We start from the raw sequence: 227,061 nt of genomic DNA on the forward strand, positions 1-227,061 counted from the left end.
AGTGGGCTTCATTCTCATTGACCTTGAGCACGGTTGCGCTCGAGGCTTCCTGGATGGCGCTCAGCGAGCTGATGCCGCTCATCACGTCATAGGGGTTCGAAGCCAAAGCGGCGGTCGAAGCGCCGGCAAGCAGTGTTGCGGTCAGGGCGGCGATCTTGATCATGTTCATAGTAATTTCCTTCGCTTGAGGGGGCATGACGCGTTCACGCGGGCCACAAAGGGCCTTCTGTCGACCCGGGAGGGGAGGTCGGTACGCTAGGCGTCATGCTGAGGTTGAAGTGGGCGACGACGCGGGGTCGTCGGGCAGTGTGGTCAGCCCATTGCGCTGACCGATTTGGCCCGGGCTCTTAGAGTGCGTAGAGGGTCAGGCTGTTCTCTTCGCCGCTGACGCCGACGATCTGCTCGAGGGTATAGCCCTGACGCTCAATGGTCTCCATCAGCCACTTGTTGTTCTGCACGCGTGCCTTTACGGCGGCTGGGTCATTGTTGAAGGCCAGCGAGTGGGCTTCATTCTCATTGACCTTGAGCACGGTTGCGCTCGAGGCTTCCTGGATGGCGCTCAGCGAGCTGATGCCGCTCATCACGTCATAGGGGTTCGAAGCCAAAGCGGCGGTCGAAGCGCCGGCGAGCAGTGTTGCGGTCAGGGCGGCGATCTTGATCATGTTCATAGCAAAATTCCTTTGTAACGCTTGGTGGAGGTCAGTTGCGATCTCGGGAGGAATTACGCACAGCACCCCCTGAAAGTTTCAGCCATGTTCAAAAAAACTGAACACTCCCGCGTGATAATGTCGATAAAGTTCCCGCTGGCCGGGGCTCTGCAGGAATGTTCGGGGGAGGAGAAAAATGTGCGGCGGCGGATTTGCTTGATTGGCTCCGGCAGCTGCACAAGTGGATAACGCAGACCAAACGTGATTGGATTACTCTTCAATGTCGTCAGGAGAAGACAATGACCGTTCTTGGACTGCGCTTCTGTCATGTCGCCGCGCCCGAACACGCATCAGCCATGGCCGCAATATTCGGCAATGGTCTGGCCATGCCGCAGTTGGATCTGACCAAGTTCGGCCTGCCGGGCAACCAGGACGGCTTTACCGGCGCCATCTTTCCTGCCGCTGATAATAGCTGGGTTGAAGTCTGGCCCGAGGGCGAGGGCATGCCATCCGGCACCATGCTGCAGGTGGTTGTCGATGATGCCGACGCCTATGCCGCCACAGCCCGCGCCAATGGCCTTGAGCCTTCTGGTCCGGTTGATGCGCATGGCGAGCGCATCTATTATCTCAGCCTGCCTGGCGGCCTGCCGATGTCGTTTCAGTCCAGGCGCGCAGATTAGCTTGCATATCGCCGCCCAGAGTCCACTCCAGGCTCTTGCCAGCCCTGCGCTTTCCGCCTATAGAGCCAACTTCTCCGGATCGCCCGGCCAAAAGGCATGCCGTGGCGATCTCTGAATGCGATGGGCCCAAATCCATCCGATCTCTTATAAGGACCCGCAAAATGCCCAAGATGAAGACGAAATCTGGCGCCAAAAAGCGTTTCAGTTTCACAGCGACCGGTCGTGTAAAGGCAGGCGTCGCCGGCAAGCGCCACCGCCTGATCAACCACAACGCAAAGTACATCCGCACGAACCGCGGCACCAAGATCCTGTCCAAGGGCGACGAGGGTCTGGTCAAGTGGTACATGCCGTACAACCGCTAACGCTGAAAGGAAGCTGACACATGTCACGCGTTAAAAGAGGCGTTACCAATCACGCCCGTCACAAAAAAGTTCTCAAGGCTGCGGAAGGCTATTATGGCCGTCGCAAGTCTACGATCCGTATCGCCAAGCAGGCCGTCGAAAAGGCCGGCCAGTATGCGTATCGCGATCGTCGCATCAAGAAGCGCAACTTCCGCGCTCTGTGGATCCAGCGTATCAACGCTGCCGTCCGTGATCACGGCCTGACCTATGGTCGATTTATCGACGGCCTCAGCAAGGCTGAGATTGCTGTCGATCGTAAGGTGCTGAGCGATCTCGCGATCACCCAGCCTGAAGCGTTCGCCGTGCTGGTCACCAAGGCCAAGGCTGCTCTTGCGTATCTCGAAAGCGTGGACACTGTTACCCACGCTCGCGTCACAGCCTAACTCTCCCCAGCTCTGCTGAGGTCGATTTTGACGCCTTGCGCCGCCCTTTGGGCTGGCGCGGGGCGTTTTGTTTTGGTCTAACGCACCCAGCAAATTTGGAAGTTCAGTAATGTCCCTCGATACCCAGATCGACACCCTGCGCACCGAACTCAGCGCTGCCATCGCCGCAGCTGCCGATGAGGCCGCGCTCGATACCGTCCGCGTCAGTGCGCTGGGCAAGAAGGGCAGCGTCTCGGCGCTGCTTGCCTCGCTCGGCTCCATGGCTCCCGAAGAGCGCAAAAGCGCCGGTCCGGCCATCAATGGCCTCAAACTCGAAATTGCCGGGCTCGTCGAGGCCAAGAGCTCAGAACTCAAATCCGCAGCGCTCGATGCCCGGCTCAAGGCCGAGACCGTCGATATCACCCTGCCGCTGCAGCCTGCGCCCACAGCGCGCGGCCGCATTCACCCGATCAGCCAGACCATTGACGAGATCACCGCGATCTTTTCGGACATGGGTTTTTCGATCGCCGAAGGCCCCGATATCGAGACCGACTATCTCAACTTCACCGCATTGAACTTCCCCGAAGGCCATCCGGCGCGCGAAATGCACGATACCTTCTTCATGAAGCCCGGTGCGGATGGCACCAGGAAGGTGCTGCGCACCCACACCTCCCCGGTGCAGATGCGCGTCATGCAAAAGACCAATGAGAAGCCCGCCGCGGCCTATCTGACCCCCCATATCGATCCGCCGATCCGCGTGGTGATGCCCGGCCGCACCTATCGCAATGACAGCGATCAGACCCACACCCCCATGTTCCATCAGGTCGAAGGTCTGGTGATCGACAAATCCAGCCATATCGGCCAGCTGCGCTGGGTGCTTGAGGAATTCCTCAAGGCCTATTTCGAGGTGCCCAACGTCACCCTGCGCTTCCGCCCCAGCTTCTTCCCCTTCACCGAGCCCTCCATGGAAGTGGACGTGCAATGCGATCGCTCCGGCGCCGAGGTCAAGATCGGCGAGGGCAATGACTGGCTCGAAATCCTCGGCTGCGGCATGGTCCACCCCAATGTGATCGCCAATGCCGGGCTCGACCCCGACGTTTATCAGGGCTTCGCCTGGGGCATCGGTATCGACCGCATCGCCATGCTCAAATACGGCATGCCCGATCTGCGCGCCTTCTTTGACGCCGATCAACGCTGGATCGACCACTACGGCTTCCGCCCGCTCGATCTGCCCACCCTGTTCGGCGGGCTGAGCAGCTGATCATGACCGACGCGCTGCCCAATCCGGTTTTTGTCGTCACCGACATCGAAAGCGATGGCCCCACACCCTTGCACAATTCGATGCTCAGCTTTGCCTCGGTTGCCATCGACGCGAACGGCAAGCGCTATGGCGAATTCGAGGCGGTGCTGCAGCCACGCGCTGACAAGGCGCAGAACCCGGTCACCATGGATTGGTGGGCCACCCAGCCAGAAGCCTGGGAAGCCTCCACGACTGGAGCCGAACCGGCCGAGATTGTCATGCCGCGCTTTGCCGACTGGGTTGAAAGCCTGCCCGGTCCCCGTGTCTTCGCCGCCGCGCCCATGATGTTTGATGGGCTCTGGATGGACCACTATCTCGACAGTTTCGCCGATACCCGCGTGCTGGGCGGCCCCTTTGCCCAGCGCCAGATCTTCAAGGGTGGCGGGGTGTGCCTCTACACCATGGCCGGCACCTTGCGCGGCGCGCCTTATGCCGATTGGGGCATGAGCAAGTTGCCAGCCGAATTCTACGGGCACATCGCCCATACCCATAAAGCCATCGACGACGCCCGCGGCTTTGCCAATGTGCTCGTCGAACTGATGAAAATTTCCCGCGCTCTGCCGCCGATTGCCGGCAGCAAGAGCGACTTCCGCTAAGGTGCTGATCTCATGAAATTCACCCTCGACTGGCTCAAGGAGCACCTCGACACCGATGCGTCCGCCGCTGAAATCGGCAAGACGCTGACACTGATCGGGCTCGAACTCGAAGGCATGGAAGATCAGGGCAAGGCCTTTTCCAGCTTCGTCACCGCCCATGTGGTTTCTGCCGAAAAGCACCCCAATGCCGACAAGCTGCGCGTGTGCAAGGTTGATGCCGGTACTGGTGAACTCATCGACGTGGTCTGCGGCGCCCCCAATGCCCGCACCGGCCTCAAGACGGTCTTTGCCGCCCCCGGCACCTATATCCCGGGCAAGGACATGACCATCGGCAAGGGCAATATCCGCGGCCAGGTGTCCAACGGCATGCTGTGCTCGGATGCCGAGCTCGAGCTCTCCGAGGATCATGACGGCATTATCGAACTGCCCGAAGATGCGCCTATCGGCGTGCCCTACGACAAATATGCCGGCATTGATGGCGTGGTGTTCGATATCTCGATCACCCCCAATCGTGGCGACGCCACCGGTGTCTATGGCATCGCCCGCGATCTGGCTGCCTATGGTCTGGGCACGCTCAAAACCACCGACATGTCGCCTGTCCCCTCAAAGGGACCAAGCCCTATCGCACCGCTGCCGCACCAGTTCAGCGCCGATGAGCCAAAGACCATTCGCCGCTTCGGCGGCCGCTACATCAAGGGCGTCAAGAACGGCCCCTCTCCGGCCTGGCTGCAGCAGCGCCTGCGCGCCGTGGGCCTGCGCCCCATCAACACCATTGTCGATATCACCAATCTGGTCTCGCTGGGCTGGGGCCGCCCCCTGCACGCCTATGACGCCGACAAGATTGTCGGCCAGCCCGTGCTGCGCAATGCCCGCAATGAGAGCTTCGACGCGCTCGACAACAAGACCTACACCCTCGACGAGACCATGACCGTCATCGCTGATGATCAGGGGCCGCTCTGCCTGGGTGGCATCATGGGGGGCATCCGCTCGGGTACCACTGATGAGACGGTCAACCTGTTCATGGAATGCGCCAGCTGGGACGCCGATCTGATCGCCCGCACCGGCCGCAAGACCGGCATTGTTTCCGACGCCCGCTATCGCCTTGAGCGCCATGTTGACCCCGCTTTGACCGACCCCGGTCTGGAACTGGCCACCCGTCTGGTGCTCGAACTCTGTGGTGGCGAGCCGATGGAGCCTGCCATTTCGGGCGAAGACGTCTACGCCAATACCGTGGTCGATTTCCCGCTCAGTGAGGTCAAGCGCCTCACCGGTCTCGACGTCGAGCCCATGATTGTCACTGCCATCCTCTCCAAGCTCGGTTTTGAGTTGACCGCCAAGGGCGACAGCTTCTCCGCCAAGGTGCCCAGCTGGCGTCCCGATGTGACCCTCAAGGCCGATCTGGTCGAGGAAGTCATGCGCATGGTTGGCGTCGACAATGTGCCCGTCGAACCCCTGCCACGCCTGACCAATGTCGCGCCGCGCATGCTCACTACCATCCAGAACCGCCGCCGCATCGCCCGTCGGGCGCTGGCCGCCCGGGGGCTGGATGAAGCGGTGACTTGGAGCTTTATTTCCCACGACGAAGCCACCCGGTTTGGCGGTGGTCAGGAAAGCCTGCAACTGGCCAATGCCATCGCCGCAGACATGACCGATATGCGACCATCCCTGTTGCCGGGGCTGCTGGCAGCTGCCCGGCGCAATGCCAATCGCGGCGCCGATGATCTGGGCATTTTCGAAGTCGGTCAGGTCTTCCTGTCCGACGCCCCCGAAGGCCAGCATACCTATGCGACCGGCATTCGCACCGGCTCGGCCAAGCTGACTGGCGCAGGCCGTCACTGGTCGGGCAAGGCCCAGCCCGTCGACGTATTCGACGCCAAGGCTGATCTCGCCGCCGCGCTTGATGCGCTTGGCGTTGATATTGACAAGGTTCAGGTGCTTTCCGAGCCCGCTGCCTGGAGCCATCCCGGTCGCGGCGGTCGCATTGCCCTGGGCCCCAAGGTCACGCTGGGCTGGTTCGGCGAACTGCACCCCGCCATGGCGGCCGAGCTCGACATTGACGGCCCCGTCGCCGCCTTCGAGATCGATCTCGATGCTATCCCCGAGCCACGCAAGAAGGCCACCAGGACCAAGCCCGCTTTGGCGCTTTCATCCCTGATGCCGCTCAATCGCGACTTTGCCTTTGTCGTCGATACGTCGGTCTCCGCCGCCATCATCCTTCGCGCTGCCCGCGGCGCCGACAAGGCACTGATCAAGGATGTGACGATCTTTGACGTTTTCGAAGGCAGCCATGTCGGCGAAGGCAAGAAATCGGTTGCCATCGAGGTGACCATCCAGCCCACTGACAAGACCCTGACCGATGAGGACATCGACAAGGTCTCGGCCGCTGTCGTCGCTGCCGTCACCAAAACCACCGGCGGCGTTTTGCGCACCTAGGCGCCACAAACACAATACCACTCCTCCCCCTCTGCAGGGGGAGGTCGGGTGGGGGTGGACGCACCAAACCCAGCACTGGACTTCCCGGCCCCACATCGCTCTTATCCGGCCATGACCGATACCAGCCGATTCCCCGATGTGATGCTGCTGGCCGCGGGCCTTGGCAGCCGCCTGCGCCCCATCACCGACACCATCCCCAAGCCGCTGGTGCCTGTCGCCGGCGTACCCCTGATCGAGCGGGTCATGGACAATGCCAGGGCCGAGGGGGCCAAGCGCTTTGTCGCCAATGCCCACTACCGCGCCGACCAGCTGCTGGCCCATTTTGGCGGCCTGCTCAAGGTTAGCCGCGAGGACGAACTGCTCAATACCGGCGGTGGCATCAAACGCGCTTTGCCCATGCTGGCATCCGATCCCATTGTGGTGATGAACACCGACGCCTTTTGGCCCGCTGGCAGCGACACCCCGCTCGCCCGCATGCAGGCCCGCTTCGCTGAAGGCCGTGCCGAGATCGTCCTGCTCTGCGTGCATCCGCGAGACGCTTCGGGCTTTGCCCGTAGTCACGATTTCTGCCTCTCGCCCAGTGGCGAAATCACCCGCGACTATGGCGCCCCGGTAATCTATGGCGGGGTCGCGATCATGGGCAAATCCCTGTTCAGCGACACCCCCGATGGTGCCTTTTCGCTCAATGACATTTTCGAGCAATGCCTTGAGCGCGAAACCCTCTATGGCGTCGCCCTTAATGCCCCCTGGTTCCATGTCGGCGATCCGGACGGCCTGGCAGCGGCCGAAGCGCGGCTCGCCCCGGCGGATGCGCCATGACCCTGTTCTCGATTGCCCCCCATGCCCGCTTCATCGCCACCCTGGCCGATAGGGTGATCGATGGCAGCCTGCTTGCCGGCGCTGATCAGACCCAGCCCTTCTGGCTTACCGATGTCACCATCGTATTGCCCACCCGCCGCGCCAAGCTGGCCCTGGCCGATGAATTCGCCCGCCGCGGCCATAGCCTGCTGCCCGATATCCGCACCTTTGGTGGCGAGGTCGAAGACGAAGAACCCTTCCTGCCGCCCTTTGATGCGCCCACGCCTCTGCCCGCTGCATCGGGCCTGGAGCGCCGTCTGGTGCTTTCGAGCCTTGTCGATCAGTGGGCCAATTCGGCTGCTGGCCAGCGCGCCTTTTCCAGTCCGCCGACGGCGGGTGAAATCCTCTCAATGGCCGAGTCGCTGGGCCTGCTGATCGATGATTTGCACACCGAAGAGCGCGGTGCCGCCGAAATCCGTGCCATCGTTCCCGAGATCGAGGCCAATCTGGGCGAATACTGGCAGCAGACCCTGACCTTTCTTGATATCGCGCTGACCTATTGGCCACTGCGGCTCGACGGCAAGAAAGCCGATACCGCCTTTCTGCGCGGCCAGCGCCTCGACCGACAGGCCTTGGCAACGCCGCTGGTCTATGGCGATCGCCCCGTCATCGCGGCAGGTTCCACCGGCTCCATTCCCGCCACGGCGCGCCTGCTCAAGGCCATCAACGATCTGCCGCGCGGCGCTGTGGTGCTGCCCGGCCTCGATTGTTCCATGAGCCCGGATGACCACGCCGCTTTGCTGGACGACGCCAACAACCCCCATGGCCATCCCCAGTTCGGTCTGGCCAAGCTCCTGCGATCCATGGGCGCCGCCATTGCCGACGTCTCCGAGCTGGCGCCAGACGATCATCCACGTACCACGCTGGTGCATCGCGCGCTGGCGCTGACCAAGGATACCGCCCGCTGGTCGACCCAGCGCCTGAGTGCGGACGAGCTCGATCACGCCAGCACCGGCCTGTCGGTCATTCGCGCCCGCACCGAAGATGAAGAGGCCCGCGCCGTTGCGCTGGCGGCGCGTCAGGCCCTGAGCGAGCGCAAGACTGTCGGTATCGTCACCCCCGACCGCAATCTGGCCCGCCGCATCGCCGCCGAACTGCGCCGCTTCGATGTTGAGGTCGATGACGCCGCCGGCGTGCCGCTGTTCCAGTCCGCCGCCGGGCGTTTGTTGCGACAAATTCTGGCGCTCGCCACCAGTAACTGCGCCGCCGTCGATCTGATGGCCCTGCTGCGCAATCGCGCCACCCGTTTCGGCCAGTCCCGCGCCGCCATCTCGGCGCTGGCCGACGCCATCGAGCTGGGCCTGCTGCGCGGCCAGCGCGCCAATCCCGGCCTCGCCGGCCTGCGCCAGCTGCTCGCCGCCAATATCGAGGGCACCACCACCCACCCCGCCCGTCGCTTGCACGAAGCAGACCGCGCGCCCATCACTGCCCTGTTCGAACAGATCGAAGCGGCATTGGCCCGGCTCTTTGCCCTGATGGCCGAAAAGACCATCCACGCTAGCGCCCTCGCCTCGGCCTTGTGCACCGCCTTTGAGGCCGTGGCCGATGGCGCCGACATTCCCGGTCGACGCGAATTGCAGGACTGGGCCAGCCAAATGGCCAGTCTGACCGGCGAGGGTCATATCTTCCGGCCGCGCCAGCTCGATGGTGTGCTCACCGCGCTAATGCTCGGCGCGCAGGTGCGCACCCATGAGGAACGCCGCAGCGACATCACCATCTGGGGTCAGCTCGAAGCCCGCCTGCAAAATCCCGATCTGCTGATTGTCGCCGCGCTCAATGAAGACAAATGGCCCGAACCCGCCGATCCCGGCCCCTGGCTCAGTCGCGGCATGCGTCTGGCAGCCGGGCTCAATCCGCCGGAGCGTCGGCAGGGTCTGGCCGCCCATGACTTTGCCCAGGCGCTGGGCAATTCCGAAATCATCATCGCCTATGCCGACCGCGTCGGCTCCAGCCCCGCCATTGCCTCGCGCCTGCTGCAGCGCCTGCAGGCGTTTGCCGGCACCAAAACGACAAAGCTCTGGGAGCAGCGTGGCGCGCAATGGCTCGACCAGGCTCGCAGCCTTGACGCCGTGCCCCAGACCCGGGCGGCGCCACGGCCTGCCCCCAATCCGCCTGCCAGCACGCGCCCACGCGCCCTTTCGGTCACCGAGATCGAAACCCTGATGCGCTCGCCTTATGACGTCTATGCCAAGCACGTGCTCAAGCTGCGCCCACTCGATCCGCTGGGTGACACCCCCGACGGCCGCGAGCGCGGCACCATCATCCACGACATCTTTGCCGAATTCGTCGAGCAGAAGCACGACGTCATGGCCCCCGACGCCATCGACACCCTGATGGCCATCGCCGCACAAAAATTCTCCGGGCTCGACGCCATTGGTGATCGCCGGGACATCTGGCTGCGCCGCTTCCACACCGCCGCCGTCCAGTTCCTCGATTTCGAACGCGCCCGCGACCCCATGGTGTTTCAGCGTCACGCCGAAATCGATGGCGAGCTCAACCTGCACCTCAGCGAGGCCTTCACCTTGCGCGGTCGCGCCGACCGCATCGATGCGCTCAATGATGGCACGCTCGAAATCATCGATTTCAAGACCGGCTCGCCCCCCACCAAGGGTGCCATGCAGGCCTTTGAAGTCCCCCAATTGCTGCTTGAAGCGCAAATGGCCAAGGCAGGCACGCTCAAGGGCGACATCACGCCCGCCAACACCTCGGCCCTCACCTATATCAAGGTGGGTCTCGGCCCCGACGCCTTCACGGCAAAACCCTTCACGCCAGCCGACGGCTTTGACCTGATGGCCGCCGCCGACGAGATCACTGCCCGCATGCAGCGCCATATCGAGTTCTTCCTAATGCGCGACACGCCCATGCCAGCGCGCCTGCTGCCGCTGCCCGGCCAGCGTTTTGCCGGCGCCTATGACCACCTCGCGCGCGTAGCCGAGTGGACCGCCGTCGATGGTGGGGAGGACGCATCATGAGCGAACGCGGCACACTTGTTGTTCCCTTCGATACTTCCGCCCATCAGGCCCGCGCCGCCGATCCGGCCTGGTCGATTTGGGTGTCGGCCAATGCGGGCTCGGGCAAGACCTTTGTGCTCACCCGCCGCGTGCTGCGGCTATTGCTTTCGGATGTGAAGCCCGAGGCGATCTTGTGCCTCACCTATACCAAGGCCGCCGCCGCCGAGATGCGCCGCCGCGTGGCCGGCGAGCTGGCGCAATGGGCATTGCTCGACGATGCCGCGCTGGATGCCGAACTGGCCCGCATTGATGGCCTGCACGTCACCACCGAACTGCGCGAACGCGCCCGCACCCTGTTTGCCAAGGCGCTCGAAACCCCCGGCGGTCTCAAGATCGTCACCATCCACGCCTTCTGCGAATCGGTGCTGCATCGCTTCCCGCTCGAAGCCGGGGTACCGTTCGATTTCGCTGTCATCGAGGATGATGAGCGCAGCGCCATGCTGCTATCGGCCCGCGAAACCGTGCTCTCGCAGGGGCTCGGCGTCGACGGTGCGGTCGAAACCCTGTTCGAAACCCTCAGCGACGACCAGATCAAGAACGCCATCGATGCCGCTCTCTCCGATGGCCGCAAGCTCAAGCTGGTGCTGGCCGATCCCGAAAAGTCCCGCGCCAATCTGCGCGCCCTGATCGGGGCTGACGCCAATCGCTCAGCCACTGAAATCAACCAGGCGATCATCGCCGAACGCCTCGTTACCCAGGACGATGTCACCAAACTATTTGCCATCTGCCCGCCCGGTGACGGCAATCGCAAGCTTGAAGACAAGCTGGCCGCCCTCGATCTGGGCAAGCCTGATCCGATGGGCTGGTGCGCCGCCTTTCTTAAGGCGGACGGCACCATGCCGGCCCGCCTCGTGGTCAAGGCCGTCAGCACCGCCGATCCCGATCTGGCCGAGCTGTTGACCGCCGAAGCCGAGCGCCTTGCCGGGCTGGTTGCCGCCAGCCGCGCCAGCCAGCTCATCGAACGCAGCGACGCCCTTCTCGATATCGTCGCCGCTGTCGGCAAGCACTATGATGCCCAGAAGCGCGCCCGTTCGCTGCTCGATTTCGATGATCTGGTCGAGCGGCTTGCCGATCTGTTCCAGAACCAGTCCGGTGACTGGGTGCGCTACAAGCTCGATTCCGGCATCGATCACATTCTGGTCGATGAAAGCCAGGACACCAATGGCGAGCAGTGGCGTGTGGTGCGCGCCATTGCCGAAGAATACTTCGCCGGGGCAGGGGCCGTTGAACGCCCCCGGTCGCTCTTTGCGGTGGGCGACCAGAAGCAGTCCATCTATTCCTTCCAGGGGGCCGAACCCGCTTTGTTCGGCGCTACCGGCCAGGAATTTGCACTCAAGGCCGAAACCGTCGAACGCCCCTTTGAACCCGTGCCCCTGCGCACCAGCTTCCGCACCCTGCCCGAAATCCTGGCCGCCGTGGATCTGGTCAGCGACCGCGACGATATTCAGGCGGCCTTGCTGGAATCCGAAAAGGTGCACCACAATACCGCCCGCACCATGCGCGGGGGCTCGGTCACGCTCTGGCCCCCTACCCAGCAGGTGGCCGATGCCCCGGCCGGTAGCGAGTGGCCCACCACCGTGCTCGAAACCGAGCGCAGTGCCCCGCGCCAGATTGCCGAGCGTATCGCTGGCGAAATCAAGACCTGGATCGACCAGCAACGCCCCCTGACCGGTCGTGGCCGCCCGGTCACCGCTGATGATGTGCTCATTCTGGTGCAGTCGCGCGGCCAGGTGTTTCAGGAAGTCATTCGCGCCCTGCGCAAACTCGACCTGCCCACCCCCGGCGCCGATCGGCTGGGCGTCACCAGCCATATTGCGGTCATGGATCTGCTGGCGCTGTGCGATGTGCTGCTCAACCCTGCCGATGATCTGCAACTGGCCGCCCTGCTGCGCTCGCCGCTGTTTGACATCGATGAGGACACGCTCTTCGCGCTGGCCCAGCCCCGGGCCAGAAACCAGACCCTGTGGCAGGCACTGGCCGAACACACGGACCCTGATTGCATTGATGCGGCCCAGCGCCTTGCCCGCTGGCGCGGCGAGCTCGATTTCGAGCGCCCCTTCGAATTCCTCACCCAGGTGCTCTACGCCCAAAATGGCCTCAAGCGCTTCCACGCCCGCTTTGGCGGCGAGGTCGATGACGTGGTCGCCGAACTGCTCGAGCTGTCGCTCAGCCATGAACAGGGGCCCCAGCCTTCTCTGCAGGGCTTTGTGGCCGACATGCGCCAGCGTTCGGGCTCCATCAAGCGCGAGCTGCCTGAAGCCGGGGCCGGCGTCCGTGTCATGACCGTGCATGGCGCCAAGGGCCTTGAAGCGCCCATCGTCATTCTGGCCGATGCCGCCACCAAGCAGCGCAAGCAGATGATCGGCAAGCCGGTCTATCTGCTGGCTGACGCGCCTGGCCCTTTGCTCATTCATGCCTCGGGGACAGCCGACCATGTCGATGCCACCCTGCCCATCAAGCAGGAGATCGACGACAATCTCGAACGCGAATACTGGCGCAAGCTTTATGTTGCCATGACCCGCGCCGAAGACGAGCTTTATGTCACCGGCGCGCTGACGCCGGGTGCTGATGCGGCCAAGCAGCTCGAGGGTAGCTGGTACGAGGCCATTGAAACCGCCCTTCGCCCCCACGCCGAAAGCCAGACCGATGCCCAGGGCGCCGAATCGGCGCTGATCTATCCGCGCGAGCGCACCGCGCCCATCGCCATTGGCGCTGTCGCCACCCCGGCCAGCGCCAGCGCCGCCCCGATGGCCTTTGATCCACTCCCCGAACCGCTCACCATTCCACTGGTCTCGCCCTCGCTGGCGGGTAAAAGTGCGCCGTCGGGCCGCGCGCTGGACAGCCTGGCTGAACAGGTCCGCGACGCCGAGGCCGCCCGCCGTGAAGGCATCGCGCTGCATGCCCTGCTGCAGCATCTGGGCAAGCTCGACCCGGCGATCTGGCCCGAAATCGCCGACAAGGCGCTGGCGGCCCTGCTGCCTGATTCGCCCGATGATCACGCGCGACTCGCCACCAAGGCGATATCCATCCTGCAGCGCCCCGAACTGGCGCATCTGTTCGGGCCATCCAGCCGCGCTGAAGTGCCGTTCTTGCTGGATGCGCAGCACAATGGGGGCCCGATTCGCCTCACCGGCAGGATTGATCGACTGGTGATTGACGACCACGGGGTAATGGTGATCGACTATAAATCCGACGCGTCGGTCCCCGGTATGCCCGGCGACGTGCCGGGAAGCTATGTGACCCAGCTCGGGCTATATGCGCTGGTTGCACACCAGCTTTTCCCCGGGCGGGTTATACGTGCAGCAATCCTATGGACAACATTGGAATCATTGATGATTTTGCCCCCAGACGCCCTCGCGGCGGGCGCTGAAGGCTTCACCTTGCGGTGATCTTGCTTGTAGCCATGCTGGACTCTCACCAGCTTTGGGCGCAGACAGACCGCCGCTTTAAAACAAAAGGCAGACACCCATGACTACTCATGTTTCCGACGCCAACTTCGGCGAGGAAGTACTCAACTCCAAAGAGCCCGTCCTGGTTGATTTCTGGGCGGAGTGGTGCGGGCCGTGCCGCGCGATCGCTCCCGTGCTCGATGAGCTCTCGACCGAACTGGCCGGCAAGGTCAAGATCGTCAAGCTCAACGTCGACGACAATCCAGGTACCGCCAGCAAGTATGGCGTTCGCTCCATCCCGACCATGATCCTCTTCAAGGGCGGCGAAGCCGCCGACATGAAGATTGGTGCAGGCACCCCCAAGGCTGGCCTCACCAAATGGCTCGAAGGCCACGCTGCCTGATTTCGGGTATCGCGACAGATTTGACACCGCTGGGGTAACCCGGCGGTGTTTTTCTTTGCCCCGCCGGTAGAGCAAGACTTTCTAATTCGGCCGCCACACACTGGCGGCTATGCCTTCCCGCTGGCACAGACTCTGTCTAGCCTGAGCCTCCAACCGCCCAATGGAGTGCGCAATGGCCCAGCCTGTCACCGACGCTGATTTCACCACCGAAGTGCTCAATGCCGACAAGCCCGTTCTGGTCGATTTCTGGGCCGAATGGTGCGCCCCATGCCTGGCCATGGGCCCCACACTCGATGAACTAGCCGTTACCCTGGCCGACACCGTCAAGATCGTGAAGCTGGATGTTGCCGCCAATCCTGCCGTGACCACCCAGTACAATGTGCGCAACATGCCCACCCTGATCGTGTTCAAGTCTGGTCAGCCTGTGGACATGAAGGTGGGCGCCGGTCAGTCGCGCGTGCAACTGATCAAGTGGCTGGAGCAGCACGCGGCGTGAGTTTCGCCGCCCGGCCACATCTGCTAGTGCTTGCCGATAACAAAAAGACTCTAGGGAGCAAGCCCCATGGCGCCCATCGATCTCGCTGCCGCCCCGTTCCACCTCGATGACGATGCCGTGGCCTGGGTGCACACCACCCGGGACAGCTTCAGCCCGCGTGACAAGCTCGCCCAGCTCTTTGTTCTGCTCGCCCGCGGCACCCCTGAACAGACCGCCGAACAGGTTCGCACCTTCAAGCCCGGCGGGATCACCCGCATCTATTCGCCCGATCTGCCCGCTGAGATCGCCCTGGCGCGCGATCTGGCCGAACTCAGTGCCGTGCCGCTGCTGATCAGCGCCGACCTTGAGGGCAGCCGCATGAGCCTGGCCATGGGCACATCCGTGCCCAACCCGCTTGGTCTGGCCGCCATTGATGATCTGGAGGCCACCACGGCGATCTCGACCCTGATGGCGCGCGAAGCCAGTGCCGTGGGCCTGAACTGGAGCTTTACCCCGGTTATCGATCTCAACATCGCCTGGCGCAGTGCCATTGTCGGCACCCGCTCCTATGGCAGCGATATAGACAAGGTCGAGCGCCACGCCCTGGCCCAGATTGCCGCCTTCCAGGCCAATGGCGTTGCCGCCACGGTCAAGCACTGGCCCGGCGAGGGCTATGATGATCGCGACCAGCATCTGGTCACGACCGTCAATCCGCTCTCGATGAGTGAATGGGAAGACACCTTTGGCCGCCTCTATCGCAAGGCCATCGATGCCGGCGTGATGAGCATCATGTCCGCCCATATCGCGCTGCCCGCCTATGCACTCTCGCTTGATCCCGATGCGGGCCCCGAAGCTTATCGGCCTGCCTCGCTCAGCCGCATTCTCAATGAAGACCTGCTCCGCCGCGAACTCGGCTTCAACGGCCTGATCGTTTCCGATGCCACTGCCATGGCGGGGCTGGGCGATTGGGGGCCGCGCGATCAGACCCTGCCCGAAGTGGTGATCGCCGGTTGCGACGTCATCCTGTTTTCCGATGATCCCAATGCCGATCTGATGCGGCTGGTCAAAGCGGTAGCCGATGGCCGCCTGAGCCAGGAGCGCGTCGATGAGGCCGTCACCCGCGTATTGGCACTCAAGGCCGCTCAGGGCCTGCACAAGGGCAATACAGCCCCCGATCTCGACGCCGCCAGCAATGTCGTGGCGACCGAGGCGCACCGCGCCACCGCCGAAGCGATTACCGCCCGGGTCCCCACCTTGGTCAAGGACGTCAACAATCTCCTGCCGCTCTCGCCGGGCAAGCACCGCCGTGTGCTGATCTATACGGGCGGCGTGGTGCTGCCCTTCGTGCCCGAGCCGTTGCCACTCAGCGTGCCCATCCGGCTCGAGGAAGAGGGTTTTGAGGTCACCGTGTTCACCCCCGGCATGGAGGTGAACCCCAGGGATTTCGATCTGGTGCTCTATCTGTTCGCCGAGGAGACCCTGCTGGGCCGCAGCCGCATCTTTCTTGACTGGGTCAAGCTGACCGGCAACGTCTTTGGCGGCATGGCTCGGGTCTGGCACGACGTGCCCACGCTGATGATCTCGTTTGGCTATCCGTATTATCTCTACGATGCCCCGCGCGTGCCCGCCTATATCAATGCCTATGGCTCCAGCGAGGCGCTGCAGGCCGCGGTGGTCGAAGCCATTATGGGCCGCGCCGAATTCACCAGCACCAGTCCCGTCGACCCCTTTGTCGGCAGTGATCAGGGCAAATACTAGCCACACGCCCTCCCTTCTCCCCGCGCCAGGGGAGGACTGGAAGGGACAGGAGTCACCTGCCGGCTAGACTGACAGCCACAGCTTAGTCCGGTGGCGTGCCGTTCTTGGCCAGGACATCGCCGGCCAGATACAGCGAACCACAGATCAGCACCCGTGCATTGGGGATGGCTGCCGCCGCCTGCAGCGCCGACAGGATCGACCGCTTCGGCGTCGCGGCAAACCCGGCGGCCTTAATCGTTTCGGCCATATCGGTCGCCTTGTGCGCATTGGGCTCATTGGGCACGGTCAGGGTGAATACCTGCTCGGCCTTGCCAGCGAAGGGGCCAAGGAAGGCCGCAGGGCTGCGTGTATTCATCATCCCCATGATCAGCACCAGCGGCGCCGGGCGGTTGCGGTTCATCTCGTCAATCGCCTGCGCCAGCGCGGTGGCGCCGTGCACATTGTGCCCGCCATCAAGCCATAGCTCGCTGCCCGGTCCCAGCAGGTCGCGCAAGCGGCCCCGCAGCGGCATCATCCGCGCCGGCCACACCACCTGACGCAGGCCCTTGGCCAGAGCGGCTTCATCGACCGGCAGACCGAACTGGCGCGTCGCGGCAATTGCCAGCGCCGCATTGTCATACTGGTGTGCCCCGATCAGTGCGGGTGGTGGCAGGTCGAGCAGGCCGTCTTCATCCTGATAGACCAGTCGGCCATCCTGTGCCGCGCCGTGGAAATCCTCGCCCTGAAACAGGGGCGTAATACCCAGGCGCCGGGCCGCCCGGTCGATTACCGCACGGCCTTCCTCCTGCTGCATCCCGATCACGGCCTTGCTGCCGCGCTTGAGAATGCCGGCCTTGCTGACCGCGATTTCGGCAATCGTATTGCCCAGAAAACCCTGATGATCCAGATCCACCGGGGTGATGATCACCCCCAGCGGATGGGCCACGATATTGGTGGTGTCATAGGTGCCGCCCATCCCGGTTTCGAGCAGCAGGTAATCCGCCTCGGTCTCGGCATAGAGCATCATGGCCACAACCGTGGTCACCTCGAAAAAGGTGATCGGCCTGCCCGCATTGACGGCTTCGACATGCTCGAGCATCTGGTTGAGCCGACGTGTGCTTACCAGCTTGCCGGCCAGCCTGATGCGCTCATTGAAATGCACCAGATGGGGTGAGTTATAGACATGCACGCGCTGCCCGGCGGCTTCAAGAAAGGCCCGCAAATAGGCAATGGTCGAGCCCTTGGCATTGGTACCCGCCACATGGATCACCGGTGGCAGCTTGTCCTGCGGTCGGCCCAGCGCGTCCAGCAGGGGCAGCATGCGGTCCAGGCTGAGATCGATCAGCTTGGGGTGCAATTGGCCAAGGCGTTTGAGGATGGCGTCGGTACGGGACATGCGGACTCACCGGAAACGTTAGAGCCCCGGTTTACGCTGTTGGCGCGGTCCGGCTCAAGCCGTTCTGCGCCGGCATGCTGATTGTTTGTCATCCCGGCGTACCGGGATGACCTGATCGTCTGGTTGGGGAGGCGACTAGAACTCGTTCCAGTCCTGCGCCACAGCGGCATTGCCGTGGCTGATATAGGCCTTGGCAGCCTGCTTGACCTTGTCCTGCAGCCCCTTGATGCCGCCGCGGGGTTCTTCGACCAGCGGCGCCTTGGCAGCAACCGGGCCATCCTCGAGCACGAAGATATCCACGATCCGGTCCAGCTCGGACGCCTGCCCTTCGGTCTGTTCGATTGCCGCATTGGTTTCTTCAACCAGTGCCGCATTGTGCTGGGTCATCTCGTCCATCAGCCGCACCGCGACATTGACCTCTTCGATCGAAGACGCCTGTTCCTTGCTGTCGCGGGCAATGCCTTCCATCACCAGACTGTTCTCGCGAATGCCTTCAAGGATGGCTTCGAGCTTGCCGGCGGCATCGGCCACCAGCTTGGAGCCACCAGCCACCTCCTCGGCACTCTGCTCGATCAGCACCTTCACATCAGCCGAAGCCGATGCTGCCGACTGCGCCAGGCGGCGCACTTCCACGGCCACCACGGCAAAGCCCTTGCCCGCATCACCGGCCCGCGCCGCTTCCACCGAGGCGTTCAGCGCCAGCAGATTGGTCTGGAAGGCGATGTCATCGATCATGCCGATAATGTTGGAGATCTTGGCCGACGAGCTGGTGATCTTTTCCATCGCGCCGGTGGCCTGGTTCATCACCTCGCCACCTTCGGCGGCAGTCTGCGACACCGTCTTGGACTTGACGCTGGCCTCTTCGGCCTTCTTGGCGCTTTCGAGCACGGTTGAAGCCAGCTGTTCCATGGTCGCCGAGGTTTCCTCGATGGTGGCCGCCTGCTTGGTGGTGCGCTCGCTCAGATCATTGGCACCGGCCAGAATTTCTCCGGTCGCCGAGCGGACTCCGCGCGATGTGTGGCGCAATTGGCCAACAATGTCGGTCAGCTTGTCGGCCACTGCATTGGTGTTGTCGCGCAGCTTGGCAAAGGCACCCTTGTAGTCACCCTTGACCCGCTGGGTCAGATTGGTGTCGGCCAGCGAGGCCAGCACGTCACCGGTCTCATCAATGCCGCGATCCACCGTTTCGACCAGAGAGTTGACGCTGCTGGCCAGATTGTTCAGCTCGGCATCGGGGAAATCGGCATGCACGCGCTTGCTGAAATCGCCATTGATGGCTGCATCGACAACCTCGCCAAACGCCAGCTGCAGGTCCTGCATCATGCGTTCACGGTCGGCCTTGTCATTGACCAGCCGGGCCGCTTCACTGTCGCTCATCGCCGCTATCTTGACCCCGTTCTCACGGAACACCTCGACCGCCCGCGCCATCTCGCCCAGTTCGTTGCGCGCCTTGGTATAGGGCACCACGGCATTGGCCGGGTCCTCGGTCACCGCACTCATGGTCTTGACCAACTGGGGGATCGGGCGCATCAGCCAGCGCGAAGCCAGGAACATCACCACACCCACAGCGGCAAACACCAGCGCCGAAACGGTGAACAGCATGCGCAGCGTCTCATCCTGCGCTGCCGCGATCTTGGCCTTCTCCACGCCGGCATAAAGAATGCCGACAACCTGTCCGGCAGTATCCTTCATGGGTAGGTAAACCGTGTAATAGGGCGTGCCCAAAATCACCGCTTCACCCAGATAGGTCTGGCCATTCATGATCACCGGATAGACCGCGCCGGTCTTGCCCAGCGGCGTGCCCACCGCGCGTGAACCATCGGGCTTAATGATATTGGTGGTCTTGCGCCAGAAGTCTTCGGTCTCAGGATCCCAGGCGAACACCGTCGCGGTTTCACCCGTCACCTGGGTAATCTGCTCAATCAGCGCATTATCGGTGAATTCCGGCATGGCCGGTACGGTGACGCCAGCCACCTGATTATCTGCCGTCCAGTTCACCTCGGTGCCCTCAACAGCCTGGCCGAACACGGTAGCGGCGATGCGCAGATTGGCCAGCTGATTGTCGCGTGCCAACTGTGCCGTTCCTGCGGCAAGGTTGAGATAGACCACCATGGCGACGGCCGCCACGGCGACGGCCACGCCGCCAATGGCCATGACCATGATGGAGGTTGAAAGCTTCATTCCGCCGCGGAAGGATATTTTTTTCATACGTGTATTTCCTGCTGTCTCGCCACGTCCCGTATGGCGGCCTTGGATCTGTTCTTGAGTGGTGCTGCGTCGCTGTCCCCCATGGGCAGCGCTGATTGTGTTTTGATCCATCCGCTATCGCTGCTCGACACAGCGAGGGTCGGCGCAGTGCCGGCCGCTCGCGCTCAACGCGCCAGTCAGATCAAAATGGATGCCGTCTCGTCCGGTAGAACGGTGTTCTCCAGGGTCGGGTTGAGGTGATATTTCGGCTGCGCCCCCACAGCCGAAATCCTATTCAAAGGCGTTCCCACCATTCAAAGTTGACCGATATCCTTAAGGTATCGTGAAATTTGCGCCCTGCTGAGCCGGCGCAATGCAGCCATGAAGAAAGGGCGCCCGAGGCGCCCTTGAAGAATTGCTTGATACCAGTGGTTTGGCGGATTTACTCGGCATGCGCCGCATTTGGGGGTGTGTCGAGATCGCCATCATCGCCTTCGGCAGCGACGGCCGCGTCGCGCATTGTGCTGCGGGCAACTGCAGGTGCCTTGTTGCTCGCCAGCGCGTCGGGCGCGTCGCTCTTGGTCAGGATCGCGGCCAGCGATCCAATCGTCGAGCGCAGATCGTGGCGGTGCACCACCATGTCGACCATGCCATGCTCATAGAGATATTCCGAGCGCTGGAAGCCCTTGGGCAGCTTCTCGCGAATGGTCTGCTCGATTACGCGCGCGCCGGCAAAGCCGATGCGGGCGCCGGGTTCGGCAATATGCACATCGCCCAGCATGGCGTAGGACGCGGTCACCCCGCCCGTGGTGGGGTCGGTGAACACCACAAAGAAGGGCAGGCCCGCTTCACGCAGGCGCAGCACGGCAACCGTGGTGCGCGGCATCTGCATCAGGCTGAGCACGCCTTCCTGCATGCGCGCGCCACCCGAGGCGACGAACAGCACGAACGGTGTCTTGCGATTGGCCGCCGTTTCCAGCCCGGTGATGATGCCCTGACCCGCCGCCATGCCGAGCGAACCGCCCATGAAGTCGAAATCCTGCACGGCCACGGTGACGTCACGCTCATAGAGCTTGCCCGTTGCCACCAGTACGGCGTCTTCGTAGCCAGTCTTGGCCCGGCTTTCCTTGAGGCGGTCGGTATAGCGTTTCTGGTCGCGGAATCTCAGCGGGTCGACCGGCACGCTGGGCACGCTGACCAGCTTGTACTGGCCTTCGTCGAAGAAATTCTTGAGCCGGTCTGCCGGCTTGATCTTCATGTGGTAGCCCGAATTGGGCACGACCCACTGGTTCGCCTCGAGATCGCGATAAAACACCATCTCGCCGGACTCGGGATCCTTGACCCACAGATTCTCGGCAATCTGCGACTTGTCGCCCAGGATGGAGCGGATTTTGGGGCGGACGAAATTATCGATCCAGTTCATGGCGGGCCTCGCGCGGTGACTAGTGCGTCACCTAAGCTTGTAATTATGGCAATTCTTATCAGGGGCGGGGGGCAAGGGCAAAGGCGCAGATACCCCTGTGGATAGCTCTATCTCCGGGCGCGTTTCACGCCACCGGCCAGATCGGCCACCAGATCGCGCACCGCGCTGACCGTTGTATCGCTCGCCTTGCCGTCCACCAGCGATTGCGCCACCGCATCCACCAGCACCGAACCCACCACAATGCCATCAGCATGCTTGCCGATATCGGCGGCGTCTTCGGCGGTCTTGATGCCAAAACCCACTGCCACGGGCAGATCGGTGTGGCTCTTGATACGGTCCACCGCATCGCCCACCGCGCCGCGCGACTTGATCGCCGCCCCGGTCACCCCGGTCATCGACACATAATAGACAAAGCCCGACGAATTCTTCAGCACAGCGGGTAGCCGCTTGTCATCGGTGGTTGGCGTGGTCAGGCGAATGAAATTGAGCCCTGCCGCCATCGCTGGCAGGCACAGTTCGTCATCTTCCTCGGGCGGCAGATCGACAATGATCAGCCCGTCCACGCCCGCTTCTTTGGCCGCGGCCACAAATTTGTCGACGCCAAAGATATAGATCGGGTTGTAATAGCCCATCAGCACGATCGGCGTGGTCTCATCCTTGCGGCGGAAATCCTCGACCATGCCCAGCACGCCGCGCAGGGTCTGCCCCGCTGCCAGCGCCCGCTGCCCGCCCAGCTGAATGGCCACGCCATCCGCCATCGGGTCCGAGAACGGCATACCCAGCTCGATAATGTCGGCGCCTGCCCGCGGCAGGGCTTCAAGAATGGCCTGGCCGGTCGCCAGATCAGGATCGCCCGCCATCACGAAGGTCACCAGCGCCGGGCGCCCTTCGGTCTTGAGCGCAGCAAAACGCGTATCGATACGTGTGGTCATTTAGAGCAGCCCCAGATATTTGCCGACGCTCTCCACGTCCTTGTCGCCGCGGCCAGACAGGCACAGCACGATTGACTGATCCTTGCCCATGGTGGGCGCGACCTTCATCAGTTGGGCCAGCCCATGCGCGCTTTCGAGCGCCGGGATGATGCCTTCAAGCTTGGTGCACAACTGGAACGCGGCCAGCGCCTCATCATCGGTGATGGGCGCATAGGTGACGCGCTTAGTGTCATGCAGGAACGAATGCTCGGGGCCAACACCGGGATAATCCAGCCCGGCCGAAATCGAGTGGCCCTCGAGAATCTGCCCGTCAGCGTCCTGCAGCAGATAGGTGCGATTGCCATGCAGCACGCCGGGCGTTCCGCCGGTCATCGAGGCGGCGTGGCCGTTTTCGGTGTCGATGCCATGCCCGCCCGCTTCGGCGCCATACAGCTTGACCTCGGGGTCATCCAAAAACGCATGGAAGGTGCCGATGGCATTGCTGCCGCCGCCCACACAGGCCACCACCGCATCAGGCAGACCGCCTTCGCTGCTGGCGAACTGTTCCTTGATTTCGGTGCCGATCACGCTCTGGAAATCGCGCACCATTTCCGGATAGGGGTGCGGACCCGCTGCCGTGCCGATCAGGTAATAGGTGCTCTCGACATTGGTCACCCAGTCGCGCAGCGCTTCGTTCATCGCGTCTTTGAGCGTACCGGCGCCGGCCGTCACGGCGCGCACTTCAGCGCCCAGCATTTTCATGCGCAGCACATTGGGCATCTGCCGTTCAACGTCGGTGGCGCCCATGAAGATGGTACAGGGCAGGTCGAACTTGGCGCACACCGTCGCGGTTGCCACGCCATGCTGGCCCGCGCCGGTTTCGGCGATCACCCGCGTCTTGCCCATGCGCTTGGCCAGCAGGATCTGCCCCAGGCAATTATTGATCTTGTGGCTGCCGGTATGGTTGAGTTCTTCGCGCTTGAACCAAACCTTGGCGCCGCCCAGATGCTGGGTCAGCCGTTCGGCGAAATAGAGCGGGCTCGGCCGGCCCGCATAATGGGTCGACAGACCACCCAGTTCGGCCTTGAACGCGGGGTCCTTCTGGGCCGCCCGGTAATGGGCTTCAAGATCCAGGATCAGCGGCATCAGCGTTTCGGCAACAAACCGGCCGCCAAAAATGCCGAACCGGCCATTCTCGTCAGGACCGTTGCGCAAGGAATTCAGGCCGTCGGTGTCCACTGCAGCATTTCCTTCGATTGTCAGCCCGGTCCGGCCGGGTGACCGAAGGGCTTGGCTTATACGGCGGCGCGGGCGTTTCGGATGAATGCCTCGATCAGCGCCTTGTCTTTGACCCCTGGCGCGCTCTCCACTCCCGAAGACACATCCACCCCGAACGGGCGTACGGTCTTGATGGCTTCCGCGACTGTCTCTGGTGTCAGGCCACCGGAAAGCATGAAGGGGATGGATGGGTCAAGCGCCTTGAGCAGCGCCCAGTCAAAGGTGTCGCCCAGCCCGCCGGGGCGGTCGGCGCCCTTGGGTGGCTTGGCATCAAGCAGGATGCGGTCGGCAATGTCGACAAAATCGGCAACATGGCCGACATCCTCGGCCGAGCCGATCGGCAGCGCCTTCATGATCTCGACGCCCGCTTCGGCGCGGATGGCTTCCACGCGATGCGCCGATTCCGGCCCGTGCAACTGGATCCAGTCAGGCCCCAGCGCGGCAAATTCCGCCACCGAGCTATTGTCGGGATTGACCAGCAACACGCAGGTTTCGACCCGGCCGCGCGCCTGCGAGATCAGATCGGCAATGGCGTCGACGCTGGCATGGCGCGGCGAGCGCGTGAAGTGAACAAAGCCCACCATGTCGGCTCCGGCTTCAATCGCCGTTTCCAGAATTTCAGTGGTCTTGATGCCGCAAATCTTGATGATGAGGGGGTCGGCCATAGGGGTGCTCAGCGCAGCTCCAGAAGATCGTCGACGTCGTTACTGTTGGTCGAGGGGCTGCGCTGGGTCTTGCGCAGTTTTTCCAGCTCGCCAGTAAGGCTTTGTGCCTCGCGCCGCCAGTGCTTTTCACCGCGACGATGATGGCCTTGCGCAAACCAGGTGGCAATGCCGCCGGCCAGCACGCCGATCAGCAGTACCACATAGAGCACCACGAACATCGGCACGCCATAGCCAGGCGCCGCATTGGCGTCACCGGGTGCGAAGGGATTGAAATTGATGGTCACGAAGTGGCGGTTCGCCAGGGCAAAGACGACAAGCCCCAGGCACAAGGGAACCAGCACCAACCAACCGACGATTTTGTTGACCATTACGTTTAGCGCCTATGGGGCCCAGGCCCCGTTTACGAACGGTTGAGCCGCTCGCGAATTTCTTTGCCGGCCTTGAACTGCGGCACGTATTTCTCGCCCACATCAACCTGCTCACCCGTGCGCGGGTTCCGGCCGATACGTGCGGGACGGTTTTTCACCGAAAAGGCACCGAAGCCGCGCAACTCGACGCGATCACCGCGCGCCATCGCGTCGCCGATCTCATCCAGGATCGCATTGACGATGTTCTCGATATCGCGCTGAAACAGATGCGGATTTTCAGCGGCGAGCTTCTCGACGAGTTCCGACTTGATCATCCGATGCTCCAATTGGCAGGCAGCCGCCTCTTTGCGTCAGGAGGCGCTTCCAACCTGCCAAAGCGAAACCAGCCCGTCAAGCGTGATGGGGCCTTGCGGCAATCCGAGCATGGCGCGCGCCTGTCCGCCCAGCAGCGTTCCGAGCAGGTCAAAGCCCTGTTCTGGCTGGGGCCACACGGTGTGGATGTCGGTATCGGCTGCGACATCGTGCTCGCGTTCCAGCCAGGCCCTGGCTTCCAGCTCACCGCCGATTTCGTCGATCAACCCGTCGGTCAGCGCCACCCGGCCGGTCAGGATGCGGCCATCGGCCAGCGCCAGAGTCTGCGGGCGGCTCAGGCCACGTCGTTCCGCTACGATATCGACAAACCATTGAAAGCTGTCATCGACCAGGGCGGCAATCGAGGCCCGCGGCGCCCCTGCCAGCGGCTCATTGATGTCGGGCTCGGCCTTGAGCGGCCCCGAGGCAACCTTGTCGAGATCCACGCCAATGGTGTCCAGCAGCTTGCCCGCATTGACGTGCTGATACAGCACACCGATCGAGCCCACGATCGATAGCCGTCGCGCAAAGATCCGGTCGGTACCAATGGCGGTCATATAGGCCGCCGATGCGCCCAGCTCCTTGATCACTGCCACGGTCGGTTTTTCGGCGCGCAAATGCCCCAGCGCCTCATAGAGTTCTTCGCCACCCGCCGTGGTGCCGCCCGGCGAGTTGATCGCAATGATCACCGCCTTGACCGCATCATCCTTGGCCAGGGCGTTGATGGCAGCCAGGCGGCCCGGATCCGTGGCAATCGTGCCATCCACCACCAGCCGCGCCACGTAATCGCCCTTGGCCCCATTGGGCAGGGCAAAACGCCCCACGCCCACAATGACGATGATGGCCAGCGCGATGAACGCCAGCGCCCGCCAGATCCCGCGCGATTTGCGAAACGTCTCGGCGGCAATCTGCTCATGCGGATCGGAAACGGGCGGCGATTGGAAATTCTCGGTCATCGGGGCCTCACGATAGCGTCACCGTGCGGTACGGCGCATGGCCGGATTTGGCAAGTCACAAGGGCTGCCCCAGATCGGCTCAGAAGCTTTTGACCATGAAGCGCGCCGTGGCCTCATAGCTGGCCAGCTTGGCGATCAGTTCGGGTGCCAGCACGCTGGGGCTGAGCGCGCGAAAGCCATGCTTGTGCCAGAACGGCAGCGAGCCATTGACCGCCACCAGGCTCATATGGGCAAAGCCACGACCGCGCGCATGGCGCTGGATTTCGCCCACGATCATTGCTGCTGCGCCCGTGCCGCGTGCCTTGTTGAGCAGCGCCAGATCATGAATGTAATAGGTGTCGGCGTCGTCCGGCACGGCGCCCAGCAGCGCGTTGAGCGCGGGCAGTTCCTTGAAACGCCAGGGATGGCTGAGCACATAGCCCGATGGCACGCCGTCCAGCTCGAGCAGTCGCGTGCCCTCGCCATACAGTTTCTGGCGCTCCGCAAACACCGCGCCATCCTCGGGAAAATCGGGATGCACGATCTCGGCGATGGCCTCAACCGCCGGTAGATCAGGGGGGGTCAAAGGCCGCCAGTGGATCGTGTTGCTCATGATCGCCTTTAGAAAGCAAAAGGCCCGCGCTGTGAAGCGCGGGCCTATCGTTTTGCAGGTTAGAAAACCTACTCTTTTTCGCGATCCTTGAGGGCAGCGCCCAAGATGTCGCCCAGCGATGCGCCCGAAGCGGACGAACCGTAATTGGCAACAGCTTCTTTTTCTTCGGCGATTTCGAGCGCCTTGATCGAGAGCTGGATGCGCTGGGTCTTGCGATCGTACTGGGTGATGCGCGCATCAACCTTTTCGCCCTTGCTGAAACGCTCAGGACGCTGATCGTTGCGATCGCGGCTGAGGTCGGCACGGCGGATGAACGCAGTCATTTCGCTGTCGGCGAGACGGACTTCGATGCCGCCATCGTTGACCTCGGTCACGGTACCGGTGACGATCGAACCCTTGCGGATGCCGCCTTCGGTGCCAGCAGTGTCGGCGACTTCGCCGGTCGACAGCTGCTTGATGCCCAGCGAGATGCGTTCCTTTTCGACGTCAACATCGAGGACCTTGGCCGAAACCATGTCACCGCGGTTGTAGTCTTCCAGAGCGATTTCGCCCGACTTCTGCCAATCGAGATCGGACAGGTGGACCATGCCGTCGACATCGCCGTCGAGGCCAATGAACAGGCCGAATTCGGTCTTGTTCTTGACTTCGCCTTCGATGACAGCACCCACGGGGAACTTCTCGGCGAAGCTTTCCCAAGGATTGGCCAGGGTCTGCTTGAGACCCAGCGAGATGCGGCGCTTGTCCGGATCGACCTCGAGCACGACAACTTCGACTTCCTGAGAGGTCGAAACGATCTTGCCGGGGTGCACGTTCTTCTTGGTCCAGCTCATTTCGGACACGTGGATCAGGCCTTCAATGCCTGGCTCCAGCTCAACAAAGGCACCGTAGTCGGTGATGTTGGTGACGCGACCGGTGAACTTGGCCTCGATTGGGTACTTGGCTTCGATGCCTTCCCATGGATCAGCCTGAAGCTGCTTCATGCCCAGCGAGATACGATGGCTCTCGTGGTTGATGCGAACGATCTGGACCTTGATGGTCTCGCCGATCGTGAGCACTTCCGATGGGTGGTTCACACGACGCCATGCGATGTCGGTGACATGGAGCAGGCCGTCAATGCCGCCCAGATCAACAAACGCACCGTAATCGGTGATGTTCTTGACCACGCCGTCGACAACCTGGCCCTCTTCGAGCTGCTGCACGATTTCCGAACGCTGTTCGGCGCGCGACTCTTCGAGGATGGCACGACGCGACACGACGATATTGCCGCGACGCTTGTCCATCTTCAGGATCTGGAATGGCTGTGGCACGTTCATCAGGGGAGCGATATCGCGGATGGGGCGAATATCGACCTGCGAACGGGGCAGGAACGCAACGGCGCCTTCGAGGTCGACGGTGAAACCGCCCTTGACCTGGTTGAAGATGGTGCCTTCAACGCGCTCATTGTTGGTGTACATGACTTCGAGCTTGACCCAGCTCTCTTCACGACGGGCCTTTTCACGGCTCAGAACGGCTTCGCCAGCGGCGTTTTCGACGCGGTCAACATAGACCTCGACGATCGAGCCAACAACGATCAGGCCATCACGGCCAGCAGCACCAAATTCCTTGAGCGGAATACGACCTTCGGTCTTCAGACCGACGTCGATGATCGCCAGGTCTTTTTCGATCGCAACGACGGTGCCTTTGACAACGGCGCCTTCAAGCGGCTCGTTATCAACGAACGAGTCCATCAACAGCGATTCAAAATCTTCTTTCGTCACAGTTTGCTGTGCCAAATATCTTCTCCGTTTGCACCGGTGGTTGGGGGTTGAGCATCGCCAGAAACGGGACCCGCCCGCTGATCTTGTCAGCAGCCGGCACACGGGCTCCGTTCGAAAACGGCGATGGATTGGGTATAAGTCCGCTTGGCATCGCTGAGGCTGATTGCCGGGGCCGAACGCACAAGGTTGGATTTGAGCCTTACAGCCCTGCCTTGCGCGCCATGGTCCCATCGACAATCGCGATGGCTGCGCGGAGTGACGCCTCTATATCGAGAAGCGTCGTATCGAGCAAGTGCGCGTCCTCGGCTTTGTAAAATCCGCCGTTCGGATTGGCCATGTCGCGCGCGTCGCGTTCTTCAATCTGGTGATAGAGCGCATAGCGATCAACCGCCTCGCCGCGCTTTTCAAGCTGGCGCGCCCGGCGCTCCATGCGCACCTTGCTGTCGGTGCGGATAAACAGCTTCACATCGGCATGCGGGGCGATCACCGTGCCAATATCGCGACCATCAAGCACCGCGCCACCCGGCTGCGCCGCAAAGTCGCGCTGATAATCAAACAGCGCCTGACGCACCCCGGCAATCACCGCCACCTTGCTGGCCAGCACGCCAACCCCCGCCGAAACCAACGCTTCGGGGTCGATATCATCCTGCTTCAGGTTCTGCGCCGCGGCGATGGCGCGCGCTTCGAAGTCCGGCGCATCCTCAAGCCCGCTGACCGCGCGGCCGACAGCGCGATACAGCAATCCGGTGTCCAGGCACGGCAATCGATAATGTTGTGCCAGTCCCGCGGCCAGCGTGCCCTTGCCCGATGCGGCCGGTCCATCCACGGCAATGATCATGCTTTAGCGTCCCTTGCTTGGCGGAAAGTGCCCGCCCACTTGTGTCATGGTAGCCACGAAATCGGGGAAGCTGGCGGTGATCGCTTCGGCATCTTCAATGCTTACCCGGTGTCGGCTTGCCAGCCCCAGCACCGCAAAGCTCATGGCGATCGCGGCATCGCCGCCACTGCGCACACGGCCACCGCCACCCACCTTGCCTTCGCCGGCAATGATCAGGCTGTCCGCATTGCGGGTCACGCCCACCTTGTTGGCGCTCAAACCGGCTGCAATGGCCGCCAGTCGGTCATCATCGGGACCGCTGAGATCCTGCAGGCCTTCGATCACCGTCTCGCCCTGCGCATAGGCCGCGGCAATCGCCAGGGGCGCAATATCATCGAGCATGGCGCCGGCATGGCGCGGGTCCACCCGCACCCCCTTGAGCCAGCTCGAGCGCACGCGCAGATCGGCGATATGCTCGCCCGCAATCTCGCGCTGATTGATGAACTGGATATCGCCGCCCATCTCGAGCAGCGTATCGATCAGCCCGGTGCGCAGCGGATTGATCAGCACGTTTTCGATAACCAGGTCGGAGCCTTTGACGATCAGCGCCGCCACCACGCCAAAGGCCGCCGCAGACGGGTCGCCCGGCACGCTGAGTACCTGAGGTTTGAGCTCCGGCAGACCGACAAACCGAATCGTCACCCCGTCACCATGGCCTTCATCGGGGGTTGTGGTGATGTCGGCGCCAAAGGCGGCCATAAGTTTTTCGGTGTGGTCCTGTGTGGCCACGCTCTCATAAATTTCGTGCGCGCCCGCCATCTGCAGCCCTGCCAGCAGCAGCGCGGTCTTGGCGGTTGGGGCGGGGGTCTCAAACCGTTGCCGCACCGGCAGTGGCAGGCAGGCGCCGCGCAGGCTCATCCGCCCGTCCGAGCGCCGCTCGACGCTGGCGCCGATCGCGCTCAGGCTGTCGTTGAGTGTAGCCATTGCATCGCCGCGTAGCGTGGGAACCTTGCCGAACTGGGTGGTAAAGCCATAGGGGGCCATCAAGCCCATCAGCAGGGCGGCGCTATGGGCCGATTGCCCCGCCGCAAGGGCGTCTTCGGGCTCCAGCAGGCCTGCAACCCCCAGCCCGTGGACGCGCCAGTCATCGCCATTCTGCTCGATGGTGACGCCCATCTGCCGCAACGCCGCCACACAGGCCAGCACCGCACTTGAGGCCCGCAATCCACTGATCGAGCTGACCCCGACCGTCAACGCGGCCAGTAGCAGGGCGCGCTGTGAAATGGCGATATCGCCGGGCGTCGCAAACCGTCCGCTGAGCGGGTCGGCACCTTGTACGGTGAGCGTGGCGGGCGTGGTGTTTGCATCGGTCATGGGCGCTCCGGACTTAACACGGTCATATGTGGTATTGCCATCACCCCATAGGCCTTGGAAGCTGCTCTCCACATTTTCGGTTTGACAGGGGCCTGCTTTGCCCATAACCGGACTGACCAAACCCGGGGCAAATAAACGCCCACAAACCCCATCCACGAGGAACATCGATGGCCAGTTCCGACCGCGGCACCAAGCGGACCGACCCTGAAACGGGCAAGAAATTCTACGATCTCAATCTCGATCCGATCGTTTCGCCCTATACGGGCAAGAGCTACCCGCGCTCCTTCTTCGAGCAGGCACCCGTGACCGCCAAGGCGGCACCGGTCAAGGCCAAGCCCGTTGTGGCTGAAGAAGAAGAGGATGAGGTCGAGGACGTCGCTGCACCCGTCATCGTCTCGCTCGAAGAGGCTGATGCCGAGGAATCCGGCGACGAGGATATTCCAGATACCGATGACGTCGAAGTCGACGAAGAACTCGGCGAAGACGATGCCGACACCTTCCTCGAAGACGATGAAGATGATGACGACGATATCGGCTTTGACGTCAACGACGACGAAGAGACCTGATTTTACGTGATTTTTCGACCGGCTGAGCCGTTCAGCCGGTCGAATAAAAAAGTGTCATTTAGGCACTTGCAAGGGCCGGGATCATCCAATAGGTTCCGCCTCGCTTCGGACGGGAAATATCCTTCGAAGACCCATGGAATGGGGCCTTAGCTCAGCTGGGAGAGCGCTTGCATGGCATGCAAGAGGTCAGCGGTTCGATCCCGCTAGGCTCCACCATTTCCTTCTCCACATCATCCAGCCTGCTGCCGCTGCCCGCGTGGGGCAAAAGCCATGCGCGTTTACGCGTATTGCGTGCGCTTTGATGAACAGTGCAGTCAGCTATGGGCAAATTGTCCTGGCCTACCCCGATGCCTATTTGAGCGCTTCAAATCGCACTATGAGTATCGGAATTCCCGCCATGACTGCCCATTCCCCGCGCAGCACTGAACACCGCATCGATCCCGACATGCTGGCGCGCTGGTCGCCCCGCGCCTTCTCTGATGAGGCGATTCCCCAGAATGATCTGCTGACCATTCTTGAGGCTGCCCGCTGGGCCCCGTCCGCCTTTAATGGCCAGCCCTGGCACTTCGTCTATGCCCGCCGCGATTCCGAGCACTTCAAGCGCCTGCTCGATCTGCTGGCCCCGTTCAATCAGGGCTGGGCACAGCACGCTGCCGCGCTGGTCTTTATTGCCTCGCGCACCGTTGGCACCGCCCCCGGCGCCACCGAAGCCACCCCCAATCGCTGGCACGCCTTCGACGCCGGCGCTGCCTGGAGCCTTCTGGCGCTGCAGGCCACCAAGCTGGGCTGGCATGCCCATGGCATGGGCGGCGTTGATTTCGAGCGCGCCTCGGCAGAGCTGGACCTGCCCCAGGATTGGCGCATCGAGATTGGCGTGGCGCTGGGTCGCCAGGGCGATGTCGCCAGCCTGCCTGAAGCGCTGCAGGCCCGCGAGGCGCCAAGCCCACGCAAGCCGCTCGCCTCGGTCATTTCCGAAGGCCGCTTCTCGGCCTGATAGCCTTCCGATCACAATCAAGGGGCAGGGCCGGCTGGCTCTGCCCCCTTTGTCATGGCCACGCGATGCATTGACCATACCGCCGCGCGCCGCCCATGCTCGCCATCCACCAGAATCGGATGCGCGTCTTGGCCAAAGCCCCCATCGTTCTCGATCCCGTGCGCGCGCGCCATCTCTGGATTGCCGCCCAACGCCTTGATAACCCGGCGCCCTTTGGTGCCGGGCCCGAGGCCACGCGCGCAGCGATTGCCCATCTGGGCTATGTGCAGATCGACACCATCAATGTCATCGAACGCTGCCATCATCACATTCTGGCAGCGCGCATCCCCGATTATCAGCGCAGCGATCTCGGCCACGTCCAGTCAATCGACAAGTCGGTGTTTGAATACTGGACCCATGCGCTCAGCTACGTGCCCAGCGCCGATCTGCCGTATTTTCTGCCCGCCATGAAAGCCCAGCGCACCGGTCTCAGCCGTTGGTTCGGTTCGATCACCCCTGCGGAATCAAAAGCCATGCTGGCGCGCCTGCGCCGCGATGGTCCGCTCTCCATGCGCGATTTCGCTGATGACGAACGGGTCGACAAAACCCATCTCTGGGCCAGCCGCAAACCCTCAAAGCGCGTACTCGAAGCGCTGTTCTATCAGGGCCACGTCACCGTCTCGGCGCGTCAGGGCATGCTCAAGACCTATGACCTGATGGCCCGCCATTTTGACTGGTCAGCTGCGCCCAGACCCGCCACGTCGCGCCAGATTACCGCCTATCTGCTCGATCGCGCCCTGCGCAGCCAGGCCATTGTCAGCCTTGACTCCATCTGCCATCTCAATGCGCCGGCCAAGGCCGCGATACGCGAATTGATCGACAGCCGCGTTCGCCGCAAACGGCTGGTACCATTGACCATTGGCGACAATGACAAGCTCATCCACTGGGCCGAACCGGCGACGCTTGAAATGCCCGCTGGCGAACCGCCGGATCTGGTCCATATCCTGTCGCCTTTTGATCCCCTGATCATCCAGCGCAAGCGGCTCAAGCTGTTCTTTGACTATGACCACCTGTTCGAGGCCTATCTGCCTGCCGCCAGACGCAAGCTGGGCTATTTCGCCCTGCCTGTGCTGATGGGCGACACCATCGTGGCCGCGCTTGATCTCAAGACCGACCGCGCAGCCGGCAAGTTGCTGGTGCAGAACTGGGTCAATCTGGTCGATACCGGCGCTCAGGGACGCGCCGCCATCGAGGCGGCCCTGTCCCGTTTCGAGCGCTTCCAGCTCGGTGCCTGAGCCTGTTCAGGCAATCAGCTCGAAACCCAGGGCATTGTTGATCGCATCGCGTACCGCGGTCAGTGCACTATTGATGATTCTGGCGGCCAGGCCTTCAATCTTCATGATCGTCGCTGCCAAAGAAGCGATCAGTTGCTTGCGCACCGCCTCGATGTCGGCCTTTACGTCCTGCTCGGTGAACTCTCCCAGTGCAAAGCCCTTGGCAATCAGTGCCAGTTGCTCTGCCATCGATCTGCAGGCGCTTATAGTGGACGCCCGGACATCAGCCCAGAAGTCGCCGGCAGCCTGACGTGCGCTGGCAATCATGTCCGCAAAAATTTCTTCAGAGCTTGGCATATCAGTAGTCCTTTGACCTGATCCCTCCCAGTGCGATGAGCACCGAGTTGTTGATCGCAGTTGTTCCAAGTTTCGCCGCCGTTTCGCCAATCTGTCCTTGGCTCTTGTGCCTGGCCTCGACCCGCACGAAGGCCGCCTGCACGGCGTCCAGCATCACCACAACGCAATTTCCCCGCACTTCATCTTCAGTGATCGGTGCGCCGATGATTGCGGCAGCTTCGGCGTCCGACACGATCGGGGGTAGCGGCGCAGTCCTGCTTATCGGGCATTGCCTGCTGCTCAGCAGACTGGCCCGCAGCATCATATTGGCCAGTCTCGCCGTCGCTTTAGGGTAGAACGCCTTGGCAGTGTCGGAAGTGTAGGCACCTGCCGACAGGCCGGCATTGATGCGCATAGTGGTGATGAAGCTGACGGTTTCGGTCTGAAACGTGTTCAGATCATCATCGATCGACTTGTCGTAGCGCTCCCCGATCTGGAAAACGGAACACGCCGACAGCGCCAGCGCGACGACAAGGATAAGGGCAGCCCGGATCATGATACCTACCAGTTTTGAAGGCGTTCAAACGGTGCAGGTGGTTTGATCAGTAGAGGCAAAAACGCCGCTGGCTGCTATTCGCGGACATACTGATCGTAGGATTGCATAGGGGGCGTGGGCGATGCGCCGTACCATAACCGACCCATCCGCCTTTCCATCGTTTGCCCTGCGCGCTACAAGCTTCGCCGCAACGGGGAACGAGAATGGCGACTTACACAGATATGGCCCGCCGGGTGTACAACCACACCTGGAAGCTCGATCCGATCGTGCGCAGCCTGCTTGATACCGATTTTTACAAGCTGCTCATGCTGCAGATGATCTGGGGTCTCTACCCCCAGGTCAACGCGACCTTCTCGTTGATCAACCGCACCAGATCAGTGCGCCTGGCCGATGAAATCGACATCGATGAATTGCGCGCCCAGCTCGATCACGTGCGTGAGCTGCGCTTCACCAAAAAGGAAATGATCTGGCTGGCCGGTAACAGCTTTTACGGCTCCAAGCAGATCTTCACCCCGGCCTTTCTCAAATGGCTCGAGGATTTTCGCCTGCCCGAATACAGCCTGGAGCGCCGCGATGGCCAGTTCGTGCTCGAATTTCCCGGCCTGTGGGTCGAGACCTCGATGTGGGAAATCCCCGCTCTAGCCATCATCAACGAGCTGCGCAGCCGCGCCGCGCTCAAGCATTATGGCCCCTTCACGCTCGACGTGCTCTACGCCCGGGCTAAGGCAAAGATGTGGGAAAAGGTCGAGCGCCTGCAAAAGCTCCCTGACCTGCGCATCTCCGATTTCGGCACCCGCCGGCGCCATTCTTTCCTCTGGCAGCGTTGGTGCGTCGATGCGCTCAAGGAAGGCATTGGCGACAATTTCACCGGTACCTCCAACGTCAAGCTGGCCATGGATACCGATCTCGAAGCGCTTGGCACCAATGCCCATGAGCTGCCCATGGTGCTGGCCGCGCTTGCGCCCGACGACAAGGCGCTGATGGCCTCGCCCTATCAGGTACTGCAGGATTGGGAGAGCTATTATGGCGGCAATCTCAAGATCGTGCTTCCTGATGCCTTCGGCACCGATTCCTTTCTCAGGGACGCGCCGGACTGGGTCGCCGACTGGACCGGCTTCCGCCCCGACAGCGCCCCCGCCATTGCCGGTGGCGAGCGCATTATCGAGTGGTGGAAGAGCCGCGGCCGCGACCCGCGCGACAAATTGCTGATCTTTTCCGATGGGCTCGACGTCGACATGATCGAGGAGGCCTATCTGCATTTCGACGGCAAGGTGCGCATGGCCTTTGGCTGGGGCACCAACCTCACCAATGACTTCGCGGGCTGCGAACCCGATGGTCCCAATCCCGGTCTGGAACCGATTTCCATCGTCGCCAAGGTCAGCCAGGCCAATGGCCGCCCTGCGGTAAAACTCTCCGACAATCCCGCCAAGGCCACCGGGACGCCTGAGGAAATCGAGCGCTACCTGCGCCTATTTGGTGGCGCCGGTCGGGTTGAACACGCGGTCAAGGTGTGATCTAGGCGCGTCTTCTCCAATAAAGCACCGCCGCTGCAGAACTTTATGCGGCTCCATGCGTTGTGAGCTCGGGATTATCCACGCACAGCAGTGCCGGGGAGGTCCCTCGGGGCCTGTATGACTTTAGAACTCATTGATATCGCCGTTAAGGACAAGCAGTCCCACCCACGGCTCGCCGGTCGTGTAACCGGCCATGTGCGCGCCGTCCTCAAGGAGGAACTGGACGGTCGCGAGCATATTCATGAGCTTTCGATATCGGTATGGGCCGACGTCGCCGAGCAGACCGCTCCAGACGATGTCGATATGGCGCTCATGCTCAAGGCTGCGCAGATCGTCAAACGCATGAAGGCCAGTGTCGGGCCCCCAGCCTAGTAGGTCTGGGCGAACGCCTGCAGAAACTCGCGCTGTGTCGGGGTCAGCCCGCCCGTGCGGCTGACGGGCTTGGGTGGCGCCGGGGGAGTCTCGGGCTCGCTCGACTGATAGCGGTATTGCGGTGCGCGCGAATAATAATATGCGGCCTGCGCCATGGCGGCATTGGCGAGCAGTCGGCGCTCATCGCGCACGAACCAGACGATCGTCGCCATCACAACGGCCCACATTGCCAGAATTTGCCAAGCCATATCTGCCTCCATCAACTTCGGGGCAGTCATAGCTAATCAATCCTTAACGCCCAAGCGGAACCCGCCGTTAGCATTACCATGTAAAATTGTATCGAATGGCCGGTGCGCCGGGCGCTGCGGCCCGATGGCCGCTAGCCCTTTGTCTTTCCTGAACTATCGACCGGCACCGCATAGAGCTCGAGCCGGTGGTCCACCAGCCGGTAGCCCAGCCGCTTGGCAATCACTTCCTGGATCGCCTCGATTTCCTCATTGCGAAACTCGATCACCGTGCCGCTGCGGATATCGATAAGATGGTCGTGGTGCTCGTCCGGGATCAGCTCGAACCGTGCCCGCCCATCCTTGAAATCATGCTTGGTGACCAGCCCGGCCTCTTCGAACAGGTTCACCGTGCGGTAAACAGTCGAGAGCGAAATCCTGTCGTCGATCGCCGAGGCCCGGCGATACAGCTCTTCCACATCAGGGTGATCATCGGCGGATTCGATCACCCGGGCAATCACGCGACGCTGGTCCGTCATGCGCATGCCTTTGGCAACGCAGGCTTCTTCCAGCGTTGGGTCGGTCTGGGTTTTGCTCACGCCATGGCTCCCAACCGGGTTTGTCATGTCTCCGGGTTACCCAAGATCGGTGGCCATGACAAGCGCGGTGGCCGCTGATCCGTCGGGCTTGGGGTAATAGCCCTTGCGGCTCGAGATCCTGGCAAATCCCAGCCGCTCATAGAGCTTGATCGCGGCCGTGTTCTCTTCGCTGACTTCAAGGAACATCCGCTTGGCCGGGCTCATCAGCAGGTCGGCGAACGCCGCCTTCATCAGGGCCAGCCCCAGCCCCTTGCCGCGCCATTTGGGGTCCACCGCTATGGTCAGCAATTCGGCTTCGTCTGCGGCAATCCGCACCAGCGCAAACCCGGCAATCCGCCGCTTGGCGTCACACACCACATAAACCGGGGTATCGCGCTCGCTCAGGAAGCTGGCAAACTCGGCACTGGGCCAGCCGCGATAAAAGCCCTTGGCGTGGATGCGCGCCAATTCATCGGCATCCTTGGTCTGTCCTGGTTCGATATGCAGCCCGGCAGGGGCCATCCACAGCTTGATCACACATTCAGCCTTTCCACACGCCCCGCTGTCTGCGGCTTGGCATCGGCATCGCGCACATAGCTGGCCTCGGGCATATGGGTCGCCGGGTCAGCCTGCGCTCCATATTGCGCCAGCAAGCCGATATCGACAAACGGCGAACTGATCAGCGTGGTATCGGGCGGAATGGCCGCCTGCGCCAGCACCATGGCCACCAGATCGGGCGGCGTCAGCGCCACGCCCGCCCCGGCAAAAATCTGAAAATACGCCTCACCGCGCCGCGCATCGAGCAGCACTGTCGATGGCCCTGCCACGCTTAGCGACAGCGCCAACAGGCTCGGCACCCCAATCACCGGAATAGTGCGGGCCAGCCCGATCCCCCGCGCCGCGCTCAGCCCGATCCGCAGCCCGGTAAACGAGCCCGGTCCGGTCGTGGTCACTACCCGGCTCAGATCGGCATAGCCCACCCCGTTGCGGCCCAGCAATTGGGCAACGCGGCCAAAGATCGCCTCGGCCTGTCCGGTCGCCATTTCATCGACCGACACATCCACCGATCCATCGGCCAGCAACAGCGCCAGCTGCAGCCGCGGTGCTGCCGTATCAATGGCCAGCACGATACCATGCGTCGGGCTCATCGTTTCGCCGCCTTGGCCGCCGCTGCTGCATTGCGGGCCCGCGACGCTTCAGCTTCGGCCCGCTTGCGCGCCCGTGCATCGGCCGCGGCCACCGCCGCGCCGTCACCCAGATGAGCCCCGCCGCGCTTTTCGGCCAGTTCCATCTGCTTTTGCCGCTCCTGCGCCGCCGCGTGCTTGGCCTCGTCATGCTCGCAATAGGGGCAGCTGACCCCTTCATGATAGGCCGGGTCGGCCCGGTCGGCCGCGGTCAGCGGATGCCGGCAGGCCCGGCATAGCGTCGCATCGCCCTCGACCAGCCCATGGCCCACCGCCACCCGCTCGTCGAACACGAAGCACTCGCCGGCAAACCGGCTCTCGGCCTCGGGTACCACTTCGAGATATTTCAAAATCCCGCCCTTGAGGTGAAACACCTCTTCAAAGCCGCGGCTCAGCAGATAGCTCGATGCCTTTTCGCAGCGGATGCCCCCGGTGCAGAACATCGCCACCTTCTTGTCCCGGGCCGGGTCCAGATGGGTTTCGACATAGTCCTTGAACTCGGTAAAGGTCTGGGTCTTGGGGTCCAGCGCCCGGCTGAACGTGCCCAGCCCCACCTCATAATCATTGCGCGTATCGACCAGCACCACATCATTGCGCTCGATCAGCCCGTTCCAGTCTGCGGGCTCGACATAGGTACCCACCGTCTTGGCCGGATTGGCCTCGGGCGCCCGCAGTGTCACGATTTCGGGCTTCAGCCGCACTTTCATGCGCAAGAACGGCATCTCGCTGGCGGCCGAATATTTCACTTCGGCGCCCGCCAGCCGGTCCCCGAACGCGCCGGTTTCAAACAGCCATTCGGCCAGCGCATCGATTGCCGCCGGCGTGCCCGCCACCGTGCCATTGATTCCCTCGGGCGCCAGGATCAGCGTTCCCTTGATCTCGCCACCGGCACACAATTGCGCCAGCGCCGGCTGGATGGCTTCGACGTCGGGCAGATCGGCAAATTTATAGATCGCCATCACCTTGTATGGCAGATCGTCTTGGGGCAGATTAGAGGTCATATGACTTTTCGGCGGGTTGCTTTGCCCGCTCATACCATTGCCCGCGCGCGCGGCCAAATCAGAACATGACACGGAGCTTACCATGACCTATCGGGCCGATACGGCACGCTATGACACCATGCAATACCGCCACTCGGGCCGCTCGGGCCTGCAGCTGCCGGTGATCAGCCTGGGCCTGTGGCAGAATTTCGGTGGCACCCGCGACTACCCCTCTGCCATGGAAATCCTCGGTCACGCCTTTGATGCGGGCGTCACCCATTTCGATCTCGCCAATAATTACGGCCCCCCTCCCGGCTCCTCCGAAGAGCTGTTCGGTCAGGTCATGGCCCGCGATTTCCGTCCCTATCGCGATGAGATGATTGTCTCCACCAAGGCCGGCTACGGCATGTGGCCTGGCCCCTATGGCGAATTCGGCAGTCGCAAATACCTGCTGGCCAGCCTGGATCAGTCGCTCAAGCGCATGGGTCTCGATTACGTCGATATCTTCTATTCGCACCGCTACGATCCCAACACCCCGCTCGAAGAGACCATGGGCGCGCTGGCCCATGCCGTCCGTTCCGGCAAGGCACTCTATGTCGGCATTTCGAGCTATCCCGAAGCCGAGACCCGCGAAGCCTATCGCATCCTCAAGGAAATGGGCGTGGCCACCACCATCCACCAGCCTTCCTATTCCATGATCAATCGCTGGATCGAAAACGATCGCACCATCGACGCCTGTGGTGATCTGGGCATTGGCATCATCGCCTTCTCGCCGCTGGCGCAGGGCGTGCTCTCGGGCAAGTACAATAAGGGCGACAAGTCCGGCACCCGTGGCGAAAACCCCAATGGCAGCCTGCGCGCCAGCCATATCGAACCGCGCGTTCTGGCCGCTGTCGACAAGCTCGGCGAGATCGCCAAATCCCGTGGCCAGACCATGGTGCAGCTGGCGCTCTCCTGGGTGCTGCGCCGCCCCGAAATGACCTCGGCCCTGATCGGTGTGCGCAATCTCGATCAGCTCAAGGACAATCTGGGCGTGCTCAACAATCTGAGCCTGTCGGCTGACGAAATCGCCGCCATCGACGACGCCACCAAGGACGGCCAGATGGAACTCCATCCCCGTCCCTCCGGCTGGCTGCGCTAAACCCCATGGCTGTCAGCAGGACCCGCCTGATCGAGTTGATCGGTCTGGATGAACCGGCGGTGGAGCTTGTCTCCGCCGCCACCACCACCCATGCCGATTACGCCGTTGAAACCCTGGTGCTGCGCCTCGGCGACACCAAGGTGCGCGGCCTGCTGACCCGGCCGCTCAATCCCGCTGGCCGCCTGCCGGCCATTCTCTATGGCCACTCCCATGGCGGTGGCTACGCCATCGGTGCCGCCGAACTGCTCGACGGCCGCGACTATCTGGTCGATCCCCTCGGCCCGGTCTTTGCCCGCGCCGGCTATGTCACCCTGGCCATCGACATGCCCGTCTTTGGCGAGCGCTCTGATGTCAGCGAATCCGCTGCCGCCAAGGCACTGCTCTGGATGGGTAAATCCCTGTTCGGCCAAATGCTGAGCGACCACGCCGCCGCGCTGACCTATCTCGCGGGCCGCACTGACGTTGACCCTGACCGCATCGGCGCCTTCGGCATCTCCATGGGCTCAACCCTGAGCTATTGGCTCGCCGCCATGGACACCCGCCTCAAGGCAGTGGCCCATCTGTGCTGCTTTGCCGATCAGCGCACCATGATCGAACTGGGCGCCCATGATGGCCACGGCATCTATATGATGGTCCCCGGCCTGCTGGCGCAAACCGACGCCGGCCCCATCGCCGCGCTGATCGCCCCGCGCCCACAACTGGTCTGCATCGGGCAGGCCGATCACCTCACGCCGCCGCTGGCTGTCGCCCGCGCCTGGGCCGACCTCGAACCCGCCTATGCCGCCGCCCCCGACAATCTGCAGCTGATCAGCGAACCCGGCATCGGCCACCGCGAAACCCAAACCTCCCGCGCCGCCATGCTGGCCTTCTTCGCAAATCACCTCTAGCGCCAGGCGATGCCCCCAAACACGGTGTTACCCCGGGCTTGACCCGGGGGCATCCTGAGATGCCTGTGCCGCTTCAGGTTAGATCGTATGGGGCTCCACCCGCATTCGCCAGCGCCGCCGCGCCGCTTGGATCCCGCCCCATCCACCGCGCTGTTCCTCCCCCTTCAGGGGGAGGCTAGGTCGGGCGACCTGCCTCTGCCGAGAGGGCCTTGCCAGAAATATCCGCATGCCTTGTCGAATTGGCGCAGACTTGATCGTCGTGGGGGTGCGAGACCTTGTTTCATCCCGCCAAATGGAGAATTTTGCATGCGTTACTTTTTGAGCATCATCCCGCCCACCGACCTCAAGCCCGAAGACGTTCCGCAGTCACTGATGGACGCCATGGGCCCATGGATGGAGCAGAACCTCGCCAGCGGCGCCCTGGTCTCCACTGGCGGCCTTACGCCCGCAGATCAGGGCAGACGTCTAAAGGGTCATACGGGCGAGATCGCCGTCACCGACGGCCCGTTCGCCGAAGCCAAGGAGGTCATTGGCGGCTATGCAGTTTTCGAAGCCGCCGACATGGCCGGAGCCACGACACTGGCCAAAACGTTCCTGCAGTTGCATCTCGATCACGGCCTGACCGACATTGTGCTGGAGCTGCGCGAAATTGCCGGCGGCGCCAACTACTAAGCGCGACCCACCGTTTCGTCGCCGGCCCGGCATCTCTAGCGCGCAGGCGGGCTTGGACCATCTCCCCAACCACAGCGCGTCACCCTCGGGCCTGACCCGAGGGCTCTGTACTTGCTGAAACCGAGTTGAGTTCAACCTCCTCGGGTCAAGCCGAATTGTGACGACTGGAAGACTGCGGCACAAAACCCGCCAAACCCACAACGCCCCCTCCCCCTTGATGGGGGAAAGCCGGGAGGGGGGTGTTACAGCTCCAGTGGAGCGATTTCAGGCGAGAAGGCCATGAAAGCTGCACGCGAATGGCAAGCCGGGAGGGGGTGATCAGCCATCACCGGCTCTGCATGCCGCTAACCTCCCGTCCTATCGACGCTGTCGTCCCGGCGCAGGCCGGATCCATCCTGAGATTGAGCCACAGCCGCCAGGTGGGGCGTTCGGGCAAGTTAGCACCAGCAGCAATCGACCCCATTCCGGTCGTTCGGCGATGGTCGCCATGAGACGAAAAGCGGTTGTTAGTCGGATGTGCGGTCGATGGTCTGGGCGTGATCCTCTTCAGGCCCTGTCCAGCGATGGTCGGCGGTCTCGGCCGCCACATAGATGAACGCATTCCATTGCCGGACGTAAATCCAGTTCACGAATGACGTTTGCGGAACGTCAGGTAAGTGAATTGCGGGCGTCCTCTCCAAAGCGGAGACCTCACCTGTGTCGATGATCAACCACGCGTCATCGCCCGGATACTCAGGATCGGCCGACTCAACGATCCAAAAATGCATCCCGATGATATTGATAATGGCTGGACGGTAGACCTCCATCTGCTCAGCACGGCCCACCCATAGCTTCAAGACCAGTTGCACTGATCGGGCCGCATAATCGATCGTGCATCTGTGGAGTTCAGCATCATGCAGACCATTGGGCAGCGATATGGCAAGTTCGTCCAAAGTCATCAGAATTGCCCTGCCGGAAGAAGTGTTGGGTGGCTGCTTCGACTATGATTATGCCGGAGAGCTGCCAGACCGAAAACCACCCCAAAGGCGTCGGTCACAGTCCCCTCTTACTCCGGAAACTCCCGCTCCGTCCTGACATAGCTCACACTTGTTGGCCGCCGCCGCCGCTCGGTAGCCTTGCAGCGCTTGATGATGGCGCGCACCCGCTTGATCACGCCAATGCCCATGCCCTCGATCTCAAGCAGTTTGGGGCCTTCCATCTTGTCGATTTCGCCCAGTGTTTTCAGCCCGCAGCTTTGCAGCTTCTTGCCGGTGCCGTCATCGTCGCGCAGATCGATCACCGCAATCTCCTGCCATTTGATCACGCCGCGCAGCCAGGCCCGGTAACTATCGGCCATGGGCAGCCCCCTGATTGAGATAGCCATTCACGCTGGCCGGCACTTCGGTCGCCAGCCAGCTGCGCAGGGCGCGCAGCTTGCGGCTTTCGCGTCGTCCCTTGGCCACCACCAGCCAATAGCCTTGCGGGCCTTCCACCGTCTGGTTGAACGGGCGCACCAGCCGCCCGTCGCTCACCGCATCGGCGCTCATCATATCCGCGGCCATCAGCACACCCTGTTCGGAAATCGCCGCATCAAACGCCAGCGAGGCGTCCGAATAGGTCGGTCCGGTCAATTTGATTTTGGGGTCCAGCCCCACGGCATTGCGCCAGGCGTCCCAGCTCAGCTGCGTCGTCTGGTCCTGAATGACCGGCACGCGCGCCAGATCACCCAGCCCGCTCAGCCGTTCGGCCACCGGCGGCGCACACACCGGCTGATAGGCGGTACCGCCCACCAGTTCGGCGCTCACCCCCGGCCAGCGCCCATGCCCGAAGCGAATGCCGCAATCGACATCAGGTCGGCTCAGATCCACCATATTGCTCGTCACATTCAGTCGCAGTTCGATATCGGGATGGGTCTGGCTGAATTTGGTGATCCGCCAGATCAGCCAGCGCGAGGCAAACACGCTCCCCACTGTCAGGTTGAGCACGCTTTCGTCGCTTCCTTTCAGGCTCGCCAACCCGTCGGCCAGCTCGATAAAGCCTGCGGTCAGTTGCGGCAGCGCCGCCTTGAGCAGCGGCAGGGGTTTCAGCCCGCTCGGCGTGCGCTCGAACAATTCCATGCCCAGACGTTCTTCGGCCCGGCGCAAATGCTGGCTCACCGCCCCAATGGTCACCCCAAGTTCCTCGGCCGCTGGCGCCAGTGCCCCGCGGCGGGCCACAATTTCGATAGCCCGCAAGGCGTTAAGCGGGATGGGGAAGGGGTTTTGCATATAGTTTTTCTATACCAGCCTTGCGACCTTGTCCATTGTAACGCGCCGTCATAGGGCCCATATGCTGCATCATTAGCAACGCAAGACCCAAAGGAGGTCACAAAATGTCTACACTATCCAAGTTTGTGCGCCGCCTCGTCGCGCGCACCAGCCCCACACCCCGGTCCAACCGGGATATGGACAATCTGTCGCTGCGCGATTGGGCGGATCTGCCCGTTCATCACCCACGTTCGGACCATACGTCGTTCTGAAGCCACATTCGGGACGTTCAAGGGGGACAATAACTCCTCCGAGGTGCCCCGATGTATAAAACTCTCGCCGTGCTAACCGTCCTTGCCCTTGGCCTCCAACCCGCCATTGCGCAGGACGCCGCCCCGGCAGTGCCTGAAGCTGCCGCGCCGACCACATCTGATGCCGCCCCTGCCGCTCAGACGATCGTGGTCGATCCGGCTGCAACTTTCCCCAACGCTTCCAAACAAACCAATCTGCTCACCGGCTTTTACGCAACCCTGGCCGTGATCGAGATCTGCGCGCTGCCCATCCCCGATGATATCAAATCGGGCATGGCTGGCGATCGCACCCGGCTTGAAGCCAGCGTGGGGCTCGATGCCGTCAAGGCGGGCGAAGCCTATGCCAAGGTCCTGGCCGAAGTGCAGTCCACCGATCCCGATTGCGCCGAAGGCAGCGCTGATCGCGCCAGCGTTGACGCGGTTACCGCTATCTATGCCCAGGCCTCGGCCGCCGCCGCGCCCGCCCAATAGGCAGCATCCCAGCGGCGCGGCGGGCATGCCAACTCTTGCCGCCGCGCAGCGCTCTGCCTATCGTCCACTTTGAGGGAAGGGGCATCGATGGCGCAGTCTGATCTACATACCCAGGCAAGGCTTCTGCACGGCGGCTGTCGCTGCGGCGCCGTGCGCTACCAGGCGCGCGACAGTTTTCTTTACGCCCTCAATTGCCACTGTTCGCGCTGCCGCGCCGCCAGCGGTAGCGCCTTTCGCGCCATAGCGGCCTTGCTGCCCCGGGATTTCCGCCTCACCCAGGGTGCCGACGCCGTCTTTATCGATGGTGATCCCGACAGCACCCATGATGTGCACTGCGTCGCCTGCGGCAGCCTGCTCTATTCGTGGATTGCCGAGCCGGACAATAACCGCATCCACCTCCCCATGGGCACGCTGCACGACACGCCCACCATGCGCCCGCAAATGCATATCTGCGTCGGCTCCAAGGCGCCCTGGTACGATATTCTCGATGACCTGCCGCAATTTGACGGCCTGCCCGGCGCCTGAGCCTATTCGCAGATCAGCGCCGTGCAGTTCTGGCCGTGGCATCCAAGATCAAGATGCAGATGGTCATCATGATCCGCATTCGCCTCTGGCCCCAGCACGGTGGTGAACTCCCCGCACGCCGCATCATGGGCCAGCCGCAGCATCCGCCCTTGCGGCGCATTGCCGGGTAGCCAATCGGTTTTGACGGCAATGGTCCGCCCATCCGCCAGCGTGAAGCCACTGATATCAAGCGCATTGGCAAAGCCATGCTCGGACACAAATCCGGTCTCGCCATTATTGCGCAGCCGGCACATATAGCCCGGCCCGGTGTTGATCTGCGCCAGTGCGCTGTCCAGCATCGCGCTGGCATAGCCATCCACCTGCGCCACCCAGCCGGGCAGGGCGCTGGCCATGGCGCAACTGGTCGTCACCGGGCTCGATAACGGCACCATCCGCCCCCGGCTGAGCACCGCCGTCACCACCAGCGGCGATTGGATGCCGCAGGCGCCCTCTTCGATCGGATCGCCCATCGTTGCGTCGACAAAACCCTGCAACACCGCCGGGCACGCCCCCTGATAGACCCGCGCCGGTTCCGCCGCCGGTGCTGCCACCTCTTCGCTCATGGGCTCTGCATCATCTGCCGGCGGCGTTTCAGCCTCAGCGTCCGTCGCCCCATCAAAATCAGGCCGGGGCAGGGGCACGGGCGGCAACACCGGCGCCACCTTCGGCCTCTCGACCACCGGCCGCTCCGGCGGTTTGGGCCCTGCCGGTGGTGGCGAGCGCGTATCCTGCGCCGGCGCTGTCAGCTCATTGGCCAGCTCCTGCAACCCATCCAGCCAGTCCTGCCCCAGGGCAGGCGTGCCCACGCTCAGCAACAGCACAACAAACAGGCTTTTGATCACATCCATCCCGCCCAACGCCCCAAACCACCCCATCGTTGCTCAAAACGGGCGGTTAACCCCCACTAAACCATCTTTGCGCGCCCTTTGGCATCTGCTATCAGCGCTGCCATGACAACGCCGCTTTCCCACATTCGCAATTTCTCCATCGTCGCCCATATCGACCATGGCAAATCCACCCTGGCCGATCGGCTGATTCAGCTCACGGGGGGATTGGACCTGCGCGAGATGAAGGCGCAGGTGCTCGACTCGATGGATATCGAGCGTGAACGCGGCATCACCATCAAGGCGCAGACCGTGCGCCTGAAATACACCGCGCTCAATGGCGAGGATTATATCCTCAACCTGATCGACACCCCCGGCCATGTCGACTTCGCCTATGAGGTTTCCCGCTCCATGGCCGCCGTTGAGGGTTCCCTGCTGGTGGTTGACGCCTCCCAGGGCGTCGAGGCGCAGACCCTGGCCAATGTCTATCACGCGCTTGATGCCAATCATGAGATCGTGCCCGTCCTCAACAAGGTCGATCTGCCCGCCGCCGATATTCCGCGCGTCAAGCAGCAGATCGAGGACGTCATCGGCATTGATGCCTCCGAAGCGCTGGAAATTTCGGCCAAGACCGGCATCGGCATCGATACCGTGCTCGAAGCCATTGTGCATCGTCTGCCCGCCCCCAAGGGCGAGGCCGATGCCCCGCTCAAGGCGCTGCTGGTCGATAGCTGGTACGATACCTATCTGGGCGTCGTCGTGCTGATCCGCGTTATCGATGGCACGGTCAAGAAGGGCCAGAAGATCCGCATGATGGCCTCCAAGGCCACCTATGAGCTTGATCGCGTCGGCGTGTTCACCCCCAAGCTGGTCGAAGTGCCCTCGCTGGGCCCCGGCGAGCTGGGCTTTTTTACCGCCTCGATCAAGGAAGTGGCCGATACCAATGTCGGCGACACCATCACCGACGACAAGAAGCCCACCGCCAAGGCGCTGCCCGATTTCCGTCCGGCCCAGCCCGTGGTGTTCTGCGGCCTGTTTCCGGTCGATGCCTCCGATTTTGACGAGCTGCGCGCCGCCATGGGCAAGCTGCGGCTCAACGACGCCAGCTTCTCCTATGAAATGGAAACCTCAGCCGCGCTGGGCTTTGGCTTCCGCTGCGGCTTTTTGGGCCTGCTGCATCTCGAAATCATCCAGGAGCGCCTCAGCCGCGAGTTCAATCTCGATCTGATCGCCACCGCCCCGTCGGTGGTCTACGAGATCGCCATGACAGATGGCTCAACCATCCATCTGCACAATCCGGCCGATCTGCCCGATGTGATGAAGATCGAGGAGATCCGCGAGCCCTGGATCAAGGCGACGATTCTGACCCCGGACGAATATCTCGGCTCCATCCTCAAGCTGTGCCAGGATCGCCGCGGCATTCAGCGCAATCTCAGCTATGTCGGCAGCCGCGCGCTGGTCGAATATGATCTTCCGCTCAACGAAGTCGTGTTCGATTTCTATGATCGGTTGAAGTCGATTTCCAAGGGCTATGCCAGCTTCGATTACACCCTGGCCGATCATCGCGCCGGCGATCTGGTCAAGCTATCCGTGCTGGTCAATGCCGAGCCGGTCGATGCGCTCAGCATGCTGGTGCACCGTTCGGTGGCCGAAACCCGCGGTCGCATCATGTGCGAAAAGCTCAAGGAACTGATCCCGCCGCATCTGTTCGTCATTCCGATCCAGGCGGCCATTGGCGGCAAGATCATCGCCCGCGAAACCGTCCGCGCCATGCGCAAGGACGTGACGGCGAAATGCTATGGCGGCGACGCCACGCGCAAGCGCAAGCTGCTCGAAAAGCAGAAAAAGGGCAAAGCCAAGATGCGCCAATACGGCAATGTCGAAATCCCGCAGGAAGCCTTCATCAAGGCCCTCAAGATGGGCGACGAATAGGCTTCGGCAATCGGCTCAGAGCGGTGCACCGCGCTGCCACACACACCGCTCGTCACCCTCGGCCTTGAGCCGAGGGCACTGTACTGGCCGAAACTGCCATTAGGTAAAGACCCCTCGGGTTAAACCCGAGGGTGGCGATACGGATTTACTACGTCCAAAATACCCCCTTCCAACCTCCCCCTTCAGGGGGAGGCGCAGTCCGGCAATTCTGGCACTACCGTGTCCCACCCACATGGCCATCCCTCCCCCTTCAGGGGGAGGCTAGGTGGGGCCTCCGGCGGGGCTGCCCCCTAATCTCGCCCAACCCCCGATGTCATCCCGGCTTAGAGCCGGGATCCATCCTGAGATGTTTCACACATAGGATCGCGGAAAGGCCACAACCTCGCCCCTCCGGGGAGAGGTCGGCGCACAGCGCCGGGTGAGGGGCGCCTACGCCTTAAAACAGTGCTCGCGGTGCCAGCTCAAAAACGCCGGATGCGGCCGATCCAGCTTCATCAGACGTAGACCTACCGCGCGCGACAACGCATCCTGCAGCATCCCATCGGGCCAAATGGGAATGGACTGTCCGCGTGTTTTTGCCTAGCGCAACAGGCCACCCAGCGTCTTGCCCACTGCGCCAGAGGTTGCCGATACGGTATCCTTGACCGTTTCGGTCACGGTTTCGCTGACGCCCTTGGCGGTCTCGCGGGTGTTCGACACAGTCTGCTTGACCGCGCTTGAGACGGCCTGACCCACATTGGCGCCACTGGCCTTGGCCGCGTCTGCCGCGCCCTGGGCAGCGGAACTGGTGGCGGCGCCGACACTGCCGGCACTGCTAGCGGCGCTATTGGCCGCCGAGGATGCGGCAGCTGAGCCGCTCTTGGCGGCAGCCGAAACGGCTTCACCAAAGGCGCGGCCGCTCTGTTTGCTCTGGGCGGCAGCGGCCTGGGCCTTGGGGGTTGTTGTGCCCGGCTCGACTTCAACACCCTTGAAGGTGAACACATTGCTGGCGCCGGGGCCCTCAACGATCAGCGGCACCGAACTGGTCACACTGGCGCTCTGGCCGGGGAGGATATCGGTGACCAGATCGCGCTTGGAATCCTGCACCTGCACCACGCCGCGCGACACGGTCACGCTGGCGCTTTGGGCATCGGCGCGCACAGTAAAGCGCGTGCCCTTGACCACCGCGGCCAGATATTTCGTCTGCACCGAGAAGTGCTGCACATTGCGCCGCTCGGCCTCGATCGACACCGTGCCGAAATCCTGCAGCACCGTGGTCATCAGTTCGGCCCCCGCATCCTTGATGCGGATCTGGGTATTGCCCTCAAGCTCGATGGTTTCGCGGCCACGGGCCAGTCCGGCCCGGCCGTCGCTGCCGGTTTTGAGATAGCGGTTATCGGCAATCACATCGCCGCGCGACACCGCCACCCAGCTCATCCCGATCTTCTGGGTCACCTCGCCGCGCACACGCTGTACGGTCCAGTCTGCCGCCCAGACGGGCGTACTCAACAGCAAGGCGAGCAGTACAACAACAAAACGCATGGCGGTTCCCCCGGAGTTAGTGCCGCAAACATGGGTGTCCGGCCTTGCCAACTCCTTACAACGCATCAATTCTGGCGGATTGACTGCGCCAAGGGTGAACACGGGCTGAATCAATTTGATACAATCCAGGCCTGGCGGGCACTCAATTACCCATCGCGCTCATCGCCCGGCGTCTGTCGCCCCCATGCCCCGGCTTTCCTTGCCTCTCCACCCCCGCAGTGCTAAAGCACATCCCACGTTTTCAGCCTTTCAAGGCTTGCCCAAGCTACCGGTGTTCCCGGGGCGCTGGTGATCCCCAGAACCTTGTCAACGTTTCTGCCCCCGCATGCATGTTGCTACGGGGAAATGCCCGTTCTCTGAAGCACGGGCGAATTCGGATCTCACGCTCATGGCCACCAACGGCACAGTCAAATTCTTCAACGCCACCAAGGGTTTTGGTTTCATCCAGCCTGACGAAGGCGGCGAAGACACCTTCGTTCACATCTCGGCAGTTGAACGCGCTGGCCTGTCCAGCCTCAATGAAGGCCAGAAGGTCTCGTTCGAGATCGAAAAGGGCCGCGACGGTCGCGCTAGCGCAACCAATATCGCCGTTCTCTAAACCAGTCTTGCGGGTCGCCGTTCTGATACGGCGGCCCGTAATCTCTTTGCGGAACTGATTTCATGCACAAATACTCCGTCGGCCAGACCCTTGAATTGCTTCCCCTGCACGGCAGCAGCGCCCGTAAGGCCGCCGCCTGCGAGATCGTTGCCCTGCTCCCCTATGAGGGGCATATGGTGCAGTACAAGGTGCAGTCCCAGCTTGAAGCCTTTCAGCGCATTGTCAGCGAAGCCGACCTGCGCGTCCCTGCCGACGCGGTTTCCGAGCAGTAGGCCCCAACCCTCTGGGCGCCTGCTGAAAAATGTTACCACCACGCCGCTGGTGATCAGCTATCATCGGTGTCATGAGCAACACTTCCGCCACGACGCTGTCTGATTTCACCCTGCCCAGGCTTGATGGCTCGCCCCAGCCCCTGTCGGCCTATGCCGGCAAGCTGGTACTGGTGGTCAATACCGCCTCGCGCTGCGGCCTCACCCCCCAGTTTGAGGGGCTCGAGGCGCTCTATCGCACCTATGGCGCGCGCGGTCTGGTCATTCTGGGCTTTCCATCCAATCAGTTCGGCGGTCAGGAACCGGGCAGCGCTACCGAGATAGCTGCCTTCTGCGCCATCAATTACGCGGTGACCTTTCCCATGTTCGCCAAGATTGATGTCAACGGCCCGAATGAAAGCCCGTTCTATACCTGGCTAAAGGCAGATCATCCCGGCGATATCGAATGGAACTTCGCCAAGTTCCTGATTGGGCGCGATGGCCTTGTGGCTCAGCGGGCCGTGCCCGATACCACGCCAGATGTTCTGATCCACGCCATTGAGCGCCGCCTCTAGCGCTGCGCCGTTTTACTCAGGATGGTCATGTCAGCCTCCCCAGCACCGGTCGCTCCCGGTACGCCCGTCAGCCCGCATCTGTCCATTACCTACTGCACCCAGTGCAGCTGGTTGCTGCGCTCGGCCTGGATGGCCCAGGAAGTGCTGTCCACCTTCAGCCTCGAAATGGGCGCGGTTACCCTGGTCCCCGGCACGGGCGGCGTCTTCGAGATCAGGCTTGATGGTGAGCTGCTCTGGGAGCGCAAGCGCGATGGTGGCTTCCCCGACGTCAAGACGCTCAAGCAGATGGTGCGCGACCGCATCGACCCCGATCGTGATCTCGGCCATATCGACGGCACCAAACTAAGCACTTCCAATTCTTCGGAGTCTGGCTAGTCTTGGCGAACAAAGCGGCCACTGCCGGTCGTTGCTAGAGTGGAGGCCCAGCGTCATGGCGCACAAATTCAAGATCACCGCAGCTGCCAACGAACAGTTCAAGTTCGCCTTTGTCTACAATGCCGAGTCCATTGTGTGGTCCGAGAACTACAAGGCCAAGGCCAGCGCCAAGTCCGCTATTGAATCGCTCAAGAAAAACGCCCCCGACGCCGCCACGGTCGATCTGACCAAGGACGAAACCGGTTCGGGCTATCGCTTCGAGATCGCTGGCTCCAAGGATGGCCAGTTTTTTGTCCGTTTCGTCGCCTCCAATGGCGAAACCATGGTCCGTTCGGAAACCTACAAGGCCAGGGCCAGTGCCGTGAACGCCATTGAGTCAGTCAAGAAGAACGGCCCGGGCGCCGAAGTTCTCGACGAGGCATAAAGCCCATTTCCAATCCGTGATGGGCTGGTTTAGTCTCCCGGCAAAGCCAATTTCGGGAGACTGCCGCCTCATGCCATCCTTCACCAAGCTTCTTGCCGCCGCCGCGGCGACCCTCACATTGGGCCTGAGCGCTGCCGCAGCCCAGGACCTGCCCGATCTGGACGGTCGCGAGATCGTCGCCGTCACCGAAAACGCCTATGTGCCGCTCAATTTCGCTGATCCGGCAACGGGCGAAGGTATTGGCTTTGAATATGACCTGTTCAACGAGATTGCCAGCCGCCTCAATGCCAAGGTGACCTGGGAACTCGCCAGCTGGGACGTGATGATCCAGGCCGTGCGCGATGGCCAGTTCGAAGTGGGCATGGATGGCATCACCATCAATGACGAGCGCAAGGAACAGATCGATTTCTCCGACAGCTATCTGACCAGCCAGCAGCTCATGCTGGTGCGTGCTGACGAAACCCGCTTTGAGGGCGCCGAGAGCTTTGCCGCAAATGCCGATTTCCTGGTTGGCGCCCAGGCAGGCACCACCAATTTCTATGTCGCGGTGTATAATGTCCTTGATGGCGACGAAGCCAATCCGCGCATCAAGCTGTTCGAGACTTTCGGGGCATCCGTGCAGGCGCTGCAGGCGGGCGATGTTGACACCGTGCTGATGGATCAGACCTCGGCCAATGGTTATATCGGCGCCAATCCCGGGGCCTTCAAAGTCGTCGGCACCCCGCTGGGCACCGAGGATTTCGGCTTTATCCTGACACCGGGTTCCGATCTGGTTGAGCCCATCAATGCCGCTCTGGCCCAGATCAAGGCTGATGGCACCATCGACGCCCTGAAGCAGAAATGGTTCTTCGAATATAATTCTGCGCAATAGCTCTCTCGCCTCGCCCTCGGGAGAGGGCGGCGCCCTGGGCAGAGCAAGGGGGCCTGCGCTCGCCTCGCCTGACCGATTCAGCCCCCCAAACGGTACCTCCCCCTTGATGGGGGAGGTTGGCAACGGGTGATGGCCAGACGCAATTTCTACCCGAACCAACGGCGTTCATGACCTATATCCCGCGCAAGCCGTCGATCTTTGCCCGCACGCCATGGTGGCTCATGGCCATCCTGTTGCTCTTCGTGCTGGGTTATTGGGGCATCGCCAACGATGCCGGCTATGCCCAGATCTTCAACGCCATCTCGGGTGGTCTGGTGACCACACTCTGGGTCACCGGCGTTGCCTTTACCGCGGCCACACTGCTTGGTCTGCTGGTGGCGCTGGGCCGCACCTCTGACAATCGCATCCTGCGCGAACTGGCCAGCTTCTATGTCGAGATCATTCGCGGCATTCCCGTGCTGGTCTTCCTGTTTTATGTCGCCTTTGTCGGCGCCCCCGGCATGGTCGCCGCGCTCAACTGGCTGCTGCAGCCCTTCGATGCCGCCATCACCATCCGCCAGTTCGACTTCGCCTGGCGCGCCATTGTGGCGCTGAGTGTCTGCTATTCCGCCTTCATCGCCGAGATATTTCGCGCCGGCATCGAATCCGTTGATCGCGGCCAGCTTGAGGCGGCCCGTTCGCTCGGTCTGAGCCGCTGGAAGTGCTTTCGCCTGATCACCGCGCCCCAGGCCCTGCGCACTATTCTGCCGCCGCTGGCCAATGACTTCGTCTCCATGATCAAGGACAGCGCGCTGGTCTCGGCCCTGGGCGTGCAGGACATCACCCAGCTGGGCAAGGTTTACTCATCGGGAACCTTCAAGTTCTTCGAGACCTATAACGTGGTGGCACTGCTCTATCTCACGCTGACCATTTCGCTGTCGCTACTCGTCCGCCTTCTCGAGCGCCATCTGCGCCAAAAGCGGAACTGACCCTTGCGCGGACCGTTTCCGCGGACCATCTGTGCACCACCTACTGGGGAGCCTGCTCATGAACCGTCTTGCCGCCATCGCCCTGACCGCCACGCTTGCCGTTACACTTGCCGCCTGTGGCGATAGCCGCGAGGTTGGCAGCGTCGGGGTCGACTGGACCGGCAATGACATTGCCATCGACGCGCTGGCCGATCCCGAGGTCGAGGGCGTTGTCTGCCATCTGGCCTATTTCAACCGCTCTTTCATCGATCGCGTCAGCCAGGGTAACTGGTTCGAGGATCCCTCCTATTCCGCGCTCGATTGCTCGGTTACCGGCCCCATCACCATCGGCGATATTGCCACCAAGAGCGGAGGCGAGGAGATCTTCAAGGAAGGCCGTTCGCTGGTCTGGAAGTCGCTGCGCGTAACCCGCGTCTATGATGCGGCCAACAATTCGCTGATCTATCTCGCCCATGCCCGCGAAATCCAGCAGGGCAGTGGCAAGATGAGCCTGTCGGTCATTCCACTCGCCACCGAGCAGGTCGTCTGGACCAATGGCGCACCCGCCCGTCCGGCCGCCCAGTAGCGTGCTGATCGCCCTTATGCTGCCTTGAGCCAAGCCCTTGGAACGGCTTGGCGTTTAAGCGCGCTACAACATAAAAACATTCCGCTTCGTGCCGCTTCTAAGCGGCGCGGCGAAATCCTATCTTTTAGTCACGCAAACCTGGGTCGGCAACGGCCCCGCAAGGAAGAGCAACATGTCCATTTTGATTGGCGACACCGCCCCCGATTTCACCGCTGATTCCAGCGAAGGCCCGATCCATTTCCACGATTACATTGAAGGCTCCTGGGCTGTGCTGTTCAGCCATCCCAAGAATTTCACCCCGGTTTGCACCACGGAACTGGGCTTCACCGCCAAGCTCAAGCCTGAATTCGACAAGCGTGGCGTCAAGGTTCTCGGCCTTTCGGTCGACAAGCTCGAAGATCATGCCGGCTGGGCCAAGGACATCGAGGAAACCCAGGGCACCGCGCTCAATTTCCCGCTTCTGGCTGACACCGATGGATCAGTGGCGCGCAAGTACGACATGATCCACCCCAATGCCGACAACTCGCTGACCGTGCGCTCGGTCTTCGTCATCGGGCCCGACAAGAAGGTCAAGCTCAAGATCGAGTATCCGGCATCGACGGGCCGCAACTTCAATGAAGTCCTGCGCGTCATCGACAGCCTGCAGTTGACCGCCAAGCATCAGGTCGCCACCCCGGTGAACTGGGAGAACGGCGACGACGTCATCATCGTCCCTGCCGTCAGCAATGATGCGGCCAAGGCGAAATTCCCCGAGGGCTGGAAGGAACTCAAGCCCTATCTGCGCATTGTTCCCCAGCCCCGCGATTGATCGCGACGGCGCACAGTTTTCTCCCTGACGATACTGGGCGGTGGCATTGGCTACCGCCCTTTTTTTGTGCGCAAACCGGCCTTGCCATGGTTTTGCAGCCCCGCTGTAAGCTCGTCTTAATCGCTGCCGCGCACAATCGGGCTTGGGAGAAGACATGGCATGCGCAGACTGATCACTTGGCTCACATTTGCCGACGCAGATATGACCATTGCCCGGGCACAATTGCAGGAGCTGCAGAACCATCTGCCCCTGCTCTATAGCCTGCTGATCTCAAGTGCCGCGCTGCTGGCCTGGACCTATTTCGATTTCGCGCCGCTCTGGATGACTCTGGGCACGCTGGCCTTCGTCGCCGCAGTCTGCCTGTCGCGCATTCCCTTCTGGATACGCCTGCGCGCGCTCGAAATATCGGAGAACGATGTGCTGCGCCATCTGCGCCGCACCATCTGGCTTTCGGGCGTAATGGCCGTGTTGTTCATCGGCTGGGCCATGCTGCTCGACGGCTATGGCACCGCCCATGAGCACGCCTATTCCGCAATTTTTATTGCCACTACCGTCATCTGCAGCATGTTCTGCCTGATGCATCTGCCCCAGGCGGCTACCATGGTCGTGCTCGTGGTGACCCCGGTTTATGTCGGCTACTACGCCTATGTCGGGGTCGATCAGGTGTTCTTTGCCATCTCGCTCAATGTGGTGCTGGTGGTGCTGGTGATGATGAAGGTGCTGTTCCGCGCCTTTGATACCTTTACCACCATGATCCGCGCGCGCACCGAGATCACCGCGCGCCATGATGAGGTGGAAAAGCTTAATGCGGAAAACGAGCGTCTTGCCAATACCGATGCGCTGACCGGGCTGACCAATCGCCGCCATTTCTTTGCTGAACTACGCCGCTGGATTGCCGATGATGGTGCCCGGTTCACCCTGGTCCTGCTCGACTTCGATCAGTTCAAACCCATCAACGACAATTACGGCCACCCCGCCGGCGATCGCCTGCTGGCCGGCATTGGTGATCGCCTCAACAAGTTGTGCAGCGCCGATGTGGTGGTCTCGCGCCTGGGCGGCGACGAGTTCGGCATGCTGATCCGGCTTGATGGCCTTTCCACCGACCAGTGCGTGCAACGCGCCCACGCCGCTGTCACCACGCCGGTGCAGGTCTGTGCCGACCGGCTGTCGGTCGGGTGCTCGATTGGTTGTGCCCGTTTCCCCACCGGCGCGCGCACGGCAGAGGAACTGTTCAACCAGGCCGATCAGGCCCTTTATGTGAACAAGCGCGCCAGCAAGCCCGAGCCGGGCGTCCACGCCGCTGTCTAGCGACGCCTTCAGGCCTGTCGAGACGGGCCACCGGCTTGATCCGCATCAACGCGGTCGCGCCGCAATGCGCTAGCCTGTCGGGGCATTCTGGAGACGCCCATGGCTACGCTTGTGCTGTTCTATTCGGCGACCGGCAATACCCGTAAGGCTGCCACGGCATTGGCGGGCGCGTTGGGGGCCGAGCTGTGCGAGATTACCTGTAGCGCCTATGCAAAAGGCTTCTGGGGCCCGTTCCGCAAGGCTTATGATGTGCTGGCAGGGCGCAATCCGCCTGTCGAGATTCCGGAAATGGCCGATCAGGTCTGGGAAATGATCGTGCTCGGTTCCCCGGTCTGGGGGGCGCGGCCTGCGCCACCCATACGCAGCTATCTGCAGCGCGATGGACGTCACTATGCCCGCCTGGCAATGTTCGTGACGGCATCGGGTACCAGTCCGAAATACCCGCCGGGCCGGGCGATTGAGGAGATGATGATTTTGTCTCGGCTGCCACCGCAGCACACCTGCATCTTCACCGAGGCGCAGATCAATGGGCCGGACTTTACCGCCGCAATCACGGCCTGCGCCGACAAGATGCAGCCCGGCCTATAGCCGGTCCGCTGGTGCATGGTGGCGGGCGGCATCAGCCGCCCCACCTCATCAGTGCATGCTGGCGTAGGGGAAGAGCGCCTGCAGGTTCAAAATCGCGATCAGCCGGTCTTCCTGGCGCACCAGGCGCGAAACCTTGGCGCTGTCGGGATCACCGCCGCTGTTTGGGGCGGCGCGGAATTCATCGTCCTTGGCAAAGATAATGTCGGAAACCGAATCCACCAGAATGCCGACATTGGTTTCGCCCAGCGATACCACAAGCACCACATGCCCGGGTTCTGGCTGCAGGCGCTGTCCGCCCAGCATGGCCGAAAGGTCGTGCACTTCAACCACGGTGCCGCGAATGTCGAGCACGCCACAGGCCGAATAGGATCCATCAGGCAGTTCGGTGGTCGGCGACCAGCTGCGAATTTCGCGCACCGCCATAATGTCCACGCCATAGCCCTTGTCGCCAGCCGAAAAGGTCACGAACTGGTTGGCGGGACCGGCGAGAACGCTGTCCTGTCCGCCCTCGGCGACCTCAAATTCCATTGCTGTGCTCATCAAAAACTCCGCTTCCGCTGCTCGTTAGCGCCATCTCACATCGTCGACAAAGCGCGCGTCACGCTTCATCCGGCCAACCCATTGTTGATGGAAATGATTTCGAAACCATTGAATAAATTCCGCATCTACCATTAATCGTCGCGACATTTGTCTGCGCTGAAGCGACTAAGTAATTGGTATCTTTTCCGTTTTTCTAGCGCGCCACAAAATTCAAAAAAACAGTATTTGGACGGGCGCGCCTGTCGCCGCAGCATTTCCCGGTGAATCGCGGCAAACGCTAGGGCGTTACCGCCGCCGACTGGGGTGAAGCGCCCATCAGCCGGGTCATGCGCACCGCGGCCACAAAGCCCAACGCTGCCATGCTGGCGGCCAGCACGAACACCGGAATGATCGCCTGCTCGATTGCCGTAACGCTCACCGCCTGGGCATAGCCAGCCAGATTGGCTGCTACCCCCGCCAGCGCCGCGCCAATGGCATTACCCGCCGACTGGGTGGTCGGTACCATGGCGGACACACGGTCGCGTTCGCCGCTGCGCGCGGCTTCCATCAATGTGAGGCTGAGATAGCCATTGGCCATCCCAAACCCGGCCCCGACGGACAGTTGTCCGGCGACAACCAGCGCCACCTGATCGTTGAGCAGGCCCGCCAGCACCGCCAGCAAACCCACGCCCAGCAGCATCGGCCCGCTGATGATCAGCGCGCGCCGCGTTTCGATCCGGCGCACATTAGCCACCGCAATGGCCGACAGGCTCCATGCCACCGACAGCACGGCCGCTGTCGCGCCGGCCAGCGTTGGCCCGTAGCCCCACAATTGCTGCAGCAACAGTACCAGGTAAACCGCCGACATGGCGCCAGCCACGGGCATCAGCAATACCACCCACAGCCCGCTCCCCACTACTGAGCCCGGCCAGAACGCATCGGGCGGCATCAATCGGGTGCGGGCACGCCGGTCCAGCACGACCATGCCTGAGAGCAGGGCCATCGCACCCACCAGTAGCCCAGCCGCCTGCAAGGGCAGACTCAGGCTGGCCAGGGCCACCAGCATGATACCGCTGCCCACCATCAACAGGCGAACGCCGGGGAAGTCCGCGTTGTCCTGTGGTGCTCCTTTGCTGTTGGGCACCACGCGCCAAACCATGGCGGCAAAAATGATCGCCAGCGGCACGCTTACCAAAAACGCCGCCCGCCATGAAATGAACTCGGTCAGAATGCCCGCGCCCAACGGCCCGCCAAAAGCGGCAACTGCCCAGACCACGGCCTGCATGCCAAACACCTTGGGCACCAGCCGGGAGGGGAACAGTTCGGGGATCAGCGCAAAGCAGATCGCGGCGACTACGCCTTCGCCCAGCCCCTGCAGAATGCGTCCGATCAGCACGGTCTCCATATTGGAGGCCCCGGCGCAGACCAGCGATCCCGCCATGAAAACTGCTGCCGCGCTCAGCAGCGCAACTCGGGCGCCCAGCAATTGCTTGAGCAGGGCGGCTCCGGCGCCCCCCATAATGGCAAACACCAGAAACAGTGTCAGCGCCCAACTGATCAGCGCCACCCCATTCAGCTCCTGAACGGCAGTCGGCAGCGCAGTCGAGGTCAGGAAGACATTAAACGCCAGCAGCGCCACGCCCAGACACAGGATCAGCGTCACGGTCGCGTAGCGTGGTCCGAACACTTCGGCCCAGCGTCCCGTGCTCTCGCTCTGGTCAGTCATGGCGTACCCTCATTCATTTTCCAAGCCATGCCTTGATATACCGCTTAATTAAAAAAGCAATAGCTTGTTTAATTGCTGGGGTCGTCAAACCTCATCTTAACGCGTCTCGGTCCACATTGGCCGCACCCCGATCCAGGACCCTGCCGTGACCAATTCTGCCCCTCATCGTGCCACACCCGACTGGCGCCTGGTTCTGCTGGTGCTGGCGGCTGCCATCGCCATTCTGGTCATTCGCGCCGTGATTGGCCGCGCTGGCATGCCGTTTTTCGCCGATACCGATGATGCCATGCGCATGGTCATGGTCCGCGACTTTCTGCACGGCCAGCCTTGGTACGATCTGACGGCACATCGTCTCAATACCCCCTTCGGCGCCGAACTGCACTGGTCGCGCCTGGTCGATATGCCCATTGCCATTCTGGTCATGATCTTCACCCCACTTCTGGGGCCTGATACCGCCATGATCGCCGCCGGTTATGTCTGGCCCATGGCTTTGCTGGGCGTGCTGCTCTGGTTCAGTGCGCTGCTGGCCAATCGCCTGGTGGGGCCAGAAGGCGTGCTGCCCGCCTTGGTCCTGCCCGTGCTCAATCCGGCCATCACCGCCGAGTTCACGCCGGGGCGGGTTGATCACCACAACGTCGTCATCATTCTGACTCTGGCCACCGCCTGGGCTGCGGTCGAATCTGTGCGGCGGCCCCGCTTTGCCATTGTCTGTGGCCTGCTTGCCGCCACGGCGCTGGCCATTGCCACCGAATCCCTGCCGGTCATCGCCGCCGCCATTCTGGCCGCAGGCCTGCTATGGGTCTTTGCTGTCACCAAAGCCGCCACCATGCGCAATTTCGGTCTGGCCTTTGCGGCAGGTTGCGCCGTTCACCTGGCAATCTTCCGCCTGCCCAATCGCTGGTTTGAGGCGGCCTGCGATGTGCTTTCGCCGGTCTACCTCAGCGTGGCGCTGGCGGTAGCGGCCACCTTCGCGCTGGCCAGCCTGATGCCCGTACAGGGGCGCTGGCAGCGTTTCGGCGTACTGGCGGTGCTGGGTGGTCTGGGTATGGGGCTGGTCGCTCTGGCCTTCCCCCAATGCCTGCATGGGCCCTATGGCGAGCTTGACCCGTGGCTACAGGCCAACTGGATCGCCGGCATCGTCGAGGCCAAGCCATGGGCCGCCAGCGTCTTTGAATTGCCCGCCTATGCCATTGCTGTGGGCATTCCCGCGCTGCTCGGTACCCTGGTCGTGCTCTATCGCCTCTGGCGGGTGCAGCAGGGGCGCGCCGAATGGGCCGTCTTGCTGGCCTTTGTGCTGTGCACCGCGCTGATCATGCTGGCCCAGATACGCGGCGCCCGACTGACTGTCATGCCGGCCATGCCGGCCGCGGCCTGGCTCATCGTGGCGGCGCGCCATCGCTATCTCGCCCAGCCAAGGCAGGTTACAATCCTGGGGCTCGCCGGCAGTTGGCTCGCCTTTTCCGGCGTGGTGCTGGCGCTGGTCGTCACGCTGATGGTCAATCTGGCGCCCGGTCGCGCGCAGGACGTGGCGCAGGCCCGCGCCAGCAAGGAGCCCTGTCTGGTGCCCGCGGCCTTTGCCGATCTCGCCGCCTTGCCGCCCGAGCGCATCATGTCGCCCATCGATCTGGGCGCCCACATCATGCTCTACACCCCGCACGAGGTCGTCGCCGCCCCCTACCATCGCAACCAGCTGGGCGTGCGCGATGCCTTCCGCTTTTTCAACGATCCCATTGACGACGCGCGCGCCATCATTGAGCAGCGCGGCATTGGCCTGGTTGTGATCTGTCCGGCCATGTCGGAGGTTCGCGGTCTGGCCGACCGCGCCGATGACAGCTTCGCCGCGCTCTACGCTGCCGGCAACCTGCCGGCATGGCTGGTCGATGTCAGCCCGACCGGTGCTGTGCTCAGGACTTTTGTGGTCCTGCCGCAATAAGCGCTTCCAGACCCAGTTCGGCCTGACGCTTGCGCGTCAGCTTTGCGGCGACCAGCCGATGCGCCTCGCGCACATAGGCTTGCAGTTCATCGCTGCTCAGTGGCGCCCCTGGCAAAACCTGCACCCATTTGGCACGTGCCAGATAAGGGGCAGGGCGAACCTGTTCGAGTTCGGGCAGCAGGTCATAGCTCATCGGGGAGCACTTGAAGCTCAACCTCAGATCGCCATCGGTGGCCCAGCCCGATAGCAGCGCAAATATCTTGTCCCCGACCTTGGCGACGCTGGCATTGCCCCATTGATGCACCAGCGTTACGCCGGGCAGGCTCAGCACAAATGCTTCAAAGCCCGTCCGGTCCATCAATGCGCTATCGGTGACAGTCATGGTGCACAGTCTGTTAGCCAATAGGGCCCTCTGGCAAGCGCTTGGTCAGCCAGATTTGTTCCCGCTTGCCTAGGCAGCAGAAACGCCCAGCCCGATCGGGCAACTCACCCCGGTCCCCTGCAACCCGCAATAACCAGCCGGGTTCTTGGCCAGATATTGCTGGTGATAGGTTTCGGCATAGTAGAATTCGGGCGCAGGCCTGATCTCGGTGGTGATCGCGCCCAAGCCTTTGGCGCTCAGGGCTTTTTGGTAGGCAGCGCGGCTCTGGTCCACTATTTCGGCCTGGGCATCGGTGGTCGTATAGATCGCCGAACGATACTGCGTGCCCACATCATTGCCCTGCCGCATCCCCTGGGTCGGGTCGTGCTCTTCCCAGAATGTCTTGAGCAGGCTGTCCAGGCTCACCTTGGCAGGGTCGAAAACCACCTTAACCGCCTCGGTATGCCCGGTTTTCCCTGAGCAGGTCTCATCATAGCTTGGGTTGGGCGTGGAGCCGCCCTGATAGCCCACCGCCGTCACGATGACCCCCGGGATCTCCCAGAACAACCGCTCGGCGCCCCAGAAACAGCCCAAAGCCACATAGATGGTTTCGGCACCTTCGGGATAGGGGCCCTTGAGCGCTTCGCCATTGACGAAATGCGTAGCGGCAACAGGCATTTGGGTGTCGCGGCCGGGTAGAGCCTCGGCAGCGGACGGGATACTGGTCGGCTTGGATTTGAAGAACATGTCTTTTCCTTTCACGGCACTATTCGGCCCATTGCCGGAAACAGTTACGTCACTCAGATCTGGTCCTGCCGCAGGAAGCGCTCGCGACGCGGCTTGCGGCCCAGCAGCGCCAGGATTATTCCCGGAACGCCAATCACCGCAAAGGCGGGGTAGCCCAGCAGCGTCGCCAGCGTCGCATCGAGCAGGTCTTCAAAGAACCGACTATCAAAAAAAGCCTGCACGCCCACCAGACTGTCGGGATGCAATTGCGTCCACAGATCAGCCAGACTGGTCAGCATCAGAGCATTTGCTCCCAGTGACTTGGTGCCGTCGATAACCAGCAGGACAAGCGCCAGGGCGATCAGCCAGGTGCCCGCAAATCTCAATATAAGCCGCATTCACTTTCCCTGTGCCGGCGGGACAAGTTAAGGCTGGCCTGCCTGTTTCCACCCCGCGCACGGCCTCTTTGTGCCATGTCCGCAGGACATCTCACAAGATGGGAAGCCCCTGCGACAAAAACAATTGTCATCGCTGCGTCGTGATCCCTTGCGCCCAGCCCGTTGATAAGTATATTGCGCCTCGCTCGCGTCGGCCAACCAGCCGGCTCCTCCGGTGTTTCCAGACCGGGGTTAAAGGCGATGCGGAGAGGTGGCCGAGTGGTCGAAGGCGCACGCCTGGAAAGTGTGTAGGCGGGGAACCGTCTCAAGGGTTCGAATCCCTTTCTCTCCGCCATTTCCCTGTTTATTCAGAAGTTTAGGTCGCCGTCTGCTGCGCCGCAGCACGTCGTGCCCCCGCCTGTTGTGGCGGGAGGCACGTGAGCTCGACGCAGTGTGTCGGGGTTAGATTTCTTCCAGACCCGTTGCGCGCTGTAGGCCGGTGGCGCTCAGGCGGGCGGTGGTGATGCCGCGTGGGGATATCGCTGTTGTCTGGCCGGCGACAGCCAGCGTGTCGGCCTGACCATTCAGTTCGACCGCCCGGATAATCAAATCGTCGCTGTCTTCGGCCAGCTTCAAGGTGCCCACGGCGCTTGATTGGCTGTCGACCGCCAGCCATTGCCCGGCATGCGCCCGTGTACCCGTGCGCGCAACGTGCGGCGTAGTGATCACGGGCTTGTTCAGGAGGTCAGCCATGGTTGCCGCCTGCTGACGGCTAATCGTGGGCGCGCCGAATAGTTCAATGGTGAAGGCCTGCTCGCCCTGATCCATAAAGCGGTAATGGGCGTCGGGTTCGAGTTCGACCGGGTCGTGGTGGGCAAAGACCGGCGCCCGCACCGCTGTGATGTAGAGCGTGCCATCCTGCGCCGCGTAGGAGTATTTGGCGTCGTTGACGATGGCGATGTCGTGCCCGTTGGCGCTGGCGCGTACCCAGCGTTGGCCGGCAATTTCGCGCCCGTCATCAGCATTGTCTTCCCAGCCGGCGGCCACTTCATATTCAAAGCGTGTCGCCGCCAGTGGATAGGCCAGGCGAAGCAGATGGCGCTTGTGGCGCCAATCGAGATGCACGCGCAATTGCACGGGCAGGGCGCCATCCTCAGGGAGCACGATGATCGTGCTCAGCGTGCTGTTCTCGCAGGTGCTGACCACCTTGACCACCGTGCGGACCGGCCCCGCCTCTATGGTGGAAACCGACTGCAATTGCATCGCCGCGCCAGCAAAACCAAAGCGGTCCGTGCCGTGGCTCCAGGTGTCGGTCGCGTCCTCGACGATAATCGCCTGATGTCCAGCCCCGGAAAGCAGCGCGACGCCATTGGCCTTGTTCACCAGCCGCGAAATAGCGCCACTTTCCGGGTCAATTGTCAGCCCGTAGCCATTGGTGTCGAAGCTCAGTGTCTGGCTGCGTACGCCGAAGCTGACGCCCGGCGCTGAGATACCCTTGTCGGCATCAACGCGGAAACGGAGCACCCGATAGCCATAGGCCGGCAGGTCGATCGGGAAGGTGATGCGTTGCAGCGCCGTCGTCTTGCCATGAGGGTCACTATACTGGAACGGGATCGACGCGCCCGTCTCGTCCAGCAGCACACGGCGCGAAACATTGTCCTTGTCCACCCACGGCTCGGCTTCGACCAGACCGCGAGCCGGGCTGCCGTTGAAGTTCATCACCAAAAAAGTCGAGTCGGTCGGATCCACAGGGCGAGCAATGATGTTGCCCAGCCGGCGGACAGCGCCGTTGAGCAGGTCCTCGGCGCCGGCAATCACCCAGTTCAGCTCGCGCTCGGAATCCACGCACGCGCTTTCAAGGCTCGTGCCGCCCAGCGTGTCGTGAAACTGATTGAACAGCAGGCGCCGCCACAGCATTTCGAAATCCTGCCGGGGGTAGGCTATGTTGCATTCGCGGCTCGCCAGCGTCGCAGCTGCCTCGGCCTGCTCGAGCAGGCTTTCAGCCTTGCGATTGAGCGTCTTGAGCGAGGATGCCACCGCGTAGCAGCCAATGGCATGAAACTGCAGCGCGCTCGCGACTACCGGCAGGCCGGCCTTGGGGACTTCGTCAAAGAAAGTCTCCGGGTCGGAGAACTTGAGGTTCTCGCCGGCGACCAGACGGCGTTCGATCTCTTCAATGTTCTCGATTGTTGGCGCGCCGCCATGATTGCCCACGCCATAAAAGCACATGAAGGCATGGCCGCTCTCGGCGATTTTTTGCTGATGCAGATCGATCTTTTGGGGCAGCGGCATTTCGCGCTTGGAGGTGTTGTAGGCCCCCTGAATGCGAAAGGCGGTGACTTCGGAGCCGTCCGGCGAAGCCCAGGTGAACAGCTCGGCAGGCAGGTCCATTTCATGGGGGCCCGGGCGCATGAAGCTGTAGCTGGTCGAGCCGGTATGTTGGAGCAGCATGGGGAAGGTGCTGGGGTGTCCGAAGCTGTCGACATTGTAGCCAGTGGGAACGGTGACACCGAATTTCTCGGCAAAATACCGCTTGCCGTACAGAGCCTGTCGGATCACCGATTCACCCGATGGGACGTTGCAGTCCGGCTGGATCCACCAGCCATTGACCACCACCCAGCGCTTCTCGGCGACAAAGTGCTGAATGCGCGCGAACAGCGCAGGGTCAAGTTCCTCGATCCAGGCGTAGATATGCGCTTCGCCCTTGGTGAAGACAAAGCCGTCACCCTCTTCCAGCCTGTCGATGGCCGCCCAGCAGGTGCCGATAGCTTCGGCGCACCCTTCCTGCCATCGCCACAACCAGACCGGATCCAGATGGGCATTGCCGATCAGGTGTAGAAGAGGCTGATTGCCATCGGCGGAAGAGGTCATGCTGCGATACCTTGCGGTAGGGAAATGGAAATAGTGAAGCGCCCGCTATCGAGGGCAAATCGTGTGGTCTGCTGATCGAAAAGGTGCTCGGAAGCACTGATGGCCAGCGGCACACCATCGATGGCGATGTTGTCGGGCCCATCGGCAAGCTCGATTTCGGCCCGGCAATTGGGCGGCACGGCAATGCTCCAGATGATCGTATCGCCATCATAACGCCAGGCGCTCTCCACCACGCCCGTAGCGGCACGATAGGCGGCTTTGACCCAGCCGATCCCGCGCTCAAATAGCGGGCGCATGCGGATGGTACGGAAACCGGGCGCCGATGCTTCCCAGTCGATACCGGCCATGCGGGCATAGAGCCATTCGCCCACTGCGCCATAGGCGTAGTGATTGAATGAATTCATATTGGCGCTCTGGAAACCGCGCTCTGGCGTCCAGCCATCCCAGCGTTCCCAGATCGTGGTGGCACCCTGCCGGATCGAGAAGCCCCAACTGGGGTAGCTCTCGTTCAAAAGCAGTCGATAGGCGTAATCAGCCCGCCCGATATCGGTCAGAACCGGGCACAGATGTTTGACCCCCAGGAACCCGGTTTGCAGATGTCCATTGGCTGCGTCGAGCTTGTCGATCAGGCGTGCCGCAGCGCTTGCGCGTTGCGTTGCCGGCAGCAGATCGAAATCAAGCGCCAGCAGGTAGGCTGTTTGCGTGTCGCCGCTGATGCGCCCATCCTCGGCCACGAAGGCAGTACGAAAGGCGCGCCGCACATCCTGCGCCAGACCCGAATAGTCAGCGTGATCGCTATCTTTGCCCAGCACCGTTGCGATCTTGGCCATCAGATTGGCAACCAGAACCCAATAGGCGGTGGCCACCATGGTTCGGTCTGAAGCCGGGCCGACGCTAAGCCAGTCGCCGTAATTATTGTAGACATTCTGGGTGCGGATGAAGTCGGGATTGGCCCCGCCAATATGGGTCATCCAGCGTTGCAGCGCCGGATAGACCGCGCTCAGCAATCCGGCGTCGCCATAGCGCAGATAATGCTGCCACGCCATGATGATCGGCCCGTCGCCCCAGCCGGGCGCACCCGGTTGTGCCGATTGCTTATAGGGGTTGAGTGGGCGCGATGGCGCAATGTCGGTAAAGGCACCATCGGGCAATTGCGCGTCGGTGATGTCGTCGAACCACTTGGCTAAAAACCCCGCCACGTCCATGTTGTAGCCGGCCGTACGCCAGAATACCTGCGCATCGGCGCTCCAGCCCAGCCGCTCATCACGCTGGGGACAGTCGGTTGGCACCGAAAGGAAATTGCCGCGTTGGCTCCATTCGATATTGGAGATTAGCTGATTGACTAGCGCGTTGCCCGTTTCCAGCTGGCCGCTTTGAGGCGTGTCGGATTGAATGGCGATACCCGTCACAGTGACGTCGTCCAACACCACGCCCTCGGGCAGTGTCAATTCGAGGTAGCGGAAGCCGTGAAAGGTGAAGCGCGGCTTGAAACGCTCACTGCCCGTACCTGCTGCCGTAAAGTGATCAACGCACACGGCATGGCGCAGATTGGCCGTGTAGAGTTCGCCGTCGCCATCAAGGATTTCCGCATGGCGCAGCGTGAAGCGATCGTTGCGTCGGGCCTGAACCGTGAGTTCGACATAGCCGGCAAAATTCTGCCCGAAATCAAAGATTGCAGCGCCAGACTTGGCGCGGTGCAAATAGCGCCCGTCCAGACGCGCCACTTCCCTGACGGGCTGGCTCTTGGCGGCGCTCAGTACGGGCTCGCGGGGCTCGGGGGAAAAGGCTTCGACCGGCTGCCAGCGCGTGTCGTCAAATCCGGCAATGGCCCAGCCGGGCATGTCCAGTCGGGCGTCATAATGTTCGCCCATTAGGAAATCGGAATAGCAGACGGGCCCGCGGCTGGTCCGCCAGAATGGATCGGTAACGACGCGCTCTACGCTCCCATCGGCATAGGTCAGGTGCAATTGACACAGGAGCGCTGGCCGGCCGCCATAGTGATTGCCGGCGCGGCGCTGATTGTGCCCGACCCGGCCTGAATACCAGCCCTCACCGATTATGGCGCCAATGGCATTCTGGCCCGCTCCGATTAGATCGGTAACGTCATGGGCCTGGTAAATGACGCGTTGATGGTAATCGGTCCAGCCCGGTGCCATCACCTCGTCGCCCACGCGCGTACCATTGAGATAGAGCTCATAGAGTCCGAGTGCCGTGACATAGGCCGTGGCCCGCACCACCGGTCCCCGGGCGTCAAACTCGCGCCGCAAATAGTCCGCGGGCCGTGCTTGCCAGGGATTGTCATAGAGATCGTCTGCAGGTGCCTCGCGGCCGGCTGGCAGCACGAAATAGCGCGCGATCCATTCTGCGTCCCAGTCGCTGCGGGCCATCAGTCCGGTCATCAAACTAAGGGGCGCACTCCAGGCTGAAGGTTCGCTGGTTTCATCCCAGACGCGCACCGACCAGTAGAGTGTCAGATCAGACTGCAGCGGGTTGCCGGCATAGCTAATGAACAGCGTTTCGCTCGAAGCGGTCTGACCACTCTGCCAATAATTGCCGATCCCCCTGGCAACGTCTGCCTTTTCATCGCCAACGCAGATTTCATAAGCGCTCTGTCGTGCACCATTGCCTTCAGCGCTCAGTCCCCAGCCAAAACGGGGGTAAGGCGTGTTCAGTCCTTTGGGCGCGGCGAGCAGTTCGCAGCGCAGATCGATTGGCTTGAGATTGGTCATAACGGCCTAAAGGGCGATTGCCCGCTCACGGGCGTTGCGAATATGGGCTTCCATGGCGTCGGCGGCCTTCTGACGGTCTCGCTCCAGCATGGCATCGATCACAGCCAGATGGTCACCAAAGGCTGCGGGCAGGGTCGTCTCGCTCAAGCGGATGCGATCAAGCTTGATCAGCCGGATTCGGATGGAATTGACGTGATAGGCTTGGATCAGCAGTTCGTTTTCCGTCGCCGAGATCAGCAGGTCATGGAAGTGGGTGTCCACATCCTGCCCCTCATCAAGCAGGGCCGCGCTCGGCCCAGCCTTGAGACGTTCAACAATGCCCGCATGAAGGTCGCGCTGCTCGCGTAGCGGAGCTTCCGGCATGTTCTTGACCGCCGCCAGCACCGCTTCGCGTTCGAACGCCAGACGCACCTGAAACGCGTCCCTGATCATCGGCAGATCGATTACCGTGATCTGGATGCCGCGCTGGGGCATGACGTGCAGCAGCCCTTCGGCTTCCAGCCGCGGCAGCAATTCGCGCAGGGCACCGATCGACAGATCCAGAAGGACTACCAGGTCCTTCTGTGACAGAACCTGCCCGGGGCGCAGCTTGCCCTGCAACAGCGCCTGCTGAAACGTGTCGTATGCCGCCTTCTTGACTGAAGGTAGCGAACGACGGGCGTCTGTTTCTCGAGCGCGGGCATACGCCATGGGCAACTCCTCCTTTGCCGCGTTGCTCTGCGGACTGCCTAGGCAGCTTTGGTCGGCACAAACCCTGTTTCGGCGAATTCCGAGAGGACGGTCGCGGTCTGTGCCGCGTTCAACCCGACCAGCGGTGGTACGGCGCGGGCCCAGGATGGGTCGTCATAGACTGCGGCAAGCGTTGCCTTGAGCGCAAGCATGCTGCCATTGCCATCCACCGTTACAATCCGCTGCCCGGCGCGCTTGCGCAGATCTTCGGTCTCGGCGGCGCCGGGTGCTTCAAAGATCTTGCGCAAATCGGCCGAGAATACATTGGGCATGCCGCCGATCATGCCGGCGCCACCGGCCTGCACCAGCGAGGGCATTACCCGGTCATCGCCGGTAAAGATCGACAGGTCCGGATAGCGCTGCGCCAGCATCTTGCCGTTCTCGGCCACACCTGTGGAGTCCTTGAGCCCGACAATGGCGCTGCCAAACTTGGCCACCAGCATGTCGATCAGCTCAGGAGTATAGGTAAAGCGGCTGAATCGCGGGATATTGTAGAGCAGGATGTCGATGTCAGGGCGACCCGCCCGGCGCATTGCCTCATCGATAAAGGCCACAATGCCATCGTCGCTCGCAAAGTCATAGTAGAACGGCGGCAGCACCAGCACGCCGCGGCAACCCAGCTCGGCTGCCGCTGCAATCATCGCCCCGGCCTCGTCCGCCGTTGGCGTCATCACCGATGGAATATGCCTGGACATCTCGGCGCCCGCAGCCTTGAGCGCGCGCATCGCCGGAATCTTCTGGGCGCTCGAAAGCGACGCACCCTCGCCGGTGGTACCGAAGGTCGACACGAAGCTGCACCCGCTATTGAGCAGGCGCTCGCAATGCTGAGCCAGGCGGCCACCATCAATGTCAAAGGTCTCTGTAACCGGGGTGGTTACGGCCGAAATAATCCCGCTCAGATCTGAATTCGACACGTATTCCTCCAATAAATCAGTAACTTACAAAACTGATACAATCAGTTATGCGATCAGGTGTCATATCAGTGTTTACATCAGTCGCCGGTTGTTGCAAAGTCTGTTTGTCAAATTGAGCTGTCAGGGCCAATCGCAGTGCAACGCTGCAATTGGAAACCGAGGGGCAGCCGAACAAGCTCTGAGAGGGAGGAATATGAAAACTCTTAAGCGCAGTGCACTTATCGCACTTTCAGCGGTGTCCTTTGCTGCCATGGCGATTGGCGCCGTTCAGGCTCAGGATCCCATTGAGCTGAAATTCACCACGGTCTCCGTGCCAACCGATCTGCATACCCAGGCGATGAAGGTTTTCGCCGATACGCTCAATGAGTCTGAGCCGGGTCTGTTCGACATTCAGCTCTATGATTCAGGTTCCCTGTTTTCCCAGAGCGGTGATCTGGACGCCCTGCAGCGCGGCAATGCCGAAATGGCCTATGTGTCGTTCCAGCTGATCGCCGATGCCATCCCCCAGTTCGGTCTGTTTACGGCAGGCTATCTGTTTCAGAACGCAGACCACTATCGTTCGGTGATGAATTCCGATCTCGGTGGCGAGTTCAAGCAGACCGTGTCCGACGAAATGGGCATCCAGCTGCTCGACGTCTGCTATCTCGGCACCCGCGAGCTGAACCTGCGTCGCTATCGCGACGTTCAGACGCCAGCCGACCTTGAAGGCGTCAAGCTGCGCATGCCTGGTTCGGATGCCTGGCTGTTCCTGGGTGAGGCACTTGGTGCCAACCCGACCCCGCTGCCATTCTCCGAAGTCTATCTCGGCCTGCAGACCGGTACCGTCGACGCCCAGGACAACCCGCTGCCAACCGTGGACGCGGCAAAGTTCTACGAAGTCACCGAGCAGATCGTGCTGACAGATCACCTGGTTGACGGTCTGCCAATCGCTGTCAACAACCAGACCTGGGAGCAGCTCAATGATGCTCAAAAGGGTCACATGGTTGATGCCGCCATGGCCGCCTGCGACTGGAACAACGAAAAGCGTTATGCCGAAGAAGATCGCCTCGTCGCGTTCTTTGAATCCGAAGGCCTCAAGGTGACCACGCCTGACGTTGACGCATTCCGCAGCCACGTGCAGGAATTCTATCTCAGCTCCGAGCGCGCCAAGCTTTGGCCTGAAGGCTGGGTTGATCGCATCAACGCACTGGCAAACTAAGGGCACCAATGTCCACCAAGACTGATCATAGGGTCCGCACTGGACTGTTATGGCTCAAGCGGGGCGCCGACACCGTCGGCGTCCTGCTGTTTCTCACCGCATTCACGGGCTTCATCGTCCAGATATTCTTCCGCTATGTGCTTAACCAGCCGTTGGCGTGGACGGAAGAGGCGACGATGATTGCCTTTATCTGGACCGTATTCTGGGCAGCTGCCTTCATGGTGCCGGTGCGCGAACACGTCACCTTCGACGTCGTCTATGACATCGCGCCAGAGCATGTCCGGCGCTTCTTCTCCATCTGCACCATGGCGCTGGTGGTCGTCGCCTTTCTTATTCTCGTGCCGTACACGCTGGACTATCTGCAGTTTCTGATGCGCAAGAAGTCAGACGTTCTGCGCATCCCCAAGACGTGGATCTACGGCTGCTACCTGCTGTTCATTGTCGCCTTTGCCACCCAGGGCGCCTTCCGTATCTACAATCTGCTGCGACCAAATTGGCGCGACCAAATCTGACTGGGAGTTCTTCATGCTAGTTGGTCTCGCTCTGCCGATCATGCTGGTTCTGCTCATTGCCGCCACCGTGGCCGGCATGCCCATGGGCATCGCCATGATCGTCTCATCCATCTTCTATCTGCTCATGGCAGGTCGTGATGTGGGGCTGGCAGCTGAGCAGGTACTCAACGGCGTCTTTGGCAATTTTGTCGCTCTGGCCGTGCCCCTGTTCATCTTTGCCGCCAACGTCATGAACGCCGGTCAGATATCCGATCGCCTGCTCAAATTTGCGCTGGCCATGGTCGGGCGCCTCCCCGGCGGTCTGGCCCAGGTCAATATCCTGACCAGTCTGATCTTTTCGGGCATGAGCGGCAGCGCCGTGTCCGATGTGGCCGGTGTCGGCAAGGTGCTGACCAATATGATGATCAAGGACAACCGCTATCCGCGTGGTTTCGCCGGTGCGATCACCGCCACCTCCTCGGTGGTGGGCCCGATCTTTCCGCCTTCGATCCCCATGGTATTCTATGCGCTGATATCGTCGACCTCGGTGGGTGCACTGTTCCTTGGCGGCGTCGTGCCCGCACTGATGATTGTCGTGGTACTGGCGATTGTCGTCGGCGTTCTGGCCAAGCTGCGTGGTTTTCCGGTCGAAGAAGCCATCCCCTTCCGCGCCTTCCCAGCCATCATCCTGAGTGCCATCCCGCCCCTGATGATGCCCGTTATCCTGCTCGGTGGTATTTACACCGGCGCCTTCACACCAACCGAAGCCGCTGCCGTATCAGCGTTCTATGCATTGCTGCTGGCGGTGTTTGCCTATCGCAGTCTGGGGCTGAAAGAGTTCTGGGACGTCGTGGTGTCCACTGTCAGAACCACTGCTGTCGTCACGCTGGTTCTGTGTGGCGCCTTCATCTTCAACTACGTCGTTACCGTTGAACGCATTCCGATGGGCGTCTTCGCCTTCTTCGATCAGTTCGAGCTGAATGCGGCGATGTTCTTCCTGATGATCAACATCCTCTATCTGGTGTTGGGGTGCTTTCTGGATGTGTCGACCATCATGCTGGTCATCACCCCGCTGTTCATTCCGACAGCGGCGGCGCTCGGGATCGACTTGCACCATTTTGGTATTGTCGTGGTGTTCAACATGATGATCGGGCTGATCACCCCGCCCTACGGGATATTGCTGTTCATCATCAAGGCGCTCAACGGTATTCCACTGGGTGAGATGATCCGCGAGATCTGGCTGTTCGTTGGGGTGCTGATCGCTCTGTTGATGGTGATCACCTATTTCCCCGATCTCTCCCTCTGGCTGCCGCGTTTTGCCGGGCTGCTGGGCTAACCGCCCAGCCGTCGCGCCAACGTCGCTCTGACCGCGTCGCTCGGCGCCAATTCCAGCGCCTGCGCGCGGTAATGCGTGGCCTGATCGACATGCCTGCAGCCAGCGTGCAGGTCCGCCAGCACGGCGGCCCACATATAACTGCCGACCAGCCAGGCCGGCGGCTCAAACCCTTCAAGCACCCCGAGACCTTCGGCCGGTCCGCGCCACTCGCCGACCGCCACGGCCCGGTTCAGCCGGTGCAGTGCCGAAGGCGCCATCTGTTCGAGCAAGCCATAGCACTCTGCCACCCGCTCCCAACGCGTTTCGGCAAATGAAGGCGCCAGGCAATGCTCTGCCGCAACGCCAGCCTCGGCATGGTAGCGGGAGAAGTGCGAGCCCTGAGCGGCCTTGGCGAGCCATTCCAGACCAATGCCGATCTGGTGCTGATCCCAAAGCGCGCGATCCTGCTCCTCAAGCAGCAGCAAGCCGCCTGCTGCATCCTCACGCGCGATCATGCGCGCAGCATGCAGGTGCATCAGCGCCAGCAAAGCAAAGGTTTCAGGCTGCTGACCCGCCGGGTGCGCGACGAGCAGGCTCGCGAGCCGAATAGCCTCGGCGCACAACTCTTTGCGGATAGCGCGTTCAGCGTGCGACGACAGATAGCCCTCGGTAAATATCAGATAGATGATCGCGTGCACGGCTGGTAATCGCGTTTCGTAGTCGTTTGCCGCTACGCTGGCAGTGCTGAACCCGGCTTGCTTTAGTCGCCCACGGGCGCGTGTCAGCCGCTTGTATGCAGTGGCTTCAGTGATGAAGAGACGCGCTGCGATTTCGCCAATGTCGAACCCGCACAGCACCTTCAGCGCCAGCACCAATTGCGCCTCGGTTGCGATGGCGTCGTCGCAGCAGGCAAACAGCATCCTCAGCAGGTCGTCCTGCACCTCGTTGGCCATCAAGACATCCGGTCTCTCGGCCTCCGGAACGTCGAATTCATGTGGGAAAGCGGCCAGCAGGCGCCCTCTGCCGGCTTTCTGGCGAAACTCGCTGAGCAATTGATTGCGCGCGACGCTGAACAGCCAGGCCGATGGATTGTCGGGCAATCCACCGGCCATCCAGCTGCTGAGCGCCTTGCTCAGCGCCAATTGGACCGCATCCTCGATCGTCTCGATATGCTGGGCGCCAAAACGGCGGACGAGGACGGCCACCACACGCCCATATTCATGCCGGAAGAAATGCTCAACCAGCCCGGACGTTTGACTCAAGGCGTCTTGATTTCCCGAATCTCGACGCTGGCACCGGGCGCTACAACGCCGGGCATTTCACGCACCATCGCCTCAGCCGCTTCCAAGCTGTCCGCTGAGAGCACCATGTAGCCGCCGATGACTTCCTTGGCCTCAATGAACGGGCCGTCGCTATGGCCTTGTGGGGTCACCACCCTGCCGCCGCCCAGTGGCGCGCCCATATCCACGATGCTGTCGCTGAACTTGTCTTTCCAGGCGTTGAACTTGGCGTACATCTCTTCCATCTGGGCTGGCGATGGTTTGGGGCCCTGCGCGGCCTGACCGGGCTCGCTGCGACGGATGAAGAGAAAGTTCTGTTGAGCCATTATTTTGTCCTTCCGTTGACGGCGTCGACTTGGTGCCGACACAGCAATGACGCCTCGGCGCGCCATTTTTGGACCCATGGTGCAGATTTCTTTTTGCGCCAGAATTTGGGTGTGCATCCAGCCTCGCACATGATGGCCGGCAGGCACAGCTTCGCGCACTCAAATAGACTGCCACTTCGCTGGGGCGACGATGTCAGCTCACCGGTTGCGCTCGCTTCGCCACTGCGGCTGCGGTTCGCCCAGTGTTTGTAGGTGCGACGCATCGGCGCCCTCGATGCGCCGCAACAGGAGGCGGGTAAGCTCCCCACCCGCAGCAAAGACATCTTCACGAATGCTGTCCAGCGCTGGAAACAGTGTCGGCAGGATGCCCGAGGTCTGTTTGTAGATCAGCTCAATGTCCTTGCCGAGTTGCAATCCGGCTTCCTGCAAGCCACTTGCCAACGCGATGGTGCGCATTTCGCTGTCGCACAGGATACCGTCTGGACGGCCGGCTTCCTGCGCCAGCTCAAACGCCATGCGGCGCATTTCTGCGGGCGGCATCCCCTGCGTCCCCTTCATCACCCGCGCGCCAATCCCGGCACTGGCGGTGGCGCGCTCAAAGGCCCCCATCAGGTTGTGGTGGTTGGTGGTGCTGTCATCGCCGACCACCAGCATGACGTGATGGCAGCCCTTGCTCGCCAAACGCTCAACAGCAGTGGCGACAAAAGCCTCTGCATGAAAGTCATGAAACGGATGCGGCGTATCAAAACCGGTGCGTCCATGCGTGACGAAAGGGAAACCGGCATCGATCATCAATTGCACACGCGGGTCACGAGGCCTGGTGTGGGTGATGATCACGCCATCCGCGGTGCGGTTCTCCAGCACATAGCTGACAGTGTCGACAGCGTCGCCACGTTCAAACTCGGGAATGACAGTGAGATGGTAGCGCGTACCCTTGATGGCCTGACCAATGCCCTGAATCATTTGACGCGCGAAGTCGATGGAATCCTCGGCACCATCCAGCACCAGCGCAATCACATTGGTCTTGCCGGTTCGCAGGCGCACCCCGGCGCGATCAGGAACATAGCCCAATTGCTCTGCAGCAGCGGCGACCTTGGCACGCGTCTCGGGTTTAAGCGTGGTGCCACCGCGCAGCGAGAGCGAAACTGTCGAGAGGCTCAGCCCGGTCAGTTCCGCAATGGTGCGCAAGGTGACGCGACCGCCTGCTAATGGTTTCTGCGAACTCACCTGTGCCTGCGCCCCGCTACTCCAGATTTCCCTGTTTTGCATGCCCGGAGCCCCTTGCCAACAGCGCCCGCCCAGCGGCAAGCCTCAATGGCATTTGCAACGTTGCAAATACTGTGCATACCTGTGCGAAAATCGACCCTTGTGCAACACGTGAAGCCGACATCCGGAGCCGAAATGCCCTATTCAAATCCTCTCGCGTCAAAACTCGCCCTGCGCGATGATGATATCAAGCGCGAAGGTAAGCTGGAGCGGCTATGTGCTGACCTCGCCAGCAAGATACTGACCCCGATAGCTGATGCCCGGTTCCAGTGGCATGTGCAGCGGGATGATGTCAGCGCCGACGCCGCACTGGCTGATGACTGGCGCAATTGGGAGCAGTTTGGCAGCCATTCAGTATGGGCCAAAAAGCAGGGACACACTTGGTTTGCTGCCGAGGTGGAAGTGCCCGAAGCCGCGATCGGCGAGACACTCGTGCTCAAATTTACCAGCCAGTGGCAGGACCGTCCCGGTACGACAGATCCGCAATGTCTGGCCTATATTGATGGCAGGATTTCACAGGCACTTGATGGCAACCACACCGAACTGGTGATTGCACGCAATGCCCAGCGCGGGCAGACGCACACGCTGCTGGTCAACGCCTTCACCTTTTTCGATCGGCCACTGGTCGGTTTCAAGGTAGATTTCTTCGTGCGCAATGCGCGCGCCGAAAAGCTCTATTTCGACCTGCAGACCCCCTTTGAGGTCGCCATCCGCCTGCACCAGCAGGACGCACGCCGGCATGCCATTCTGGACATTGTCGAACGCGCCCTGTTCGCTCTGGATCGCCGTGACGGTCACACCGATGCCTTCGTCGCCTCGCTGGATGAGGCTGAAAGGATCGCGGCCGAAGTCTACGATCTCGTTGATACCGAGAACCAGCCGCAAATTACTGCAGTCGGTTCCACCCATCTTGACGTCGGCTGGCTCTGGCGCGTCGCGCACACGCGCGACAAGACGGCGCGTTCCTTCGCCACGGTTCTCAACCTGATGGAGGAGTATCCCGAGTTCACCTTCATGTATAACCAGTCGGTGCTGTTCGATTTCCTCAGACAGGATTATCCCGAGCTTTGGACGCGGCTGTTGGAGCGCGTCAAGGCGGGTCAGTTCGAGATAGAAGGGGCAATGTGGGTGGAGCCTGACGTCAACATCATCTCCGGGGAGTCTTTGGTTCGCCAGATCATGCGCGGGCGTCGCTTTCACCGCGAGAATTTCGGCGTAGATCCCCAGACTGTCTGGCTGCCGGACACATTTGGCTATTCGGCCAACCTGCCGCAGATCATGGACAAGTCGGGCCTGAAGTACTTTGTTACCTCCAAGCTGAGCTGGAACGACACCGATCGTTTCCCCTATGACAGTTTTCATTGGCGCGGCATTGACGGCACCGTCACCAAGGCCCAGCTGATCACGGCCCAGCGCTATGAGAGCGAAGAGATTTTCACCACCTATAACGGCGATCTGTCGGTGTCTGAAACCATGGGGGCCTGGAAGCGCTACGAGCCCAAGGCAGCCCACGACCAGGTGGTGATGAGCTATGGTTATGGCGATGGTGGCGGTGGGCCGACCCGTGCCATGATCGAGCGCGGTATTCGCCTTGAACGCGGCATTCCCGGCGCGCCCAAGGTCAAGCTTGAAGGTATTGTGCCATTCCTCGACCGGCTCGGCGCCGCAATGGATGCGCCCGCTGCAAAATTCCCCACCTGGAATGGCGAACTCTACCTGCAATATCACCGCGGCACGCTGACCTCGGTGGCCAAGAACAAGGCCAACAATCGCAATGCCGAGCGGATGCTGCGCGAGCTTGAGTTCCTCGGGGCCATGGCGCTGACGCAGGCTGGTGCGGACTATCCGGCTCAGGCGCTGGCCGAATTTTGGGAGCTTGTGCTGATCAACCAGTTCCACGACATCCTGCCGGGTACCTCCATCGCCGAAGTCTATGTCGATAGTGATGCGGAATATGGCCGCATCTTTTCCAACCTGGCCGCGCAGAACGGTCCTTGGCACGCCGCTGCACAGGCATTCGCCAAGCCGGGTGCAGATCAGTTGCGGCTGCTCAATTTCACCAGCCAGACCCGTGCTGAATTTGTCCAAATCGGCGGCGGGGCCGAACTGGAAGGTCAGGCGCTGGCGACTGCGGAAGGTGTGCGTCTGCTACAAAAGATTGTCCGTGCTGACGGCAGCGCCGCTTTTGGTACTAATCTGGGCAATATCGGCCCGCTCGGCTGGACCGGTGGCCAGATCGTTACCGGCACGGCGACTGAACACTCGCCGCTTTCGGTGTCGACCACCCATCTCGAAAACGACCAGCTTCGGATCACCTTCGATGCTTTGGGCGAAATTACCTCCATATTCGACAAGTCGCGGCAACGCGAGACCCTGGCCGCAGGCGAACGCGCCAACCGGCTTATCGCCTATGAAGACAAGCCGATGAACTACGACGCCTGGGACATCGACGCATATTTTGAAGAGCAATGCTGGCCCTTGGCCGATGCTGACGCAGACATATCTGTCGTTGAGACCGGCCCGCATCGCGCTGCTATCCGCATTGCGCGCCGCTATCAAAAATCGGACATCGTGCAGGTCATCTCACTGGCGTCGGGTGCGCGGCAGGTCGAGTTTGACACCTTCATCAACTGGCAGGAACGCCAGACCGTGATCAAGGCGCAGTTCCCCTTTGACCTGAATACCTCCGAAATTCGCTCCGAGATCCAGTTCGGCCACGTCAAACGGCCTACCCATCGCAATACCAGCTGGGACAAGGCGCGCTACGAGGCATCGATGCATCGTTGGGTCGACCTCAGTGAAACCGATTTCGGCGTCGCGCTGATCAATGACTGCAAATATGGCTATGACTGCCTCGAGCAGTCGATCCGGCTGACGCTGGTGCGGGGCTCGGTCTACCCCGACCCCCACGCAGATTTGGGCGAGCATCGCTTGCGCTACGCCATGATGGTTCATGACGGGGTCAGTGATCTCGAACAGGTTCACCGCGCCGCCGAACGCTTCAACAACCCGATTGCTGTCATCGGCTCGCGTAGCTGCGCCGCAGAACCGGCAGGTGAATTCGCCAGCTTCAGCTTTGCCAGTGTCGACTGCGCCAATGTCACTCTGGAAACTCTCAAGAAGGCCGAGCACTCCAACGATCTGGTTCTGCGTCTGTTTGAACACGCCAATATCCGCGCTGACGCCACCATCAGCTTTGGTCTGCCGGTCAAGTCTGTTCGCATAGTCAACCTGATGGAGGAGGGGGCAAGCGAGCCGCTGCCGCTGACCGCCAATAGCGTCACGCTCAAGTTGCGCCCATTTGAGATTGCGACCCTGTTGATTGAGCCGCAGGAGACCTAAATCACCTCAACTCACCAGGGGCTGACGCCAATGCTGCATGACCTCAATTGGCAAATCTCCCAATAGACACAATGCCTTGTTTCTTGGTCCTTGGTGATAGAGCTTGGCGTGGCGGGCGTTGCTTGCCATGATGGCTCATAAGGGTTTTTCGAATCATCACGCGGCTGGGGTCTCCCTCCCAACGGGACAGCCTGCTCATGCGCCCACCCTTGGGCCGCGGCGATCATCTCGCCAAGCAGGCAGTTTTTGATACAGCGGCGTGCCGGCAAGGTTTAGCAATGTCGTCCACCACTGAGCCGCCCCGCGACATTTTCGATGCCGGGACGCGGGGACTGCAACATCACGGCCTGCGACGTGCAAATGAGCGCGCTGTGCTGACCGTGGTTGGTTTCAATCCCGGTGTGTCCAACGCCGATATTGCTCGATTGTCGGGTCTGGCGCCTCAGACGGTTTCGGCCATCCTTGCAGACATTGATCGTGCTGGCATGATTACCCGGGGCGAAGTACTGCGTGGCCGCCGCGGCCAGCCCGCCACACCCATTTATCTCAGGGCAGACGGAGCCTTCTCAATTGGCGTTGAAATTGGCTGGCGCCACGTCAGCGTAGTCCGGCTCAATATGCACGCCGAAGTCGTTGGTCAGCAGCGCCGCGCCTATGACTACCCCGATGCCCGCACCCTCATCGATGACATTGGGGAGATGACATACGCGCTGGTGGCCGAGATGGAGCCTGAGGACCGCGTGCGGCTTGTCGATATGGGCGTTTCGATGCCCTCCAACCTGCCTGGCAATCTGCAGCTTGTTCAGGCCCCTGAAGAGCAGCGTTCGCTCTGGCAGGAGATCGACATTGCGGCCGAACTGGCGCAGCGCACCGGGCTCGAAATCAGCCTGTTCAATGACGGCAATGCGGCGTGTTGGGCTGAATTGATTGCCTTCCCAAGGCCCCGGCCGGCGACCTTTGTGTATTTTCTGATTTCCCACCATATCGCCGCTGGCATTGTCTCTGAGGGCTCGCTGTGGGAGGGGCCAACAGGCAACTCGGCCAATCTGGGTTCAATGCTGGTAATGGACAGTGCCGGTCGCCTGCAGGCCGCGCACTTCGTGGCCTCGATCACCTCCCTGATCAACCGGCTGGCCGAAGCGGGCATCACAGCAACACCAGACACACTCGAGGACTGGGACTGGTCCAGCTTTGGGTCGGTGCTTGATCAGTGGATTGAGGACTGCGCCGTCGTGCTGGCGCGCGTGGTGTTCAACACCACAGCAGTCATTGAAAGCGGTCTGGTCGTGATCGACAGCATAATCCCCGACGCTATCACCGGGCGCTTGATCGACCGTCTGAGCTTCGCGTTGAGCCAATTGCCAGTGGCATCCTATCAACAGCCTGAAGTGGTCGCCGGCCATCTTGGCGTGCTTGCACCCGCTATTGGGGCCGCCGAATTGCCACTTTACCGACGATATTTCTCACGCGCGCTCGTGGACATCGCTAGCTGATTGCTGTTTCCGCCCGTTAGCTTTTTCGTCAAGAGCGGTGCGCAGTTGTGCGCTGGGCGTGAACACCACGGTCTTACGCGGCGAAATGCGATGCTCTGTACCGGTGCGTGGATTGCGCCCCAGCCGTTCAGCCCGTTCGCGGACCTGCAATGATCCGAATGCGGTCAGCTTGACGTTTTCGCCGGCCATCAAAGCTGTGCTCATCAGGGCGAACATCTGCTCGCCAACGGCCGTAACATCGGCCTTGTTCAGTTCAGTTTTCCGTGCCGCCGCTTCGGCGAGCATGGCGCGGGTGATGGTTTTAGTCACAATTGCTGCTCCCCATATTCTTAAGTTCATAGGGAGAATTTAAAGCGCTGTCCAGAGTTTGAGTGCTGCGTTCAAACATGAATGATGTGCTCATGTTTAGTTGACTTATTTTAGAATGGTTATAAGTTACGGTCGGGTTTGATCATTCGGCCCATGTTCGATTTCTCGACTGCCAGCGTATGCAGCAATGCGCGGCGTCACCAGAAAGGTCCCGCTGTGCGCCTGACTCGCCAATCAAATTATGCCATTCGCACCTTGGTCTATTGCGCGGTCAACGAGCCGGGGCTGAGCCGAGTTGCCGACATCGCGCGCGCTTATAATATTTCTGAACTCTTCCTGTTCAAGCTAATCAAGCCACTGGTCGAAAATGGCCTGCTGGCTACGGTTCGCGGGCGTCACGGCGGCATCAAGCTGGGCAAGAAGGCCGAAGACATTACGCTGCTCGACACCATTCGGCTAACCGAAGAGAACTTCGCCCTGGCCGAGTGCTTTGAAGATGGCGCTGATTGTCCGCTGATCGGTGAGTGCGACCTCAATGGCGCGTTGCGCGAGGCGCTCGGCGCATTCTTTGAAGTGCTGGCGGGCTACACCATCGCTGATCTCGCCAGCAAGAAGCGCTCGATTCGCGATCGCCTTGGCCTGACTGCAGCCGAAGCCGTGGCTGAGCCGCTTCACTAGTAAGTATCTTTAATATGAGTTTGACACTCATGTTATAATATGGTTTTGTCGCCGCATGCAGGGCTGCGGTTGGCAAGAGGGGTCTGGCCAATCACAACTGCGCTGAGATGACGGTGCTTGCTGCTACCGTCTCCCCGGGCTGGTCAGGGTCCTCAACGCCCTGACCAGCCTTTTCATTGCAGGGCTGGCAGAGCAATCGACAGCCTTTCCTTTATTCGCGGCCTATGCTCTATCCGCCTCATGGCTGCAGCACCCCTTCTCTCGCTTCAAAACATTCAATTGACCTTCGGCGGCACGCGCCTGCTCGAAGGCGCCGAACTCATTGTATCGCCCGGACAGCGCATTGCGCTGGTCGGTCGCAATGGTTCAGGCAAGTCCACTCTGCTCAAGATTGCATCGGGTGAAGTCACCCATGATGCCGGGGTCCGCTTTGTCGAACCCAAGGCCACGCTGCGCTATCTGCCGCAGGAACCCGATTTGTCAGAGTTTGCAACAACGCTGGAATATGTCGAAGCGGGCCTTGGGCCGGGCGATGACGAGTACCGCGCGCAATATCTGCTCAGCTCGCTTGGCCTGACCGGCGCAGAAGATCCCAGAAAACTCTCTGGTGGTGAGGGGCGCCGCGCAGCCCTGGCCCGCGTTCTGGCACCAAAGCCTGACATTCTCCTGCTCGATGAGCCCACCAACCATCTCGATCTTCCCGTCATTGAATGGCTGCAGTCCGAACTGGATTCACTGCGCTCGGCCATGGTTCTGATCAGCCATGACCGTCGTTTCCTCAGCGATCTGACCCGTTCCACCGTCTGGCTTGATCGCGGTGTGACACGACGACTCGACAAGGGGTTCGGCAGTTTCGAGGCTTGGCGCGATCAGGTGCTTGAAGAAGAAGAACGCGACCGCCACAAGCTCGACCGCCAGATCGTGCGCGAGGAACATTGGGTGCGCTATGGGGTAACCGCGCGCCGCAAGCGCAATGTTGGACGCATGGAGCGTCTGGCAGGCCTGCGCCAGGACCGGCGCGAACAGCGCAGCGTTACCGGATCGGTCAATATGCAGGTTTCCGAAGGCCGCACCTCCGGCGCGCTGGTGGTGGAAGCGGAAAACATTTCCAAGGTCTATGGCGATCGTACCATTGTCGGCGATTTTTCGACCCGCGTTCTGCGGGGCGACAGGATCGGTATTGTTGGTCCCAATGGTGCCGGCAAGACCACGTTGATCAAAATGCTCACCGGCACGCTCAAACCTGATAGCGGCACCATCAAGCTCGGCTCCGCGCTCGAACTGGCCATGCTTGATCAGGGGCGGGCCAAGCTCGATCCCGATACGCGTCTGCGTGATGCCCTGACAGGTGGTGGCTCTGACACGCTGCAGATCAATGGTCAGCCCAAGCACGTGGTGGGCTACATGAAGGACTTCCTGTTTACCCCCGAACAGGCCAACACACCCATCGGCAAGCTGTCGGGTGGCGAACGCGCCCGCGTGGCATTGGCCCGCGCTCTTTCGCTACCATCTAACTTCCTGGTGCTCGACGAGCCGACCAACGATCTCGATCTCGAAACCCTCGACCTGCTTGAGGAAATGGTCTCCGAATATGCGGGCACCGTTGTCGTCGTCAGCCATGACCGCGATTTCCTTGATCGTGTCGCCACCTCGGTGATCATCGCCGAAGGCAATGGCGACTGGACAGAATATGCCGGTGGCTATTCTGACATGGTCATTCAGCGTGGTGAGGGCGTGCAGGCCCGCGCTGCCGCCAAGGCGCACCGCCCCGGCAAGACGTCCATGGCGCCCATTGCTGCGCCAACCGCTGATGCGCCCAAACGCAAGATGTCATTCAAGCAAAAGCACGCTCTCGAAACCCTGCCAGGACAGATTGAAAAGCTCGAGATCGAGATTGCCGCGATCAATGCCGCGCTTGTAGCGCCCGATTTCTACACCAGGGATCCGGACGGTTTCGCCAAGAAGTCCAAGGATCTCATTGCCGCTGAAGCCAAGCGCGCCAAGGCGGAAGAGCAGTGGATGGAGTTGGAGTTGTTACGCGAGGAAATCGAGGGCTAGCCCTCGTCCTTCCAGCCAAACACGGGCTCTGTCAGGGACTGCAGGCCTTCTGTTTCGCCGCTTATGCGGCGCAGCAGCAGGCTGCCCAATGCGCGCCCGGCACTGGCAAAATCCTCAGCCACTGTCTCGGCTCCCGGCTGGAACTGGGCAAACATTGGCGTGGATTGCTTGGTGATCACGTGAACGTCCTGGCCTGCTTTCAGACCAGCTTCGTTGAGGCCACTAATCACGGCCAGGGCCGAGACCTCTGACGAACAGACCCAGCCATCAGGGCTGTCAGGACGCTTGGAACGCTTGATCACATAGCTGCGGATGGCATCGGCGGCGCTGCCCAGGTTGACGTCGGCCGCGAACTCATGCGCGATGCCCGCCTCTGAAGCCGCGCGGGCCACACCGGTCTTGATGTGGTCGGTATAGGTCAGCGTGCTTTCAGGCAGCACGGTGGTCACGCGGCGGCAGCCCTTGGCAGCCAGCCGCTGCACAGCGCCATAGGCATAGGCCTCATTGTTGAAATCGACCCAGGGATGGGATTCCGGCCAGTTGCTGCGGCCGTGGCTGATGAAGGGGAAGTCATTGTCGATCAGAAACCGCGTCCGCTCGTCAAACGCTTCGGACTTTGAGAACACCACCCCGTCCGCCATGCGGTTGCGCACGATGTGCTTGATGGGCTCGATAGGCGCCACATTGCGGAACAGTGGTGTGATGACCAGATGGTACGCGGTGCCGCGCATGGCTTCGGTCAGCCCCCCCACAATTGACGAGCCAAACCCGTAAATCTGTTCGTCCGGCTCCAGAACCAGCGCAATTACATTGGTGCGACCGGTCTTCAGACGAAGCGCCGCGCGATCCGGCAAATAGCCAACTTCGGCAGCGACTTTCTGCACTCGGTCGCGCGTTTCCTGTGACAACTCGGGCGCGTTGTTGAGTGCCCGCGAAATCGTGGTAACGGCAAAGCCGGTCATTTGCGCAATGGTCTTGAGCGTTGGCTTGCCGGATGGCTTGACGCCACGCTTACCCTTTGCGCTGGGCAGCTCGTCTTCGGACACTTTCGATACCTCTCGGTCCCGCCATGGACTGGCGTGACATGTTATAGGGGCGCGACATCACCAGATTGTCGGCCAAAGCACAAGCTTTTGAGCGCCTTGCTAAAGTCGCACGGCAACCCCAGTCAATCCGGACTTTTGGCCTCATATTTCTGTCGTGCGACGAAAGTAGAGCAGGTTTTTTCCGATTTTTTGCACTTTATGGTGCCTGCCGCGCTGGCTTTAAGCAGCAAACGGCCCTATGTTCGAGCCGTTGCATCGGTAAACGCCGATGTTGTGTCGTCGCCAACCCGCAGGAAAGGAATGAAGATGACCCCATCAAATACCTTGACGATTGCCGGTTCGCGCCTCGTACGCATCAACCTGCAAAGCGTAAAACGCTGGCCAGAGGCCTGTCGCTCGAAACGAATGTGATCCGTCACGCGTTCGTCTCACAACTTCGATAGACCCTAAGCGTCGCCGGCCCGGATGGGGCAATTTTGCCCTTCCGCCTTGTCGCATCGACGCGCAAGTAGAGATTCTACCATGCAGGAAAACAGTTTAGATCGGGCCAAGGCCCACAAGCCCGTGGTGATTGAGGTCGGTGGAGAGCCGCTCGGTGTCGTCGTGCCACATGCCAATGGTTACCGGTTTCTGGCCGTAAAACTGCCCGCCTTCGCGATTGATGGCCAGCAGTTCGAAACGGTCGAGAAGGCACATTTCGCCGTTGCCCAGGCCGTCCGCAATGGCGGCGCCGACGCTGCCTAGTGCGGCAAAGCCTGGAATAGCCCCTCTTGGAGGCCAAAATGATGACGCCGGTGATCTAGGTCACCGGCGTTTTTTAGTCGTCATTGGTCGAGTTGAGCTCGGCGGGGCGTTTGCCTTCGGCAATCGGCGCTCCCGGATCCAGTGCGTCATCGACGGCGCTGGCCAGCGCTTCAACGTCAATACGCGATGAGCCGTTATCGGCCTGTCGTTGCAATTCAGCGGCAAGCGCGGTCGCTATCGCCCGGTGCCGCAACGCGTTCTGATTACCCATTGCCATCGATTGAAATCCCCTGGTCATCCATGCGCACTTCGATACCCGGGCGGGCCTGCTGCTGCTGATAACTGTAGATACCAAAACCGACCACGGCGATCAGCAAGATCGCGATTACGGCATATAGACCATTGCGGCTCATTGAGCCCTCCTGACGCTTGTTCGAAATGGAACAACGCACAGCAGGCTCTCTGGTTCACTTCGCTGTCATTCCTGCGCCGCTATTGTTCGCAGCGCCATCACAAAAGCGGTTACGCCGATGGCGATCCCGCCTGAATTGTCGATGATGATCGGATTAATGCCAGTGGGCACCGGCGCGCTTTCGCGCGCCAGTCGTGCCGTGATCTGATCCCCGCTTTCGCGCCCTCTATTGGTCAGCCTTTCGGCGCGCCGGGAAATTTCTGCGGTAATCAGCACCACGGCGCAGCCCGGATAGCGGCGTCTGGCCTCGCTCACGACGTGGCGCGAGACATTGGCAACCACCACCTTGCCCAGCGCCAGATCTGTCTCGACGCTGATCGGCAGGCCATAGCGCAGATTGTGGGCGTCCCAGCTCAGGCAGAACCGGCCCATGGCTTCGGCTCTGGCAAAGGCTTGGGGCTCCATGGTGTCGTGCTCTTCCACCTCAACCTCGGCGGGACGTGTCACCACGCGTCGAACAAAGGTGAAGCGCCTGTCATTCTCCAGCGCCTGCTTGGCCCCACCGATCAGCGTATCCTTGCCCACCCCGGAGGGGCCAACCACAAGAACCAGTGAGCCAAGCGATCGTGCCATGAACTAGCTAACCCTGCTGCCCTGACGCCAGACGCCGCGCACCACGGGCAGTCCGCCGACCATGGCGACCCTGACCAGATCGGCGCGCTTGCCCACGGCAAGTTCGCCGCGGTCTGTCAGGCCCGCAGCCTTGGCGGGGTTGCTGGTGACCATAGCCAACGCCTGAGGCAGGGTCAGGCCCGCCACCCGCTGTGGCAGCACAAAGGCGGCCTGCAGCATGGCAAATGGCACGTAATCCGAGCTTAGAATATCCAACAGGCCAGCGCGCACCAGATCAGTTGCCGAGACATTGCCAGAATGCGATTTGCCGCGCACCACATTCGGTGCACCCATCAGGATCGCCAGGCCAGCATCATGGGCTGCCGCGGCTGCTTCCAGCGTCGTGGGGAACTCGGCAATCGCAACGCCATCGGCAATGCCCTCTTGGACATGGGCCAGACTAGCGTCGTCATGGCTGGCAAGCGCAAGCCCCAATTCATGTGCGCGGCGCACGATATGGGCGCGGTGCGCCCCCGAGTAGCGGGCGTGATCGTCCAGCCGGTCTGTTATGAAGCTCTCAAGTTCGGCCGGGGTTCGCCCGGCCTGGTAGAACTGTTTATAGGCATCGAGCGACTGAAATTGTCTCTGCCCCGGCGTGTGGTCCATCATCGAGGCCAGGCGGGTCTCCGGGTGCGTCGCATAGGCTTCAAAATGCTCCAGCACGTCATGGCTGGGGAGTTCGCAACGCAGGTGCACAAAATGTTCGGCGCGCAGCCATCCATCCTTTCGAGCGGAGGCAATGGCGCCCGTCAGCGCTGCGATATGGGGCGCCATATCCTTGACGTCAGCGTCCGAGCCAATGCGAACAGCATCAAAGACCGTGGTGATACCCGAGCCGGCGATCTGCACATCATGGGCGTGCAGCGAAGCCAGTGGATCCCAAAACACGCCGGGGCGGGGGCGATAATGATTTTCCAGATGGTCGGTATGCAGTTCGACCAGACCGGCAATCAGATAGTCGCCTTCCAGATCCAGCCCGGTGTTGGCAGGGCCATCAGAGATCCCAGCAATCATGCCATCGTCAAAGCTCAGACTGCCCTCGACTATGCTGTCCGGCAGGACAATGCGCGCATTGCGGAAGGCATTCTGGTTCATGCGGTCAGGCCCAGCTTGAAATCTGCCAAACGTACAAACGGCTTGCCTGCATCAGGCTCGCGGTAGAGCGATAGCCGGTCCAGCACCAGCGGCTCATCAAGCACCGGATTGAACCATGTCGAGGCCGCTTTGCTGACTTCGGCCTGATCGGCTTCGGGCAGCCGATCACTCAGCGTCATGTGGAAGCGGAACTCGTCGAACACATAGGGATAACCATACGCATCCAGCAGTTCGATCTGCCGTTCACTCAGATTGCGATTGGCACGGGCCGCCCGGTCCTTGTTGGTCATGGGTGCGCGAAACACGTCGAAGCGCTCCACCACATGCGCCGCGAAATCCTGCAAGGCGTCGTTCTGCTCAACCATCAGCGCCAGAAACCCGTCCAGCGATGCCAGCATTGGCTTGCCGAGATCAATAGGTTGATGCTCGCCGGCAAAACTGGTGATGGCGGCGCGCAGATCGGCTTCGCTTGCACCATCCACCAGCGCCATTGGGGCTTTTAATGTAGCGTGAAAGCCATAGCGATTGGCGGACTGGGTCATGTTGAGCAGGCGGTCTCGATCGATACCCGCGACTGGCCCATCAAACAGATCGCCATCATTGGAATCGCGGCCCAGCCAGGTGGCTGCCCGCTCCCACAGATTACTGGTGGCGGACGGGGCGTAATATATCGCGAATCGTTCTGTCATCGGAACTCCTTGACCTGCCGCTAGTCATAGTATGTGTCGGTCGTTTGACAGTGGCCACGTTCTTGATGCTGGCTACCTGTGCCCGCGCCGAATCGCAAGCCGAGAGAATCCATGGACACTATGCTGCTTGAGCAGATGTTTCGCACTGCCGTTGCCCAGGCGCAGCCGGCATTGGCTGTCGCCCAGAACCTGCCCGAGCGCCCCAAGGGCCGCACGGTCGTGATTGGCGCCGGCAAGGCCTCGGCCCAAATGGCGCACGCATTCGAGCAGGCATGGGATGGTCCGATCACCGGATTGGTCGTGACGCGCTATGGTTATGCCCAGGCCTGTGAGCGCATCGAGATTGTCGAAGCGGCGCATCCGGTACCCGATGAAGCGGGCTTCCTCGCCGCACGGCGCATTATGGAAACGGTTTCGGGGCTAGGGCCCGATGACCTCGTTGTTGCGCTGATTTCCGGCGGTGGCTCATCTCTGCTGCCGGCTCCCGCTCCTGGTCTGACGCTGGACGATGAACAGGCGATCAATCGATCATTGCTGGCCTCCGGCGCGCCCATTTCGGTGATGAACCTGATCCGCAACCAGTTCTCGGCCATCAAGGGTGGGCGCCTGGCGGCACGCTGCGCGCCAGCACGCGTCGCCACACTGGTGGTCTCCGACGTGCCGGGGGATGATCCGTCGGTGGTCGCGTCCGGCCCAACCATTCCGCTGGCGGGCACGCGTTCGCTGGCACGCAAATATGTATCCCTTTACGGCATCGATTTGCCGCCGCACGCTCAAGCCCTGCTGGCCGGTGACGATAATCTGGCCCCGCTTGCCACGGATCCGGCATTGGCCCGCAATAGCGTGCGCACCATTGCCTCGGCGGCCCTCTCGCTTGAAGCCGCTGCCGCCCAGGCCCGTGAGCAGGGCATTGAAGCGGCCATTCTATCTGATTCAATTGAAGGCGAGGCGCGCGACGTGGCGCAGGTCCATGCCGCCATTGCCAAAGAGGTTGCCACGCGCAACCGACCCTTTTCCAAGCCGGTGGTGCTGCTGTCGGGCGGCGAGACCACCGTCTCGCTGCGCGGCAAAGGTCGCGGCGGTCGCAATGCGGAGTTTCTGCTGGCCCTTGCCATAGCCATTGATGGCAGCGAAAGGGTCACGGCGCTGGCCGCTGATACCGACGGTATTGATGGCTCCGAGGACAATGCCGGCGCCTTTGTCGACGGCACCACGGCAACGCGATTGCGTCACGCCGGTATCGACCCTCTTGCAGCTCTGGCCAATAATGACGCCTATTCGGCCTTCAAGGCGATAGGCGACCTTTTGGTCACCGGGCCCACAGGCACAAATGTCAACGACTTCCGCGCCATCCTGGTGCGATAGCAGTACCGAATTTCTAAATCGGAGAGAGGCGGCGATGGCTAAGGCAGTAGGCATAGGTGGAGTATTTTTTCGCGCGCAGGACACCGAGGCGCTAACCCAGTGGTATCAGGAACACTTGGGTATTCCCGGTTTCTGGACGCAGGCGGCGGGCCCTACCGTGTTCGCGCCATTCAAAGCCGATACCGATTATTTCCCAGCCGACCGGCAATGGATGATCAACCTGCGTGTCGATGATCTGGACGCGTTGATGGCGAGCCTGAAAGCCGCGGATATTGCGGTCGAAACCCGGCCCGAGGAATGGGATGCTCCCGAGACGGGCCGATTTGCCCGCATTCAAGACCCGGAAGGCAATCCCATCGAACTCTGGCAGCCGCCAAAATAATCATACAATTCCTCTTGGCAGAACCGGGGCTGCTCTGTTCTATAGCCGCGACTTTTCCGGAGGAGCCAGATCATGGCCAAACGCAAGATCGCCGTTATCGGTGTCGGCAAGATCGCCCAGGACCAGCACCTGCCGGTGATCGACAATTCCGAGGACTTCGAACTGGCCGCGACCGTTTCGACTCGTGGTCTAGCCCATAACGGCCTGCCCGTGTTCAAGACGCCTGCCGAGCTTTATGCCGCCATGCCCGAAATTGCGATCGTCTCGATCTGCACGCCGCCCGGCATTCGCCATCAATATGTCCGCGAGGCGCTCGACGCTGGCAAGGATGTGATGATGGAAAAGCCGCCGACCACGACAGTCTCTGAACTCGATGATCTGGTCGCCCATGCCAAGCGGCTCGACCGGGTTCTGTATCAGACTTGGCACAGCCAATATAATCCGGCAGTGGATCGCGCCAAGGCGATTCTGGCCGAGCAGGGTGTAACGGCCGCCCGCATCGATTGGCGCGAAAGCGTGCGCAAATGGCATCCAGGTCAGGATTGGGTCTGGGAGCCCGGTGGCTTTGGTGTCTGCGATCCCGGCATCAATGCCTTTTCGATTTTTACAAAGGTCATGCCCTATCCGGTCTTTGTGCAGTCCAGCACGCTCACCTTTCCGGCCAATCGGCAGACGCCTATCGATGTGGACATTACCTTCAAATCCGGCCAGGCGCACAAACCAGAACTTTCAGCCGGCTTCAACTGGCTCGAAGAGAGTGGCGAGATCTGGACCATCCGCTTCGAAACTGGCACCGGCGACATCGTCAAGCTTGAGGGTGGCGGACGCACGCTCAAGATCAACGATACGGTCGTGCTTGAACATGGCGATGGTGAATACGCAGCCATGTATGACCGCTTCGCTGACTTGCTCGACGCTCACAACAGCGATGTCGACGCCACGCCATTCCGTCTGATGTCGGACGTGTTCCTGATGGGCGCGCGCGTCAACGGTCCCGATTTCCATTGGTAGCCCGAACAACGAGACCCTCCATGACAGAAAGGTCTCGTTCCGGCCGCGTTAGTGGCCTGCGTTAGTCAGGGTCTTGAGGTCGGCATCGCTGAGTTTGAGCCGGACGCCCTTGGCCAGGCTCTTTACCTGCTCGACCGAAGTGGCCGAGGCAATTGGGGCTGTGACGCCCTTTTGCGCCACCAGCCATGCCAGCGAAACCTCGGCTGGTGTGGCGTTATTGGCCGCTGCCACTGTGTCCAGCGCCGCTAGAATGGCCTCGCCTTTGGCGTCGAGATATTGCTCCATCCCGCCGCCACGCTGCGATTTGCTGAAGTCGGATTTGCTGCGATATTTTCCTGTCAGGAAGCCCGAGGCGAGGCTGAAATAGACGATGGTACCCAGTTCTTCTTCGAGCACCACTTCGCGCAGGGCATCAAACTCTTCACGGTCATAGAGATTATAGCGCGGCTGCAGCACTTCGTAGCGCGGCAGGGTCTTGATGACCGATGTCTCTTCGGCGGCGCGCACCATTTCAGCCGTGTAGTTGGAGGCGCCTAGCACCCGCACACGACCAGACCGCACTAGCGGATCATAGGCGCCCAGCGTTTCCTCATGGCTGGTTTCTGCATCGGGCCAGTGGCTGAAATAGAGGTCGATATAGTCGGTCTGCAGCCGTTTGAGCGACGCCTCGATGCCATCGTGGATCGCCTGTGCGCTCAGTCCACCTGCCGAACGCCCCGAATTGACCTTGGTGAAGATCTGCACTGCGTCGCGATTGCCGCGGGCCTTCATCCACTTTCCGATGATCGTTTCGCTCATGCCCGGAGGATTGCCTGGCACCCAATTGGGATAACCCTCGGCGGTATCAATGGCGGTAAAGCCTGCCTCGACATAGGCGTCCAGTATTTCAAAGCCCTTCTCTTCATCAACGGTCCAGCCAAAGACGTTGCCGCCCAGAACTAGAGGTTCGATAACGAGTTCGCTGCGTCCAAGAGGTCGGCGGTCCATGATGATTCTCCGTTATGGTTCGACGGGGGTAACGTCTGGCGCGGGTATTTGTTCGGCTGCTGGCGCGCGCGGCGCGCACCAGGCCAGGGCGCGGTTGATGGCGTATAGCGAACCCGACAGGCTGATATATCGGAACGGCTCATTCGTATCGTCACTGTGGCGCAGATAGACAAAGCTGCCTTGCTCAAGGCGTTCCAGCAGCCAGCCGGCATCCGAACCAAACCGTGCCCCATAAGGGGCTGCGGTGGCTTCGGCGACGGGACTGCGGTTTTCGCGGTCTAGCGTCATCTCCCAGCGCCCGCTGTCCTCAACCCGACTGGTGTGAACGTAAACACCGGTGCTGAAATCGTCCTCGCAGCGCACGACCAGACATGAAAATGCCGCTGGCGACGCATCGCGATCGCACCCCATGGTGGCGCGGTCGCCTTCCCCGGGCAGCGCAGAATAGTGCCAGCCCGCTTCCTGAGCCCGTAGGGACGCCGCCATCAGCAGGCCCATAGCGACAATGCCCGATATCAGAGCTTGGGTTCGATAAGGTCCCATCTGTTCCCATAGAGGTCTTCAAACACCGCCACCGAACCATACGCTTCATATCGGGGGGCTTCGAGAAACTTGACGCCGCGGGCGACCATGGCCGCATGGTCCGTGGCAAAGTCATCGGTTTCGAGAAAGCCCATCACGCGACCACCGGTCTGGTTGCCGACAGCGTTCGATTGCTCGGCGCCGTCCGCCTTGGCCAATAGCAGTCGCGTGCCGCGTCCACCCTCGGGCGCAACGAGCACCCAGCGCTTGCCGTCGCCCATATCGGTATCGGTAATCAGGACAAAGCTGAGTTGCTCACGGTAAAAAGTGATCGCTGCATCATAATCTGCAACGACGAGGGTCATGGTGGCGATGGATTGTGTCATATCGCTATGGATCACCAGCGCCTGTGGAGGGTCAAGGCCGTTGATCGCTTGCCGAACGGATCATCCAAGAACCGTCCAGTGTCATGGAATCGTGTTCTACCCGTCATCAAATTGACCAAATGGTCAAACTCCCCCATTGCACTCCCTTAGATTCTAGGCTTTGTTGACGCCCAAGCCCCGGTCGGGAAGCCGGGTGCATAAACTAATCGGGAGACAACAATCATGAAATTGATGAAAACGCTGCTCGCAGCAACCGCCGTTTTGGCGCTCGCTGCCGGCGCAGCGCAGGCCAAGCAGTTGGTCTACTGCTCCGAAGCATCGCCTGCCCATTTCGATCCAGGTCCAACCACTGGTGGCAACGATTTTGACGCGTCTTCGCGCACCATCTACAACCGCCTGGTCGAGTTCGCTCCCGGCAGCACGGACGTCATTCCCGGTCTCGCTGAGAGCTGGGACGTTTCGGAAGACGGCACGGAAATCACCTTCCACCTGCGTGCTGGCGCCAAGTTCCACACCACTGAATATTTCACGCCAACGCGTGATCTGAACGCCGATGACGTGATCTTCTCGTTTGAGCGTCAGTGGAAGGAAGACAACGCCTGGTTCGCTTACCTCGACGGCATGAGCTGGGACTACTTCCAGGGCATGGACATGCCCAGCTTCATCAAGGAAATCCGCAAGGATGACGACCTCACGGTCACCTTTGTGCTGAACGAACCAAATGCACCAATGGTCGCCAACCTGGCCATGGACTTTGCTTCGATCATGTCGAAGGAATACGCTGACAAGCTCGAAGCTGACGGCAACATGGCAGCGCTGTCTACCCAGCCAATCGGCACTGGTCCGTTCCAGTTCGTTGATTACCAGCTCGACACCGTCATCCGCTATGCCGCTTTCCCTGACTACTGGGATGGCAAGCAGCCAATCGATGATCTGATCTTCGCGATCACCACCGATCCATCGGTCCGTGCCCAGCGTCTGCTGGCCGGCGAATGCGATATCATGCCGTACCCGGCACCAGCCGATATCGCCATGTTGCAGGGTGATGACAACCTGACCGTCATGGAGCAGGAAGGCCTTAACATCGGCTACATGTCCTACAATGTGACCGAAGCACCATTCGACGACGTCAATGTCCGCAAGGCGTTGACCATGGCGATCGACAAGGCTGCGATCATCGAAGCCGTGTATCAGGGTGCTGGCCAGGACGCCAAGAACCTGATCCCACCCACCATGTGGTCCTATGACGACTCGATCCCGGCTGACGTTTATGATCCGGAAAAGGCCAAGCAGATGCTGGCTGATGCCGGCGTCACCGAGCTGACCACCGATCTGTGGGCCATGCCCGTGTCGCGCCCATACAACCCCAATGCCCAGCGTATTGCTGAGCTGATTCAGGCTGACTGGGCTGCTGTCGGCGTCACCGCCAACATCGTCTCCTACGAGTGGACCGAGTACCGCACACGCGGCAAGCTGGAAGACCGCAAGGGTCCATTCCAGATCGGTTGGACTGGTGACAATGGTGATCCAGACAACTTCTTCGCCACCCTGTTCTCGTGCTCGGCCATCGGCGTGTCGAACTACTCGTCCTGGTGCAATGAAGAGTTCGAGGCTGTCATTCAGGAAGCCAAGACCACTTCTGATCCGGCCAAGCGCACCGAGCTCTACAAGAAGGCTCAGGAAATCTTCAAGGCTGATGAGCCTGCAATGACCCTGGCCCACAGCCGTGTGTTCATGCCCATGAGCAACAAGGTGCAGAACTACAAGATGAGCCCGCTGGGTACCCATAGCTTCGTCGGCGTCGATATCGCCGAATAAGCCAAGGCCTCACGGTCACAATCAGGAGCCTCGATCCGGTCACCGGAACGGGGCTCCCCTTTGAATTAAGTGCAGGGCAGGAGGCGCCGATCAACGGCCCCCGACAAAGCCCCCGCCACATCAGGAAACGCAGGCGAAACAGCATCCGCTGATCGCTGCACCAGGGCAAAACCCGTTCATGTTCACTTACATTCTGCGCAGACTTGCGCTGATCCTGCCGACTATTATTGGCATCTCAATCTGCGCCTTCGCCTTTGTGCGTGTGCTGCCCGGCGACCCCATTCTGGCCATGGCTGGTCAGCACGGCGTGACGCCTGAGCGCTACGAAATTCTCAAAGAACAGTTCGGCTACAACCTGCCCATCTGGCAGCAATACTTCAATTATGTCTGGGGCGTGCTGCAGGGCGATTTCGGCATCTCGCTGTCCACCAAGCGACCCGTAATCACCGAATTCCTGACCCTGTTCCCCGCCACGATCGAGCTGGCTTCGGTCGCAATGATTCTGGCGGTCAGCATTGGCATCCCGGCCGGCATTTTCGCTGCCGTCAATCGCGGCTCCTGGTTTGATCAGCTCACCATGGGTGTCGCCCTGACGGGCTACTCCATGCCCATTTTCTGGTGGGGCCTGCTGCTCATCATCTTCTTTTCGGGTTATCTCGGCTGGACCCCGGTTTCAGGCCGTCTCGACCTGATGTTCTTCCTGCGCCCGATCACCGGCTTCATGCTGATCGACACCCTGCTGTACGGAAACTGGCCAGCCTTTGTTTCGGCGCTGCGCCATCTCATCCTGCCCGCGGTGGTGTTGGGCACCATCCCGCTGGCAGTGATCGCCCGCCAGACCCGTTCGGCCATGCTTGAAGTGCTCGGCGAGGACTATGTCCGCACCGCTCGCGCCAAGGGCCTGTCACCCCGTCGGGTGGTCAATGTGCACGCCCTGCGTAATGCACTGATCCCGGTGGTCACCACCATAGGTCTGCAGGTTGGTCTGCTGCTGGGCGGCGCCATCCTCACAGAAACCATCTTCTCCTGGCCGGGCATCGGCAAGTGGATGATCGATTCCATCGCCAAGCGCGACTATGTGGTGGTGCAGTCCGGACTGCTGCTCATCGCCCTGATCGTCATGGCGGTGAACCTTCTGGTCGACCTGCTCTATGCGGTCATCAATCCGCGCATCAGGGTGAAATAACATGACCGAGGCAACTTCCACTCCCACCCCGACCAAGGTCAGCAATGCCGCTGCGTTCCGCGAGTTCTGGCACTATTTCGCCGTCAATCGCGGTGCCGTCATTGGCTTGGTCGTCTTTGTACTGCTCGTCCTGGTGGCCATCTTCGCTCCCTTGCTGGCGCCCTATTCGCCCGATCAACAATATCGCGATGCTATCCTGACCCCACCGGTCTGGGATGCCATGGGCGATCCCCGCTTCCTGCTCGGTACCGACCCTGTGGGGCGCGACATGCTGAGCCGCCTAATCTATGGCGCGCGCTATTCCCTGTTCATCGGTCTGTTCGTTGTCACCGGCGCGCTGTTTGTCGGTGTCATCCTGGGCGTGCTGGCCGGCTATTTCGGTGGCTGGGTGGATGCTGCCATCATGCGCGTCATGGACGTGATCCTGGCCTTCCCCTCATTGCTGCTGGCACTGGTGCTTGTGGCTATTCTCGGGCCGGGCCTGTTCAATGCCATGGTCGCCATCGCTCTGGTGCTGCAACCGCACTTTGCCCGACTGGTCCGCGCGGCAGTCATGGCTGAAAAGAACCGAGAATATGTGACGGCAGCCAAGCTTTCTGGCGCCAGCCACATTCGCCTGATGCTGATCACTATCCTGCCCAATTGCCTGGCGCCGTTGATCGTGCAGGCCACGCTGAGCTTCTCCAACGCCATTCTGGAAGCGGCCGCCCTGGGCTTTCTGGGCATGGGGGCGCAGCCACCAACGCCTGAGTGGGGCACGATGCTGGCATCGGCCCGCGAGTTCATCCTGCGCGCACCCTGGGTGGTGACGTTCCCCGGTCTGGCCATTCTGGTGACCGTTCTGGCAATCAATCTGATCGGCGACGGCCTTCGGGACGCGCTTGATCCCAAGCTCAAGAGGAGCTGATCCATGGCCCTGCTTGAAATCAAGAATCTCTCGGTCTCCTTCGATACCTCCGCTGGCCTGTTCAAGGCCGTCGATGGCATCGATGTGTCTGTCGATGCGCGCGAAGTGCTGGCCATCGTTGGCGAGTCGGGTTCGGGTAAGTCCGTGGCCATGCTGGCGGTGATGGGTCTTTTGCCCTCAACAGCCACAGTAACTGCTGACAAAATGGAATTTGAAGGCCTCGACCTGCTCTCCATGAATGCCGCGGACAAGCGCAAGATCATTGGCAAGGACATTGCGATGATCTTCCAGGAGCCTGTGGCCAGTCTGAACCCCTGCTTCACCGTCGGCTTCCAGATCGAAGAAGTTCTCGGCATGCACATGGGGCTCAATGGCAAGGCTGCGCGTGATCGCGCTGTTGAATTGCTGCAGCTTGTGGGCATCTCCGATGGGGCTGAACGCTTGGGCGCTTTTCCCCACCAGATGAGCGGTGGCCAGTGCCAGCGCGTCATGATCGCCATGGCCATCGCCTGCAATCCAAAGCTGCTGATCGCCGATGAACCCACAACGGCGCTGGACGTGACCATTCAGAAACAGATCCTTGATCTTCTGGTCAGCCTGCAGGTTGAGCACGGCATGGGGCTGATCATGATCACCCACGATATGGGCGTGGTTGCAGAAACGGCCGACCGTGTCATCGTGCAATACAAGGGCCACAAGATGGAGGAAGCCGACGTGCTTTCGCTGTTCGAAAACCCGCAATCGAACTACACGCGGGCGCTGCTCTCGGCGCTGCCGGAAAACGCCGTCGGCGATCGTTTGCCGACGGTATCCGATTTCGTCTTTGAACCCGCTCCGGGAGTGAACTGATGGCTGCCCCCGTTCTCGAAGTCCGCAATCTCAAGCGCGACTATGTTAGCTCCGGTGGCTTCCTGCGGCCCGCCAAGGTCGTTCATGCCGTCAAGGGCGTGAACTTCACGCTCGAAAAGGGCAAGACGCTGGCCGTGGTCGGTGAAAGCGGTTGTGGCAAGTCCACATTGGCCCGCATGATCACATTGATCGATCCTCCGACCTCGGGCGAAATCCTGATCGATGGTGAAGCCGTTGATGCCCGCCACGTCACCCACCAGATGCGCCAGAAGGTGCAGATCGTTTTTCAGAACCCCTATGGGTCGCTCAATCCGCGTCAGAAAATCGGCGACGTGCTGGCCGAGCCGCTCATGCTCAACACCAAAATGTCGGCTGCTGATCGTCGGGACAAGGCGATGGCCATGCTGGTCAAGGTTGGTCTGGGGCCAGAGCACTTCAATCGCTATCCGCACATGTTCTCGGGCGGGCAGCGCCAGCGCGTTGCCATCGCCCGGGCGTTGATGCTCAATCCGAGCTTTCTGGTGCTGGATGAGCCCGTCTCTGCACTCGACCTGTCGGTTCAGGCCCAGATTCTCAACCTGCTCAAGGATCTCCAGGACGAGTTTGGTTTGACCTATGTTTTCATCAGCCATGATCTCAGCGTCGTTCGTTATATCGCTGACGAGGTGATGGTGATGTATTTCGGTGATGTGGTGGAACACGGCAGCCGCGACGCGGTCTTCCAGAACCCGCAGCACGAATACACCCAGACCCTGTTTGCTGCGACGCCGCGTTCCGATGTCGACAGCATTCGTCGCCGTCTCGCCGCCAAGGCCGCCATCCCGGCGTGATAGTCTAACCCCGCGTCATGGAGCCCTAACCCGGTTTCATGCGTTGGGTTGTGATGACCCAGACCAGCCAGCACGATCGCGCCCGACAGCCCAATCGCGGGCGGGACGCCCTGACGCCCGCGTCCATGCCTTGGCGAGGGTGGAAGGATATCGTCTATCGGCTGGTTGTCGGCTTCAACGAGAACCGCATTCTGCTGACGGCGGCAGGTGTCACCTATTTCCTGCTGCTGGCTCTGGCGCCGTCTCTGAGCCTGTTTGTCACCCTTTATGGACTGCTCAACGACGCCACGGGCGTAGTCGAGCAACTCAACCTGCTCACTGGCGTGGTGCCGGACGGCGCACTCGATATCATCCGTGACCAATTGGTGCGTCTGACCAGCCAGGATGATCGCTCTCTTGGTATTACGTTGCTGGTGTCACTCAGCGTCGCGCTCTGGGGCGCCGGGGCGGGTATCAAGGCGTTGTTCGAAGCCATGAACGTGGTCTATGGCGAGCAGGAGAAGCGCAATTTCTTTGCCGTCAATCTGCTGGCGCTGATCTTCATTCTGGGGGGCTTGGTGCTGACCAGCGTTATGGTCAGCGTCGTGCTGGTCCTGCCCGTGGTGCTTAGCCTGCTCTCGCTTTCCCGCTTCGACGGCCTTGTGCAGATGGGCGCCTATTTTGTGCTGCTGGTCTTCCTGCTGTTGGCCTTGTCCGCCATCTACCGCTGGGGACCGAGCCGACAGGAGGCGCGCTGGCGCTGGGTGACGCCAGGTAGTGCCTTCGCCGCGCTGGGCATCATGGCGGCCTCGCTGCTGTTCTCTTGGTACGCCGCCAATTTCTCCAATTACAGCGCCACCTACGGCTCGCTCGGCGCTGTTATGGGTATGCTCACTTGGATCTGGCTTTCGGTCACGATCGTCATTCTGGGCGGCTCGCTCAATTCCGAGATCGAGCACCAGACAACCACGGATTCAACCACCGGCGCCGTCAGGCCGATCGGCGAGCGCGGTGCATTTGTTGCCGATACAGTAGGTGAACGCTGGCCGGCGCGGGGCGGCAATGCCGGCGGGGATGTTCCCGACGACGAGCGTCCGCCCCGCAATTGATCTGCCTTTAGACGGTGACGCGCTTGCCTTCCTTTGAAGAGCGCATAAGCGCATCAATCAGCCGGTGCACATGCATTGCGGTGTGGCCCGTTGAGACTGGGTTACGATCATGGTCTACCGCGTCGGCAAAGTCAGCGATCTGTGCGGCATGCCAGTCGAAGGGGAACGCCATCGGATCGGCCCCGCCACCACCCTGACTGGCCTCGCCTTCGGTGATGGTTTCACCGTTTCGGGTCTGCACCGTCAGATTACCCGCTGTCAGCGTCGCCGAGGCGTCGGCAAAGTTCAGCGTCAGGCTTTCCGGACCGCCCGGGAAATTGGCCGTGGTCGCCATCATCGCCCCCACCGCGCCATTGTCGAACTCCAGCCCCGCTGACACGAAGTCCTCGGTTTCCATCTGGTGCAGCCGCGTTGTCGCAGCCATGGCTGTAACGGCTTTGACTTCACCACACAGCCTCAGCATCAGGTCGAGCGAGTGGATCGCCTGGGTGATCAACACCCCACCGCCATCCTGCGCCAGCGTCCCGCGGCCGGGTTGGTCATAATAACCCTCCTGCGGTCGCCACCAAGGCACCACAAGGTGTACGGCCTCAAGTCGGCCGTAGCGATTTTCGGCAATGGCCTCTGCCAGTATGCGTGACGCCCGGCGGAACCGGTGCTGGAAGATCACGCCCAGTTTGACATCGGCAGCGTCGCACATTGCCACGATCCGCTCAGCAGCTGCCACGCTCCGTTCGACAGGTTTTTCTAGCAGCACGTGCTTGCCCGCTGCGGCCGCTGCGGCAACGATCTCTTCACGCGCATTGGGTGTGGTCAGCACCAGAACGGCATCGAGTCGTGGATCGGCCAGCAACGCCTCATAGCTCTCGGCGGCAGGGAAGCCATAGGTCGAGCAGAAACTGTCCAGCTCCGCCCGATTGCGGCGGTACACACCGAGCACATTGATGGTATCGGAAAGTGATTGCAGCGCCAGCGCATGTGGCTTTGCGCCCATGCCTGCGCCGATCACACCAATCGCGAAACGTCCCTGTTCATCACTCATCCGGCTCTCCTCCACTACGCCTGTTTGGGGCGATCAATGGACCATGGGAGCCGTTTTGAGAAGGGTCTAGGACGCCTGACGCCAGGATTGTTTGGTCAGGAACGCTTCGAGATCCTTCGCGCTGAGCGCAGGAGCAAAGGCATAGCCCTGCAGGATATCGCAGCCCAGATCACGCAGGATCGCGGCATGCTCCATGGTTTCAACGCCTTCGGCGACAACCTCGATGCCCATGGATTTACCGATGTCGATGATCGAGGTCAGCAATTGGCGCTGCGGCAGGTCCTTGAGAATCGGCATGACCAGTTGGCGGTCAATCTTGAGCCGGGTCGGGCGCAGCTTCTGCAGGGACACGATTGAGGCATAGCCGGTGCCGAAGTCGTCGATCTCGACATCAATGCCCAGATCCTTGATCTGGTCGATGTTCCAACTGACTACAGCGTCATTGTCATCGAGGTAGATCGACTCCACCAGTTCAAACGAAATCCGACCGGGCGTGATGTCGAGTTTGCGCAGACTGGTGATCAGTTCTTCATCATGCAGCCGGCGCAACGAGACGTTGACCGAGGCACGCGGCACGATCAGCCCCTTGGCTTCCCAGGCATCAAGTGCGGCCAGCGATTGTTCCAGGATCAACCGATCAATCGTCGCCATGACATTGAGCTCTTCAGCCACCGGAATGAAACTGTCGGGGGCTTTGATGCCTTCGGTCGGATGCTGCCACCGGGCCAGCGCTTCCACGCCGACGACGTCGAGCGTGCGGGCATCAAATTGCGGTTGGTAGAAGGCGATGAACTCGTTGCGCTCCAGCCCGGTCAGGATTTCGTCGGCAACGCGCTTGGTGTTGACCACTTCGGCCTGAAGAGCATCCGAGAAGAACTCGAAGCAATTGCGTCCGCGCGCCTTGGCCCGATACAGCGCAATATCCGCGTTGATCAGCAATTGCTTGCCTTTGAGGTCGCTTCCAGACGCCTTGGCAATGCCGATACTGACGCCGAAGCGGCACTCGTGACCCTCATAGGTGACGGGCTGACGCATCTGGCGCACAATGCGATCCGCCAGCGCCGCCAACTCGTCATGGCTGTCATCAACCGTAGTCAGCACCACGAACTCATCGCCGCCGATACGGGCCACGAAATCATTGTCACGACACTTGGCGCGCAGTACGGCGCTGGCATGAATCAACATGGCGTCGCCTGCCGCATGCCCCAGCGTGTCGTTGATCTGCTTGAAGCGATCCAGATCGATGTGCAGCAGCGCCACCGATTGATCTTTGGCGAACCCCTTATTGGTCAGCCCATTCAGCATCTCGTCGAGATAGCGGCGATTGGGCAGGCCGGTCAGGCTATCGTGCAGCGCGTTGTGCTCGATACGCACGCGTGCCGATTCCAGCTCCGCATTGCGCGCCTGGGTCATTGCCGTCGCGCGCTTGAGCTCGAGGTTCAACTCGACATCGGCTGTCACGTCCCAATTCACACCCAGCACCTTCTTGGGTGCGCCAGGCGCGCAGTATAGCTTGGCAACTGAGCGCACATGGCGCACGCTGCCATCGGCAAGCATCACGCGATAGTCGGATTCATAGCGGCCATCTTCATCGATCATGCGGCGGAATTCGTCTTCCGCACGTTGCTGATCATCCGGATGCACCACCGCTTTCCAGTCTTCGTGGGTACGCGGACCGCCATCTGACAATCGGCCATAAAGCTCGTTTGTGCGGTCGTCCCAGGTTTCCTGCCCGCTGGCCATATCCAGTTCCCACACGCCCACCTTGGAGACGTCCAGCGCCAGTTCCAGTCGGCGCGACATGCGGCTCAGCTCGGCTTCGCGCCCCTTGAGCGCGAAGAAATGCAGTTTACGCTCGCCCACCAGATGGCCGGTGACGACAATGGGCACCAGGATCAGAAGGCCCGCGCCAATAATGGCCAATCGCAGCAGCCAGTTGTCGCCGGTCGCGGCATCCCAGCCGCCTTTGGGCACTGCAGATATCGTCCAGAAGCCATAGGGCAGGGCGATTTCAGCTGTCACCGGGGTCGCTGTTCGCAAATCTGGTCCAAAGAACGGCGGCAGCCTCTGCTCGGCAGCATCTTCGCCAGTCAGCGAAATTTGGATATCGAGGCCGGCATCGGTCAGCCCGCTGTCGGCATAGAGTTCATCGACATCAACCACCGCGGCGACCAGACCCCAGAACCGGCGGCCATTGACGCTGTCGACATAGACGGGAAAGCGGCTGACGAATCCGCGCCCACCCTGCACCAGGTCAACCGGACCGGCCAGAACGAGGCGGCCTGTGGCCCGGGCAAGAAAAGCCGCGCCCCGTTGCGCTGGTACCTCGCGATAGTTCAAACCGATGGCCCGCTCATTGCCGGCAAGCGGATAGGTCATAGTGATGATCATGTCCGGAGCGATGGCTACAGAACGCAATTGGCTCTGCTCGGCAAACAGGTGCTGCGCCAACTTCTCGAAGCGCTCCGGCGTCATCGCGTCAGGCTCGGTGGAGATCGTCGAAACCAGCCCGCGTACCAACTGGATATTGGCGTTGATATTGCCTTCGAGCTTGGCGCGGATCAACGCCAGTTCGGTCAAAACTGCCGCGCGCGCTCGCTCTCGATTAATGGTTGTGCTCTGCGCGTCGAGATAAACACCGCCGATTATCAAGACCACAAGAGCCAGCAAGGCGGGCAGCAGGGTCGGCCGCAACCAGCTATGTCGATACTCGCCCACAATTTTCCCGGTCTTGGTCACGGCAACGCTAGTCCCAATGGCCATTCTGGCCTGTACTGAGTGTGGGGCCTGGACCTTGATTTTCGCTAATTATCGCGGGGAAGGTGGGGTCATGGTTAGCGCGCGGTTAACGTGGTTCGCGGCTGGTTTCGATCAGTTCTACCCCGGCATCGGTGCACAGTTGCCGAAAGCGCTCTGAGGGACAGTGATCAGTCACGAAGCTGCCGATCTGGTCGATGCGTGCGATCCGCACCGGCGCTGTTCGATTGAACTTGCCCTGATCCGACACCAGGATCACGTGCCGGGCATTGGCAATGATGGCCTGCGCGACCTTGACCTCGCGATAATCGAAATCGAGCAGGGCGCCTTCTTCGTCCAGTGCCGAGGCGCCAATGACCGCATAGTCCACCTTGAACTGCGAGAAGAAGCCCGCGGCGGCTTCACCCACGACGCCGCCATCGGAAGGCCGCACAACACCCCCCGCGATAACCACCTCAAAGCGCGGATAGACCCGCATTCGATTGGCCACATTGATATTGTTGGTGACCACCATCAGCCCGGAGTGATCAAGCAGGGCCTGGCTCACAGCTTCGGTGGTGGTGCCGATATTGATGAACAGCGAGGCATCATTGGGTATGAGTGCGGCCACAGCCTTGCCGATGGCATCCTTGGCCTCGGCTGAGATGCGCCGGCGTGCCTCATATTCCAGATTCTCAACCCCTGACGGCAGGGTTGCCCCGCCATGAATGCGGCTGAGCTGGCGCTGATCACAGAGCTGGTTGAGATCCTTGCGGATGGTCTGCACTGACACAGCGAAATGCGCCGCCAATGCATCTACTGTCACCCGGTTATGCAGCCGGGCGAGTTCGAGAATCTCACGATGGCGTTCACTGGTTTCACTGGCCATCAGGCAGGCTCGAATTCGTTGGGACGCGCTGTCACCTCGACAAGTCCGGATGCAAAGCGCCGCGCATTGCGCACATAGGCATCAGCTGACTTGCGCAGCCCGGCAATGGCAGCTTCGTCCAGATCGCGAATGACTTTGCCCGGCGCACCGACAACGAGTGAGCCATCGGGGATTGCCTTGCCTTCGGTAATCAGCGCGCCGGCCCCGATCAGGCAGTTCTTGCCGATCTTTGCGCCGTTGAGCACCGTGGCGCCCATGCCGATCAGCGTATTGTCGCCAATGGTGCAGCCATGCAGCATGGCCTTGTGGCCAATCGTGCAGCCTTCTCCGATGGTCAGTGGAAAGCCCATATCGGTGTGCAGCACAGTGTTTTCCTGCACATTGGTGCGCGCGCCGATGATGATGGCTTCATTGTCGCCACGCGCGACCACGCCGAACCAGATGCCTGCCTCAGCCCCCACAACGACGCGCCCGACCAGAACGGCCGTCGGCGCGATCCAGCCCACATCCGGGTCGATCTCGGGGGCGATGCCGTCCAGCGCGTAAAGCGTCATCTCGTGTCTCCTCAGCCAACGCCATATGCTTGGCGCATCTGGGCAATCTCTTCCAGTGTCTTTTCAAATAACGTCCAGTCGTCATCCTGCGCAATCGGCGTCCAGATGGCTTCAACCTCGTCGATCAACATGGTGCGCGGGCGGGATCGAGCAAAGTAGGCGTGGTCCAGGTTCACGTCGGCGCTCGGCGCATAGGCCTCCAGGGCATCAGCAATGGGCACAAAGGACGCGCTGGTATAGTGCTCCGCCGCTGGGCTGGCTGCAGCGCGTTCGGCACTCAGGCTGCCGCCGCGCCAGTCAAACAGGAACTGTTCATAGGGTGCCTGTGAGGCACCGAGAAACTCAAACAGGGTGGTGATGAAGGCCCCATCGCTTTCAATGTCGGTTGGCTTCAGTCCCAGGCGGCGCAGCATGCTCCGGGGTAGGGCTGCGCGAAATGCCGGCCACACCGTATTGAGGGCTGGCTCCAGCGCTTCAATACTCGAGAGCGGCACAAGGCTTTCAGCCAACCGGGTCAGGTTCCACGCCAGCGCATCGGGTTGCCGGCCAAAGCTGTAGAGCCCGGTCTCATCAAAATAGGCGGCGGTAAAGCTCGGGTCATAGCGCTCGATAAAGCGCCAGGGGCCGTAGTCAAAGCTCTCGCCGGTAATGTTGATATTGTCGGTATTGAGCACGCCGTGCACAAAGCCTGCCGCAATCCACTGTGCGCCCAGTTGCGCGACATTGCCCGCAACAGCGCTCAGGAACGCCGCCGCACGATCCTCGGTCTCGGCGAACTCGGGATAGTAGGTGTCGATGCAATAATCGAGCAGTTGGCGCAGACCGTCCGTATCGTGCAGATAAGCCAGACGCTGAAAGCTGCCAATGCGGATATGACTGTGACTAAGTCGGACTAGCGCCGCCGATCGCGTCGGCGAAGGCTCGTCGCCCCGTTGCAGTTCTTCACCAGTTTCTACCAGCGAAAAACTCTTTGAGGTATAGACACCCATGGCCTCGAGCATCTCTGTGGCCAGGACCTCGCGCATCCCGCCCTTCAGGGTTAGCCGCCCATCGCCACCCCGTGACCATGGTGTACGCCCGGTTCCCTTGGTGCCGAAATCGAGCAACCGCCCGTCTTGCAGATCAAAGCCCTGGGCGAACAGGAAACCGCGCCCATCACCCAGATCGGGATTGTAGCTGCGGAACTGGTGTCCGTGATAGCGCAGCGCCAGCGGCTCGGGCAGTGAACCGGGCAGGGGGGTGAAACGACCAAAATGGCTTAGCCAGTCCACCTCACTCAGCCCATCAAGCCCCATGCGCGTGGCCCAGCGCTGATCGCGATGCCGCAATATTGTTTGGGGAAAATCGGCTGCAGCAACGCGATCATAGAACGCATCGCCCAGGGTTTCGTGGTGACGGGCAGGTTTGAAATCAGTCATGGTTGCACAACGCTATCACAGCCATTTGCGTTCGCCAGCGCGCAACCCTGCCTTTCGTCCATTTGCCTAGCACCCAAAGGCAAATCGCCCTATATCGGCTCATGATGACACTCCAGAATGATCTTTTGCGCCTCACCCCGTTCCAGGCGGTAATCTTTGATATGGACGGCACGCTGCTCGACACCGAGAGCGTTTTCCGCACGATCGTGTTTGAAGTCTGTGACGAACTCGGTTTTGAAATGACCGATGACGTGCATCAATCCATGATCGGCGGCAGCCACGAACGCACCAACCAATTGCTGGTTGAGGCCTACGGCGTCGCCTTTCCCTACACCCAGTTCGATCATCGCTGCCGCATCATTATGAACGAACGCAGTCAGGCTGGCGTACCCGTCAAGCCGGGGGCGCGCGAGCTGGTCGGCGAACTGCGCGAGCGGGGCATTCCCACCGGCGTTGCCACATCCTCGCGCAATCCTCATGCCCAGCACCACCTTGGTGCCGCAGGACTGCTGGAGTTGTTCGACACCATCGTCACCCGCGATGACGTCACCAACCCCAAGCCGCATCCAGAGCCATACCTCACCGCTGCTACCCGGTTGCGTGTTGAGCCGCAGCATTGTCTTGCCCTTGAGGATAGTCATGCCGGAGTGCGCGCCGCGCACGCAGCAGGCATGCAGACCGTCATGGTGCCCGATCTGGTCCACCCCAGTGAAGAGATCCGCGCCTTGGGCATCGCCGTCATGGACAGTCTCAACCACGTCCGTCGCGCCGCTTTCGAGCCTTCCTGAGCGCTCGATCTTAGCTGCTTTTGATGCGTCTGGCAGGCCGGATGCAGCGACCTGCGCGTTAGCATTGATTAACGAGCCGGAGCGGCTTGGCCGCCTTTCCGACATCTGTAAACTTTTAGCTTTCTCGCGCATGCCCCCTTCACCACGCGTCAAAGCCTTGCATTTCAAGGGTTTTCATCTCATGGCTGGTCGATTAACCGTAACTTAAGAAGCTAACGGCTATGGTTAACCAGCTGTAAATTTCGACTTCCCAGGGCGGCCAAGCTTGGCTAGTGTGCGCCCGGAAGTGACCAAGGGCCTGCTTGCGGGTCCGGACGAAGGTGCACCGGATACGACCGGATGCACTCAGGGGTAAGGACGGGGCATGACGAAATCCTGGCAGCAAAAGGCTGTACGTGCAGTATCGCACGTGCTGACATTGGGCGCAGTTGCGCTCGTGCTGTTTGTGACTCTCGCCCCCGCACACGCCCAGACGCTCCAGCTCGCTCTGGTAACACCGCTCCCCGTTCCCGAAGATCTTGCTGCTGTGCGCGCACAGCCGGCAATCGGCCCTACTTTGGTGCCCCTCGCACCAGGCGAGCAGGCGCTTACGCCAGCATTGCTTGCCAATTACGTGCAGCGCCAGAAGGAACTGCGCGCCGTCGACGTGCTGGGTATTGGCCCTCAGGGTGCGCTGAACACCGATGTGCTGATGGGCTACATCGCTCGCGGCCCAATGGGTGGCAATAGCGCCGTGTCAGCCATTGCCAGCTTCACCTCTGCGCCGGTCACGCCGCAGCCAGCCCTGAACACCACATCGCTGGCCGCCTATATCGACGCGGGCTATCAGCCTACCGGTCGCCGTATCGAGCAGGCCAATGCCGAGCGCGATTGTCTGGCGCAGGCTATCTACCATGAGGCCCGTGGCGAGAGTGCCGCCGGCCAGCTCGCGGTGGCCAACGTCATCGTCAACCGGGCCCGCTCTTCCAAATTCCCGTCCACCCTGTGTGGCGTGATCTACCAGAACGCCGACAAGGGCCGCTATCGCTGCCAGTTCACCTTCGCCTGTGATGGTCGCACCGATGCGCCGGGTGAACGTCGCGCCTGGGCCCGTTCTGCCGCCCTTGCACAGACGGTCTATGCCGAATTTGCCAAGGGCGAAACGCTTGGCGCCGTGCCTCGCTCGACCCTGTACTACCACACCACAAATGTCCGTCCGAACTGGGCCAATACCTACAATGCCGTCGCCCAGATTGGCTCGCACATCTTCTATTCGCCCAACTAGGGCAATCCTTCTCATTGTTGTCTGACTGACGCGCGCGACTCTACGCTGCCTGGCTTGCGCTGCGCGGCTGCAAAACTGGTCCCTGAGACGGTGTTTCGCCTCTGAGTATCTAATAGTGAGACGAAGACCGTCTCGGGGCACCGGTTTTTGCCCAGACCGTATGGCCAAACTGATCGCTCGCAGACTGGCGACCCAGTTCAGACCCATACTACTGGCAATGCCGCACGCCCAAGCTCTCCGCCACTGTCGCCTGCAGGCCGCCCGTGCGGGAGAGATGGGGGAGTATGAGCGCTGTTTTGGGGTTGGAATAAAGGGGATAGATTCACACATCGGGGCCAGCCCTCCCCCTTGATGGGGGGGGGTGATGCGCAATGCGCAATGCGGGGCGGCTATTCCGCCGCCTGGGCCATTTGCGGGCCGGGTGCCGCATTCGCGGCGTCGCCGAACTTCTCGAAATTCGCGCGGAACAGCCCGGCCAGATGCATGGCCTGCCGGTCATAGGCCGCTGCGTCGGCCCATGTCAGACGCGGCGTCAGCAGCTTGCTGTTTACGCCCGCTACGGCCACGGGGACCTCAAAGCCGAACAGCTCATCGGTGCGCATGCCGACATCATCAAGGTCACCGTTCAATGCGGCGCTAAGCAGGCGTCGTGTCGAGGCGATGTCGATACGCTTGCCCACCCCATAGCCGCCACCGGTCCAGCCGGTGTTGATCAGCCAGGCTGAGGCCCCACTGGCGCGTAGCTTTTCTGCCAGCATGTCGCCATAGACGGTGGGGTGCAGCGGCATGAAGGGGGCGCCAAAGCAGGCAGAAAAGGTTGCCTGTGGTTCGGTGACGCCGCGCTCGGTACCAGCCACCTTGGCAGTGTACCCCGAAAGGAAATGATAGACAGCCTGATCTGGCGTCAGGCGCGCGATCGGCGGCAAGACGCCAAACGCGTCTGCTGTCAGAAACACCACGGTTTTGGGCGTGCCCCCAACGCTGCCCTTGGCAATGGCCGGTAGCACATTGATGGGATAGGCGGCGCGGGTGTTTTCGGTCAGCGAAATATCGTCAAAATTGGGCACATGGGCGTCGTCGAGCACCACATTTTCGAGCACAGTGCCGAAGCGTTTGGTCGCGGCGAAGATTTCCGGTTCGGCGTCGGCGCTCAACTTGACGGTCTTGGCGTAGCAGCCCCCCTCAAGATTGAAGACGCCGTCTGCGCTCCAGCCATGCTCGTCATCGCCGATCAGCGGGCGGTCGGGATCATTGGACAGCGTTGTCTTGCCCGTCCCCGAAAGCCCGAAGAACAGCGCCGCTTCGCCCTCAGCGCCCAGATTGGCTGAGCAATGCATCGGCAGAACGCCCTGTTGTGGGGCGTGGAAGTTGAACAGCGAGAACACGCTCTTTTTGATCTCGCCGGCATAGAGCGTGCCGGCGATGACCACGATGTTGCGGCTCATGTCGAGTGCGATGACGGTGTCTGTGCGACTGCCATGACGCTTGGGGTCGGCCTGAAAATGAGGCACATGCACAATCGTCACGTCTGTGGGGGCAGCGCCTGCCGGTACCATCTCGCCGGGACGGATCAGCAGATTGCGGATGAACAGCGCATGCCAGGCGTTTGGCGTCAGTACGGTAACACCATATTGGTGCTCTGGATCAGCGCCCGCCAGCAGATCCTGCCGGAACAGTCCCAAGCCGCCCAGGGCGGAAATCGCGTCGTTGAGCAACACATCGAAATGTTCGGGGGTCATGGCGCCCGCATTGTCCCACCAGACGCTGTCCTGCGTCAGCGCATCTCGCACGATGAACTTGTCCTTGGGCGAGCGACCGGTGAACGCGCCAGTACGAACTGAAACCGCACCATCAGCGGTCAGCGCGCACTCTTCGCCCTGCAGCGCCCGTGCAACCAGCACGGGGGCGATGTCGTTAGTGGATACCGAACCGGCACGCGCAGCGATTGTGGTTCTCAGGCTCTCATGGTCGAACATCATAAACTCCGTCGCTCGCAGGCTGGTGCAGCCGTCCGCTATGGAGGTCAAAATAAAGGCTCAACTTGTCGTACAACCATCCCGAAATCGGTCGTAAGACGGAAGTTGCATCGCGCCTTCTGACAGCCCGTGCTGGCCTCCTTGGCTTGTAGTGCCCTTGGCCGCGCCTTATTTAACGCGTAATTGTCGCCTGCAAGCATGACTACGGCCAATCGTGCCGTGTGTTTGAAAGCATCCAAACCAGAAAGGCAGCTCATGCCCAAGATCGCTCTCGTCGATGACGACCGCAATATTCTGACTTCAGTGTCCCTGACACTGGAGGCCGAAGGCTATCAGGTCGCCACCTATACCGATGGCGCTTCGGGCCTGGAGGGTCTGACCACTGACAAGCCCGACCTGGCCATTCTCGATATCAAGATGCCCCGCATGGACGGCATGGAACTGCTCCGCCGCCTGCGCCAGAAATCCGACATTCCAGTTATCTTCCTGACGTCCAAGGATGAGGAGATCGATGAACTGTTCGGGCTCAAGATGGGCGCCGATGATTTCATCACCAAACCATTCAGCCAGCGTCTGCTGGTCGAACGCGTCAAGGCCATCCTGCGCCGCTCAGCGCCGCGCGACCCTTCTGCGCCCGTTGGTCCAGGCGGCGAAGCCAATCCAAGCAAGGCGCTGATCGAGCGTGGCGCGCTGGTGATGGACGAAGAGCGCCACACCTGCACTTGGAAAGGTCAGCGTGTGACCCTGACCGTGACCGAGTTTCTGATCCTGCAGTCGCTAGCCCTGCGCCCCGGAGTGGTCAAGTCGCGCAATGCGCTGATGGATGCGGCCTATGATGATCAGGTATATGTCGATGATCGCACGATCGACAGCCACATCAAGCGCTTGCGCAAGAAGTTCAAGGCGACCGATGACGACTTCGAAATGATCGAGACGCTCTATGGCGTCGGCTATCGCTTCAAGGAGCAATAAGCGCCTGTGGCCATTCTCGAGCCTGAACACCAGCACCAGTCCGACGCCGCGCCCGAATGGCGCGCGCCGGGCGCGGACGAGAATGTACCCCCCCGCCAGGATAAGCCGCGTGTGGGGCGGCGCTGGCGTCCGCTATTGGCCCCTTTTTACAAGGTGGCGGGGGCCATCAGCCGCTTTCTCGATCTGACAATTTTCGCCAGTCTGACGCGCCGCATCATCGTGCTCAATATGGCGGGGCTGCTGGTGCTGGTGGTTGGTATTCTCTACCTCAACCAGTGGCGGGCCGGGCTGATTGATGCCCGTGTTCAGTCGTTGCGCGTGCAGGGCGAAATCATCGCCGCGGCGGTCGCGGCCTCCGCCACGGTTGATAGCGATGTGATCTCGGTCAATCCCGATCGTTTGCTGCAATTGCAGGGTGATGGCGCGGTGTCCTCGCTCTCCTATTTTGATCCGACGCTCGAATTTCCCATCAATCCCGAACGCGTTGCGCCGCTGCTGCGCAATCTGATTACCCCCACCCGCACCCGTGCCCGCATCTATGATCAGGGCGGGCTGATGATCCTTGATAGCGACAATATCTATGCGCGCGGCGAGGTGATGCGGCAGATCATCGAGACCAAGCAGGCCGATGAATTTTTCCTGTGGGACTGGTGGAATGCGGTGCTCAACTGGGTGCCGGGCGACAATTTCCCGAAATATCAGGAATACGGCGTCGATGAGGGCAGCCGATATCCCGAGGTCGCTTCAGCCCTGCAGGGGGCGGCAGCCGATTTCGTGCGCGTTGACGGTCAGAACCAGCTGGTGGTTTCGGTTGCGGTGCCGGTGCAGCGCCTGCGCGCGGTCGTTGGCGCCATTCTGCTGTCCACGGCGCCGGGCGATATCGATTCCATCGTCGCCCAGGAGCGCTGGGGCATTCTGCGTATCGCCATGATCGCCGCGGCGGTTCAGATCGTGCTGTCCTTTGCGCTAGCCGGCACCATTGCCGGGCCAATGCGGCGCCTGTCTGCGGCCGCAGAACGCGTGCAGACCGCTGGCAATGCCCGTGCTGAAATCCCCGACTTTACCGACCGCCCTGACGAGATCGGCCATCTCAGCGACGCTTTCCGTCGCATGACTGACGGACTCTACAATCGCATCGAAGCGATTGAACGCTTTGCCGCCGATGTGGCGCACGAACTCAAGAACCCACTGACCTCGCTGCGCAGCGCCGTCGAAACCCTGCCACTGGCCAAGCGGCCCGAAGATCGGGAGCGCCTCAACGCCATTATCCAGCATGACGTCAAACGCCTCGACCGGCTTATCACCGACATTTCCAGCGCCAGCCGGCTCGATGCCGAACTGGCGCGCGAAAGCTCGGAACGGGTTGATGTCGAAAAACTGGCCGAGGCCATTGTCTCGATCCAGAAAGACATGGCCTTGGGGCGCGGTGTAACCGTCGAGATGGACAAGCGCAGCGGCAAGGGCGCGGCTATCGTCAACGGCCATGAAAGCCGCCTGGCACAGGTCTTTGCCAACCTCATCGACAACGCCGTTTCCTTCTCGCCCGAAGGTGGCGTTGTGCATGTCGCCCTCAGCACCGACGCTGAGGATGTCACCATCACGGTGACCGATCAGGGGCGCGGCATTACCGGCGATTTCAACAAGATCTTCCAGCGTTTCTATACTGACCGCCCCGACACCGAGAGCTTTGGCGACCATTCCGGGCTGGGTCTCTCGATCAGCAAGCAGATCGTCGATGCGCACAAGGGCACTATCAAGGCCCATAATCGTTCCGATCATTCCGGTGCTGTCTTCTCGGTTGTGTTGCCGCGCGCACGCAAATAGATTGGCGCGATGAGCAAGCCAAAGAACGCGCCGCAAAATGTGCATGGCACCGGACTGTTGCTGGGTTCCACCGGGGTGCTGCTGCGCGGTCCATCCGGCGCCGGCAAGTCGGTGCTGGCCTTGACGCTGCTTGACCGCTGGGCATTGCGCGGCCTTCCCGCCTTTCTGGTCTCCGATGACCGTGTTGATCTGATCCAGGCCGATGGTCAGGTCGATATGCAGGCACCTGAGAACCTGGCCGGCCTGATCGAACTGCGCGGTCGCGGCATTGTCAGTCGGCCCCATCAGGCCCTGGTCTCGCTCGATCTGGTGATCGACATGGTGCCCGATATGGTGCGCATGCTTGAAGAGGACGAATTCGTTACCGACATCGCCGGCACGACAGTGCCGCGCGCGCCGGTGCCCTTTGGCAGCGTAATCAGCCTTGGTCATCAGATGTTGCTGGTGATCGAAGCGATTTCTGCGCTCGACGGGCCGTGACAAAATACCACTTGAATCGTGTCCGCTACCGGACAAGACTGGCGCTCGCTCGGCCGATTGGTGCGAGCTCAGACATGTGCGCGCTGCCCTGGGGTGACCGCGTCGGCATGAGACAAATTACATTGGATAGCTGTCGGCGCCACGTCGCAGGCGTATCTCGACATGCTGGGGACTTTGCATGATTGGTCTGGTTCTGGTGACGCACGGTGCGCTCGCCAATGAATTCAAGGCGGCGCTAGAACATGTCGTCGGTCCGCAAGAGCATTGCGAGACCATCGCCATTGGTCCCGAAGACAATATGGAAGACCGCCGCAACGACATTCTTGCCGCTGTGGACAGCGCCGATGATGGCCAGGGCGTGATCATTCTGACCGACATGTTCGGCGGCACCCCATCCAACCTCGCTATTTCCGTCATGCAGAACCGCGAAGTTGAAGTCATCGCCGGGGTCAATCTGCCCATGTTGGTCAAGCTGGGCCGCGTACGCAACGACATGAGCATCAAGGATGCTGTGAACATGGCGCAGGAAGCCGGGCGCAAATACATCACGGTCGCCAACTCCATTCTGGGAGCCGACTGATCATGGTTGCTGCGGTGCTGGATCGGGGCATGTCGGGGAGAACCATCTGATGGATGCCAGCCGTGCCGTGGCCCAGCAGCTTACCATCGTCAATCGCAAGGGCCTTCATGCACGCGCCTCGGCTCGTTTCGTACGCACTGCCGAGTGTTTCGATGCCACCATCGCTGTCATCAAGGACGGCAATTCGGTTGCTGGCAACTCCATCATGGGGCTGATGATGCTCGGCGCCGGTCCCGGCAGCACTATTCTGGTGCAGGCCAGCGGCAAGCAGGCGCGCGAAGCACTCGAAGCGATTGTTGAACTGGTCAATAATGGCTTCGACGAAGACAGCGACGGCGCCCCGGAATAGTGCAACGACACTGCCGCGCCGCACGTTGACCATGAGCGGACACCGTCCGCTGCACCAGCAGGAGGGGTGGTCAGGTCATGCGGCGCATCATTGCCGGTATCGGCGGTATGGGTCTGGCGCTCACGCTGAGCCAGTTTCCTGAATATGCCCAGCAATATACGCAGCGTCTTGGCGGTGCCGTCGATGAACTCCGCGTCATCACGCAGGACTTCGATCGCGCTGCTGAGCTCGGTGGGCTAGATCGTACCCAGGCCCTGCAACGCTATGGCGCTTCGGCTGATGGGTTTCTGGCCGAGCGCGGCACCGCCATGGCCGCAACATTCGCCCGCTATGAACAGCTCAGCGCCACGTTGCAGCGCATTGAAAACGCCGACCCGATAACCCGTTTTCAGACGCTTCCAGCTTATCTCGACAGCGATATCGGTCGCCGCACGCTGGAAAATTATCAACCCGCCGTGCCCGTTACCATTGAAGGCGTGCTCTATGCGGGCGGCGGCTTCATGCTGGGTTATATGGTGCTTTCAGGGCTTTGGCGCTTCGTCACCATGCCCTTCCGGCGCCGGCGGCCCGTCTATCGCGTCCAGCGCTGAAAGGGGATATAAACTTATCTTTATATCTCCGGTTGATCCTGTGAGCCGCCTTGCGTATAGCTTTGCCAACGCTACACCTCCCGGAGTCCACCCATGACAAAATTCACCGATTACGCGGTTAGAGACATTTCGCTGGCCGATTACGGCCGCAAGGAACTCGACATCGCTGAAGTCGAAATGCCCGGCCTGATGGCTATCCGCGAGGAATATGCTGCGGCCCAGCCTCTCAAGGGCGCGCGCATTGCCGGCTCGCTGCACATGACCATCCAGACCGCCGTTCTCATCGAGACGCTGGTCGCGCTGGGCGCCGAAGTGCGCTGGGTCAGCTGCAACATCTTCTCGACCCAGGATCATGCTGCTGCAGCCATCGCCGCCGCCGGCATTCCCGTGTTCGCTCACAAGGGTGAAACGCTCGAAGAATATTGGGCTTTCACCGATCGCATGATGGACTGGTCCGATGGCCAGACCCCCAACATGATCCTCGATGATGGTGGCGACGCCACCATGTACATCCTCAATGGTGCCAAGGCCGAGATCGACCCCTCCTTCCTTGAAAAGCCCACCAATGAAGAAGAAGAAATCTTCTTTGCCACCATCAAGCGTCGTCTGGCCTCGAGCCCTGGCTTCTTCTCGCGCATCCGCGACGCCATCCGCGGCGTCTCCGAAGAGACCACCACGGGCGTGATGCGTCTGTATCAGCTGCACGCCAAGGGCGAGCTGCCGTTCCCTGCCATCAACGTCAATGACTCGGTAACCAAGTCCAAGTTCGACAATAAGTACGGCACCCGTGAATCCCTGGTCGATGCCATCCGTCGCGGCACCGATGTCATGCTGGCCGGCAAGGTCGCCATTGTTTGCGGCTTTGGCGATGTGGGTAAGGGCTCGGCAGAATCGCTGCGTGGCGCTGGCGCCCGCGTGCTGGTCACCGAAGTCGACCCGATCTGCGCCCTGCAGGCTGCCATGGAAGGCTTTGAGGTCGTGACCCTGGCCGATGCCGCTCATCGCGCCGACGTCGTTGTCACGGCCACTGGCAACCGCGACGTGCTCATGGTCGATGACATGCGCAAGCTCAAGGACATGGCCATCGTCTGCAATATCGGCCACTTCGACAACGAGATCGACGTGCTCGGCCTGCGCAACTTCAAGTGGACCAATGTGAAGCCACAGGTCGACCTGATTGAAAAGCCCGATGGCAAGCGCCTGCTGCTGCTCTCGGAAGGCCGTCTGGTCAATTTGGGCAATGCCACCGGTCATCCGAGCTTTGTGATGAGCGCTTCCTTCGCCAACCAGACCCTGGCCCAGATCGAACTGTGGACCAATGGCGAGAACCTCGAGAAGAAAGTGCACGTCCTGCCCAAGCATCTTGATGAGAAGGTTGCCGAGTTGCACCTGGCAAAGCTGGGCGCGACGCTGACCAAGCTGACCAAGACCCAGGCCGACTATATCGGCGTGAGCACCGAAGGCCCCTTCAAGTCGGGCGAATACCGCTACTAAGCGTTCCGCTCGAGCGATCCAACATGATGCCCGCAGCGTTGCGCTGCGGGCATTTTTTGTGCTTTTGGATGTTCCTGTTTCGTTTCAGGTCAAGCCCCGATATCGACAGTTTGCCTGCCATGCTTGGCCATTAAGACTCTTTTAGGCGATTCGACGGACCGCTATGGTCAGGGTGATTCGGCTGCTGGGGGACACGCAGCCGGTTCGGAGCTGGCAAAGATCTTTTTGGGTCGCGTATGCCGTTCTGTTTGAGTGACTGCGTACCGGCTCTTTGCGGCGCCGGCCTGGCAACCAACATCTTTGACCTAGAGGGCAGCGCATGGCGCCGGATCACTTCCGGAAGCATTGGGGATTCGCGGTAATCGCGGCAGCCCCTCTTACTCTGTTGACGGCGGTCCCCGCTCTCGCACAGGGAACCCAGGTGGCAAGCTTCGCCGGTGCAGCTCCAATCGCGATCGCCGCTGGCGCAGGGGCTTTTGCCCTGCTGTCCATGGCCGTCATCCGCACCATGCTGGCCGACGGCAAGGCCGCCCGTCAAAAGGCCGCCGAACAGATCGCCGGGCTGCGCGCCCTGGTCGACGAATATGAAGCCCTGCTCTCCGGCACCCGCGAAGTCACGGTCCTGTGGACAGATGATGGCGCGCCCAAACTGCTCGGACAGGCCGCCGCGGTGCTGCCCGTCGGGCGTCAGCCCGAAAGCGTACTCAATTTCCAGAGCTGGCTGCATGATGCCGATGCCGATCGGCTGGCGCGCCTGCTCGAAGACCTGCGCGTGCACGGACACGCCTTTGCCGTCAGTCTGAACGCGCTGGACGGGCGGCTGGTACGTGCCAATGGCTGGGTGCTCGGTGGCGGTACCGCCATGCGGCTACGCCCCGCCTTCATGCAGCCCGACACTGATCCCAATCTGACCGCCGCGGCTGTCGCCACCAGCGCCGATCTGACCAGCGTGCGCGCCATTCTCGCAACGCTCACCAAGCCGGCTTTTGCCCGCGATGGCCATGATCGCCTGATCTATGCCAACCGGCCTTATCTCGAACTGGCCCGCGCACTGGGCAAGACCGGCAGCGAAACCGCGCCACCTGAACTGCTCGATCCCGATCAGTTGCGCCAGCACCTGCAGGCCTGCGAGGCGGACGAAGAACCCGCTAAGCTCTCGGTCGCCTGGCGCGGCCAGGGCGCCTTCGAGCTGGTCGAATTCCCCGTTTCGGGCGGGCGCGCCGGCATGCTGCGTCCCATCGAGGATCAAGACGTTAATACCGGCGATGACGCCGTCGCGCACATCACCGGTATCATCGATACGCTGGCCACCCCGATTGCCATCTTCAATGCCAAGCGCGAGCTGATCCAGTTCAATCAGGCCTATGCCGGGCTGTGGGGCCTGTCCGAAAAGTTCCTGACGCTGGGCCTCGATGAGCGCGCCATTCTCGACAAGCTGCGCACCGAAGGCATGCTGCCCGCGCAGGTGAACTACCACAAATGGCGCGACGAGCATCTCAAGGCCTATAGCCGCACCGAACCGTTTGAAGACGAGCCCTGGCACCTGCCCGATGGCCGCACCATCAAGGTGATCTCGGCCCCCGCGGGCGCCACCGGTGGCGTGATCTACGTCTTTGACGACATCACCGAGCGCCTCAAGCTGGAATCGACCAACAAGGCCTTCTCCAATGTGCAGCGCGAGACCATCAACTCGCTCTCGGAGGCCGTGGCCGTGTTCGGCACCAATGGCCGGCTGACACTGTCCAATCCGCGCTTGTCCGCGCTGTGGAAACTGCCCACCAATGAGCTGGGCCAGAACCCCCATATCGACCAGATCGCCGAGGCCAGTGGCCGGGCCATTCCCGAAGATGGTGCCAGTATATGGCGTGATCTCAAGCGGGGGATTATCGATCTCAATCCGACCCGCTCGGACCAGACCGGGCGCATCAATCGCTCCGATGGCCGCCTGCTCGACTATGCCATCACGCGGCTGCCCGACGGGCAAACCATGATGACCTTTCTCGATGTCACCGAAAGCGCCAGCTACTCAAAAGTGCTCAAGGAGCGCAATGACGCCCTAGTCGCCGCCGACGTGCTCAAGGATGCCTTTGTCGAAAACGTCTCCTACGAACTGCGCTCACCCCTGACCAACATTATCGGCTTTGCCGAAATGCTGGCCAGCGATGCCGGCCCGCTCAATGAACGTCAGAAATCCTATATCGATTACATCCGCGCCTCTTCGGTGACGCTGGGTGTGCTGATCGACAATATTCTGGACCTCGCCTCGGTCGATGCCGGCATTGCCGAACTACGGCCCGAACAGCTCGACGTGCACAAGCTGGTCGAGAAGGCCCGCGCCGGTCTGTCGGCCAGCTTCCCCGAAATCTCGGGCGAAAAGCCGATCAATCTGGTGGTCGACATCGACCCCGCACTGCCCCCCTTCATTGCCGATGGCACCCGCATCGTGCAGGTGCTTTATAACCTGCTCTCCAACGCGGCACGCTTCTCCCCGCCCGGCGGCGAGATCAAGCTGACCATCGCCCATCGTGGCGAGCGCATGCTGTTTGTCATCGAGGATGAAGGCCCCGGCCTGACCGACGAGATGAAATCGGCCATCCTGACCCGGCTCGACAACCCCGGCGGCGGACGCCAGCGTGGGGCAGGGTTGGGGCTGGCCATCGTCAAGACCTTCGTCAACCTGCATGGCGGCACCATCAGCGCCGAGCGCCGCGAACCGCGCGGCTCCAAGATCATCGTCAACCTGCCGCGGGACAGCGCCATGGCCGCTGTTGCTGAATAATGCCCGGGCTGTTCCTGCCCGATGACGACGCCACCGCTGCGCTGGGCGCAGCCCTGGCCGAGGAACTCCAGCCCGGCGATGTCGTATTGCTTGAGGGCGATCTCGGCGCCGGCAAGACCGCGCTGGCGCGCGCCATTATCCGCGCGCTGGCAGGCGATCCGGCGCTTGATGTACCTTCACCCACCTTTGCGCTGGTGCAGCCCTATGACACGCCCAAGGCGCCCGTATTGCATGCCGATCTCTATCGGCTGGGCGATCCGCGCGAGGTCGACGAACTGGGGCTGAGCGACAATCCGGCCGCCATCGTGCTGGTGGAATGGGCCGAGCGCAGCCCTGAAATCACCGACGCTGCCACGCTGGTGGTCAGCCTTGCCATCCCGCCCGGCGGCGATGGTCGCAGCGCCACGCTGACCCACCGCTAGAGCGGCGAGGCCGCGCGCACATCGCCCATATCGGGCGCATCGACATGCCGATACAGCCCCTGAATGACGCCATAGGCGCCAAAAGCCGCCAGCCCCAGCGCGCCAAGGCCATAGAGCCAGGCGCCGAAGGGCAGGCGGCGCACATAATCGAGCGCGTCGGCCGTGCCGCCTGCCTGTTCAGCCGAAACGGTGAAGGCGGCGTAGAGCACAAAGCCGCCAATAATGGCAAACACCGCGCCGCGCGCCATCAGCCCGAAGGCGCAGATGCGATCCAGCCACGGCCCATGCCCGGAGGGCAGGCTCAGATGCTTGCGATAACCGCCCGTGGCGCCATACCAGAACTGCGCACCGGCAAAGCCGATCACCCCGGCGCCCACGGCGCCCAGCAGATAGGGCCCGAAGGGCTGCTGCAGCAACCAGGCCGAGGCGGTCTCCTCGCCATTGCCGCCACCCTCGCCGCCCCCCATGGCCAAGGCCATGCGGGCTGCGGTGAACATCAGGAACAGATTGGCCACTGCGCTGATCAACTGCCCCGCACGTGTCGCCCAGTCATTGAGGTCATGATCGCGATCATCGGCATTGAGCAGGCTCTGCGCCAGCTTCCACAGCACATAGCCCAGCAGCCCCACCGCCACCAGCGCCAGCAGTACCCGTCCGAAGGGCAGACCCAACAGGCTTGAGAGCGCATCCGAGGAGCCCTCGGCATCCTCGCCACCCCAGATGGCCGAGCTCAGCGCCAGCCCGCCCAGCAGCAGGTAAACGACGCCGCGCGCGATGTAGCCGGCGCGGGCAAGGGTCTCGAATGAATTATCCATGGTGACGCTCCTGTGTGCACAGCAACGAGACAGGACGCGCCTGCGTTCCCGCCAGCCGGTGCAAAGCCCGCGACAAAGCCCCGGCCCGCCGCGCTGGCGTCCGGTTTTCCCGAGGCGACGCTGCGTGGGCGAGGGCTTCCTCGCGCGGGTCGTCCGCAGCACAAAAGGTGAGGTCACGCCTCGCCCACACGCCGGGTGTGGCGCACCGCGCACGCATGGGGCGGGCTTATCATCAAGGATCGCCCATCGCCGCAAAGGCCCCTGTTTGCTGACGCTCCCCACCGCGCCTGGCGAGAGGGGAAGTCGGGCCCGTCAAGATCACGCAGCGCAACAGCACCGCATGGCGGTCATTTCAGCCCGCTGCCCACCCTTGGAACAGCAGACCCCATCCGGCACGGTCCGGCAGACGGCGACCCGTTCTGCCACCCGGCCCCCACTGGCATCACTCGTCATGATCGCGTCCTGCCAGCGGGATGGCGCCATTATGGGCGCGCGGGCGAGGGCGGGGATAAATCGGGGCAAATCCGTTCAAGCCGATGAACGCCGCGCCGCCATTTCTGACGGCCTTTTGGGGGCTGTATGAACGGATGTGGACGTTGATGAACGGATTTGCGCTGGCTGATTGGCTGTCTTGAGGCACCGCGACAGGGCTATCGGCTGACAGACTGTGCACATCGAGCGGCACTGGCGCGCGCAACAGGGCGCATGTCGCGGTGATCGCCCTGGTCCGGCGCGCGCGGAAAGATTTCAGCCCCGACGCACCACGCCACTCAGGACGACGCTTTCGGCCAGCGTGTTGGAGATGGTGCCATATTTGCGCACATTGGTGTGCAGCAATTCAAGCCGATGATCGCTCTCATCGGTGTCCACTACCAGCTCATAGGTGATGGCGGTCAGCTTGGGCGGGGCATCCTGGCGCTCGGCGCTCAGCGATACCGTTACGCTGGAAAACCCGAATTTCAGCGTCGGCGCCGAGCGTTCCACGCCCTTGATCATGCAGGCGGCCAGAGAGGCCAGCAGCAGCTCCACCGGATTGAGCGCATCGTCCCGCCCCGCCAGCGAAGTATCGAGCACCACCAACCCCTCACGCACCCCGGCATGACTGCCGTGCTCGTCATCGCGGCGGGCGGTGATGGTGTAGGTGCGCATGGTGTGGGTCTCCCGGATTGTTGGGGGAGTGTAACGGGGATTGCGGGGGCGGGCTTTGATTGAGCGCAAGTTTGGGGGCGTTGCGTTCACCGCAGTCGTCTCCCTCCCCCTTGTGGGGAGGGATCAAGGGTGGGGGTAGGCCGCACACGCAGAAATGCGGCAGCAAACCCCACCTCGCTCGATAACGGCGTTAGCCTTGGCCAACGCCTATCTCATTTCCCTCCCCACAAGGGGGAGGGAGACTCAGGCTGCGCGCCCGAAGCAGCGCTAGCCTCAGGGTCTTGTCAGAGGCCCCCACGTCCACCGCGCGTCACCCTCGGGCTTGACCCCAGGGCGTTGCACTTTCAAGCTTTGCCCATGGGCGGCTACACCTACATTCTCGCAGACATGCGCCGGGGGCGGACCTATATCGGCGTCACCAATGACTTGGTGCGCCGGGTCTATGAGCACCGCGAGGGGCTGGTGGAGGGCTATACCAAAAAGCGCAACATCAAGCGGCTGGTCTATTTCGAGAGCCACGACGACATTACCGACGCCATCGCCCGCGAAAAAACGCTCAAGCGCTGGTATCGGCACTGGAAGGACGCCCTGATCGAAGAGCACAATCCCGACTGGCGCGATCTTTGGGACGAGATCATCAAGTGAAGCCCTTCGGGTCAAGCCCGAGGGTGACGCGCGGTGGGGTGGCTGGTTTTGCGCAGGCGCAGAACTTGCCCGGGTGTGGCCGCCACTGCCGGGTGTGGAAGTGCGGCAGCGACGCGGACGCCAGCAATGCGCGCAAGCGTCTCCCCACCCCCGATCGTCACCCTCGGGCTCGACCCGAGGGCGTTGCACTTTCAAGCTTTGCCCTGGCGCCGGACGGACCGCGAGAATGCCGCTGCCAGGACGCGCTGATCGAACAGGGCAATCCCGACTGGCGCGATCTTTGGGACGAGATCATCAAGTGAAGACCCCTCGGGTCAAGCCCGAGGGTGACGGCCGGCTGCTAATGCGCCTCGTCCCAGTTCCCTGCCGCATTCGCATCAACCTGGATCGGCACGGTCAGCCGTACGGCGGGCTCCGCCGCGCCTTCCATCACGCGCTTGATCACCGGGATCGCGGCACTCTCGGTGCCCAGCGGCACTTCGAAGATCAACTCGTCATGCACCTGCAGCAGCATGTCGGCGTCGATCCTGGCCTTGTTCAGCTCGGGCTCCATGCGGATCATGGCGCGGCGGATGATGTCGGCGGCTGAGCCCTGGATCGGGGCGTTGATCGAGGCGCGTTCGACAAAGGCGCGTTCGCTTGGATTGTGCGACTTGGCATTGGGGAAGTTGATGCGGCGGCCAAAGATGGTGCTGACGTGGCCATCTTCCTTTACCTTGCGGCGCTGCTCTTCCATATAATCCTTGATGCCCGGGAAGCGCTCGAAATAGGTCTTGATGTAGTCCCCGGCCTCGCCGCGCCCAATGCCCAGCTGATTGGCCAGGCCAAAGGCCGAAATGCCGTAAATAATGCCGAAATTGATCGCCTTGGCGCGCCGGCGAATGTCGCTGGGCATGCCCTCGACGGGCACGCCGAACATCTCGCTGGCGGTCATGGCGTGAATATCGAGACCCTCTTCAAACGCATCCTTGAGCGCCTGGATATCGGCGATATGGGCCAGCACGCGCAATTCGATCTGGCTGTAATCGGCGCTGACCAGGATTTTGCCCGGCGCCGCGACGAAGGCGGACCGGATCTTGCGGCCATCCTCGGTGCGCACCGGAATGTTCTGCAGGTTCGGATCGTTTGAGCTCAGCCGTCCGGTCAGCACGGAATGCTGGGAATAGGTGGTGTGGACGCGCCCGGTGCGCTCATTGATGTAGGCGGGCAGGGCGTCGGTATAGGTGCTGCGCAGCTTGTTGAGCTGGCGCCAGTCGACAATGGTGCGCGCCAGCGGCACGCCCTTGAGCGCCAGATCCTCGAGCACATCGGCCCCGGTCGACCAGGCGCCGGTCTTGGTCTTGGTGCCGCCCTCAAGCCCCATCTTGTCGAACAGGATTTCGCCCAGCTGCTTGGGCGAGCCCAGATTGAACGTCTGCTCGGCCAGCTCATAGGCCTGCGCCTCAAAGGCGGCGGCGCGCTGGGCGAACTCGCCTGACAGGCGCGAGAGAATGGCGCGGTCGATATTGACGCCACGCCCCTCCATGCGCGCCAGCACCGGGGCGAGCGGGCGGTCGATGGTTTCGTACAGCGTGGTCATGTTTTCAGCGACCAGGCGTGGCTTGAGCACCTGCCACAGCCGCATGGTCATATCGGCATCTTCGGCGGCATAGCGCGCGCCGTCTTCGATTTTGACCTGGGCGAAGGTGATCTGCTTTTTGCCCGAGCCGATCAGGTCCTTGATCGACTGGCCGGCAAAGCCCAGCCAGTGTTCGCCCAATTCGCCCATGGTGTTGAACTGCGGGCCATCGAGCGCATAGCTGAGCAGCAGCGTGTCATCGACCGATTTCACCGCCACATCATAGCGCGCCAGAATGCCGATATCGTATTTGGCATTGTGGAAGATCTTGAGGATCGAGGGGTCGGCAAACAGCGGCTTGACCATGTCCAGCGCGAGCCGGATATCCATCTGCCCCTCGACCAGCCCGCCGCCGCCAAAAATATCGGCCTCGCCATCGGTATGGCCCAGCGGCAGATAGGCGCTCGTGCCCGGGGCGATGGAAAACGACAGCCCCACCAGATCGGCGGTCTGGTTGTCGAGCCCGGTGGTCTCGGTATCGGTGGCGACATGGCCCGTCATTTCAATGGCGTCGATCCAGCGCTGCAGCGCGGCGGCATCGCGGATGATCTCATAGTCTTCGGGCTTGAACGGGATGGCGCGCACGCGCGCATGCTCGGCCGCCGCATGGGCGACGGTGGCTGCATTGCTGCGCCCGGTCGCCTCATGCCGTGCTGCCCGGCTTTCCGCCCGAGCCGCATTGTCAAACCCCACCGCGCCCGGCACCGCGGTCGCGGCATATTCGGGATCGGCCTCGAAATCATCGGGATTGGCCTCAAGCTTGCCCGACAGCCGCTTGGTGATGGTGGCAAATTCCATCGCCTTGAGGAACGGGAACAGATTGGATGGCTCCATCGGTTGGCGGATCAGCGCGTCGATATCGAGTTCGACCGGCACGTCCTGGCTCAGCGTCACCAGACGCTTGGAGACCAGCGCCAGATCGGCATTGGCCTTGAGCTTTTCGCGGCGCGCGTTCTGCTTGATCTCGTCGGCATGCTCGAGCAGGTTTTCCACCGTGCCATAGGTATTGATCAGCTCGGCAGCGGTTTTCACGCCAATGCCGGGCACGCCGGGCACATTGTCCACGCTATCGCCGCACAGCGCCTGCACCTCGATCACCTTGTCCGGGGTGACGCCGAATTTCTTGAACACCTCATCCATGCCGATCCAGCGCAGCGGCGGCTGGCCGGGGCGGGCAATGGTGTCCAGCATGCGGATCGAGCCATCGGGTTCGATCAGTTGCATCATGTCCTTGTCGGACGAAACGATGGTGGCCTTGCCGCCCGCCTCGCGCGCCAGACGCGCATAGGTTGCGATGATGTCGTCGGCCTCCCAGCCCTCCATCTCGATCGAGGGGATCGAAAACGCGCGGGTGGCCGCCCGGGTCAGCGGAAACTGTGGCACCAGTTCAACCGGGGCGGGGGGACGCTGCGCCTTGTATTCGGTATAGATATCGTCGCGAAACGTCTTGCCCGAATGATCAAAGATCACCGCCATATGGGTGGGCGCGTCCTCGCCCTTGAGATCCTCGGTGAGCTTGTAGAGCATGCTGCAGAACCCCTGCACACAGCCCACGGGGAGCCCGTCCGACTTGCGGTTGAGCTGGGGCAGGGCATGGAAGGCGCGAAAAATATAAGCCGAGCCGTCGACGAGCAGCAGATGCATATCAAGCGATTCCGAAGGTGAGATCGCGCTGACTTTAGGCCAGATCGCCGCCCGCCAAAAGGGTCGCGCGGCGGGAACCGGGGCACAACCTTGCGCGTTAGCGACAATTGCCGTTGTCGGCGACAAATGGCATGTTGCGACAACGCATTTGAGCCGTTTTTGCGCGCTATGGGCAGCGCGCGCGACGCGTGGAGGGCAATGTGGCCGATATTTCCGGCACATCAGAGGGTTCGAATATGCACAATCAGGCCAGCAAGGCTGCCGTCATCCTGGTGGTGGACGATGATGCGCTGATCAATATGAACGCGGTCGACATGGTCGAGCAGCTTGGTCACACAGCGCTCGAAGCCTATTCGGGCGCCGAGGCCCTGACCATTCTGGGCAGCCAGCAGACCGTGGATCTGTTGATCACCGACTATGCCATGCCCGGCATGAACGGGGTGGAACTGGCCAATCAGGCGCGCCAGCTGCGCCCTGACCTGCCCATCGTGCTCGCCACCGGCTATTCAGAACTGCCCGAAGGCATCGAGATCGACCTGCCGAGGCTGCCCAAGCCGTACCAGCAATCCGATCTGGCCAATCACCTGATGGTGCTGCTCAATGAGCGTGCGCCGGCCAATGCCGGATCAGCGCAGGCCTGATTTCTGCAACAGGCCAAGCCTCTTGGCATCGTAATAATAGCCACGCGCATAGAACTGCACCGCGCGGTCGTAATTGCCCTGCGCGGTAACATAGGCGCCGGCCAGATAGCGCACGGCGAAGCGCAGATTGGTCTCGGCATCGAGCAGGCCCGCCGGTGCCCCGCGATAGCCCTGGCCACTCGCGGTGGCGTGACTGATCTGCATCAGCCCGTAATAGGGCCCGTTGCGCGCCCCCGCATTGTAATTGCTCTCGCGCACGATCACCCGGCGCACCAGATCCTCGGGCACCGCATACTGGGCCGCGTAATGGCCGATCAGCCCGTCCAGCGAGCCCTCGGTATAACCCAGTGCGGATGTGGCCATCGGCACGTCAGCCGCCTTGGGCACATGCCCCGCGGGCGTGCTGGGGGCAGCAAAGACTTCAAGCGCCGCGGTGGCCGGAGCGCGCACGCTGCCGCTGGCCGGCTTGAACCCGCTCATCGAGCAGCCCGCCACCAGCAGGCCCAGCGCGATACTCGCGCCCATCAGGCCAGCGCTGCGACGCCATGTGGTTGAATTTGTCATGTGGCCACCCTTAGCCCATTTCACCTTTTGCGGCGATAGGGCCCAATCAGGGCAGCTTGAAGGCAGTTAACGGCAAAGCCGTGGCAGCCGCGGGCGCTCAGAACAGATAAACGCCCTCGCCACCGCGCAGCCGGTCCATCACTGCCTGGCAATCGGCGCTGAGCTGGGCGTAATTGTCCTCAAGGCATGCCTGCATCGGATCGCCATAGCCGACCCCGGCGCACCACGCCTTGCCGTCATCGCCGCATTTGCCAATCAGCTCACCCACCGACACGGCCTGTGCCATGCCGGTCAGCGCCAGAACCGCGCCCGCACTGAGTAGAATTTGCTGCATGATCAGTCTCCATTGCCGGGCTTGCTATGTCTTTACGCATCCGCCCCCGGCCCGGATCAGTAAACGTGTCGGGGTGCGATGTGATCGCGCCGGAAGGCGCGCCGGCGGAACCCTTCAGCGTCTGCCGCGGTTGTCCTGACCCAACAGTAAGGGCCGTGCCATGTCCGTAATCGACACCGTCGTCACCGAACCAACCAGTCCCGAGCAGCAGCTGCAGCACTTCATCAATAACCGGCAATTCCCCTGCGTCGGAGCCAAATCGGCGCTCAAGCAGGGGCGGTTGACCACCTATGTGGCGCGTTCGATCGACAGTGCCTGGAACGATGTCGAAATTCAGGATCGGCTGATGCAGTTCGCGTGGGACTATCATGATCAGCCCACCCTGTTTACCAGCTTCGCTGTGATTTTCGAGGGTCCTGACGGGCTGGGCGAAGACGCGTTTGAGCGCCATATGTGGGCGCGCATCCAGTCATTGACCGCCAAGGATAGCTGGCGCGGCCAGCCCCATGACGCTCGCGTCAGTGCCGATCCCGATGATCCCCATTTCTCGCTCAGCTTTGGGGGCGAGGCGTTCTTTGTGGTCGGCCTCCACCCGCGTGCCAGCCGCCCCGCCCGCCGCTTTGCCCATCCGGTGATGGTGTTCAATCTGCATGACCAGTTTGAAACACTGCGCGCCCTGGGACGCTACGAAAAGCTGCGCAGCGCCATTATCGATCGCGACGTGGCCCTGGCGGGTACACCCAACCCGATGCTGGCCCGCCATGGCAGCGTTTCCGAGGCGCGCCAATATAGCGGCCGTGCGGTCGCCGATAATTGGTCCTGCCCCTATCACCGCGCCGGCGCGACCGATCCGTTGGCCCGGCCGGCAACCGATCGCGAGGGCGCCAAGTAATGTTCACCGAGACCGCAACACGCCCTGACACCACCCAGATCATCCCGCCCCGCTCGGGCGCCGCCTTTACGCTCAATGCGGGCCAGACCCTGACGGTGATCGACCCCGAGGGTGGCCAGGTCGCTGATCTGCTGGCGATCGCCAGGGCCGATACGCGCGAAATGCTCTCTTCGGGGCGCACACTCGATTATGCCGAGACCATCTATCTCAGCACCGCCCACAAGCTCTACTCCAACCGCTCCAATGTCCTGCTCGAGATCATCGAGGATACAGTGGGGCGGCACGATTTCCTGCTCACCCCGTGCAGCGAAGCCACCTTCCGTCTCTGCTACGACAACGAGCCGCCCCATCGCGGCTGCCATGGCAATCTGCATGCAGCGCTGGCTCCATGGGGCATTGCCGAGGACGCCATTCCGGTCGCCTTCAACTGCTTCATGAATGTGCCGGTGGATGGCGCCACCGGGCGCTTCAAAGTGCTGCCCCCGCTCAGCAAGGCAGGCGACTTCATCCGCTTCCGCGCCGCCACCGACCTGATCATCGCCCTGACCGCCTGCTCGGCCCCCGCCAGCAATGGCGGCAGCTTCAAGCCCATCCACTATCGGGTGGAGGGCTGACTGAGCACCGAGCTCTGCCCAATTCCCGGTCAACGCATTGGGTCTGATGGCTCCGAATCTGGCAGGTGAGGCACGCTCTTGGGTTGTAGTTGTGCGGGTGCCCCGTGGGTAGAGAGCCGGTGGCTGAGGGGCAGAGCTGGGGCTGGTGGATGAGAACTAGTTGTGAGCGCCAAGGGGAATCCGTTCCTGACCCGGAAACTGGTCTACTTGTTCAGTCAACAGCTAGCTCGTTGCCAAGGAGCGCAGCGCTTGAGCGACCGGATGCTCCCGCAAGCCTGCAAAACAAAACCGACCAACCCCGTTGCGCGGATCGCCAGCTTTGGATAGTTTGCGCGCGTTCAGCCGGGGCACTGCCCCGCCTCACGGATGCACCCGTAGCTCAGCTGGATAGAGCGCTGCCCTCCGAAGGCAGAGGCCACACGTTCGAATCGTGTCGGGTGCGCCAATTATTTCAACGGTTTAGCAGTTTTCCTCAGGGCTGAGGGCATCGAAAACTCACCAAATCCTCACAGCTTGGGCAAACAGGTGGTGTGATGCGCGACATTGTCTACGGTCCCAATGGACCTGAAGGCTCCGAAACTATCGAGTTCACGCGCCTTGGCGTTAGGTTTGCAATTCTGGGGGCAAACGGCAAGCTCACCGCCGGCAGTGAATATTCGCCCGAGATGCTAGGCGGAACGATACCGGTGCCTGGCGATCGATTCACCACGCTCTGGCAGCGCGATGATCCAGACGATGCTGACCTGTTCGAGGTGATTTCTCGACACTACGTTGGCGAGTTCGACGGAGACAACTGCTGGTGGATCATAGTCAAACCGATCGTGGCGGACCCGCCTGACAGAGCGCTTTACAAGCTGGCCCGCTCAGCGTCGACCCGCAATCGCAAGGGGCGCCTGGCGCGGGAGAAAGCTGCCGCCCGGGTTGCCGGTGTAAGGCTCGGCAAATAGGTCAGGTTCGCACTGGTTCGCACGCTGCAAACCTAGCTGCGAACTGCGAACCATTTCGGGTTCATCCCCCATTGGGGGTTGGGCAATGTAATCAGAGACTTACTGCAGGTTCTTGCCAAGGTTCGCACTAGGTTTGCACCTGCGAACTTCCAGCAGGAAAAAAACCTGCGCGTGAGGGAATGGCGGGTCCAGAGAGCGGGCACTTTTTGAAGTTTTGCCACCCGCGCCAGTGCGGTACATCTTGCTCATGATAGTCTCCTGGTGATGTGAGGGTGGAAGGCGCCTCCGCAGGCGCTCGGAGCGGTGGTGGCGACGACTGCAAAAATGAGGAGAGGCAGGACTTTCATAGCTACTTTTGACCTCCTGATTTTCCGACGCTAGGCCCGGCTGCGCCGTTAAGGCTCTAGCCACCCATACATGCGCATGGACCTTGTCATAGCGGCCACGTTAAGCGTCCCATTCACCCGCAAGTTGGCCCAAGGACTAAAACTAAACGGGAGAATGCCCCCATGCAGCTCCATGCTGGCGGCGGCCGCAGTGGGCTTATACCATGACAAGTTGATGCTATCGTGGTTGGCGTCCATACCCCACGTGTCATAGACCCACCCAACCTCCGAGGTGGATAGGGTCTCGGTCATGTGAACCAAAACGCCGGTTGATAGCGGCGAAATATAGCCGCCGCATGGGATATCCAGGCCCGTTCCGGCAACGCCATTGACCACGCCGTTCGTATTGCGGGTGTTTGTAGAACCCCGACTGTGAACGATGGTGCCAGTGTCTGCGATATTCCGCAGCTCTGCGGTGTCGTTATAAAGCGCCCCAATGTACCGATAATGTTGATAGCCCGGGGGGGCGGGGAGGATGTAGTCGCTGTTTGCCAGCCCCCCCACATTCGCAAGCGTGGCTGAACTGGTCGTGTTATCGGTGATAGTCGTTACGCGCCCCGAAAAGCCGTTTGGACGACCATTAAGCGTTTCATGAATGATTAGGCAATCCACACCAGCCAACCCATCGACCGGCATTGTATAGACCTTGGATGCTGTAGAACCGTTGGTGTTTTCACCACCGGGGCAAAACCTTACGACATTTGCCCCGCCAACGCCCACGTCTCGAACTCGGAAGAATGGCATAACCTTGAATACTGCATTGGCATCGCCGTCATTCGCGCAGGCAAACACAGCGTACCACTGCTCTTTTACATGCAAGGTCTCGACGCCCAGATCATCTTGTGTGGTTGTGCCGTTGCCATAGCTGACTATGTGCCTATGACCTCCAGGCGCATAGAGCGCATCAAATGCGGGGGAGGAAAACACGGGTGCGCGCCGCTCTAGGTATCGACCTTTGTACCGAAACCCCCCCATGGCGAATGAAGACTGGCCAAGGATCTGAACAGTGTAAGTGCCAAAGTACCCGATGGGCGTGCGAGGCCCATTGGGGTCAACGAGCCGGAAGTCGGCCTTCGCATCATCCGCAATCTTCTCCAGCGTTGCGGCACTTGCAGCCAGCGCACGGCTTGAGACCCCGCCGGTCGCGTGCTTCGGTTCGGTGACAGCGCCATCTGCAATCTTCACAGTGGTTACTGCCCCATCCGCCACGGAGGCCGCTGCCAGAACCTCCAGCCACGCTCCGGTAACACTGCCGACAGGATCGTCACCACTCGCGGACGCATCTTTGAGCTGATACCACTTGCCATCCGAGCCGGTGACGACCTGCCCTGCGGTGTAAGTGGTGACTCCGGCATAATCGCCCTGATGGTCGAATGTTGCTCCGGTTGCTGACGAGAAAAGCTGGCGCCACTCGCCTCCCGAGCGGAACAGCATTGTCCCTACGCCTTCAATAATATCGCCCGCTGCCGGGTCGGAGCCAGAGGCGCTCTTGAGCGGGTAGACGGTTCCACTGATCGCGATGGTGACGGGCCCGGCGGCATTGGTGCCGGGGGGGGCGGGCAAGAATACCACGTCAACGTCAGATGGGTTCACGCCAACCTCGACAGATGCAGTGATCGCGTTCGCTGTCCCGCCGATGCCGGTCAGAGTGCCCATCGTGTCGGGGAATCCGCGTCCGCGCACCCAGGCGGTAGCATCACGGTCATAATACCCGTTAAGCGTTGGGTCCGGGTCGGCAAGGACAACGCCGCCGTCCGTCTCCGCGACCGGCGTAATCCCGGCCAGCTCGGCCTTCGTGCGCGCCACAACCCAGCCGCCACGCGATGTGCCAAACAGCGAGTTCAAAAGCTGAACGATCTCGTCCTTGATGGGCTCGTGTTTGCCGCTATCGGGAACGCCGGCTGTGACGTACTTGCGGAACACAGATTCGGGAGTGGGAAGCGTCATTGATCAGTTTCCTTTGAGGTGTTCCGAATGCGCAGCACGGACAGCTGTCAAAAGCAGCCGCCGGAGTGGGTGGCTAAGGCGGACTTGCTGCAGTTCGCCATCGGCGTTCTTGAATCTGGGAAGTGCTATACGAAGTTCGCCGGAGGCGAGTCTGATGAGGATACAGCCGCCGACCTTGACGCCCCGCGCGTCGAAAGCGAAAAACGCTAGTCGCTCATTGCCATCGGGATAGGCGAGTGGCGCCGGTTTGAACTGAGTTATTTCCATCTCTGGCGAAACGTGGTCGTTCACTGCAATTCTGCCTTTCGTCGACTTGGCGACACATCACCCCCTTCGGGGGTGGCCTCAACTTTTGTTTCTGAATTTGCTCTCGGTGCGAACGCAACTTGGTCACCGGTGTCCATATGAGGGGCGCCACACTTGGGAGGCGCCCCGGGTGGTGGATTACGCTGCGCTGAACTTCAGCAGCTTGATCGCCTCGAAATCGGCGACGTCGCCGCCCACGCGCTTCCAGGTGTAGAACAGCGTGTAGGGCTTCTGGGTCAGGGCATCCCGCAAGATCCGGACGCCGGCGCGATCAACGATGGTGTAACCAGCTTTGAAGTTGCCGAAGGCGATCGGTGTGCTGTCGGTCGCGATGTCAGGCATGTCCTCGGCCAGCACCACTGGATGGCCCAACAGGGTGTCGGGCTTGCCTGCCTCGAGGGCACGCTGCCAGATGAAGTTGCCCTGACCATCCTTGAGCTTGCGAGCCACCGCCAAAGTCTTGCGGTTCATTTTCCAAACTGCGCCGGCCAGGTGACCGACCTTTAGGCTGCTCTGCAGGTCGATCAGCTTGTCAGCGCCGTTAGTGGTCGCACCGAAGCTGCCATCGGTGCCGGTGACGACATGTTCGATGGTGCCCCAAGGGCGGGTGGCATCGTCCTGGGCGGTCGTGGGGTAAGTCAGGAAGCCGCGGGGCTTCAGGACGCCATTGCCGTTGTAGAAACAGGTTTCCTCAGAGCGGCTGAACTTGTCGCTCACCTTGGTCACCAGCCAGTTGCCAATGTCGATTGCGCTGTCATCCAGAAGCTTCTGCGTGACCTTGGGCATCGCGTAGATTTCGTGCACTGGAATGGACAGCTTGCCCAGGTTCGGTGCATCGGTGCCGGTGCGAGCCTCGGTCTCGCCAACCCAGCCGGCATCCGGCTCGTCGCGATCGACCAGTTCCTCAAAGGTGTCGGTTGAGATCGTGACCACCCGCGCGTACTGGCGCATGGGCGAGGACTCGAAAAGCGTCTGTGTGATGGCCGTGCTAAAGTGCGGAAGCACGGTGTAACCGCCTTCCGGATCGCTGCCGACCTGCATGGCATTGGCGCTCATCACCTCGTTGAAGGCGGCAACGCCACCCTTGAGGTAGGAGCGCAGCGCTGCGCTCACGGTCTGCTGTTCGGCATTGCTGACGGTGTCCGAATTTCCTCCGAGCTGGTTGCCAGCAAAGCGGTTTGCGAGGTCAGCCATCTGGGTGCGGACTTCAGCCAACCCCTCGTTATTCTTCTGCTTGAATTCACCGAAGGCATTTGTGAGTTCCGCCAAGACGGCTGCTGGGCTGGCATTGGCTTTTACGGTGCGGATTCCGCGCACCACGGGTGTGTGCATGTTCATAGTCAGGCCCTTTCGATAAGGCGTGCGCGATCGCTCGCGTTGAATGTGTGTGATTGGTAAGCGCCAGCGCTAGGCAATGGCGGTTCCAGCAGCGTTGTGCGTACTGGCTCGGCGCGGGAATCCGGTCGACACCCGGTCCCTGTTTCTCGATAGGCCTGAGCCTTCATCGAGCCCGGCCTTGCATCTCGCGGAGGGGCCGGATTGCCGATCAAGTTGCATCGCGCGGGCTTGATAAGCGGGTTGCTGTCCTTGGTGTCCCGGCCCCCTCCAGTTGCATCTCGCAGGCTGGAGGAGGGCACTAGGAAACCACCATGACCACCGTAGACTGCCATGATTTGGGCCTGCAGGCAATTATTCAGTTCATGATATGTTCTAGATCTCCACCGCCGCCGCTCTCGATGGCATCTGCCACCTTCCGCAGCCAGTCCGCTGCACCTGCCGCTCCGTGTTCCTGAATTGCGCAGTTCAACCCTGTGCCGATGAATGCCGAGGCCAGCGCATGATTTCCCATTTCGGTCCTGAGCTTGCCGGTCATCGTCGCCAGGCGCTCGCCCAGCTGTTTGCTCATGATGCGCTGGTGAAGGTCGTAAGGCTCGTCGTTCGCTGCTGCCATGGTCATGGTCCTTTGTTGGGTGAGAGGGGCTCTTGCAGATTGGGCGTTTCAGAACATCAATCTGCAAGAACGTGTGTTTTAGACCAGCACCGGTCTGGGCTGTTGGTTCGGCGGACCTTGCAGACGCGCCCCCGGCCATGCGTTCGCTGGCCACCGGATCTGTGCTAGGCATTGCCAAACTTTGGGGGCGCGCATGTCTGATTTGGTGAAGGTGGCTTTGATCGCAGCGGTTGGCATCATCGCATGCACAGCGATCGCTATGTACTTTTCGCCTTACCAATCTTGCGTTCGGACGTTCAAGGAGACTGTTCCAAACGCAGTCCCCACTGCAGTAGCGGGATTCTGCGTCGGTAGATAAATTCGCAATTCCGGTCATGCTGCACCTGCCAGCGCCCGAGCAGCGTCCATCTCGGCAGGTGTCGCCGTTGTGCATGACCTGGTGCCCCAATAGATCGGCTTCCCACGCACCTTGGCCAGGAACGGGGCTATCGGGTCATCTTCGCGGATCACGGGAAGTTCGCCGCCGGTGCTTGCCGTGGGGACGTTCCGGTGATGCGCAACCAACTGATAGCGCTGGATGTGGGATCGTGCCCGCTGGGCACCATCAGTGCCAACACACGGCGCGTTCGGCGTTGCACCGCACCGATGGCATTCGACGCCCAGCGCTGCCTCCCGGTTGATCCCAAGGCTGGTGTAGGTCTGGATCTCCCGAGACATTCCACTCAGATCAATCGAAGCATTCGGGCCCTCAGGGCCTATAGGGGTTTCTTTGTGGTTCTGGGTAGCATTGCGGTCGCTATGCGTTTGCATTGCGAACGCATCACCACCGCCATTGTTTTTATTGTCTTTTTCGCCCCATCGCGCCTTTGCGCTTCGGCTGGCTGCCCGTGATTTTTGAGATGTGTTTCTGATCTCCATATCGACCCAGTCCGCCCAGAGCATCCCGTCTGTTTCCGCCAGTTTTCCCTGGTGCAGTAGAGCGGCCAAAGCCGTCCGGAATCCTGCTGTAGGTATCCCGCATTGACGAGCAAGGCGGGCGTCGTCACGCGAAAGCGGCTCGCCTCGATCGAACATCAGGCATACCAGCGTGAGCATCACGCCCCTTTCCGCTGGGGAGAGGTCGCCGATGCGCGAAAGCCAGTCAGTCGGGAAGAACCGAAACCACCGCGGAGAGCTGGTCATTGATGCTCCTGCAAATGGACTGCACAGCGCCACCGCACGTCGAGAGGCGCGGTTAGGTCATCGTGGTGCGCCTCTACGCCTTCCACCGCCCCACACACCTCGCAGGGCTGTTTCTCAAGCCTTCCATCGCGCAAGGCGACAGCAACAGCCAGATTGGCCCTGCGATGGGCTGCAAGCGGGTCAGGGCGCCGGTCATGAATTGGCGGCAGCAATGTCTTCCACCGCCGGCGACGAGCTTGGCTATGTCTCATTGCGCAGGCTCCCAAGATACCGATCTACTGCCGCCAGATGATGTTCACGGCGTCGGCCGTGCCACCTGCTCAGAACGATGTGAGCGCGGGCCATTGCGATATGGGCGAGGGCGATACTCAGACGCATCAACCGCATGACCGGGCCTCCCGCGCACTGGTGTTTGGAACCGGGCCGGATAGCCGCGCGGCCGCCCATTGGTCGAGGTCCGTGACAGGATAGAGCGGAATCCGACCGTGGTACTGCATGACCGGGCCACCGCCGACGCTGGCCAGCTTCGCCAAGGTTGCCTTGGCAACGGTCATGCCGTGGTGTTCGAGTAGATAGCCGGGAACCTCGGCGCGGCGCAGTCGGGGCTTGGCGCTAAACTGCATGGCCAGCCTCCCCGTCGACTTCATTGCGCCACCAATCGGGGAGTGGGCCCGTGCCGTCAATTGCGCTAGGCTGGCCTTCGCTGGCCAGGATCACCTGTTCATGGAACCACCGCCGCTTGTAATCTGGCAGCTGGGCCAACAGGGCGGTCATGCGGGCAAGCTCGGACACCTCAGATTTGAGGGCTGGGGTCTGCATGATTTCGTGCTGACCCATCATGCCACCGCCTTCGGTGCCGTGGTGCGGCCAATGGTGTCGAAATTGCTACCTACCGCCGTGTTGATGCCTTCAAGCGTCGATTGCGAAATGCGGATAAGCGCGTCGAGGCGGTCCATATGAGGGACGCGGTTGTCTGGCGGGCCGAAGTGGCACTCGTTGATGGTGTCGACTACCGTCTCCAGCAAATGCGCCAAGCTGCCCAGCTCGCATTGCAAGCTGTTCAAGTCATAGGCGTAGCCTTGCCCGCTTTGGGCTGTGTGGCTTGCAGAAACCGGCGTGCCGGTGCTATTCTCTTTCGAGTTCATTGGCTTCAATCCTTGCAGGGGTTTGGTCGTGACCATGGCTCGGCAGTGCTTCAACACTGGCCGGGCCTTTTGCTTCCTGAGCCTTAAGGGCCCAGTCGAGGTAGTGGATAATCTCAGAGTTCATTGAACGACGGTTTGACGCAGCTTGCTGGCGAATTCGTTCGCTCATTCCAGGGGGTAACCTGAGGGGATACTGGTGGGTTTGTTTGGGCTTCAAAGCCATCGAATGTGCTCCATATCGAGTAGATATAGAGATTGATTGCATATCAACTCGATATAGTCAACAATGCGCTGACAACTTTATTCCGAGTTGATATAGGACGTGCTTGGGACAAGGAGCAAAAAATGGCAGATCGATCTAGCTACCCAAGTGAGCAGGCCGATAAGTACCTTTTGCGACTGCCAGAGGGGATGAGGGATCAACTCAAATCTGCGGCCGCGCAAAACAACCGGTCGATGAATGCTGAGATTGTCGCGCGATTGCAGGATAGCTTTGAAAAGAAAACACCAGAGAGTGATGCGCTGGTATTTCACACTAAGGTAGTCAACAGCGCTCTGGAGCAGTTTGACTCTGCAGCCAGCGATATCATTGCCATCGACGATTGGGCTATGGAAAATGGCATTCGGAACCGAGCGGATGCCCTGCGGAGACTCGCAAATATGGCCTTGCTGTTAGACGAGGCCATAAGCCCCATGGCGCTACGCTGCCAGGCATTGCTACGTACCTATGAAGAAATGGGCGTGGCGTTGTCCAAGGTAGAGCTGGTGTCAGAAGATCCATCCGGTGAGAAGGACGTTCAGAAGGCCATAGATGACCTCTTCTACTGCATTGCTTCAGTAGGGACTTCGCTGACCTCTTTGTTAAGGCCGGTTTTTGCGTACCGTGAGGTGGCCGATTTCACCGAAGCGAAGAGACTGGCTGTAGATGAAAGCGGCGAACTGGACGAGATGATTAAAGAGTTCGCCGATCTCACGGCTCGACATAGTCGCGACCGAATTAGCTAAATTGTCAGTCCGCAAGCGCACCTGGTCCACCGCCGGCGTCGCATGATGTAAGCACTGCTCGCTGGCCAGCCGGATAGACTGCATCTCAAAACGGAGAACTAGGATGGACGATTTTGTTGCAGAATATATGCGTGGCGGCCTCACAGCAGCGAACGAACTATTGCTCGAACGCTTCCCGAACGCATCTGATCGGGTCGCGAAACTTGAAGCTATGGAATCTGGCGGGAAATGGCACGTGAAGTGGCACGACGCGTCAGATGGCGCCGATGACCACGACGACGGCTTTCTAGACGACTACGCAGGCTGATCTGTCTCCGCTCGATCCTACCTGGTCCACATCCCCAGCTTTGATTGCCCGTCCGATGTAAACATTGCTCGCGCAATCGCGGCGGGCTAGGTGGGATGGCGGCAAGTCCCGCGCCCGCCGCAAGGTGGTACAAATTCACGTGACATTTAGTGAATTTTGACGCCTATTCCCCATATGTTCACCTGAAGCCATACTGATTTGGGTGTGGCGCATCTTTTGACGCATTGCTTGGGAGGGCAAAAATGACCGTTAATTCGCTGTCTGCCGCCCGCACGCTGTGTGAGCTGCGCGACTGGAAGCTCTCAAACCTTGAGTTGCAAAAGCTCCTTTATCTTGCCGAGATGTACAATCTCGGCATGTATGGCGAACCACTGATCGACGGCGAGTTCGAGGCTTGGGACTACGGCCCCGTGTCTCCAGATGTCTACGCTCGTGCTCGCGGATTCGGTAGCGGACCAATACCCAATGTCTTCCACTGGGTTTCTGAGGTGCCTGCCAGCTCAAGCGAATACGCTATGCTCAAGGAGATCGCCGCCCAGGCGAAGCGGTTCACCGCTGGTCAGTTAGTAAACATCACACATTGGTCTTCGGGTGCTTGGGCTAAGTTCTACAAGCCAGGCATTCACGGCATTCGAATCCCGAAGTCCGCTATACGGCAGGAATACCTTGACCGAACCGAAAAACAACAAGCCGGCTGAAGTCGGACCGGCGCCGGTTCCTCACATAAACCTGGGGTCGCCGCTGGACAGCGCCCCAGGCGCCGAGGCCGCTGGTGATCAAGTAGCAGCGCTACAGGCCAGCAAAGAAGCGTTGGAGAACAAGCTGCTCGAAGAGCGTTTCGTTTGGGTCTTGGTCATCACGATCCTGTTCAATGTGTTGTTTCTCGTAAACGCACAAAACTGGACCGCTCCGATTGTCATAGGGGTTCTTCAACTGGTCGGGCTCTTCGTTCTTGCCCAAAAATGTCGCGTAGATCCGATCATGCCGCTACTGGATAAATTCATGGGAGCGTTCAATGGACGGGGTAACTAGGCGCGCTTCGGCATAGCCACCACCACCGCCTCACGCCCTGTCATCATGCGCTCGATCTCGCTCGCCACTTTCGTCGCCGCCGCGATCAGCACCGCATCGAGCCGGTGCGTATATCGGCTGGTCACGGAATGCCCCTGGTGTCCAACCATCGTGCCGATGGTGCCGTCGCTATAATTCAGATCCCCGGCAACCGACGCAAACGAATGGCGCAATACGTGCGCGGTCACTCCGGTCAAACCTGCCGCCTTCGTAATCCGGTCAATAGCGGTGTCCAGAGAGCCATAAGGCCGTTTGGCGTCTCTCACGCCCGTCAGCACGTATTCAGAGCCTTCCGTCCGCTGTAGACGTGCCAGAACACGTTGCGCGGGGGCGCCAAGCGGCCTGACTGACTTTCCGGTCTTGCTGTCGCCCAGAATAAGCACTTGCCCCTCCAAGTCGATCTCTGACCACTTCAGGCGCACAATCTCGCCAAGCCTGCAGCCGGTGAACGCCAGAAGGTGGATTCCTGCCACCGCCTGCCAGGCTTCTGTTTCCGCCTGCTGCAGTGCTTTACCCAGCGCTCGAAACTCGTCGGGCGATAAGTGGCGGTCTCGCTTTTTGTCCGCCGCTCGCTCTACGCCCAGCGCCGGGTTGCTGGTCAAGGCGCCCTGGCGAATGCCCCATGACAGAATGCCACCCAATAGCCCCACCGTTCGAGCTGCCGTTCCAGCGCCGCCAGTGACGCGCGCAACACCCCGGAGATTCCCCGATGCTTCTTTGGTCGCGGTCTTGCCGGCGGTGACGTCATCGACAAATTGCTGCACCTGCCGCTGGGTCAGATCCGCCACCAGCACTTTGCCCAGCAGCGGTTTGATGTGGCGCTCCACCCGCCCGCGATCGGTCGCCAGTGTGCTGGCCTTCTTCGGGGTCTTGCTCCGACGCTTGAGCACTTTCCCCGCGTCGGCCGCTTCGAGGTATTGGTCGCATAGGTCCGCCACGGTCAGGCCATCCCGTCGCGCTTTGGCCTCCCGCTTGTCCTGCAGCGGATCGGCGCCAAGCTGGGCTTTGGCGGATTCGGTTCTGGCCTGGGCGCGCGCCTGGTCAACAGTCAGGATCGGAAAGCGACCAATGACCATGCGCCGGCGTCGGCCTGCCGCCACATAGTCGACCACGAACGCGATGCGACCACCCGGATTGACCACCACCCCGAAGCCGGGCAATTCGCTGTCCCAGACCGTGTAGGGCTTCGCCTGGGGCTGCAACTCCTCCACCGCTTTTCGGGTCAGCTTGGCAGTCGGCATTATCACCCCCTCACAAAAAACTCACGAAATCCTCACAGCCGATAGGAATACCGTGGGCAATCGTAGCGCAAGCCGGAAAACAACAAAGCCCCGGAAACCAGGGCTTTTACATCATGGGAAAACTTGGGGCAGGGCCGGAAATGGGTATGACCGATCCCTCCGAAGGCAGAGGCCACACGTTCGAATCGTGTCGGGTGCGCCAATTATCTGTAACATTGCCGTTGTAAGTACCAGCAGCCATGATCCATGTGGCCAGCGCCAGCCAAAATCCGAAACATGCTGGGATGTTTGCCTGCCGGCGATGTCATCGGCCGCCTATGCCTGAACGCCTTCAGGCAATGTTTTAGCGTTGCTGGAGGACGGCTCAACGAGCACGCCGACGATCACGCAGATGGCGGCGAAGTAGACCGTGACCGTCAGTATGCCAAACATGGCATTGGTCAGGCCCATCGAGAAGTGGCCGGCAACCAGCGTGCTGACTACCACAAGTATGCCGTTGCGCTTCGCAGAAGGTGGTGCGCGCAGGACTTCGACAAGCGGCGCGAGCATTAGAAGGCCATAGGCAATCAGACCCAGAATGCCCGCGCTGGCCGCGAAATCGACCAGGTCATTGTGCAGATGGGGCGCCCCGACAAATAGCGGCGCCTCCACGCTGGCGGCAGCTGCCTCAACAAAGCTGAAAGGTCCATGCCCAAAGATTGGCGAAGCCACAAAGGCATTCAGGCCGCCTTGATACATGCTCAGACGGATGGCGGTGGACCCATCGGTAGGCAGGCCTGTCTGCATCACATCGGCAATGTCGAGCATGACCCGTTGAACACCGGTAGTCTGCCCAAGGCCGGCGGCAAAGCCTGCCAGTAGTCCAATGGCGGCAACCACGCCGGCTGCAATCAAGACGCGCATCTTGATCAGCCGCAGTGCGCCTGCAATCACCACGGCGGTAATGGCCATCAGGACAAGAGCGACAACGGCGCCACGTGTACCTGAAAGAGTTGCCGCCAGGGCGGCCAGTACGGGTCCACTCAGGAACGTAAAGCGCCAAACAGACTGCACATAGATCAGGCCGATCAGACTCAAATAGCCCGCGAGCAAGGCAACGTCGGCGAAGTGGATCGGGTTGGCCACCGAGGCGCCGGCACGGATTGCACCCATCATCAGATAGTCGTTCAAAGCAATCGCTAGCGCCCCCGCGGTTCCGATAAGACTGAATATCGCAATAAGCTCAGGATCAACCGGCTGGCTATCGCGGGTCAGCATGATCAGCGGCCAGATCGCCAGAACCGGCGCGAACGGCAATAGCCCCTCAAGCCCCCGGATGGTTCCTGCGCCAGCTATAAATGCAACACCCAGAAGTGCCAGCCCAAGCAGCGGCATCCAGACAAGGGGACGTCCAATTGTCGTCAGGTCTGCCACGCGCAATGAGAAAAGGGCCAGGCCGCCGGCAATCAGGAACAGGATATTGCCGGCTTCGGGGGAAACGGGGGCCATCACCAGCGCCGCAATGATTGCCAAGAGGAGAAGAAAGTGTCGCATGGGCCGGCCAAATGTTCGGGATTGGCCAGTGTCATGCCATGGGGGCGTTGAACCGACAAGCGACTGTGTTGGTGGGAAATTCCATGTCAGCCCGTGCACAGTTGAAGCTGGCGCTCCGCAGGGGGGGCAAGATGGCCGATAAATCGTGTGCCAAGGTCTATGCTGCGCCTGCGCCAGTCTTGACCTCAGTCACACCCCCTTGAACTCCCTGCGACTATATTGTTATGTATCATAACAATATGGAGGAGCGGTGATGCGGGATGGGGTGGTGTATCGGCCGGTGCGCATGGGGCAGATGCGAGCGGGGATGACCCGGGGCGCCGATGGCGTGATCTATGTGCGCTCCAGCGAGACGCTGGGCGCTTATCCGCGCGCCATGACTGACGTGCTCGCTCAATGGGCGGGGCAGGCGCCCGAGGCGCTGTTTCTGGCAGATCGGGGCGCGGACGGTGAATGGCGCCGGCTCAGCTATGGTCAGGCCTGGGCAAAGGTGCAGGCGCTGGCGGCCGCGCTGCTTGATGCCGAACTGAGCGCTGAGCGCCCCTTGCTGATTCTGTCGGGCAATGAGATCGAACATGCCTTGCTGGGCTACGCGGCCATGCTGGTGGGCGTACCCCATGCGCCGGTCTCGCCCGCCTATTCGCTGGTGTCCAGGGATCACGCCAAGCTCAAGCACATTGTTGGCCTTCTCAATCCCGGCATGGTCTATGCCAGCGACGGCGCGCGATTTGCGCCGGCGATCGCAGCAGCGATCGGTCCTGACGTGCCCGTTGTAGTGCGCACCACCCCCATCGCTGGTCGCCCATCGCACCTCTGGAGCGAACTGGCTGAAACAGCGATCACCCCCGCGGTCGCCCAGGCGCATGACGCCGTGACACCCGATACGGTGGCCAAGCTGCTGTTCACCTCGGGCTCGACTGGCATGCCCAAGGCGGTGATCACCACCCAGCGCATGCTGACCTGCAATCAGGAAATGATCCGCACCGCCCTGGCGTTTCTGGGCGATGCGCCGCCCGTCATGGTGGACTGGATGCCCTGGAACCATGTCGCCGGCGGCAGCCATAATCTGGGCATTGCGCTCTACAATGGCGGCAGCCTTTATATCGATGATGGTGTGGCCACACCCGAGGGCATCAAGCGCACCGTCCGCAACCTCGAAGAGATCGCGCCCACGCTCTATTTCAATGTGCCCAAGGGCTATGAGCTGCTGGTCGAGCATCTGGCCGACAATGCGCGGCTGCGCGAAACCTTCTTCAGCCGGATGCAGGTCATGCAATATGCCGGCGCTAGCCTGGCCCAGCATGTCTGGGACGGGCTCGATGCTGCGGCGCTGGCCGCCACCGGCGAACGTATCCGCATCATTTCCGGCTATGGCTCGACCGAAACCGCCCCCTTTGCCTTCACCACCACTTGGACGGTTGATCGCGCCGGGCTGGTCGGGTTGCCCGCTGCGGGTCTGGAGGTCAAGCTGGTGCCATCAGCCGAAAAGCTCGAACTGCGCCTGCGCGGCCCCAATGTGACACCGGGCTATTGGAAGCAGGCCGACAAGACTGCCGAGGCCTTCGATGAAGAGGGCTATTACAAGATCGGCGACGCCATGAAGTTTGCCGACCCCGACAATCTGTCGGCCGGGTTTGTCTTTGACGGTCGGGTGACCGAGGACTTCAAGCTCGCCACCGGCACCTGGGTCAACATGGGCGGCGTGCGTGGCGGTGCCATCGCCATCGGAGCGCCGCTGCTGCGCGATCTGGTGCTGACCGGGCTGGATCGCAATTACATCGCCGCACTGGTGTTTCCTGATCTCCAGGCCTGTCGACGCTTGGCGGGTCTGGACGCTGCAGCAAGCGGCGCCGATATCGTAGCACACCCCACCGTCCGTGCCGCGTTTCAGGAGCGCTTTGACGCCCTGGCAGCCAAGGCGACCGGCAGTGCCAGCCATATTGCCCGCGCTATCATTCTGGCGGATCCCCCAGCACTTGATGCGGGCGAGGTCACTGACAAGGGCTCGATCAACCAGCGTGCCGTGCTGGCGGCGCGGCCGCAATTATTTGCCGATCTCTACCGCGATCCGGCACCCCACCATGTCCTGACATTCGCGCGAAAGGCCAATTAATGAGCACAGCTTCACATGGCCTGCAGGCCCACTATGCTGACGCCTGGCTGATCGATGGCATGCGCACGCCGTTTGTCGATTACCGTGGTGCGCTATCGGCGATTTCGCCCATCGATCTGGGCATCAAGGCCGCTCGAGCCGTCATCGACAAGGCCGGCATTGATCCCGCCGATATTGGCACCACCATTGCCGGTTCCATGGCACAGGCATCCTTTGATGCCTTCATGACGCCGCGCCATATCGGTATCTATGCCGGGGTGCCGGTGGATCGTCCCGCCCATCTGGTGCAGCGCATTTGTGGCACCGGCATTGAGGTGCTGATGCAGGCGTCGGATGTGGTCTCCCTGGGGCGGACCGAACTGGCGCTGGGCGTCGGCGCTGAATCGATGAGCCGCAATCCCATCGCTGCCTATACCCATCGCAATGGCTTTGGAATGGGGCAGGTCGAGTTCAACGACTTTCTTTGGGAGGCCCTGATGGACCCCGCCGTGCTGTGCAATATGGGCGACACGGCCGAGAATCTCGCCAGGCAGTATGACATCTCCCGCGAAGCCGTGGATCGATTTGCCAGCCAGAGCTTTGAGCGTGCCATCGCCGCTCAGCAATCGGGCTTCCTCGCTGGCGAAATCACCCCGGTCAGCACCGAACAGTTTGCCATGGAAGGCTTTGAGAACCGGGGCATCAAACTGGCTCGGGGCGTCGACAGCGTCACCCAGGACAGCCACATCCGGCCCTCGCCCTATGAGGTGCTTGCCAAGCTTCGCCCCGCCTTTGGCGGCGTGCAGACCGGTGGCAATTCCTCGGCCATCGTTGACGGCGCGGCCGCGGCGCTGGTTGGCTCGGCCCAGTATATTGCTGCCAGGGGGCTCAAGCCGCTGGCACGGATTATCGCTGGCGCTGCGGTGGGGGTGCCGCCCCATATCATGGGCATCGGTCCCGCACCCGCCATTCGCGCGGTGCTCGATGCTGCGGGGCTGAGCCTGGACCAGATTGATCGCGTCGAGATCAACGAAGCCTTTGGCGCGCAGATCCTGGCATGCGTCGCCGAACTTGGCCTTGATCAAGCCAAGCTCAACGTCAATGGCGGAGCCATCGCCATCGGCCACCCTCTCGGCGCTACTGGGGTACGTATCACCCTGACACTGGCCCGCGAACTGCAGCGTTCCGGCTTGCGCTATGGCATTGCCTCGGCCTGTATCGGCGGTGGTCAGGGCATTGCCCTGCTGCTCGAGAACCCCGAGGCAATCCCATGATCATCGCTGGCACGACGGCACTGGTGACAGGCGGCGGCTCGGGCCTGGGGGCCGCGACGGCGCGCGCGCTGGCCGCCCGTGGGGCCCGGGTAACAATTCTTGATCTGAACGCGGATGCCGGCGCCGCTGTCGCCAAGGAAATCGATGGTCTTTTCGCTGCCTGCGATGTGGCAGATGAAGGCAGCGCCACAGCGGCGCTCGCTGCCAGTCGTCTCGCCTTTGGCTGCCCGCAAATTCTGGTCAATTGCGCCGGCATTGGGGGCGCTGGCCGGGTGGTGGGCCGCGACGGCCCGTTGCCGCTGGCCGCCTTCGAAAAGATCATCCGCGTCAATCTGATCGGCACCTTCAACATGGTGCGGCTGGCAGCTGCCGAAATGTCGCTGGCCGAACCAATGGCCAATGGTGGGCGGGGCGTTATTGTCTCGACCGCTTCGGTGGCCGCTTTTGAAGGCCAGATTGGGCAGGCTGCCTATGCCGCGTCCAAGGGCGGCATCGCGGCGCTGACCCTGCCGGTGGCGCGCGAACTGGCGCGCTTCGGGGTGCGTGTGCTCACCATCGCCCCGGGTCTGTTCAAGACGCCGCTTCTGTCCGAGCTCCCGCAAGATGCACAGGACGCCCTGGGGGCAGCCATCCCCTATCCGGCTCGACTGGGCGCGCCCGAAGAGTTTGCCCAGATGGTGCTGGCCATGATCGAAAACGACTATCTCAATGGCGAGATCGTGCGGCTCGATGGCGCGCTCCGCATGCAGCCCAAATAGGAAGCCCACCATGCTGATAAATACCCGTCAGGTTGAGATCGAATTTGGCGATTGCGATCCCGCCGGCATCGTCTTTTATCCCAACTATTTCCGCATGTTCGATGCTTCCACCGCCTATCTTTTTGAGGCAGCACTGGGAATCAAGAAAATCGCCTGGGTCAAGAAGTACGGCATTGTCGGTATTGCGATGGTCGATACCGGCGCCAAGTTCTCCAAGCCGTCGCGCTTTGGCGATGTGGTGACAATTGAAACCAGCATAACCGAATTGCGGCGCTCCAGCTTTGTCGTGGGCCACAAGCTGTTCAATGGGGGTGAACTGGCGATCGAAGCCCATGAGGTCCGGGTCTGGACCGGCCATGACCCCGACAATGCCGGGCGCATCAAATCGCTGCCCATTCCCCAGGACGTCGTCGACGCGCTGTCGCGCTAAAGCGACCGGATCAGCGCTGATCGGTCAACCGGGACAGCAATTCCATTAGTTGGTCGCGCTCGGCAGTGCCGCCCAGGCGCGCGATGCAGTCGGCCTCAAACTCGGCCTGAGCCGCGTCCAGCTTTTCCATCAGCGATATACCAATGCTGGTCAGGAACAGGGCGTGCGAACGCCGGTCATTGGCAGGCTGGCGCCGCTCCACCAGTCCGCGTGCCTCCAGCGTATTGATCAGGGCCACAAAATTGGCCCGCTTGATGCCCAGCGCTTCGGCAATGGCGATCTGCTTGCTGCCCGGATTGCTGGCGATCAGTGCCATCACCGAATATTCGGACGGGCGCATGTCAAAGCTGGCAAAGCGCGCCATGAATTCCTGAAAGATCTGGATCTGCGCCCGCCGCAGCTGATAGCCGATAATCTCGGACACCGCGCGATCGTCAAAGCGTTGCCGTGTCGGCTTGGTCCGCAGCGCGGGACTGGCCTGTTCCATCATCCATCCTCGTTTTCGGTGCGTCGGGGCGCCTGACACCTTATTCGCAGTGCGGCCGCGTCCGGCAAGAGGGCGTCACGGACAAACTGCCCCAATCGGGCCATTCGTTCCGCCTGTTCACCGGAAATCTGCGCTGCCTCCAGCCGCACCCAGCACGCGCCAAAATAGAGTAGGCCGGTAAGCGCCATCAGCGGTGCGGCGACCATGCCGGGCTCGGGAATGGCGCGCACGGCAGCGGCGGCTGCCATCCAGTCCGCGCGCAGTTGGGCCAAGCCGGTATGTGCCTGCGTGGATGAGGACAGCGACAGCGCCTGATCGATCTCCTCCAGAAACGCAGTTTCGCTGGCGCCCCCCAGCAGACGTCGCACCAGTGTCATCGCCAGAACACCATTGGTGCCCTCATAGAGCCGGGTCACCCGCGCATCACGCCAGATTTGCTCCATCCCGTATTCGGGCAGATAGCCATAGCCACCCAGAACCTGAATACCCAGATCAGCAACCCGCGAAGCCGTATCGGTACAAAAGGCCTTGCACACCGGGGTCAGAAAGGCCGCCAGATCGGCGTCCTCGAGCAGCGCGGCGGCGCGATAGCCCATGGCGCGGGCGCCCAGGGTCAGGGCGTCCATTTCAGCGAGCATGCGCGCCACATCACCATGTCGGGCAATCACCCGGCCGCCCTGTCGACGCTGGTCCGCATAGGCGCTTGCCAGAGCATGCGCCTGCGCAGCATGGGCCACCCCCTGCATGGCCACATCAAGCCGGGCATGGTTCATCATCACGAACATCGCCTTGAGCCCGTCTCCCGGCTGACCGAGCAATTGGGCATCGGCACCCGCAAAGCGCAACTGGCAGGTCGGGGAGGCGTGCAGCCCGAGCTTTTCTTCAATCCGCACCACTTCGATACTGTTGCGGGACCCATCGCTGCGCTGCGCATGGCAGGCAAACAGCGACAGCCCCTTCACGCCTTCGGCTGGCGCGCCGGTACGCGCCAGCACCAGATGCACAATGGCGTCGCTGAGGTCCTGATCGCCGCCGGAAATGAAGATTTTTTCGCCGCTCAGCGTCCACTCTCCAGCCTCATTCCGGGTGCCGCTGGTGCGGATCGCCCCCAGATCGGAGCCGGCATCGGCTTCGGTCAGGCACATCGTTGCCAGCGTCGTGCCCGCGGTGAGTTCGGGGATAAGAGCGTCCTGTTGGGCCTGGGTGCCAAAGCGTTCGATGACCCCGATGGCACCGGGCACCAGGCCCACCAGCATCTGAAAGGCGTGATTGGCCCCGGCCAGCAATTCGGCTCCCGCACAGCATATCGGGGATGGCGCGCCAATGCCGCCGATCGAGACCGGAAGCGGCAGCAGATGCCAGCCCAGATCGACATAGCTTTTATAAGTCTGGGGCAGGGGGGAGGGTACGCGCACGCGCCCATCAACAATGCGGCAACCGGCGCGATCTGCTGGTCCATTGCCCGGCGCGACCTCGGTATCGATGAATTCCTTATACGCCAGCAGCACGCTTTCGGTGGCTGCGGCATCCCAGTGCGCGGCGGCACTCAGCCCACCCGTGGCGGCCAGCGTCAGAACAATATCAGAAATTCGGTCCATCGCGCGCTGGCATCCCAGATTGTTATATAGTAGAACATTTCATAGATAGCTGGCAGCGTCAAAGTCTGTCGAATGGTCGAAAGCAGCGGGGATTGGCATGGGTCAGGATGGTTCGGTTTTGCAACTGCGGGTCGAGGGGGCGGTTGCCCACCTGACATTCAACCGCCCTGCCAAGCGCAATGCCATCAATGACGCAACGATCGAGGCGCTGCGCGCATTCTTTGGGGCGGTCCCCAAGGGCGTGCGCGCGGTGGTGCTCTCAGGCGAAGGCGGGCACTTTTCCGCCGGGCTCGATCTGAGCGAGCAGGTCCGGCGCGAACCCCAGGAAGTCATGCGTCATTCGCGCAATTGGCACGCCGTGATGGGGTTGATCCAGTTCAGCGGCGTGCCGGTCGTCGCCGCCATGAGTGGCGCGGTGATGGGGGGCGGACTTGAAATCGCATCTGCCTGCCATGTTCGCGTCGCTGAGCCGGGCGCCATGTTTCGCATGCCAGAAGGCCAGCGTGGCATTTTCGTGGGCGGCGGCGCCACTGTAAGGCTGGCCGCTATCATCGGCGCCGACCGGCTGACCGAAATGATGCTGACTGGCCGTACCTATTCTGCCGAAGAGGGCGAACGGATTGGTCTGGCGCACTACCTGGCGCCCGCCAACGGGGCGCTGACCAAGGCCGACGAACTGGCGCGCCAGATCGCCACCAATTCGGCGACTGTCAATTATCTGATCGTCCAGACCATTTCGCGCATCGCCAATATGTCCGCGGAAGACGGGCTGTATGCCGAAAGTCTGGCGGCAGCGCTCAGCCAGACCGGGGCGGATGCCGAAGAAGGACTGCAGGCCTTTCTCGAGAAGCGCAAACCGAACTTTATCTGAAACGTCCAAGACTCGAACATAATCGGGAGGTTATTAATTCAGGTCAGAAATTCCCTTTTGTTTTAAGGGGCGGACAGCGATCATCGACGAAGGGAGGAGCCTTTGGAAATGAGTTTGAATCCAGTGGAGCGGTTTGTCTCCGGTCTGGCGCGCTATGTAGCGATCGCCGGTGGCCTGGCGCTTGTCGCCACCGTCATATTGATTGTGCTCAGTGTTATCGGCCGCGCGCTGATTCCGCTCGGGCTGGGCGCTATTACGGGTGACTATGAACTGGTCGAAGCCGGCGTCGGATTCGCTGTCTTTGCATTCCTGCCCTGGGCTCATCTGACCCGTGGCCACGCCGTCGTTTCCATCTTCACCGACATGGCCGGGCCGCGCTTTAATGCCTGGCTGATGGTGGTGTGTGACGCGCTGATGCTGGCAGTGGCGGTCTTTATCACCTGGCGTCAGGCATTGGGGGCGATGGACAAGTTCGCCTATGGCGAAACCACACTGCTGCTGCGCATGCCGCTATGGTGGTCCTATACCGCCGGTCTGATCGGCGCTGTCACCTTCGTCCTTGTCGCCGCCTATCTGCTGGCGGTCAGCCTTTCCGATGCGGCCACCGGGCGTCAGCCACAGGCCGGTCAAGGAGCGGTGCATTGAGCAATATCGAACTCGGGCTGCTTTCCTTCCCGGTCATCCTCATTCTTATCTTTTTGCGTATCCCCATCGGACTGGCCATGCTGGCGGTGGGCATTGGGGGCTCCTACCTGATCACCGGGTCCTTCAACCCGGTCATGGCCCAGTTCAAGCACCTGACCCAGGGTACATTTGCCAGCTATTCCCTGTCGGTGGTGCCGCTGTTCCTGCTGATGGGCCAGTTCGCCACGCTGGGCGGCATGTCGGCGGCGCTGTTCAAGGCTGCTGCTACCTGGATGGGGCACCGCAAGGGCGGGCTGGCAATGGCAGCCATCGGCGCCTGTGCCGGCTTTGGCGCCATCTGTGGCTCGTCGCTGGCCACCGCTGCCACCATGGGGCAGGTGGCGCTGCCCGAGCTGCGCAAATACGGCTATGCGGGTGGTCTGGCCACCGGCACGCTGGCCGCCGGCGGCACGCTGGGCATTCTCATTCCGCCCTCGATCATTCTGGTGATCTACGCCATCCTGACCGAGCAGAACATTTCCAAGCTGTTCATGGCCGCGCTCATTCCTGGCCTTCTGGCCGCCATCGGCTACATGATCACCATCGCCATCTATGTGCGCATCAATCCCGAATCTGCCGGGCAGGTCGAGCGCGCGCCCTATAGCGAACGCTGGAAGGCGCTGGCTGGCGTCTGGCCCGTTCTGGTCGTCTTCATCGTAGTCATCGGCGGCATCTATGGTGGTGTGTTCACCCCCACCGAAGCAGCCGCCATTGGCGCCGCGGGCACGGCCATCATCTCGCTGTTCAACCGCAGCCTGACGGGCAAGAACTTCATCGAGGCTATCCTGTCGACCGCGTCGTCAACCGCCATGATCTTCCTGATCGTGCTGGGTGCGGGGGCACTCAACGGCTTCCTGGCGATGTCGCAGCTGCCGCAGGTCTCTGCCGAGTGGGTTGTGGCACAGGGCTTCAATCCCTGGGTCGTGCTGATAGCGATCCTCTTTCTCTACCTGCTGCTGGGCTGTGTCATGGACTCGCTGTCAATGATCCTGCTCACCGTGCCGATCATCTTTCCCATGGTCACTGCGCTCGATTTCGGTCTGCCACCTGATGAGTTCGCCATCTGGTTCGGCATTCTGGTGCTCATCGTGGTGGAGGTGGGTTTGATAACCCCGCCTGTGGGTATGAACCTGTTCGTGATCAATTCCATGGCCAAGACCACCTCGCTTGGCCAGACCTACAAGGGCGTTCTGCCCTTTGTCGCCAGCGATCTTATCCGAACCGCTATCCTGGCCGCATTCCCGGCCCTGACGCTGTATCTGGTCAGATTGCTCTATTAAGACCGCGCGCCGCGTCCTGAGGAGGGGGCGATGGGCGGTCCAACAACAACGACTGCAACGCGCACACATATGCGCAAAATAGGGAGTGAGACGAATGAGAAAGCTCAACACAATTCTGGCAGGTGCCCTGGCAGCGACCCTGCTGTGTGGCAGCGCCCTGGCGCGGGAAGTCACGCTGCGCATCCACCAGATGTTGCCAGCCCAGGCTACTATTCCGGCCGACGCCATTACGCCATGGGCCGCAGCGGTCGAAGAGCAGTCCGGTGGCCGGATCAAGTTTGAACTGTACCCCGCCATGCAGCTGGGCGGTGCGCCGCCATCGCTGTTCGATCAGGCCAAGGATGGCGTGGTCGACATTATCTGGACTGTGCTCGGCTATACCCCGGGTCGTTTCCCCAAGTCCGAAGTCTTCGAAATGCCCTTCCTGGTGACTACAGGTGAGGCGACGTCGGTGGCATTCCAGAAATATGTGGAAGCCAACGCCATGGATGAATTTGCCGGCGTGCACGTCATTGCCGTCCACACTCACGGCCCTGGTCTGTTCCACACCAAGGACCCGGTGAATAAGCTGGAAGACCTCGCCGGCATGAAGATCCGCGGTGGCTCGCGCGTCATCTCCGACATGTTGTCTCGTCTAGGTGCCGAGCCGATCGGCATGCCAGTGCCGGCCGTGACCGAAGCGCTTTCCAAGGGCGTTATCGATGGCACCACCATTCCATGGGAGGTCACGCCATCGCTCAAGGTTGCTGAACTGGTCAAGAACCACACCGGCTTCACCGGCGAATATGGCCTGTACACCCAGACCTTTGGTTTCGTGATGAACCAGGACAGCTACAACAACCTGCCTGATGACCTCAAGGCAATCATCGACGCCAATTCCGGCGTTGAGACAGCCCGCATGTTCGGCAAGGTCATGGATGCTGGCGATGCTGGTGGTCTGGCTATCGCTGAAGGCCTGGGCAACAACATCATCACCCTCGACGCTGTCGAAACTGCCCGCTGGAAGGCTGCGGCCCAGCCCACTATCGATCAGTGGTTTGCTGATATGGATGGCCAGGGCATTGATGGCCGGGCGCTCTATGAAGAAGCCCAGTCACTGGTTGCGGCCGAATCCAGCCTGTAATCCGGCGCGTCATCACCAAATACGAAGGGCGCCACATGGCGCCCTTTATTTTATCTCCAGCTTAGGCCCGGTAGCCGACGTCGATGACGGCCTGGCCGTCTGCCAGGCGCGAGACGCAGGCGCACATCCGTTTGCCGTCTGCCTTTTCGGCCTCGCTGAAAAATACATCGCGGTGATCAATGGGCGCATCATGTGAGATGACCTCGACGGCACAAAGACCGCATTCGCCGCGCTGGCAATCATAGATCATTTCGACCCCGGCACCCAGCAAGGCCTCCAGCAGCGTCTGATCCGCTCGAACGTCGACGGTACGGTCCAGTCCCTGGACCGCGACCTGAAATGGCGCTTCGGCATAGAGACCGCTGTCACCGAAAACTTCATAGCGCAACCGGCCCATCGGTCGTCCAGCCGCCTGCCAAGCTGCCTTGACCGAATTGAGCATGGCAATGGGGCCGCAAACATAAAGCTCCCCGTCGGCGGGCAGGTTAGCGATCTCGGCGGCCACATCGATCCTTTGCCCCGCATCGCCAGCGTGAACCACAACCTGATCAGGCAGCTGGCTTTCCAACCCGTCAGCGAAGGCCATGACGCCACGTGTCCGGCCGCCATACACCAGCCGGAACGGAATCCCCCGCTGCTGCAGCGCCAGCGCCATGCCATAAATTGGGGTAATGCCAATACCACCCGCCATCAGCAGATAGTAGGGTGCTCGCCACGCCAACTCGAACCGGTTCTCGGGAATGGTCAATGCAATTGTCTTGCCTGGTTCGAGCGTCCACATGAAACGCGAGCCGCCCCGGCTATTGTCGTGGCGCTTGACTGCGATCCGGATGTGACCAGGCGCCGCTGGCAGGCAGCTATAGGTGCGGATCGCTTCTCCGCTCCCGAGGCTAACCCTGAAATTGCTGTGCGAGCCGGGATCAAAGCGCGGCACGTTTCCCTCGACAGCAAACTCAAGCAGCTTAACTTCATCGGCGATCTCCTCGGCATGGCTGACCACTGCTTGCCGCCAGTCAAGTTTGTTGCGCATAGCGCTTCTCCTATTCGCCCACCAGGGCCAACGCCGGCACACTGCGCAGCAAACTGCGGTCCTGGGCCATCACATATTCCAGATTCTGTCGGGCCAGCCGCGCATGCTCGCGCGCCAGTGCTTCGGCCCGACCACCCTCGCGCATTTCAATGGCATTGATGATGGCGCGGTGCTGCGCCTGCCCGATCACCAGCGATTGCCGAAAGGCGGGTACATCGGCCTGCTTATCCAGAAAGGCGCTCGGTGACGCAAATGGCAGTCCTGTCACCCGGGCGATTTCGCGTCGGATGGTTTCGCTACCGGACAGACCCGCCAGAGCCGCATGGAAGGTAGCATTGAGCTCCACATAACGCTCAAAGTCCATTGCCTCAGGACCGTCGCAGATGGTGTCGTCCAGCGCCTGCACCAGCTTCTTGATCTCGGCCAGCCGGGCGGGGTGTGGGCCGCGTTCTGCCGCCAGTCGCGCTGCCGTGCCTTCAAGCACACCGCGCAACTCGATGGCGTCGATCACTTCGTCCCGCGCGAAGCTGCGCACTGCAAAGCCGCCCGACGGGATGAGTTCAAGCAGCCCTTCCTGCTCAAGTCGCGCCAGTGCCGCCCGAATAGGCGTGCGTGATATGCCGAGCCTGTCGGCGATAGCCACCTCCGAAAGCCGCTCCCCCGGACGGGCATGCCCCCCCAATATCAGATCACGCACGCCCATCAGGGCCTTCAATGATCGCGATTGCTGGCGATGCGCCGGTCTCGCTGCCATTGCCCTATTCCGCCGCTATCGCTTGCTGCTGTTCTTCAGCAATCATCGCGTCGATCAGCTTGCGCGCCCACATTGAACCGGCGTCGATATTGAGATTGTAGATGACGTGATCCGGATTGTTGTCGATGGCGATCTGCTGGGCTTCCAGGATGATCTCGTCTTCGCCAAATATCTTGGCCACCCCTTCGCGCAATTCATGGGTCCGGCGCTGCTCAGATGTCTTGTAATTGCGCGCAAAGGCCCAGAAATAATGACAGGTCTTTTCGTCCGCAGGGGTGATGGTGTTGAGTACGAAGCCGCTGACACCCTGACTGCGGTCGCCCTCTGGCGCACCTGTTCCCGCCAGTGCCACGCCGACATCAATAGCGATCGTCGCCGGCGCCTCGAAATTGATGATCTGCCAGCGGTCGACATTTCCGGACTTGCCCAATTGGCCACGCCAGAATGGCGGCGCGTCAATGTCCTTCATCCAGCGGGTGATGGTCGCTGTCCGGTCAGAATGCGTCGCGGTAAACGGGGCTTCAGCCACGGCTCGGTTGCCGATAGAGGAGCCGTGTACATAAGTTTCGTGCGTCAGATCCATCAGGTTGTCGATCACAAGGCGGTAATCGCATTTGACCTTGATCAACTTGCCATCAGAAGCCCATTCAGGATCGTCATTCCAATGCAGATCGGGCACCTTGGCAGGGTCTGCCAGCGCCGGATCGCCCATCCACAACCAGATAAAGCGATGCCTCTCGACCAGCGGGTAGGACACCACGCAGGCCGACGGATTGATAGTGTCTTGAGAAGGCATGTATACACAGCGGCCGGAATCATCGAATTCAAGGCCGTGATAGCCGCAGATGACATTGTCACCATGCAGTTCACCCATAGAGAGCGGCAGCAGGCGATGCCAACAGGCGTCGGCCAGCGCAACGGCTGATCCGTCCTGTTTCCGATACATAACCACTGGTTTTCCGCATATTGTCCGCGGAACGAGTTCGCGCTTCAGCTCGGTGTCCCATGCTGCGGCGTACCATGCGTTCATTGGAAACGTCTGAGCGGTCATCACTGGGCTCCTCTCCCTGCGATTCATTGTGCAGGCAGGAAACATAAGTTGTATACAATTTACAAGTCCCCACGCGCGACTGGCTCCGCCCGGTGGGGCGGAGCCAGTACGTCAGAGCATGTTTTTGAATTGGGCGCCGGCACTTACCGGCTGCGAACGACGTTGACCCAGAGCGACCAACGCCAAGGTTCGTCGGGCACGGCCGAAAATCAGAGTGGCTTTTTGAGCCATTTGGCGAGGACGCCGACAATGCCTTCGCGGAACAGCAGCACGCTGGCCACAAAGATCGCGCCCTGAATGACCGTCACCCAGGCTCCGAAACCGGCGAAATAGTTCTGCATGGTGACAATGGCGGCAGCGCCGACGAACGGGCCGAAAACCGTGCCCATGCCGCCCAACAGTGTCATCAGCACCACTTCACCCGACATCGACCAGTAGACGTCGGTCAGCGAGGACAGCTGGAACACAATGGCCTTGGTGGCCCCGGCTAGGCCGGCCAGTCCAGCCGACATGACGAACACTGCCAGCTTGTAGCGATCGACCTTGTAGCCCAGCGATATCGAGCGGGGTTCATTGTCGCGAATGGCCTTGAGCACCTGCCCGAAGGGCGAATGGATGATGCGGTAGATCGCCAGCAGGCCGCCCATCACAATGACCAGCACCACAAAGTACAGCGTGAAGTCCGAGCTGAGATCAAAAATGCCGAACAGCATGCCGCGCGGAACCGCCTGGATGCCGTCTTCACCGCCGGTAAACGGCGCCTGCACGGCGATGAAGTAGACCATTTGCGCAAAGGCCAGCGTCACCATAGCGAAGTAGATGCCCTGGCGCTTGATCGCCAGCGCGCCAATGCCCAGTCCCAACAGGGAAGCGGCAGCCACGCCCAGCAGAATGGCAAATTCGGGGTTGAGGCCCCATACCTTGGCGGCATGGGCCGCGACATAGCTGGCGGAACCAAAAAACGCCGCATGGCCAAACGACAGCAGCCCGCCAAAGCCCAGCAGCAGGTTCAGTGCGCTGGCAAACAGCGCAAAGCACAGCACCTTCATCACAAAGACCGGGTAGAGCACGAACGGCGCGATCAGCAGCAGCACCAGCAGGCCAACAAAGATTGCGATGTGGTGGCGCGGCGTGCCCACAGGCGGCGCCGGGGTCGTCACGAGCGCGGTTTCAGATTGCGTGGTCATCAGACCGTCCTTCCAAACAGGCCGGCTGGCTTGACCAGCAGTACCAGCGCCATGATCACGAAAATCGCCACAGACGAGCCCTCGGGGTAAAATACCCGGGTCAGCCCCTCAACCACGCCCAGCCCGAAGCCGGTCAGAATGGCGCCGAGGATCGAACCCATGCCGCCAATCACCACCACGGCAAACACCACGATGATCAGATCGGCGCCCATATTGGGATTGACCGAATAGATCGGTGCAGCAAGCACCCCGGCCAGCGCCGCCAGGGCAACGCCAAAGCCGTAGGTCAGGGTAATCATGCGCGGCACATTGATGCCGAATGCACCAACCAGAACCGGGTTTTCGGTGGCTGCGCGCAGATAGGCACCAAGCCGGGTCTTCTCGATGGCAAACCAGGTACCAAAGCAGACAATGGCCGAGGCCACCACCACCCAGGCGCGATAATTGGGCAGGAACATGAAGCCCAGATTGGTGCCGCCCGACAGCTCGCTTGGAATGGAATAGGGCAGCCCCGACACACCATACTGATTGCGGAACAGACCCTGGATGATCAGCGCCAGACCGAAGGTCAGCAGCAGCCCGTAGAGATGATCGAGATGGTAGAGTCGGGCGATCATAACCCGCTCGATGACCACGCCCGTCGCCCCCACAATGATCGGCACCAGCAGCAGGGCCCACCAGTAATTGATGCCAGCATAGGTCATCAGCATCCAGGCGACGAAGGCGCCCATCATGTACTGCGCGCCATGGCTGAAATTGATGATGTTGAGCAGCCCGAAGATGACGGCGAGCCCAAGGCTCAGCAGCGCATAGAACGACCCGTTGATCAGGCCCAGCAGCAGCTGGCCGAACAGCGCCTGTGGCGGTATCCCCAAAAGCTCAAACATGGATGTTTTCCGGTTTCTCTTGGTCTTGAAAACGGGTGCCCCGACACGGCCGGGGCACCCAGCTCAATCTACTTCACCAGATCGCAACCGCCATCGGCCAGCGGACGGAAGGCGTCCTTGGCAGGAATGGCTGCGAGCAGGTTGTAATAGTCCCATGGACCGGTGGACTCATCTGGCGACTTCACCTGGAACAGGTACATGTCGTGGATGTGACGACCATCGGGACGGACCATGCCCTGACCGAACAGTGGATCCTGGCTTGGCTCTGCCTTCATCTCGTCCATCAGCGCGGCGGTGTCCTTGCCACCGGTCGCTTCAACGGCCTTGAGGTAATGCAGCACGCTGGCATAGACGCCGGCATGCACCATGGTAGGCATGTTGCCGCCATTCTGGGCCGCAAAGCGCTCCGACCAGGCCCGGGTATCGTCATTGAGATCCCAATAGAAGGCCTCGGTCAGCACCAGACCCTGAGCGGTCTCAAGGCCAAGGGCATGCACGTCAGTGATGAAGATCAGCAGTCCGGCCAGTGCCTGACCGGCCTGGGTGATGCCGAACTCGGCAGCCTGCTTGATGGTGTTGACGGTGTCGCCACCAGCATTGGCCAGACCGATCACCTGGGCGCCGGAGGCCTGAGCCTGCAGCAGATAGGATGAGAAGTCAGTGCCGGGGAACGGATGACGCACTGCGCCAAGCACTTCGCCGCCCGCCGCTTCGACCACGGCCGAGGTGTCTTTTTCCAGCGCCTGGCCAAAGGCGTAGTCAGCGGTGATGAAGAACCACTTCTTGTAGCCTTCCTGCACCATGGCCGTGCCTGTGCCATGGGCAAGGGCCCAGGTGTCATAGGTCCAGTGAACGGTATTGGGTGAACACTGCGCGCCGGTCAGATCAGCCGAGCCAGCGCCCGAATCCATGAAGATCTTGTTCTTGTCGCGGGTCACTTCGGCCACGGCAAATGCTGCCGAAGACGTCGGGACGTCGGCGATCATGTCGACGCCATCCTGATCATACCACTGCCGGGCAATGGTGGAGGCAACGTCTGGCTTGTTCTGGTGATCGGCCGAGACGATCTCGACATTGATGCCCTTGGCAGCGGCGTCGAAGTCTTCGACGGCCATGCGCGCTGCAATCACCGAGCCTTCGCCCGACAGATCGGCGTAAACGCCGGAGCGGTCATTGAGCACGCCGATCTTGATGTCGGTTGCCATGGCGGTGCCCGCCATCAGCAGACTGGCCGCGGAGGCCAGGATTAGGGTCTGTAGTTTCATGTGTCGGTTCTCCTCCCGAGTGAAGCCTTGCGGCTGGTGCTAGACGCCCAGATAGGCGTGCAGCTTGTCGATGTTGTCGGCGAGGTCGGCATTGGGAATGGTGTCGATCACCCGCCCCTGTTCGACCACGTAGTGCCGATCCGCGACCGAGGCCGCGAAGCGGAAATTCTGTTCCACCAGCACGATGGTGAAGCCCTGGTTCTTCAACTGCACCAGGGTGCGTCCGATCTGCTGCACGATCACCGGGGCAAGGCCCTCGGTGGGTTCGTCCAGCAGCAGGAATTTGGCGCCGGTGCGCAGGATGCGGCCAATGGCCAGCATCTGCTGTTCGCCGCCGGAAAGCTTGGTGCCCTGGCTGCCCAGCCGTTCCCGCAGATTGGGGAACATCTCGAGCACCGCCTCGCGGCTCAGCCCGCCCGGTTTGACCTCGGGCGGCAGCATCAGGTTTTCGTCCACCGACAGGCTGGCAAAGATGCCGCGCTCTTCTGGGCAAAAGGCAATGCCGGCCTTGGCGATGGCGCGCGGCTGCAGGCCGATCAACTCGGTGCCCTCGAACTGCACCGAACCCTGGCGCTTGCCCAGAATGCCCATAATGGCGCGCAGCGTCGTGGTCTTGCCCGCACCATTGCGGCCGAGCAGGGTCACCACTTCACCGGGCTTCACATCGAAATTGATGCCGTGCAGCACATGGCTTTCATCGTACCAGCCATTGAGATCGCGCACGGCGAGCAAGGGGGCCGCGCTGGCGGTGGTGGTCTCACTCATGGCCAGCTCCGATATAGGCTTCAACGACGCGTTCATCCTGCGAAACATCTTCATAGGTGCCTTCAGCCAGTACCTGACCGCGCGCCAGAACGGTGATCTGATCGGACAGGTCCGCCACCACCGACAGGTTGTGCTCCACCATCAAAATGGTGCGATTGGCCGAAATCTTGCGGATCAGCGCCGAGATGCGCCCCACATCTTCCTGCGCCATGCCGGCCATGGGTTCGTCCAGCAGCAGCATTTCGGGCTCCAGCGCCAGCGTGGTGGCGATTTCGAGCGCCCGCTTGCGGCCATAGCTCAACTCGCCGGCAGGCTCGTGCAAATGGCTCGATAGCCCGACCTCTTCGACGCGGGCGCTCGCCTCCTCGTCATAGGCCGACAATACCTTTTCGGGGCGCCAGAAATCGAAGCTGTCGCCACGGCGGCGCTGCAGCGCAATGCGCACATTTTCCAGCACGCTGAGCTGCGGGAATACCGCCGAAATCTGGAACGAACGCACCAGACCCCGTCGCGAGATATCGGCGGCCGACAGCCGCGTGATGTCCCGATCGTTCAGGGTGATCTTGCCAGCACTGGGCTGCAGGAACTTGGTCAGCAGGTTAAAGCATGTCGTCTTGCCCGCGCCATTGGGCCCGATCAGGGCGTGGATGGTCCCGCGCTTGATATCGAGATCGACACTGTCCACGGCCGTGAAGCCGGAAAAACGTTTGGTCAGGCCGCGCGCCGACAGGATGATGTCCGCCTTGGGCGATGCGACAGGCGACTGGTTCATGGCTGCACTCATTTGGCGGTCCACCCTCCGTCGATGGAAATGGTTGACCCGGTGATCGAACGGGCCAGATCACCACATAGGTAACCGGCCATCTCCGCAATCTCTTCGGGCTGCACGAACTGGCGCGTCGGCTGCGGCGCCAGGATGATTTCGCGCATGACCTGCTCTTCGCTCATGCCATGCACGCGAGCCTGGTCAGCCACCTGAGCCGCCACCAGTGGGGTCCAGACATAGCCCGGGCAGATCGCATTGACCGTAATGCCCTTCTCTGCCGTCTCCAGCGCCACTGTCTTGGTCAGCCCGACCACAGCGTGCTTGGTGGCGACATAGGCTGACTTGAAGGGCGAGGCGCGCAGGCCATGGGCCGAGGCAATATTGATGATGCGCCCCCAGCCGCGCTCAGCCATGCCGGGCAGCGCGGCGCGAATGGTGTGAAAGGCCGAATCCAGGCTGACCGCGACAATGCGCTGCCAGTCGCTGGGAGGAAACTCCTCGATCGGCGCGACCTTCTGGATGCCGGCATTGTTGACCAGCACGTCGAGCTGACCAAAGCTGGCCACCACGGCGCTCACCAAATCATAGCCGCCGCCAATTTCGGCCAGGTCGGACTGGAAGTAACGTACATTGGCGCCGCTGGCGGCCAGCGCTTCAAGCGCGGCCCCGGCATCCTGTTCGGCCTCAAAGCTGTTGATCGCCACGTCATAGCCCATCGCCGCAAATTTGCTGGCGATCGACAAGCCAATGCCGCTCGTTGAGCCGGTGACCAATGCCACGCGCTTTGTGTTCATACCCCACCCTGATCCGGACCTTTGGCGGCCCGCTTTGTTTTGACGGTACTCTTTCAAGTTCCGTGCCAACTCAGAAACGCCGGTTTCAGAAGGGTGTCGATGGCAGTGTCCGGCGGTGGTGTCCGGAAAAACATACAGGTGTCCGGAAATCCGGACACCTCAGATGTCGATATTGTAGCGCTTCAGCTTCTCGTAAAACTGCGACCGCGATACGCCCAGCCGCAGGGCCGCCGCTGACTTCTGACCGCCCGTGGTCGCCAGAGCATCGATAATGGCCTGCCGTTCGGTGTCGGCGATGGTGTGGGCCAGCGCCTGACCGCTTGTACTTGTGCTCATCGAGCGGGCTGCGCCCGGTGGCATGGCGCGGCTGATCACCGCGCCATCAAGCACCTCGCTGGGCGCCAGCGCCGCCGCCCGTTCCAGCACATTGCGCAGTTCGCGCACATTGCCCGGCCAGTCATGGTTTTGCAGCAGGGCAACAGCCTCGGGTGTAATCACCCAGCCCCGCTCATCGGCCGCGCGCATGGTCTGCTCGAGCAGCACTTCGCAGATCAGGGCGATGTCCTCCCGCCGATCCCGCAAGGGCGGGACATGCACGGTCAGCACCGCGATGCGGTAATAGAGATCGGCGCGGAAGCTCTTGTCGGCCACCTTGGCTTCGAGATCCTGTGATGTCGCGGCGATGATACGCACATCGATCTTCTTGACCGTGTTGGACCCCAGCGCCTCGACCTCGCCTTCCTGCAATACGCGCAGGAACTTGGCCTGGATGGCGGGCGGCATATCGCCGATTTCGTCTAGAAACAGCGTGCCATCATGGGCCAGTTCGAACTTGCCCTTGCGCGGTTTCTTGTCCGCCCCGGTATAGGCCCCTGGTGCCACGCCAAAGAACTCCGCTTCGAGCAGTGCCTCGGGCACGGCAGCGATATTGACCGCCACAAACGGTCCATCGGCGCGGTCAGATTGCTGATGGATAGCGTGCGCCAGCAATTCCTTGCCGGTGCCGGTCTCCCCCAGAATGAGCGCAGCACCGTCGCGCAGCGCAAACCGGCGCACCATGGCCTTGAGCTCTCTGACTGCTTCGCTCTGCCCGACAAAGCTCGACAGCGAATACTTGGTCTGCCGCTCCCGCGTCAGCGCCGCCTGGGCGCGGGTCAGCTGTTTGTGCAGGGTCTCGAACTTGTCCAGAATGGGCGCCAGATAATCGACATTGTCGTAAAAGACGAAGCCGATGGCCCCTTCCACCGCGCCTGAGGCATCCTTGAGCGGGATGCGGCAGACCACAAACTGCCGCTCGTTGAAATTCATGATGTCGAGCAGGATCGGTCGTCCTGTCTCCACCACGCGCCGCAGCAGGGAATGGGGAATGACATCTTCGACCGGCAGGCCGATCGGGTCAAAGGATGGGTTCAGCTTGAGCAGTTCGCGATAGCGCGCATCCATCCAGGTGATGTGGGTGTCGGCATCAACGATAATGGCGCCTTCAAAGAAGTCGCGCAGCAGGCTGAAGGCGCCCACAGCCTCTTCAATACTGGCCAGGCCATTGGAAGCTGGCCAGCGTTCAGTTGTCGGTGGGCGGGCCATGGTGCGGTCTCTGTTGCGCGATCAGTTGCGCCGGAGTCTATGCCCCGGCGCAAGGGATCGCAACGCGCTCACGGGCGCTCGACACACAGCGCCACACCCATGCCGCCGCCAATGCACAGGGTCGCCAGACCCTTGTGTGCGTCGCGCCGTACCATCTCGTGCAGCAGGGTCACCAGCACGCGCGCGCCCGAGGCGCCGATCGGGTGGCCAATCGCAATGGCGCCGCCATTGACGTTGACCTTTTCAGGCGCCCAGGCCATCGCCTGATTGACCGCGCAGGCCTGCGCCGCAAAAGCCTCATTGGCTTCGATCAGATCCAGATCGCCGCTGCTCCATCCCGCCTTAACCAGCGCCTTGGTCGAGGCCGGAATGGGGCCTGTACCCATTAGTGCGGGGTCAACACCCGCCGTGGCCCAGCTGGCAATGCGCGCCAGTGGCCTCAGACCGCGTTTGGCAGCTTCCTCGGCGCTCATCAGTACCAGCACCGCCGCGCCGTCATTGATGCCCGATGCATTGCCGGCGGTGACGCTGCCCGCCTTGTCAAAGGCTGGTCGAAGCTTGGCCAGTGCCTCGGCGCTGGCGTCAGCGCGGATATATTCATCCTGATCGACAACAATCTCGCCCTTGCGGGTCTTGATGGTGACCGGTGCGATTTCATCAACAAAACGCCCGGCCTGCTGCGCTGCGGCAGCCTTCTGCTGGGAGGCCAGCGCGAAGGCGTCTTGGGTGTCCCGGCTGATATCGAATTTGCGCGCCACATTCTCGGCCGTGATGCCCATGTGATAGCCGCCAAACGCGTCCACCAGACCATCGCTCATCATGGTGTCCACAAGGGTGATCGGGCCCATTTTTGCGGGTGCCCGCAATTGCTGGCAATGCGGCGACAGCGACATCGATTCCTGCCCACCGGCGACGATGATCTCTGCGTCGCCCATGGCGATCTGCTGCATGCCCAGCGCCACGGCGCGCAGGCCCGAGCCGCACACCTGATTGAGGCCCCATGCGGTGGCTGACTGGCCAATGCCTGCCGCAATAGCGGCCTGGCGAGCCGGGTTCTGACCTGCGCCGCCTGTCAGCACCTGACCCAGAATGACTTCATCGACATCGTCGGGAGAGACACCAGATCGCTCCAAAGCCGCCTTGATGGCCACAGCACCCAACTCGTGGGCGGGCACGCTGGCGAGGCTACCCATGAAGGCGCCTACAGCGGTGCGGGCGGCGCCTACGATTACAATATCACGCATCTTGCTACTCCTGGTCCAGTTGAACGCTGAACGCCGCTTCAGTCTTGGCCGTCACGTCGTCAAGCGAGACGCCATCGGCCAGTTCAATCAATACCATGGATGGCTCCCCGGTCCGGGCGATGGTGAACACGCCCAGATCGGTGATCACCAGATCGGCAACGCGCTGACCGGTCAGCGGCAGGGTGCAGGCCTTGAGCAGCTTGGGCGTGCCCTTGGCCTCGTGTTCCATCACCACCACCACGCGCTTGACGCCGGCCACCAGATCCATGGCGCCGCCCATGCCCTTGACCATCTTGCCCGGGATCATCCAGTTCGCCAGATCGCCATTTTCGGCCACCTGCATGGCGCCCAGAATGGACAGGTCGATATGCCCGCCCCGGATCATTCCGAAGCTGTCGGCACTGGAGAAAAAGCTGGTCATTGGCAACTCGGTGATCGTCTGCTTGCCCGCATTGATCAGGTCGGCATCTTCATCGCCCTCGAACGGGAAGGGGCCCATGCCCAGCATGCCATTTTCGCTCTGCAGGCGCACATCCATGCCGTCCGGAATGAAATTGGCCACCAGTGTGGGAATGCCAATGCCCAGATTGACGTAGAAGCCGTCCTTGAGTTCGCGCGCGGCGCGGGCCGCCATCTGTTCGCGTGTCCAGGCCATCAGTTTGCCTCCGCAGTGGCGCGCGACCGCACGGTGCGCTGCTCGATATGTTTGACCGGATTGGGAACATGGATCAGCCGAGACACGAAAATGCCCGGCGTGTGGATCTGATCAGGCTCGATCGCGCCGGTCTCGACCAGATGTTCAACCTCGGCCACGGTGATCTTGCCGGCGGTCGCCATCATCGGGTTGAAGTTCCGCGCCGTCTTCCGGTAAACCAGATTGCCTTCCGCATCGCCTTTCCAGGCGTGCACCACGGCGACATCGGCCACCAGACCGCGCTCCATGACATAGTCCTCGCCGTCGAATTCGCGCACTTCCTTGCCCTCGGCAATCAGCGTGCCCACGCCGGTCTTGGTGAAGAAGGCGGGAATGCCCGCGCCACCGGCCCGGATGCGTTCGGCCAGTGTGCCCTGTGGGGTAAACTCGATCTCCAGCTCACCCGCCAGATATTGCTGGGCGAACAACTTGTTCTCACCCACATAGGATGAGATCATTTTCTTGACCTGCCGGGTCTCCAGCAGCGTGCCCAGCCCGATGCCGTCCACGCCCGCATTGTTGGAAATAACCGTCAGATCCTTGGCGCCCGACTGTTTGATCGCCGCGATCAGTGATTCAGGGATGCCGCACAGGCCAAAGCCGCCGGCCATCACCACCATTCCGTCTTTCAGCAATCCGGCAAGCGCGTCAGTGGCGTCCGCATAGACTTTCTGCACAGCCCGTCCTCCTCACAGTGTTCTGGATAGGGCGCAACACTGCTCCCCGCAGCGCCGCCCTTTTCTCAAGGCTAGGTCTTGCTGAGGCCGCCCGGTTAGTCGTATTTATACTCTATGGATGCACCTGCTTCATCGGCCGCCGACCGGGCCATGCCACGCTTCGCACTGGGCGATATTCCGGTGCCGATGGTATTTGCCAGCCATCGCATCATTCGCGATTGCAATGCCGAGTTTGCCGGCCTGTTCGGCTTTGGGCGCCACGAACTGGTCGACCAGAGTTTCTCACGGCTCTATCCCAAGATCGCCGATTTTGTTCGTACCGGGCAGATGTGGCGCAGCCATTTGCCTGGTGGTCAGGTCTATTATGACGAGCGCATCATGGTGGGGGCAGGCGGGCGGCGTTTCTGGTGCCGCGTCAATGGCCGCTCGCGCCACGACACTGACCCCTTCGCTGAAGCGCTCTATTGCTTTGAGCCGATGAGCCGGCCGGTGACCGAGGCTGCCATGACCGGACGGCAGCGCCAGATATTGACGCTGGTGGCCCAGGGCAAGACCAATGCGCTGATCGCCGAGGAAATAGGGCTTAGTCGCCGAACCGTGGAGGCCCACAGACTGCGCCTGATGCGCGCTGTTGGCGTGCGCAATAGCGCTGAACTGGTGGCCTGGTTCTCCGCGCAGTAATCGGCCCCGTCACAGTTTTCTGCCCCCAAACGGTTTAAATTATGCCGCTTTTGCCTACATAATGGGGTCACCGTCGTGCGTAATCGGGCGTGCGGCTGATCCAGACTGGGCCTTTTTCTCGGCCCCCTTGAATAGGAGAACAGCCATGACCGAAGCAAAAACCGGGGATACAGTTCGTATCAACTATGCCGGTCGTCTCACCGACGGCACTGCCTTTGATTCATCCGAAGGGCGCGAGCCACTACAGTTCACCCTTGGCGAAGGCCAGGTGATCCGTGGCCTTGAAGCACACATCACCGGCATGGAGCAGGGCGCCAAATCCACCGTGACCATTCCGTGCGACGAGGCCTATGGCCCGCACCGCGCTGAAGCCGTCCAGACGCTGGAACGCGCCAAGGTGCCCGCCGGCATCGATATTGAAGTGGGCACGCAGCTCCAAGCCAAGACGGCCGACGGCTCCATGCTGCCCATTCGTGTCGTGGAAGTCGACGATTCAATCGTCAAGGTCGACGCCAACCACCCGCTTGCCGGGCAGGATCTGGTGTTTGACGTTGAGCTGGTCGAGATCGTCCAGGCCGCCTAAGGCGCGCCCACGACCACAGCAAAACAGGCGGACACTCGATCGAGCGTCCGCCTGTTTTTATGTGATACTAGCGCAACGCGCTGGTCGGGTGCCTAGGCGGCAACTTCCTGACGCGGCAGCGGATAGTCTTCAGCTTCATAAAGAGCCTTGATGGCCTGGCCATCAAAACGGCCGCCACGGACCTCGAGGATCGTGCCGCCAAGCCCGGCTTCGGGCAGCTCTTCCATGCAGAAGCGAATGGCTTCGGCAGCCTTTGGAAAGCGGCGATACTGGGTCTGCTGCGACTTGGCCACCCGGCGGCTGGGGAACAGCTCGGCGGCGGCATTGTAATTGAACGTCATGTCGGCTCCTTGATGGCAGAAGCCCGCGAACGGGCCCGGGAAAGCTTTTGCAGCTTCTTGCGCGGCAGCGGATAATCGGGGCTCCTGTGAAGCCAGATCATCTCGTGATTGCTATAGCGCTTGCCGTTCACCTCCAGGCTTGCGCCCTTGAGACTGACCGGGGCCGCTTCTTCTAGTGCGAAGCAAAGGGCCTGGGCTGCGGTACGAAACTTGCGGGAGCCTTGGGCTGCCGCTACGTGCCAGTCGCTGCCAAGAAAAAGCGCGGCAGGCGCCTGGAAATCAAACTGTGTCATTATCTCTCATTTGGTCCAGCAATGCGCCAGAACCAGTCTTAATTGTGGGGCCGCGATACGCTGGCCATGCTCTAATAGCGCGATGCAGGCGCACGAAATGCGGCCAACAGCATCGCGACCGCCCAGCACCATGCTGGTCGGTACAACACGCTCGCAAAAATCAGGAAAGCCAATAGACCGGTAATCCGGCTGTCGGACAGCTATGATGCGCTGAAACGTATGACCTCAATATAGGCGCAACTGGACCCTTATGCAAGTTGGCGCACATTTCAGCCTTAACGCGCGGTCATGATGCTGCGCCCAGCAGGACGATTGATCGCGCCAAAGGGCGGATTGGAAAATCGAACCCAACAGGGCAGACTGCCCCCAACAACGATCACGATGAAGGATCACCCCATGGGATTTCGCGCACTTCTCACCGACCGCGACGACGCGGGCAAGGTCAGCTCCGCTGTCACTGAAATCGACGAGGCGCGTTTGCCCGAGGGCAATGTGACCATCGATATCGACTGGGCCGGCCTCAACTACAAGGATGGCCTGTGCCTGACCGGGGGCGGTGGTCTGGTGCGCAACTATCCCCATGTCGCTGGCGTCGATTTTGCCGGCACGGTCCGCGACAGCGCCGATGATCGCTACGCGGTCGGCCAGAAGGTGGTGCTCACCGGCTGGCGGGTCGGTGAGGTGCAATGGGGCGGCTTTGCCGAGCGCGCCCGCGTCAATGCCGACTGGCTGGTGCCCCTGCCCGGCGGGTTGAGCACGCGCGACGCCATGGTGGTAGGCACGGCAGGGCTGACTGCCATGCTCTCGATCAACCGTCTGGAAGCGGCAGGGCTGACCCCCGCATCGGGCGAGGTGCTGGTTACGGGCGCCGCCGGTGGTGTCGGCTCCATTGCCACCGCCCTGCTCGCCAAGCTGGGCTACACCGTGGCGACCCTGTCTGGGCGTCCCCAGCATGCCGAGGCGCTCACTGCGCTGGGCGCTGCCAGCATTGTCGATCGCAACGAGTTTCTCGCGCAGCCCGACAAGCCGTTGGAATCTTCCCGCTGGGCCGCGGCCATTGATTGCGTCGGGGGCAAGGTGCTCAGCAAGCTGCTCAAACAGGTCAAATATGATGGCGTGGTTGCCGCCTTGGGCAATGCTGCCGGTATTGGCCTGGAAACCAATGTACTGCCGTTCATTCTGCGCGGCGTTACCCTGATCGGCATCGATAGCGTCATGCAGCCTTTCGACACCCGTATTGCCGCTTGGCAGCGCATTGCCGAGACGTTCGACATAGCTGCTTATGGCGATCTGGTGCGCGAAATCGGCCTCGAAGAACTGCCCGCCGCGGCCGATCAGATATTGGCCGGCGAGATCAAGGGGCGGGTGCTGGTGCGTCCACGCTAGCGATAGCCCGCCGCCTGCAATTCGAACAATTCGGCATAGTGACCACGCAGCGCCAGCAGTTCTGCGTGGCTGCCTGATTCAAGTATGGCGCCATTTTCCATCACCAGAATGCGGTCCGCCATCCGTACGGTCGAAAAGCGGTGCGAGATGATCACCGCCGTCTTGCCTGCCGCCAGACTTTTGAAGCGGGCAAACACTTCGGCTTCCGCCTTGGCGTCCAGCGCGGCCGTTGGTTCATCCAGAATGATCAGGCCTGCATCGCGCATATAGGCGCGGGCAATGGCGACCTTCTGCCATTCGCCCCCGCTGAGATCGCGTCCCTTCTTGAACAGGCGCCCCAGTTGCTGGTCATACCCCTGCGGCAACTTGGCGATCACCGCATCGGCCAGGCTGCGTTCGGCAGCGCTGGCAATGCGCGCCATATCGCCCTGCGCCTCAACCCGGCCAACCCCGATATTGTCGCGGGCCGACAGGCTGTAGCGAATGAAATCCTGAAAGATCACCCCGATATGGGCGTGGATGTCGGCGACGGCGAAATCCTTGAGGTCGATGCCGTCCACGGTGATACGCCCTTCATCGGGGTCGTACAGCCGGGTCAGCAGCTTGACGATGGTGGTCTTGCCTGCCCCGTTCTCGCCCACCAGCGCCAGCGTTTCGCCGGCCTTGAGCGTGAAACTGAGATGGCGCAGGGCCCAGGTCTCGGTATCGGGATAGCGGAAACCTACATTCTCGAACACGATGCCCTGCTCGATCGGGTCTGGAAACGGCTCGGGCTCAGCTGGCGAGACGATGCCCGGTTCGATCTCAAAGAATGAGAACAGGTCATCAAGATACATCGACTGGCCGGCAATCTGGGTAAAGCCCAACAGCAGTTTCTGGAACAACCCGTTCAGGCGCAGGAATGAGCCCGACAGGAACGCCAGGTCACCAATGGAGAAGTCGCCGATGATCGTGCGCCAGACAATGAAACCATAGGCACCGTAATAGGTCAGCGAGGATATCGCCGAGAACAGCGCGCCCCAGAAAGAGCGCTGCATGGCGATGCGGCGATTATCGGCAAAGATGCGCTGCGCCAGCGTCTTGAAACGCTCGATCAGGAAGCCGCCCAGACCGAACAGCTTGATCTCCTTGGCGGTCTCGGCGCTGGCCCCGACATGGCGGATATATTCCAGTTCGCGCCGCTCGGGCGTGCGCCAGCGGCTCACCATATAGGCCAGCGTGTTGAACCGTGCCTCGCCCCACACCGCCGGCACAAAGCTGATCGGCAGCAGCAGGATCAACCACGGCGCATAGATGAACAGACCCGCTGCCAGCGTGGCCACGGTGATGATATCCTGCGCCTGCCCAAACATCTGACTGAGCAGCGCATTGCGCCCTGCCGCCTGACGCCGCGCGCGCTCCAGCTTGTCCTGGTATTCAGCAGATTCGAAATGCACCAGATCGAGCCGAGCTGCGTGGGCCATCAACTCGACGCTGACGGTATTGGAGTGCAACTCCGACAGAATGGAATCCACCAGCCCGGTGGCGCGGTTCAGCAGGTCCGATGCCAGCACCAGCGCCAGTTCGATCACAAGCAGCGCAATGACGGGTGTCAACGCGCCACTGCTCCACCACTCGGCAAAGCCCGGCCCCGGCGCGGCTATGCCCGTCAGGCGCACCACTTCATCGATGATCAGCTTTCCCACATACAGCATGGCAATCGGCTGCAGTGAGGCCACCAGGCGTAAGCCGATGCTGGCCGCCATCAGTGGTTTGCTGGTGCGCCAGATCTGCGCCAGCAGACGCCCGAGATGGCGCAGATTATCTATGCGCTCGCGGAAACTGGGGGTCTGTTCGGGGATGGGCGGTGGTCGGCGCCCGGGAAGGTCGGTCATGTCGACATGTTATCCCGGCGCGGCGCACTCTGAAACTGATTTGCGTGGCAAGCCACCATGCCAAAAGCGCAGGCCTTCGCGCTACGCGCGCGAAGGCCTGCACATGCAGCTAGAAACGCTGCCGTTCAGCAGGCTTATTGCCCATGATCGCTTCGATCTTTTCGATCACATCGGGCGTGAGTTTGGCCTTGGCATCCAGCGCCGACAGATTGTCTGCCAGCTGGGACTTTTTGGACGCGCCCAGGATAACCGTCGAGACGTGCGGATTGCGCAGGCACCACAGCAGCGCCATGTGATGGATCGGCATGCCCGCTTGCTTGGCGAGATCGGCCAGCTGGCGGATCTTTTCGAGCTTGGCCTTGCCCTCGTCGCTGGTCCAGGCGTCCTTGAGCCATTCATAGCCGGGCAGGTTCAGGCGGCTGTCATCGGGGATGCCGTCATTGTATTTGCCGGTCAAAGCGCCCGATGCCAGGGGCGACCAGATCGTCGTACCCAGACCCATCAGGTCATAAAGCGGCAGATAATCATTCTCGACCTTTTCGCGCGTGAACAGATTGTACTGCGGCTGCTCCATCACGGGCGGGGTGATCTTGAGGTCCTTGGCCACGGCCCAGGCTTCGGTCAACTGCTGGGCGTTCCACTCCGAGGTACCCCAGTACAAGATCTTGCCCTGCGTCACCAGATTGTGCATCGCCCAGACGGTTTCCTCGATCGGGGTGTCGATGTCGGGACGGTGGCAGAAATACAGGTCCAGATAGTCCACCTGCAGCCGCTTGAGTGCGGCGTGGCACGCCCCGGTGACATGCTTGCGGCTCAGCCCCTTCTGCGTTGGCTTGCTGCCGCCCCAGAACACCTTGGAGGATACTGCAAAGCTATCGCGGCTCCAGCCCAGATCCTTGAGCGCAGCGCCCATCAGGGTTTCGGACTCGCCCGCCTCATAGCCTTCGGCGTTGTCGAAAAAATTGATGCCTTCGTCATAGGCCAGGCTCATCAGGGCCATGGCTTCGGAGTGATCCACCTGCTTGGAGAAGGTGACCCAGCTTCCAAGCGAGACTTCACTGACCTTGAGGCCAGATTTGCCCAAGCGACGATATTCCATGAGATTTTCCTGCTGTTTTGCGGCACTGGACCGCCCCTCGTTCCATCGGCAATTGCCGATGGACTGATTTGTCATATAATTTGACGCGCACGCTGTAAACCCGCCGCTGGACCACTTGGTTGCACCGGCTTATTCTCAGTTATCCCAACCAGGGCCCGCAGGGTTTGCCACATGCTCAGCGACATCGATTCTTCCGCCATTCTGGCCGTTGCCGACATTGGCCGCGCGCGTGACTATTACACCACCATTCTGGGCCTTGAGCTGATCAAGGATGACGGCAATGTGCTCCAGTTGCGCACGGGCACCACGTCACTGATCGTCTATGTCTCAGAACATGCAGGCACCAATCAGGCCAATGCGGTGGTCTGGGGTGTGGGGGACCAGTTTGACGCCATTGTCGCCGACCTTCAGGCCAAGGGCGTGACCTTCGAGCATTACGACACCATCGAGCGGCGTGGCGATGTGCATGTGGCGGGTGACTTCAAGGCCGTCTGGTTCAAGGACCCCGACGGCAATCTGCTTCACCTCAACAATATCTGATCAGGGGCGCTCGCGCAGGAAGCGGGCTAGATCATCGGTAATGTGATGGATATGCGGACCGTTGCTGCGACCCAGCTCCCAGGCCTCGACCTGATCATGGGCAAAATCCTGGCCTGCCACCACATGCACGGTAGCCATGCCCACATCATGGGGCACCACAAGGTTCTTCTCGAGATCATCAAACATCACCGCGCGGGTGGGATTGATGTCGTGCAGGGCAAAGAAGCCCTCATAGGCCTGGCGATGCGGCTTGGGCACATAGGTCATGGCGCGGATGTCGTGCACATGCTCGAACAGGTCGCCGCCGCCCAGCTTGGCCAGTACGGCGCGGGCATGGCCGGTATCGCCATTGGTCAGAATGAACTTACGACCGGGCAGGGCACGGATCGCCGCCACCAGATCGGGTTGCGGATCGACCGGTGAATAGTCGATGGCGTGCACGGTATCCAAAAAGTGGTCCGGGTCGACCTTGTGCTGGCTCATCAAGCCGTTCAGCGTCGTGCCGAAATCGCGATAATAACCCTTCTGCAGGGTTCGCGCGGCATCGAACTCAAGCTGGGTCAGCCCCATCACATATTCGGTGATCTTGATGTCGATCTGCGCGAACAGATTGCAGCTGCGCGGATACAGGGTGTTGTCCAGGTCAAACACCCAGTCGGTGACATGGCTCAGGCTGCGGATCGGTGGCGTCAAATCATTCATGTCGCCACTATGCCCGAAATTCCTGAATGTTTCATCTCACGGCCTGGAGAGCGGCACGGTTGCGCCGCTCTCCTTCGGGCTCTATTCGAGCGGCATATTGGCTTCGACAACCAGGCCAAGCGCCTTGATCAGGCCGGCTGGATTGGCGGCGGCGGCCATTAGCACCAGCGCCGAAGTTGGCGATGGTGGCGCAATGCGCACTTCAAGGCTCTCGGGATTGTCCAGGAATGACTCAACAGGCGGCACCACGATATCCTTGAGGGCCGGAATGCCGGTCTCGCCGATCATCATGGGCAGCATTGATTTCAGACCTGCCACAAAGGTGTCGCGGTCGGCGCCCGACTGGGCTGCAAAGAAATCGATCAGGCTGCTGGCCAGCGACGCATCGTCATAGCGCACCGAAGCGCCCACGATCGAGACGCCCTGCATGATGGCCATGCCCTGCATCATCTGCGCCTGGGCCTTCTCGTCGGTCATTTCGCCACCGGCTTCCATATTGGCCTGCATGGCAACGATCTGCTCGATCACCGCTGGCGTCAGGCCCGTTACTTCAGCCTGAATATCCAGCGCACCGACGTCGGCGAAGTCGAACAGGAATTCATCGATCGTCAGATGACCGTCGGCCATCGACCAGGAAGATTCCTGGCTGATATCGCCCGAAATCTGGCTCAGGCCCAGCGCGTCGATGATCGCACCGGCGCCGGGGTCTTCCTCGCTCACGCTCGACAGATCAGCCTCAATGCCGCTGATCAGCACGCTCGACTGCATATCGACCAGATCAGCGCTGCCCTGAGCGGGATTGTAGCTGTAATTGTTCACAAAGCTCTCAAAGGCGATCACTTCCTCACCAGCGCGGCGCACCGACAGCGCGCCGGTGCTCATCGCGCCCATCAGCTGCATATTGGCAATGGCCGGTACAGGATCTTCACCGGGAACATACAGGTCTTCGATCCGGATATCCTTGAGGCTGAACTCTCCCTTGGGATCAGCGGCAAACTCGGTTTCGATGTCGGGAATGGTGGCGCTGTCGGCATAGTAGCTGCCATCGTCACCCTCGGTGACGCCCGAGAAGGTGATCTCGGTGTCAAAGTGCATCGGATCCTGACCGCCATGCATTTCTGGCGAGATGGTCACGCCATCCACAATGATGGTGTCGCCGTCCATGGTGGCGGAGCCAAACTCAAAATCCAGCCCCGCCGATTTGTACACCGCCGTCAGGCGATCAACAAAGGCCTGGGCTTCAAGCGCGCTGGCCTGACCCAGCGAGGCGATGGTGGCCACGCCACTCATCAGCATCACAATGGTTGTTCTGGTGGTCCACATATGGCGTCTCCGGCTGGTTATTGCTTTGATTTTTTAGCGGCTAGGCGTCGTCAAAAATTCTTGTGGTCTGAACTTTTGCAAATGGCGTTGCAGCAGTCCAATTGCAATGCAAAGCAGCCACAAATAGGGCCTGTCATACTATTGCGTGTTTATTGCGCTGTCGCGACACTCAAACTGTTCTCATAAAAACTGCCGATAGGCTGGATTGTCGGTTTCCGCCCAATAGGGAAATCCAACTGCATCGATGTGAGCAATGAAATCGGCGTGGGTTTCCGCCGGTACCTGAACCCCGACCAGCACGCGGCCATAATCGGCACCATGGTTGCGGTAGTGAAACAGCGAGATATTCCAGGCGTCGTTGAGCCCTTCAAGGAATTTCAGCAAGGCGCCGGGCCGCTCGGGAAACTGGAAGCGATAGACCACTTCGTCGCTGAGGTCCTTGACCCGGCCGCCCACCATGTGGCGCACATGCAGCTTGGCCACTTCATTGTCGGTCAGGTCGATCACGCCCAGATCATTCTTGCGCAGCATCGCGATTATCTCGTGTTTCTCGGCATCGCCACCGGTCAGCTTGATGCCAACGAAGATCTTGGCGCTCTCGCCATGGGCAAAGCGGTAGTTGAATTCGGTGATCGCGCGCGGTCCCAACAGACGCATGAACGCCCGATAGCTGCCGGGGCGCTCCGGGATCTCCACCGCCAGCAGCGCCTCGGCGCGCTCGCCAATCTCGGCCCGTTCAGCAACGTATCGCAGCCTGTCGAAATTGACATTGGCGCCCGAATTGATGGCAATCAGCGCGCCCTCGGGCGCTTCGCCCTGTTCGACCTGACGGCGCAGACCCGCCAGCGCCAGAGCGCCGGCCGGTTCGGCAATGGCGCGGTGATCGTCAAAGATATCCTTGATCGCCGCACAGATTTCATCGGCACTGACGGTGACAATGTCATCGAGCAGTTCGCGGCACAGCCGGAAGGTCTCATCGCCCACCTGCCGCACGGCCACGCCATCGGCAAACAGCCCGACCTGGTCCAGCGCAACTGGATGGCCTGCCGCAATCGCCGCCTTCATGCTGGCAGCCTCTTCGGGCTCGACCCCGATCACCCGGATTTCGGGGCGCAGAAACTTGACGAAGGCGGCAATGCCCGCTGCCAGCCCGCCACCACCAACCGGTACATAGATCGCCCCGATAGGGCCCGGATGCTGGCGCAGCAATTCCATGCCCACCGTGCCTTGCCCGGCAATCACGTCGGGGTCGTCAAAGGGATGCACCACCACATAGCCGTGCTTTTCGGCCAGATTGGCTGCATGGGCGCGGGCTGCATCAAAGCCGTCGCCAAACAGCACTACCTCGCCGCCACGCTTGCGCACTGCATTGATCTTGATCACCGGCGTGGTGGTAGGCATCACCACAACCGCCTTGATACCCAGCCGACTGGCTGACAGCGCAACGCCCTGCGCGTGATTGCCTGCCGAGGCACAGATGACCCCACGCGCCCTCTCATCGGCGCTGAGCTGGGCAATCCGGTTATGCGCGCCACGGATCTTGAACGAAAAGACCGGCTGCATGTCCTCGCGCTTGAGCTGCACATCAACGCCCAGTCGCGCCGAGAGCATGACCATTTTTTCCAGCGGTGTTTCCTCGGCCACTTCATAGACCGATGAGGTGAGGATGCGGCGGACATAATCCTGCATGGCGGGCACTCCAATGATGTCCGCGAGCAACGCTTTGGCGGCAGATTTGTCAACAGTGGCGCGCCAATCCGTGCGCGCTTGATGACCTGTATGGGCTTGGGGGCGAAGACAGGGGAGGGGAGACAGTTGGAGACAGTTGCCGGTTCGGAAGTTTGGGAATCCGCACGCATGCAAGCGGGCCCATGCGCAACTGACATTATTCTCAATCAAATGATTGATTGATAAATGTCACGGGTGTATAGCAGCCGCGTTCAGAGGACCGCATGACCCAAGATAGCCCACCCACCAGACGCGAAAGCGGTGATGAGCGCCGACTGGCCATTGCGGCAGCTGCACGCGACATCATCGTGGAAAAAGGCCTTGAGGGTCTGCGCACACGCGACATTGCCGAACGCGTCGGCATCAACATTGCCACGCTGCACTATCACGTGCCTTCCAAGGCCGAGTTGGTCGCGCTGGTGGCCGAGAGCATTCGGCACGATTTCAGGGTTCAGGCCCAGCGCAATTCGCGCCAAGGCAAGACAGCGCTGGAACTGCTGCGACTCGAATTCGCAGATTTCCGTGAAACCACTCTCGATATGCCAGAACTGGTCATCGTGCTGACCGTGCTGACTGAAAAGGCCCGGATTGAGCCCGCCATTCGCGACATCATGCAGCCCATGTACGACCACTGGCGCGATGAGTTTGCCGAGATCTTTGCCCGCGGCATAGCCGAAGGCATGTTTCGCGCCAATCTTGACCCCACCAGTGCTGCCCTGATCACCACCGGCGCCCTGTCCGATCACTGGCGCAAAGGCTTTTCCACCCGGTTCCCGCTCGACCTTTTGATAGCCGAAGTGGAGCGGGCCTTCATTGCCGACCCCAAATTATTAGAGGATCATTCCTGATGTCTGCTCACTCAGCCGCAGCAGGGGGCCAGATGGCCACCGACGCGCCCGATCCACGCCGCTGGCCGGCGCTGTTCGTGCTGCTTATTGCCAATTTCATGAACCTGATCGACGTCACCATCGTCAATGTGGCGCTGCCCTCCATGCGCGAAGGGCTGGGTGCCACGGACAACCAGATTGAATGGGTTGTCGCGGGCTATATTCTGGCCTTTGCCCTGGGCCTGCTGCCATTCGGAAGGCTCGGCGACATTGTCGGGCGCACCACGCTGTTCCTGTGGGGCGTTGCCGGTTTCACGGCCGCCTCGGCGCTGTGTGGTCTGGCTCCCAATATCGAACTCCTCATCGCGGCCCGTGTCATTCAGGGTCTGGCTGGCGCCATGATGACCCCGCAGGTGCTGGCCATCGCCACGGTCACCTTCCCGCCCCACGAACGCGGTCAGGCCTTCTCCCTGTTTGGCCTGTCCGCGGGTCTGGCCGCCGTTTGTGGCCCCATTCTGGGCGGCGTTCTGGTCTCGGCCAATCTGTTCGGGCTGGACTGGCAGCCAATCTTTCTGGTCAACATTCCCATCGGCATCGCCGCCGTGGTTGCAGGCTGGTTCCTCATCCCGCGGCTTCCCGGCCATGCGGTCCTGCGTAACGACTATGTCGGCATCCTGCTGTTTGGTCTGGGCATTTTGTGCGTGATCTTCCCCATCATCGAGGGGCGCGCCTATGGCTGGCCGCTTTGGGCGTTTGCCATGATCGCGACGGGGTTGGTGCTGCTGGTGCTGTTTGTCCTGTGGACCCGCGCCCGCGCTGCCGCTGGTCTGTCGCAATTGCTCAACTTCGATCTGATTACCAATCAGCAGTTCATGTTCGGCGCCTTTGTCACCACCATTTTTGCCTCGGGCATTCCCGGCATGTTCATGGTAATTTCCCTGCTCCTGCAAGGTGGCTTTGGCTTCACTCCACTCGAATCGGGTCTGACCAACACGCCCTTCTCGGTCGGTGTTCTGGTTGCCTCGGCCATTGCCGGCCGCTTTGGCGCGCGGTTTTTGCGCGCCCGTCTGGCTTCAGCTGGCGCACTGATCGCGGTGGGCATTAGTCTGCTGCATTTCTATATCGCGGGTGTAACCGACAGCATTGATCACTGGGCCTTTCTGCCGCCGCTATTGATTGCCGGTATCGGGCTGGGCCTGGGCTTCTCCTCGCTGTTCCAGCTCGTGCTGGCCAATGTGCCACCGCGCGACGCCGGGGCCGGTTCGGGGTCGCTACAGGCCTTCCAGCAGGTCGGTGGCGCGCTGGGCGTGGCCATTATCGGCGAGCTGTTCTTTGGCAATCTGGGCACAGCATTCGCCGCTGGCTCCAGCCAGCACGCTGCCTTTGCCGGTGCCGCCAGCACAGCCCTGCTCTATGTCATGGGCAGTTTCAGTGTGGTGCTGCTGCTATCCCCGCTGTTCAAGCGGGTTGTGCCAGCACAGCGACCCGGCGCGGCCCCAGCTGTGGTCGAGGTCTGATCCCAAAATAAAAGGCCGCCAGAAATGGCGGCCTTTCTCGTGTAGTTTCGGAGCGCGCCCTAGCGAACGATCAGCGTGCCGGCACCAAACTCGGTGAACAGCTCGACCAGCACCACATGGGGCTGCTTGCCATTGAGAATGACGACGCCTTCCACACCATCTTCGAGCGCGGCAAAGCAGGTTTCCACCTTGGGGATCATGCCGCCCGAAATGGTGCCATTGGCGATCAGTTCCTTGGCTTCACGCACGCTCAGCTCGGGGATCAGCGTGCCGTCCTTGTCGAGCACGCCGGGCACGTCGGTCAGGAACAGCAGGCGCTTGGCACCCAGCGATCCGGCGATCGCGCCAGCAAAGGTATCGGCATTGATATTGTAGGTATTGCCATCGCGACCCGGCGCCACCGGCGCAATCACCGGGATCAGCTCTGAACGGGCCAGCAGATCGAGCAGGGTGCGGTCCACCTCGACCGGCTCACCGACATAGCCCAGATCAAGCACGCGCTCGATATTGGAGTTCGGATCCTTGACGGTCTTTTCGGCCTTGCGGGCAAACACCATGTTGCCGTCCTTGCCGCACAGGCCGATTGCCCATTCGCCCTCGGCGTTGATCAGCGCCACGATTTCCTTGTTGATCGACCCGGCCAGGACCATCTCGACCACTTCCATGGTCCGCTTGTCGGTAACGCGCAGCCCACCTTCGAACTTGGATTCAATGCCAAGGTTCTTCAGCATCAGCGCGATCTGCGGCCCACCGCCATGCACCACGATCGGATTGACCTTGGACTGCTTGAGCAGGGCGATGTCGCGGGCAAAGGCTTGACCCAGCTTGGCGTCACCCATGGCGTGCCCGCCATACTTGACCACAACGGTCTTTCCTTCATAGCGCTGCATATAGGGCAGCGCCTGGGCCAGAATGCCAGCATCGTGGCTGAACCGGTCGGTCTCGGCGGCTTTATCGGACATTTGGCAGACCCAATCGGTTGGTCGAACGGCAATAAAAAGTCCGCACCGGGAATAGAGCATTCGGCTGCAAAGGAAAAGACGCTTGTACCGGTTTTGCGACTGATCCTTTTCCGCGATAGGCGCGTATAACCTCTTGCCAGACCGCGCCTGGGGCAAGGCGGGGGATGGGCCACTGCCCGGAGGTCCGCTATACCATGACGATGACACAGACGCCGTCCCAGGACATCGCTGATCTGATTTCGCGCTGCGCCCTGCGCGACCGCGCTGCCTTCCGCACTCTTTATGAGCGGACCAGCGCGAAACTTTTTGGCGTCACCCTGCGTATCTTGAAGGACCGATCAGAAGCCGAGGAGGCCATTCAGGAAGTCTATGTGAAGATCTGGCAACGCGCCGATCGTTACGTGGCAGGCAATACCAGCCCCATTAGCTGGCTCGTTGCCGTGGCACGCAATCACGCACTGGATATTCTGCGGGCCCGTCGCCCGGTTTCTGACGATATCGATGTGGCGCTGGAAATTCCCGATGCTGGTCCCTCTCCCGAGCGGGCCACGCAGGACAACCAGGAAAGAGCCCAGATCGAACAATGTCTGGGCACGCTCGAACCTGATCGTGCCGATGCGGTGCGCGGTGCCTATCTTGATGGCTATAGCTATGAGGAACTGGCGAGCCGTCATACCGTGCCTTTGAACACGATGCGGACCTGGCTGCGCCGGAGTCTGATCAAACTGAAAGATTGCCTGAGCGCATGAGCACAGATGACCACATCAAGGATGGCGAGGACCGCAACGCCCTGGTGGCCGAGTATGTGCTCGGCCTTCTCTCCAGCGGCGAACACGAGCGCGTCGGTCGCCTGATCGAAAACGACCAGAGCCTGCGTGCCGAACGCGACTTCTGGGTGTCGCGCTTTGCCGCGCTCAACGAGGAATACGAAGAAACCCCCGTTCCCGGCCACATCTACGCCGCTATCGAAGCACGCGCCTTTGGCGACGTGGTCAAGGCACGTCCGACGGCCAGCTTCTGGGAGAGCCTGATGGTGTGGCGTTCAATTGCTGCCGGCGCCCTTGCGGTTGCCGTGGCTGCCGTGGGCTTCAATCTGATGCAGCCTGCCAGCGACGTTTCAAGTCTGACCACGCAACTGGTCGCCGCGCTCGAGGAAGAAGGCAGCGCCGTCAAGTTTGTCGCTCTCTATGATGGCAGCGGCAATGTTCGGCTCACTGCGCTTTCGGGCGACGCTGTCCCGAACAAGGATTTCGAGCTCTGGGCCATTCAGGGTGGCAACAACCCCATCTCCATGGGCGTCATTCCCGTCGATCAGCGGAGTGCCGTGGAGATCTCTCCTGACGTGATGGCCGGTTGGGGCGAAGGGTCTGTACTGGCTATTACCCTCGAGGAGGCCGGTGGCTCGCCAGATGGCAATCCGCATGGTCCCATAGTGGCCAAGGGTGCCGTTACGAGAATATAGTTTTCTTGGATCACTAGAAAATAAGAATATTTGTGATCGAAAAAAGTACTGCCGTTGATCCTAAATTGGTCGACGGCAGTTTTGTTTGTACCGGTAAACATAGTGGTTTCAGGTGCGTCGAAGAAAATTTCAAACTATTTTCCGATTTCGCGAAACAATCTGAAACTTATCCGGAAAACCGTCCGTTCCTCCACATGTCCCAAGCGAACTGGGAACGAAACACAGGAAGGAACGACCCAATGAACTTCTCTCTCCGCGCACTTACCGTCGCTACCATGCTCTCCGCTGCCTCGATCGGTGGTGCAATGGCCCAGGACAACCCAATGGTTGGCGGCGCCGCCATGTATGCCGACAAGAACATCGTCGAAAACGCCGTGAACTCGGCTGACCACACCACGCTGGTTGCAGCCGTACAGGCCGCTGGCCTGGTTGAGACCCTCTCCGGCGAAGGCCCATTCACTGTGCTGGCCCCCGTCAATGCCGCTTTTGACGCCCTGCCAGCCGGTACCGTCGAAACCCTGCTCAAGCCAGAAAACAAGGACACCCTTGCAACCATTCTGGCGTGCCATGTGATCCCCGCCAAGGCCCTGTCCACCGACATCGTTGGCATGGTTGAAGCCGATGGCGGCGAACACGTTGTGGACACCGTTGGTGGCTGCAAGTTGACGCTGAAGGCTGAAAATGGCGGCGTGACCGTCACCGACGAAAACGGCACCGTGGCCAACGTCACCGTTGCCGACGTCATCCAGTCCAACGGCGTCATCCACGTCATCGACGCTGTGCTGACCCCAGCCTCGGCTATGTAACCAATCATGGGGCCACTGCGAATGGCCCCATGAGAGAGGCTGCCGGCGTGCAGTCTCTCACCAAATCTTGACGTGCCACTGTCTTGCCCAAGAACGTATAGTGCACGTCAATACGCCCCGCGCCGCTGCCCGCACTCCCTCCTGCGGTCCCGGGCGCGGGGCAATCTCGTAAAGGAGAACTGTCATGGCTATGAACCGACGTAATCTTCTGGGTGGCACCGCCATCGCCGCCTTCGGCGCCTTTTTCGGCCTGCGCTCCATGGGCTCTACCCAGGCCGCAGAAGGCGAGTTCCCCTACCAGCTCAGCGATGAGGAATGGCGCGCCAAGCTATCGCCTAGCGCCTATGACGTGCTCCGCCACGAAGGCACCGAGCGCCCCTTTACCTCGCCCCTTAATGACGAGAAACGCACTGGCACCTTCGTGTGCGCCGGCTGTGCACAGCCGCTCTTTGCCTCCGAAACCAAGTATGACAGCCGCACCGGCTGGCCCAGCTTTTATACCTTCATTGAAGGCGCCATTGGCACCTCGGTGGACCAGAGCCTGTTCATGACCCGCACCGAAGTGCATTGCTCCAATTGCGGTGGTCATCAAGGTCACGTGTTTGAGGACGGACCGCAGCCAACCGGTTTGCGCTACTGCATCAATGGCGTTTCGCTCGACTTCGTGCCCGCCTAGTGGAACGATTTGGCTCCTGAGCGGTTGGAAATTCCAGCAAAAGGAGACCAACCATGAGCAAGAGCATTACCGAACAGGTCGAGCACGATTTGGCCCAGGTCGAAAAGATGAGCGCTGGCGGTCACCTCGGGGGCACCGAGTTTGGTCAGGCCCCGGGCGAAGCCAAGGTCAAACATCCCGACCAGGGCAAGACCCGTCCCCGTTCGGACAAGTAGTCCCGCCTATTTCTAATCCTCCCCACTTCGGCCGATGCAGGCATTGCCTTGCGTCGGCCGAAGGCGTTTAAGGGTGGTCTCCTTCAGTGATGCCACCACCCATGAAACTGACCATTATCCAGACCGGTGAAGTGCCCGCGCCGCTGCGCTCCCGCTTCGTTCCGTATCGCCAGATGTTCGAGGCCATGTTCGATCGAACAGGGCAGGGCTTCGAGTACCAGACCATCAACATCGCCGATGGCGAACCGTTTCCCCATCTTGATCGCCTTGAAGGCGTTGTCATCACCGGCTCGGCCGCCGGTGTTTATGACAAGCTGGCCTGGCTCGATCCGTTGCGCGATTTCATCCGCAAGGGCTATCAGCAACGCACGCCCATGCTCGGGGTCTGCTTTGGTCATCAGATCATGGCGGATGCGCTTGGTGGCGAAGTGCGCAAATCGCACAAGGGCTGGGGCCTGGGGCGCCACACCTATGCCGTGACCGAGCGGCCCCGCTATATGCAGGCCGCCCCGGCCAGTCTGGCCATCGCCTGTTCGCATCAGGATCAGGTCATCACCCCGCCAGCCAATGCCGAAGTCATTCTGGCGTCAGCGTTCACGCCCAATGCCGGGCTGGCATATGGCAATGGCGCAGCGCTCAGCCTGCAGCCGCATCCCGAATTTGACGATGCCTATGCGGTCGCGCTGGCCGAACTGCGCCGTGGCAATGTGCCTGACGAGCTGGTCGACACCGCAGTCTCGTCCATCGCTACTCCATCGGACAGCGCTCAGACTGCCGACTACATCGCCCGGTTCTTCAAGAAAAGCTGATCAGCTTTCCAGCAGCATGGCGATTTCGGTGCGCAGTTCCTTCAGGCCCACATCCTTGACCGACGAGGTCAGGATCACATGCGGATGTGCTGCGGGTCGCTTGGCGATGGCCGCCTGGGTCTTGGCGATGACCTTTTCAAGCTCTTCCTTGGTCGGCTTGTCCGACTTGGTCAGCACCACCTGATAGCTCACCGCGGTGCTGTCGAGTTCGTTCATCACCACCAGATCGTTTTCCTTGGGGCCATGGCGGCCATCGACCAACACATAGACGCGGCGCAGCGTAGCGCGGCCGGTGAGATAGCGATGCACCAGTCGGGTCCATTTGCGCACCTTGTCCTCGGGCGCGCGGGCATAGCCATATCCGGGCATATCGACAATGCGCAGGTTCTCGCTCTGGCTCTCAAAGATATTGAGCTCCTGCGTGCGGCCCGGGGTGTTGGACGTGCGCGCTAGGCCCGACACACCGCACAGCGCGTTGATCAGGCTCGACTTGCCCACATTGGAGCGGCCGGCGAACGAGATTTCCACCCGGTCCATTTCGGGCAGATCGGCAATGCTGACGCAGCCTTTGACGAACAGGAACGGCCGCGCAAACAGCAGCCGGCCGCGTTCAATCATTTCAGGCGCGTAATCAATAGTGCTCATGGTGCTGCTGCCTTCAAAACAATTTGCCCGCCGGAGGGTCCCGGCGGGCATTTAGCATGGCTGATCGGTTGTGGCGATCAGGGTTTGGTCGGTTCATTCGCCTTGGGCTTGCGCTTGAAGGCGTCCAGAATATTGCCAAGCAGATTCACCTCGGCGCCATGGCGCTTCATGATGAAGTACTGCTGGGTCACGCTCAGCGTGTTGTTCCAGGCCCAGTAGATCACCAGACCAGCGGGGAAGGTGCCCAGCATGAAGGTGAAGATCACCGGCATCCAGTTGAAGATCATCGCCTGGGTTGGGTCGGGTGGCGGCGGGTTCAGCTTCATCTGCACCCACATGGTCAGGCCCATGATCACGGGCCATACGCCCAGATGCAGGAAGCCGCCTACCACTGGCAGAATCGTCGGGTCCCAGGGGATCAGGCCGAACAGCGTGAAGATATTGGTTGGATCGGGTGCTGCCAGATCGCGGATCCAGCCGAAGAACGGCGCATGGCGCATGTCCAGGCTGATAAAGATCACCGTGTAGAGTGCGAAGAACACAGGGATCTGGATCAAAACCGGCCAGCAGCCACTGAGCGGGTTGATCTTTTCTTTCTTGTACAGCTCCATCATGGCCTGCTGCTGGGCCGGACGGTCATCCTTCAGGCGTTCCTGAATGGATTTCATTTCCGGCTGCACGCGGCGCATGGCGGCCATCGATGCATAAGAGCGGCTGGCCAGTGGGAAGAACACGGCCTTGACGATCACCGTCACCGCCATCACGGCCAGGCCGAAATTGCCGATAATGCCATTGAGGAACGTCAGCAGATAGTACATCGGCTTGGTCAGGAAGCTGAACCAGCCCCAGTCGATCAGCAGGTCGATGCGGTCAAAACCGTATTCCTGCTGGTAGCGATTGATGACCGCTTCTTCCTTGGCGCCGGCAAACAGATAGCTCTCATTGGTGGCCGTTGCGCCTGCAGCAACCACAACCGGCGTCGTTTCCACGAAGCTGGTCTGGTAGTCGTCATAGGCGCCGGTATTCTTCCACGAGAACAGGGCATTGATATCGGTATTGGGCTTGGGCAGCGCAGCGGTTGCCCAGTACTTGTCCGAAAAGCCAAGCCAGCCCGAGGTGTTGTCGAAGCGAACCTGCTGGTCCTTCTGCATGTCGCTATATTTCTTGGACACCATGTTGTTGGAGCCCAGAACGCCATGCGGGCCTTCGTGCTGGATGAAGAAATTGGCCACCTGGGGCGTGCCATGACGGGCAACGCGCGCATAGGGGAACAGCGCGATATCGCCCGAGCTGTTGTTCTCCACCGACTGGGTGACGGTGAACAGGTAGTATTCGTCGACCGCAAAGGTGCGACGGAAAGTCAGGCCATCGCCATTGTCCCAGCGCAGCGTGATCGGGCTTGATGCATTGAGCGTGGTGGCGTTGCCTTCAACGCTCCACACGCTCTTGCTGTCGGGCACGGTGACTGCAGCACCTGCAGCGGGAACCCAGCCCTGTTCAGCAAAATAGGCATTGGGGGCGCCCGCCGGGGTCAGCAGGGTGATGATCGGCGACTCCGGATCAACCGTCTCGCGATACTGCTTGAGTTCGAGATCGTCGAGCCGCGCACCGGTCAGGTTGATCGAGCCGTGCAGATCGGGCGTGTCGATGACAACGCGATCCGTTGCGGCAATCGCTGCGGCGCGATCGGTATAAAATGCAGTGCCGTCAGCGGCCACGGTGCCGGGTGTGCCTGCAGCAACGGCAGTTGCATTGGGCGTGGCAAGGGCTGCTTCGCTCTGGGCCTGTTCAGCCGCGATCTGTGCCTGCTGCTGTGCCCGCTCCAATTGCGGGCCGGCAATAAAGAACTGCCAGCCAAACAGCACGATCATGCTGAGCACGATAGCCAGGATGACATTGCGATTATCGGTCATTGTTTTTGTTTCCGTGGGCCGCGGCCGGAAGAGTTGCGCTGATCAGTCGATCTGGGAGCGTGCACACGCACGATCAAGGCACCCAGATCGGCAACCAGCTTGGCAAAGGGTTCGCTCAGCGCTTCGCGCCGTCCGACCAGCACATAGTCGTGGGCGGGCACAAAGTCACGCGCGCATGCTGTCACAGCCGCGCGTAAGCGACGTTTTATACGGTTTCTTTCGGGGGAATTGCCCGTCTTCTTGGTGACGGTAAACCCGATTCCCGGTTCCGGCGTGGGCGCGGCGACAGCCTGCAGCCCAAACGCAGAGCGCCCGGCGCGATTGCCCCGGGCAGCCCTTTGAAACTGGGAGCGCTTGGTGAGCCGACGCAGGGCGTCAGGCTTGGGCGCTACGGCCGTCATCCGGCCAAGCGGCCTTAGGCCGTGAGCTTCTTGCGACCGTCGCGACGGCGCTTATTGATGATCGCACGACCGTCCTTGGTGGCCATACGGGCACGGAAACCGTGGCGGCGGGCACGCACGAGCTGAGACGGCTGATAAGTACGTTTCATGACATCAAACCGCGCGGGGCGCGGTTCCTCTAGATTGCTGCTCTTGAGCAAGAATATCGGACACACATGGAGCGCGGGGCGCCCACGGTGCGGGTTGGTGGCGTCTATAGGGAAAACTGGACCCCAAGTCAACGCGCCTAGCGACACTTCCCAGCCAGTCTTGCCCCGTTGTTTTCACATCCGGATCGCCCCATAAGACCTTTATAGAGCACTTCATGCCGTTGGCGGACATGGTCGATATACTCAAACCTGATCTCTGCATCATCGGTGCAGGCGCGCTTGGCATATCTCTGGCGATCGATGCGCGGGCGCGCAACCTCAGCGTCGTGCTGGTGCAAAGACCAGGCGATGAGCCCGGCAATGCGGCGCGGGACGAGGCTGTCAGGGCAGCCTTTATGGCCAGTGCCGCGCGCGCTCACGCCATGCGTACCGCATCCGCGCTGGGACTCAAGGACACCGATCCCAAACCCAGCTTTCGCGCCATCGGCGAGCGCGCCAGCGCCATAGCTGACGCTGTTGCGCCCCAGACCGCGCCCGACCGTCTGGCCGCGCTGGGCGTTATCCTGCGCGATGAGCCCGCGGCGTTTTCTGATCGGCAGACCTTGCGGGTGGGCACCACGCTGGTTCGTGCTGGCCAGTTTGTGCTGGCCACCGGCAGCCACCCAACTACGCCGGATCTGCCCGGACACGACAAGGTCCAGAGTTTCAACCCCGACACCATTCTGGCCAATATGCGCAAGCTGAGCCATCTGGTGGTCATCGGTGGCGATGCCACGGCGCTCGAACTGGCCCAGGCCTATCGCCGTCTCGGCTCGGATGTGACCGTCGTGCCCCATGGCCCCTTGCTGGAAGGCTTTGATCCCGAGCCTGTCGCGATTTTGCTGCGCAGCCTGCGTCAGGAGGGTGTGGCTATCCTCGATGGCGCCAGCGTCACCGCTATTCTGCCCCGCAGTCAGGGCACCGGCATTGCCATTGCCCATGCCGATGGCAGCCTCGACACGCTCGATGTTTCCCACATTCTGTTGGCCTTCGGGCGCGTACCGGATCTCGGTCCCGAATTGCTGGAGCAGGCCCGTCTCAAACGCGATCCTGCGCGTCCCGATTTCCTGCAGCTTTCCCCTCAAGGCCAGACATCCAATGGCCGGGTCACCGCCATCGGTGGCGCGGCTGGCATATATGATGCTCAGAGCGCCCTGCGACAGGCCGCTATCGTCCTGCAGCGGGCCACCGGCGCAGCCGCTGGCCGCATCAATCCGCTGCTGGTGCCGCACAGCGTCAATACGAGCCCCGCCATTGCCCAGATCGGCCTGGTCGAGACAGCCAATGGCCTGCGACCCGGTCAAATGGTGTTGCGCGCAAATGCCAGCGAAACCACGGCAGCCCGCGCTAGTGCTGATCTGCCGGGCAATACCAAGCTGATCACCACAAGCGATGGCACTATCCTGGGCGCTGCCATGATTGGCGCGCATAGCAGCGAAACTATCGCCATGCTCGCACTGGCGCTCGAGCGCGGCATGGGCGCGGCAGACCTGGCTGGCCTGCTGCTGCCACCAGCCAGCCCCGCCGCTCAACTGGTTGATCTGGGGCGCCAGTTCATCGCTCAGCATCGCCCCTCCGACTGGGCCCGACGCCGGGCAGCCCTGCGGCGTTTGCTCCCCTGAAATGCGCAGCCACGGGGCTTACGCACTGCTCAGCTTCGCCTATAGTATTGCCGATGACAGCCAGAAGCAGCGCTTTGCCCAGCCGGTTTGCCGGCCTCTCGATCAAACTCATCGCCACTATCAGCGCGGTGATACTTCTGGTCGAGGTCGTGGTCTATCTGCCCTCGCTCGCCACCTACCGTGCCAACTGGCTCGATGACCGCCTGCGCGTGGGTGTTGTCGGGGCCCGGGTGCTCGATGCCGTGCCCGATGTCATGGCCCTGCCGCGCAACCTGACCGACAGGCTGCTGACCTCGGCAGGTGCCTATGCCATTGTCTATCGCCGCGAGGGCCAGAGCCAGCTGATCGAGCTGGCCAATCCGGTAACCCCCGAAACCGTTGTTACCGCCGATATGCGCCAGCGCGATCTGCCCACCCTGATCATGGGTGCGCTCGACACCATGCTGGCCGGCCCCGGTCGCACGCTGCGCATTGTCGGTCCCGGCGACCTCGACCAGACCATGGTCGAGCTGTTGATGCCCGAGCGTCCCCTGCGTCAGGAGATGTTCGACTATTCCCGCCAAGTGGTCATTCTCTCGCTGGTACTGGCCATCCTGACAGCCATGGCGCTCTATCTGCTGGCCAGCTACCTGTTCATCCACCCGGTCCGGCGGCTGACCGAAAACATGCTTGCCTTCCGCCAGGCGCCCGAAAATGGCAGCCTGATCATCACCCCATCGGCACGACGCGACGAGATCGGCATTGCCGAGCGCGAGCTCGCCGCCATGGAGCAGGACATTTTCACCCTGCTGCGCCAGCGGCGACATCTGGCCGATCTGGGGCTGGCGGTCGCCAAGATCAACCACGATCTGCGCAATACGCTGACCTCGGCCCAATTGCTCTCCGATCAGGTGGCCACGCTCGACGATCCAAAGGTGCAGCGTCTGGCGCCGCGTCTGGTCACCACGCTGGACCGCGCCATCGGTTTTGCCCAGTCCGTGCTCGATTATGGCCGTGAGACATCGGTCCCGCCCGTGCTTGCGCCCACCCCGATCAGACCCCTGGTGGACGAGGCGGCCTTTGACGCCCGGCTCTCGGGGCACCCTGCCATTACCTTTTCCAATGCCATCCCCGACACCCTGGTGCTCAGTGTCGATAGCGGCCAGTTGGGCCGGGTGCTGCTCAACCTGCTCAAGAACGCTCGTGAAGCGCTCGAGGCGGCCGGTGCCAAGGTGAGCGACCCCACGGTCACTCTGTCGCAGGTCACCGGTGATCAGGGCATCACCTTGTCGGTGGCCGATAACGGCCCCGGCTTGCCGCCGCGGGCGCGCGACAATCTGTTTGTGGCCTTTGAGGGCTCCGCGCGCGCCGGTGGCACGGGGCTCGGGCTGGCCATTGCCCGCGAAATCGCCGAGGCCCATGGCGGCCATCTCAGCTTTGTTGACCAGCCCGTTGGGACCCGCTTTGATCTGTTCCTGCCGCGCAGTTTGCTGGTGAAAAACTAGCGCGCAGAGAAAAACTGTCATCTGCGCTTGCCAAGCTCCAAACGCCCCTGTATGGGTTGCGCCGCTTCAGGCAGACAGGCGTTCTCGCCGTTTCCTGAAACCGCCGTGACAAACGGCCGTGCGCGCCCTTAGCTCAGCTGGATAGAGCACCAGACTACGAATCTGGGGGTCAGGAGTTCGAATCTCTTAGGGCGCGCCACTTCTGTACAAAACTGTGAACACCATTTGCAGAAAAAGTTCCTTCGATAATCGAGCGGTGCAGGTTGTGTGTGCTGCCGATGATCAAGATCCTTTTGTCGCCCACAATAACCCGTCCCACCACAGTGCGAAGGTAGTTGCGCCGCAAAGCGGGATCGCCGTAGCTGAGCTTGTCCTTTAGGGTTCGGGAGAAGGCTGCGACCTTCTCAGAGTGTATTTGGCCCAGTGGCGCGGCCTTTGCGAGGATACGTTTGATCGTTGAATCCAGCTTGGTTTTTTGAGTGCGCAGGTTTTGGATCCGAGCTGAAAGCCCCTCGTCAATACCAAGGCCTCCCGTTTCAGCGAGCTGATATAGGTTGTTGATTGCCGCCTCGACCTTTGAGCGCTCTGACCTTAGGTCGTTGAGACGAGTGTCGACATTGCCTGCGAACTCCGTGCGTCGAGCAATTAATTTTTGGAGCAGCCGGTCAATGCGATCAGGCGGCAATATTCGGTTTAGCACAGCTTCGAGGATTATACTGTCGAGGTAGGGCATCGCTACGCGGTTTCCCTTGCAGACGCTCGTGCCTTTCTGAGCACGATTGGCGCATGCATAGTAGGTGTAAACTTTGCCGCTCTTGGAGGTCCCCGTGGACATGGTCATTCCGCCACCACAGTGCTCGCAAGTGGCTAGTCCAGTGAGTAAAACGGGGCCCGTGACCACACGGGGAGGCGTAACCCTCGGATTATGGTCCGAAAGCTTCTGCTGGGCCGCCTCAAACTGAGTTTGCTTAATGATTGGTGGCACTGCGAACTCAATGATTTCATCCTTTGGATGCTTGCCACCGCGGGCAGAATTGCGGATAGAGTATCGCCCCCGCCCGGTGTAAATTGGATTTGTCAGAAGCTTGTGGGTCGGACCCACGCTGAACTTACTGCCCTTTCTGGTCTGATATCCGTGACGGTTGAGCCAGGCTGCAACCGCAGTCACGCCTAGCGGTGGTGTTCCTGTTGTGACATCGCCGTTAAGGTAGAGGTCAAAGATTAGACGGACGGTGTCCGCTTCCACTTCATCGATTGCCAGCACTTTCTTGATCTTGGCGCCTCGCTGCTCGGCAGCAACAGCTTTGTAGCCGAGCGGTGGAGGTGAGCCGTTCCAGAAACCTTGCTGCGCATTCTCGCGCATCGCCCGAGTGACGTTTTTTGCGTTCTCAACGGAGACGTGCTGGTCGAACAATGCCAGCATCTGTCGAACTAGCTGTTGCGTTGGATCCGAGCCGGAAGGCTGGGTGGCGGAAACCAGATCGACGCCAACTTCAAGCATGCGCTTTGCGGCAGTCTCCATCCCGATCAAGTCGCGGTATAATCGGCTATAGGAGTGCACAATGATGGCGTCGAAGGGGCGTTCTGAACTGCATGCAAGGTCGAGCATGCGCGTGAGCTCTGTCCGGGTCGGGTTCGTCCCTGATGCGCCTGCATCGACAAACACGCTAACAATTTCCCAGTTGCGCGATTTACAAAACGCTTCGATTTGATGCTGCTGGCTGGGAAGTGAAACTTCCCCATCCGCCTGTCGAACGGTGCTGACGCGAAGATAAGCCGCGACTCGCATCGGCTTGGAAGAGGTCAATTCAGCCTGGAGGGCCGTTCCGAGGTTCGATAGATCCATCGCCGCTTGCTCACTCAACTCGTTGTACCGTCAGTACCCTCACTCACCTTGATGAAAACGCAAACCGCTGGTTTTCTGCCTCCACAGGTACGAGCATTTCTATACTTAACGCCTCCAGCGTGACGGGTTTGCCGCTTCAGATACGGGGATGGCCTTGCGATTGGGGTGAACGTCGTCATTCAACTGACGGCTTTGCGAAAGTCTCAGCGTCACATTTTTCCATACCTTTTAGATCACCCGAAGTCCGTCCACCTCTTCCTTTCTCAAATGCCGCTGTGCTGGTTCACGACCCGCTAATGCTGGGTCGTGAGGGGACATGTGGCACCGCTGCGCTGCGCGCGCATTGGAGAATGGAGCCTTGAGGTGGCCTTGACCCCGCAGCAGGCCACTTACGCCTGCGGCGTTGCTCCAGCTCCGATGGAGCTGGTGGGGGTGATTGTTTGTGGCCTGCTGCGGCGTCAACCTCGGGCTCGAGCGTCTGAATGAGATTCCAGATTGTCCCATTGAGCCTGACCCCATCTTCTTTGCTCCCTTTCTTGCTGTCCCAAGAAAAAGGACGCCCTTTGGCGGCCACTTGGCGTCTGGTAACCCCGAGACCGCTTGGTCGAGCGGAGTTACCTGTCGCCGGCAAGACCGGGCCTCGATGGGGCCGGTCTTGCCTCTCTTGTGACTAGCGGCGCGCTGAGATGCGCAGGTTTGGCGCAAACTTTGGCGGCTTGGCCAAAAGGCGGAAGCCAAGCCAGGGGAAGATCACGCTGAGCATGCCGGCATTGTAGCGCAGGTAGGGTTTGACCTTGTCGGGGCTGGTCAGCAGCGTGTTGAGGCGGGCCGCATTCCCCGGGGTGAGGGCCTGCTGCACGCATGGGAAGGTCTGGTGGACCTGCACCACCAGGGGCGACCAGTGCAACGCGCTCTGCGCGCCCAGTAGCGTGGTCAGTCGCCGTTGCAGCTTGGGCGCGATCATCGCTCGGTTTTCGGGGCGGGCCTTGCTGTAGTGCTCCGAGGCGCTGAGGAACGCCATCACGGCGTCCAGTTGCAGGGACTTGGCGCTGGCGGGCTCCATGCCGCTGATACTATTGGAGATGCGGCGCCACTCTGCCGAGACCAGCCGCAGGTCCAGGTTCTTGGTGGCGACGTCGCGCAGCATGCGCAGCTCAGGTCCGAACGCGTCCTCGGCCTTGTTGGACAAGGCTTGCTGATAGCGCTGGACCCCTTCGGCCTTGCGGCGCTGCGGATCCATCAGGATGACGTCGATGCCGACGAGATTCTTGTCCCAGGTGTTGTGGATAGCTAGCTGGCTAGCCAGGCGCGGCAATAGCTGCAGTTCCTGCAGCTGGAACTGGTACTGCCCCTTTGAAGCGGCGATGGAAGCGTCATCGATCGCAAAGATCCGCCCTCCTGTGGTCAGGTGCAGGTCGCAAAAGGCCTGGCGGCTCAAGCGCGAGAGGTCCGCGGCGTCGGTGAGCCAGACATGGTGGCACGCATTGGCGCGATAGAAATCGTTGCGATCCTGGATCGTGCTGATCGGCAGGGTCGCCAGTTGCAGATCGAAGGTGATCCGCTTGCCATCGAGGACCGCGCTGACATCTGGCACCCGATAGGTGCCATCTTCAGCAGTGATGCGCTTTTCGATCTGCACATCGCTGAAGCGCGGATCTGAGCGCAGGCAAGCTGCCAGTGCGAGCTTGAGAGCGTGGTGGTTAATCCCTTCCTGCTGGCCAGCAAACTGCACCGCGCCCACATCGTGGACGCCGCCCTTGGTGCGCAGCGAGCACGCTGGAGCGCTCTCGATGAAGGCGTGTTTGAAATAGGCGCCGCGACCATCAGCGGGCACTGTGGCAGATGCCGGGTGCTTTGGCAGCGAGAGGGGCTCCCCGCACTCAATGCAGACAAAGCGCGGCGCCGCCGTTTCCTTGGAAGATGTCACCTCATCGCGAAGGATTGCCAGCCCAGAAACGGTCAGGGGATCAAGCACACTCTGGGTGGTGCGCAGCTGCTTGCCAGCGGGCAGGCTGGTGTCGATTACCTGTGTGATGCTGCGGCTGCTGCTGTAGCCAGCATTGTGGATGTGAGTGTTGTTGGTGGTGGCGTTGATATTGGTGTTGGTCATGATTCAGTTCCTTGTTGTTGGATTGGGTGGGCTGTTCAGAAAAAGAGAGTTCAGTTGAGGATGGGGCGCGCCGAGGCGGCCTCAGCCGCGTCGAGGGCCTTGTTGAGCTTGCGTAGACTGGTGATCCGGCCTGAGCGCACCGCCTTGGCCAGGGGCGCGACCAGTTCTGGCTCCAGGCCGCGGCGCTCGATTTCACCGGCAGCGATCTTGGCGATGTCGCCGGCGGTGAGCTTGGGCAGCCGGATCACCTGGCAGCGATCGAGGAACGGCTTGGAGAGCCGGTTCAAATCGTTGACCAGAATGATCCAGTTGATGAACCGCATGTCCAAAGTGGCCTGGGTGTAGTGGTCCAGATGCGCTTTGGCGGTGGTGGCTTCGAGCAGTCCCACCAGGCTTTCGCTGGGTTTGGGATGGGCGTTGCGGCCATGGTTTTGCAGCTTGTCGAGCTCGTCGAGCGCCACAAAGGGATTGGCGATCCGTGAAGCAGACATGGCCTGCATGATCTCGCTGGGCCGCGAATGCGACCAACTGGAATCCTGCCCCAAAATTGGGGTCAGCGTGTTCATGGTGGCGCAGTCCAGATAGATCAGTGGCAAGCCGCTGGCATTGCCCAACTCATGCACAAAGCGGGTCTTGCCTGCCCCGGGCTCAGACTCGATCACGATCGGGCGGAAATGCAGCCATCGCGCGCCCTGCCTGATCTTGAGCTGCGCATTGACGCGCATGGCCTCAATGGCTGGGGCAAAGTTGGGCGACTTGGCAAAGAGGGCTGCCGCCATCTCATCGACGGCATGCGGCGTGGATGGCCCAGCCAGCAGCTTTGTCTCGGACAGGCCCACCAGCAGGTTCTGGACAGCATGGCTGTCGTCCCGGCTCGTGCGCGGCGCTGCTCGTGATCCTTGGTCTTTCTCGGACACAAGCTTGATGGTCGTGGTGTCCCACCCCTCCAGCGCGATGCAGCGCGGTTTTTGGAACTGGGTGCGATCGATCATTTCCAGGAACGCCAGGCTTTGCTCGGGCCAGGGTCCAAAACGGTCCTCGTCCTCCAGGCGATCGAATGGATTTTTTGCGGTATTCAACATTTTCTCGGAATCCAGGGCGAGCGGGGCTGTGGCACGTTCAGTGCGCAAGCCGGCTCGATGAGCGGAATCGATCACGCAGGGGCCCAGGCTCGAGCCATCAGCTCGAGATCAAGGTCCAGGCGTTGATCGAGGCGGGTGGGGGAGCGCTAAAGCGCGCGGCCTACCAGGCAGGCGTCGCGAAACGCAGCGACGCCGGGCCACCCAAAGGATCCAGAAATGTCAGGGAAGGTGTTGCGGCGAATCCGATCGCGCGCGTAGATGAAATCAGCCATGTGGCTTCTCCTGTTACTGCAGGTGCGGCTACCTGGTCAGGCCGTCAGTCCGGTTGCACCCGGGCTGTCGGCCGCCTTGCTAGGCAGCCACGGATTCCGGGATGGAATCCTGAGACGACAGTGCCTTAACCCAACCAGCTCGTCATCACGGTTCGTTAATAATGGTTAACAGGATGCTGAATCCGACCGGAATGAAGCTTCGGAGAATTTCGAAAATGGCGGGTGATCAAGCAGAGCGGTGATACCAGGGGCACTCACTCAAAGCAAAGCAGACGTTTCAGGTGTGCTGCTTCGTCGAGTTGCAAAAAATGAGAGTGTAGCAGACGTCAGCTATGCGCCCCGTTTTGGACATTCGAGCCCTAGATCCTAAGCCCTAGAAGCAGCCGTTCAGCATTTCAACGAAAGGATTTTGCTTTTCCGCTCGGGCCGTAGGACAAATCTATCAAGATGGCAGAGAGGTACTAAATGCTAACCCGCCGCCATCCGAACCCTCCGCGTTGCGAGGAGAAGTATAATCGATAGATTTAGAGATATTTCGCCAGCTGAGAAGTCAATTCAGCTCATCGGGCTTGAAATCATCGTCGGATTGCAGCCCGTATTTCTCAATGGCCTCGGAATTCGTAGCTTTCCACTGGGCTTGGCCTTTTTCGCAATTAACCTGATCATTTGTGTGGACGGTTTTAGGACTGGTCGCCTCCGCGGCTTCTGGGCCACCTGGGCAATCGTTTCGGTTGCGGGCCTAGTTGCCCTAGGCATGGCCACCCCGTTAGATGCCCTACTAATTCTCTGGTAATGGTGCCAACCGTGCCTTGGCAATTTCTGCCCTGAAATCCCGAAGGTTAAACGCCGGCTTTGCCGGTCCAGTGCCCAAAACCGGACAGTCCCCTTCCCACCCCGTTGTTGCCATTTCCGCCACGTGAGCGGACAGACCGCATTTAGGAAATCCCACCGGCCACTTGGATGGCGGGAATGGGGCGCATTGCTGACCGACCGCTGCCGGGTCGAGGCTGTGTGAAAACTCGGCCCGGGAAATTGCCGGCGGAAAACCATTCCTCGCGGCATTCGAAGACACGGTTTTCGCGCGTCGAAATGCCAACTGAATCTGCCCGACGGCCCTTTCGACCCCCTAGAAACCCGCGCCACGCGATGTTCCGTAGAATTTCGTTCTATCGACTTTTGGCTGCGCCGTGTTTTCACACAGTCTCGGCTCCGTTCCGGCCGTTCACCGCTAATCGGGGTATTCCCGATAGTTGCCATTCGCAACAAGGCCATTCCGCTTTCCGCCCAGCCATCCATTGGGGTTTAAGGGCTCTACCAAGCGACAGAGCAGTCACGAACCTGCCGCTCCTACGCTTTGTCGAAGCTCTGATCAAACGGCAGAGTGTCTGCGCGGCCCGGAGGTCGCGCATGTTTGGCTACTTGAATGCAAAACCGAGCTGCTCAAGATATCCGCGCAGTTTGTCCCGGTTTTTGAGCGCTGAAGCGTTGGCAACGCGTTCGCTTGATTTTATGGACCAATCAACCAAAGGCATGCCCTGTTCCTGCTGAAAGGTGCGCATGACGGCGTTATAGCTGGCGACGTTTTCGGCGGTTTGAGATCCATCAAATGTTTCGGTGTGATGCACGGCGCGTTGAGCCAAGCGCGGCTTCACCGAGGCAGGACGCTCTGGATCTTCGCGGCCAACCGTCAGGCCGAAGATTGCGAACATGCCGGGTGGCAACCCAAGCTCCGCTGATACTTCGAGCGGATTGCTGCGCATGGAGCCAATGTAGCACGTTCCATAGCCGAGCGACTCCAGGGTCACCACAGCGTTCTGGGCAGCAAGGGTTACATCCACCGATCCGGTCAAAAATAGCTCGAGATATTCAAGGCCGTCGGCGCTGTGTGCCTCGATCTCGGTTATGCGGCGCAGCCGTGCAAGATCAACAACCCAGACCATGAGCAGCGGAGCGGCGTAAATGTGCTTCTGGTTGTTGCACAGGTCGGCCAGACGCGCCTTTCGCGCCGGGTCGGTCACCGTGATGACGCTCCAAAGCTGAAGATTGGACGATGAGGGAGCAGATTGTGCCGCTGCTATGGCACACGAAACAGCCTCAGCTTCGACGGCATCGGGCAGGTAGGATCGCACCGTACGGTGGTTGAGCATTGTCTCGATTGCCGGATGACCTGAGCGGGGCGCAACGCCGCCATTCTCTCTATAGCGCTGTGTCATCAGAGCCGTGATGCGCTCCTGATCGACCATGTTCCTGGCTGCGTCGTCCTTGGCTGCGTCAAAGTTGGCTTCAGGCACATTGCCCTCCTCAGATTGGTCCGTCTGGTTGCATTCTCGAAAATCGTCAGTGTGTCGGCGGCGCTTTGGTCAGTATATATTTCTGCACGATTTCGCTGGCTTTTCGTGGCAATCGTACTGATCGTCGCCTCATGACGGCGTCACAAACTCTGGTATTACAAGCTATTACCGAATCTCGCATCGCCCTTTTAGCGCCAAATCGCAAATTTTGAAATGTCGTTGCATTTTGTTCGTATCCCTCTATAATGCCCTCTAGAGGAAATAGTCAAAGTCAAAATTTGGCACCCAGACATCCATCGATGATTTTTGTGCATGAGCAGTATTGCTATGTGATTGGAGAATATTGTCTTGACGAAACAGTTCGTAGTCATAAGTGCGCATGTTGGTGATTTTGTTTGGCGTTGTGGCGGGGCAATCGCTCTCCACACGCAGAACGGGTATCGCGGCACCATTGTCTGTCTTAGCTATGGAGAAATGGGGGAATCCGCCCGGCTGTTTGCCGACCCCGAGATGACCGCCGCGAAAGCCCGTGCCATCCGCCGCCAGGAAGCGCAGGCTGCAGCAGAAGCGCTTGGCGCCGATATCGTGTTTCTGGACGGCACTGATTATATGCTGCGCGTGACCGAGCAGATGCTGATGACCACCGCAGAGATCCTGCGTCAGACTCAGCCAGAATTTATCCTGACACACCCTGCAGCCGATCCTTCCAATCTGGATCACGTCACAGCGCACAACTTTGCGCTGGAGGCCCGGATGGTCGCACAGGCGCATGGGCGGCCGGGTGGCCCGGTTATCGGCGCGCCGCAGGTCTATTCCTTTGAGCCCCACCAGTCCGAGTTGTGCGGCTTCAAGCCTGACACTCTGCTGGAGATCACGAGCGTTTGGGAAACCAAGCGCAAAGCGATGGAATGTCTGGCAGGCCAGAAGTCGCTTTGGGACTATTATGAAAATGTGGGCCTTCAGCGTGGAGCGGTCGCGCGTCGCCGCCAGAAACAGGTCGCAGGCAGTCGCGTCTACGCAGAAGCGTTCCAGAAGATATTTCCCTCTGCCGTCGAGTTCCTTGGTTAGCGCATAAGGCATTTGCGCTCTTTGGCAGGAAGGGAATTTGGCGGTGACGGTATCAACCCTACTCGGTGACTATCCAATCACGCACGCATTCAAAGCGGCGGCGGCCACGTCGGACGTCGCGTTCGATTTTTTGCCCGGCAAACCCGTGACCTATTTCCGCAGGTTCTTCCAGAAACTCGATATCGACATCGCCGAAGTGCCGATCATGACGTTTCTGATTGCCCGTGAGCGCGGGGTGCCTGTTGCACTGCTGCCTGCTATCGTCTTGGGCGGCAGCCAGCACGAATATCTGTTTCGCAACGCCACCAGCGATTTGGGATCGCCTGCTGATCTTGCGGGAAGGCGCATTGGCGTCCGCTCCTACAGCGTCACGACCGTCGCCTGGCTACGCGACATTTTGCAACGCGAACACGGCGTTGACCCCAGCACGATTACCTGGGTGACCTTCGAGCCGCCGCATCTGCCAATTCTGAAGGATCTGCCAAATGTGGTCGCGGCTCCGGCCGGCATCTCATGCGACGAGATGCTTGCCGTAGGCCAGTTGGATGCTGCCGTTCTGCGCGCTGTCCCGACTGGGCGCAACTTCGTGCATGTCATTGAGGACCCGGTTGCGGCCGGTGATGCTTGGTGCAAGCGCGAGGCCGGTCTTCAAATCAATCATATGGTTGCCGTTCCACGGGCCTTTGCGAGCGCCAACCCTGAAGCCGTATCGGCATTCATGGCAGGGCTTCGCGCCAGCGCAAGACGCGCGGGAAAAGAGAACCTCATCGGTCTGGATTCGATCCGGCACAGTCTCGAACTGTCCATCCAATGCGCGGTTCGACAGGGGCTGATCCACAGCGAACCCCAGATCGATCAGTTGTTCGCACAAAGTTCATTCGGGCCCTGAGAGCCTGATTTGGAAGACATCAATGTCACAACAAGGGAGAGAGAGAGAATGAAAACGCTCATCAAAATACTGGCTCTGACCACAGCCACGCTTGTCGCTGGAACTTCGGTTCATGCGCAGGAATGGCGCCCGAACCAGCCCGTGCGCATGGTTGTGGCGTTCGCTGCTGGTGGACCAGTCGATCTGGTCGCACGCGAGTTCGCTCCACGGCTTGAAGAATATCTTGGTCAGCCGGTGCTGGTCGAAAATATGGGGGGTGCTGGCGGCCTGATCGCAGCCAAGAATGTAGGCGCCGCCGACGCTGATGGTCAAACCATCTTCTTTGCTGCGGCTGGCAACGTGGTCATTCGTCCTTTGGTCGACAAAGACAGTCAGGTCATAGAAGATCTGCGCTCGGTCGCCTTGGTTTCCAAAAGCCCACACGCGATGGTGGTCAACGCAGACCTGCCAGTTCAGAACGTTGACGAACTGATCGCCCTGGCCAAGGAACGGCCCGGCGAACTCAACTTCGGATCTGCCGGAACAGGGGCAGCCGCGCATCTTGGCTTTGAAATGTTCAAGATGGCAACCGGTGTTGAGATCGAGCATATTCCTTATAGCGGCGTCGCTCCCTCGCTTGTCGATCTGGCCGCGGGTGCAATCGACATGTCGTTAAGCTCGATACCCTCACTGGCCTCGATGCTTGATGCAGGTCTCATCCGCATCATCGGGTTGACTGACGAAGGCCCGGGCAATGAAGACATTCCATTGATCTCCGACACAGTGCCCGATTTCGGCTACTCCACCTGGTACGGCGCCATGGTCCCCGTCGACACCAGTGATGAGGTTGTTCAGGTGCTCAATGACGCGTTCGCGTTCGCATCGGCCGATGAAGACCTCCGCAAGCGGATGGCTCTGCAGGGCCTCAAGATCGGCCACAGTTCAGCGGCCGAAATGGACACGTTCTTCCAGGCAGAGCTCGTCCGTTGGGGTGCTGTCATCGACGCGGCAGACATCACTGCCGAGTAGCGCTCCCGGAAAGGGGCCATCGTAAACGGCCTATTGATCTGAACTTGACTGTCACCTTCCAAGGGGGTGGCAGTCTTTTTTGTCGCCAAGCAAAATGTCAGGCCACACTGGCTATGATGAGGGGACCAATACCTTGCCGCGCCGCACGACGCTGATGCAGGCGCCAATGGCAGCAAACACGGCGGCCAGAACCAGAGGCAATGTCGGTCCCCCACCGACAACCCTGGACATTGCCAGTGTCGCCAATGCTGTTCCCAGTGCCTGGCCGACAAGGCGTGCTGTTGCCAGGGCGCCTGCAGCTGCGCCTGAACGCGCTTTGGGCGCCGAACCCAAAATTGTGCGATTGTTTGGCGACTGAAACAGCGCAAATCCGAAGCCGCAGATCGCCAGAGGCCAAGCCATCCCCCAAAGAGTGCTCGTTGAGGGATAAACCACCAGAATGAGCAAACCCATCGCAAGCATGCCAAGGCCAAGAAATCCCAATATGCCCGCGGGCAGCCGATCCGCGAGAGTGCCGGCGATGGGTGCGGTGCAGGCCAGTGCCAACGGCCACGCTCCAAAGATCAGGCCCGCCTCCAGTACTGAAAAGCCCAGACTGCTCTGCAGATAAAAGGGGAGGGACACGTAAGTGGCCATTTGGGCGCTAAACGCGCATAACGAGGCCAGCACCGACAAGGAGAACACAGGAATTCGGATCAGATCCAGCGGCAAAAGTGGGGCCGGCTTGTCCCAAAGGCGGATAACCAGCGCGATGCCCGCCGCAATGCCGATCAGGAAAAGGGCACCGGTCAGCGCAACATTCCAAAAATGACCTATGGTACTGAAACCCAATAACAGGCTACCAAACATGGTCGCGCTGAGGGCGGCGCTGACGAAGTCGAACGGCTTGGCCTGGACGTTGGTTTCGGGCAGCGTGAACAGGCCCACCGTCGCCGAAATAAGACCTGTTATCAGGCTGACGCCAAACACCCAGCGCCATGACCCGAATGCAAGCAATACCCCGGCAATGCTGGGGCCTATGCTGGATGCAATGGCGACGGCCATGGCAGTCAAACCAATGGCCCGTCCCAGCCTGCTGCTGGGCATGATGTATCGCACCAGAGCCAGATTGATGCTGAGAATACAGGCAGCCCCAAAGCCCTGGATGGTGCGGGCGAGAATGAGTAGCTCAAAATTGGGCGATAGCGCAGCCAGCCCGGCCATGATCGCGAAGACGAGAAGCCCAATCAAGTAGATGCGACGGTGCCCGACAATGTCGCCCATAGCCGCAATTGGAAGCAGGCTCGTCACCACCGCGAGTTGGTAGACGTTCACGGCCCAAACTGATGTCGACGCCGTTATGCCGAACTCGCTGGACAGTGTGGGCAAGGCGACATTGACCGATACGCCATCCATCGCGGCACTGCTGGCGGCAAGCAGAATTGTGGCAAAAGCCAGTGCCCTGCGCGGCATGGGCATGCCGTCAGCTGCGCCTTGGATCGTTCCGGTCATCGAAAAGTCTCGTTGTTAAATGCACTCGCGGCGGATCTGCACGAGACAGAGCTGTCGGCAGGGATCAACTTTGGTGGCGAATGCACGGGGACCTGTGAGCGTCGACTTCGCCGACCGCAGACTTGCCAGATTTACTCCACACGGACTGGTAGATCGGGGTCTTGGTCGAGAATGTCGGGGCCAAAAAAAGTGGGATCACCGCCCAGATCGAGCGTTAATCGCGCGCTCGCGAACCGTAGCGCCTGGAGATAGGATTCAACTGCTTCCGCACCAAAACGGTTCGGAGGCCCCGTAACGGCCAGGGCGCCGAATAATTTGCGCTCGCCCGAAAAAATCGGCACAGACACGCTGGCAACCTGGGGGTCTCGCTCACCGAAGGTATGATGAAAACCATTTGAACGGACTTGGTCGTACAACTCGCCTTCCTCGCCTGAGTAGGCGAGGATAACGTGTCCCGGAGCGCCTTGATTCAGGGGGAGAAGGCTCCCGACGCGGACGTGATGGCGAATGGATTGTTCAGAATCATGACGGAACAGGCAGACGCGGCTATCGCCTTCACGGACATACAGCGCAGCACTCTCGCCCGTCGCTTGAGCAAGCCGTTCCAAAATGGGCTCGACAGCACGCCCCAGACTGAAGGTCGACTGATAGTACGTCCCGAGCCGCACCAGCGCTGGTCCCAGGCGCCAGGCACCATCATCAGTCCGCACGAGAAAATGATCGAGTGCCAGGGTTCGGGCAAGCCGTAGGACCGTTGCTTTGTCGAGTTCGGTTCTACGCGTTAGCTCTGCCAGACTGAGCACTCTGTCTTTCTCTTCAAAGCATAGCAAAATGGACAGTGCGCGTTCCACTGCCGCGACCCCTTCAGTTCGTTTTGCCATAGTCATGCTCCATAGGTTGGTGGTTATAATAAAACGTCATTTCACTCTATGCAATCTCTGAAGAGTATGATTTTCTTTGAACCAGACCAAAGACGCCGATCAAGTGCGTTAGAAAATCAGATTGAGGCCGGAGGCGACTGTGGCTCGCAAGAGCGTATTGGTAACAGGACTTGCGATTGATGAGGCGGCAGAATCGCGGCTGATTAGTGAGGGCGTAGACATCATCTACGCCGGTTCCGCGCTCGCAAGCGCTGAATTGGCCGCATTGGCGGCACAGCACCAGGTCCATGGCATAATCGTCAGACAAGGGGTGATCGATGAGCGCGTCATTGCGGCATCTGAACGCCTTGCCGTGCTGTCTCGTCATGGTACCGGCGTGGATCTGATTGACCTTTCGGCAGCGACCCGTCGCGGCATTCCAGTGCTGCGCGCTGCTGGTGCAAATGCAAAGTCTGTTGCCGAACACACAATTGGCTTCATCTTTGGCCTCGTAAAGAACTTCAAGCCATTGGATCAAGCAGTTCGCGATGGGCAATGGCCCAAGCCAGGCTACGTCGGTCGCGACATCGCTGGTCTCGACCTCGGTATAGTTGGCTTTGGTGCGGTCGGGCAATTGGTGGCGCAATCAGCAACAGCTTTGGGCATGAGTGTTCGGGTGTATGACCCACGGGCTCAAGTCCCCGAAAATATCATCCACGCGCCAAGCCTTGAAGCCTTGCTGGCCCAAAGCGACGTTGTCAGCCTGCATTGCCCACTGACTCAAGAGAGCTGGCATATGCTTGACGCATCAGCGCTCGCGTTGATGCGCAAGGACGCGTTTTTGGTCAACACAGCGCGCGGCGGGCTCGTCGATGAGCGCGCGCTAGTGGAGGCGTTACGCTCTGGTCAGCTTGCTGGGGCCGCGCTCGATAGTTTTGAAGTTGAGCCACCGGCCCCTGACAACGCTCTGTGGGACCTGCCAAATATCATTCTGACACCTCATATTGCCGGCGCAGGCCAGAGTGGCATGAAAGCGGTAGGGCTGAGCTGCGTCGGCAATCTTCTTGATGCACTTAAAGGCCGACCGCTGCGTCGGGCGTGCCTTGCCAACCCAGATGTCGCGCACTTGGTGCCGGCATCCTCAGGGATCAAATTCGAATAGTGATGGAGAGTTCCCCGTGATTGGATTTAGAATCTTGCCAAGGTTGCGCAAGGTGGACCAGCGTTGGATTGATGCATTTTCCGGTCTTCCGGTGGCCACTGTCAGTGATGCCATGAGCCGCATGTTTGCTGGCGGCTGCGGACTGCGGCCGCTCCACAAGTCAGGGCAACTCTGCGGTGCTGCGCTAACCGTGCGAACGCGACCTGGCGACAATCTGGTACTGCACAAGGCGCTCGACATGGCCGAACCAGGCGACGTGATCGTCGTTGATGGTGGCGGCGATGTGACCAACGCGCTGATCGGCGAGCTCATGATTGCGCACGCCAAGAAGCGCGGGGTTGTCGGGATCGTAATTCACGGTGCAGTGCGCGACAGCCAGGCGATCGCCGAGGATACGTTTCCAGTCTTTGCTCAAGGCATAACCCATCGTGGCCCCTACAAAGATGGTCCTGGCGAAATCAACGTTCCGGTCAGCATTGGCGGCATGGTGGTCTCGCCAGGAGATCTCGTTGTTGGCGACGCGGATGGCGTCGTATCGGTTTCCGTTGATGATGTCGAAGCAATCCATCTCGCGACCAGCGCGAAGTATCAGGCTGAGCTAGCACAAATGGAACGCATTCAAGCTGGTCAGAACGACCGATCATGGGTGGACGTTGCTCTGCGCGAGCGCGGTTGCAGCATTGAAAGCGACACCGGTCGTTGACACACACAAGAGACGATTTGGGAGGTCTTCGTGGCTAGATTGGACAGCAGGGATGCATTGGCTGGCGCCCTAATTACCGGCACCGGCGCGTTCTTCGCGATCTACGCGGTGAGCAATTATCAGCTGGGCACCATCCAGCGTATGGGAACTGGAATGTTCCCGCTAGGTGTCGGCCTCGTTCTGGCCATCCTGGGTTTGCTGGTGATGATTCCGGCATTCTTTCGGTCAGGGCATTTGCCGGCCGTTGATGTTCGTGCGCCCTTGGCTGTGTTGCTCAGCATTGCCGTTTTTGCGCTGCTCGTGTCGCCGTTTGGACTGGTGCCAGCCATCTTTGGCGTGACCATCGTTTCATCCTTTGGGGAAAAGAAGGTCAATCTCAAGAGTCTGATACCGCTCTGCATATGCCTCAGCGGTCTCGCCTACGTCGTCTTCAGACTTGCACTCAATCTTCCGATGAACATGTTTGCGTGGCCCTTCTAATGGATATCTTCGCCAATCTCGCCATCGGGCTGCAGACTGCATTTACCCTCACCAACCTGCTCTACTGCTTTGTTGGTGTCTTTTTGGGGACCCTGATTGGCGTCATCCCCGGGATTGGGGCGCTCGCTGCCATCTCGATGCTGTTTCCAATCAGTTTTCACCTCGAGCCAACCACCGCACTCATATTGCTTGCTGGCATCTGGTACGGCACCTCATTTGGGGGCAGCACGGCCGCCATATTGCTCAATATTCCCGGCACACCATCTAGCGCGGTGACGTGTCTGGATGGATATCCAATGGCGCGCCAGGGGCGCAGTGGTGTTGCCCTCGTCATGACGGCAATAGCCTCGTTCATTGGCGGCACGGTCGGCATCGCACTGCTGATGATTTTCTCGCCGACGATTGCCAACTATGCATTGCAGTTTGGCTCTACGGAGTATTTTTCTCTGATGCTGCTGGGGCTCGTTGCGGCATCGACCATCTCAGATGGCTCGGCCGCCAAGGGGCTGGCGATGGTGGTGTTGGGCATTGCTTTCGGGACGGTGGGTACCGATGTCTACAGTGGGGTGCCCCGTTTTACGTTCGAGGCCTTGTCCCTGATGGACGGCATTAGCCTGGTGGCATTGGCCATGGGTCTGTTCGGCGTTGCCGAAGTCATGCAAACCGTCGGCAACGTTGATACGTCCAGTGTGAACAGCAAGAGCATCACTTTCCGCTCGATGGTCCCGACCAAAGATGACATCAAGCGCTCGATCATGCCGATATTCCGTGGAACAGGCGTCGGCTCGTTCTTTGGCACGCTGCCGGGCACGGGGCCATCAATCGCATCCTTTCTATCCTATGCGCTCGAAAAGCGAGTTTCTCGCGATCCCTCACGTTTCGGCAAAGGTGCGATTGAAGGTATCGCGGCGCCTGAAGCGGCTAACAATGCTGCCGATATGACGGCCTTCATTCCCACCCTTGCACTGGGTGTTCCAGGCAGTGCGACCATGGCCATCATGATCGGCGCACTGATGATTCACGGCATAACGCCTGGCCCGTCATTGATGATCGATCACCCGGATATCTTCTGGGGTTTGATCATGAGTTTTTGGATCGGAAACCTGCTTCTAATTCTGCTAAATATCCCGATGGTCGGCCTGTGGGTTAGGCTGCTCCTGGTGCCTTACAGGTTGTTGTTTCCAGCCGTGCTGATGTTCATCTGCATCGGCACCTATTCCATCAACAACAGTGCGGCGGATGTTCATATGGTGCTGTTCTTCGGGGCACTTGGCTTTGCCATGCGGTATTTTTCATTGCCTGCGGCACCATTGCTGCTTGGCTTCGTGCTCGGACCACTCATGGAAGAGCACTTCCGGCGCGCCATGCTGCTGTCACGCGGCGACTTCCTGACATTCATCGAGCGTCCTATCAGTGGTGTTGTAATGGGCATCACCGCATTGATGCTGCTTTGGGCAATATGGGCGAGTGTCTCCGCGCGCAGCAGAGTAACCGCCGATGAGCGTATCAAATAAATGAACGGGGCCGCGAGCCACATCAGAATGGAGATTTCCATGTCGACAGAAGCACGAGATAACTTCGTCATTGCGCCGCAGAAAACGCCCAGCCTGCCAATAGTCGGTTCCTCACAGCGATTTCCGATAAACCGCATCTTCTGCATCGGACGCAATTATGCAGCCCATGCCGTGGAAATGGGACACGATCCATCCAAAGAACCACCTTTCTTCTTTTTCAAGCATGCAGGTGCGGTCAGTCCGTCGGGGGAGTTCCCCTACCCGTCAGAAACCACCGACGTCCACTATGAGGCCGAACTGGTTGTAGCGCTGCACAAGGGCGGCGCGAACATTGCGCCGGAGGCCGCCTTGGACCACATTTGGGGATATGGCGTGGGCATAGACATGACGCGCCGCGACTTGCAGGCTGTCGCCAAAGAGCAGGGTAGGCCGTGGGAAGTCGCCAAAAGCTTCGATAACTCCGCTCCCTGCAGCGCCCTCATCCCCGTGACGGCAATTGGCCATCCCCAGCGCGGTCGGATCTCGTTGGCGGTGAACGGAGAGATTAAGCAGGATGGCAATTTGGATCAGATGATCTGGAAAACTCCTGACATCATTGCCATTCTGTCTCAGTACTTCGAGCTTTTTCCTGGAGACATGATCATGACCGGGACGCCTTCTGGTGTTGGGCCCGTTCAACGCGGTGACACGATGATCGCAGAAATTGAAGGTTTGGGTGCGCTCACGGTAGCGGTGAAGTAGCTTTCTTCAACGAACAATCCCACCAATGTCTGCTTGTTCTGCAAATTGCTCTAAAAGCAGACCCGCGGTAAGCCACCCCATTTGAGCCGTCTGACACGCCCTTCGGGGACGGCAGCTTTTGAGAAATCGCCAACGGACAATGGATGGCGGGAATGGGGCGCGTTGCTGACCGGCCGCTGCCAACCCCATTTTGGTCGTTCGCCCGCTGTTCGAAACAACGCTGAACCGGTCGGTGTGCCCAGAGCAGTGAACGGTCCCTCTCAGAGATTGTCGCGCTGAAGGTTAACAGAAGACCATGGGATGCTTCCATTAGGGGCATGGCCAGGTTCCCATGATGCACTGTCGCTTCCTAATGAGTTTGGCGGGAACAATCCCGATGGTGTTCGACATCACACGGGGCATGCTTCGCGGTCGGGTCGACGGCAAGAAGGTGCAAGCAGCCAGTCCGTCCTCGCCGCGCCGTCGTCCAAAGTCCTCGCAGTAAATAATCTCCGCGATCATCTCGCCGACAGCAAACGTCTGGAGCGGCGCTTTTCTGATTTGATTCCGACCAAAATGTCTTCTGAGCCGATAACTGGGAAGCCTCCTTTTGCAAGCGAGGCCAACAGTGACGGCAACAATCCAACTCAAGGCGCCTCCGGTCGCCTATTTCCGCCAAGCGCGGGTCTATTACGATACCGGCTTCCAGGATGCCGAGTGGTACGCACCAAGCGGCTCATTCGGGATAGAAGACGGCGCACCAGTCGACTTCGCACTGCTCGAGCGGCTCTATGCCGCCATGGCTCCGGACGGCACCTCGCTACTCTCCAATAAGGGCGGGCGCGTCCTCGATCGGCAATCGGCTTATGATCTGACTTTCTCCGTTCCAAAGTCTTTTTCCCTGATCTATGCGATGGCCAATGACGGGGAGCGCAAGGAGCTACTCAACATTCTGTTGGCGGCGGCGCGCAAGAGCCTTTCGGCCGTTGAGAAAGTCGCTGGATGGGCTAGGCGGGGCAAGGGTGGCACGGCGCTCGAACCCATTAGTTTTACGGCTGCTTTGTTTATTCACGACGAAGCGCGCCCCTCCGTCCATAACGATGGCAGTATATTCGGCGATCCGGACCTGCATATCCACTGCATCATTCTCAATATTGCTAAGCGCGCGGACGGAAGCATCGGCGCAATCCAAAGTGTTCTACTGCGCAACGCCAAAATGCTGGCGGGGGCCGTGTTCCATGCAGCATTAGCAGCCGGTCTTCTCGGCATGCGGCTCAGCGTCGACAGGGTTGGCCGGAACGGCATCTTCGAAGTCGCTAGTATTCCTGACAGGGTCATCCGCTTCTTCTCAGGGCGTCGGCAAGAAATTGAACGCCGCCTAGAGGCTGTGGGCGTAACAAGCGCCCAGAGTCCTGCCCTGGCGGCAAAGGAAACTGCAAAATCCCGACATAAGAAGATTACCACTACGCTAGCTGAGCGTTTGGCAATGTGGGCGGCTGCCGGTGTTCGAAACGGTTTTGATTTCAAGGGGCTACTTGCCGCGGCCCGCCAGGCCTTTGAGCCCATTTGTCACGAGGAAGGTGAGGCGATTTATCGGTTCCGCCTCGATACCCTTCCTGTGGAGCTGACTGAAAACGAGGCGGTGCTCAATCATATGGAGGTGATCCGCGCCCTCAATGCCGCCCTGGTTGGCACAGGATTGCCGCCAGAGCGCGCTATCAAGGCATTTTCCGATCTCATGAAAAGTGGCCAGCTCATGAGCCTCGGTACCGACGCCATGGGTTTTCCGCTACTCACGACCCCGGAGATGATTGAAACCGAAATTGCGGTCGTCTCGCTGAGCGAGCATTTGAAAGATGGCGAGACCTTTGCGCTCGATCCAAGCATTGTTGCCGACCTGTGCGCGCAACACGCACTTAGTGCCGAACAGACCCGCGCCGCGCTCCAGGTCACTCGCGGCGGTCGTGTGGCGATCGTCGAGGGGGCACCTGGCGCGGGAAAATCTACCGCCCAACGCCCGATCGTTGCAAGCTACGAGGCCGCAGGCTTTCGGGTTATCGGCGCCGCCACGGCCTGGAAGATCGCGAGCGCCCTCGGCAAAGACCTCTGCATCGAGTCCCGGGCGACAGCGGACTGGTTGGCTCTACTGGAGCACGGCAAGGTGACCTTCGACGACAAGACTGTGCTCATCATCGATGAAGCGGGTCTCATCGGCGCAAGGGACATGCTGAGGTTGCTGGAAGTGGCAAACGCATCGGGCGCAAAGCTGATTCTGGTCGGCGACCGCAACCAGATCCAGCCCATTGCCGCTGGTCCCGGACTTGGACTGGTGGCGCGATCGGTCGAGGTCAGTCGTATCGAGACCATTGTTCGCCAGCGCGAAGCCTGGCTCAGGCAGGTCGTGCTCGATCTTGGGAAAGGCGATGCGCTTAAGGCGTTGACCGAACTGCTTCGGCGCAAGCACGTGCATTTTGGCACAGATCTTCCAAGTGCCGTTGACGCTCTAGTGGAAAAACGGCGCGAGCTGACCGACGCCGGGGAAGCGCCGCTACTCATCGCCCGCACCAATGACCAATTGCGCTTGATTTCCCAAGCAGTGCGGAAAGACCGCCGCGTCAGGGGCGAGCTTTCGGAGGCTGAGGTAACATTCATCGGTCGCTTGCCGAATGGCGAAATCGCACCCATTTCTCTGTCGCCGGGCGATGGTATTCGCTTTCTGGCGAAGAACAAGCAGCTCGGTACCATCAATGGCAGTGTCGGCACAGTGCTCGACGTCGTTCCTGGCGCCACACTGCTTGAAACACGGATCACGGCGCAGGTGGATGGCCTTCGCGTCAGCTTCGCGGTCACGGATGTGTCTGATGAGCATGGGAATGCCCAGATCGGCTGGGACTACGGCTGGAGCGCATTCGGCTCGCAGGGAGTGACCGTTGAGCATGCGCTCGTGCTTGCCGACGCAAACTTTGACCGCCATCTCTCCTATGTGGCGGCGAGCAGGGCCCGAGCCCGGACGCACCTCTTCGTTGATGGGGCCAGTGTTGATGCCATCGAGACCGACTTGTCGGCCCTTGGACCTTTGTCCAACGAAGCGGAGCGTCTAGTCAAGCTCAGTCGCCGCATGGCCCGCAAGAATACCAAGCGGTCGACCCTAGATCTCCTGTCGAGATCGGATTGGGATCGTTGGCGCAACGCTCCTGCAGCAGACGCCAACCAAAGCCCTGACGCTCATGTCAATCGCTTCGTCGAGTCGGAGTTCGATCATGTCTAGGCGGCAGGACGGAATGACGCGCGCTGCCTCGCGTTCGACCTCTCATGGCAGAGCCATTGCCGAAGTTGAGCTCATCAATGACCTTCTGGAGGACCCGACGGTGTCCGATGAGGAGCTTGCGGCGCTCGAATTGCTTGTTGGCTGGGACTGGCTCAACCAGCTTATCCAAAGCTGTGAAGGCAGCGAGCCAGACGTTTAGTTTTTATCCTCCTGCGCAACGCCAGATGGAACACACTGTCACGAGTTGGTTAGAAAAACAGGCGTGAGCGGGGATCTGGATAGCGATCCTATCGTTGACCAATCCATTACCCAGTTGTGCTGCACTGCTGGGGCCCATCGATCCAGATTTTCAACACTCCACCTGAATTTGTGATTTGATTCCGACCTGTCAGCGGTATGCCCATGCTCCACTGTCGCTGTTCAAAGCAGAAAGGAACATCGACATGCTGCACACCAACAACACAATCAGCCTCGAAGATACCGTCAACGTCTATGGCAATGGCAAAGGGGGCGTGGGCAAGACCTCCGATTGTCAGACGGGTATCGAATACGCCATCCAGCGTGGACTGGTGCCTGCCATTGCCCAGGTAGATGAACAGGGCCGCCTGGAAGCGCTCAACGCCTCCCATGTCCTCACCATTACCATCGACCCGAAGGCCGCGCGAGAAAACCCCAATCTTGAACTTCAGCGGTTTGGCCCGCTGTCCGACCTGATGGTCGACACGCCCAAGGGTAGGCCCATCTTCATCGACCTCGGCGCAAACGAGGACCAGCGCTTCGCCTACTGGTCTCGTCAGGCTGAGGTATCTGAAGATATTGCGGAAAGTGGGCGGCAGGTTGTGCTTCACATCGTCTACACCAGCGAGCAGGAGGCGATCGAAAAGGCGGGGACCACGGCCCGCGATCTCATGCGCTCGCTGCCTGTGGCCAAACTGTGCCTTGTAGAAAATCAACGCTTCGGGCGCATCAGTGACCTAGTGGCAGGAAGTGCTGCGCACGATGCGTATCAGCAGCATATCCAAACGCTTTTGCCCAACGCTCACCTCATCCGGATGCCCCGCATCAGGGGCAATTCCTATGCGCGTTTTGAGCAGGCGCGCATTCCTTTCTCTCGTGTCGCGCAGATGCGCACTGCGGAGGTCATGGATATCACCGGCCTCGGGCGCGCCGATGCCCGGATCGTGCGGGGCGATGTCAGCGAATGGCTTGAACAGATGTTCCTGCAACTCGACCAGCTTTTCGGTGCTTAGGATGATGGCGAGTACTCAGCGACAAGCCTTGGTTCGCGCGCGCCGCAAGGGCGATGAGGAGCGGCGACGAAAAGCTCAGATACTGGCGCGTGAAATTCTTCGGCGTGGAAAGCTCACCCCGGAGATCACTCACCAGTTGAGAGGATCAACGCCGGACATGAAGCACTTAATTGAGCTGTTGGCGCACCCTTTAGCCGCATTTCTCATCGCCCTACCGCCCAAACTGCGTCCTGCAACTCTCGCCGTCCTGGTCAGCCTGGTCGCTGTTCCAGTCGCGATCACTGGACTTATCATCGCTGATATTGTCGGTGCCATTGGGTGGCCAAATTGAAGCGCCGTTGGCAGATACTGGCGGTTGCCCTGGCTGTTTGGTGGGCCGGGTACCTGGCGTTTGACCTGGTACCGCCAATCTTGGTTGATGGGGGCCGCATATACCTCATCAACACCGGTTTCATAAGCGAAGCCGTCCCCCGATGCTTGGCAACGGAGGACTGGCTAGGCTGCTTTGGCCTTCTGTTGGTCCGTCTCAATTCAACAGAGGTCTATTGCCGCGCAATGATAGTGCTGCTCACCGTGGCTGCCGTTTGGCATCTGCATGTCCGACTAGAACGGCGGTCCATCGAAATGGAGGTGCTTTAATTACCGCCGCCTCAGGTCTGTGACCCTCAGACATCAAACCCTGCCTCAAGCTTGCTGATCAGATATTGCGCCGCTGCTTGCCCCCTCTGCTTTGCCTCAGCAGTTTCAGCATCGGAAAGCCAACGCGCATTTACGTCAATATCGATCTTGTGGTGGGGCAGGGGCGTTGCCGTTAAGAAACGCAAGAGCTGATGCGTGGCCTCTGACACGGCGATGTGGTCCGCGAAGCAATGCGGGCTTGTGGGCATTCCAAGATGAAGAGAACGCGCACTCTGTTTTTCCAGCGCAAGTTGACAGACGCATTGCGCAACGCTGTCGTCCAACCACATCTGGCTATCGCCTCCGAAGCGCTCGTGTTGCGTCGGGTCGAACCACATTCCACCGCCTTCGATTGCCCCGAAGAGCCGAAGATTGTCGGGCTCGTTCAATTTGCCCATTGGCCCCAATCCTGCGCGCGCGGCTAGTGCGATAAGCAGCTCCGTGATGGGTGAGGCTTCGGTTGCGGCTACGACACCTTTCGATCCAAGGAACTCGGCAGCCGACGCGCAGATATCGTCAGAAAGTGCTATGTGGCGAAATCCATAGTTGTCGACCCGCGCCGAGAGTAGGCTGCTCTGCCACCAGTTTGATGCCCTCACCTGAGTCATGGCTGCCCGCAAGAAAGCGAAGGCTTGCAGGTACCGTGCGGGACCACTTGAAACCGTTGGATCAGGATATTCCGTCGCATCAAACGCGTTCAACAACAGAGCTGCTTGCCAGTATGAAATTCGTGCCCTTTGTCCACGGGCGATTTCTCCAACGGCTGCGGCACATTCGTAAAAATTATGCAGTCCGCTTGTCCAACGCGCGATGTGGCCAAGATCGGGGACCCCGAAATAAGCTACCGGCAGCAGGTCACTGAGCGACGGCCTCGAACCGTTGGCGCCGATGAAATCCATAATGTCGGATCGCTCATACGCCTCGTCGTCGTCTGTTTTGCTAAGCCTGATCAGCGCACTTTGCTGGGTCTGCGCAATCCCCTCGACCAAAAGGCCGGCCCTGAGAACGGTCAGCCAATATGTTATGGCTGCCTCCGTCGTATCATCGGCAAAGCTGAAGTCGCGATAGACCTCCATAACCTGTCTTATTGGCTTGATGCCCGGCGGAAGGAATTTGCTGTAGATCGATACGTGGTTACCTGCACTAAATGTCGTCAGAAGCTTGTCGTAAAGTGCGTTTGGAGCCTCGCGTCCCGCCAGTCCGGAAGGCCACCAGTCCTCAATTACTTTGTTGCCGCTACGGTGGAAGGCTTGGTCTGCGCCCGAAAGCGGTTCGCCCGCCAGAAGGTGCCCGAGATGGTGGAGCGCTTGGGCGATCATGAACTGGCGGGCATCAGCCACGCGGTTGAGGCGATCGGTCAGACGTGGTCTTCCTCGTCCCCGACCAGCTACACGTTGCCTGTCGATGAGATGGTGGAACAGCACTGGGTGGCCTTTCTCAAGACCACGTTTTTCATGAACGGTAAGATATCTTTCGACCTCACGACGAGCCATTTCAACCGGTTTAATGGGCGAGCCTATGGCCGCCAGTCCGAGGCAATCCTCGAGTGCCTTCTCATCACAATCGCCTTCCGGCATCACGATCGACAGACGCAATCCGAGCAAAACTTCAATGGTGGGACTTGGCGCGTTCTCCCATGAAGCCACCAAATCGGAATAACGTGTCGGTCTGTAAGCGGCGTCACTGGTTGGTCTTGAACGAACCATTTTTAGTCTTCCTCGATGTATCTTCGGTGTAAAGTGCGGCCCATCTGCTCGCGCAACTTTGACGGTCGCGAAGTGGTATTAGGATTTTCTTCGGTTGACGGGGCGACTGCCTGCACAGGGGGCAAGGGTGAGCGACGGCCTGTGCCCTGATGTTCTGGTTTGGAAACAGTTGGAGACGTGGGCGCGATATTGCTGTCTCTTTGCCGACGTGCCCGGGAGTACGCACTTCGCAGGTGATCGGAAGATAAGGGCCGATCGTTGTCCCGCCGCCAGTCTACGAGCGCGCACGAGATAGAAGGCCATGTGATCCCCGATGACCGAAGGGTTGATAGGTCGCCCAGATTTTTGGCGACAAGGCGATCTAAAGGGATTTTACCGAACGGCATGATGGCCGACTTGTTCAGCTTGCGCAGCAGCGCTACCAGCCGCCTCTGGTCCATATTACGTCGAGCCCCCTGACACCCCGTCAGCGCTTCACCACTACCCCTCGAATTGCCTCGATTTGCTTCACAGAATTACTCAAATTGTTTCTTTCACACCTGTGCACCGATGGTGCAGATGTAAAGCCGACGAGAAGGGCGTCGACAGTCTTTCGCAACCCCTTGAGAACGACGATGCCCGTAGCGAAGGCAGAAGATCGATCCGTCTCCAAGGCAAAGGCTGGAAAGGCGCTAAGCGGCTGATAATCGTTGTTCCTTTCTCAAACCGCCGACCAAAGACTTCCGAAGTCGGCGCGGGCAGGCGCATCGATGGGCAGGCCGGCGACGGTCATTCCGCGGGATAAGAGCTCTGGATAGACGAGCCATGGCGCCATGGAGCCGCGCCAGCGGCCTTGCTCTCGGGCGAGGCGAACGGCCGGAGGCTCTAGGTAGCGGACTCATAAAAGCGCATCCAGAGGCGTGAACAGGCGATGAGGACGGCTGCGAGGAAGTTGCGCGCTGACTTTTCGTATCGGGTTGCGATTTTTCGGAAGTGTTTGAGATTGTTGAAGAACCGCTCGACGAGTTTTCGCTGTCTTTAGATGGCCGGGTCGATACTGCGCTGCTGTTTGCGATCCCGCTGGGTGGAGATATGGCCTCGTCCGCCTCTTTGCTGGATCATCTCAAGGATAATACGGGCATCATAGCCGCGATCCGCGACAGCGTGTGTTTGGAGGAGCAAAAAACCGTAGAGCGCACTTAGGCCGCATTGCGCATCGCGCCGGCCGGACACAGACACTGAAATCGGCAACAGGCGCTGGCCATCATGGTCGAGAAAAGAGATTGTCTCCTCGTCCAATGTACCGACGATCTCATTCGCTTGAGAGACAAGTTGGTGGTTAGTCTCTGTTTCTACACCTAGGGGCATCTTCCGCCCTTGACGCAAAATCTTACGCCAATCAAGGTCGGCCTCGGTCTTAAAAGGGATAGCACGCGTGTCCATCGAAAGCTCGCCACAGCCGCCGTTCAATCAGGCCCTGCATCTCGTCCGCGGCCTATGCGCGCTTGGGGTCGCTGCATATCATTACCTGAGCTGGGAGCACGACATTACGGTCGAAAGTGCTGGGGCGTTTCTCGTCTACGTCTTCTTCATTCTATCGGCTCTGACGATGATGATAGTTTACGCTAGAGACTTCTCCAAAGGCATCCACTTCGACCGCATAGCTGACTTCTATCGCCGGCGGGCCGCGCGCATCTTGCCCTTGCTGCTATTCGTCGCGATTATTGCGCCTTCGTATAGCATTCTGCTTTCTGGTGGCGAGTTGACCGCAGAGATTCTGGCGCATGCGTACCTGACGAGCTCAACGCTGATGGGCCTGCAAATGCCGGGATTGATGTCAGGTGTGGTTGCGGCATGGTCTCTTGGCATAGAGGCAGTCTTTTATCTGGTCTTTCCAATCTTAGCGCTGCTGGCCTGCCACGTGCGCCTCCGCACAATATTGATCGCCACTGCGCTGCTAATAACTGCCCAACAGTCAGCGATCCTGCTTATTCGGAATGAGACGAACCCGGAATTCTGGTTCCGTTATGCAAACCCGCTAGTATTCTCGCCATTTTTTGCGATCGGGGTTGTAATATATTTTCGACCATTGCAAGTGCGGGCCGCAAACTTTTGGTTTTCAATAGCGGCGTTGTTTTTGGTGGCCGGGTTCTCTTTGATTTCTCCGATGGATGTGTACCGAGATCCGGTCGCATATCTTTTTTTAACAGCTCTAGCGGGTGCTGCCGTCCTGACGGCCTACTCCGCGAGGGTGCCGGCATGGGCAACAAAGGCAAGCGCATTCTTGGGCGATATTAGTTATGCGCTCTACCTAACGCATTGGTTCGCCTACAAAGGCAGTAGCTGGTTTGCATCGAAGGTGGGGGTGGAGGTCGCGCAGCCTTTTCTATTTGTCCTATTCGCAGTGGGTATGGCCCATCTTCTGTTCCGTTTCCTAGAGATCCCCGCCCGTGACTGGTTGCGGGGCAATCGTCGGCCATTTACTGAGTCGGCTGCTGCTGAGTAGTGGTCATGCCAAGCTCCACTTAGGTGTTTGATCCGTCTGACTTTCATGCAACTCAGACGATATGGTGCATTCCCTTGCGACCTCGCTGCAATCCCATTGTTATCCTCAGAAGATAGTCGAACCCGGATTTGATGACAGCCAGAAGATTTCGCTGGCCGGTCGTTCGCGGTGATATACGAGGGCGTCACAGTTTTTTGCTGTGAAATCCTCCGTCAGCCGGCGTTTACACACGGCGTCGAAGCACACTTGGCTCAGAGCACAGTGAACCGCGCCGGGTTTGCCGGAGGCTCTAACTCCTGAGTAGGATGGAGCATGACAAGCAAGACGACGAACAAGTTTTCGAGTGAGGTTCGCGCCCGTGCGGTGCGGATGGTGCAGGAGCATGGCGGAGAGTATCCATCACGCTGGATAGAAGTTGGGGGCAACGTCATGCCCGATCTCGGCGTGATGAGACCCTCAAGCCTGAGGTCATGCGGGTCTTTGCCGAGAACTTCGGCGTCTACGGCGTGCGCAAGGTCTGGCGGCAGATGAAGCGGGAGGGGTTTGGTGTTGCCAGATGCAGCGTCGCGCGCCTGATGCGCGATCTGGGGCTGCAGGGCGTTATCCGGGGGCAAGCCGGTGCGCACCACGGTCAGCGACAAGGCGGGGCCTTGCCCGCTTGATCATGTCAATCGCCAGTTCAAAGCCCCGGCGCCTAACAGGCTCTGGGTCTCCGATTTTACCTATGTCGCGACCTGGGCCGGGTTCGCCTATGTGGCCTTCGTGATCGACGTCTACGCTCGCTATATCGTGGGTTGGCGGGTCAGCCGCACCGCTCATGCCAGCTTCGTGCTGGATGCCCTCGAGCAGGCGATCCACGACCGTCGCCCCGTCCATCGCGGCGGTCTGCTGCATCACTCGGACCGCGGGTCGCAATACGTCAGTATCCGCTACACCGCGCCTGGCCGAGGCCGGCATCGAGCCGTCCGTCGGCAGCGTCGGAGACAGCTACGACAACGCCCTGGCCGAGAGCATCAACGGTCTCTACAAGGCCGAAGTCATCCACAGACGCGGGCCTTGGCGGACCATCGAAGCAGTCGAGTTCGCCACCCTCGAATGGGTCGACTGGTTCAATCAACGTCGACTGCTTGAGCCCATCGGCAACATACCGCCAGCGGAAGCCGAAGCCAATTTCTACGCCGCACTGGAACAACCGGCCATGGCCGCATAGCTTAAACCAAACAGCCTCCAGAATTCACGGCGCGGTTTACAGCGCCACCCATTGCAGTGTAGGAAAAGCAGGAGCAGCCAAAAGGGACCGCCTCGACAAATTGTGTGTCAGGTGGACTCAGATAATTCTGCACCAGAGCGCGGCCTCAGGACCGGAGAAGGTAATCTCATACCGGTCGACGTTGTGCTCACCCAGCGTTAATTGCGGAACCGCATCCGCCGTTGAAGATAACGGAGGCGGTTCGTGTGAATGCCATAGTCGAGCCTGAAAGGGGCTCTAAGCAGCCCTCATGATAAGCGCCCACAAGTTCATAGGGCTGGCGGTTTTCGCTCTCATGAGTGTCGGCCTAACAGGCTGTCGATATGAGACTGTGGAGATCAAAGTCCAGCCTCCCAAGTTGTCGGGAGCCATGCTGGCCGCAGCTCAAAGCGCTGCCGACCCCAGCAGCTCGGTGCTGGAGGAGATCGTCAAACGGAGAGTTAGCCTTTTTCCTCCGGTCACGCCGCCGGACCTTCACTTGATCATTGCTGACGGTGTGCTCGAGAGCTATTCCACTAAAGCCAACTACCATGTCGAAACCCCGCGCTGCAAAGGTGAGGCTTTGGACTTCGAGATCGCAGCGGCAGTGAACTTCGGCCTACGTGGCTACACCTTCGATTCCGATAAATGTGTTCGTCACGAAGTAGGTGATTATGACACGGCCTACTATTCTGTCGCCGTTGACCATCTGCAAAACCTGTTGGCCTTCGCTATACCTGGTCATGCCCGAATCGAGATTTACGATCTCGACTCCCTCGAAATCCTAGGGAGCATTGCCGGCTATAGCGCGACTACTTTAGACTTTCACAAGGGCCGTCTCTTCTTCGGCGGCTATCCAGAAGGCGGAGCGTGGGACCAAGCTTCAATATTCTCCGCTGATCCTGGTCGGTTCGAGGTTGTTGACGAGTTCTTTCAACGGGAGTTGGCTGACGTTCGCGGCATCGCCTTCTTTAATGGCTTGGTTGCAGTTTCTGACAGCTATCGCAATCGTGTGATCCTCGCTGAGGATGAGATCTTCGAACCCCAGATCATCTATGAGGGCTTAAACTATCCCAACGGTGTGTCGTTTGATCATGAAGGCAATCTGCTGATTGCTGACGAACATAATGGTCTAATCCACCGTGTGAGCTTGGACGGTGATATTGTGTGGAGTTCTCCACCTTTTCAGTTGATCTCGCCTGGAAGCGTCGTTGAAGTTGCGGAGGGCTGCTACAGCGGCCACTATTTGGTCGCAGACGCGGACGGCAACCGCATAATTCTCGTCGATCCCGTGAGTTGGGAGATCAAATTCGAAGTGACCGGGACGCGGTCAGTCCTCAAGGCTGTACCAATCTACTAGCAATTCTGCCGGCATAGCGGCTATCCGCTTGTTTTAGAGGCATGCGATTGCTATGAGCGGCAACGATCCGCTCGGGGCCGACATGCTTTTTTACGATCTACCGTTCTACGTGCTTTTTGCGCTTGTCCTGCCGCTCAACTTTGCGCTGCGCGGAAAAGCGCGGATCACGATGCTTCTAGCGGCCAGCTACATCTTCTACGGTTGGTGGGACTGGCGCTTTCTCTCGCTGCTCATAATATCGACCGCCGTGGATTACATCGTTGGCATCATGATGGAACGCGCAGACGAGCAGCGAAGACGAAAAGCGCTCCTTGCGATCAGCATGCTCGCCAATTTGGGCATGCTTGGTTTCTTCAAGTATTTCAACTTTTTCACCGACACCTTCGTCGCGGCCTTCAGCATACCTGACAGCCAGCGCTTCTTCGTGGACGTCGTCCTGCCGCCGGGAATATCGTTCTATACCTTCCAAACGATGTCCTACACGATTGACATTTATCGACGCAGGGTAAACGCTGAGCGCAGTATCCTGACCTTTGCTACGTTCGTTTCCTTCTTCCCACAGTTGGTTGCCGGCCCCATTGAGCGCCCAGGAAAGCTCATACCCCAATTGCATCGTGAGCCGAAATTTCATTGGGCCAACGTCTACTATGGCTCGCGCCTTTTCATTCTCGGCCTATTCAAAAAACTGGTCATTGCGGACAACCTGGCAAAGATTTCCGACGCTGCCTTCGCTGACCCAAGTGGACAAACCTCGGTAGGACTGGCGATCGCCGCCTATTGTTTCGCTATACAGATTTATTGCGACTTCTCAGGCTATACCGACATGGCGCGAGGTGTCGCCAAGATGATAGGCGTCAATCTAAGCCTGAACTTTAATCTTCCCTATTGGTCCCGAACCTTAAATGAGTTCTGGCGACGCTGGCACATGACCCTGTCGTACTGGCTTAGAGACTACGTCTACATTCCGCTTGGTGGATCGCGCCAAGGCCTATGGATGCACTGCCGCAATCTGCTCATAACTTTTACCTTGAGCGGCTTGTGGCACGGCGCCTCATGGACGTTTGTCCTTTGGGGCGTCCTTCACGGCAGCTACATAATCGGCGAGCTCTTGGTTGGGCGACTAACGAGATGGCGCCCGCCCCCTGCTATCCAGATTTTCCTGACTTTCCACGTCGTGGTGGCACTTTGGATTCTGTTCCGGGCGCAGACGATGGCTGCAGCCAGCGCTTTCTACACAACGCTCCTTTCGCCTTCTTCATGGTATTGGACTTCAGCGGACCAAAGCAATGCTCTTTTGCTCTTGCTTTATGCATCGCCGTTGGTGCTGTTCCAGCTTTGGCAGTTTAGAGCGGACAGCTTGGTTCCTGACCTACGATGGAACAATCGGATCGTGCACGGCCTGGCGATGGGCACGTCCGCATTCTTCGCAATAGCCTGGGGAGCGACCGGTGGTGGCCAGTTCATTTACTTCCAGTTCTAAGCGTCGAGGCTCGAAATGGGCGTTCCTCACCGCATTTCTTGCGTTCGCGGGCTTGAATGCGGCACTGCTGGCCGCCGCCCCATACTTTGACAGCAATTATCTCCTTATGGAGGACATCAACTCCGGTGAGTGGCTGCCTGGTGCAGAAATCTTGATCTTGGGCGATAGTCGCAGCCATCAAGGCGTTGTGCCACCGATCCTGAGCGCCGAGCTTAAACAATACGGGTTGCAAGCCGCAGCGATAAATCTGGCCCGCCCCGGCCAACAATTGCCGTTCATGCATTACTTTTCAAACCGTGTTCTGGAACAGGCTGAAGTCAAGCCTCAGGCGGTACTGCTGAACATCTCGTTCTATCTGCTCGGCGGCCAGCAATGGATGAAGGATATCTATACTGCCTACTACCGGCCCACCTTCGCCGAGGCAGCCTTAGCTTGTAGCACGCAGCTACTCAACTGTATGGAAGCCGCCGAGTGGTTCATGGGCACTCGATTGCCAGCAGTCACCTTTCGTTCTCGCATAAACACCCTGATCAATAAGAGCGTGACTGACCTTCCAGGGGTCGGGGACGAAATTTTGGGCATTCAGGAACAGCGGGAAGCGATGCGCTTCTCCGTGGCGCAAGGCTACATGACTAGAGGCAATGACCATATTTCGCGTGACGACGTCCCAATGCCCCACGGATATTCAACAGGGATTGAGAACGGCTACTCCGTCTATCTGAACTACTTTGACCGGATGGTTCAGTCTTTGACCAGCAGAGGCATCAAGGTCTTTGTCTATCAGTTTCCTTGGCCGGAGCAGCGGAAGGACGATCCAAGTTTTCAAGAGGTTCTGGCCTACTATGATAAATTGCTGGAAGCTCATGGCGGGAGCGATGTGCACTTCCTGCCCACCTATCGCTTTTGGCCGACAGAATATTTTGTCGATCCGTTACACCTGAACGAGTTCGGCGCCCAGCGGCTTTCTCGGGAGCTCGCTACCGAATTGGCTCACCACCCAGATTTCCAGGAGTTGTTCAGTCCGAAGGTCGCTTCCAACTGAAAGCAACGCCGCCAAGGCTCAGAACTCTCGGCCATTTATTTTGAGCTGACCATCGTAATGCGCGCCAAAAATCGCTGGCGAAACAGGGCGGCAGTATCTTCTCCATCATCGAGGCAGCTACATCCCGACTGGAAGAAGAATGCAGATTGATCAAAATGCAGATTGATCAAAGTGGGTGCCCGCGGCCCACATTGAAATTCTCGGCAGGAGCGCCTATGGACGCTGTCGATTCAAGTAACCTCCGAAGTTGCGTCGGACGTCATGATCAGGCTATTCTCCAAAATGATAGCTGTCGGCAGCGCTTCACTGAGCAGAAGCAGCAAGCCGCAACATCACGGGCTTGACGTTCCCAGATGCGAACAACAGGAACGGGATAACACCCAGCATAAGCACGGAATATCCGAACAAGCCTCCAACCATTGCCAACACAAGGGACAGATGGACGAGGTTTAGCTCAGGCGAAGATGTTCGCAACATTTGAACCGGCCGCCAGCCGTAGTAGCGAGCGACAAACGCTGCCACAACAACTCCCAACCACCAGTATGGAAGGGCTGCTCCCAGCACCCCCCCAGTGGCGGGAATGTCATCTTGCTCGACCAGGTCTCCCAGCCCAATTGATTTGGCAATGTCCCCGCCCGCTCCATGTCCTAGCATCCGAACAACGGCAGATTCATCGCCACCATAGTACACTAGGTTCTTCCCAAGCCCTATCAGAGCATAGCTAACGAACAACGCTAGCACTATGACAATCGAGATGGCAGCAAGCGGAGTATCTTTAAGCAGTCGGTTGTCCATCATGTAGGCAATCGAAACAACCCCTGCCGAAAGCGCCATTGCAGCCAGCAATGTGCCAGAACTCACCCCTGCCAAAAGACACCCAATTAGAACGCAGGTGGCGTGGCTAGATTTCCATTTCCGACACTTGAACCAGTTCGCCCCCGCAAAAATTATGAACAGGTAGCCACAAAAGGCCAGGAGCAGTCGGCCGTTCATTAGCGTGGCCAAAGCGAATATGCAGAAAACTACCGCATCGCGCCGCCACACGTGCCCCTGCGAGCCCCAGACATCGATATCGATTCGGTTGACGAGCGTACTCATGACGTACAGCACAAGGACACAAACATAGCTAAACGCTAGGTCTGGCGTCACTCCCAGGAACTCGGCCGCCGCGAAGACAGGATAGTAGAGCACGTAGCGAAGCCCATGTGGGTGTCCGCTGAGTAACGCCCCGAGAGGGTTGTGCCCAACAATCTGCCACATGTGCCACGCTTGGGAGTTCAGGGTGAACGTTTTCCACCCGGCCAATACCGTGAGCGATAGCGCTAGGGTGGCGAAGAAGGCCACAAGGCTGAATCGTTCGGTCTTCATGGTGCCACTCAAGCTTGGTTGTGCGGCCCTCATACCGCCTGTCCGAGCGCGATGCAATCAAGTCTGTGAGGTGGCGGTGCCGCTGATCATGCGCTGTGACGATCTAGTGGCACCGCATCGTGACACTTGCTCGAACCGGATTGATCTGTGTTAAGACGCATGTGCCTGGGGTTCATTTCGTATATGTAGAGGCTGACAGATGCGGCTACCTGTCAACGCCTGGCTGCCAGCCGGGTGGTGCGAAAAGGTTAGCACTTCAAATAACTGGATGACTCTAGCCCGAAGTGGTCCGACTTAATAGGGTATGACCCACTATGCACGGGGTCGGAATGTCATATGCAATCGCTTGTTGAGGACGTCGTAGTGGCCCATGAGGGACACACGCCCCTATTCCGGACTGCGTTCCCAGCTTTCCCTATTGACCAAAGTCGCTTACCGTGAGAGGCGACCACATCGATTGTCCAATCCGGTGATCCGACCCTCATGATACGCGAACTCGCGGCCCGCATCCTCAGCATATCCCGCCGATGGAAACGCGTCGTCCTCGTCACCTCTGACGTCCTGTTACTTGTTCTGGCGGCGTGGGCCAGCCTAGCGATCCGGCTCGACACCTTTCGTCTGCCCGGAACAATGGACAATTGGTTCGCGATCCTGTCCGCTCCTGTGGTGGCGATCCCTATCTTTGTAGGCATGGGTCTGTATCGCCCAGTCGTGCGTTATCTCCCCGAAAGGGCCATGTGGACGACCTTTCAGGCGACCGCACTGGCGGTGATGGCTTGGGTTCTCGTAGCATTTATGGCGCAGCTGATGTGGCGCGGTTCGCTTCCACGATCTGTTCCGATCATCTTCTTTGCGCTTACTTGTGTCCTGCTGATAGGCAGCCGGTTTCTTGCCAAGTGGTTGATATCACATCTTGGTCGAGACGTACTTGTGCACCGTCCTTCAGTCGTCATTTACGGCGCAGGCTCCGCGGGAACGCTGTTGGCCCTGTCATTGAAAAGCACGCACGATGTTGTCGCTTTCGTTGACGACGATCCGACCTTGCATCGACGTGAAGTCGCTAACGTTCGGGTGCATCCCCCCAGCGCCCTGCCGGCACTACTGGCAAACTACGCTGTTCAGCAGATCATATTGTCAATGCCATCCATTTCGGCGGGCCGTCGCAAGGCCGTCGTTTCGGACGTGTCTCGTCACGGAGTGAAGGTCCAGTCACTGCCCGGCATTTCCGACTTCGTGACGGGAAAATACCTTGTCAGCCAGGTGCGAGAGATTGAAATTGATGACCTTCTAGGCCGTTCTACGGTGCCGCCCGACCTTGACCTCATTCGCCAGATGGTCGCCGGAAAAACCATCATGGTAACTGGTGCCGGCGGCTCGATTGGTTCAGAGCTTTGCAGGAAGATTTCGCAGTGGCGGCCGCAACGCTTGGTCTTGTTCGAGGCCAATGAGTTTGCGCTTTACAAGATTGACCGTGAGCTGGCCGGGAATGGCGATGCGGCTGTCGTGCCGGTGCTTGGCTCTGTCACTGATGAAGCGCTGGTTCGTCGTACGATGGGACATTACGCTGTGGACGCGGTCTTCCATGCGGCCGCACACAAGCATGTTCCGCTGGTCGAGGCCAATGCACTTGAGGGTATCGAGAACAACGTTTTCGGCACCAAGACAGTGGTAGACGCGGCGTTTGCTGTAGGGGTGAAAAACTTCGTACTCATTTCGACCGACAAGGCCGTTCGCCCGACCAACGTGATGGGCGCCACCAAGCGCTGGGCCGAGCTCATTGTGCGCGAGAAGGCCGTTGAAGCCGCGGCGGCGAATACCGGGCAGAAGTTCTGCGCAGTGCGATTTGGCAATGTCTTGGGGTCGAACGGTTCCGTTGTGCCCTTGTTTAAGGATCAGATCGCTCACGGGGGGCCCATCACGCTGACCGATCCAGCCATGACGCGGTATTTCATGTCTATCAAGGAGGCCGCTGAACTGATCGTTCAGGCCGGTGCGCTCTCGAAAGGGGGCGACGTGTTCCTGCTCGACATGGGTGAACCTATGCTGATTTCAGAGCTGGCAGAGAACATGGTCAGATTGGCTGGATTGTCCGTCAGGAGCGTCGACAATCCACATGGTGACATCGAGATCGTGGCAGTTGGCAAGCGGCCCGGGGAGAAGCTCTATGAGGAGCTGTTCTACGATGATGCGGCGGCGGAGCGAACCAGACACCCCAAGATCCTCCGGGCTGCCGCGGCTTCGGACGATCTGCAAATGCAGCAAAAGCTTGACGTGTTGCGCTCGGCTCTGCACGAAGCGGACGAGTCACTGGCACGCAGTCTTCTGTTTGGCTTAGTCGTAGAGGCGGATGTCAGCGTCGCCGGATGCCCAGACAAGGCGTCTGCATGATAGTGTGCCAGAGCAGCCCTGCGATGGAGGGGGCCCTCCTCGTTGAGGAAGTGGAAGACGTCGATATGCGATTAATTTTCATCACCAATGTACCCGAACTGGCCGCATACGTGTCCGACCGAGGGGTTGAGCGGGTGATGGTCGATCTCGAATTGCTCGGCAAGGTCGAAAGGCAGGGGCACCTGTCTACCGTAATCAGCCGCCACACATTTGATGATGTGGCACGGATTCGTAGGGCTATTCCCGACAAGAATCTGATGGTGCGCCTCAACCCGCTGAACCCAGGTAGCCGTGACGAAGTTGATCGTGCGATCGGTCTCGGGGGAGATGTTCTGATGCTTCCTATGTTCCGAACGGCACAGGAGGTTGAGCAGTTCTGCGCCCTTGTTGACGGCAGGGTACGGATCTGCCTGCTTCTTGAAACCGCCGAGGCAGCCGCCAATGTCGCCAGTATCGTGCGCGTCCAGGGTGTGCAAGAGGTCCACATCGGCCTCAACGACCTACATTTGGATCTAGGACGCACGTTCATGTTTGAACCTCTCGCGGATGGCATGGTCGACCGCCTTGCAGGTTCTATCATCGACGCTGGCCTTGCCTTGGGCATTGGTGGTCTGGCGCGGGTCGGCGAAGGGCTCCTGCCAGCCGAAATGCTCGTCGCCGAACACGTGCGCCTCGGATCAACGGGGGCAATTCTGTCGCGCACGTTCCACCGCAACAGACTTACGGTTCATGACCTCGAAACCGAGATGGATTTCGCGGACGAAGTGGCCAAGCTGCAAGACGCGTATCGCGCATTCGGTCAGTCCTCGCCAGACGAGCTGCTGGCCATCCATCACGAAGTGGCCCTGCGCATAGCAGGTATCGTGCGCGACAAAGCGGTGGGTGGCCGGGCGTCGTGAAGAGCCTCGTCTCTGCAAGCGTGGTGCTAAGCCTGACGCTGCTCTTGGGGCGGTTGTCTGGTTTCGTACGCGAGATTCAATTGGGTGCCACATTTGGCCTGTCTCGCGACGGCGACTTGGCGATTGTCATGCTGACCACCCCGGACTTGCTCGTCAATCTCTTGTTGGCCGGCGGACTTAGCGCAGCGCTTGTTCCCGAATTCGCCCGTCTCGATGCATACGGAAGGGCGCGTGTCTTAGGGGTAACAAGCGTTCTGGTGCTTGCCCTCTTCGGGACGATCGGGATCGTGCTCGCGTTCTTTCCCACGTTGCTGCTTTTGGCGTTTGCTCCTGGCTATGCCGGCACACCGTCGAGTGCCTACGCGCTGCCTTATGCCATAGCGGCTATGGCCATTCCGTTGGCGGGGCTCACTGGCGTCACTTCGGCACTTCTCAATTCGCAGCACCGTTTTTTTGTTGCCGGCACCGGGACGCTGGTCTTCAACTTGACAATCATCCTGGTGCTGTTCTTGTGGCCTTCCGACAAACAGTCCCTGCTTGTTCTGGCCGGTGGATTGGCCCTTGCCGCCTTGCTGCGCTACTTTAGCCAGGCGGTCGCGGCCCTACCGCATATGAACTGGGCTGGTGTCCCTGATCGTAGCACCGATTACCGCCGACTGGTATTTCGCTTCATCCAGGCTCTTGGCGCTGCCACAATTGTTCTGTTTGTCCCAGTCATTCTAAGGGCCCTCATCTCGCTGAATGGCGAAGGCAATATTGCTGCCTTCAACTTCGCTACCAAGCTGGTGGAGCTCCCCCTCGGCATAGCCATCACGACGATCAGCACCGTGGCTTTCCCGGCGTTGAGCAGGGCCTTCGGCGCCAACAACGGAGCCGAGCAATTGCGCATTTATGAGAGCGGCATACAGCGGGCGCTGCTTCTGGCACTCTGTATTACAATTCCGGGTATCTGGTTCTCCTACCCGCTGGTTGAACTGATTTTTGGCCGGGGACGCATCGGTCCCTCCGAACTGTCCCTAATCAGCGACTTGGCTCGCATGGGCTTCCTGACCTTGCCATTGATCGCGGTCAGTTCAATGGGCACGACTCTCCTTAATGCAAGGGGGCAAACTGGCTTGCTGCTCAAGGTGACCCTCGCCAGTGTGTGTGTCGTTCCGCTGGCCGCGTTGCCAGGCATATGGAACGCGGACGCGCGCTTTGTCATGGCGGCACTGCCGGTTTTCCACCTCGTGCAAGCGATTGCCCTGGTGCTGGCAACGCAGCAGCCGGTCTTTGCCGGCTGGTATGGGGCCTGGAGAGGCCTCTTCCGCCCGGCGCTCGCCGCTGCCACTGCGACCACTGTTTGTGCCATGCTTGCCAGCGTTGCCGGAACGGATTCTGCCATTGTCGGCGCGAGCCTAGCCTTGGCCGCGATGCTCGCGGCCGTGGTTGCCTCCCACGGCAATCCACTGCGAACGAGGACCCCATAGGGCTGTCATGCTGAAACGAGGCTTCGATATACTGAGCGCTGCGTCTTT

General features: G+C 60.7%; 221 protein-coding genes, 4 tRNA genes and 4 pseudogenes (1 of these 229 only partly in view). 122 read left to right on the top strand and 107 right to left on the bottom strand.

The features are described 5' to 3' along the window. Positions 1-347 precede the first annotated feature (347 nt). The gene (locus KD146_RS12785; protein WP_212659222.1) at positions 348-668 is read right to left on the bottom strand and encodes a hypothetical protein; all 321 of its coding nucleotides are present in this window, start codon (positions 666-668) and stop codon (positions 348-350) included. 278 nt (positions 669-946) lie between these two features. Between KD146_RS12785 and KD146_RS12790 the strand changes: the two genes are divergently transcribed. The 12 genes from KD146_RS12790 (at position 947) to KD146_RS12845 (ending at position 16,313) form a co-directional block, all read left to right on the top strand. Beyond that, positions 947-1,327 carry a hypothetical protein gene (locus KD146_RS12790; protein WP_212659223.1) on the top strand — a complete coding sequence of 127 codons (381 nt, stop codon included), beginning with the start codon at positions 947-949 and terminating at the stop codon, positions 1,325-1,327. Positions 1,328-1,488: 161 nt separating this feature from the next. Next, on the top strand, positions 1,489-1,689 hold the full coding sequence (rpmI, locus tag KD146_RS12795; RefSeq protein WP_035099236.1) for a 50S ribosomal protein L35: 201 nt from the start codon (positions 1,489-1,491) through the stop codon (positions 1,687-1,689). A gap of 20 nt (positions 1,690-1,709) precedes the next feature. Then, positions 1,710-2,111 (top strand): 50S ribosomal protein L20, encoded by a 402-nt coding sequence (gene rplT / locus KD146_RS12800; protein WP_212659224.1) that lies wholly within the window; start codon positions 1,710-1,712, stop codon positions 2,109-2,111. 109 nt (positions 2,112-2,220) lie between these two features. Then, a complete protein-coding gene (gene pheS / locus KD146_RS12805; RefSeq protein ID WP_212659225.1) occupies positions 2,221-3,351 on the top strand; it encodes a phenylalanine--tRNA ligase subunit alpha in 1,131 nt (376 codons plus the stop codon). Positions 3,352-3,353: 2 nt separating this feature from the next. Beyond that, complete coding sequence (locus tag KD146_RS12810; protein ID WP_212659226.1) at positions 3,354-3,986, top strand: 3'-5' exoribonuclease; 633 nt, start codon at positions 3,354-3,356, stop codon at positions 3,984-3,986. A 12-nt stretch (positions 3,987-3,998) separates the two neighbouring features. Next, positions 3,999-6,419, top strand: coding sequence for a phenylalanine--tRNA ligase subunit beta (gene pheT / locus KD146_RS12815; protein WP_212659227.1), 2,421 nt, complete (start codon positions 3,999-4,001; stop codon positions 6,417-6,419). Between the two features lie 54 nt (positions 6,420-6,473). After that, positions 6,474-7,238 (top strand): nucleotidyltransferase family protein, encoded by a 765-nt coding sequence (locus tag KD146_RS12820; RefSeq protein ID WP_212659228.1) that lies wholly within the window; start codon positions 6,474-6,476, stop codon positions 7,236-7,238. Continuing rightward, positions 7,235-10,249, top strand: coding sequence for a double-strand break repair protein AddB (gene addB / locus KD146_RS12825; protein WP_212659229.1), 3,015 nt, complete (start codon positions 7,235-7,237; stop codon positions 10,247-10,249). Before KD146_RS12820 ends, addB begins: the two co-directional genes overlap by 4 nt. Beyond that, positions 10,246-13,677, top strand: a complete 3,432-nt coding sequence (gene addA, locus KD146_RS12830) for a double-strand break repair helicase AddA (protein WP_212659230.1) — start codon at positions 10,246-10,248, stop codon at positions 13,675-13,677. The genes addB and addA overlap by 4 nt, the downstream gene beginning before the upstream one ends. A gap of 79 nt (positions 13,678-13,756) precedes the next feature. Beyond that, entirely contained in the window at positions 13,757-14,080 is a 324-nt protein-coding gene (trxA, locus tag KD146_RS12835) for a thioredoxin (protein WP_212659231.1), read from the top strand. A 172-nt stretch (positions 14,081-14,252) separates the two neighbouring features. Next, complete coding sequence (gene trxA, locus KD146_RS12840; RefSeq protein ID WP_212659232.1) at positions 14,253-14,576, top strand: thioredoxin; 324 nt, start codon at positions 14,253-14,255, stop codon at positions 14,574-14,576. Positions 14,577-14,642: 66 nt separating this feature from the next. Further along, positions 14,643-16,313 carry a glycoside hydrolase family 3 protein gene (locus tag KD146_RS12845; protein ID WP_212659233.1) on the top strand — a complete coding sequence of 557 codons (1,671 nt, stop codon included), beginning with the start codon at positions 14,643-14,645 and terminating at the stop codon, positions 16,311-16,313. Positions 16,314-16,395: 82 nt separating this feature from the next. Here KD146_RS12845 and KD146_RS12850 read toward each other — a convergent pair whose 3' ends face one another. From KD146_RS12850 to KD146_RS12910, 13 genes are all read right to left on the bottom strand, one after another. Continuing rightward, positions 16,396-17,688: a bifunctional folylpolyglutamate synthase/dihydrofolate synthase gene (locus tag KD146_RS12850; RefSeq protein WP_212659234.1), complete on the bottom strand. Its 1,293-nt coding sequence runs from the start codon at positions 17,686-17,688 to the stop codon at positions 16,396-16,398. Between the two features lie 135 nt (positions 17,689-17,823). Continuing rightward, positions 17,824-19,896: a methyl-accepting chemotaxis protein gene (locus tag KD146_RS12855; protein WP_249327857.1), complete on the bottom strand. Its 2,073-nt coding sequence runs from the start codon at positions 19,894-19,896 to the stop codon at positions 17,824-17,826. A gap of 421 nt (positions 19,897-20,317) precedes the next feature. After that, a complete protein-coding gene (gene accD, locus KD146_RS12860) occupies positions 20,318-21,298 on the bottom strand; it encodes an acetyl-CoA carboxylase, carboxyltransferase subunit beta (protein ID WP_212659235.1) in 981 nt (326 codons plus the stop codon). A 107-nt stretch (positions 21,299-21,405) separates the two neighbouring features. Further along, a complete protein-coding gene (gene trpA, locus KD146_RS12865; RefSeq protein WP_212659236.1) occupies positions 21,406-22,230 on the bottom strand; it encodes a tryptophan synthase subunit alpha in 825 nt (274 codons plus the stop codon). Beyond that, positions 22,231-23,448, bottom strand: coding sequence for a tryptophan synthase subunit beta (gene trpB / locus KD146_RS12870; protein ID WP_212659237.1), 1,218 nt, complete (start codon positions 23,446-23,448; stop codon positions 22,231-22,233). A 56-nt stretch (positions 23,449-23,504) separates the two neighbouring features. After that, positions 23,505-24,152: a phosphoribosylanthranilate isomerase gene (locus KD146_RS12875; protein ID WP_212659238.1), complete on the bottom strand. Its 648-nt coding sequence runs from the start codon at positions 24,150-24,152 to the stop codon at positions 23,505-23,507. Positions 24,153-24,160: 8 nt separating this feature from the next. Continuing rightward, the gene (locus KD146_RS12880; RefSeq protein WP_212659239.1) at positions 24,161-24,520 is read right to left on the bottom strand and encodes a LapA family protein; all 360 of its coding nucleotides are present in this window, start codon (positions 24,518-24,520) and stop codon (positions 24,161-24,163) included. A gap of 32 nt (positions 24,521-24,552) precedes the next feature. After that, on the bottom strand, positions 24,553-24,834 hold the full coding sequence (locus KD146_RS12885; RefSeq protein WP_146291309.1) for an integration host factor subunit beta: 282 nt from the start codon (positions 24,832-24,834) through the stop codon (positions 24,553-24,555). A 36-nt stretch (positions 24,835-24,870) separates the two neighbouring features. After that, positions 24,871-25,827, bottom strand: coding sequence for a signal peptide peptidase SppA (gene sppA / locus KD146_RS12890; RefSeq protein WP_212659240.1), 957 nt, complete (start codon positions 25,825-25,827; stop codon positions 24,871-24,873). 79 nt (positions 25,828-25,906) lie between these two features. Continuing rightward, the gene (locus KD146_RS12895) at positions 25,907-26,419 is read right to left on the bottom strand and encodes a GNAT family N-acetyltransferase (RefSeq protein ID WP_212659241.1); all 513 of its coding nucleotides are present in this window, start codon (positions 26,417-26,419) and stop codon (positions 25,907-25,909) included. Between the two features lie 68 nt (positions 26,420-26,487). Next, positions 26,488-28,191 (bottom strand): 30S ribosomal protein S1, encoded by a 1,704-nt coding sequence (gene rpsA / locus KD146_RS12900; RefSeq protein ID WP_212659242.1) that lies wholly within the window; start codon positions 28,189-28,191, stop codon positions 26,488-26,490. A 184-nt stretch (positions 28,192-28,375) separates the two neighbouring features. Continuing rightward, positions 28,376-29,014, bottom strand: a complete 639-nt coding sequence (locus tag KD146_RS12905; RefSeq protein WP_212659243.1) for a (d)CMP kinase — start codon at positions 29,012-29,014, stop codon at positions 28,376-28,378. Positions 29,015-29,017: 3 nt separating this feature from the next. Beyond that, the gene (locus tag KD146_RS12910; protein WP_212659244.1) at positions 29,018-30,367 is read right to left on the bottom strand and encodes a 3-phosphoshikimate 1-carboxyvinyltransferase; all 1,350 of its coding nucleotides are present in this window, start codon (positions 30,365-30,367) and stop codon (positions 29,018-29,020) included. 167 nt (positions 30,368-30,534) lie between these two features. On the opposite strand from KD146_RS12910, the gene KD146_RS12915 reads away from it, so the two are divergent. The 4 genes from KD146_RS12915 (at position 30,535) to KD146_RS12930 (ending at position 33,201) form a co-directional block, all read left to right on the top strand. After that, positions 30,535-30,933 (top strand): TIGR02300 family protein, encoded by a 399-nt coding sequence (locus KD146_RS12915; RefSeq protein WP_212659245.1) that lies wholly within the window; start codon positions 30,535-30,537, stop codon positions 30,931-30,933. Positions 30,934-31,073: 140 nt separating this feature from the next. Beyond that, positions 31,074-31,149, top strand: a tRNA-Ala gene (locus tag KD146_RS12920). 181 nt (positions 31,150-31,330) lie between these two features. Next, on the top strand, positions 31,331-31,927 hold the full coding sequence (locus tag KD146_RS12925; protein WP_212659246.1) for a nitroreductase family protein: 597 nt from the start codon (positions 31,331-31,333) through the stop codon (positions 31,925-31,927). A gap of 119 nt (positions 31,928-32,046) precedes the next feature. Continuing rightward, complete coding sequence (locus KD146_RS12930) at positions 32,047-33,201, top strand: winged helix-turn-helix domain-containing protein (protein WP_212659247.1); 1,155 nt, start codon at positions 32,047-32,049, stop codon at positions 33,199-33,201. A 6-nt stretch (positions 33,202-33,207) separates the two neighbouring features. Here the strand turns inward: KD146_RS12930 and KD146_RS12935 are convergent, their stop codons facing one another. After that, positions 33,208-33,537, bottom strand: a complete 330-nt coding sequence (locus tag KD146_RS12935; RefSeq protein ID WP_212659248.1) for a hypothetical protein — start codon at positions 33,535-33,537, stop codon at positions 33,208-33,210. 1 nt (position 33,538) lies between these two features. Beyond that, positions 33,539-34,072, bottom strand: a complete 534-nt coding sequence (locus KD146_RS12940; RefSeq protein ID WP_212659249.1) for a hypothetical protein — start codon at positions 34,070-34,072, stop codon at positions 33,539-33,541. A 203-nt stretch (positions 34,073-34,275) separates the two neighbouring features. Here KD146_RS12940 and pncB point away from each other — a divergent pair, with 203 nt between their 5' ends. Continuing rightward, a complete protein-coding gene (gene pncB / locus KD146_RS12945; RefSeq protein ID WP_212659250.1) occupies positions 34,276-35,586 on the top strand; it encodes a nicotinate phosphoribosyltransferase in 1,311 nt (436 codons plus the stop codon). 117 nt (positions 35,587-35,703) lie between these two features. Beyond that, a complete protein-coding gene (locus KD146_RS12950) occupies positions 35,704-35,958 on the top strand; it encodes a hypothetical protein (protein ID WP_212659251.1) in 255 nt (84 codons plus the stop codon). Here the strand turns inward: KD146_RS12950 and KD146_RS12955 are convergent. The 5 genes from KD146_RS12955 to trhO form a co-directional block, all read right to left on the bottom strand. After that, the gene (locus tag KD146_RS12955; RefSeq protein ID WP_212659252.1) at positions 35,955-36,206 is read right to left on the bottom strand and encodes a hypothetical protein; all 252 of its coding nucleotides are present in this window, start codon (positions 36,204-36,206) and stop codon (positions 35,955-35,957) included. The two genes, KD146_RS12950 and KD146_RS12955, sit on opposite strands and share 4 nt — an antisense overlap. Positions 36,207-36,337: 131 nt before the next feature. Continuing rightward, the gene (locus tag KD146_RS12960; protein WP_427857112.1) at positions 36,338-36,727 is read right to left on the bottom strand and encodes a Fur family transcriptional regulator; all 390 of its coding nucleotides are present in this window, start codon (positions 36,725-36,727) and stop codon (positions 36,338-36,340) included. 90 nt (positions 36,728-36,817) lie between these two features. After that, complete coding sequence (gene rimI / locus KD146_RS12965; RefSeq protein ID WP_212659254.1) at positions 36,818-37,297, bottom strand: ribosomal protein S18-alanine N-acetyltransferase; 480 nt, start codon at positions 37,295-37,297, stop codon at positions 36,818-36,820. Beyond that, positions 37,294-37,908 carry a tRNA (adenosine(37)-N6)-threonylcarbamoyltransferase complex dimerization subunit type 1 TsaB gene (gene tsaB, locus KD146_RS12970; RefSeq protein ID WP_212659255.1) on the bottom strand — a complete coding sequence of 205 codons (615 nt, stop codon included), beginning with the start codon at positions 37,906-37,908 and terminating at the stop codon, positions 37,294-37,296. The genes rimI and tsaB overlap by 4 nt, the downstream gene beginning before the upstream one ends. Continuing rightward, the gene (trhO, locus tag KD146_RS12975; protein WP_212659256.1) at positions 37,905-38,945 is read right to left on the bottom strand and encodes an oxygen-dependent tRNA uridine(34) hydroxylase TrhO; all 1,041 of its coding nucleotides are present in this window, start codon (positions 38,943-38,945) and stop codon (positions 37,905-37,907) included. The genes tsaB and trhO overlap by 4 nt, the downstream gene beginning before the upstream one ends. Positions 38,946-39,027: 82 nt before the next feature. On the opposite strand from trhO, the gene KD146_RS12980 reads away from it, so the two are divergent. The 3 genes from KD146_RS12980 (at position 39,028) to KD146_RS12990 (ending at position 41,624) form a co-directional block, all read left to right on the top strand. Then, positions 39,028-40,065 (top strand): aldo/keto reductase, encoded by a 1,038-nt coding sequence (locus KD146_RS12980; RefSeq protein ID WP_212659257.1) that lies wholly within the window; start codon positions 39,028-39,030, stop codon positions 40,063-40,065. A 5-nt stretch (positions 40,066-40,070) separates the two neighbouring features. Then, positions 40,071-40,952, top strand: coding sequence for an alpha/beta hydrolase family protein (locus KD146_RS12985; RefSeq protein ID WP_212659258.1), 882 nt, complete (start codon positions 40,071-40,073; stop codon positions 40,950-40,952). A gap of 306 nt (positions 40,953-41,258) precedes the next feature. Then, entirely contained in the window at positions 41,259-41,624 is a 366-nt protein-coding gene (locus tag KD146_RS12990; protein WP_212659259.1) for a YciI family protein, read from the top strand. Between the two features lie 506 nt (positions 41,625-42,130). Here KD146_RS12990 and KD146_RS12995 read toward each other — a convergent pair. From KD146_RS12995 to KD146_RS13005, 3 genes are all read right to left on the bottom strand, one after another. Further along, complete coding sequence (locus KD146_RS12995) at positions 42,131-42,562, bottom strand: hypothetical protein (protein ID WP_212659260.1); 432 nt, start codon at positions 42,560-42,562, stop codon at positions 42,131-42,133. A 107-nt stretch (positions 42,563-42,669) separates the two neighbouring features. Next, complete coding sequence (locus KD146_RS13000; protein ID WP_212659261.1) at positions 42,670-42,960, bottom strand: hypothetical protein; 291 nt, start codon at positions 42,958-42,960, stop codon at positions 42,670-42,672. Then, entirely contained in the window at positions 42,950-43,870 is a 921-nt protein-coding gene (locus tag KD146_RS13005; RefSeq protein ID WP_212659262.1) for a LysR substrate-binding domain-containing protein, read from the bottom strand. Before KD146_RS13005 ends, KD146_RS13000 begins: the two co-directional genes overlap by 11 nt. Before the next feature lie 104 nt (positions 43,871-43,974). Here KD146_RS13005 and KD146_RS13010 point away from each other — a divergent pair, with 104 nt between their 5' ends. The 3 genes from KD146_RS13010 to KD146_RS13020 all read left to right on the top strand — a co-directional run bounded on the left by KD146_RS13010 (position 43,975) and on the right by KD146_RS13020 (position 45,156). Next, complete coding sequence (locus tag KD146_RS13010) at positions 43,975-44,121, top strand: hypothetical protein (protein ID WP_212659263.1); 147 nt, start codon at positions 43,975-43,977, stop codon at positions 44,119-44,121. 51 nt (positions 44,122-44,172) lie between these two features. Then, on the top strand, positions 44,173-44,631 hold the full coding sequence (locus KD146_RS13015; protein WP_212659264.1) for a hypothetical protein: 459 nt from the start codon (positions 44,173-44,175) through the stop codon (positions 44,629-44,631). A gap of 87 nt (positions 44,632-44,718) precedes the next feature. After that, entirely contained in the window at positions 44,719-45,156 is a 438-nt protein-coding gene (locus KD146_RS13020; RefSeq protein WP_212659265.1) for a GFA family protein, read from the top strand. A gap of 2 nt (positions 45,157-45,158) precedes the next feature. Here KD146_RS13020 and KD146_RS13025 read toward each other — a convergent pair whose 3' ends face one another. Further along, entirely contained in the window at positions 45,159-46,043 is an 885-nt protein-coding gene (locus KD146_RS13025) for an extensin-like domain-containing protein (protein WP_212659266.1), read from the bottom strand. A 102-nt stretch (positions 46,044-46,145) separates the two neighbouring features. Between KD146_RS13025 and lepA the strand changes: the two genes are divergently transcribed. Next, positions 46,146-47,951: a translation elongation factor 4 gene (gene lepA, locus KD146_RS13030; RefSeq protein ID WP_212659267.1), complete on the top strand. Its 1,806-nt coding sequence runs from the start codon at positions 46,146-46,148 to the stop codon at positions 47,949-47,951. Between the two features lie 579 nt (positions 47,952-48,530). Here the strand turns inward: lepA and KD146_RS13035 are convergent. Beyond that, positions 48,531-49,472: a FecR domain-containing protein gene (locus tag KD146_RS13035; RefSeq protein WP_212659268.1), complete on the bottom strand. Its 942-nt coding sequence runs from the start codon at positions 49,470-49,472 to the stop codon at positions 48,531-48,533. A gap of 388 nt (positions 49,473-49,860) precedes the next feature. On the opposite strand from KD146_RS13035, the gene KD146_RS13040 reads away from it, so the two are divergent. The 12 genes and pseudogenes from KD146_RS13040 to KD146_RS13090 all read left to right on the top strand — a co-directional run bounded on the left by KD146_RS13040 (position 49,861) and on the right by KD146_RS13090 (position 56,800). Then, positions 49,861-50,070, top strand: a complete 210-nt coding sequence (locus KD146_RS13040) for a cold-shock protein (protein ID WP_212659269.1) — start codon at positions 49,861-49,863, stop codon at positions 50,068-50,070. 62 nt (positions 50,071-50,132) lie between these two features. Continuing rightward, positions 50,133-50,342 (top strand): hypothetical protein, encoded by a 210-nt coding sequence (locus KD146_RS13045; RefSeq protein WP_212659270.1) that lies wholly within the window; start codon positions 50,133-50,135, stop codon positions 50,340-50,342. Between the two features lie 71 nt (positions 50,343-50,413). Next, complete coding sequence (locus KD146_RS13050) at positions 50,414-50,893, top strand: glutathione peroxidase (protein ID WP_212659271.1); 480 nt, start codon at positions 50,414-50,416, stop codon at positions 50,891-50,893. A 27-nt stretch (positions 50,894-50,920) separates the two neighbouring features. Continuing rightward, positions 50,921-51,268, top strand: coding sequence for an Rdx family protein (locus tag KD146_RS13055; protein WP_212659272.1), 348 nt, complete (start codon positions 50,921-50,923; stop codon positions 51,266-51,268). A gap of 55 nt (positions 51,269-51,323) precedes the next feature. Next, positions 51,324-51,479, top strand: a pseudogene (locus KD146_RS18255) (YegP family protein); the annotation flags it as partial. A 12-nt stretch (positions 51,480-51,491) separates the two neighbouring features. After that, a complete protein-coding gene (locus KD146_RS18260; protein ID WP_249327886.1) occupies positions 51,492-51,692 on the top strand; it encodes a YegP family protein in 201 nt (66 codons plus the stop codon). Between the two features lie 70 nt (positions 51,693-51,762). Further along, the gene (locus KD146_RS13065) at positions 51,763-52,563 is read left to right on the top strand and encodes a transporter substrate-binding domain-containing protein (protein ID WP_212659274.1); all 801 of its coding nucleotides are present in this window, start codon (positions 51,763-51,765) and stop codon (positions 52,561-52,563) included. A gap of 167 nt (positions 52,564-52,730) precedes the next feature. Next, the gene (locus KD146_RS13070) at positions 52,731-53,531 is read left to right on the top strand and encodes an amino acid ABC transporter permease (protein ID WP_212659275.1); all 801 of its coding nucleotides are present in this window, start codon (positions 52,731-52,733) and stop codon (positions 53,529-53,531) included. Between the two features lie 58 nt (positions 53,532-53,589). After that, on the top strand, positions 53,590-54,096 hold the full coding sequence (locus KD146_RS13075) for a CreA family protein (protein ID WP_212659276.1): 507 nt from the start codon (positions 53,590-53,592) through the stop codon (positions 54,094-54,096). A gap of 172 nt (positions 54,097-54,268) precedes the next feature. Continuing rightward, on the top strand, positions 54,269-54,904 hold the full coding sequence (locus tag KD146_RS13080; RefSeq protein ID WP_212659277.1) for a peroxiredoxin: 636 nt from the start codon (positions 54,269-54,271) through the stop codon (positions 54,902-54,904). A 159-nt stretch (positions 54,905-55,063) separates the two neighbouring features. Further along, on the top strand, positions 55,064-56,212 hold the full coding sequence (locus KD146_RS13085) for a GGDEF domain-containing protein (protein WP_212659278.1): 1,149 nt from the start codon (positions 55,064-55,066) through the stop codon (positions 56,210-56,212). 99 nt (positions 56,213-56,311) lie between these two features. Beyond that, positions 56,312-56,800: a hypothetical protein gene (locus tag KD146_RS13090; RefSeq protein ID WP_212659279.1), complete on the top strand. Its 489-nt coding sequence runs from the start codon at positions 56,312-56,314 to the stop codon at positions 56,798-56,800. A gap of 48 nt (positions 56,801-56,848) precedes the next feature. On the opposite strand, the gene KD146_RS13095 is transcribed toward KD146_RS13090, so the two are convergent. Together KD146_RS13095 and KD146_RS13100 are read right to left on the bottom strand one after the other, a co-directional pair. Beyond that, on the bottom strand, positions 56,849-57,340 hold the full coding sequence (locus KD146_RS13095; protein ID WP_212659280.1) for a chemotaxis protein CheW: 492 nt from the start codon (positions 57,338-57,340) through the stop codon (positions 56,849-56,851). Between the two features lie 277 nt (positions 57,341-57,617). Further along, complete coding sequence (locus tag KD146_RS13100) at positions 57,618-59,045, bottom strand: MFS transporter (RefSeq protein WP_212659281.1); 1,428 nt, start codon at positions 59,043-59,045, stop codon at positions 57,618-57,620. 145 nt (positions 59,046-59,190) lie between these two features. On the opposite strand from KD146_RS13100, the gene KD146_RS13105 reads away from it, so the two are divergent. After that, a complete protein-coding gene (locus tag KD146_RS13105; RefSeq protein WP_212659282.1) occupies positions 59,191-60,978 on the top strand; it encodes a hypothetical protein in 1,788 nt (595 codons plus the stop codon). On the opposite strand, the gene KD146_RS13110 is transcribed toward KD146_RS13105, so the two are convergent. From KD146_RS13110 to KD146_RS13120, 3 genes are all read right to left on the bottom strand, one after another. Beyond that, positions 60,950-61,360 carry an MmcQ/YjbR family DNA-binding protein gene (locus KD146_RS13110; RefSeq protein ID WP_249327859.1) on the bottom strand — a complete coding sequence of 137 codons (411 nt, stop codon included), beginning with the start codon at positions 61,358-61,360 and terminating at the stop codon, positions 60,950-60,952. The two genes, KD146_RS13105 and KD146_RS13110, sit on opposite strands and share 29 nt — an antisense overlap. 69 nt (positions 61,361-61,429) lie before the next feature. Then, complete coding sequence (msrA, locus tag KD146_RS13115; RefSeq protein ID WP_212659283.1) at positions 61,430-62,086, bottom strand: peptide-methionine (S)-S-oxide reductase MsrA; 657 nt, start codon at positions 62,084-62,086, stop codon at positions 61,430-61,432. 53 nt (positions 62,087-62,139) lie between these two features. Then, positions 62,140-62,463, bottom strand: a complete 324-nt coding sequence (locus tag KD146_RS13120) for a hypothetical protein (RefSeq protein WP_212659284.1) — start codon at positions 62,461-62,463, stop codon at positions 62,140-62,142. 244 nt (positions 62,464-62,707) lie between these two features. Between KD146_RS13120 and KD146_RS13125 the strand changes: the two genes are divergently transcribed. After that, a tRNA-Ser gene (locus tag KD146_RS13125) sits at positions 62,708-62,797 on the top strand. A 107-nt stretch (positions 62,798-62,904) separates the two neighbouring features. Here KD146_RS13125 and KD146_RS13130 read toward each other — a convergent pair. Genes KD146_RS13130 through KD146_RS13145 form a run of 4 tightly spaced genes read right to left on the bottom strand, consistent with a single transcriptional unit; the run spans position 62,905 to position 69,685 of the window. Beyond that, positions 62,905-65,313, bottom strand: a complete 2,409-nt coding sequence (locus tag KD146_RS13130; protein ID WP_212659285.1) for a glycoside hydrolase family 38 N-terminal domain-containing protein — start codon at positions 65,311-65,313, stop codon at positions 62,905-62,907. Continuing rightward, a complete protein-coding gene (locus tag KD146_RS13135; protein WP_212659286.1) occupies positions 65,310-68,042 on the bottom strand; it encodes an alpha-L-rhamnosidase in 2,733 nt (910 codons plus the stop codon). Before KD146_RS13135 ends, KD146_RS13130 begins: the two co-directional genes overlap by 4 nt. A 6-nt stretch (positions 68,043-68,048) precedes the next feature. Next, a complete protein-coding gene (locus tag KD146_RS13140; protein WP_212659287.1) occupies positions 68,049-68,732 on the bottom strand; it encodes a GntR family transcriptional regulator in 684 nt (227 codons plus the stop codon). A gap of 38 nt (positions 68,733-68,770) precedes the next feature. Continuing rightward, entirely contained in the window at positions 68,771-69,685 is a 915-nt protein-coding gene (locus KD146_RS13145; protein WP_212659288.1) for a dihydrodipicolinate synthase family protein, read from the bottom strand. 193 nt (positions 69,686-69,878) lie between these two features. On the opposite strand from KD146_RS13145, the gene KD146_RS13150 reads away from it, so the two are divergent. Genes KD146_RS13150 through KD146_RS13160 form a run of 3 tightly spaced genes read left to right on the top strand, consistent with a single transcriptional unit; the run spans position 69,879 to position 72,710 of the window. Beyond that, complete coding sequence (locus KD146_RS13150) at positions 69,879-70,883, top strand: sialic acid TRAP transporter substrate-binding protein SiaP (protein ID WP_212659289.1); 1,005 nt, start codon at positions 69,879-69,881, stop codon at positions 70,881-70,883. A gap of 8 nt (positions 70,884-70,891) precedes the next feature. Then, positions 70,892-71,395 (top strand): TRAP transporter small permease, encoded by a 504-nt coding sequence (locus KD146_RS13155; protein WP_212659290.1) that lies wholly within the window; start codon positions 70,892-70,894, stop codon positions 71,393-71,395. A 13-nt stretch (positions 71,396-71,408) separates the two neighbouring features. Continuing rightward, complete coding sequence (locus KD146_RS13160) at positions 71,409-72,710, top strand: TRAP transporter large permease (protein WP_212659291.1); 1,302 nt, start codon at positions 71,409-71,411, stop codon at positions 72,708-72,710. Here KD146_RS13160 and KD146_RS13165 read toward each other — a convergent pair. From KD146_RS13165 to KD146_RS13175, 3 genes are all read right to left on the bottom strand, one after another. Next, a complete protein-coding gene (locus KD146_RS13165; protein ID WP_212659292.1) occupies positions 72,707-73,951 on the bottom strand; it encodes an RNA polymerase sigma factor in 1,245 nt (414 codons plus the stop codon). The two genes, KD146_RS13160 and KD146_RS13165, sit on opposite strands and share 4 nt — an antisense overlap. After that, complete coding sequence (locus tag KD146_RS13170) at positions 73,948-74,295, bottom strand: YciI family protein (protein ID WP_212659293.1); 348 nt, start codon at positions 74,293-74,295, stop codon at positions 73,948-73,950. Before KD146_RS13170 ends, KD146_RS13165 begins: the two co-directional genes overlap by 4 nt. A 198-nt stretch (positions 74,296-74,493) precedes the next feature. Then, positions 74,494-75,522 (bottom strand): LacI family transcriptional regulator, encoded by a 1,029-nt coding sequence (locus KD146_RS13175; RefSeq protein ID WP_212659294.1) that lies wholly within the window; start codon positions 75,520-75,522, stop codon positions 74,494-74,496. Between the two features lie 174 nt (positions 75,523-75,696). On the opposite strand from KD146_RS13175, the gene KD146_RS13180 reads away from it, so the two are divergent. Together KD146_RS13180 and KD146_RS13185 are read left to right on the top strand one after the other, a co-directional pair. Then, entirely contained in the window at positions 75,697-78,903 is a 3,207-nt protein-coding gene (locus KD146_RS13180) for an alpha-mannosidase (RefSeq protein ID WP_212659295.1), read from the top strand. Between the two features lie 278 nt (positions 78,904-79,181). Continuing rightward, positions 79,182-80,396 carry an ROK family transcriptional regulator gene (locus tag KD146_RS13185; RefSeq protein WP_212659296.1) on the top strand — a complete coding sequence of 405 codons (1,215 nt, stop codon included), beginning with the start codon at positions 79,182-79,184 and terminating at the stop codon, positions 80,394-80,396. Here the strand turns inward: KD146_RS13185 and KD146_RS13190 are convergent. Further along, positions 80,367-80,705, bottom strand: a complete 339-nt coding sequence (locus tag KD146_RS13190) for an HU family DNA-binding protein (RefSeq protein ID WP_212659297.1) — start codon at positions 80,703-80,705, stop codon at positions 80,367-80,369. The genes KD146_RS13185 and KD146_RS13190 overlap by 30 nt on opposite strands. Before the next feature lie 216 nt (positions 80,706-80,921). Between KD146_RS13190 and rirA the strand changes: the two genes are divergently transcribed. Together rirA and KD146_RS13200 are read left to right on the top strand one after the other, a co-directional pair. After that, a complete protein-coding gene (gene rirA / locus KD146_RS13195) occupies positions 80,922-81,383 on the top strand; it encodes an iron-responsive transcriptional regulator RirA (protein ID WP_212659630.1) in 462 nt (153 codons plus the stop codon). Between the two features lie 240 nt (positions 81,384-81,623). Then, positions 81,624-83,441: an ABC-F family ATP-binding cassette domain-containing protein gene (locus tag KD146_RS13200; protein ID WP_212659298.1), complete on the top strand. Its 1,818-nt coding sequence runs from the start codon at positions 81,624-81,626 to the stop codon at positions 83,439-83,441. On the opposite strand, the gene KD146_RS13205 is transcribed toward KD146_RS13200, so the two are convergent. After that, a complete protein-coding gene (locus KD146_RS13205; RefSeq protein ID WP_212659299.1) occupies positions 83,438-84,487 on the bottom strand; it encodes a LacI family transcriptional regulator in 1,050 nt (349 codons plus the stop codon). The two genes, KD146_RS13200 and KD146_RS13205, sit on opposite strands and share 4 nt — an antisense overlap. 522 nt (positions 84,488-85,009) lie before the next feature. On the opposite strand from KD146_RS13205, the gene KD146_RS13210 reads away from it, so the two are divergent. Further along, the gene (locus KD146_RS13210) at positions 85,010-85,231 is read left to right on the top strand and encodes a hypothetical protein (protein WP_212659300.1); all 222 of its coding nucleotides are present in this window, start codon (positions 85,010-85,012) and stop codon (positions 85,229-85,231) included. A 73-nt stretch (positions 85,232-85,304) separates the two neighbouring features. Here KD146_RS13210 and KD146_RS13215 read toward each other — a convergent pair whose 3' ends face one another. The 5 genes from KD146_RS13215 to KD146_RS13235 all read right to left on the bottom strand — a co-directional run bounded on the left by KD146_RS13215 (position 85,305) and on the right by KD146_RS13235 (position 88,099). After that, on the bottom strand, positions 85,305-85,508 hold the full coding sequence (locus tag KD146_RS13215) for a hypothetical protein (protein WP_212659301.1): 204 nt from the start codon (positions 85,506-85,508) through the stop codon (positions 85,305-85,307). Continuing rightward, the gene (locus tag KD146_RS13220) at positions 85,495-85,644 is read right to left on the bottom strand and encodes a hypothetical protein (protein ID WP_212659302.1); all 150 of its coding nucleotides are present in this window, start codon (positions 85,642-85,644) and stop codon (positions 85,495-85,497) included. The genes KD146_RS13215 and KD146_RS13220 overlap by 14 nt, the downstream gene beginning before the upstream one ends. A gap of 65 nt (positions 85,645-85,709) precedes the next feature. Further along, a complete protein-coding gene (gene phnN, locus KD146_RS13225; RefSeq protein ID WP_212659303.1) occupies positions 85,710-86,276 on the bottom strand; it encodes a phosphonate metabolism protein/1,5-bisphosphokinase (PRPP-forming) PhnN in 567 nt (188 codons plus the stop codon). Positions 86,277-86,279: 3 nt separating this feature from the next. Further along, positions 86,280-87,410, bottom strand: coding sequence for an alpha-D-ribose 1-methylphosphonate 5-triphosphate diphosphatase (locus KD146_RS13230; RefSeq protein WP_212659304.1), 1,131 nt, complete (start codon positions 87,408-87,410; stop codon positions 86,280-86,282). Beyond that, a complete protein-coding gene (locus KD146_RS13235; RefSeq protein WP_212659305.1) occupies positions 87,407-88,099 on the bottom strand; it encodes a DUF1045 domain-containing protein in 693 nt (230 codons plus the stop codon). Before KD146_RS13235 ends, KD146_RS13230 begins: the two co-directional genes overlap by 4 nt. Before the next feature lie 111 nt (positions 88,100-88,210). Between KD146_RS13235 and KD146_RS13240 the strand changes: the two genes are divergently transcribed. The 3 genes from KD146_RS13240 (at position 88,211) to KD146_RS13250 (ending at position 90,857) form a co-directional block, all read left to right on the top strand. Continuing rightward, positions 88,211-89,464: a glycerate kinase type-2 family protein gene (locus KD146_RS13240; RefSeq protein WP_212659306.1), complete on the top strand. Its 1,254-nt coding sequence runs from the start codon at positions 88,211-88,213 to the stop codon at positions 89,462-89,464. A gap of 34 nt (positions 89,465-89,498) precedes the next feature. Next, positions 89,499-89,846, top strand: a complete 348-nt coding sequence (locus KD146_RS13245) for a VOC family protein (protein WP_212659307.1) — start codon at positions 89,499-89,501, stop codon at positions 89,844-89,846. Between the two features lie 72 nt (positions 89,847-89,918). Further along, positions 89,919-90,857 (top strand): Gfo/Idh/MocA family protein, encoded by a 939-nt coding sequence (locus tag KD146_RS13250; protein ID WP_212659308.1) that lies wholly within the window; start codon positions 89,919-89,921, stop codon positions 90,855-90,857. A 48-nt stretch (positions 90,858-90,905) separates the two neighbouring features. On the opposite strand, the gene KD146_RS13255 is transcribed toward KD146_RS13250, so the two are convergent. Genes KD146_RS13255 through KD146_RS13265 form a run of 3 tightly spaced genes read right to left on the bottom strand, consistent with a single transcriptional unit; the run spans position 90,906 to position 92,752 of the window. After that, the gene (locus tag KD146_RS13255; protein WP_212659309.1) at positions 90,906-91,844 is read right to left on the bottom strand and encodes an aldo/keto reductase; all 939 of its coding nucleotides are present in this window, start codon (positions 91,842-91,844) and stop codon (positions 90,906-90,908) included. A gap of 12 nt (positions 91,845-91,856) precedes the next feature. Further along, positions 91,857-92,330, bottom strand: a complete 474-nt coding sequence (locus tag KD146_RS13260) for a hypothetical protein (protein ID WP_212659310.1) — start codon at positions 92,328-92,330, stop codon at positions 91,857-91,859. 29 nt (positions 92,331-92,359) lie between these two features. Beyond that, positions 92,360-92,752 (bottom strand): VOC family protein, encoded by a 393-nt coding sequence (locus KD146_RS13265; protein WP_212659311.1) that lies wholly within the window; start codon positions 92,750-92,752, stop codon positions 92,360-92,362. 222 nt (positions 92,753-92,974) lie between these two features. Here KD146_RS13265 and KD146_RS13270 point away from each other — a divergent pair, with 222 nt between their 5' ends. The 6 genes from KD146_RS13270 (at position 92,975) to KD146_RS13295 (ending at position 99,430) form a co-directional block, all read left to right on the top strand. Then, a complete protein-coding gene (locus tag KD146_RS13270) occupies positions 92,975-94,570 on the top strand; it encodes an ABC transporter substrate-binding protein (protein WP_212659312.1) in 1,596 nt (531 codons plus the stop codon). Between the two features lie 178 nt (positions 94,571-94,748). Continuing rightward, positions 94,749-95,756 (top strand): ABC transporter permease subunit, encoded by a 1,008-nt coding sequence (locus tag KD146_RS13275; RefSeq protein WP_212659313.1) that lies wholly within the window; start codon positions 94,749-94,751, stop codon positions 95,754-95,756. Position 95,757: 1 nt separating this feature from the next. Next, complete coding sequence (locus tag KD146_RS13280; RefSeq protein WP_212659314.1) at positions 95,758-96,663, top strand: ABC transporter permease subunit; 906 nt, start codon at positions 95,758-95,760, stop codon at positions 96,661-96,663. Between the two features lie 3 nt (positions 96,664-96,666). Continuing rightward, positions 96,667-97,512, top strand: coding sequence for an ABC transporter ATP-binding protein (locus KD146_RS13285; RefSeq protein ID WP_212659315.1), 846 nt, complete (start codon positions 96,667-96,669; stop codon positions 97,510-97,512). Next, on the top strand, positions 97,512-98,342 hold the full coding sequence (locus tag KD146_RS13290; protein ID WP_212659316.1) for a dipeptide ABC transporter ATP-binding protein: 831 nt from the start codon (positions 97,512-97,514) through the stop codon (positions 98,340-98,342). Before KD146_RS13285 ends, KD146_RS13290 begins: the two co-directional genes overlap by 1 nt. Positions 98,343-98,380: 38 nt before the next feature. Further along, positions 98,381-99,430, top strand: a complete 1,050-nt coding sequence (locus KD146_RS13295) for a YihY/virulence factor BrkB family protein (RefSeq protein ID WP_212659317.1) — start codon at positions 98,381-98,383, stop codon at positions 99,428-99,430. Between the two features lie 7 nt (positions 99,431-99,437). Here the strand turns inward: KD146_RS13295 and KD146_RS13300 are convergent, their stop codons facing one another. From KD146_RS13300 to KD146_RS13320, 5 genes are all read right to left on the bottom strand, one after another. Further along, on the bottom strand, positions 99,438-100,472 hold the full coding sequence (locus KD146_RS13300; RefSeq protein WP_212659318.1) for a Gfo/Idh/MocA family protein: 1,035 nt from the start codon (positions 100,470-100,472) through the stop codon (positions 99,438-99,440). A 66-nt stretch (positions 100,473-100,538) separates the two neighbouring features. Further along, positions 100,539-103,235: a bifunctional diguanylate cyclase/phosphodiesterase gene (locus KD146_RS13305; protein ID WP_212659319.1), complete on the bottom strand. Its 2,697-nt coding sequence runs from the start codon at positions 103,233-103,235 to the stop codon at positions 100,539-100,541. Between the two features lie 82 nt (positions 103,236-103,317). Further along, a complete protein-coding gene (locus KD146_RS13310; protein WP_212659320.1) occupies positions 103,318-104,097 on the bottom strand; it encodes a DeoR/GlpR family DNA-binding transcription regulator in 780 nt (259 codons plus the stop codon). Further along, a complete protein-coding gene (locus KD146_RS13315) occupies positions 104,097-104,651 on the bottom strand; it encodes a gamma carbonic anhydrase family protein (RefSeq protein ID WP_212659321.1) in 555 nt (184 codons plus the stop codon). The genes KD146_RS13310 and KD146_RS13315 overlap by 1 nt, the downstream gene beginning before the upstream one ends. Before the next feature lie 11 nt (positions 104,652-104,662). Continuing rightward, positions 104,663-106,069, bottom strand: coding sequence for a protein adenylyltransferase SelO (locus KD146_RS13320; RefSeq protein WP_212659322.1), 1,407 nt, complete (start codon positions 106,067-106,069; stop codon positions 104,663-104,665). Between the two features lie 101 nt (positions 106,070-106,170). Here KD146_RS13320 and KD146_RS13325 point away from each other — a divergent pair, with 101 nt between their 5' ends. Both KD146_RS13325 and KD146_RS13330 read left to right on the top strand, forming a co-directional pair. Continuing rightward, positions 106,171-106,857 (top strand): HAD family hydrolase, encoded by a 687-nt coding sequence (locus KD146_RS13325; protein ID WP_249327863.1) that lies wholly within the window; start codon positions 106,171-106,173, stop codon positions 106,855-106,857. 364 nt (positions 106,858-107,221) lie between these two features. Continuing rightward, complete coding sequence (locus tag KD146_RS13330; RefSeq protein WP_212659323.1) at positions 107,222-108,121, top strand: cell wall hydrolase; 900 nt, start codon at positions 107,222-107,224, stop codon at positions 108,119-108,121. A gap of 389 nt (positions 108,122-108,510) precedes the next feature. Here the strand turns inward: KD146_RS13330 and pckA are convergent, their stop codons facing one another. Continuing rightward, entirely contained in the window at positions 108,511-110,097 is a 1,587-nt protein-coding gene (pckA, locus tag KD146_RS13335; RefSeq protein WP_249327864.1) for a phosphoenolpyruvate carboxykinase (ATP), read from the bottom strand. A 255-nt stretch (positions 110,098-110,352) separates the two neighbouring features. On the opposite strand from pckA, the gene KD146_RS13340 reads away from it, so the two are divergent. From KD146_RS13340 to tsaE, 9 genes are all read left to right on the top strand, one after another. Then, positions 110,353-111,069 carry a response regulator transcription factor gene (locus KD146_RS13340; protein WP_212659325.1) on the top strand — a complete coding sequence of 239 codons (717 nt, stop codon included), beginning with the start codon at positions 110,353-110,355 and terminating at the stop codon, positions 111,067-111,069. A 6-nt stretch (positions 111,070-111,075) separates the two neighbouring features. Then, on the top strand, positions 111,076-112,893 hold the full coding sequence (locus KD146_RS13345) for a stimulus-sensing domain-containing protein (RefSeq protein WP_345790822.1): 1,818 nt from the start codon (positions 111,076-111,078) through the stop codon (positions 112,891-112,893). Positions 112,894-112,902: 9 nt separating this feature from the next. Then, positions 112,903-113,373 carry an HPr kinase/phosphorylase gene (locus KD146_RS13350; RefSeq protein ID WP_212659326.1) on the top strand — a complete coding sequence of 157 codons (471 nt, stop codon included), beginning with the start codon at positions 112,903-112,905 and terminating at the stop codon, positions 113,371-113,373. A 178-nt stretch (positions 113,374-113,551) separates the two neighbouring features. After that, entirely contained in the window at positions 113,552-113,953 is a 402-nt protein-coding gene (locus KD146_RS13355) for a PTS sugar transporter subunit IIA (RefSeq protein ID WP_212659327.1), read from the top strand. A 49-nt stretch (positions 113,954-114,002) separates the two neighbouring features. Next, positions 114,003-114,302, top strand: a complete 300-nt coding sequence (locus KD146_RS13360) for an HPr family phosphocarrier protein (RefSeq protein ID WP_212659328.1) — start codon at positions 114,003-114,005, stop codon at positions 114,300-114,302. Positions 114,303-114,379: 77 nt separating this feature from the next. Then, a complete protein-coding gene (locus KD146_RS13365) occupies positions 114,380-114,892 on the top strand; it encodes a DUF2937 family protein (RefSeq protein ID WP_212659329.1) in 513 nt (170 codons plus the stop codon). Between the two features lie 93 nt (positions 114,893-114,985). Continuing rightward, on the top strand, positions 114,986-116,386 hold the full coding sequence (ahcY, locus tag KD146_RS13370) for an adenosylhomocysteinase (protein ID WP_212659330.1): 1,401 nt from the start codon (positions 114,986-114,988) through the stop codon (positions 116,384-116,386). 421 nt (positions 116,387-116,807) lie between these two features. After that, the gene (locus tag KD146_RS13375) at positions 116,808-119,165 is read left to right on the top strand and encodes a sensor histidine kinase (RefSeq protein WP_212659331.1); all 2,358 of its coding nucleotides are present in this window, start codon (positions 116,808-116,810) and stop codon (positions 119,163-119,165) included. Next, entirely contained in the window at positions 119,165-119,587 is a 423-nt protein-coding gene (gene tsaE / locus KD146_RS13380) for a tRNA (adenosine(37)-N6)-threonylcarbamoyltransferase complex ATPase subunit type 1 TsaE (RefSeq protein WP_212659332.1), read from the top strand. Before KD146_RS13375 ends, tsaE begins: the two co-directional genes overlap by 1 nt. Here the strand turns inward: tsaE and KD146_RS13385 are convergent. Continuing rightward, a complete protein-coding gene (locus KD146_RS13385; protein ID WP_212659333.1) occupies positions 119,584-120,402 on the bottom strand; it encodes a DUF1206 domain-containing protein in 819 nt (272 codons plus the stop codon). The two genes, tsaE and KD146_RS13385, sit on opposite strands and share 4 nt — an antisense overlap. A 747-nt stretch (positions 120,403-121,149) precedes the next feature. Continuing rightward, positions 121,150-121,551 carry an OsmC family protein gene (locus KD146_RS13390; RefSeq protein ID WP_212659334.1) on the bottom strand — a complete coding sequence of 134 codons (402 nt, stop codon included), beginning with the start codon at positions 121,549-121,551 and terminating at the stop codon, positions 121,150-121,152. A gap of 357 nt (positions 121,552-121,908) precedes the next feature. Here KD146_RS13390 and KD146_RS13395 point away from each other — a divergent pair, with 357 nt between their 5' ends. Next, complete coding sequence (locus tag KD146_RS13395; RefSeq protein ID WP_212659335.1) at positions 121,909-122,196, top strand: GIY-YIG nuclease family protein; 288 nt, start codon at positions 121,909-121,911, stop codon at positions 122,194-122,196. Between the two features lie 340 nt (positions 122,197-122,536). Here KD146_RS13395 and polA read toward each other — a convergent pair whose 3' ends face one another. Further along, entirely contained in the window at positions 122,537-125,458 is a 2,922-nt protein-coding gene (polA, locus tag KD146_RS13400) for a DNA polymerase I (protein WP_212659336.1), read from the bottom strand. Between the two features lie 200 nt (positions 125,459-125,658). Here polA and KD146_RS13405 point away from each other — a divergent pair, with 200 nt between their 5' ends. Continuing rightward, complete coding sequence (locus KD146_RS13405) at positions 125,659-126,099, top strand: response regulator (RefSeq protein ID WP_427857107.1); 441 nt, start codon at positions 125,659-125,661, stop codon at positions 126,097-126,099. Here KD146_RS13405 and KD146_RS18265 read toward each other — a convergent pair. Further along, positions 126,085-126,426 (bottom strand): annotated as a pseudogene (locus KD146_RS18265) (transglycosylase SLT domain-containing protein); the annotation flags it as partial. The gene KD146_RS13405 and the pseudogene KD146_RS18265 overlap by 15 nt on opposite strands. A 334-nt stretch (positions 126,427-126,760) precedes the next feature. Next, positions 126,761-126,997, bottom strand: a complete 237-nt coding sequence (locus KD146_RS13415; RefSeq protein WP_212659338.1) for a hypothetical protein — start codon at positions 126,995-126,997, stop codon at positions 126,761-126,763. Positions 126,998-127,157: 160 nt separating this feature from the next. Between KD146_RS13415 and gntA the strand changes: the two genes are divergently transcribed. The 4 genes from gntA (at position 127,158) to KD146_RS13435 (ending at position 129,450) form a co-directional block, all read left to right on the top strand. Further along, positions 127,158-127,889, top strand: a complete 732-nt coding sequence (gene gntA, locus KD146_RS13420) for a guanitoxin biosynthesis heme-dependent pre-guanitoxin N-hydroxylase GntA (protein ID WP_212659339.1) — start codon at positions 127,158-127,160, stop codon at positions 127,887-127,889. Next, a complete protein-coding gene (locus tag KD146_RS13425) occupies positions 127,889-128,503 on the top strand; it encodes a DUF1989 domain-containing protein (protein WP_212659340.1) in 615 nt (204 codons plus the stop codon). The genes gntA and KD146_RS13425 overlap by 1 nt, the downstream gene beginning before the upstream one ends. A 368-nt stretch (positions 128,504-128,871) precedes the next feature. Next, positions 128,872-128,948 (top strand) — tRNA-Arg (locus tag KD146_RS13430). A gap of 88 nt (positions 128,949-129,036) precedes the next feature. Beyond that, entirely contained in the window at positions 129,037-129,450 is a 414-nt protein-coding gene (locus KD146_RS13435) for a hypothetical protein (RefSeq protein WP_212659341.1), read from the top strand. A 99-nt stretch (positions 129,451-129,549) separates the two neighbouring features. Here the strand turns inward: KD146_RS13435 and KD146_RS13440 are convergent, their stop codons facing one another. The 9 genes from KD146_RS13440 to KD146_RS13480 form a co-directional block, all read right to left on the bottom strand. Beyond that, a complete protein-coding gene (locus KD146_RS13440) occupies positions 129,550-129,699 on the bottom strand; it encodes a hypothetical protein (protein WP_212659342.1) in 150 nt (49 codons plus the stop codon). Between the two features lie 146 nt (positions 129,700-129,845). Further along, on the bottom strand, positions 129,846-131,783 hold the full coding sequence (locus KD146_RS13445) for a hypothetical protein (protein WP_212659343.1): 1,938 nt from the start codon (positions 131,781-131,783) through the stop codon (positions 129,846-129,848). Between the two features lie 444 nt (positions 131,784-132,227). Continuing rightward, positions 132,228-133,358 (bottom strand): phage major capsid protein, encoded by a 1,131-nt coding sequence (locus KD146_RS13450; RefSeq protein ID WP_249327865.1) that lies wholly within the window; start codon positions 133,356-133,358, stop codon positions 132,228-132,230. Positions 133,359-133,782: 424 nt separating this feature from the next. Then, positions 133,783-134,040, bottom strand: coding sequence for a hypothetical protein (locus KD146_RS13455; RefSeq protein WP_212659345.1), 258 nt, complete (start codon positions 134,038-134,040; stop codon positions 133,783-133,785). A gap of 372 nt (positions 134,041-134,412) precedes the next feature. Continuing rightward, positions 134,413-135,222 (bottom strand): DUF1376 domain-containing protein, encoded by an 810-nt coding sequence (locus tag KD146_RS13460; protein WP_212659346.1) that lies wholly within the window; start codon positions 135,220-135,222, stop codon positions 134,413-134,415. Positions 135,223-135,599: 377 nt separating this feature from the next. Next, a complete protein-coding gene (locus tag KD146_RS13465) occupies positions 135,600-135,845 on the bottom strand; it encodes a hypothetical protein (RefSeq protein ID WP_212659347.1) in 246 nt (81 codons plus the stop codon). Further along, positions 135,835-136,041, bottom strand: coding sequence for a hypothetical protein (locus KD146_RS13470; protein WP_212659348.1), 207 nt, complete (start codon positions 136,039-136,041; stop codon positions 135,835-135,837). The genes KD146_RS13465 and KD146_RS13470 overlap by 11 nt, the downstream gene beginning before the upstream one ends. A 17-nt stretch (positions 136,042-136,058) precedes the next feature. Then, positions 136,059-136,367 (bottom strand): hypothetical protein, encoded by a 309-nt coding sequence (locus KD146_RS13475; RefSeq protein WP_212659349.1) that lies wholly within the window; start codon positions 136,365-136,367, stop codon positions 136,059-136,061. After that, complete coding sequence (locus KD146_RS13480; RefSeq protein ID WP_212659350.1) at positions 136,348-136,590, bottom strand: Arc family DNA-binding protein; 243 nt, start codon at positions 136,588-136,590, stop codon at positions 136,348-136,350. The genes KD146_RS13475 and KD146_RS13480 overlap by 20 nt, the downstream gene beginning before the upstream one ends. A gap of 122 nt (positions 136,591-136,712) precedes the next feature. Here KD146_RS13480 and KD146_RS13485 point away from each other — a divergent pair, with 122 nt between their 5' ends. The 4 genes from KD146_RS13485 to KD146_RS13500 all read left to right on the top strand — a co-directional run bounded on the left by KD146_RS13485 (position 136,713) and on the right by KD146_RS13500 (position 138,711). Next, a complete protein-coding gene (locus tag KD146_RS13485) occupies positions 136,713-137,372 on the top strand; it encodes an Arc family DNA-binding protein (protein ID WP_212659351.1) in 660 nt (219 codons plus the stop codon). A gap of 103 nt (positions 137,373-137,475) precedes the next feature. After that, a complete protein-coding gene (locus KD146_RS13490; RefSeq protein WP_212659352.1) occupies positions 137,476-137,679 on the top strand; it encodes a hypothetical protein in 204 nt (67 codons plus the stop codon). A gap of 242 nt (positions 137,680-137,921) precedes the next feature. Further along, positions 137,922-138,377 carry a Panacea domain-containing protein gene (locus KD146_RS13495; RefSeq protein ID WP_212659353.1) on the top strand — a complete coding sequence of 152 codons (456 nt, stop codon included), beginning with the start codon at positions 137,922-137,924 and terminating at the stop codon, positions 138,375-138,377. Then, positions 138,346-138,711 (top strand): hypothetical protein, encoded by a 366-nt coding sequence (locus KD146_RS13500; protein WP_212659354.1) that lies wholly within the window; start codon positions 138,346-138,348, stop codon positions 138,709-138,711. The genes KD146_RS13495 and KD146_RS13500 overlap by 32 nt, the downstream gene beginning before the upstream one ends. Here the strand turns inward: KD146_RS13500 and KD146_RS13505 are convergent. Further along, on the bottom strand, positions 138,708-139,991 hold the full coding sequence (locus KD146_RS13505) for a tyrosine-type recombinase/integrase (RefSeq protein WP_212659355.1): 1,284 nt from the start codon (positions 139,989-139,991) through the stop codon (positions 138,708-138,710). The two genes, KD146_RS13500 and KD146_RS13505, sit on opposite strands and share 4 nt — an antisense overlap. Positions 139,992-140,306: 315 nt before the next feature. After that, positions 140,307-141,479, bottom strand: a complete 1,173-nt coding sequence (locus KD146_RS13510) for an O-antigen ligase family protein (RefSeq protein ID WP_212659356.1) — start codon at positions 141,477-141,479, stop codon at positions 140,307-140,309. Positions 141,480-141,777: 298 nt separating this feature from the next. Here KD146_RS13510 and KD146_RS13515 point away from each other — a divergent pair, with 298 nt between their 5' ends. The 4 genes from KD146_RS13515 to KD146_RS13530 are packed head-to-tail and all read left to right on the top strand — an operon-like array spanning position 141,778 to position 146,078. Beyond that, positions 141,778-143,637 carry a feruloyl-CoA synthase gene (locus KD146_RS13515; protein ID WP_212659357.1) on the top strand — a complete coding sequence of 620 codons (1,860 nt, stop codon included), beginning with the start codon at positions 141,778-141,780 and terminating at the stop codon, positions 143,635-143,637. Next, complete coding sequence (locus tag KD146_RS13520) at positions 143,637-144,890, top strand: thiolase family protein (protein WP_212659358.1); 1,254 nt, start codon at positions 143,637-143,639, stop codon at positions 144,888-144,890. The genes KD146_RS13515 and KD146_RS13520 overlap by 1 nt, the downstream gene beginning before the upstream one ends. Next, on the top strand, positions 144,887-145,648 hold the full coding sequence (locus KD146_RS13525; protein ID WP_212659359.1) for an SDR family NAD(P)-dependent oxidoreductase: 762 nt from the start codon (positions 144,887-144,889) through the stop codon (positions 145,646-145,648). The genes KD146_RS13520 and KD146_RS13525 overlap by 4 nt, the downstream gene beginning before the upstream one ends. A gap of 10 nt (positions 145,649-145,658) precedes the next feature. Beyond that, positions 145,659-146,078 carry an acyl-CoA thioesterase gene (locus tag KD146_RS13530; protein ID WP_212659360.1) on the top strand — a complete coding sequence of 140 codons (420 nt, stop codon included), beginning with the start codon at positions 145,659-145,661 and terminating at the stop codon, positions 146,076-146,078. 10 nt (positions 146,079-146,088) lie between these two features. Here the strand turns inward: KD146_RS13530 and KD146_RS13535 are convergent, their stop codons facing one another. Both KD146_RS13535 and KD146_RS13540 read right to left on the bottom strand, forming a co-directional pair. After that, positions 146,089-146,565 (bottom strand): MarR family winged helix-turn-helix transcriptional regulator, encoded by a 477-nt coding sequence (locus KD146_RS13535; RefSeq protein WP_212659361.1) that lies wholly within the window; start codon positions 146,563-146,565, stop codon positions 146,089-146,091. Then, positions 146,565-148,163: an acyl-CoA dehydrogenase family protein gene (locus KD146_RS13540; protein WP_212659362.1), complete on the bottom strand. Its 1,599-nt coding sequence runs from the start codon at positions 148,161-148,163 to the stop codon at positions 146,565-146,567. Before KD146_RS13540 ends, KD146_RS13535 begins: the two co-directional genes overlap by 1 nt. 97 nt (positions 148,164-148,260) lie before the next feature. Between KD146_RS13540 and KD146_RS13545 the strand changes: the two genes are divergently transcribed. The 4 genes from KD146_RS13545 (at position 148,261) to KD146_RS13560 (ending at position 152,121) form a co-directional block, all read left to right on the top strand. After that, complete coding sequence (locus KD146_RS13545) at positions 148,261-149,034, top strand: crotonase/enoyl-CoA hydratase family protein (RefSeq protein WP_212659363.1); 774 nt, start codon at positions 148,261-148,263, stop codon at positions 149,032-149,034. A 108-nt stretch (positions 149,035-149,142) separates the two neighbouring features. Next, on the top strand, positions 149,143-149,679 hold the full coding sequence (locus KD146_RS13550) for a TRAP transporter small permease (RefSeq protein ID WP_212659364.1): 537 nt from the start codon (positions 149,143-149,145) through the stop codon (positions 149,677-149,679). After that, complete coding sequence (locus tag KD146_RS13555) at positions 149,676-150,998, top strand: TRAP transporter large permease (protein WP_212659365.1); 1,323 nt, start codon at positions 149,676-149,678, stop codon at positions 150,996-150,998. Before KD146_RS13550 ends, KD146_RS13555 begins: the two co-directional genes overlap by 4 nt. Before the next feature lie 94 nt (positions 150,999-151,092). Beyond that, a complete protein-coding gene (locus KD146_RS13560; protein WP_212659366.1) occupies positions 151,093-152,121 on the top strand; it encodes a TRAP transporter substrate-binding protein in 1,029 nt (342 codons plus the stop codon). Positions 152,122-152,182: 61 nt separating this feature from the next. Here the strand turns inward: KD146_RS13560 and KD146_RS13565 are convergent, their stop codons facing one another. From KD146_RS13565 to KD146_RS13625, 13 genes are all read right to left on the bottom strand, one after another. After that, positions 152,183-153,151, bottom strand: coding sequence for a PDR/VanB family oxidoreductase (locus tag KD146_RS13565; protein WP_212659367.1), 969 nt, complete (start codon positions 153,149-153,151; stop codon positions 152,183-152,185). Between the two features lie 10 nt (positions 153,152-153,161). Next, positions 153,162-153,905: a GntR family transcriptional regulator gene (locus KD146_RS13570; RefSeq protein ID WP_212659368.1), complete on the bottom strand. Its 744-nt coding sequence runs from the start codon at positions 153,903-153,905 to the stop codon at positions 153,162-153,164. Positions 153,906-153,909: 4 nt separating this feature from the next. Continuing rightward, the gene (locus KD146_RS13575; protein ID WP_249327891.1) at positions 153,910-154,956 is read right to left on the bottom strand and encodes an aromatic ring-hydroxylating dioxygenase subunit alpha; all 1,047 of its coding nucleotides are present in this window, start codon (positions 154,954-154,956) and stop codon (positions 153,910-153,912) included. Positions 154,957-155,165: 209 nt separating this feature from the next. Beyond that, positions 155,166-156,143 carry a branched-chain amino acid ABC transporter permease gene (locus KD146_RS13580; RefSeq protein ID WP_212659369.1) on the bottom strand — a complete coding sequence of 326 codons (978 nt, stop codon included), beginning with the start codon at positions 156,141-156,143 and terminating at the stop codon, positions 155,166-155,168. Then, positions 156,143-157,030, bottom strand: a complete 888-nt coding sequence (locus KD146_RS13585) for a branched-chain amino acid ABC transporter permease (protein ID WP_212659370.1) — start codon at positions 157,028-157,030, stop codon at positions 156,143-156,145. The genes KD146_RS13580 and KD146_RS13585 overlap by 1 nt, the downstream gene beginning before the upstream one ends. Before the next feature lie 68 nt (positions 157,031-157,098). Then, the gene (locus tag KD146_RS13590; protein WP_212659371.1) at positions 157,099-158,295 is read right to left on the bottom strand and encodes an ABC transporter substrate-binding protein; all 1,197 of its coding nucleotides are present in this window, start codon (positions 158,293-158,295) and stop codon (positions 157,099-157,101) included. 39 nt (positions 158,296-158,334) lie between these two features. Continuing rightward, positions 158,335-159,060: an ABC transporter ATP-binding protein gene (locus tag KD146_RS13595; RefSeq protein WP_212659372.1), complete on the bottom strand. Its 726-nt coding sequence runs from the start codon at positions 159,058-159,060 to the stop codon at positions 158,335-158,337. Beyond that, positions 159,053-159,832, bottom strand: a complete 780-nt coding sequence (locus KD146_RS13600) for an ABC transporter ATP-binding protein (protein WP_249327866.1) — start codon at positions 159,830-159,832, stop codon at positions 159,053-159,055. The genes KD146_RS13595 and KD146_RS13600 overlap by 8 nt, the downstream gene beginning before the upstream one ends. An 8-nt stretch (positions 159,833-159,840) precedes the next feature. Continuing rightward, complete coding sequence (locus KD146_RS13605; protein WP_212659374.1) at positions 159,841-160,620, bottom strand: 3-hydroxybutyrate dehydrogenase; 780 nt, start codon at positions 160,618-160,620, stop codon at positions 159,841-159,843. 159 nt (positions 160,621-160,779) lie between these two features. Continuing rightward, on the bottom strand, positions 160,780-162,204 hold the full coding sequence (locus KD146_RS13610) for a sigma-54 interaction domain-containing protein (protein WP_212659375.1): 1,425 nt from the start codon (positions 162,202-162,204) through the stop codon (positions 160,780-160,782). Between the two features lie 68 nt (positions 162,205-162,272). Beyond that, a complete protein-coding gene (locus KD146_RS13615; protein WP_212659376.1) occupies positions 162,273-163,448 on the bottom strand; it encodes an acetyl-CoA C-acetyltransferase in 1,176 nt (391 codons plus the stop codon). Positions 163,449-163,452: 4 nt separating this feature from the next. Beyond that, complete coding sequence (locus KD146_RS13620; protein WP_212659377.1) at positions 163,453-164,103, bottom strand: 3-oxoacid CoA-transferase subunit B; 651 nt, start codon at positions 164,101-164,103, stop codon at positions 163,453-163,455. Next, positions 164,103-164,819, bottom strand: coding sequence for a CoA transferase subunit A (locus tag KD146_RS13625; protein ID WP_212659378.1), 717 nt, complete (start codon positions 164,817-164,819; stop codon positions 164,103-164,105). The genes KD146_RS13620 and KD146_RS13625 overlap by 1 nt, the downstream gene beginning before the upstream one ends. A 150-nt stretch (positions 164,820-164,969) precedes the next feature. Between KD146_RS13625 and KD146_RS13630 the strand changes: the two genes are divergently transcribed. Beyond that, positions 164,970-165,500 (top strand): LuxR family transcriptional regulator, encoded by a 531-nt coding sequence (locus tag KD146_RS13630; RefSeq protein WP_249327867.1) that lies wholly within the window; start codon positions 164,970-164,972, stop codon positions 165,498-165,500. Between the two features lie 145 nt (positions 165,501-165,645). After that, entirely contained in the window at positions 165,646-166,083 is a 438-nt protein-coding gene (locus KD146_RS13635) for an FKBP-type peptidyl-prolyl cis-trans isomerase (protein WP_212659379.1), read from the top strand. Between the two features lie 92 nt (positions 166,084-166,175). On the opposite strand, the gene KD146_RS13640 is transcribed toward KD146_RS13635, so the two are convergent. Continuing rightward, complete coding sequence (locus KD146_RS13640) at positions 166,176-166,424, bottom strand: hypothetical protein (RefSeq protein ID WP_212659380.1); 249 nt, start codon at positions 166,422-166,424, stop codon at positions 166,176-166,178. Continuing rightward, complete coding sequence (locus KD146_RS13645; protein ID WP_212659381.1) at positions 166,421-166,717, bottom strand: hypothetical protein; 297 nt, start codon at positions 166,715-166,717, stop codon at positions 166,421-166,423. The genes KD146_RS13640 and KD146_RS13645 overlap by 4 nt, the downstream gene beginning before the upstream one ends. A gap of 396 nt (positions 166,718-167,113) precedes the next feature. Between KD146_RS13645 and KD146_RS13650 the strand changes: the two genes are divergently transcribed. Further along, the gene (locus KD146_RS13650; RefSeq protein ID WP_212659382.1) at positions 167,114-168,103 is read left to right on the top strand and encodes an acrylyl-CoA reductase family protein; all 990 of its coding nucleotides are present in this window, start codon (positions 167,114-167,116) and stop codon (positions 168,101-168,103) included. Here KD146_RS13650 and KD146_RS13655 read toward each other — a convergent pair. Both KD146_RS13655 and KD146_RS13660 read right to left on the bottom strand, forming a co-directional pair. Beyond that, positions 168,100-169,977: an ABC transporter ATP-binding protein gene (locus tag KD146_RS13655; protein ID WP_212659383.1), complete on the bottom strand. Its 1,878-nt coding sequence runs from the start codon at positions 169,975-169,977 to the stop codon at positions 168,100-168,102. The two genes, KD146_RS13650 and KD146_RS13655, sit on opposite strands and share 4 nt — an antisense overlap. A 109-nt stretch (positions 169,978-170,086) precedes the next feature. Next, the gene (locus KD146_RS13660) at positions 170,087-171,076 is read right to left on the bottom strand and encodes a potassium channel beta subunit family protein (protein ID WP_212659384.1); all 990 of its coding nucleotides are present in this window, start codon (positions 171,074-171,076) and stop codon (positions 170,087-170,089) included. 171 nt (positions 171,077-171,247) lie between these two features. Here KD146_RS13660 and KD146_RS13665 point away from each other — a divergent pair, with 171 nt between their 5' ends. Then, positions 171,248-171,616 carry a VOC family protein gene (locus KD146_RS13665; protein ID WP_212659385.1) on the top strand — a complete coding sequence of 123 codons (369 nt, stop codon included), beginning with the start codon at positions 171,248-171,250 and terminating at the stop codon, positions 171,614-171,616. Here the strand turns inward: KD146_RS13665 and KD146_RS13670 are convergent, their stop codons facing one another. From KD146_RS13670 to ilvA, 3 genes are all read right to left on the bottom strand, one after another. Further along, entirely contained in the window at positions 171,617-172,318 is a 702-nt protein-coding gene (locus KD146_RS13670) for a pyrimidine 5'-nucleotidase (protein WP_212659386.1), read from the bottom strand. A gap of 81 nt (positions 172,319-172,399) precedes the next feature. Further along, a complete protein-coding gene (locus KD146_RS13675; protein ID WP_212659387.1) occupies positions 172,400-173,641 on the bottom strand; it encodes a hypothetical protein in 1,242 nt (413 codons plus the stop codon). Positions 173,642-173,821: 180 nt separating this feature from the next. Further along, positions 173,822-175,330, bottom strand: coding sequence for a threonine ammonia-lyase, biosynthetic (gene ilvA / locus KD146_RS13680; RefSeq protein ID WP_212659388.1), 1,509 nt, complete (start codon positions 175,328-175,330; stop codon positions 173,822-173,824). Between the two features lie 263 nt (positions 175,331-175,593). On the opposite strand from ilvA, the gene KD146_RS13685 reads away from it, so the two are divergent. Further along, the gene (locus tag KD146_RS13685; protein WP_212659389.1) at positions 175,594-176,217 is read left to right on the top strand and encodes a TetR/AcrR family transcriptional regulator; all 624 of its coding nucleotides are present in this window, start codon (positions 175,594-175,596) and stop codon (positions 176,215-176,217) included. Further along, positions 176,217-177,713 (top strand): DHA2 family efflux MFS transporter permease subunit, encoded by a 1,497-nt coding sequence (locus KD146_RS13690; protein WP_249327868.1) that lies wholly within the window; start codon positions 176,217-176,219, stop codon positions 177,711-177,713. Before KD146_RS13685 ends, KD146_RS13690 begins: the two co-directional genes overlap by 1 nt. 59 nt (positions 177,714-177,772) lie before the next feature. Here the strand turns inward: KD146_RS13690 and argB are convergent, their stop codons facing one another. Beyond that, on the bottom strand, positions 177,773-178,675 hold the full coding sequence (gene argB / locus KD146_RS13695; protein ID WP_212659390.1) for an acetylglutamate kinase: 903 nt from the start codon (positions 178,673-178,675) through the stop codon (positions 177,773-177,775). Positions 178,676-178,869: 194 nt separating this feature from the next. On the opposite strand from argB, the gene KD146_RS13700 reads away from it, so the two are divergent. From KD146_RS13700 to KD146_RS13725, 6 genes are all read left to right on the top strand, one after another. Next, entirely contained in the window at positions 178,870-179,424 is a 555-nt protein-coding gene (locus KD146_RS13700) for a sigma-70 family RNA polymerase sigma factor (RefSeq protein ID WP_249327869.1), read from the top strand. Further along, positions 179,421-180,137: an anti-sigma factor gene (locus KD146_RS13705; RefSeq protein WP_212659391.1), complete on the top strand. Its 717-nt coding sequence runs from the start codon at positions 179,421-179,423 to the stop codon at positions 180,135-180,137. Before KD146_RS13700 ends, KD146_RS13705 begins: the two co-directional genes overlap by 4 nt. 275 nt (positions 180,138-180,412) lie before the next feature. Then, complete coding sequence (locus KD146_RS13710) at positions 180,413-180,943, top strand: fasciclin domain-containing protein (RefSeq protein WP_249327893.1); 531 nt, start codon at positions 180,413-180,415, stop codon at positions 180,941-180,943. 190 nt (positions 180,944-181,133) lie between these two features. Continuing rightward, the gene (gene msrB / locus KD146_RS13715) at positions 181,134-181,619 is read left to right on the top strand and encodes a peptide-methionine (R)-S-oxide reductase MsrB (RefSeq protein ID WP_212659638.1); all 486 of its coding nucleotides are present in this window, start codon (positions 181,134-181,136) and stop codon (positions 181,617-181,619) included. A gap of 53 nt (positions 181,620-181,672) precedes the next feature. Beyond that, positions 181,673-181,834 (top strand): hypothetical protein, encoded by a 162-nt coding sequence (locus tag KD146_RS13720; RefSeq protein ID WP_212659393.1) that lies wholly within the window; start codon positions 181,673-181,675, stop codon positions 181,832-181,834. Positions 181,835-181,935: 101 nt separating this feature from the next. Further along, on the top strand, positions 181,936-182,643 hold the full coding sequence (locus KD146_RS13725) for a type 1 glutamine amidotransferase (RefSeq protein WP_249327870.1): 708 nt from the start codon (positions 181,936-181,938) through the stop codon (positions 182,641-182,643). Here KD146_RS13725 and yihA read toward each other — a convergent pair whose 3' ends face one another. From yihA to rpmH, 4 genes are all read right to left on the bottom strand, one after another. Beyond that, a complete protein-coding gene (gene yihA / locus KD146_RS13730; RefSeq protein ID WP_212659394.1) occupies positions 182,644-183,288 on the bottom strand; it encodes a ribosome biogenesis GTP-binding protein YihA/YsxC in 645 nt (214 codons plus the stop codon). A 77-nt stretch (positions 183,289-183,365) separates the two neighbouring features. Beyond that, positions 183,366-185,201: a membrane protein insertase YidC gene (gene yidC / locus KD146_RS13735; protein WP_212659395.1), complete on the bottom strand. Its 1,836-nt coding sequence runs from the start codon at positions 185,199-185,201 to the stop codon at positions 183,366-183,368. After that, complete coding sequence (gene rnpA / locus KD146_RS13740) at positions 185,198-185,602, bottom strand: ribonuclease P protein component (protein WP_212659396.1); 405 nt, start codon at positions 185,600-185,602, stop codon at positions 185,198-185,200. Before rnpA ends, yidC begins: the two co-directional genes overlap by 4 nt. Positions 185,603-185,616: 14 nt before the next feature. After that, the gene (gene rpmH / locus KD146_RS13745) at positions 185,617-185,751 is read right to left on the bottom strand and encodes a 50S ribosomal protein L34 (protein ID WP_046136922.1); all 135 of its coding nucleotides are present in this window, start codon (positions 185,749-185,751) and stop codon (positions 185,617-185,619) included. A 215-nt stretch (positions 185,752-185,966) separates the two neighbouring features. Between rpmH and KD146_RS13750 the strand changes: the two genes are divergently transcribed. The 3 genes from KD146_RS13750 to KD146_RS13760 all read left to right on the top strand — a co-directional run bounded on the left by KD146_RS13750 (position 185,967) and on the right by KD146_RS13760 (position 189,095). Then, positions 185,967-187,412 (top strand): FAD-dependent oxidoreductase, encoded by a 1,446-nt coding sequence (locus KD146_RS13750; protein ID WP_212659397.1) that lies wholly within the window; start codon positions 185,967-185,969, stop codon positions 187,410-187,412. A 53-nt stretch (positions 187,413-187,465) separates the two neighbouring features. After that, complete coding sequence (locus tag KD146_RS13755) at positions 187,466-188,896, top strand: sensor histidine kinase (RefSeq protein WP_212659398.1); 1,431 nt, start codon at positions 187,466-187,468, stop codon at positions 188,894-188,896. A gap of 122 nt (positions 188,897-189,018) precedes the next feature. Continuing rightward, positions 189,019-189,095: transfer RNA gene (locus tag KD146_RS13760), tRNA-Arg, on the top strand. Here KD146_RS13760 and KD146_RS13765 read toward each other — a convergent pair. The 5 genes from KD146_RS13765 to KD146_RS13780 form a co-directional block, all read right to left on the bottom strand. Further along, positions 189,066-190,760: a recombinase family protein gene (locus KD146_RS13765; protein ID WP_212659399.1), complete on the bottom strand. Its 1,695-nt coding sequence runs from the start codon at positions 190,758-190,760 to the stop codon at positions 189,066-189,068. The two genes, KD146_RS13760 and KD146_RS13765, sit on opposite strands and share 30 nt — an antisense overlap. Positions 190,761-191,412: 652 nt before the next feature. Continuing rightward, the gene (locus KD146_RS13770) at positions 191,413-192,852 is read right to left on the bottom strand and encodes a DUF6035 family protein (protein ID WP_212659400.1); all 1,440 of its coding nucleotides are present in this window, start codon (positions 192,850-192,852) and stop codon (positions 191,413-191,415) included. Between the two features lie 50 nt (positions 192,853-192,902). Further along, positions 192,903-193,934 carry an AAA family ATPase gene (locus KD146_RS13775; protein WP_212659401.1) on the bottom strand — a complete coding sequence of 344 codons (1,032 nt, stop codon included), beginning with the start codon at positions 193,932-193,934 and terminating at the stop codon, positions 192,903-192,905. A gap of 146 nt (positions 193,935-194,080) precedes the next feature. After that, the gene (locus tag KD146_RS18380; RefSeq protein ID WP_269368755.1) at positions 194,081-194,206 is read right to left on the bottom strand and encodes a hypothetical protein; all 126 of its coding nucleotides are present in this window, start codon (positions 194,204-194,206) and stop codon (positions 194,081-194,083) included. Between the two features lie 1,415 nt (positions 194,207-195,621). Continuing rightward, positions 195,622-196,497: an NADPH-dependent oxidoreductase gene (locus KD146_RS13780; protein ID WP_212659402.1), complete on the bottom strand. Its 876-nt coding sequence runs from the start codon at positions 196,495-196,497 to the stop codon at positions 195,622-195,624. Positions 196,498-196,830: 333 nt separating this feature from the next. Between KD146_RS13780 and KD146_RS13785 the strand changes: the two genes are divergently transcribed. The 3 genes from KD146_RS13785 to KD146_RS13795 are packed head-to-tail and all read left to right on the top strand — an operon-like array spanning position 196,831 to position 199,462. Then, complete coding sequence (locus tag KD146_RS13785) at positions 196,831-197,565, top strand: PIG-L deacetylase family protein (protein ID WP_249327871.1); 735 nt, start codon at positions 196,831-196,833, stop codon at positions 197,563-197,565. A gap of 43 nt (positions 197,566-197,608) precedes the next feature. Further along, complete coding sequence (locus tag KD146_RS13790; protein ID WP_345790833.1) at positions 197,609-198,454, top strand: ABC transporter substrate-binding protein; 846 nt, start codon at positions 197,609-197,611, stop codon at positions 198,452-198,454. Positions 198,455-198,502: 48 nt separating this feature from the next. Further along, positions 198,503-199,462, top strand: a complete 960-nt coding sequence (locus tag KD146_RS13795) for a Bug family tripartite tricarboxylate transporter substrate binding protein (RefSeq protein ID WP_212659404.1) — start codon at positions 198,503-198,505, stop codon at positions 199,460-199,462. Positions 199,463-199,573: 111 nt separating this feature from the next. On the opposite strand, the gene KD146_RS13800 is transcribed toward KD146_RS13795, so the two are convergent. Both KD146_RS13800 and KD146_RS13805 read right to left on the bottom strand, forming a co-directional pair. Next, on the bottom strand, positions 199,574-200,953 hold the full coding sequence (locus tag KD146_RS13800; protein ID WP_212659405.1) for an MFS transporter: 1,380 nt from the start codon (positions 200,951-200,953) through the stop codon (positions 199,574-199,576). A gap of 131 nt (positions 200,954-201,084) precedes the next feature. Beyond that, complete coding sequence (locus tag KD146_RS13805; RefSeq protein ID WP_212659406.1) at positions 201,085-201,834, bottom strand: IclR family transcriptional regulator; 750 nt, start codon at positions 201,832-201,834, stop codon at positions 201,085-201,087. Between the two features lie 139 nt (positions 201,835-201,973). Between KD146_RS13805 and KD146_RS13810 the strand changes: the two genes are divergently transcribed. The 9 genes from KD146_RS13810 to KD146_RS13850 all read left to right on the top strand — a co-directional run bounded on the left by KD146_RS13810 (position 201,974) and on the right by KD146_RS13850 (position 211,241). Beyond that, complete coding sequence (locus KD146_RS13810) at positions 201,974-202,975, top strand: hydroxyacid dehydrogenase (RefSeq protein ID WP_212659407.1); 1,002 nt, start codon at positions 201,974-201,976, stop codon at positions 202,973-202,975. Positions 202,976-202,991: 16 nt separating this feature from the next. Next, positions 202,992-203,678, top strand: a complete 687-nt coding sequence (locus KD146_RS13815) for an RraA family protein (RefSeq protein WP_345790834.1) — start codon at positions 202,992-202,994, stop codon at positions 203,676-203,678. Between the two features lie 30 nt (positions 203,679-203,708). Continuing rightward, a complete protein-coding gene (locus KD146_RS13820) occupies positions 203,709-204,158 on the top strand; it encodes a tripartite tricarboxylate transporter TctB family protein (RefSeq protein WP_212659409.1) in 450 nt (149 codons plus the stop codon). Next, positions 204,158-205,672, top strand: a complete 1,515-nt coding sequence (locus KD146_RS13825; protein ID WP_212659410.1) for a tripartite tricarboxylate transporter permease — start codon at positions 204,158-204,160, stop codon at positions 205,670-205,672. Before KD146_RS13820 ends, KD146_RS13825 begins: the two co-directional genes overlap by 1 nt. A 39-nt stretch (positions 205,673-205,711) precedes the next feature. Next, positions 205,712-206,413, top strand: a complete 702-nt coding sequence (locus tag KD146_RS13830) for a fumarylacetoacetate hydrolase family protein (RefSeq protein WP_212659411.1) — start codon at positions 205,712-205,714, stop codon at positions 206,411-206,413. A gap of 607 nt (positions 206,414-207,020) precedes the next feature. Next, on the top strand, positions 207,021-209,660 hold the full coding sequence (gene mobF, locus KD146_RS13835) for a MobF family relaxase (protein ID WP_212659412.1): 2,640 nt from the start codon (positions 207,021-207,023) through the stop codon (positions 209,658-209,660). Continuing rightward, positions 209,653-209,859: a hypothetical protein gene (locus KD146_RS13840; RefSeq protein ID WP_212659413.1), complete on the top strand. Its 207-nt coding sequence runs from the start codon at positions 209,653-209,655 to the stop codon at positions 209,857-209,859. Before mobF ends, KD146_RS13840 begins: the two co-directional genes overlap by 8 nt. 244 nt (positions 209,860-210,103) lie before the next feature. After that, positions 210,104-210,910 carry a P-loop NTPase family protein gene (locus KD146_RS13845; RefSeq protein WP_212659414.1) on the top strand — a complete coding sequence of 269 codons (807 nt, stop codon included), beginning with the start codon at positions 210,104-210,106 and terminating at the stop codon, positions 210,908-210,910. Position 210,911: 1 nt separating this feature from the next. After that, positions 210,912-211,241, top strand: coding sequence for a hypothetical protein (locus tag KD146_RS13850; RefSeq protein ID WP_212659415.1), 330 nt, complete (start codon positions 210,912-210,914; stop codon positions 211,239-211,241). A gap of 334 nt (positions 211,242-211,575) precedes the next feature. Here the strand turns inward: KD146_RS13850 and KD146_RS13855 are convergent, their stop codons facing one another. Both KD146_RS13855 and KD146_RS13860 read right to left on the bottom strand, forming a co-directional pair. Further along, on the bottom strand, positions 211,576-213,294 hold the full coding sequence (locus KD146_RS13855; RefSeq protein ID WP_212659416.1) for a hypothetical protein: 1,719 nt from the start codon (positions 213,292-213,294) through the stop codon (positions 211,576-211,578). 864 nt (positions 213,295-214,158) lie between these two features. After that, positions 214,159-214,311, bottom strand: a pseudogene (locus tag KD146_RS13860) (transposase); the annotation flags it as partial. Here KD146_RS13860 and KD146_RS13865 point away from each other — a divergent pair. The 6 genes and pseudogenes from KD146_RS13865 to KD146_RS13890 all read left to right on the top strand — a co-directional run bounded on the left by KD146_RS13865 (position 214,267) and on the right by KD146_RS13890 (position 220,889). Beyond that, positions 214,267-214,476, top strand: coding sequence for a hypothetical protein (locus tag KD146_RS13865; protein ID WP_212659417.1), 210 nt, complete (start codon positions 214,267-214,269; stop codon positions 214,474-214,476). The pseudogene KD146_RS13860 and the gene KD146_RS13865 overlap by 45 nt on opposite strands. Before the next feature lie 232 nt (positions 214,477-214,708). Continuing rightward, positions 214,709-215,779 (top strand): acyltransferase family protein, encoded by a 1,071-nt coding sequence (locus tag KD146_RS13870; RefSeq protein ID WP_212659418.1) that lies wholly within the window; start codon positions 214,709-214,711, stop codon positions 215,777-215,779. 422 nt (positions 215,780-216,201) lie between these two features. Continuing rightward, positions 216,202-216,989 (top strand): annotated as a pseudogene (locus KD146_RS13875) (IS3 family transposase); the annotation flags it as partial. A gap of 370 nt (positions 216,990-217,359) precedes the next feature. After that, positions 217,360-218,367, top strand: a complete 1,008-nt coding sequence (locus KD146_RS13880) for an NHL repeat-containing protein (protein WP_212659419.1) — start codon at positions 217,360-217,362, stop codon at positions 218,365-218,367. Between the two features lie 52 nt (positions 218,368-218,419). Next, positions 218,420-219,847: an MBOAT family O-acyltransferase gene (locus KD146_RS13885; RefSeq protein WP_212659420.1), complete on the top strand. Its 1,428-nt coding sequence runs from the start codon at positions 218,420-218,422 to the stop codon at positions 219,845-219,847. Beyond that, on the top strand, positions 219,819-220,889 hold the full coding sequence (locus tag KD146_RS13890; protein WP_212659421.1) for an SGNH/GDSL hydrolase family protein: 1,071 nt from the start codon (positions 219,819-219,821) through the stop codon (positions 220,887-220,889). The genes KD146_RS13885 and KD146_RS13890 overlap by 29 nt, the downstream gene beginning before the upstream one ends. Positions 220,890-221,192: 303 nt before the next feature. Here KD146_RS13890 and KD146_RS13895 read toward each other — a convergent pair whose 3' ends face one another. Then, positions 221,193-222,257, bottom strand: coding sequence for a hypothetical protein (locus KD146_RS13895; protein ID WP_212659422.1), 1,065 nt, complete (start codon positions 222,255-222,257; stop codon positions 221,193-221,195). 483 nt (positions 222,258-222,740) lie between these two features. Here KD146_RS13895 and KD146_RS13900 point away from each other — a divergent pair, with 483 nt between their 5' ends. The 4 genes in view from KD146_RS13900 to KD146_RS13915 are tightly spaced (at most 23 nt apart) and all read left to right on the top strand, a layout consistent with a single transcriptional unit that may run on beyond the window. Further along, positions 222,741-224,645 carry a polysaccharide biosynthesis protein gene (locus KD146_RS13900; protein ID WP_212659423.1) on the top strand — a complete coding sequence of 635 codons (1,905 nt, stop codon included), beginning with the start codon at positions 222,741-222,743 and terminating at the stop codon, positions 224,643-224,645. Between the two features lie 23 nt (positions 224,646-224,668). After that, the gene (locus tag KD146_RS13905) at positions 224,669-225,544 is read left to right on the top strand and encodes an aldolase/citrate lyase family protein (protein ID WP_212659424.1); all 876 of its coding nucleotides are present in this window, start codon (positions 224,669-224,671) and stop codon (positions 225,542-225,544) included. After that, on the top strand, positions 225,541-227,013 hold the full coding sequence (locus tag KD146_RS13910) for a lipid II flippase MurJ (RefSeq protein WP_212659425.1): 1,473 nt from the start codon (positions 225,541-225,543) through the stop codon (positions 227,011-227,013). The genes KD146_RS13905 and KD146_RS13910 overlap by 4 nt, the downstream gene beginning before the upstream one ends. A 7-nt stretch (positions 227,014-227,020) precedes the next feature. After that, positions 227,021-227,061: the beginning of a sugar transferase gene (locus KD146_RS13915; RefSeq protein ID WP_212659426.1), read on the top strand. 517 nt of this gene lie beyond the right edge of the window; only the first 41 of its 558 coding nucleotides appear in the window; its start codon is at positions 227,021-227,023; its stop codon lies beyond the right edge, outside the window.

The organism is Devosia litorisediminis (assembly GCF_018334155.1).
Taxonomy (GTDB): domain Bacteria; phylum Pseudomonadota; class Alphaproteobacteria; order Rhizobiales; family Devosiaceae; genus Devosia; species Devosia litorisediminis.

Bases quoted from the DNA above. Each gene is read 5' to 3' on its own strand.
- KD146_RS12785 (WP_212659222.1), bottom strand. From the start codon at position 668: ATGAACATGATCAAGATCGCCGCCCTGACCGCAACACTGCTCGCCGGC.
- KD146_RS12790 (WP_212659223.1), top strand. From the start codon at position 947: ATGACCGTTCTTGGACTGCGCTTCTGTCATGTCGCCGCGCCCGAACAC.
- rpmI (WP_035099236.1), top strand. From the start codon at position 1,489: ATGCCCAAGATGAAGACGAAATCTGGCGCCAAAAAGCGTTTCAGTTTC.
- rplT (WP_212659224.1), top strand. From the start codon at position 1,710: ATGTCACGCGTTAAAAGAGGCGTTACCAATCACGCCCGTCACAAAAAA.
- pheS (WP_212659225.1), top strand. From the start codon at position 2,221: ATGTCCCTCGATACCCAGATCGACACCCTGCGCACCGAACTCAGCGCT.
- KD146_RS12810 (WP_212659226.1), top strand. From the start codon at position 3,354: ATGACCGACGCGCTGCCCAATCCGGTTTTTGTCGTCACCGACATCGAA.
- pheT (WP_212659227.1), top strand. From the start codon at position 3,999: ATGAAATTCACCCTCGACTGGCTCAAGGAGCACCTCGACACCGATGCG.
- addB (WP_212659229.1), top strand. From the start codon at position 7,235: ATGACCCTGTTCTCGATTGCCCCCCATGCCCGCTTCATCGCCACCCTG.
- addA (WP_212659230.1), top strand. From the start codon at position 10,246: ATGAGCGAACGCGGCACACTTGTTGTTCCCTTCGATACTTCCGCCCAT.
- trxA (WP_212659231.1), top strand. From the start codon at position 13,757: ATGACTACTCATGTTTCCGACGCCAACTTCGGCGAGGAAGTACTCAAC.
- trxA (WP_212659232.1), top strand. From the start codon at position 14,253: ATGGCCCAGCCTGTCACCGACGCTGATTTCACCACCGAAGTGCTCAAT.
- KD146_RS12845 (WP_212659233.1), top strand. From the start codon at position 14,643: ATGGCGCCCATCGATCTCGCTGCCGCCCCGTTCCACCTCGATGACGAT.
- KD146_RS12850 (WP_212659234.1), bottom strand. From the start codon at position 17,688: ATGTCCCGTACCGACGCCATCCTCAAACGCCTTGGCCAATTGCACCCC.
- KD146_RS12855 (WP_249327857.1), bottom strand. From the start codon at position 19,896: ATGAAAAAAATATCCTTCCGCGGCGGAATGAAGCTTTCAACCTCCATC.
- accD (WP_212659235.1), bottom strand. From the start codon at position 21,298: ATGAACTGGATCGATAATTTCGTCCGCCCCAAAATCCGCTCCATCCTG.
- trpA (WP_212659236.1), bottom strand. From the start codon at position 22,230: ATGACCACACGTATCGATACGCGTTTTGCTGCGCTCAAGACCGAAGGG.
- KD146_RS12875 (WP_212659238.1), bottom strand. From the start codon at position 24,152: ATGGCCGACCCCCTCATCATCAAGATTTGCGGCATCAAGACCACTGAA.
- KD146_RS12880 (WP_212659239.1), bottom strand. From the start codon at position 24,520: ATGGTCAACAAAATCGTCGGTTGGTTGGTGCTGGTTCCCTTGTGCCTG.
- KD146_RS12885 (WP_146291309.1), bottom strand. From the start codon at position 24,834: ATGATCAAGTCGGAACTCGTCGAGAAGCTCGCCGCTGAAAATCCGCAT.
- sppA (WP_212659240.1), bottom strand. From the start codon at position 25,827: ATGACCGAGAATTTCCAATCGCCGCCCGTTTCCGATCCGCATGAGCAG.
- KD146_RS12895 (WP_212659241.1), bottom strand. From the start codon at position 26,419: ATGAGCAACACGATCCACTGGCGGCCTTTGACCCCCCCTGATCTACCG.
- KD146_RS12905 (WP_212659243.1), bottom strand. From the start codon at position 29,014: ATGATCATTGCCGTGGATGGACCGGCCGCATCGGGCAAGGGCACGCTG.
- KD146_RS12910 (WP_212659244.1), bottom strand. From the start codon at position 30,367: ATGACCGATGCAAACACCACGCCCGCCACGCTCACCGTACAAGGTGCC.
- KD146_RS12915 (WP_212659245.1), top strand. From the start codon at position 30,535: ATGGCCAGTTCCGACCGCGGCACCAAGCGGACCGACCCTGAAACGGGC.
- KD146_RS12925 (WP_212659246.1), top strand. From the start codon at position 31,331: ATGACTGCCCATTCCCCGCGCAGCACTGAACACCGCATCGATCCCGAC.
- KD146_RS12930 (WP_212659247.1), top strand. From the start codon at position 32,047: ATGCGCGTCTTGGCCAAAGCCCCCATCGTTCTCGATCCCGTGCGCGCG.
- KD146_RS12935 (WP_212659248.1), bottom strand. From the start codon at position 33,537: ATGCCAAGCTCTGAAGAAATTTTTGCGGACATGATTGCCAGCGCACGT.
- KD146_RS12940 (WP_212659249.1), bottom strand. From the start codon at position 34,072: ATGATCCGGGCTGCCCTTATCCTTGTCGTCGCGCTGGCGCTGTCGGCG.
- pncB (WP_212659250.1), top strand. From the start codon at position 34,276: ATGGCGACTTACACAGATATGGCCCGCCGGGTGTACAACCACACCTGG.
- KD146_RS12950 (WP_212659251.1), top strand. From the start codon at position 35,704: ATGACTTTAGAACTCATTGATATCGCCGTTAAGGACAAGCAGTCCCAC.
- KD146_RS12955 (WP_212659252.1), bottom strand. From the start codon at position 36,206: ATGGCTTGGCAAATTCTGGCAATGTGGGCCGTTGTGATGGCGACGATC.
- KD146_RS12960 (WP_427857112.1), bottom strand. From the start codon at position 36,727: ATGCGCATGACGGACCAGCGTCGCGTGATTGCCCGGGTGATCGAATCC.
- tsaB (WP_212659255.1), bottom strand. From the start codon at position 37,908: ATGAGCCCGACGCATGGTATCGTGCTGGCCATTGATACGGCAGCACCG.
- trhO (WP_212659256.1), bottom strand. From the start codon at position 38,945: ATGACCTCTAATCTGCCCCAAGACGATCTGCCATACAAGGTGATGGCG.
- KD146_RS12980 (WP_212659257.1), top strand. From the start codon at position 39,028: ATGACCTATCGGGCCGATACGGCACGCTATGACACCATGCAATACCGC.
- KD146_RS12985 (WP_212659258.1), top strand. From the start codon at position 40,071: ATGGCTGTCAGCAGGACCCGCCTGATCGAGTTGATCGGTCTGGATGAA.
- KD146_RS12990 (WP_212659259.1), top strand. From the start codon at position 41,259: ATGCGTTACTTTTTGAGCATCATCCCGCCCACCGACCTCAAGCCCGAA.
- KD146_RS12995 (WP_212659260.1), bottom strand. From the start codon at position 42,562: ATGACTTTGGACGAACTTGCCATATCGCTGCCCAATGGTCTGCATGAT.
- KD146_RS13000 (WP_212659261.1), bottom strand. From the start codon at position 42,960: ATGGCCGATAGTTACCGGGCCTGGCTGCGCGGCGTGATCAAATGGCAG.
- KD146_RS13005 (WP_212659262.1), bottom strand. From the start codon at position 43,870: ATGCAAAACCCCTTCCCCATCCCGCTTAACGCCTTGCGGGCTATCGAA.
- KD146_RS13010 (WP_212659263.1), top strand. From the start codon at position 43,975: ATGTCTACACTATCCAAGTTTGTGCGCCGCCTCGTCGCGCGCACCAGC.
- KD146_RS13015 (WP_212659264.1), top strand. From the start codon at position 44,173: ATGTATAAAACTCTCGCCGTGCTAACCGTCCTTGCCCTTGGCCTCCAA.
- KD146_RS13020 (WP_212659265.1), top strand. From the start codon at position 44,719: ATGGCGCAGTCTGATCTACATACCCAGGCAAGGCTTCTGCACGGCGGC.
- KD146_RS13025 (WP_212659266.1), bottom strand. From the start codon at position 46,043: ATGGATGTGATCAAAAGCCTGTTTGTTGTGCTGTTGCTGAGCGTGGGC.
- lepA (WP_212659267.1), top strand. From the start codon at position 46,146: ATGACAACGCCGCTTTCCCACATTCGCAATTTCTCCATCGTCGCCCAT.
- KD146_RS13035 (WP_212659268.1), bottom strand. From the start codon at position 49,472: ATGCGTTTTGTTGTTGTACTGCTCGCCTTGCTGTTGAGTACGCCCGTC.
- KD146_RS13040 (WP_212659269.1), top strand. From the start codon at position 49,861: ATGGCCACCAACGGCACAGTCAAATTCTTCAACGCCACCAAGGGTTTT.
- KD146_RS13045 (WP_212659270.1), top strand. From the start codon at position 50,133: ATGCACAAATACTCCGTCGGCCAGACCCTTGAATTGCTTCCCCTGCAC.
- KD146_RS13050 (WP_212659271.1), top strand. From the start codon at position 50,414: ATGAGCAACACTTCCGCCACGACGCTGTCTGATTTCACCCTGCCCAGG.
- KD146_RS13055 (WP_212659272.1), top strand. From the start codon at position 50,921: ATGTCAGCCTCCCCAGCACCGGTCGCTCCCGGTACGCCCGTCAGCCCG.
- KD146_RS13065 (WP_212659274.1), top strand. From the start codon at position 51,763: ATGCCATCCTTCACCAAGCTTCTTGCCGCCGCCGCGGCGACCCTCACA.
- KD146_RS13070 (WP_212659275.1), top strand. From the start codon at position 52,731: ATGACCTATATCCCGCGCAAGCCGTCGATCTTTGCCCGCACGCCATGG.
- KD146_RS13075 (WP_212659276.1), top strand. From the start codon at position 53,590: ATGAACCGTCTTGCCGCCATCGCCCTGACCGCCACGCTTGCCGTTACA.
- KD146_RS13080 (WP_212659277.1), top strand. From the start codon at position 54,269: ATGTCCATTTTGATTGGCGACACCGCCCCCGATTTCACCGCTGATTCC.
- KD146_RS13085 (WP_212659278.1), top strand. From the start codon at position 55,064: ATGCGCAGACTGATCACTTGGCTCACATTTGCCGACGCAGATATGACC.
- KD146_RS13090 (WP_212659279.1), top strand. From the start codon at position 56,312: ATGGCTACGCTTGTGCTGTTCTATTCGGCGACCGGCAATACCCGTAAG.
- KD146_RS13095 (WP_212659280.1), bottom strand. From the start codon at position 57,340: ATGAGCACAGCAATGGAATTTGAGGTCGCCGAGGGCGGACAGGACAGC.
- KD146_RS13100 (WP_212659281.1), bottom strand. From the start codon at position 59,045: ATGACTGACCAGAGCGAGAGCACGGGACGCTGGGCCGAAGTGTTCGGA.
- KD146_RS13110 (WP_249327859.1), bottom strand. From the start codon at position 61,360: ATGACTGTCACCGATAGCGCATTGATGGACCGGACGGGCTTTGAAGCA.
- msrA (WP_212659283.1), bottom strand. From the start codon at position 62,086: ATGTTCTTCAAATCCAAGCCGACCAGTATCCCGTCCGCTGCCGAGGCT.
- KD146_RS13120 (WP_212659284.1), bottom strand. From the start codon at position 62,463: ATGCGGCTTATATTGAGATTTGCGGGCACCTGGCTGATCGCCCTGGCG.
- KD146_RS13130 (WP_212659285.1), bottom strand. From the start codon at position 65,313: ATGACCTCTTCCGCCGATGGCAATCAGCCTCTTCTACACCTGATCGGC.
- KD146_RS13135 (WP_212659286.1), bottom strand. From the start codon at position 68,042: ATGACCAATCTCAAGCCAATCGATCTGCGCTGCGAACTGCTCGCCGCG.
- KD146_RS13140 (WP_212659287.1), bottom strand. From the start codon at position 68,732: ATGGCGTATGCCCGCGCTCGAGAAACAGACGCCCGTCGTTCGCTACCT.
- KD146_RS13150 (WP_212659289.1), top strand. From the start codon at position 69,879: ATGAAAACTCTTAAGCGCAGTGCACTTATCGCACTTTCAGCGGTGTCC.
- KD146_RS13155 (WP_212659290.1), top strand. From the start codon at position 70,892: ATGTCCACCAAGACTGATCATAGGGTCCGCACTGGACTGTTATGGCTC.
- KD146_RS13160 (WP_212659291.1), top strand. From the start codon at position 71,409: ATGCTAGTTGGTCTCGCTCTGCCGATCATGCTGGTTCTGCTCATTGCC.
- KD146_RS13170 (WP_212659293.1), bottom strand. From the start codon at position 74,295: ATGGCTCAACAGAACTTTCTCTTCATCCGTCGCAGCGAGCCCGGTCAG.
- KD146_RS13180 (WP_212659295.1), top strand. From the start codon at position 75,697: ATGCCCTATTCAAATCCTCTCGCGTCAAAACTCGCCCTGCGCGATGAT.
- KD146_RS13185 (WP_212659296.1), top strand. From the start codon at position 79,182: ATGTCGTCCACCACTGAGCCGCCCCGCGACATTTTCGATGCCGGGACG.
- KD146_RS13200 (WP_212659298.1), top strand. From the start codon at position 81,624: ATGGCTGCAGCACCCCTTCTCTCGCTTCAAAACATTCAATTGACCTTC.
- KD146_RS13210 (WP_212659300.1), top strand. From the start codon at position 85,010: ATGCAGGAAAACAGTTTAGATCGGGCCAAGGCCCACAAGCCCGTGGTG.
- KD146_RS13215 (WP_212659301.1), bottom strand. From the start codon at position 85,508: ATGGCAATGGGTAATCAGAACGCGTTGCGGCACCGGGCGATAGCGACC.
- KD146_RS13220 (WP_212659302.1), bottom strand. From the start codon at position 85,644: ATGAGCCGCAATGGTCTATATGCCGTAATCGCGATCTTGCTGATCGCC.
- phnN (WP_212659303.1), bottom strand. From the start codon at position 86,276: ATGGCACGATCGCTTGGCTCACTGGTTCTTGTGGTTGGCCCCTCCGGG.
- KD146_RS13230 (WP_212659304.1), bottom strand. From the start codon at position 87,410: ATGAACCAGAATGCCTTCCGCAATGCGCGCATTGTCCTGCCGGACAGC.
- KD146_RS13235 (WP_212659305.1), bottom strand. From the start codon at position 88,099: ATGACAGAACGATTCGCGATATATTACGCCCCGTCCGCCACCAGTAAT.
- KD146_RS13240 (WP_212659306.1), top strand. From the start codon at position 88,211: ATGGACACTATGCTGCTTGAGCAGATGTTTCGCACTGCCGTTGCCCAG.
- KD146_RS13245 (WP_212659307.1), top strand. From the start codon at position 89,499: ATGGCTAAGGCAGTAGGCATAGGTGGAGTATTTTTTCGCGCGCAGGAC.
- KD146_RS13250 (WP_212659308.1), top strand. From the start codon at position 89,919: ATGGCCAAACGCAAGATCGCCGTTATCGGTGTCGGCAAGATCGCCCAG.
- KD146_RS13255 (WP_212659309.1), bottom strand. From the start codon at position 91,844: ATGGACCGCCGACCTCTTGGACGCAGCGAACTCGTTATCGAACCTCTA.
- KD146_RS13260 (WP_212659310.1), bottom strand. From the start codon at position 92,330: ATGGCGGCGTCCCTACGGGCTCAGGAAGCGGGCTGGCACTATTCTGCG.
- KD146_RS13265 (WP_212659311.1), bottom strand. From the start codon at position 92,752: ATGACACAATCCATCGCCACCATGACCCTCGTCGTTGCAGATTATGAT.
- KD146_RS13270 (WP_212659312.1), top strand. From the start codon at position 92,975: ATGAAATTGATGAAAACGCTGCTCGCAGCAACCGCCGTTTTGGCGCTC.
- KD146_RS13275 (WP_212659313.1), top strand. From the start codon at position 94,749: ATGTTCACTTACATTCTGCGCAGACTTGCGCTGATCCTGCCGACTATT.
- KD146_RS13280 (WP_212659314.1), top strand. From the start codon at position 95,758: ATGACCGAGGCAACTTCCACTCCCACCCCGACCAAGGTCAGCAATGCC.
- KD146_RS13285 (WP_212659315.1), top strand. From the start codon at position 96,667: ATGGCCCTGCTTGAAATCAAGAATCTCTCGGTCTCCTTCGATACCTCC.
- KD146_RS13290 (WP_212659316.1), top strand. From the start codon at position 97,512: ATGGCTGCCCCCGTTCTCGAAGTCCGCAATCTCAAGCGCGACTATGTT.
- KD146_RS13295 (WP_212659317.1), top strand. From the start codon at position 98,381: ATGCGTTGGGTTGTGATGACCCAGACCAGCCAGCACGATCGCGCCCGA.
- KD146_RS13300 (WP_212659318.1), bottom strand. From the start codon at position 100,472: ATGAGTGATGAACAGGGACGTTTCGCGATTGGTGTGATCGGCGCAGGC.
- KD146_RS13305 (WP_212659319.1), bottom strand. From the start codon at position 103,235: ATGGCCATTGGGACTAGCGTTGCCGTGACCAAGACCGGGAAAATTGTG.
- KD146_RS13310 (WP_212659320.1), bottom strand. From the start codon at position 104,097: ATGGCCAGTGAAACCAGTGAACGCCATCGTGAGATTCTCGAACTCGCC.
- KD146_RS13315 (WP_212659321.1), bottom strand. From the start codon at position 104,651: ATGACGCTTTACGCGCTGGACGGCATCGCCCCCGAGATCGACCCGGAT.
- KD146_RS13320 (WP_212659322.1), bottom strand. From the start codon at position 106,069: ATGACTGATTTCAAACCTGCCCGTCACCACGAAACCCTGGGCGATGCG.
- KD146_RS13325 (WP_249327863.1), top strand. From the start codon at position 106,171: ATGATGACACTCCAGAATGATCTTTTGCGCCTCACCCCGTTCCAGGCG.
- KD146_RS13330 (WP_212659323.1), top strand. From the start codon at position 107,222: ATGACGAAATCCTGGCAGCAAAAGGCTGTACGTGCAGTATCGCACGTG.
- pckA (WP_249327864.1), bottom strand. From the start codon at position 110,097: ATGTTCGACCATGAGAGCCTGAGAACCACAATCGCTGCGCGTGCCGGT.
- KD146_RS13340 (WP_212659325.1), top strand. From the start codon at position 110,353: ATGCCCAAGATCGCTCTCGTCGATGACGACCGCAATATTCTGACTTCA.
- KD146_RS13350 (WP_212659326.1), top strand. From the start codon at position 112,903: ATGAGCAAGCCAAAGAACGCGCCGCAAAATGTGCATGGCACCGGACTG.
- KD146_RS13355 (WP_212659327.1), top strand. From the start codon at position 113,552: ATGATTGGTCTGGTTCTGGTGACGCACGGTGCGCTCGCCAATGAATTC.
- KD146_RS13360 (WP_212659328.1), top strand. From the start codon at position 114,003: ATGGATGCCAGCCGTGCCGTGGCCCAGCAGCTTACCATCGTCAATCGC.
- KD146_RS13365 (WP_212659329.1), top strand. From the start codon at position 114,380: ATGCGGCGCATCATTGCCGGTATCGGCGGTATGGGTCTGGCGCTCACG.
- ahcY (WP_212659330.1), top strand. From the start codon at position 114,986: ATGACAAAATTCACCGATTACGCGGTTAGAGACATTTCGCTGGCCGAT.
- tsaE (WP_212659332.1), top strand. From the start codon at position 119,165: ATGCCCGGGCTGTTCCTGCCCGATGACGACGCCACCGCTGCGCTGGGC.
- KD146_RS13385 (WP_212659333.1), bottom strand. From the start codon at position 120,402: ATGGATAATTCATTCGAGACCCTTGCCCGCGCCGGCTACATCGCGCGC.
- KD146_RS13390 (WP_212659334.1), bottom strand. From the start codon at position 121,551: ATGCGCACCTACACCATCACCGCCCGCCGCGATGACGAGCACGGCAGT.
- KD146_RS13395 (WP_212659335.1), top strand. From the start codon at position 121,909: ATGGGCGGCTACACCTACATTCTCGCAGACATGCGCCGGGGGCGGACC.
- polA (WP_212659336.1), bottom strand. From the start codon at position 125,458: ATGCATCTGCTGCTCGTCGACGGCTCGGCTTATATTTTTCGCGCCTTC.
- KD146_RS13415 (WP_212659338.1), bottom strand. From the start codon at position 126,997: ATGCAGCAAATTCTACTCAGTGCGGGCGCGGTTCTGGCGCTGACCGGC.
- gntA (WP_212659339.1), top strand. From the start codon at position 127,158: ATGTCCGTAATCGACACCGTCGTCACCGAACCAACCAGTCCCGAGCAG.
- KD146_RS13425 (WP_212659340.1), top strand. From the start codon at position 127,889: ATGTTCACCGAGACCGCAACACGCCCTGACACCACCCAGATCATCCCG.
- KD146_RS13435 (WP_212659341.1), top strand. From the start codon at position 129,037: ATGCGCGACATTGTCTACGGTCCCAATGGACCTGAAGGCTCCGAAACT.
- KD146_RS13440 (WP_212659342.1), bottom strand. From the start codon at position 129,699: ATGAGCAAGATGTACCGCACTGGCGCGGGTGGCAAAACTTCAAAAAGT.
- KD146_RS13445 (WP_212659343.1), bottom strand. From the start codon at position 131,783: ATGACGCTTCCCACTCCCGAATCTGTGTTCCGCAAGTACGTCACAGCC.
- KD146_RS13455 (WP_212659345.1), bottom strand. From the start codon at position 134,040: ATGGCAGCAGCGAACGACGAGCCTTACGACCTTCACCAGCGCATCATG.
- KD146_RS13460 (WP_212659346.1), bottom strand. From the start codon at position 135,222: ATGACCAGCTCTCCGCGGTGGTTTCGGTTCTTCCCGACTGACTGGCTT.
- KD146_RS13465 (WP_212659347.1), bottom strand. From the start codon at position 135,845: ATGCAGTTTAGCGCCAAGCCCCGACTGCGCCGCGCCGAGGTTCCCGGC.
- KD146_RS13470 (WP_212659348.1), bottom strand. From the start codon at position 136,041: ATGCAGACCCCAGCCCTCAAATCTGAGGTGTCCGAGCTTGCCCGCATG.
- KD146_RS13475 (WP_212659349.1), bottom strand. From the start codon at position 136,367: ATGAACTCGAAAGAGAATAGCACCGGCACGCCGGTTTCTGCAAGCCAC.
- KD146_RS13480 (WP_212659350.1), bottom strand. From the start codon at position 136,590: ATGGCTTTGAAGCCCAAACAAACCCACCAGTATCCCCTCAGGTTACCC.
- KD146_RS13485 (WP_212659351.1), top strand. From the start codon at position 136,713: ATGGCAGATCGATCTAGCTACCCAAGTGAGCAGGCCGATAAGTACCTT.
- KD146_RS13490 (WP_212659352.1), top strand. From the start codon at position 137,476: ATGGACGATTTTGTTGCAGAATATATGCGTGGCGGCCTCACAGCAGCG.
- KD146_RS13495 (WP_212659353.1), top strand. From the start codon at position 137,922: ATGACCGTTAATTCGCTGTCTGCCGCCCGCACGCTGTGTGAGCTGCGC.
- KD146_RS13505 (WP_212659355.1), bottom strand. From the start codon at position 139,991: ATGCCGACTGCCAAGCTGACCCGAAAAGCGGTGGAGGAGTTGCAGCCC.
- KD146_RS13510 (WP_212659356.1), bottom strand. From the start codon at position 141,479: ATGGCCCCCGTTTCCCCCGAAGCCGGCAATATCCTGTTCCTGATTGCC.
- KD146_RS13515 (WP_212659357.1), top strand. From the start codon at position 141,778: ATGCGGGATGGGGTGGTGTATCGGCCGGTGCGCATGGGGCAGATGCGA.
- KD146_RS13520 (WP_212659358.1), top strand. From the start codon at position 143,637: ATGAGCACAGCTTCACATGGCCTGCAGGCCCACTATGCTGACGCCTGG.
- KD146_RS13525 (WP_212659359.1), top strand. From the start codon at position 144,887: ATGATCATCGCTGGCACGACGGCACTGGTGACAGGCGGCGGCTCGGGC.
- KD146_RS13530 (WP_212659360.1), top strand. From the start codon at position 145,659: ATGCTGATAAATACCCGTCAGGTTGAGATCGAATTTGGCGATTGCGAT.
- KD146_RS13535 (WP_212659361.1), bottom strand. From the start codon at position 146,565: ATGGAACAGGCCAGTCCCGCGCTGCGGACCAAGCCGACACGGCAACGC.
- KD146_RS13540 (WP_212659362.1), bottom strand. From the start codon at position 148,163: ATGGACCGAATTTCTGATATTGTTCTGACGCTGGCCGCCACGGGTGGG.
- KD146_RS13545 (WP_212659363.1), top strand. From the start codon at position 148,261: ATGGGTCAGGATGGTTCGGTTTTGCAACTGCGGGTCGAGGGGGCGGTT.
- KD146_RS13550 (WP_212659364.1), top strand. From the start codon at position 149,143: ATGAGTTTGAATCCAGTGGAGCGGTTTGTCTCCGGTCTGGCGCGCTAT.
- KD146_RS13560 (WP_212659366.1), top strand. From the start codon at position 151,093: ATGAGAAAGCTCAACACAATTCTGGCAGGTGCCCTGGCAGCGACCCTG.
- KD146_RS13565 (WP_212659367.1), bottom strand. From the start codon at position 153,151: ATGCGCAACAAACTTGACTGGCGGCAAGCAGTGGTCAGCCATGCCGAG.
- KD146_RS13570 (WP_212659368.1), bottom strand. From the start codon at position 153,905: ATGGCAGCGAGACCGGCGCATCGCCAGCAATCGCGATCATTGAAGGCC.
- KD146_RS13575 (WP_249327891.1), bottom strand. From the start codon at position 154,956: ATGACCGCTCAGACGTTTCCAATGAACGCATGGTACGCCGCAGCATGG.
- KD146_RS13580 (WP_212659369.1), bottom strand. From the start codon at position 156,143: ATGACCACGCAATCTGAAACCGCGCTCGTGACGACCCCGGCGCCGCCT.
- KD146_RS13585 (WP_212659370.1), bottom strand. From the start codon at position 157,030: ATGTTTGAGCTTTTGGGGATACCGCCACAGGCGCTGTTCGGCCAGCTG.
- KD146_RS13590 (WP_212659371.1), bottom strand. From the start codon at position 158,295: ATGAAACTACAGACCCTAATCCTGGCCTCCGCGGCCAGTCTGCTGATG.
- KD146_RS13595 (WP_212659372.1), bottom strand. From the start codon at position 159,060: ATGAGTGAGACCACCACCGCCAGCGCGGCCCCCTTGCTCGCCGTGCGC.
- KD146_RS13600 (WP_249327866.1), bottom strand. From the start codon at position 159,832: ATGAACCAGTCGCCTGTCGCATCGCCCAAGGCGGACATCATCCTGTCG.
- KD146_RS13605 (WP_212659374.1), bottom strand. From the start codon at position 160,620: ATGAACACAAAGCGCGTGGCATTGGTCACCGGCTCAACGAGCGGCATT.
- KD146_RS13610 (WP_212659375.1), bottom strand. From the start codon at position 162,204: ATGGCCCGCCCACCGACAACTGAACGCTGGCCAGCTTCCAATGGCCTG.
- KD146_RS13615 (WP_212659376.1), bottom strand. From the start codon at position 163,448: ATGCGTGATATTGTAATCGTAGGCGCCGCCCGCACCGCTGTAGGCGCC.
- KD146_RS13620 (WP_212659377.1), bottom strand. From the start codon at position 164,103: ATGGCCTGGACACGCGAACAGATGGCGGCCCGCGCCGCGCGCGAACTC.
- KD146_RS13630 (WP_249327867.1), top strand. From the start codon at position 164,970: ATGCCACGCTTCGCACTGGGCGATATTCCGGTGCCGATGGTATTTGCC.
- KD146_RS13635 (WP_212659379.1), top strand. From the start codon at position 165,646: ATGACCGAAGCAAAAACCGGGGATACAGTTCGTATCAACTATGCCGGT.
- KD146_RS13640 (WP_212659380.1), bottom strand. From the start codon at position 166,424: ATGACGTTCAATTACAATGCCGCCGCCGAGCTGTTCCCCAGCCGCCGG.
- KD146_RS13645 (WP_212659381.1), bottom strand. From the start codon at position 166,717: ATGACACAGTTTGATTTCCAGGCGCCTGCCGCGCTTTTTCTTGGCAGC.
- KD146_RS13650 (WP_212659382.1), top strand. From the start codon at position 167,114: ATGGGATTTCGCGCACTTCTCACCGACCGCGACGACGCGGGCAAGGTC.
- KD146_RS13655 (WP_212659383.1), bottom strand. From the start codon at position 169,977: ATGACCGACCTTCCCGGGCGCCGACCACCGCCCATCCCCGAACAGACC.
- KD146_RS13660 (WP_212659384.1), bottom strand. From the start codon at position 171,076: ATGGAATATCGTCGCTTGGGCAAATCTGGCCTCAAGGTCAGTGAAGTC.
- KD146_RS13665 (WP_212659385.1), top strand. From the start codon at position 171,248: ATGCTCAGCGACATCGATTCTTCCGCCATTCTGGCCGTTGCCGACATT.
- KD146_RS13670 (WP_212659386.1), bottom strand. From the start codon at position 172,318: ATGAATGATTTGACGCCACCGATCCGCAGCCTGAGCCATGTCACCGAC.
- KD146_RS13675 (WP_212659387.1), bottom strand. From the start codon at position 173,641: ATGTGGACCACCAGAACAACCATTGTGATGCTGATGAGTGGCGTGGCC.
- ilvA (WP_212659388.1), bottom strand. From the start codon at position 175,330: ATGCAGGATTATGTCCGCCGCATCCTCACCTCATCGGTCTATGAAGTG.
- KD146_RS13685 (WP_212659389.1), top strand. From the start codon at position 175,594: ATGACCCAAGATAGCCCACCCACCAGACGCGAAAGCGGTGATGAGCGC.
- KD146_RS13690 (WP_249327868.1), top strand. From the start codon at position 176,217: ATGTCTGCTCACTCAGCCGCAGCAGGGGGCCAGATGGCCACCGACGCG.
- argB (WP_212659390.1), bottom strand. From the start codon at position 178,675: ATGTCCGATAAAGCCGCCGAGACCGACCGGTTCAGCCACGATGCTGGC.
- KD146_RS13700 (WP_249327869.1), top strand. From the start codon at position 178,870: ATGACGATGACACAGACGCCGTCCCAGGACATCGCTGATCTGATTTCG.
- KD146_RS13705 (WP_212659391.1), top strand. From the start codon at position 179,421: ATGAGCACAGATGACCACATCAAGGATGGCGAGGACCGCAACGCCCTG.
- KD146_RS13710 (WP_249327893.1), top strand. From the start codon at position 180,413: ATGCTCTCCGCTGCCTCGATCGGTGGTGCAATGGCCCAGGACAACCCA.
- msrB (WP_212659638.1), top strand. From the start codon at position 181,134: ATGAACCGACGTAATCTTCTGGGTGGCACCGCCATCGCCGCCTTCGGC.
- KD146_RS13720 (WP_212659393.1), top strand. From the start codon at position 181,673: ATGAGCAAGAGCATTACCGAACAGGTCGAGCACGATTTGGCCCAGGTC.
- KD146_RS13725 (WP_249327870.1), top strand. From the start codon at position 181,936: ATGAAACTGACCATTATCCAGACCGGTGAAGTGCCCGCGCCGCTGCGC.
- yihA (WP_212659394.1), bottom strand. From the start codon at position 183,288: ATGAGCACTATTGATTACGCGCCTGAAATGATTGAACGCGGCCGGCTG.
- yidC (WP_212659395.1), bottom strand. From the start codon at position 185,201: ATGACCGATAATCGCAATGTCATCCTGGCTATCGTGCTCAGCATGATC.
- rnpA (WP_212659396.1), bottom strand. From the start codon at position 185,602: ATGACGGCCGTAGCGCCCAAGCCTGACGCCCTGCGTCGGCTCACCAAG.
- rpmH (WP_046136922.1), bottom strand. From the start codon at position 185,751: ATGAAACGTACTTATCAGCCGTCTCAGCTCGTGCGTGCCCGCCGCCAC.
- KD146_RS13750 (WP_212659397.1), top strand. From the start codon at position 185,967: ATGCCGTTGGCGGACATGGTCGATATACTCAAACCTGATCTCTGCATC.
- KD146_RS13755 (WP_212659398.1), top strand. From the start codon at position 187,466: ATGACAGCCAGAAGCAGCGCTTTGCCCAGCCGGTTTGCCGGCCTCTCG.
- KD146_RS13770 (WP_212659400.1), bottom strand. From the start codon at position 192,852: ATGACCAACACCAATATCAACGCCACCACCAACAACACTCACATCCAC.
- KD146_RS13775 (WP_212659401.1), bottom strand. From the start codon at position 193,934: ATGTTGAATACCGCAAAAAATCCATTCGATCGCCTGGAGGACGAGGAC.
- KD146_RS18380 (WP_269368755.1), bottom strand. From the start codon at position 194,206: ATGGCTGATTTCATCTACGCGCGCGATCGGATTCGCCGCAACACCTTC.
- KD146_RS13795 (WP_212659404.1), top strand. From the start codon at position 198,503: ATGAAAACGCTCATCAAAATACTGGCTCTGACCACAGCCACGCTTGTC.
- KD146_RS13800 (WP_212659405.1), bottom strand. From the start codon at position 200,953: ATGACCGGAACGATCCAAGGCGCAGCTGACGGCATGCCCATGCCGCGC.
- KD146_RS13805 (WP_212659406.1), bottom strand. From the start codon at position 201,834: ATGGCAAAACGAACTGAAGGGGTCGCGGCAGTGGAACGCGCACTGTCC.
- KD146_RS13825 (WP_212659410.1), top strand. From the start codon at position 204,158: ATGGATATCTTCGCCAATCTCGCCATCGGGCTGCAGACTGCATTTACC.
- KD146_RS13830 (WP_212659411.1), top strand. From the start codon at position 205,712: ATGTCGACAGAAGCACGAGATAACTTCGTCATTGCGCCGCAGAAAACG.
- KD146_RS13840 (WP_212659413.1), top strand. From the start codon at position 209,653: ATGTCTAGGCGGCAGGACGGAATGACGCGCGCTGCCTCGCGTTCGACC.
- KD146_RS13845 (WP_212659414.1), top strand. From the start codon at position 210,104: ATGCTGCACACCAACAACACAATCAGCCTCGAAGATACCGTCAACGTC.
- KD146_RS13850 (WP_212659415.1), top strand. From the start codon at position 210,912: ATGATGGCGAGTACTCAGCGACAAGCCTTGGTTCGCGCGCGCCGCAAG.
- KD146_RS13855 (WP_212659416.1), bottom strand. From the start codon at position 213,294: ATGGTTCGTTCAAGACCAACCAGTGACGCCGCTTACAGACCGACACGT.
- KD146_RS13885 (WP_212659420.1), top strand. From the start codon at position 218,420: ATGAGCGGCAACGATCCGCTCGGGGCCGACATGCTTTTTTACGATCTA.
- KD146_RS13895 (WP_212659422.1), bottom strand. From the start codon at position 222,257: ATGAAGACCGAACGATTCAGCCTTGTGGCCTTCTTCGCCACCCTAGCG.
- KD146_RS13900 (WP_212659423.1), top strand. From the start codon at position 222,741: ATGATACGCGAACTCGCGGCCCGCATCCTCAGCATATCCCGCCGATGG.
- KD146_RS13905 (WP_212659424.1), top strand. From the start codon at position 224,669: ATGGAGGGGGCCCTCCTCGTTGAGGAAGTGGAAGACGTCGATATGCGA.